The sequence below is a fragment of the Mycobacterium kyogaense genome (genome assembly GCF_036946525.1).
Lineage (GTDB): Bacteria > Actinomycetota > Actinomycetes > Mycobacteriales > Mycobacteriaceae > Mycobacterium > Mycobacterium kyogaense_A.
This window is the reverse complement of the sequence record NZ_JAQIIY010000006.1, coordinates 1-227,471: the sequence shown is the minus strand read 5'-3', so window position 1 is coordinate 227,471 and position 227,471 is coordinate 1. Positions and strand designations below refer to the sequence as shown.

General features: G+C 68.6%; 221 protein-coding genes, 7 pseudogenes and 3 riboswitches (1 of these 231 running past the window's edge). Of the genes and pseudogenes, 129 read left to right on the top strand and 99 right to left on the bottom strand.

What is annotated here, in order from left to right:
• A protein-coding gene (locus PGN37_RS03240; protein ID WP_335329579.1) for a hypothetical protein crosses the window boundary here: on the top strand, positions 1-651 show its 3' portion. 228 nt of this gene lie to the left of the window's left edge; only the last 651 of its 879 coding nucleotides appear in the window; its start codon lies beyond the left edge, outside the window; its stop codon occupies positions 649-651.
• Between the two features lie 64 nt (positions 652-715).
• Here the strand turns inward: PGN37_RS03240 and PGN37_RS03235 are convergent, their stop codons facing one another.
• Positions 716-1,579 carry an SDR family oxidoreductase gene (locus tag PGN37_RS03235; protein ID WP_335329578.1) on the bottom strand — a complete coding sequence of 288 codons (864 nt, stop codon included), beginning with the start codon at positions 1,577-1,579 and terminating at the stop codon, positions 716-718.
• Positions 1,580-1,702: 123 nt separating this feature from the next.
• Between PGN37_RS03235 and PGN37_RS03230 the strand changes: the two genes are divergently transcribed.
• Positions 1,703-3,352, top strand: a complete 1,650-nt coding sequence (locus PGN37_RS03230; RefSeq protein ID WP_335329577.1) for an HNH endonuclease signature motif containing protein — start codon at positions 1,703-1,705, stop codon at positions 3,350-3,352.
• Here the strand turns inward: PGN37_RS03230 and PGN37_RS03225 are convergent.
• Complete coding sequence (locus tag PGN37_RS03225; RefSeq protein WP_335329576.1) at positions 3,310-4,080, bottom strand: DUF899 family protein; 771 nt, start codon at positions 4,078-4,080, stop codon at positions 3,310-3,312. The genes PGN37_RS03230 and PGN37_RS03225 overlap by 43 nt on opposite strands.
• Positions 4,073-4,783 carry a DUF899 domain-containing protein gene (locus tag PGN37_RS03220; protein ID WP_335329772.1) on the bottom strand — a complete coding sequence of 237 codons (711 nt, stop codon included), beginning with the start codon at positions 4,781-4,783 and terminating at the stop codon, positions 4,073-4,075. Before PGN37_RS03220 ends, PGN37_RS03225 begins: the two co-directional genes overlap by 8 nt.
• Before the next feature lie 76 nt (positions 4,784-4,859).
• Between PGN37_RS03220 and PGN37_RS03215 the strand changes: the two genes are divergently transcribed.
• From PGN37_RS03215 to PGN37_RS03185, 7 genes are all read left to right on the top strand, one after another.
• Positions 4,860-5,183, top strand: coding sequence for an ArsR/SmtB family transcription factor (locus tag PGN37_RS03215; RefSeq protein ID WP_335329575.1), 324 nt, complete (start codon positions 4,860-4,862; stop codon positions 5,181-5,183).
• The gene (locus PGN37_RS03210; RefSeq protein WP_335329574.1) at positions 5,180-5,623 is read left to right on the top strand and encodes an SRPBCC family protein; all 444 of its coding nucleotides are present in this window, start codon (positions 5,180-5,182) and stop codon (positions 5,621-5,623) included. Before PGN37_RS03215 ends, PGN37_RS03210 begins: the two co-directional genes overlap by 4 nt.
• A gap of 73 nt (positions 5,624-5,696) precedes the next feature.
• The gene (locus PGN37_RS03205) at positions 5,697-6,191 is read left to right on the top strand and encodes a GNAT family N-acetyltransferase (protein ID WP_335329573.1); all 495 of its coding nucleotides are present in this window, start codon (positions 5,697-5,699) and stop codon (positions 6,189-6,191) included.
• The gene (locus PGN37_RS03200; RefSeq protein WP_335329572.1) at positions 6,188-7,210 is read left to right on the top strand and encodes an LLM class flavin-dependent oxidoreductase; all 1,023 of its coding nucleotides are present in this window, start codon (positions 6,188-6,190) and stop codon (positions 7,208-7,210) included. The genes PGN37_RS03205 and PGN37_RS03200 overlap by 4 nt, the downstream gene beginning before the upstream one ends.
• The gene (locus PGN37_RS03195) at positions 7,207-8,319 is read left to right on the top strand and encodes an LLM class flavin-dependent oxidoreductase (protein ID WP_335329571.1); all 1,113 of its coding nucleotides are present in this window, start codon (positions 7,207-7,209) and stop codon (positions 8,317-8,319) included. Before PGN37_RS03200 ends, PGN37_RS03195 begins: the two co-directional genes overlap by 4 nt.
• Complete coding sequence (locus PGN37_RS03190; protein ID WP_335329570.1) at positions 8,301-9,584, top strand: LLM class flavin-dependent oxidoreductase; 1,284 nt, start codon at positions 8,301-8,303, stop codon at positions 9,582-9,584. Before PGN37_RS03195 ends, PGN37_RS03190 begins: the two co-directional genes overlap by 19 nt.
• 10 nt (positions 9,585-9,594) lie before the next feature.
• On the top strand, positions 9,595-9,885 hold the full coding sequence (locus PGN37_RS03185) for a hypothetical protein (RefSeq protein WP_335329569.1): 291 nt from the start codon (positions 9,595-9,597) through the stop codon (positions 9,883-9,885).
• Here PGN37_RS03185 and PGN37_RS03180 read toward each other — a convergent pair.
• A pseudogene (locus PGN37_RS03180) lies at positions 9,882-10,632 on the bottom strand (MBL fold metallo-hydrolase). The gene PGN37_RS03185 and the pseudogene PGN37_RS03180 overlap by 4 nt on opposite strands.
• Before the next feature lie 23 nt (positions 10,633-10,655).
• Between PGN37_RS03180 and fgd the strand changes: the two are divergent.
• On the top strand, positions 10,656-11,666 hold the full coding sequence (gene fgd / locus PGN37_RS03175; protein WP_335329568.1) for a glucose-6-phosphate dehydrogenase (coenzyme-F420): 1,011 nt from the start codon (positions 10,656-10,658) through the stop codon (positions 11,664-11,666).
• Positions 11,663-12,628, top strand: a complete 966-nt coding sequence (locus PGN37_RS03170; RefSeq protein WP_335329567.1) for an endonuclease/exonuclease/phosphatase family protein — start codon at positions 11,663-11,665, stop codon at positions 12,626-12,628. Before fgd ends, PGN37_RS03170 begins: the two co-directional genes overlap by 4 nt.
• On the opposite strand, the gene PGN37_RS03165 is transcribed toward PGN37_RS03170, so the two are convergent.
• From PGN37_RS03165 to PGN37_RS03150, 4 genes are read right to left on the bottom strand one after another with little or no spacing between them, the layout of a single operon-like run.
• Positions 12,574-14,232: a hypothetical protein gene (locus PGN37_RS03165; protein WP_335329566.1), complete on the bottom strand. Its 1,659-nt coding sequence runs from the start codon at positions 14,230-14,232 to the stop codon at positions 12,574-12,576. The two genes, PGN37_RS03170 and PGN37_RS03165, sit on opposite strands and share 55 nt — an antisense overlap.
• Positions 14,229-16,175 carry a hypothetical protein gene (locus tag PGN37_RS03160; RefSeq protein ID WP_335329565.1) on the bottom strand — a complete coding sequence of 649 codons (1,947 nt, stop codon included), beginning with the start codon at positions 16,173-16,175 and terminating at the stop codon, positions 14,229-14,231. The genes PGN37_RS03165 and PGN37_RS03160 overlap by 4 nt, the downstream gene beginning before the upstream one ends.
• Positions 16,172-17,581, bottom strand: coding sequence for a glycosyltransferase family 2 protein (locus PGN37_RS03155; protein ID WP_335329564.1), 1,410 nt, complete (start codon positions 17,579-17,581; stop codon positions 16,172-16,174). Before PGN37_RS03155 ends, PGN37_RS03160 begins: the two co-directional genes overlap by 4 nt.
• Positions 17,574-19,001, bottom strand: a complete 1,428-nt coding sequence (locus PGN37_RS03150) for a hypothetical protein (RefSeq protein WP_335329563.1) — start codon at positions 18,999-19,001, stop codon at positions 17,574-17,576. Before PGN37_RS03150 ends, PGN37_RS03155 begins: the two co-directional genes overlap by 8 nt.
• A 216-nt stretch (positions 19,002-19,217) precedes the next feature.
• Between PGN37_RS03150 and pta the strand changes: the two genes are divergently transcribed.
• Positions 19,218-21,302 carry a phosphate acetyltransferase gene (pta, locus tag PGN37_RS03145; protein WP_335329562.1) on the top strand — a complete coding sequence of 695 codons (2,085 nt, stop codon included), beginning with the start codon at positions 19,218-19,220 and terminating at the stop codon, positions 21,300-21,302.
• The gene (locus PGN37_RS03140; RefSeq protein WP_335329561.1) at positions 21,299-22,459 is read left to right on the top strand and encodes an acetate kinase; all 1,161 of its coding nucleotides are present in this window, start codon (positions 21,299-21,301) and stop codon (positions 22,457-22,459) included. The genes pta and PGN37_RS03140 overlap by 4 nt, the downstream gene beginning before the upstream one ends.
• On the opposite strand, the gene PGN37_RS03135 is transcribed toward PGN37_RS03140, so the two are convergent.
• The 4 genes from PGN37_RS03135 to glnX form a co-directional block, all read right to left on the bottom strand.
• The gene (locus PGN37_RS03135; RefSeq protein WP_335329560.1) at positions 22,379-22,810 is read right to left on the bottom strand and encodes an STAS domain-containing protein; all 432 of its coding nucleotides are present in this window, start codon (positions 22,808-22,810) and stop codon (positions 22,379-22,381) included. The two genes, PGN37_RS03140 and PGN37_RS03135, sit on opposite strands and share 81 nt — an antisense overlap.
• A 187-nt stretch (positions 22,811-22,997) precedes the next feature.
• Entirely contained in the window at positions 22,998-25,295 is a 2,298-nt protein-coding gene (locus PGN37_RS03130) for a serine/threonine-protein kinase PknG (protein WP_335329559.1), read from the bottom strand.
• Positions 25,295-26,236, bottom strand: coding sequence for a glutamate ABC transporter substrate-binding protein (locus tag PGN37_RS03125; protein ID WP_335329771.1), 942 nt, complete (start codon positions 26,234-26,236; stop codon positions 25,295-25,297). Before PGN37_RS03125 ends, PGN37_RS03130 begins: the two co-directional genes overlap by 1 nt.
• A 19-nt stretch (positions 26,237-26,255) precedes the next feature.
• Entirely contained in the window at positions 26,256-27,575 is a 1,320-nt protein-coding gene (gene glnX, locus PGN37_RS03120; RefSeq protein WP_335329558.1) for a protein kinase G-activating protein GlnX, read from the bottom strand.
• Between the two features lie 158 nt (positions 27,576-27,733).
• Here glnX and PGN37_RS03115 point away from each other — a divergent pair, with 158 nt between their 5' ends.
• Positions 27,734-28,219, top strand: a complete 486-nt coding sequence (locus tag PGN37_RS03115; RefSeq protein WP_335329557.1) for an NUDIX hydrolase — start codon at positions 27,734-27,736, stop codon at positions 28,217-28,219.
• Here PGN37_RS03115 and thiE read toward each other — a convergent pair.
• Complete coding sequence (gene thiE, locus PGN37_RS03110) at positions 28,209-28,865, bottom strand: thiamine phosphate synthase (RefSeq protein ID WP_335329556.1); 657 nt, start codon at positions 28,863-28,865, stop codon at positions 28,209-28,211. The genes PGN37_RS03115 and thiE overlap by 11 nt on opposite strands.
• A gap of 45 nt (positions 28,866-28,910) precedes the next feature.
• A riboswitch (TPP riboswitch) is annotated at positions 28,911-29,020 on the top strand.
• On the opposite strand from thiE, the gene thiO reads away from it, so the two are divergent.
• The 8 genes from thiO to PGN37_RS03070 all read left to right on the top strand — a co-directional run bounded on the left by thiO (position 29,013) and on the right by PGN37_RS03070 (position 37,202).
• Positions 29,013-30,032, top strand: coding sequence for a glycine oxidase ThiO (gene thiO / locus PGN37_RS03105; protein ID WP_335329555.1), 1,020 nt, complete (start codon positions 29,013-29,015; stop codon positions 30,030-30,032). It overlaps the preceding riboswitch by 8 nt.
• Complete coding sequence (gene thiS, locus PGN37_RS03100) at positions 30,029-30,226, top strand: sulfur carrier protein ThiS (protein WP_335329554.1); 198 nt, start codon at positions 30,029-30,031, stop codon at positions 30,224-30,226. Before thiO ends, thiS begins: the two co-directional genes overlap by 4 nt.
• Before the next feature lie 25 nt (positions 30,227-30,251).
• Positions 30,252-30,995 carry a thiazole synthase gene (locus tag PGN37_RS03095; RefSeq protein WP_335329770.1) on the top strand — a complete coding sequence of 248 codons (744 nt, stop codon included), beginning with the start codon at positions 30,252-30,254 and terminating at the stop codon, positions 30,993-30,995.
• Positions 30,992-31,750 (top strand): SGNH/GDSL hydrolase family protein, encoded by a 759-nt coding sequence (locus PGN37_RS03090; protein WP_335329553.1) that lies wholly within the window; start codon positions 30,992-30,994, stop codon positions 31,748-31,750. The genes PGN37_RS03095 and PGN37_RS03090 overlap by 4 nt, the downstream gene beginning before the upstream one ends.
• 67 nt (positions 31,751-31,817) lie before the next feature.
• Positions 31,818-33,287: a flavin-containing monooxygenase gene (locus PGN37_RS03085; RefSeq protein WP_335329552.1), complete on the top strand. Its 1,470-nt coding sequence runs from the start codon at positions 31,818-31,820 to the stop codon at positions 33,285-33,287.
• A gap of 24 nt (positions 33,288-33,311) precedes the next feature.
• Positions 33,312-34,211 carry an alpha/beta fold hydrolase gene (locus PGN37_RS03080; RefSeq protein ID WP_335329551.1) on the top strand — a complete coding sequence of 300 codons (900 nt, stop codon included), beginning with the start codon at positions 33,312-33,314 and terminating at the stop codon, positions 34,209-34,211.
• 10 nt (positions 34,212-34,221) lie between these two features.
• Positions 34,222-35,733: a M28 family metallopeptidase gene (locus PGN37_RS03075; protein ID WP_442932838.1), complete on the top strand. Its 1,512-nt coding sequence runs from the start codon at positions 34,222-34,224 to the stop codon at positions 35,731-35,733.
• Positions 35,730-37,202: a M28 family peptidase gene (locus tag PGN37_RS03070; RefSeq protein WP_335329549.1), complete on the top strand. Its 1,473-nt coding sequence runs from the start codon at positions 35,730-35,732 to the stop codon at positions 37,200-37,202. The genes PGN37_RS03075 and PGN37_RS03070 overlap by 4 nt, the downstream gene beginning before the upstream one ends.
• Here PGN37_RS03070 and PGN37_RS03065 read toward each other — a convergent pair.
• Genes PGN37_RS03065 through PGN37_RS03050 form a run of 4 tightly spaced genes read right to left on the bottom strand, consistent with a single transcriptional unit; the run spans position 37,156 to position 41,421 of the window.
• On the bottom strand, positions 37,156-38,340 hold the full coding sequence (locus PGN37_RS03065) for an aromatic ring-hydroxylating oxygenase subunit alpha (protein ID WP_335329548.1): 1,185 nt from the start codon (positions 38,338-38,340) through the stop codon (positions 37,156-37,158). The genes PGN37_RS03070 and PGN37_RS03065 overlap by 47 nt on opposite strands.
• 39 nt (positions 38,341-38,379) lie before the next feature.
• Complete coding sequence (locus tag PGN37_RS03060; protein WP_335329547.1) at positions 38,380-39,276, bottom strand: ABC transporter permease; 897 nt, start codon at positions 39,274-39,276, stop codon at positions 38,380-38,382.
• A complete protein-coding gene (locus PGN37_RS03055; protein WP_335329546.1) occupies positions 39,273-40,178 on the bottom strand; it encodes an ABC transporter permease in 906 nt (301 codons plus the stop codon). The genes PGN37_RS03060 and PGN37_RS03055 overlap by 4 nt, the downstream gene beginning before the upstream one ends.
• Positions 40,179-40,188: 10 nt before the next feature.
• Positions 40,189-41,421, bottom strand: coding sequence for a polyamine ABC transporter substrate-binding protein (locus PGN37_RS03050; protein WP_335329545.1), 1,233 nt, complete (start codon positions 41,419-41,421; stop codon positions 40,189-40,191).
• Positions 41,422-41,522: 101 nt separating this feature from the next.
• On the opposite strand from PGN37_RS03050, the gene PGN37_RS03045 reads away from it, so the two are divergent.
• Together PGN37_RS03045 and PGN37_RS03040 are read left to right on the top strand one after the other, a co-directional pair.
• A complete protein-coding gene (locus tag PGN37_RS03045) occupies positions 41,523-42,896 on the top strand; it encodes an aspartate aminotransferase family protein (protein ID WP_335329544.1) in 1,374 nt (457 codons plus the stop codon).
• A 13-nt stretch (positions 42,897-42,909) separates the two neighbouring features.
• On the top strand, positions 42,910-44,052 hold the full coding sequence (locus PGN37_RS03040) for an ABC transporter ATP-binding protein (RefSeq protein ID WP_335329543.1): 1,143 nt from the start codon (positions 42,910-42,912) through the stop codon (positions 44,050-44,052).
• Here PGN37_RS03040 and PGN37_RS03035 read toward each other — a convergent pair.
• Complete coding sequence (locus tag PGN37_RS03035; RefSeq protein ID WP_335329542.1) at positions 44,039-44,665, bottom strand: TetR/AcrR family transcriptional regulator; 627 nt, start codon at positions 44,663-44,665, stop codon at positions 44,039-44,041. The two genes, PGN37_RS03040 and PGN37_RS03035, sit on opposite strands and share 14 nt — an antisense overlap.
• A 101-nt stretch (positions 44,666-44,766) precedes the next feature.
• Between PGN37_RS03035 and PGN37_RS03030 the strand changes: the two genes are divergently transcribed.
• Together PGN37_RS03030 and PGN37_RS03025 are read left to right on the top strand one after the other, a co-directional pair.
• Positions 44,767-46,392, top strand: coding sequence for a phytoene desaturase family protein (locus PGN37_RS03030; RefSeq protein ID WP_335329541.1), 1,626 nt, complete (start codon positions 44,767-44,769; stop codon positions 46,390-46,392).
• Complete coding sequence (locus PGN37_RS03025) at positions 46,389-48,386, top strand: acetate--CoA ligase family protein (protein WP_335329540.1); 1,998 nt, start codon at positions 46,389-46,391, stop codon at positions 48,384-48,386. The genes PGN37_RS03030 and PGN37_RS03025 overlap by 4 nt, the downstream gene beginning before the upstream one ends.
• Here the strand turns inward: PGN37_RS03025 and PGN37_RS03020 are convergent.
• On the bottom strand, positions 48,371-48,718 hold the full coding sequence (locus tag PGN37_RS03020) for a cupin domain-containing protein (RefSeq protein WP_335329539.1): 348 nt from the start codon (positions 48,716-48,718) through the stop codon (positions 48,371-48,373). The genes PGN37_RS03025 and PGN37_RS03020 overlap by 16 nt on opposite strands.
• Positions 48,715-49,926 (bottom strand): NAD(P)/FAD-dependent oxidoreductase, encoded by a 1,212-nt coding sequence (locus tag PGN37_RS03015; protein WP_335329538.1) that lies wholly within the window; start codon positions 49,924-49,926, stop codon positions 48,715-48,717. The genes PGN37_RS03020 and PGN37_RS03015 overlap by 4 nt, the downstream gene beginning before the upstream one ends.
• A gap of 54 nt (positions 49,927-49,980) precedes the next feature.
• On the opposite strand from PGN37_RS03015, the gene PGN37_RS03010 reads away from it, so the two are divergent.
• Positions 49,981-51,156 (top strand): acyl-CoA dehydrogenase family protein, encoded by a 1,176-nt coding sequence (locus PGN37_RS03010; RefSeq protein WP_335329537.1) that lies wholly within the window; start codon positions 49,981-49,983, stop codon positions 51,154-51,156.
• Here PGN37_RS03010 and PGN37_RS03005 read toward each other — a convergent pair.
• The 3 genes from PGN37_RS03005 to PGN37_RS02995 are packed head-to-tail and all read right to left on the bottom strand — an operon-like array spanning position 51,098 to position 53,996.
• Positions 51,098-52,387 (bottom strand): uracil-xanthine permease family protein, encoded by a 1,290-nt coding sequence (locus PGN37_RS03005; RefSeq protein WP_335329536.1) that lies wholly within the window; start codon positions 52,385-52,387, stop codon positions 51,098-51,100. The two genes, PGN37_RS03010 and PGN37_RS03005, sit on opposite strands and share 59 nt — an antisense overlap.
• A 10-nt stretch (positions 52,388-52,397) precedes the next feature.
• Positions 52,398-53,159, bottom strand: coding sequence for an SDR family NAD(P)-dependent oxidoreductase (locus PGN37_RS03000; RefSeq protein WP_335329535.1), 762 nt, complete (start codon positions 53,157-53,159; stop codon positions 52,398-52,400).
• 9 nt (positions 53,160-53,168) lie between these two features.
• Positions 53,169-53,996 (bottom strand): sugar phosphate isomerase/epimerase family protein, encoded by an 828-nt coding sequence (locus tag PGN37_RS02995; protein WP_335329534.1) that lies wholly within the window; start codon positions 53,994-53,996, stop codon positions 53,169-53,171.
• Between the two features lie 169 nt (positions 53,997-54,165).
• On the opposite strand from PGN37_RS02995, the gene PGN37_RS02990 reads away from it, so the two are divergent.
• From PGN37_RS02990 to PGN37_RS02940, 11 genes are all read left to right on the top strand, one after another.
• Positions 54,166-55,500, top strand: coding sequence for an MFS transporter (locus PGN37_RS02990; protein WP_335329533.1), 1,335 nt, complete (start codon positions 54,166-54,168; stop codon positions 55,498-55,500).
• Positions 55,500-56,336, top strand: a complete 837-nt coding sequence (locus PGN37_RS02985; RefSeq protein WP_335329532.1) for a transketolase — start codon at positions 55,500-55,502, stop codon at positions 56,334-56,336. The genes PGN37_RS02990 and PGN37_RS02985 overlap by 1 nt, the downstream gene beginning before the upstream one ends.
• Positions 56,333-57,316: a transketolase family protein gene (locus PGN37_RS02980; RefSeq protein ID WP_335329531.1), complete on the top strand. Its 984-nt coding sequence runs from the start codon at positions 56,333-56,335 to the stop codon at positions 57,314-57,316. The genes PGN37_RS02985 and PGN37_RS02980 overlap by 4 nt, the downstream gene beginning before the upstream one ends.
• A 44-nt stretch (positions 57,317-57,360) precedes the next feature.
• Positions 57,361-58,023: a GntR family transcriptional regulator gene (locus PGN37_RS02975; RefSeq protein WP_335329530.1), complete on the top strand. Its 663-nt coding sequence runs from the start codon at positions 57,361-57,363 to the stop codon at positions 58,021-58,023.
• Positions 58,024-58,246: 223 nt separating this feature from the next.
• Positions 58,247-58,342: a potassium-transporting ATPase gene (locus tag PGN37_RS02970; protein ID WP_335329529.1), complete on the top strand. Its 96-nt coding sequence runs from the start codon at positions 58,247-58,249 to the stop codon at positions 58,340-58,342.
• Positions 58,339-58,428 carry a potassium-transporting ATPase subunit F gene (locus PGN37_RS02965; protein WP_335329528.1) on the top strand — a complete coding sequence of 30 codons (90 nt, stop codon included), beginning with the start codon at positions 58,339-58,341 and terminating at the stop codon, positions 58,426-58,428. The genes PGN37_RS02970 and PGN37_RS02965 overlap by 4 nt, the downstream gene beginning before the upstream one ends.
• Positions 58,428-60,098: a potassium-transporting ATPase subunit KdpA gene (gene kdpA, locus PGN37_RS02960; protein WP_335329527.1), complete on the top strand. Its 1,671-nt coding sequence runs from the start codon at positions 58,428-58,430 to the stop codon at positions 60,096-60,098. Before PGN37_RS02965 ends, kdpA begins: the two co-directional genes overlap by 1 nt.
• Positions 60,098-62,254, top strand: a complete 2,157-nt coding sequence (gene kdpB / locus PGN37_RS02955; RefSeq protein ID WP_335329526.1) for a potassium-transporting ATPase subunit KdpB — start codon at positions 60,098-60,100, stop codon at positions 62,252-62,254. Before kdpA ends, kdpB begins: the two co-directional genes overlap by 1 nt.
• Before the next feature lie 2 nt (positions 62,255-62,256).
• Positions 62,257-63,132: a potassium-transporting ATPase subunit C gene (locus tag PGN37_RS02950; RefSeq protein WP_335329525.1), complete on the top strand. Its 876-nt coding sequence runs from the start codon at positions 62,257-62,259 to the stop codon at positions 63,130-63,132.
• Positions 63,133-63,139: 7 nt separating this feature from the next.
• Positions 63,140-65,689, top strand: coding sequence for a sensor histidine kinase (locus tag PGN37_RS02945; RefSeq protein WP_335329524.1), 2,550 nt, complete (start codon positions 63,140-63,142; stop codon positions 65,687-65,689).
• A complete protein-coding gene (locus tag PGN37_RS02940) occupies positions 65,686-66,366 on the top strand; it encodes a response regulator (RefSeq protein WP_335329523.1) in 681 nt (226 codons plus the stop codon). The genes PGN37_RS02945 and PGN37_RS02940 overlap by 4 nt, the downstream gene beginning before the upstream one ends.
• On the opposite strand, the gene PGN37_RS02935 is transcribed toward PGN37_RS02940, so the two are convergent.
• The 6 genes from PGN37_RS02935 to thiD form a co-directional block, all read right to left on the bottom strand.
• Positions 66,329-67,573, bottom strand: coding sequence for an APC family permease (locus tag PGN37_RS02935; protein WP_335329522.1), 1,245 nt, complete (start codon positions 67,571-67,573; stop codon positions 66,329-66,331). The genes PGN37_RS02940 and PGN37_RS02935 overlap by 38 nt on opposite strands.
• A 9-nt stretch (positions 67,574-67,582) precedes the next feature.
• Entirely contained in the window at positions 67,583-67,849 is a 267-nt protein-coding gene (locus tag PGN37_RS02930) for a hypothetical protein (protein ID WP_335329521.1), read from the bottom strand.
• Between the two features lie 7 nt (positions 67,850-67,856).
• Complete coding sequence (locus PGN37_RS02925; protein WP_335329520.1) at positions 67,857-69,347, bottom strand: flavin-containing monooxygenase; 1,491 nt, start codon at positions 69,345-69,347, stop codon at positions 67,857-67,859.
• A gap of 37 nt (positions 69,348-69,384) precedes the next feature.
• Positions 69,385-69,999 carry a septum formation family protein gene (locus PGN37_RS02920; protein ID WP_335329519.1) on the bottom strand — a complete coding sequence of 205 codons (615 nt, stop codon included), beginning with the start codon at positions 69,997-69,999 and terminating at the stop codon, positions 69,385-69,387.
• Between the two features lie 15 nt (positions 70,000-70,014).
• A complete protein-coding gene (locus PGN37_RS02915; protein WP_335329518.1) occupies positions 70,015-70,623 on the bottom strand; it encodes an alpha/beta hydrolase family protein in 609 nt (202 codons plus the stop codon).
• A gap of 4 nt (positions 70,624-70,627) precedes the next feature.
• Positions 70,628-71,467 carry a bifunctional hydroxymethylpyrimidine kinase/phosphomethylpyrimidine kinase gene (thiD, locus tag PGN37_RS02910; protein ID WP_335329517.1) on the bottom strand — a complete coding sequence of 280 codons (840 nt, stop codon included), beginning with the start codon at positions 71,465-71,467 and terminating at the stop codon, positions 70,628-70,630.
• Positions 71,458-71,569: riboswitch (TPP riboswitch) on the bottom strand. It overlaps the preceding gene by 10 nt.
• 140 nt (positions 71,570-71,709) lie before the next feature.
• Here thiD and PGN37_RS02905 point away from each other — a divergent pair.
• Entirely contained in the window at positions 71,710-73,452 is a 1,743-nt protein-coding gene (locus PGN37_RS02905; protein WP_442932837.1) for an MFS transporter, read from the top strand.
• Here the strand turns inward: PGN37_RS02905 and PGN37_RS02900 are convergent.
• Complete coding sequence (locus PGN37_RS02900) at positions 73,449-75,005, bottom strand: HNH endonuclease signature motif containing protein (RefSeq protein ID WP_335329516.1); 1,557 nt, start codon at positions 75,003-75,005, stop codon at positions 73,449-73,451. The genes PGN37_RS02905 and PGN37_RS02900 overlap by 4 nt on opposite strands.
• A gap of 56 nt (positions 75,006-75,061) precedes the next feature.
• Here PGN37_RS02900 and PGN37_RS02895 point away from each other — a divergent pair, with 56 nt between their 5' ends.
• Positions 75,062-76,360 (top strand): hypothetical protein, encoded by a 1,299-nt coding sequence (locus PGN37_RS02895; RefSeq protein WP_335329515.1) that lies wholly within the window; start codon positions 75,062-75,064, stop codon positions 76,358-76,360.
• On the opposite strand, the gene PGN37_RS02890 is transcribed toward PGN37_RS02895, so the two are convergent.
• Genes PGN37_RS02890 through PGN37_RS02865 form a run of 6 tightly spaced genes read right to left on the bottom strand, consistent with a single transcriptional unit; the run spans position 76,331 to position 80,415 of the window.
• Entirely contained in the window at positions 76,331-76,924 is a 594-nt protein-coding gene (locus tag PGN37_RS02890; RefSeq protein WP_335329514.1) for a hypothetical protein, read from the bottom strand. The two genes, PGN37_RS02895 and PGN37_RS02890, sit on opposite strands and share 30 nt — an antisense overlap.
• Positions 76,921-77,484, bottom strand: coding sequence for a hypothetical protein (locus PGN37_RS02885; protein ID WP_335329513.1), 564 nt, complete (start codon positions 77,482-77,484; stop codon positions 76,921-76,923). The genes PGN37_RS02890 and PGN37_RS02885 overlap by 4 nt, the downstream gene beginning before the upstream one ends.
• Positions 77,481-78,107, bottom strand: a complete 627-nt coding sequence (locus PGN37_RS02880; protein ID WP_335329512.1) for a hypothetical protein — start codon at positions 78,105-78,107, stop codon at positions 77,481-77,483. Before PGN37_RS02880 ends, PGN37_RS02885 begins: the two co-directional genes overlap by 4 nt.
• A complete protein-coding gene (locus PGN37_RS02875; RefSeq protein WP_335329511.1) occupies positions 78,104-78,919 on the bottom strand; it encodes an exodeoxyribonuclease III in 816 nt (271 codons plus the stop codon). The genes PGN37_RS02880 and PGN37_RS02875 overlap by 4 nt, the downstream gene beginning before the upstream one ends.
• A 5-nt stretch (positions 78,920-78,924) precedes the next feature.
• Complete coding sequence (locus tag PGN37_RS02870) at positions 78,925-79,818, bottom strand: N-acetylglutamate synthase, CG3035 family (protein ID WP_335329510.1); 894 nt, start codon at positions 79,816-79,818, stop codon at positions 78,925-78,927.
• A 3-nt stretch (positions 79,819-79,821) separates the two neighbouring features.
• The gene (locus PGN37_RS02865; RefSeq protein WP_335329509.1) at positions 79,822-80,415 is read right to left on the bottom strand and encodes a peptide deformylase; all 594 of its coding nucleotides are present in this window, start codon (positions 80,413-80,415) and stop codon (positions 79,822-79,824) included.
• Between the two features lie 137 nt (positions 80,416-80,552).
• On the opposite strand from PGN37_RS02865, the gene PGN37_RS02860 reads away from it, so the two are divergent.
• From PGN37_RS02860 to PGN37_RS02840, 5 genes are read left to right on the top strand one after another with little or no spacing between them, the layout of a single operon-like run.
• Complete coding sequence (locus PGN37_RS02860; RefSeq protein ID WP_335329508.1) at positions 80,553-80,870, top strand: DUF3263 domain-containing protein; 318 nt, start codon at positions 80,553-80,555, stop codon at positions 80,868-80,870.
• A gap of 31 nt (positions 80,871-80,901) precedes the next feature.
• Positions 80,902-81,360 carry a LytR C-terminal domain-containing protein gene (locus PGN37_RS02855; protein WP_335329507.1) on the top strand — a complete coding sequence of 153 codons (459 nt, stop codon included), beginning with the start codon at positions 80,902-80,904 and terminating at the stop codon, positions 81,358-81,360.
• 10 nt (positions 81,361-81,370) lie between these two features.
• On the top strand, positions 81,371-82,096 hold the full coding sequence (sodC, locus tag PGN37_RS02850; RefSeq protein WP_335329506.1) for a superoxide dismutase[Cu-Zn]: 726 nt from the start codon (positions 81,371-81,373) through the stop codon (positions 82,094-82,096).
• On the top strand, positions 82,077-83,216 hold the full coding sequence (locus tag PGN37_RS02845; RefSeq protein ID WP_335329505.1) for a glutamate--cysteine ligase: 1,140 nt from the start codon (positions 82,077-82,079) through the stop codon (positions 83,214-83,216). Before sodC ends, PGN37_RS02845 begins: the two co-directional genes overlap by 20 nt.
• Before the next feature lies 1 nt (position 83,217).
• Entirely contained in the window at positions 83,218-83,850 is a 633-nt protein-coding gene (locus PGN37_RS02840; RefSeq protein ID WP_335329504.1) for an LON peptidase substrate-binding domain-containing protein, read from the top strand.
• Here PGN37_RS02840 and PGN37_RS02835 read toward each other — a convergent pair whose 3' ends face one another.
• The 11 genes from PGN37_RS02835 to PGN37_RS02785 all read right to left on the bottom strand — a co-directional run bounded on the left by PGN37_RS02835 (position 83,851) and on the right by PGN37_RS02785 (position 93,927).
• Positions 83,851-84,585 (bottom strand): hypothetical protein, encoded by a 735-nt coding sequence (locus tag PGN37_RS02835; RefSeq protein WP_335329503.1) that lies wholly within the window; start codon positions 84,583-84,585, stop codon positions 83,851-83,853.
• On the bottom strand, positions 84,582-85,898 hold the full coding sequence (locus tag PGN37_RS02830; RefSeq protein WP_335329502.1) for a hypothetical protein: 1,317 nt from the start codon (positions 85,896-85,898) through the stop codon (positions 84,582-84,584). The genes PGN37_RS02835 and PGN37_RS02830 overlap by 4 nt, the downstream gene beginning before the upstream one ends.
• A 48-nt stretch (positions 85,899-85,946) precedes the next feature.
• A complete protein-coding gene (locus tag PGN37_RS02825; protein WP_335329768.1) occupies positions 85,947-86,231 on the bottom strand; it encodes a type VII secretion target in 285 nt (94 codons plus the stop codon).
• A 59-nt stretch (positions 86,232-86,290) separates the two neighbouring features.
• The gene (locus tag PGN37_RS02820) at positions 86,291-87,001 is read right to left on the bottom strand and encodes an SAM-dependent methyltransferase (RefSeq protein ID WP_335329501.1); all 711 of its coding nucleotides are present in this window, start codon (positions 86,999-87,001) and stop codon (positions 86,291-86,293) included.
• The gene (gene mnhG / locus PGN37_RS02815) at positions 86,982-87,350 is read right to left on the bottom strand and encodes a monovalent cation/H(+) antiporter subunit G (RefSeq protein WP_335329500.1); all 369 of its coding nucleotides are present in this window, start codon (positions 87,348-87,350) and stop codon (positions 86,982-86,984) included. The genes PGN37_RS02820 and mnhG overlap by 20 nt, the downstream gene beginning before the upstream one ends.
• A complete protein-coding gene (locus PGN37_RS02810) occupies positions 87,347-87,634 on the bottom strand; it encodes a monovalent cation/H+ antiporter complex subunit F (protein ID WP_335329499.1) in 288 nt (95 codons plus the stop codon). The genes mnhG and PGN37_RS02810 overlap by 4 nt, the downstream gene beginning before the upstream one ends.
• The gene (locus PGN37_RS02805; RefSeq protein WP_335329498.1) at positions 87,631-88,167 is read right to left on the bottom strand and encodes a Na+/H+ antiporter subunit E; all 537 of its coding nucleotides are present in this window, start codon (positions 88,165-88,167) and stop codon (positions 87,631-87,633) included. Before PGN37_RS02805 ends, PGN37_RS02810 begins: the two co-directional genes overlap by 4 nt.
• A 29-nt stretch (positions 88,168-88,196) precedes the next feature.
• A complete protein-coding gene (locus PGN37_RS02800) occupies positions 88,197-89,813 on the bottom strand; it encodes a Na+/H+ antiporter subunit D (RefSeq protein WP_335329767.1) in 1,617 nt (538 codons plus the stop codon).
• A gap of 5 nt (positions 89,814-89,818) precedes the next feature.
• Entirely contained in the window at positions 89,819-90,289 is a 471-nt protein-coding gene (locus tag PGN37_RS02795) for a Na(+)/H(+) antiporter subunit C (RefSeq protein ID WP_335329497.1), read from the bottom strand.
• On the bottom strand, positions 90,286-93,177 hold the full coding sequence (locus PGN37_RS02790; protein WP_335329496.1) for a Na+/H+ antiporter subunit A: 2,892 nt from the start codon (positions 93,175-93,177) through the stop codon (positions 90,286-90,288). The genes PGN37_RS02795 and PGN37_RS02790 overlap by 4 nt, the downstream gene beginning before the upstream one ends.
• Positions 93,178-93,243: 66 nt before the next feature.
• Positions 93,244-93,927 carry a potassium channel family protein gene (locus PGN37_RS02785; protein ID WP_335329495.1) on the bottom strand — a complete coding sequence of 228 codons (684 nt, stop codon included), beginning with the start codon at positions 93,925-93,927 and terminating at the stop codon, positions 93,244-93,246.
• 56 nt (positions 93,928-93,983) lie between these two features.
• Here PGN37_RS02785 and PGN37_RS02780 point away from each other — a divergent pair, with 56 nt between their 5' ends.
• On the top strand, positions 93,984-95,480 hold the full coding sequence (locus PGN37_RS02780) for a potassium/proton antiporter (protein ID WP_335329494.1): 1,497 nt from the start codon (positions 93,984-93,986) through the stop codon (positions 95,478-95,480).
• An 18-nt stretch (positions 95,481-95,498) separates the two neighbouring features.
• Here the strand turns inward: PGN37_RS02780 and PGN37_RS02775 are convergent, their stop codons facing one another.
• The 8 genes from PGN37_RS02775 to PGN37_RS02740 form a co-directional block, all read right to left on the bottom strand.
• Entirely contained in the window at positions 95,499-96,578 is a 1,080-nt protein-coding gene (locus PGN37_RS02775) for a hypothetical protein (protein WP_335329493.1), read from the bottom strand.
• A 272-nt stretch (positions 96,579-96,850) separates the two neighbouring features.
• Positions 96,851-99,040: an AAA family ATPase gene (locus PGN37_RS02770; RefSeq protein WP_335329492.1), complete on the bottom strand. Its 2,190-nt coding sequence runs from the start codon at positions 99,038-99,040 to the stop codon at positions 96,851-96,853.
• A gap of 1 nt (position 99,041) precedes the next feature.
• Positions 99,042-99,902 (bottom strand): CDP-diacylglycerol--serine O-phosphatidyltransferase, encoded by an 861-nt coding sequence (gene pssA, locus PGN37_RS02765; RefSeq protein ID WP_335329491.1) that lies wholly within the window; start codon positions 99,900-99,902, stop codon positions 99,042-99,044.
• Positions 99,899-100,615, bottom strand: coding sequence for a phosphatidylserine decarboxylase (locus PGN37_RS02760; RefSeq protein WP_335329490.1), 717 nt, complete (start codon positions 100,613-100,615; stop codon positions 99,899-99,901). Before PGN37_RS02760 ends, pssA begins: the two co-directional genes overlap by 4 nt.
• 28 nt (positions 100,616-100,643) lie before the next feature.
• Positions 100,644-101,846 carry a molybdopterin molybdotransferase MoeA gene (gene moeA / locus PGN37_RS02755; RefSeq protein ID WP_335329489.1) on the bottom strand — a complete coding sequence of 401 codons (1,203 nt, stop codon included), beginning with the start codon at positions 101,844-101,846 and terminating at the stop codon, positions 100,644-100,646.
• Positions 101,847-101,860: 14 nt separating this feature from the next.
• Positions 101,861-102,778: an SDR family NAD(P)-dependent oxidoreductase gene (locus tag PGN37_RS02750; protein ID WP_335329488.1), complete on the bottom strand. Its 918-nt coding sequence runs from the start codon at positions 102,776-102,778 to the stop codon at positions 101,861-101,863.
• A 4-nt stretch (positions 102,779-102,782) separates the two neighbouring features.
• Positions 102,783-104,468: an alpha-keto acid decarboxylase family protein gene (locus tag PGN37_RS02745; RefSeq protein ID WP_335329487.1), complete on the bottom strand. Its 1,686-nt coding sequence runs from the start codon at positions 104,466-104,468 to the stop codon at positions 102,783-102,785.
• Between the two features lie 14 nt (positions 104,469-104,482).
• A complete protein-coding gene (locus tag PGN37_RS02740) occupies positions 104,483-106,138 on the bottom strand; it encodes an FAD-binding dehydrogenase (RefSeq protein ID WP_335329486.1) in 1,656 nt (551 codons plus the stop codon).
• A gap of 76 nt (positions 106,139-106,214) precedes the next feature.
• Here PGN37_RS02740 and PGN37_RS02735 point away from each other — a divergent pair, with 76 nt between their 5' ends.
• Complete coding sequence (locus PGN37_RS02735) at positions 106,215-107,030, top strand: HAD-IIA family hydrolase (RefSeq protein ID WP_335329485.1); 816 nt, start codon at positions 106,215-106,217, stop codon at positions 107,028-107,030.
• A 35-nt stretch (positions 107,031-107,065) separates the two neighbouring features.
• The gene (locus PGN37_RS02730; RefSeq protein WP_335329484.1) at positions 107,066-107,539 is read left to right on the top strand and encodes an SRPBCC family protein; all 474 of its coding nucleotides are present in this window, start codon (positions 107,066-107,068) and stop codon (positions 107,537-107,539) included.
• Here the strand turns inward: PGN37_RS02730 and PGN37_RS02725 are convergent.
• The 3 genes from PGN37_RS02725 to PGN37_RS02715 all read right to left on the bottom strand — a co-directional run bounded on the left by PGN37_RS02725 (position 107,528) and on the right by PGN37_RS02715 (position 110,726).
• Positions 107,528-109,228 (bottom strand): DEAD/DEAH box helicase, encoded by a 1,701-nt coding sequence (locus PGN37_RS02725; protein WP_335329483.1) that lies wholly within the window; start codon positions 109,226-109,228, stop codon positions 107,528-107,530. The genes PGN37_RS02730 and PGN37_RS02725 overlap by 12 nt on opposite strands.
• Positions 109,229-109,319: 91 nt before the next feature.
• Positions 109,320-109,817 carry a cupin domain-containing protein gene (locus PGN37_RS02720; RefSeq protein ID WP_335329482.1) on the bottom strand — a complete coding sequence of 166 codons (498 nt, stop codon included), beginning with the start codon at positions 109,815-109,817 and terminating at the stop codon, positions 109,320-109,322.
• A 9-nt stretch (positions 109,818-109,826) separates the two neighbouring features.
• The gene (locus PGN37_RS02715; protein ID WP_335329481.1) at positions 109,827-110,726 is read right to left on the bottom strand and encodes an SDR family NAD(P)-dependent oxidoreductase; all 900 of its coding nucleotides are present in this window, start codon (positions 110,724-110,726) and stop codon (positions 109,827-109,829) included.
• 102 nt (positions 110,727-110,828) lie between these two features.
• Here PGN37_RS02715 and PGN37_RS02710 point away from each other — a divergent pair, with 102 nt between their 5' ends.
• Genes PGN37_RS02710 through PGN37_RS02700 form a run of 3 tightly spaced genes read left to right on the top strand, consistent with a single transcriptional unit; the run spans position 110,829 to position 113,308 of the window.
• The gene (locus tag PGN37_RS02710; protein WP_335329480.1) at positions 110,829-111,383 is read left to right on the top strand and encodes a TetR/AcrR family transcriptional regulator; all 555 of its coding nucleotides are present in this window, start codon (positions 110,829-110,831) and stop codon (positions 111,381-111,383) included.
• A gap of 42 nt (positions 111,384-111,425) precedes the next feature.
• Positions 111,426-112,304 (top strand): cytochrome c oxidase assembly protein, encoded by an 879-nt coding sequence (locus PGN37_RS02705; protein ID WP_335329479.1) that lies wholly within the window; start codon positions 111,426-111,428, stop codon positions 112,302-112,304.
• The gene (locus tag PGN37_RS02700; protein WP_335329478.1) at positions 112,301-113,308 is read left to right on the top strand and encodes a VWA domain-containing protein; all 1,008 of its coding nucleotides are present in this window, start codon (positions 112,301-112,303) and stop codon (positions 113,306-113,308) included. Before PGN37_RS02705 ends, PGN37_RS02700 begins: the two co-directional genes overlap by 4 nt.
• On the opposite strand, the gene PGN37_RS02695 is transcribed toward PGN37_RS02700, so the two are convergent.
• Entirely contained in the window at positions 113,309-114,301 is a 993-nt protein-coding gene (locus PGN37_RS02695; protein WP_335329477.1) for a VWA domain-containing protein, read from the bottom strand.
• A 243-nt stretch (positions 114,302-114,544) separates the two neighbouring features.
• Between PGN37_RS02695 and groL the strand changes: the two genes are divergently transcribed.
• Together groL and PGN37_RS02685 are read left to right on the top strand one after the other, a co-directional pair.
• A complete protein-coding gene (gene groL, locus PGN37_RS02690; protein WP_335329476.1) occupies positions 114,545-116,170 on the top strand; it encodes a chaperonin GroEL in 1,626 nt (541 codons plus the stop codon).
• A 147-nt stretch (positions 116,171-116,317) separates the two neighbouring features.
• On the top strand, positions 116,318-117,580 hold the full coding sequence (locus PGN37_RS02685; protein WP_335329475.1) for an IS30 family transposase: 1,263 nt from the start codon (positions 116,318-116,320) through the stop codon (positions 117,578-117,580).
• A gap of 46 nt (positions 117,581-117,626) precedes the next feature.
• Here PGN37_RS02685 and PGN37_RS02680 read toward each other — a convergent pair whose 3' ends face one another.
• Positions 117,627-118,940, bottom strand: coding sequence for an MFS transporter (locus tag PGN37_RS02680; protein WP_335329474.1), 1,314 nt, complete (start codon positions 118,938-118,940; stop codon positions 117,627-117,629).
• Positions 118,941-119,041: 101 nt separating this feature from the next.
• Between PGN37_RS02680 and PGN37_RS02675 the strand changes: the two genes are divergently transcribed.
• Positions 119,042-120,046 (top strand): zinc-binding alcohol dehydrogenase family protein, encoded by a 1,005-nt coding sequence (locus tag PGN37_RS02675; protein WP_442932835.1) that lies wholly within the window; start codon positions 119,042-119,044, stop codon positions 120,044-120,046.
• A gap of 11 nt (positions 120,047-120,057) precedes the next feature.
• Positions 120,058-120,870 (top strand): SDR family NAD(P)-dependent oxidoreductase, encoded by an 813-nt coding sequence (locus PGN37_RS02670; RefSeq protein WP_335329473.1) that lies wholly within the window; start codon positions 120,058-120,060, stop codon positions 120,868-120,870.
• Here the strand turns inward: PGN37_RS02670 and PGN37_RS02665 are convergent.
• Together PGN37_RS02665 and PGN37_RS02660 are read right to left on the bottom strand one after the other, a co-directional pair.
• Positions 120,867-121,415 (bottom strand): carboxymuconolactone decarboxylase family protein, encoded by a 549-nt coding sequence (locus PGN37_RS02665; protein ID WP_335329472.1) that lies wholly within the window; start codon positions 121,413-121,415, stop codon positions 120,867-120,869. The genes PGN37_RS02670 and PGN37_RS02665 overlap by 4 nt on opposite strands.
• Positions 121,412-123,136 carry an N-acyl-D-amino-acid deacylase family protein gene (locus tag PGN37_RS02660; protein ID WP_335329471.1) on the bottom strand — a complete coding sequence of 575 codons (1,725 nt, stop codon included), beginning with the start codon at positions 123,134-123,136 and terminating at the stop codon, positions 121,412-121,414. Before PGN37_RS02660 ends, PGN37_RS02665 begins: the two co-directional genes overlap by 4 nt.
• A gap of 22 nt (positions 123,137-123,158) precedes the next feature.
• Between PGN37_RS02660 and PGN37_RS02655 the strand changes: the two genes are divergently transcribed.
• On the top strand, positions 123,159-123,563 hold the full coding sequence (locus PGN37_RS02655; RefSeq protein ID WP_335329470.1) for a VOC family protein: 405 nt from the start codon (positions 123,159-123,161) through the stop codon (positions 123,561-123,563).
• Here the strand turns inward: PGN37_RS02655 and PGN37_RS02650 are convergent.
• From PGN37_RS02650 to PGN37_RS02630, 5 genes are read right to left on the bottom strand one after another with little or no spacing between them, the layout of a single operon-like run.
• Positions 123,544-124,158, bottom strand: a complete 615-nt coding sequence (locus PGN37_RS02650) for a class I SAM-dependent methyltransferase (protein ID WP_335329469.1) — start codon at positions 124,156-124,158, stop codon at positions 123,544-123,546. The two genes, PGN37_RS02655 and PGN37_RS02650, sit on opposite strands and share 20 nt — an antisense overlap.
• 2 nt (positions 124,159-124,160) lie before the next feature.
• Positions 124,161-125,000, bottom strand: a complete 840-nt coding sequence (locus PGN37_RS02645; RefSeq protein WP_335329468.1) for a glycosyltransferase family 2 protein — start codon at positions 124,998-125,000, stop codon at positions 124,161-124,163.
• Positions 124,997-125,971 (bottom strand): glycosyltransferase, encoded by a 975-nt coding sequence (locus PGN37_RS02640; RefSeq protein WP_335329467.1) that lies wholly within the window; start codon positions 125,969-125,971, stop codon positions 124,997-124,999. The genes PGN37_RS02645 and PGN37_RS02640 overlap by 4 nt, the downstream gene beginning before the upstream one ends.
• Positions 125,968-127,086 (bottom strand): glycosyltransferase, encoded by a 1,119-nt coding sequence (locus PGN37_RS02635; RefSeq protein ID WP_335329466.1) that lies wholly within the window; start codon positions 127,084-127,086, stop codon positions 125,968-125,970. The genes PGN37_RS02640 and PGN37_RS02635 overlap by 4 nt, the downstream gene beginning before the upstream one ends.
• Positions 127,083-128,132, bottom strand: a complete 1,050-nt coding sequence (locus PGN37_RS02630; protein ID WP_335329465.1) for a glycosyltransferase — start codon at positions 128,130-128,132, stop codon at positions 127,083-127,085. Before PGN37_RS02630 ends, PGN37_RS02635 begins: the two co-directional genes overlap by 4 nt.
• 93 nt (positions 128,133-128,225) lie before the next feature.
• On the opposite strand from PGN37_RS02630, the gene PGN37_RS02625 reads away from it, so the two are divergent.
• The 8 genes and pseudogenes from PGN37_RS02625 to PGN37_RS02590 all read left to right on the top strand — a co-directional run bounded on the left by PGN37_RS02625 (position 128,226) and on the right by PGN37_RS02590 (position 137,874).
• Positions 128,226-129,140 carry a WcbI family polysaccharide biosynthesis putative acetyltransferase gene (locus PGN37_RS02625; RefSeq protein ID WP_335329464.1) on the top strand — a complete coding sequence of 305 codons (915 nt, stop codon included), beginning with the start codon at positions 128,226-128,228 and terminating at the stop codon, positions 129,138-129,140.
• Positions 129,137-130,096 (top strand): glycosyltransferase, encoded by a 960-nt coding sequence (locus tag PGN37_RS02620; protein WP_335329463.1) that lies wholly within the window; start codon positions 129,137-129,139, stop codon positions 130,094-130,096. Before PGN37_RS02625 ends, PGN37_RS02620 begins: the two co-directional genes overlap by 4 nt.
• On the top strand, positions 130,093-131,427 hold the full coding sequence (locus PGN37_RS02615) for a glycosyltransferase (RefSeq protein WP_335329462.1): 1,335 nt from the start codon (positions 130,093-130,095) through the stop codon (positions 131,425-131,427). Before PGN37_RS02620 ends, PGN37_RS02615 begins: the two co-directional genes overlap by 4 nt.
• 37 nt (positions 131,428-131,464) lie before the next feature.
• Positions 131,465-131,975: pseudogene (locus PGN37_RS02610) on the top strand (mycothiol transferase).
• Positions 131,976-132,035: 60 nt separating this feature from the next.
• Positions 132,036-133,556 carry an aldehyde dehydrogenase family protein gene (locus PGN37_RS02605; protein ID WP_335329461.1) on the top strand — a complete coding sequence of 507 codons (1,521 nt, stop codon included), beginning with the start codon at positions 132,036-132,038 and terminating at the stop codon, positions 133,554-133,556.
• Positions 133,557-133,629: 73 nt separating this feature from the next.
• Positions 133,630-134,487, top strand: coding sequence for a polyphosphate kinase 2 (ppk2, locus tag PGN37_RS02600; protein WP_335329460.1), 858 nt, complete (start codon positions 133,630-133,632; stop codon positions 134,485-134,487).
• A 28-nt stretch (positions 134,488-134,515) separates the two neighbouring features.
• Complete coding sequence (locus PGN37_RS02595) at positions 134,516-135,370, top strand: hypothetical protein (RefSeq protein ID WP_335329459.1); 855 nt, start codon at positions 134,516-134,518, stop codon at positions 135,368-135,370.
• Positions 135,367-137,874 (top strand): DEAD/DEAH box helicase, encoded by a 2,508-nt coding sequence (locus PGN37_RS02590; protein WP_335329458.1) that lies wholly within the window; start codon positions 135,367-135,369, stop codon positions 137,872-137,874. Before PGN37_RS02595 ends, PGN37_RS02590 begins: the two co-directional genes overlap by 4 nt.
• Here PGN37_RS02590 and PGN37_RS02585 read toward each other — a convergent pair.
• From PGN37_RS02585 to PGN37_RS02550, 8 genes are all read right to left on the bottom strand, one after another.
• Positions 137,871-138,836, bottom strand: a complete 966-nt coding sequence (locus tag PGN37_RS02585; RefSeq protein WP_335329457.1) for an MvdC/MvdD family ATP grasp protein — start codon at positions 138,834-138,836, stop codon at positions 137,871-137,873. The genes PGN37_RS02590 and PGN37_RS02585 overlap by 4 nt on opposite strands.
• Positions 138,837-138,862: 26 nt before the next feature.
• The gene (locus PGN37_RS02580) at positions 138,863-139,297 is read right to left on the bottom strand and encodes a hypothetical protein (protein ID WP_335329456.1); all 435 of its coding nucleotides are present in this window, start codon (positions 139,295-139,297) and stop codon (positions 138,863-138,865) included.
• Positions 139,298-139,399: 102 nt separating this feature from the next.
• Positions 139,400-140,296: a crotonase/enoyl-CoA hydratase family protein gene (locus PGN37_RS02575; protein WP_335329455.1), complete on the bottom strand. Its 897-nt coding sequence runs from the start codon at positions 140,294-140,296 to the stop codon at positions 139,400-139,402.
• A gap of 10 nt (positions 140,297-140,306) precedes the next feature.
• Positions 140,307-140,549 carry an anti-sigma factor family protein gene (locus tag PGN37_RS02570; RefSeq protein ID WP_442932834.1) on the bottom strand — a complete coding sequence of 81 codons (243 nt, stop codon included), beginning with the start codon at positions 140,547-140,549 and terminating at the stop codon, positions 140,307-140,309.
• Positions 140,546-141,181, bottom strand: coding sequence for an RNA polymerase sigma factor (locus PGN37_RS02565; RefSeq protein WP_335329454.1), 636 nt, complete (start codon positions 141,179-141,181; stop codon positions 140,546-140,548). The genes PGN37_RS02570 and PGN37_RS02565 overlap by 4 nt, the downstream gene beginning before the upstream one ends.
• Before the next feature lie 115 nt (positions 141,182-141,296).
• Positions 141,297-141,596, bottom strand: coding sequence for a hypothetical protein (locus PGN37_RS02560; protein ID WP_335329453.1), 300 nt, complete (start codon positions 141,594-141,596; stop codon positions 141,297-141,299).
• Positions 141,593-142,273 (bottom strand): LpqN/LpqT family lipoprotein, encoded by a 681-nt coding sequence (locus PGN37_RS02555; RefSeq protein ID WP_335329452.1) that lies wholly within the window; start codon positions 142,271-142,273, stop codon positions 141,593-141,595. Before PGN37_RS02555 ends, PGN37_RS02560 begins: the two co-directional genes overlap by 4 nt.
• Before the next feature lies 1 nt (position 142,274).
• Positions 142,275-144,305 carry a prolyl oligopeptidase family serine peptidase gene (locus tag PGN37_RS02550; protein ID WP_335329451.1) on the bottom strand — a complete coding sequence of 677 codons (2,031 nt, stop codon included), beginning with the start codon at positions 144,303-144,305 and terminating at the stop codon, positions 142,275-142,277.
• Between the two features lie 93 nt (positions 144,306-144,398).
• On the opposite strand from PGN37_RS02550, the gene PGN37_RS02545 reads away from it, so the two are divergent.
• Positions 144,399-145,451, top strand: coding sequence for a GGDEF domain-containing protein (locus tag PGN37_RS02545; protein ID WP_335329450.1), 1,053 nt, complete (start codon positions 144,399-144,401; stop codon positions 145,449-145,451).
• Between the two features lie 12 nt (positions 145,452-145,463).
• Here PGN37_RS02545 and PGN37_RS02540 read toward each other — a convergent pair whose 3' ends face one another.
• Positions 145,464-147,308 carry an NAD(P)/FAD-dependent oxidoreductase gene (locus PGN37_RS02540; RefSeq protein WP_335329449.1) on the bottom strand — a complete coding sequence of 615 codons (1,845 nt, stop codon included), beginning with the start codon at positions 147,306-147,308 and terminating at the stop codon, positions 145,464-145,466.
• Positions 147,309-147,427: 119 nt separating this feature from the next.
• Between PGN37_RS02540 and PGN37_RS02535 the strand changes: the two genes are divergently transcribed.
• Genes PGN37_RS02535 through PGN37_RS02520 form a run of 4 tightly spaced genes read left to right on the top strand, consistent with a single transcriptional unit; the run spans position 147,428 to position 151,058 of the window.
• A complete protein-coding gene (locus PGN37_RS02535) occupies positions 147,428-148,480 on the top strand; it encodes a 2,3-butanediol dehydrogenase (protein ID WP_335329448.1) in 1,053 nt (350 codons plus the stop codon).
• 1 nt (position 148,481) lies between these two features.
• The gene (locus PGN37_RS02530) at positions 148,482-149,261 is read left to right on the top strand and encodes an acetoin reductase (RefSeq protein ID WP_335329447.1); all 780 of its coding nucleotides are present in this window, start codon (positions 148,482-148,484) and stop codon (positions 149,259-149,261) included.
• 23 nt (positions 149,262-149,284) lie between these two features.
• Positions 149,285-150,580, top strand: a complete 1,296-nt coding sequence (locus PGN37_RS02525; RefSeq protein ID WP_335329446.1) for a helix-turn-helix domain-containing protein — start codon at positions 149,285-149,287, stop codon at positions 150,578-150,580.
• Between the two features lies 1 nt (position 150,581).
• The gene (locus PGN37_RS02520) at positions 150,582-151,058 is read left to right on the top strand and encodes a DUF779 domain-containing protein (protein ID WP_335329445.1); all 477 of its coding nucleotides are present in this window, start codon (positions 150,582-150,584) and stop codon (positions 151,056-151,058) included.
• Here the strand turns inward: PGN37_RS02520 and PGN37_RS02515 are convergent.
• The 7 genes from PGN37_RS02515 to PGN37_RS02485 form a co-directional block, all read right to left on the bottom strand.
• Positions 151,055-151,438: a hypothetical protein gene (locus PGN37_RS02515; RefSeq protein WP_335329444.1), complete on the bottom strand. Its 384-nt coding sequence runs from the start codon at positions 151,436-151,438 to the stop codon at positions 151,055-151,057. The genes PGN37_RS02520 and PGN37_RS02515 overlap by 4 nt on opposite strands.
• Positions 151,439-151,475: 37 nt before the next feature.
• Positions 151,476-152,555, bottom strand: coding sequence for a hypothetical protein (locus tag PGN37_RS02510; RefSeq protein ID WP_335329443.1), 1,080 nt, complete (start codon positions 152,553-152,555; stop codon positions 151,476-151,478).
• Between the two features lie 435 nt (positions 152,556-152,990).
• Positions 152,991-154,028: a threonine aldolase family protein gene (locus PGN37_RS02505; protein WP_335329442.1), complete on the bottom strand. Its 1,038-nt coding sequence runs from the start codon at positions 154,026-154,028 to the stop codon at positions 152,991-152,993.
• Complete coding sequence (locus PGN37_RS02500; RefSeq protein ID WP_335329441.1) at positions 154,013-155,920, bottom strand: aldehyde ferredoxin oxidoreductase C-terminal domain-containing protein; 1,908 nt, start codon at positions 155,918-155,920, stop codon at positions 154,013-154,015. The genes PGN37_RS02505 and PGN37_RS02500 overlap by 16 nt, the downstream gene beginning before the upstream one ends.
• Positions 155,917-156,921, bottom strand: coding sequence for an aldo/keto reductase (locus tag PGN37_RS02495; protein ID WP_335329440.1), 1,005 nt, complete (start codon positions 156,919-156,921; stop codon positions 155,917-155,919). Before PGN37_RS02495 ends, PGN37_RS02500 begins: the two co-directional genes overlap by 4 nt.
• Entirely contained in the window at positions 156,918-157,553 is a 636-nt protein-coding gene (locus PGN37_RS02490) for a cyclase family protein (RefSeq protein ID WP_335329439.1), read from the bottom strand. Before PGN37_RS02490 ends, PGN37_RS02495 begins: the two co-directional genes overlap by 4 nt.
• The gene (locus tag PGN37_RS02485; RefSeq protein WP_335329438.1) at positions 157,550-159,076 is read right to left on the bottom strand and encodes an APC family permease; all 1,527 of its coding nucleotides are present in this window, start codon (positions 159,074-159,076) and stop codon (positions 157,550-157,552) included. The genes PGN37_RS02490 and PGN37_RS02485 overlap by 4 nt, the downstream gene beginning before the upstream one ends.
• Before the next feature lie 69 nt (positions 159,077-159,145).
• On the opposite strand from PGN37_RS02485, the gene PGN37_RS02480 reads away from it, so the two are divergent.
• The 6 genes and pseudogenes from PGN37_RS02480 to PGN37_RS02455 all read left to right on the top strand — a co-directional run bounded on the left by PGN37_RS02480 (position 159,146) and on the right by PGN37_RS02455 (position 163,496).
• Complete coding sequence (locus tag PGN37_RS02480; protein ID WP_335329437.1) at positions 159,146-160,096, top strand: LysR family transcriptional regulator; 951 nt, start codon at positions 159,146-159,148, stop codon at positions 160,094-160,096.
• A gap of 36 nt (positions 160,097-160,132) precedes the next feature.
• A complete protein-coding gene (locus PGN37_RS02475) occupies positions 160,133-160,411 on the top strand; it encodes a putative holin (RefSeq protein WP_335329436.1) in 279 nt (92 codons plus the stop codon).
• Positions 160,404-160,697 carry a hypothetical protein gene (locus PGN37_RS02470; protein ID WP_335329435.1) on the top strand — a complete coding sequence of 98 codons (294 nt, stop codon included), beginning with the start codon at positions 160,404-160,406 and terminating at the stop codon, positions 160,695-160,697. Before PGN37_RS02475 ends, PGN37_RS02470 begins: the two co-directional genes overlap by 8 nt.
• Positions 160,698-160,708: 11 nt before the next feature.
• Positions 160,709-162,103, top strand: a complete 1,395-nt coding sequence (lpdA, locus tag PGN37_RS02465) for a dihydrolipoyl dehydrogenase (RefSeq protein WP_335329434.1) — start codon at positions 160,709-160,711, stop codon at positions 162,101-162,103.
• Positions 162,104-162,383, top strand: a pseudogene (locus tag PGN37_RS02460) (hypothetical protein). It begins immediately after the preceding gene.
• Between the two features lie 18 nt (positions 162,384-162,401).
• Positions 162,402-163,496, top strand: coding sequence for a GGDEF domain-containing protein (locus PGN37_RS02455; protein WP_335329433.1), 1,095 nt, complete (start codon positions 162,402-162,404; stop codon positions 163,494-163,496).
• Here PGN37_RS02455 and PGN37_RS02450 read toward each other — a convergent pair.
• Together PGN37_RS02450 and PGN37_RS02445 are read right to left on the bottom strand one after the other, a co-directional pair.
• Positions 163,485-164,036 carry an FAD-dependent oxidoreductase gene (locus tag PGN37_RS02450; protein ID WP_335329432.1) on the bottom strand — a complete coding sequence of 184 codons (552 nt, stop codon included), beginning with the start codon at positions 164,034-164,036 and terminating at the stop codon, positions 163,485-163,487. The two genes, PGN37_RS02455 and PGN37_RS02450, sit on opposite strands and share 12 nt — an antisense overlap.
• A gap of 118 nt (positions 164,037-164,154) precedes the next feature.
• Positions 164,155-164,592, bottom strand: a pseudogene (locus tag PGN37_RS02445) (FAD-dependent oxidoreductase); the annotation flags it as partial.
• Between the two features lie 83 nt (positions 164,593-164,675).
• Between PGN37_RS02445 and PGN37_RS02440 the strand changes: the two are divergent.
• Positions 164,676-165,341, top strand: a complete 666-nt coding sequence (locus PGN37_RS02440) for a TetR/AcrR family transcriptional regulator (RefSeq protein WP_335329431.1) — start codon at positions 164,676-164,678, stop codon at positions 165,339-165,341.
• Here the strand turns inward: PGN37_RS02440 and PGN37_RS02435 are convergent.
• Positions 165,338-165,877, bottom strand: coding sequence for a carboxymuconolactone decarboxylase family protein (locus tag PGN37_RS02435; RefSeq protein ID WP_335329430.1), 540 nt, complete (start codon positions 165,875-165,877; stop codon positions 165,338-165,340). The two genes, PGN37_RS02440 and PGN37_RS02435, sit on opposite strands and share 4 nt — an antisense overlap.
• Positions 165,874-167,316 carry an acetate metabolism transcriptional regulator RamB gene (gene ramB, locus PGN37_RS02430; RefSeq protein WP_335329429.1) on the bottom strand — a complete coding sequence of 481 codons (1,443 nt, stop codon included), beginning with the start codon at positions 167,314-167,316 and terminating at the stop codon, positions 165,874-165,876. Before ramB ends, PGN37_RS02435 begins: the two co-directional genes overlap by 4 nt.
• Positions 167,317-167,397: 81 nt before the next feature.
• Here ramB and PGN37_RS02425 point away from each other — a divergent pair, with 81 nt between their 5' ends.
• The 4 genes from PGN37_RS02425 to PGN37_RS02410 all read left to right on the top strand — a co-directional run bounded on the left by PGN37_RS02425 (position 167,398) and on the right by PGN37_RS02410 (position 171,612).
• Positions 167,398-168,192, top strand: a complete 795-nt coding sequence (locus PGN37_RS02425) for an acyl-ACP thioesterase domain-containing protein (protein ID WP_442932831.1) — start codon at positions 167,398-167,400, stop codon at positions 168,190-168,192.
• A gap of 238 nt (positions 168,193-168,430) precedes the next feature.
• The gene (gene aceA, locus PGN37_RS02420; RefSeq protein WP_046365109.1) at positions 168,431-169,723 is read left to right on the top strand and encodes an isocitrate lyase; all 1,293 of its coding nucleotides are present in this window, start codon (positions 168,431-168,433) and stop codon (positions 169,721-169,723) included.
• A 36-nt stretch (positions 169,724-169,759) separates the two neighbouring features.
• Positions 169,760-170,650: a 3-hydroxybutyryl-CoA dehydrogenase gene (locus PGN37_RS02415; protein ID WP_442932830.1), complete on the top strand. Its 891-nt coding sequence runs from the start codon at positions 169,760-169,762 to the stop codon at positions 170,648-170,650.
• Between the two features lie 101 nt (positions 170,651-170,751).
• Positions 170,752-171,612, top strand: coding sequence for a hypothetical protein (locus PGN37_RS02410; RefSeq protein ID WP_335329427.1), 861 nt, complete (start codon positions 170,752-170,754; stop codon positions 171,610-171,612).
• Positions 171,613-171,690: 78 nt separating this feature from the next.
• Here PGN37_RS02410 and PGN37_RS02405 read toward each other — a convergent pair whose 3' ends face one another.
• Together PGN37_RS02405 and PGN37_RS02400 are read right to left on the bottom strand one after the other, a co-directional pair.
• Entirely contained in the window at positions 171,691-172,557 is an 867-nt protein-coding gene (locus tag PGN37_RS02405; protein WP_335329426.1) for a polyphosphate kinase 2 family protein, read from the bottom strand.
• Positions 172,558-172,561: 4 nt separating this feature from the next.
• Positions 172,562-173,266 (bottom strand): TetR/AcrR family transcriptional regulator, encoded by a 705-nt coding sequence (locus PGN37_RS02400; protein ID WP_335329425.1) that lies wholly within the window; start codon positions 173,264-173,266, stop codon positions 172,562-172,564.
• Positions 173,267-173,349: 83 nt separating this feature from the next.
• Here PGN37_RS02400 and PGN37_RS02395 point away from each other — a divergent pair, with 83 nt between their 5' ends.
• The 6 genes from PGN37_RS02395 (at position 173,350) to deoC (ending at position 177,338) form a co-directional block, all read left to right on the top strand.
• Positions 173,350-174,675 (top strand): DUF445 domain-containing protein, encoded by a 1,326-nt coding sequence (locus PGN37_RS02395; RefSeq protein ID WP_335329424.1) that lies wholly within the window; start codon positions 173,350-173,352, stop codon positions 174,673-174,675.
• 94 nt (positions 174,676-174,769) lie between these two features.
• A complete protein-coding gene (locus tag PGN37_RS02390; RefSeq protein ID WP_335329423.1) occupies positions 174,770-175,249 on the top strand; it encodes a helix-turn-helix domain-containing protein in 480 nt (159 codons plus the stop codon).
• Positions 175,250-175,260: 11 nt separating this feature from the next.
• The gene (locus PGN37_RS27255; RefSeq protein WP_442932829.1) at positions 175,261-175,893 is read left to right on the top strand and encodes a heparin-binding hemagglutinin; all 633 of its coding nucleotides are present in this window, start codon (positions 175,261-175,263) and stop codon (positions 175,891-175,893) included.
• Between the two features lie 70 nt (positions 175,894-175,963).
• The gene (locus tag PGN37_RS02380; RefSeq protein ID WP_335329422.1) at positions 175,964-176,245 is read left to right on the top strand and encodes a DUF2516 family protein; all 282 of its coding nucleotides are present in this window, start codon (positions 175,964-175,966) and stop codon (positions 176,243-176,245) included.
• Positions 176,245-176,667: a DUF2599 domain-containing protein gene (locus PGN37_RS02375; protein ID WP_335329421.1), complete on the top strand. Its 423-nt coding sequence runs from the start codon at positions 176,245-176,247 to the stop codon at positions 176,665-176,667. The genes PGN37_RS02380 and PGN37_RS02375 overlap by 1 nt, the downstream gene beginning before the upstream one ends.
• Positions 176,667-177,338, top strand: a complete 672-nt coding sequence (gene deoC, locus PGN37_RS02370; protein WP_335329420.1) for a deoxyribose-phosphate aldolase — start codon at positions 176,667-176,669, stop codon at positions 177,336-177,338. Before PGN37_RS02375 ends, deoC begins: the two co-directional genes overlap by 1 nt.
• 28 nt (positions 177,339-177,366) lie before the next feature.
• Here deoC and PGN37_RS02365 read toward each other — a convergent pair whose 3' ends face one another.
• From PGN37_RS02365 to PGN37_RS02345, 5 genes are all read right to left on the bottom strand, one after another.
• On the bottom strand, positions 177,367-178,203 hold the full coding sequence (locus PGN37_RS02365; protein ID WP_335329419.1) for an LmeA family phospholipid-binding protein: 837 nt from the start codon (positions 178,201-178,203) through the stop codon (positions 177,367-177,369).
• On the bottom strand, positions 178,200-179,015 hold the full coding sequence (locus tag PGN37_RS02360; RefSeq protein ID WP_335329418.1) for a carbon-nitrogen hydrolase family protein: 816 nt from the start codon (positions 179,013-179,015) through the stop codon (positions 178,200-178,202). The genes PGN37_RS02365 and PGN37_RS02360 overlap by 4 nt, the downstream gene beginning before the upstream one ends.
• A 13-nt stretch (positions 179,016-179,028) precedes the next feature.
• Complete coding sequence (locus tag PGN37_RS02355) at positions 179,029-180,192, bottom strand: agmatinase family protein (RefSeq protein ID WP_335329417.1); 1,164 nt, start codon at positions 180,190-180,192, stop codon at positions 179,029-179,031.
• A gap of 10 nt (positions 180,193-180,202) precedes the next feature.
• A riboswitch (guanidine-III (ykkC-III) riboswitch) is annotated at positions 180,203-180,266 on the bottom strand.
• A gap of 57 nt (positions 180,267-180,323) precedes the next feature.
• Positions 180,324-181,112: a class I SAM-dependent methyltransferase gene (locus tag PGN37_RS02350; protein ID WP_335329416.1), complete on the bottom strand. Its 789-nt coding sequence runs from the start codon at positions 181,110-181,112 to the stop codon at positions 180,324-180,326.
• Positions 181,113-181,120: 8 nt separating this feature from the next.
• Positions 181,121-181,627 carry a DUF2505 domain-containing protein gene (locus tag PGN37_RS02345; protein ID WP_335329415.1) on the bottom strand — a complete coding sequence of 169 codons (507 nt, stop codon included), beginning with the start codon at positions 181,625-181,627 and terminating at the stop codon, positions 181,121-181,123.
• Between the two features lie 26 nt (positions 181,628-181,653).
• Here PGN37_RS02345 and PGN37_RS02340 point away from each other — a divergent pair, with 26 nt between their 5' ends.
• Both PGN37_RS02340 and PGN37_RS02335 read left to right on the top strand, forming a co-directional pair.
• Positions 181,654-182,703 carry a UDP-N-acetylmuramate dehydrogenase gene (locus PGN37_RS02340; RefSeq protein ID WP_335329414.1) on the top strand — a complete coding sequence of 350 codons (1,050 nt, stop codon included), beginning with the start codon at positions 181,654-181,656 and terminating at the stop codon, positions 182,701-182,703.
• A gap of 15 nt (positions 182,704-182,718) precedes the next feature.
• Positions 182,719-184,011, top strand: a complete 1,293-nt coding sequence (locus tag PGN37_RS02335; protein ID WP_335329413.1) for a L,D-transpeptidase — start codon at positions 182,719-182,721, stop codon at positions 184,009-184,011.
• Between the two features lie 6 nt (positions 184,012-184,017).
• On the opposite strand, the gene PGN37_RS02330 is transcribed toward PGN37_RS02335, so the two are convergent.
• Entirely contained in the window at positions 184,018-184,776 is a 759-nt protein-coding gene (locus tag PGN37_RS02330; protein WP_335329412.1) for an SDR family oxidoreductase, read from the bottom strand.
• A 191-nt stretch (positions 184,777-184,967) separates the two neighbouring features.
• Between PGN37_RS02330 and PGN37_RS02325 the strand changes: the two genes are divergently transcribed.
• From PGN37_RS02325 to PGN37_RS02250, 16 genes are all read left to right on the top strand, one after another.
• The gene (locus tag PGN37_RS02325; RefSeq protein WP_335329411.1) at positions 184,968-186,272 is read left to right on the top strand and encodes an ROK family transcriptional regulator; all 1,305 of its coding nucleotides are present in this window, start codon (positions 184,968-184,970) and stop codon (positions 186,270-186,272) included.
• A 38-nt stretch (positions 186,273-186,310) separates the two neighbouring features.
• Entirely contained in the window at positions 186,311-187,615 is a 1,305-nt protein-coding gene (gene mshA, locus PGN37_RS02320) for a D-inositol-3-phosphate glycosyltransferase (RefSeq protein WP_335329410.1), read from the top strand.
• Positions 187,612-188,127: a YbjN domain-containing protein gene (locus tag PGN37_RS02315; protein ID WP_335329409.1), complete on the top strand. Its 516-nt coding sequence runs from the start codon at positions 187,612-187,614 to the stop codon at positions 188,125-188,127. Before mshA ends, PGN37_RS02315 begins: the two co-directional genes overlap by 4 nt.
• A 19-nt stretch (positions 188,128-188,146) precedes the next feature.
• Positions 188,147-188,899, top strand: a complete 753-nt coding sequence (locus PGN37_RS02310) for a phosphoglyceromutase (RefSeq protein ID WP_335329408.1) — start codon at positions 188,147-188,149, stop codon at positions 188,897-188,899.
• A gap of 138 nt (positions 188,900-189,037) precedes the next feature.
• The gene (locus PGN37_RS02305) at positions 189,038-190,237 is read left to right on the top strand and encodes a sensor histidine kinase (RefSeq protein WP_335329407.1); all 1,200 of its coding nucleotides are present in this window, start codon (positions 189,038-189,040) and stop codon (positions 190,235-190,237) included.
• A 31-nt stretch (positions 190,238-190,268) separates the two neighbouring features.
• Positions 190,269-190,955 carry a two-component sensory transduction protein RegX gene (regX, locus tag PGN37_RS02300; protein WP_335329406.1) on the top strand — a complete coding sequence of 229 codons (687 nt, stop codon included), beginning with the start codon at positions 190,269-190,271 and terminating at the stop codon, positions 190,953-190,955.
• Positions 190,956-191,659: 704 nt separating this feature from the next.
• Positions 191,660-192,367, top strand: coding sequence for a glycosyltransferase family 2 protein (locus PGN37_RS02295; RefSeq protein ID WP_442932828.1), 708 nt, complete (start codon positions 191,660-191,662; stop codon positions 192,365-192,367).
• Positions 192,368-192,390: 23 nt separating this feature from the next.
• On the top strand, positions 192,391-193,377 hold the full coding sequence (locus tag PGN37_RS02290) for a glycosyltransferase family 2 protein (RefSeq protein ID WP_335329404.1): 987 nt from the start codon (positions 192,391-192,393) through the stop codon (positions 193,375-193,377).
• The gene (locus tag PGN37_RS02285) at positions 193,355-194,329 is read left to right on the top strand and encodes a glycosyltransferase family 2 protein (RefSeq protein ID WP_335329403.1); all 975 of its coding nucleotides are present in this window, start codon (positions 193,355-193,357) and stop codon (positions 194,327-194,329) included. The genes PGN37_RS02290 and PGN37_RS02285 overlap by 23 nt, the downstream gene beginning before the upstream one ends.
• On the top strand, positions 194,326-195,633 hold the full coding sequence (locus PGN37_RS02280) for a glycosyltransferase family 2 protein (protein ID WP_335329402.1): 1,308 nt from the start codon (positions 194,326-194,328) through the stop codon (positions 195,631-195,633). Before PGN37_RS02285 ends, PGN37_RS02280 begins: the two co-directional genes overlap by 4 nt.
• Positions 195,630-197,741 (top strand): family 16 glycosylhydrolase, encoded by a 2,112-nt coding sequence (locus tag PGN37_RS02275; RefSeq protein WP_335329401.1) that lies wholly within the window; start codon positions 195,630-195,632, stop codon positions 197,739-197,741. The genes PGN37_RS02280 and PGN37_RS02275 overlap by 4 nt, the downstream gene beginning before the upstream one ends.
• Complete coding sequence (locus tag PGN37_RS02270) at positions 197,734-199,854, top strand: hypothetical protein (RefSeq protein ID WP_335329400.1); 2,121 nt, start codon at positions 197,734-197,736, stop codon at positions 199,852-199,854. The genes PGN37_RS02275 and PGN37_RS02270 overlap by 8 nt, the downstream gene beginning before the upstream one ends.
• Complete coding sequence (locus PGN37_RS02265) at positions 199,851-201,095, top strand: class I SAM-dependent methyltransferase (protein ID WP_335329763.1); 1,245 nt, start codon at positions 199,851-199,853, stop codon at positions 201,093-201,095. The genes PGN37_RS02270 and PGN37_RS02265 overlap by 4 nt, the downstream gene beginning before the upstream one ends.
• On the top strand, positions 201,092-201,895 hold the full coding sequence (locus PGN37_RS02260; protein ID WP_335329399.1) for a glucose-1-phosphate cytidylyltransferase: 804 nt from the start codon (positions 201,092-201,094) through the stop codon (positions 201,893-201,895). Before PGN37_RS02265 ends, PGN37_RS02260 begins: the two co-directional genes overlap by 4 nt.
• Positions 201,892-202,548 carry a PIG-L deacetylase family protein gene (locus PGN37_RS02255; protein WP_335329398.1) on the top strand — a complete coding sequence of 219 codons (657 nt, stop codon included), beginning with the start codon at positions 201,892-201,894 and terminating at the stop codon, positions 202,546-202,548. The genes PGN37_RS02260 and PGN37_RS02255 overlap by 4 nt, the downstream gene beginning before the upstream one ends.
• Positions 202,545-203,573, top strand: coding sequence for an NAD-dependent epimerase/dehydratase family protein (locus PGN37_RS02250; RefSeq protein WP_335329397.1), 1,029 nt, complete (start codon positions 202,545-202,547; stop codon positions 203,571-203,573). Before PGN37_RS02255 ends, PGN37_RS02250 begins: the two co-directional genes overlap by 4 nt.
• Here the strand turns inward: PGN37_RS02250 and PGN37_RS02245 are convergent.
• Entirely contained in the window at positions 203,557-204,111 is a 555-nt protein-coding gene (locus tag PGN37_RS02245; protein ID WP_335329396.1) for a dTDP-4-dehydrorhamnose 3,5-epimerase family protein, read from the bottom strand. The genes PGN37_RS02250 and PGN37_RS02245 overlap by 17 nt on opposite strands.
• Positions 204,112-204,125: 14 nt before the next feature.
• Here PGN37_RS02245 and PGN37_RS02240 point away from each other — a divergent pair.
• Together PGN37_RS02240 and PGN37_RS02235 are read left to right on the top strand one after the other, a co-directional pair.
• Positions 204,126-205,157, top strand: a pseudogene (locus PGN37_RS02240) (class I SAM-dependent methyltransferase); the annotation flags it as partial.
• A 57-nt stretch (positions 205,158-205,214) separates the two neighbouring features.
• Positions 205,215-206,597 carry a glutamate-1-semialdehyde 2,1-aminomutase gene (locus PGN37_RS02235; RefSeq protein WP_335329762.1) on the top strand — a complete coding sequence of 461 codons (1,383 nt, stop codon included), beginning with the start codon at positions 205,215-205,217 and terminating at the stop codon, positions 206,595-206,597.
• On the opposite strand, the gene PGN37_RS02230 is transcribed toward PGN37_RS02235, so the two are convergent.
• Positions 206,553-207,350: a hypothetical protein gene (locus PGN37_RS02230; protein ID WP_335329395.1), complete on the bottom strand. Its 798-nt coding sequence runs from the start codon at positions 207,348-207,350 to the stop codon at positions 206,553-206,555. The two genes, PGN37_RS02235 and PGN37_RS02230, sit on opposite strands and share 45 nt — an antisense overlap.
• A gap of 12 nt (positions 207,351-207,362) precedes the next feature.
• Here PGN37_RS02230 and PGN37_RS02225 point away from each other — a divergent pair, with 12 nt between their 5' ends.
• The 9 genes from PGN37_RS02225 to PGN37_RS02185 all read left to right on the top strand — a co-directional run bounded on the left by PGN37_RS02225 (position 207,363) and on the right by PGN37_RS02185 (position 215,030).
• Complete coding sequence (locus tag PGN37_RS02225; RefSeq protein WP_335329394.1) at positions 207,363-208,355, top strand: Ppx/GppA phosphatase family protein; 993 nt, start codon at positions 207,363-207,365, stop codon at positions 208,353-208,355.
• Between the two features lie 27 nt (positions 208,356-208,382).
• Positions 208,383-209,531 carry a hypothetical protein gene (locus PGN37_RS02220; RefSeq protein ID WP_335329393.1) on the top strand — a complete coding sequence of 383 codons (1,149 nt, stop codon included), beginning with the start codon at positions 208,383-208,385 and terminating at the stop codon, positions 209,529-209,531.
• A gap of 5 nt (positions 209,532-209,536) precedes the next feature.
• Positions 209,537-210,382, top strand: coding sequence for a sugar phosphate isomerase/epimerase family protein (locus PGN37_RS02215; RefSeq protein ID WP_335329392.1), 846 nt, complete (start codon positions 209,537-209,539; stop codon positions 210,380-210,382).
• Between the two features lie 26 nt (positions 210,383-210,408).
• Positions 210,409-211,227: a thioesterase family protein gene (locus PGN37_RS02210; RefSeq protein WP_335329391.1), complete on the top strand. Its 819-nt coding sequence runs from the start codon at positions 210,409-210,411 to the stop codon at positions 211,225-211,227.
• Positions 211,228-211,260: 33 nt separating this feature from the next.
• Complete coding sequence (gene proC, locus PGN37_RS02205) at positions 211,261-212,151, top strand: pyrroline-5-carboxylate reductase (RefSeq protein ID WP_335329390.1); 891 nt, start codon at positions 211,261-211,263, stop codon at positions 212,149-212,151.
• 139 nt (positions 212,152-212,290) lie between these two features.
• Complete coding sequence (locus PGN37_RS02200) at positions 212,291-212,554, top strand: helix-turn-helix domain-containing protein (RefSeq protein WP_143818113.1); 264 nt, start codon at positions 212,291-212,293, stop codon at positions 212,552-212,554.
• Between the two features lie 127 nt (positions 212,555-212,681).
• Positions 212,682-212,783: a 30S ribosomal protein bS22 gene (locus PGN37_RS02195; RefSeq protein WP_003402602.1), complete on the top strand. Its 102-nt coding sequence runs from the start codon at positions 212,682-212,684 to the stop codon at positions 212,781-212,783.
• Between the two features lie 30 nt (positions 212,784-212,813).
• Entirely contained in the window at positions 212,814-213,890 is a 1,077-nt protein-coding gene (locus tag PGN37_RS02190; protein ID WP_335329389.1) for an SDR family oxidoreductase, read from the top strand.
• A 66-nt stretch (positions 213,891-213,956) separates the two neighbouring features.
• A complete protein-coding gene (locus PGN37_RS02185) occupies positions 213,957-215,030 on the top strand; it encodes a lysophospholipid acyltransferase family protein (protein WP_335329388.1) in 1,074 nt (357 codons plus the stop codon).
• Positions 215,031-215,042: 12 nt separating this feature from the next.
• On the opposite strand, the gene PGN37_RS02180 is transcribed toward PGN37_RS02185, so the two are convergent.
• Positions 215,043-215,576, bottom strand: coding sequence for an FAS1-like dehydratase domain-containing protein (locus PGN37_RS02180; RefSeq protein ID WP_335329387.1), 534 nt, complete (start codon positions 215,574-215,576; stop codon positions 215,043-215,045).
• A 30-nt stretch (positions 215,577-215,606) separates the two neighbouring features.
• On the bottom strand, positions 215,607-216,518 hold the full coding sequence (locus PGN37_RS02175) for an HAD family hydrolase (protein ID WP_335329386.1): 912 nt from the start codon (positions 216,516-216,518) through the stop codon (positions 215,607-215,609).
• 39 nt (positions 216,519-216,557) lie between these two features.
• On the opposite strand from PGN37_RS02175, the gene PGN37_RS02170 reads away from it, so the two are divergent.
• The 14 genes and pseudogenes from PGN37_RS02170 (at position 216,558) to PGN37_RS02105 (ending at position 227,357) form a co-directional block, all read left to right on the top strand.
• Entirely contained in the window at positions 216,558-216,812 is a 255-nt protein-coding gene (locus PGN37_RS02170; protein ID WP_335329385.1) for a glutaredoxin family protein, read from the top strand.
• A 57-nt stretch (positions 216,813-216,869) separates the two neighbouring features.
• The gene (locus PGN37_RS02165) at positions 216,870-218,240 is read left to right on the top strand and encodes a glutamyl-tRNA reductase (protein ID WP_335329384.1); all 1,371 of its coding nucleotides are present in this window, start codon (positions 216,870-216,872) and stop codon (positions 218,238-218,240) included.
• 7 nt (positions 218,241-218,247) lie between these two features.
• Positions 218,248-219,183: a hydroxymethylbilane synthase gene (gene hemC, locus PGN37_RS02160; protein ID WP_335329383.1), complete on the top strand. Its 936-nt coding sequence runs from the start codon at positions 218,248-218,250 to the stop codon at positions 219,181-219,183.
• Positions 219,184-219,191: 8 nt separating this feature from the next.
• Entirely contained in the window at positions 219,192-220,859 is a 1,668-nt protein-coding gene (locus tag PGN37_RS02155; protein ID WP_335329761.1) for a bifunctional uroporphyrinogen-III C-methyltransferase/uroporphyrinogen-III synthase, read from the top strand.
• 14 nt (positions 220,860-220,873) lie between these two features.
• Positions 220,874-221,854, top strand: coding sequence for a porphobilinogen synthase (gene hemB / locus PGN37_RS02150; RefSeq protein ID WP_335329382.1), 981 nt, complete (start codon positions 220,874-220,876; stop codon positions 221,852-221,854).
• The gene (locus tag PGN37_RS02145) at positions 221,851-222,267 is read left to right on the top strand and encodes a hypothetical protein (protein WP_335329381.1); all 417 of its coding nucleotides are present in this window, start codon (positions 221,851-221,853) and stop codon (positions 222,265-222,267) included. The genes hemB and PGN37_RS02145 overlap by 4 nt, the downstream gene beginning before the upstream one ends.
• An 18-nt stretch (positions 222,268-222,285) precedes the next feature.
• Positions 222,286-222,738 carry a hypothetical protein gene (locus tag PGN37_RS02140; RefSeq protein ID WP_335329380.1) on the top strand — a complete coding sequence of 151 codons (453 nt, stop codon included), beginning with the start codon at positions 222,286-222,288 and terminating at the stop codon, positions 222,736-222,738.
• Entirely contained in the window at positions 222,735-223,229 is a 495-nt protein-coding gene (locus PGN37_RS02135; protein WP_335329379.1) for a DUF3093 domain-containing protein, read from the top strand. Before PGN37_RS02140 ends, PGN37_RS02135 begins: the two co-directional genes overlap by 4 nt.
• On the top strand, positions 223,226-223,504 hold the full coding sequence (locus tag PGN37_RS02130; RefSeq protein ID WP_335329378.1) for a hypothetical protein: 279 nt from the start codon (positions 223,226-223,228) through the stop codon (positions 223,502-223,504). The genes PGN37_RS02135 and PGN37_RS02130 overlap by 4 nt, the downstream gene beginning before the upstream one ends.
• A 130-nt stretch (positions 223,505-223,634) precedes the next feature.
• Positions 223,635-224,495 carry an oxygenase MpaB family protein gene (locus PGN37_RS02125; protein ID WP_335329377.1) on the top strand — a complete coding sequence of 287 codons (861 nt, stop codon included), beginning with the start codon at positions 223,635-223,637 and terminating at the stop codon, positions 224,493-224,495.
• Positions 224,482-225,072: a TetR/AcrR family transcriptional regulator gene (locus PGN37_RS02120; protein ID WP_335329376.1), complete on the top strand. Its 591-nt coding sequence runs from the start codon at positions 224,482-224,484 to the stop codon at positions 225,070-225,072. Before PGN37_RS02125 ends, PGN37_RS02120 begins: the two co-directional genes overlap by 14 nt.
• Positions 225,073-225,120: 48 nt before the next feature.
• On the top strand, positions 225,121-225,462 hold the full coding sequence (locus PGN37_RS02115) for a hypothetical protein (protein ID WP_335329375.1): 342 nt from the start codon (positions 225,121-225,123) through the stop codon (positions 225,460-225,462).
• Between the two features lie 41 nt (positions 225,463-225,503).
• Positions 225,504-225,990 (top strand): annotated as a pseudogene (locus PGN37_RS02110) (pyridoxamine 5'-phosphate oxidase family protein).
• Positions 225,987-227,357, top strand: a pseudogene (locus PGN37_RS02105) (cytochrome P450). Before PGN37_RS02110 ends, PGN37_RS02105 begins: the two co-directional pseudogenes overlap by 4 nt.
• Positions 227,358-227,471: the final 114 nt, after the last annotated feature.

Here is a 227,471-nt window from a genome sequence, read left to right as displayed (position 1 = left end):
GGCTTCGGCGGCGGCCAAGGCGGCGACGGCGGTGACGGCGGCTCCGGTGTGACCGGCGGGACCGGCGGCCAGGGCGGCACCGGAGGCACCGGATCTGCCGGCAACACAGGCGGTACCGGCGGCCTGGGTGGTCAGGGCGGCGAGGGAACGGACGTCGGCGGCGACGGCGGTGCCGGCGGCCTGGGTGGCTTCGGTGGTCAGGACCTCGACGACAACGCCGACGGCGGGGACGGCGGCCAGGGCGGTCAGGGCGGCGACGGCGGCGTGGGTCCGAGTGGTGGCGTCGGCGGTGCGGGAGGCGGCGGCGGCACCGGTGGCAACGGCGGCGAGGACGGCACCGGTGGTGACGGCGGCGACGGCGGGCCCGGTGGTCTCGGTGGCGACAGCAGCCTCGACGAAGGCGGTCAGGGCGGCGACGGTGGTGACGGCGGCCTGGGCGGTGACTCTCTCGAGGGCGGCACCGGCGGAACCGGCGGTACGGGTGGCAACGGCGGCACAGGCGGCTTCGGCGGCAGTGGTGACGAGGGCGATCCGGGTGACACCGGCGACACCGGAAGCGGCAACACCGGCAACGACGGCGGAGCCGGCGGTGCGGGCGGAACCGGCGGCGCAGGGGGTGCCGGGGCCAGTGACTCCGGTGCCGACGACTGACCGGGTCGGCTGAGACGTCAGACGTCGGCGCACATCCCAGGGGTGTGCGCCGACGCTCTGACTGTCAGCCCTTCTTCTCGGCGCCTTCGACGACGCCCAGAGCGGACTGCGCGCGCTGCTCGTAGCCGGCCCGCTTGGTGGTGTCGAATTCCAGGAAGACGTTGTCCAGACCGAGCTTTCGGTTCATCCAGCGGCGTCCTCGGGGTCCGAGCATCTGCGCGGCCTGTGCGGTGAACCTCAAGGCCGGTGGCACCGACACGTGCGTCTTCGGCTTGTTCAACGTCTTGACGATGGCTGCGGCAATGTCCTCGGGCTCAACGGGTTTGATGGACATCTCCTTGGTGCCGGAGATCAGCTCGGTGTTCGTGAACGGCGGCATCACCACGGACACGTGTACACCGTGCGGTGCGACTTCGTCGGCCAGGGCAGCGGAGAGGCCGACCACGCCGAACTTGGCGCCCACGTAGACCACCTGACCGGGCACGGGGATGACGCCGGACAGCGACGCGATGTTGATGATGTGGCCGCGGCGGCGCGCGATCATGTCGGGCAGGGCCAATTGGCAGCCGGCGATCACGCCGTAGAGGTTCACCTCGATCGACGAGCGGATCGACTGCTCGGACTGCTCGAGGAACGGCCCGATCGGCATGACACCGGCGTTGTTGATCAGCACGTCGATGTGGCCGCCGCCGTCGGTCCGGGCCTTGTCCAGGAAGGTCGCGAACGATTCGCGGTCGGTGACGTCGAGCGGGTAGCCCGACGCCGGGCCGAGATTGGAGAGCTTGGCGACCGACGACTCCTGAAGGGCGACGTCGCGATCGCCGATGACTACTCGTGCGCCGTGCTTGAGGAGCGCTTCGGCGGTGGCGTAGCCGATGCCCCGCGCGGCACCGGTGATGGCGATGGTTCGTCCGCGGATGTTGTCCATGCGGCCGAACTTTACACGTGTCAAGTTTGACGGGGAAGGGGGTTTGTCCACAGGCGCCGATTCATCCCCAGCCTGGACTTTTGGTGCGGCGGACCCCCCAGTTGCGCGGGTAGTGTCGTACATATGTTCGAATTGGCGCGGGTGGGTGAGGCGGATCTGGTCGATGTGGTGACCAGTTCGGTGGCCGCTGCTGCGCGCGCCGAGGCGATCTCGTTGGCGGCGATCGCTGAACTGTGGCGGCGTCGGCGCTGCCCGGAGCGGGAGCGGTGGGTGTGTGCGGACTGGGACGCCACGGCGGCGGAGATCGGTGCTGCGCTGTCGATCAGCTCGGGACGGGCGTCGGTGCTGATGGACCTGGCGGTGGCGCTGCGTGATCGCTTCCCTGGTCTGGGGGCGCTGCTGGCCGATGGGCGGGTGTCGCTGGATGTGGTGCGCACGGTGGTGTCCCGCACCGCGCTCGTGGTCGATCCCGCCACGTTGGCGCGGCTCGACGGGCACTTCGTCGACGCCGCCACACGCTGGGGCGTGTTGTCGCAGAAGAAGCTCGAGGCCGCCATCGATGTGTGGATCGAGACCTATGACCCCGATGCGGTGCGGCGGGTGCGCGATCGGTCGCGGGATCGCTCGTTCACCATCGGCGACCGTCACGACACCGCCGGCATCACCACCGTGTATGGGCAGTTGGCCGCCTCGGATGCGGCGCTGCTGGCAACGCGGTTGGCGATGCTGATCGCCTCGGTGTGTGAGTTCGACCCACGCACCCTGGATCAGAAACGCGCCGACTCGATCGGCGCGATGGCCGCCGGTGCCACAGCCTTATCCTGCCGCTGCGGCCGCCCCGACTGTGCGGCCGCAGCAGTCGATGACGGCCGCGCGTCCAGCATCACGATCACCGTGATCGCCGATCAGGCCGCCCTCGACGCCGAACCCGACCCACAACTACACGGCGAACCACCCCAACCCGCCTACAGGCCGCGGGCCGCGCGCAATAGCGCTCCGCCCGCTGACGCCGAGTGTGTCGAGAAGGCAACCACCGCTGGGCAATCAGACGCGGCAGATAGTGCGGAGACCACCCCACCGCTGGAGCCCACCCGGCCGGCAGCGACAGGCAGGCGCCGCGCGGCGCTGATCGTGGGCCCCGGCGGCGGGATCGTGCCCACACCCCTGCTGGCCGAGTTGATCGCCCACGGCGCGACCGTCCGCTTCGTCGGCGATACCGACTGCCTGGCGACCAACGGCTACCGACCCTCAGCAGCGCTCGACCGGTTCGTGCGCTCGCGGGATCTGACGTGCCGCTTCCCCGGCTGCGACCGTCCCGCCACCCACGCCGACATCGACCACACCGTGCCCTACCCGATCGGGGCCACCCATCCGGCGAACACCAAATGCTATTGCCGCCAACACCATTTACTGAAAACCTTCTGGGAGGGCTGGGTCGAACGCCAAACCCCAGACGGGCGGTTACACCTGACCAGCCCGACCGGCCACGACTACACCACCGCGCCGCTGTCGGCGCTGCTGTTCCCATCGTGGAACACCCGCACCGGACCACCACCAGCCACTACCCACACCACGCAGCGACCCACCCCGGGCCGCCACCTCATGATGCCCACCCGCTCCCGCAGCCGCACCCAGAACCGCGCCGCCTACATCCGCAGAGAACGCGAACTCAATCATCGCGAAAGAGCTCAAGAAACCAAAAACGGACCACCCCAATATAACTGGGAGCCCTACTTCACCCCACCCGCCGGTGGCGACCCACCACCGTTCTGATCGACCAGCACGTCATCGGAACGACCGGCCCGTAACCGTGACCACTGTGCGGCGGGCCGTCCGTCCACGCGGGTGTTCGACCCGTCGACCTCCCATCCCTGTGGCCAGCCTGCCGGGGAATCCTCCCAGGGCTCCTGTCGTCCGAACACGGTCAGATCCATCAGCGCCAGGCTGTAGTCCATTACCTCGACGCCGCGGCGGGTTGTCCAATACGTCTCGAACACCCGATCACCCTGTCGCACATAGCAAACGATGTGCATCATCCCGACCTGTCGGCCGGCCAGAAGGTGGTCCAGCGAGGGCGGCAGCGCTGAATACCAGGGCACCTGCCAACCCATGAACTCCCGATACCGAGCACTCTCCGCGTACGGGCCCTGGCAGAACACCGCGTAGGTGATGTCGCGCGAGTGGAGGTAGGACAGCTCAGCCACCTGCGTCGTCACCCACGTGCAGCCTTCGCACTGTTCGGCTGCCGGATGCCCCTCGTGCCACATGAAGTAGTACGCGATCAGCTGTCGCCGCCCCTCGAAGGCGTCGAGCAACGTCAGCGGACCCTCCGGTCCCGTGAGCGTGAGATCGGCCGCAACCTCTACCATCGGCAGTCGTCGCCGCGCGGCAGCTATCGAATCACCCTCCCGCACATGGGCTTTCTCCCGCATGCGGAGCCGATCGATCTCGGCGGAGAAACTCTCCCGGTCGGTCACCGGGGGCAAGGCGCCGTCACCCACCCGCACAGCAGCTCCGTCGGTCACCCGAGTCGTACAGATCGTGGTGCCGCCACCACTGATAGGGCGGCGACTGCGGATACCCCGGCGGCGAATCCTCCCAGGTCTCCTGCCGCCCCAGCGCCGTGATGTCCAGAAGGTTCCACGTGCCGACGAACGCCTCGTCTCCGCGGTTGTTGACGAAGTACGTCCGGAACACCTCGTCGGTGTCCGGGTGCCGGATGAATGCGTTCGTGCCATGCCATTCGTCGACGTCGAAGTCGACATCGAAGAAGCCGTCCTCGCTGTCGATCATGGTGAACCACGGCATGTTCCACCCCATGCGGTTTTTGATCCGCGCAATGTCGGCCTGCGGACCACGGGAGACGTAGACGAATGTGGTGTCGCGGGCATGCAGGTGCGACAGATTCGGAACGTGGTCGGCCATCAGCGAGCACCCCACGCAGCCATGGTCCGGCCATCTGCTGACGCCGGGGTCCATGAACGCCCGGTAGACGATCAACTGGCGCCGCCCGTCGAACAGGTCCCGCAGCGTGACCGGACCATCGGGACCCTCGAACCGATACTGCTTCGACACCCTGGTCCAGGGCATCCGTCGACGCATCGCCGCCAGCTCGTCGCGCGCCCGGGTGAACTCCTTCTCCTGAATCAGCATCTCCGCCAACGCGTTCTGCCACTCGCTCGCCGACACCGTGTGAGGCTCCATCGTCACGCCGCCCTCCTGACATTCAACAGATAAGTTGAATGTCAGCACACCACCAGTCGCGGCTATAGTCAACAAGATGGTTGAAGATCTTCTCGACCGCGCGTACGCCGCGCTCGCCGATCCGACACGACGGCGGCTCCTCGAAGCCCTCCGAGAAGGCGACGCCCGCATCACCGACCTGGCCGCACCGCTGCCGATGAGCTTCGCCGGCGTGTCCCGCCACGTCGCCGTCCTCGAGGCGGCCGGCCTCGTTCGTCGTGAGATCCGGGGCCGCGAACACTGGCTCTCGCTGCACCCGGCCGGCCTCTCCCCGGCACAGCAGTGGATCGACGCACAGACCGCGTTCTGGTCGGCGCGCGCCGACGCCCTCGCCCAGCGGCTCCGCACCAAGACCCGATGACCCAACCAGTGGTGCGTGTCCGCCGCGTGATGCCCGCACGTCCCGACGTCGTCTTCGGCGAGTGGCTCGACCCCGACGCGCTGATGGACTGGATGTGCCCCCGACCCTCGCGCTGCGTCGCCGTCACCGTCGAGCCGCATGTCGGCGGCCGCGTGCGTTTCGACGTCGACGACCCGGGACGTTCGGTCTTGATCTCCGGTCAGTTCCTCGTCGTCGACCGCCCGCGGCACTTGCGATTCACCTGGAGCCATTCGGGATGGGACGACCCGACGGTCGCCAGCATCGTCGACGTCACCTTCGAACCCCACGGTGACCGCGAGACCGTGATGACGATCGAGCACACCCTGCTGCCCGCCGAAGCTGTCGACGACCACGACCACGGCTGGGCCGTCACCGCCGACCAGCTCCAGGCTCGGCTCGCCCGACGGGCGAACTGCTGAAAGTTTCGCTCACAGTGAGTAAATGGGCGCTCGAGGAAATGCACGAGCCTGCCCTGCGTTAGACAGGAAGGTGATGCCCGTGTCGACCCTCGGTGAGTTGCGCTTCGTCGCTGTCCATCAGGACGATCCACTCGCCACGCCCTTGATCGAGGAGCTCGCCGTGGAGTACGCCGATCGCTACGGAGGTGTGCGGGAGAACGTGCACGCCTGGCTGCGGCGCTACCCCGCGGCCGAGTTCGAGCCTCCCGACGGCGAGCTCGTGATCGGTCTGCTCGACGGCGAGCCCGTCAGCGGCGGCGCCTTCCGCCGCTTCGACGCCTCCACGGCCGAGCTCAAGCGCATCTGGACCGACAGCCGATACCGGCGTCGTGGATACGGCCAGTCCACCGTGACCCGGCTGGAGGAAGAGATCGCCTCCCGCGGCTACCGACGCGTCTATCTCACCACCGGCGACCGTCAGCCCGAAGCCGAGGCGCTCTACGTCTCGCTGGGGTACACGCGGCTCGCCGAACCGTTACCGGCGGAGGGTGAGGTCTATCCGGTCGCCTTCGTCAAGGAGCTGCCGTGACCGAGGACCTCCATCTCGGTGTCGCGTTGAACGGCCACGGCTGGCATATCGCGCGACCGGTCACCGACGGCCGGTACTGGAGCGACGTGGTGGCGACGGCCGAGCGGGGACTGCTCGACTTCGTGACGTTCGACGACGCGCTCGCCAGCGGCCCCGACGCCGTACTGATCGCATCCCGCGTGGCCCCGACCACCCGGCACATCGGCCTTGTCCCGGTGGCCGGCACCACCCACACCGAACCGTTCCACGTCTCCACAGCCATCGCCACGTTGGATTTCGTCTCCTGCGGCCGGGCCGGCTGGCAGCCGCGGGTCAGTAGAAGTAGCAGCGAGGCAGCGCTTTTCGGCCGTCGTGGTCCCGGCGCGTTCGGTGATCTCCTCGCCGAGGCCGCCGACGCTGTCGAGGTGGTGCGTCGACTCTGGGACAGCTGGGAGGACGACGCGGTGATCCGTGACGTGGACACCGGGCGCTTCATCGACCGCGACAAGCTGCACTACATCGACTTCGTCGGACCACATTTCAGCGTCAAGGGGCCGTCGATCACCCCCCGCCCGCCGCAAGGCCAACCCGTCGTCGCCGCGCTGGCCCACGAGCCCGAGGTGTACGCCTTCGCCGCCCGGTCCGCGGACCTCGTCTTCGTGACACCGAAGGACACGAACGCTGTTGTTGGCATCCTGGAGGAGGTCGCGCGGGCGGGCGGCGGACATCTGAAGGTGTGGGCTGATCTCTACGTCACCTTCGACGGCCTGGTCGACGCAGCGTCGGATGCTGCAGTGTTCGACGGCGACCCGGTTGCGCTCGCGGACCGGATCGCCGAGTGGCACCGACTCGGGCTCCACGGCGTGCGGTTGCGACCCGCCCTGCACCACAGAGACCTGCCGGCCATCGTTGACGAGGTCGTCCCGATTCTGCAGCAGCGCAACGTCTTCCGTACCGGTTACCGCAGCGACGAGAAGCTTCGCGATCGCCTCGGCCTGGGCGCGGCCGTCAACCGCTACAGCAGTGTGAGCGTGTCATGACCGTCCCGCTGTCCGTGCTCGACCTGTCCCCGGTGCCCGAAGGCGCCAGCCCGGCAGCCGCGCTGGCCAACACCGTCGACCTGGCCCGTCATGCGGAAGCCCTCGGCTACCGGCGCTTCTGGGTCGCCGAACACCACTTCGCGGCCGTCGCGGGCTCTGCTCCCGCCGTGCTCATCGGCCAGATCGCCGCAGCGACAACGAATATCCGCGTCGGCGCGGCCGCGGTGCAGCTCGGACAGACCACCGCTGTCGCCGTCGTCGAGGCGTTCGGAACCCTCGATGCATTTCATCCGAATCGCATCGACCTCGGGGTGGGCCGCTCCGGGCAGCGTCGCCGCGACGCGCTGAACGGGTCCGCCCCACAACGTCAGACAGTCGGCGCGCGTGAGGTGGACGGTGTCGTGGTGCCGGCACCGTTCGACGTCGCCGCACTGATGCGTAATCCCCGGCTGCAGGCCAGGATGTCAGCGCTGCAGCAACCGGGCGCCGTCGCTCCTGACTTCGACGATCAGGTGGCCGACGTTCTCGCGATGCTCGACGGACGGTTCTGCGTGAACGGTGTCGAGGCACATCCGGTCCCCGGTGAGCATGCTGCGTTGACCCCGTGGATCTTCGGCAGCAGCGCGGGGGAGAGCGCCCGGGTGGCCGCCGCGCATGGGCTGCCCTTCGTGGCGAGCTACCACATCACTCCGTCGACCGCGCTGGACGCGGTCGAGGCCTACCGGGCCGCGTTCGTCGCCTCCGAGTACTGCGCCGCACCGTACGTGGTGGTGTCGGCCGACGTCGTCGTCGCCGACGATGACGCGACCGCATCGAAACTGGCTGCCAGTTATGGGCATTGGGTGTACTCGATCCGCACCGGCGAGGGCGCCATCCCCTATCCCGACCCGGAGAAGGTGGAGCCGCTCACCGACGCGCAGCGGGACCTCGTGCAGGACCGGCTCGACACCCAGTTCGTCGGCAGCCCCGACACCGTGGCAGACCGGCTGACCGCCCTGCACCGCGCGACCGGTGCCGACGAGCTCGTGGTCACCTCGATGGCGCACCGCCACGCCGACCGCCTGCGCTCCTACGAACTCCTCGCGCAACGATGGGGTATCTCGGCGTGACCGGCAAGCCGCGCAAGCAGATTCACCTCGGTGCCCACTTTCCCGGAGTGAACAACACCACGGTGTGGTCAGATCCCCGATCGGGCAGCCAGGTGGAGTTCGACTCGTTCGTCCACCTCGCCACCACCGCCGAACGAGGCCTGTTCGACTTCTTCTTCCTCGCCGAGGGGTTGCGGCTGCGTGAGCACCGCGGGCGCATTCACGACCTCGACGTGGTCGGCCGCCCCGATACGCTGAACGTGCTCGCCGCGCTCGCCGCCGTCACCGAGCGGCTGGGGCTGGCCGGCACCATCAACACCACCTTCAACGAACCCTTCGATGTGGCACGCAAATTCGCCACACTGGACCATCTCTCCGGGGGTCGTGCCGCCTGGAACCTGGTCACGTCCTCCGACGCGTTCACCGGCGCGAACTTCCGGCGCGGCGGGTTCCTCGACCATGCCGACCGGTACCGGCGGGCTGAGGAATTCCTCGCCGTCGCCCGCCAGTTCTGGGACGGCCATCCCGCCCCGGTGGAGCATCACGGGCCACAGTTCACCGTCCGCGGAGTCGCACCCGTGACCGTTGCCCCACAACGCCATCCGGTGATCTTCCAGGCCGGTGACTCCGACGAGGGACGGGCCTTCGGCGCCCGGCATGCCGACGCGCTGTTCACGCTGCACGGCGAGATCCACGCAGGCCGACGGTACTACGCCGACGTGAAGGCGAAAGCCGTTGCGGCGGGACGTGACCCCGACGCGGTCAAGGTGTTCCCTGCGACGACGTTCGTGCTGGGCGACACGGCGGCCGACGCGGCGGAGCGAGCCCACCACATCAGACGGCAACAGGTCAGCGGACCCACAGCGATCGTGATGCTCGAACAGGTGTGGCAGCGTGACCTCTCCGCATACGACCCCGACGGACCGTTGCCCGACGTGGACCCCCTCGACGACCCGACGGTGTCGCAGGGCAGGGTCCGCCATGGCGACCCCAAGGCCGTCGCCGAGAAATGGCGGGAGCGTGCCGAGGCCGAGAACCTGAGCATCCGGGAGCTGGTCATCGCGGTCACCTCCCGCCAACAATTCGTCGGTACGCCCGCGCAGGTGGCCGACGAGATGGACCTGCACGTGCAGACCGACGCGTGTGACGGCTTCATCCTGGTGCCACACCTGACACCGCACGGCCTCGACGACTTCGTCGACCGGGTCGTGCCCCTGCTCCAGGAGCGCGGCAGCTTCCGTACCGGCTACACCGGCGACACCCTCCGCGACCATCTCGCGCTATAGGCTTGCCCTCGTGTCGCAGGCGACCGTCGGCTGGTTGATGCTGGCCGCTGCTGCGCTGACGTTCGTCTTCGGCGGACTCTCCCGAGTCTTCGTCGGGCGCCGTCGGCACACCGCGGGTGTCCAGCGGATGGTGCACGTGTTCCGACGCACCGGCATCGCCCGGGTGCTGTTCGGCCGCTTCGACGACGACGTGCTCAACGACGACGAACTCGACACGATGATCCTGATGCCGTCGATCGTGCTCGCCTGCGGGCTGACGCTGACCGCGATCTTCCTGCTGGGCTACGACACTCTGGTCTAAGTGCCGGCCAGAGCCGTCCGGGCTGCCTCCGCCACCGGACCCCGCCACACCGGACCGTGCCCGGGCAGCAACACCTCGGACTGCACTCCCGCCAACACGTCAAGGCTGCGCCGGCACGCCTGTTCGTCGTGGTTGAACAGCGACGGCAGCAGCTGCGGGCCTGGGGCCCGACGCCACCGGGTGATCGGTGACCAGCGCGTCGCCGCTGACCAGCACGCCGTCCACCAGATAAGAGCAGTGCCCGCCGGTGTGTCCGGGTGTCGCGATCACCTGCGGGGCGCCGGGCAGGCCGGCCGCCACCTCCTCGGTGAGCGGTTGGGCCGTCGGGATGCCCTCGTGGGTCAAGCCGCCGTTGCGGACGAGCGCCACCGTCCACCGCAGGAACTTCGGCTGCCAGGCGCGGGTGAGAACGTCGCGCGGCGACGCCTGCTCGAGGTACTCCCGCCGGACGTGCCCCACCTCTGCGCCGTGGCAGTACACCGGAGTGCCGTGCTCCCGGGCGAACCAGATCGCCGAGCCCAAGTGATCGACATGGGCGTGCGTCAGCAGGATCGCCTGCACGTCGGACGGTCCGAAACCCAGGCCGGACAGGGATGCCAGGACGTCGTCGCGGTCACCGGGATAGCCCGCGTCGATCAGGATCACCCCACCACCCGAGGAGGCGTCACCGGCCACCAGCGTCCAGTTCACGAGATCGGTCGTTGCGATGTGCACGCGGTCGGTGACGGCCGCGACAGCCAGGGTCATGTCGCGAGTGTAGAAACATATGTATGGCTGAACTGAAACTGGGCTACAAGGCGTCTGCGGAGCAGTTCGCGCCCCGTGAACTCGTCGAACTCGCGGTGCTGGCCGAGGAACACGGCATGGACAGCGCCACCGTCAGCGACCACTTTCAGCCATGGCGCCACGAAGGCGGGCACGCCCCGTTCTCGCTGGCCTGGATGACCGCCGTCGGCGAGCGCACCCAGCGGATCGTGCTCGGCACGTCGGTGCTCACCCCGACGTTCCGCTACAACCCGGCCGTCATCGCCCAGGCCTTCGCCACGATGGGCTGCCTCTACCCCGACCGGATCTTCCTCGGCGTCGGCACCGGCGAGGCACTGAACGAGATCGCCACCGGCTACGAGGGGGAGTGGCCCGAGTTCAAGGAGCGCTACGCCCGGCTGCGGGAGTCGGTGCGACTGATGCGCGAACTGTGGCTCGGCGACCGGGTCGACTTCGACGGCGAGTACTACAAGACCAAGGGCGCCTCGATCTACGACGTGCCCGAGGGCGGTATCCCGATCTACATCGCCGCCGGCGGACCGCAGGTGGCCAAGTACGCGGGCCGCGCTGGTGACGGCTTCATCTGCACCTCGGGCAAGGGCGAGGAGCTCTACAAGGACAAGCTGATCCCCGCGATGCGCGAGGGTGCCGAGGCCGCGGGCAAGAATCCCGACGACGTCGACCGCATGATCGAGATCAAGATCTCCTACGACACCGATCCCGAACTGGCGCTGGAGAACACCCGCTTCTGGGCGCCGCTGTCGCTGACCGCGGAGCAGAAGCACTCGATCGACGATCCGATGGAGATGGAGAAGGCTGCCGACGAGCTGCCGATCGAGCAGGTCGCCAAGCGCTGGATCGTCGCCTCCGATCCCGACGAGGCCGTGGAGAAGGTGAAGGACTACGTCGGGTGGGGCCTCAACCATCTGGTGTTCCACGCCCCCGGACACGACCAGAAGCGCTTCCTGGAGCTGTTCCAGCGGGATCTCGAACCGCGGTTGCGCCGCCTGGGATGATCCGCGTCCTCGCGACGGTGCTCGGCCTGCTCGGCCTCGTCGTCGCCGCGGCCGGTATGGCCGCCCGCTATCTTCCGCTGTCCAACCAGCCGCTGCTGATCGTCGCTGCGGCGGCGCCCTACCTGCTGCTCGCGGCCCCTGTCGCCGCGGTGCTGCTCCTGCTCGGTCGGCGCTGGCTGTTGGTCATCCTGGCCGTCGCGCTGACCGCGGCGGCCGTGGTGGTGTACCTGCCCCGCTACCAGGCGCCGACGACGCCCGAGCGCCACGACGTCGACGTCCGCGTGCTCACCACGAATCTGGCCATGGGGCAGGTGGATCCGCGGGCGTTCGTCACGCTCGCGAGCGAACGGGCCGACATCGTCGCGGTGCAGGAGATGACGCAGCAGGCGGCCGCCGGGCTGTCGAGCGCGGGCATGGACGTCGCCTTCCCCTACCGGGTGATCGCGCCCGCCCAGTTGGCCTCCGGCATCGGGGTATGGAGCCGCTACCCGATCGTGAATTCCGGTCGCATCGACGGATACTCACTCCCGATGATCGGTACCCGCGTGCGCATCCCCGGCGTGGTCGTCGACGCGACCGTGCTGTCGGTGCATCTGGCCGCGCCGTGGCCGCAGGACATCAGCCATTGGCGCGGCGACATCGCGCGGCTGCCCGACACGCTGGCCGAGATCGGCCGCACGGCCGGGGCCGGCGCGGTGATCGTCGGCGGTGACTTCAACGCGACCGCCGACATGGCGCCGTTCCGGGCCTTGCTCACCGGCGGGTACGCCAACGCTGTCGGCGGGGGCGGGTTGCTGCGCACGTACCCGCAGAATCGTGTAATGCCGGCACTTCTCGGCATCGACCACATCCTCACCAAGAACGCCGACGCGACGTCGGTGTCGACGGTGGACGTGGCGGGCACCGATCACCTGGGCTTGGTGGCCACCGTGAGCGTGCCGGTGGACATGACGTCGAGCTGACTCGGCGACATGACCGGCCGGCCGGTGGTCCGGTACACCCGGAACATCTCGTCGGAGGTGGGTCCGTCGGTGGTGTAGCCGAGCGCTGCGATTCCGGCGCCGTCACCCCAGAGTGACGGGTAGCGACGATTCAGCGCGTCCGGCACGTTGCGTTGTGGATTGGTGGCGACGATGTAGCGAATCCCGAAGTCCCACGGGCGATTCAGCGCTGCGGTGAAGTCGTAGTCACTGGTGATCACGAACTGCTTCGGATGCTCCGACGACAGCCAGACGCCCCAGGTGAGGAACGTGTCCATCAACACCGAACCCTCCGGCAGATCCAAGCTGTCGAACCACTGCGCCAGGCGTCGCTCGCTGAGCAGGCGGCGGCGGGCCGGATCTTCGCCCGGGGGATGGGCTTCGGGGTCGATCAGCGAAGGGAAGCCGGCCTCGAGCTGGCCGTAGGCGATGTCCTGGTCGACGATCAACGGCGTGGTGACCGGGATGGCCACCGCCACCGAGGCCGCTACCAGCGCGGCGGCCACCGCCCGCACCGCTGTCTGCTTCTGCCAGCAGGCCAGGCCGACGCAGATCACCAGCGGGATCGCCAGCAGATAGAACCGGAACCAGCCGAAGGTCAGCGAATTATGCTGTGCCACTGCGGCAAAGGTGAGAGTTGCACCGAACACGACGACGGGCACCAGCGGTACGGCGCGCCTGCGGGCCACCGCGGCCACCACGGCCACCGCGACGGCGATCCCAATCAGGGGCTGCATGCCCAACAGGCGGGATGCGACCACCGACCACTGCGCGCCCGCGTCGGCCGTACCGCGGGCGAGCCGGCCCGCGACCTGGCTCGCGTTCCCGTACTGGGAGGACATCGTCGCGAAGAACTCGTCGTTGATGATCCAGCCCGTGATCGCCCACGCGAAAAAGGCTGTCACGACGGGGAATGCGACGATCACCACGTCGGCCGCGGTGGCCGACCACCGGATCTCGCGGGCGGATCGCCGCCACGTGATCACCGCGACCAGCGTCACCGCCGCCGCGGCGGCCGGGATCACCTCGTAGCGCGCGAGATAGCCGACACCCAACGCCATTCCGGCCCAACCCAGATCGCCCACCCAGTGGCTCGTGCACCAGCGCATCAGGTAGCGCACGCACCACAGCAGGCAGAACATCTGCGCGGCCTCGCTCAACCCCGAGGCGCCGTAGATCACGATCATCGGATGCAGCGCGAATCCGGCGACGGCGACGCGCCGCAGGAGCGTGGACACCCCGACGTCGAACGCGATCCGCCGGACCATCAGGGCCGCGCCGGACATGAACAGCGCGCTCTGAACCACCCCGGCAAGGCCTGCATGTTTCAGCACCGACAGGCCGGGCCACTGGCTCATCCACACCAGCGGCAGCTCCACCAGGCTGGGCAGGGGATTCCACACGAAGCCGATCGCCGACAGGTGCGGGTGCCGGGACTGCAGCGCGAAGCCGGCGTTCGCCACCCGGTTCGGGGCGTCCGGTTCGAAGATGTTGTACCGCAACACCAGAACCGATCCGACGACCACGTAGAGGAGGCAGAGCGTGCCGAACAGCGCGACGCCGGGCCACCGGCGCGACGGGTTCACGCGCGGCGGCGGCGGATCAGCACAGTCGCGGCGGCGGCCACGGCAGCGGCACCGACAGCGGCGATGCTCGCCCAGGCCCACCACTGCCATCCGACTCCCGGCGCGGGCTGATGGGGCATCGAATCCCCTTCGTTGACCGAGAGCGTCACCGTGTCACCGGCGATCCCGGTGGCCACGACGTCACCGGTGAGCGATCCCCACCGGTTCGGCAGATCCCGCACGTGATCGAGGGTCGCGTCGACCAGGGTCCAGTCACCGGTGCCGGTGACCGCGACCACTGCGCGACCGCGGTCGGTGAACGCCTGGACCATGCCCAGCGGAGCGTGCAGATCCACCGACGTACTGGCGGCGGAGGTGTCGGCGCTGCCGACGTCCACGGTGTCGGTGGCACCGGGCAGCAGCGGCGGATGCATCCCGGCGTCGGCGAGCTCGCGCCCGCCGCTGACCACGAGTGCGCTCGATCCCGAGGACGCGGCGTCGGAGAGTTGAGTGATCCTAGGCCGCAGCGTGATCTGTGTCTGCTGGGCGATCAGGTTCAGCGCGGCAGCGGCGTAGCGCAGGTGCTGCGGGCTGTCGATCGCGACGTCGAAGTTCGGGGTGAAGGCCATTGGCAGAGCGGGGAAGCCGCCGCGGTTGCCTGCGCCCGGCTTCACCGTCACCGTGGACTGCGGATCGATCGAGAACGTGACGCGATCGTTGAGCGGCGGGCAGTCCTGGCGGGGGATGTAGCGCAACTCCATGGCGAGGCCGACGTTGCTGGTGATCGCCTCGGCGGGGATGTCGCCGGTGATGTCGAGGGTTCCGGAGCCGTCGAGGCTGTGGGTGGCGAGCACGGTGTCACCCGAGCGCACCAGCACCGATCCCTCCCCGCCGACGACGGGGGTGTAGTGGGCCTTCAGGTGCACCGCGGCGCCGTTGATCTCGCCGACGCCAAACGCGGCGACGTCGAAACCGGTGTAGAGCGTGGTGGTTCCGGCCACCGAGGTCTGCGCCGCGATGCCGAGCTGGCCGAACGTCTTCACAGTCGAGGACACGTCGGAGGCTTCCCGGCTCGAGACGAGCATCGCCGAGTTGCTTTGCGCCAGGCCGATCCGACGGTCGGTGAACAGGCCGACCTGGGTGGTGAGCTGCTCGCCGGTGCCGGTGATCGCGAGGACGGCCGCCGGTGTGCCCGGGTTCTCGACCGTGATGCCCGGGCGTCCGCCGTCGCGGATGTCGATCACCCGGGTGGTGCCGGACAGTGACTGCAGCGAAACGACACCGGGCTCTTCTCCGGTGGTCACGTCGATGCGGACCGGCATGGGGCGGTAGAGCCGGGTGAGCTTGGCGACCAGATCGAGCGCGGCCTGCTGGGCGGCGGGTGAGGGCTCGCGGTCGACGCGGATCACCACGTGGTCGAGGAAGCCCGGGAGAAAGCCCGCGACGCTGGTGGGATCCGGCGCGGGTCCGGAGAACGTGGTGGCCAGGCGGCTCAGCGTGACCGCGGGCGGTTGCGTGCACATCGTCGCCGCGGGGCCGGAGTCGCGGACGACGAAATTCAGCCTGGCCCGCCCGTCGACCACCTGGGCGGCCGAGGTGTCGACGGTGAACGGAACGCTGATCGCGCCTGCCGGCAGCGGGATGACGCCGAGCACGACACCGCGGCCGTCGAGCACGTCGACGCGCCCGTCGGTCACGTTGACGATGGAGCCCACTTCACCGGTGAGGACGGTCGGGATCACCCCGGTGGGTACCGGAACCGACGTGTCCGCAGGCAGATTCGCGCCGACGATGTCCATCCGGTCGGAGAGCCCGAGTTGTGCCCAGCCGATCGCCGGGGTCACCGACGGTCCGGCCACCGCTTCCACGTACGGGTCGGCAGCAGCGGGTGTCACGGCGGGCAGGACCGCGAGAGCGGCCGTCACCGCCAGCGCCGTGGCGAGGCGGGGGAGCGCAAGCTTCATCGATCGGAACCTTCCAAGGGGGTGGAGTGGGGCTGGCTGAGTCCGTGCACCGTCTTCTCCCAGAAGGACGGCCGAAATATCAATTGGTAGATCGCTTTCAGCGCTGCGATGGACTGCAGCACCCAGTAGAGCGGGGTCAGCAGGGCTGCCCAGGCGAGATGCGGTTTGCCGAGCGCCCGCGTCACGATGACGCCGGAGTAGACCGACAGCGGGGAACCGATGAGGAACAGCGTCAGGCACACGTAGTAGGTGAGCGGCGGGAACAACACCTCGATGAACGGCGGCCGGCCCAGCACCCAGACCAGCAGCGCGAACCAGAACAGTATGTTGACTGCACTGGTGATCGGAACGCCTCCGGTCATGTTGATCAGGCGCAGAGTGGCTTTGGTGCCGATCGTGCGGTGCAGTCCGATGGGGTCACGCAGGGCCACGAGCATCGTCTGCAGGTATCCCTTGTACCAGCGGGACCGCTGGCGAATCCAGTTGACGACGTCGGAGTTGGCCTCTTCCAACGTGATCGAGTCCAGGATCAGCGTCCGGTAGCCGTGCCTGGCGAGCCGCACACCGAGATCGGCGTCCTCGGTGACGTTGAACTCGTCCCAGCCGCCGATCTCCCGCCAGACCGAGGCGCGCATGTGGTTCGACGTCCCACCGAGGGGCACCACGCACCGGGCCTGCTCGACCGCGGGCAGCACCACGCCGAACCACTGGTCGTATTCGAGGGAGAAGAACCGGGTGAGCAGGTTCTGCCGTTCGTTGAAGTAGCCCAGCCGTGCCTGCAGGCACCCGATGTCGGCCGGCAGTTGCCGGAAAGCCGCTGCCGCGCGGCGTAATTGCAGTGGATCGGGAACGTCTTCAGCGTCGTAGATCGTGAGCAGCTCGCCCCGCAGGTCCGGCAGCGACATGCCGTAGTTGCAGGCCTTGGGTTTGGTCTTGGGCAGGCTGTGCGGGACGATGACCACCCGCACCGAGGTCAGATCCGCGCCCAGAAGTGCTGTCTGCGTGGCGATGTCGTCTTCTTCGACCAGCAGCAGGATCTCGAGCCGATCGGCCGGGTAGTCGAGCTTGCCGACCCCGTTGATCAGGTTGGTCACGATCGAGGGTTCGTCGTAGACCGGCAGCAGGACGGTGTAGACGGGCAGCTCGTCGTCGGGGATCGCCAGCGCTTCGTCGGCATCGATGCGGATCAGTGCGGAGGCGTGCAGTCCGCGAAGGAGGAGCAGGTTCCGGTCCAGGCTGGAGACCAGGTACAGCAGCGCCACGAGTGCGGTCACGGCCGGCAGCACGATATGCGGCCAGCAGATGATCGCGGCCACGGCAGGTACCACGGCCAGGCCGGCGCGGGTCAGCGTGCGCGGGCCCAGCAGCGTGCGCGCCGACAGATGCGCGGCCAGGCGTTCAGACATGTGCGGCAGCGTTCACCTGATCGACGACGGCGCGGGCGCGCCCGAGGACCAGCTCGTCGATCTGCCCGGTGTCGTCGGGCTGCTGGCGCGCCAGCCACATCAGCGGACGCACCGACGCGGCGGGAAGGGACAGGGGTGCGGGAGCCGGGGGAGGGATCGTGCCGGTCAGTGACTGGCTCACGATCACGGTGATCCGCTGGTACACGGCTCCGCTGGCCCAGGTCCAGGTCACCGCGTACCAGGGCGCCTCGGCGCCGGTGGTGACGGCGTCGGCGTTGCTGTGCAGCAGTCGCGCGCCGGCGGGCAGGGGGTCAGCCGCGGGGCGGTAGTCCAAGGGGCGGGCCGACGGATACCAGACCGCGTCGGCGACGTCGCTCAGCGCGCCGGCGTCGGGCGTGGTCATCACGTCGACGGCTGCGGCGGGCAGCCCGTCGACCGGGAGCATCGAGAACCGCTGCAGCGTGCTGCCCGGGCCGAGGTAGCGCGTGATGAACGGGTAGTCGCGGGGCGCCCCCCAGGCCGTCCGCCCGATCCAGGCGGGATCCGCTGACGCGGCGGCGGCGCGCGCCGGTGTGGCCGGCACGCTCAGCAGTGGCAGCGCCGCGGCCAGGAGCGCCAGGATCGCCATGGCCGGCGCGGACCGCGTGGGCAGGGGAAACGCCTGCGGTGCAGAAGTCCCCCGTGACCACACGACCAGCATCGTCGAGACGGGGAGCACGCCGGCGACCAGGATCGCCGCGACCGGTTCGCCCTGCGGCGCCACGCAGGCGACCAGTAGTCCGACGGACAGGCAGGTCAGGGTCGCGGCGGTTCGTAGGCGCCGCGGTGTCCCCGGTGTCCCGAGTGCGACCCCGATCGCACCGATCCCGGCGGAGACGGCCACCGCCGCGCGGTCGCCGCCGCCCAGTTCCGCGGTCACCAGCAGGAAGGGCAGGGGGGTCGTGACGGCCAGCGCGAACGCCCAGAGGGCCCACATCCGTACCACGTGGCGGACTCCGAACAGCACGGTCAGCACACACGCAAACCAGATCACGCCACTGAGTGCGGGCAGGCGCCACAACCCGGCGAGCGTGGGTAGCCGATCGGAGAGGACCCCGATCCCCGTGACGCCGGCGACGCCGAGGAGGACTGCGACGATCCAGTCCGACTCGGCGTCGCCGACGCCACAGGGCGGGGTGCGGTGACCGGCGGCGACGACGGTCAGCAGAACGGGGACAGCGAGCAGGTACGTGCAGCGCGATCCGCCCGGCAGATCGTGGAGTAACCCGAGGTAGAGGGGCGCCCAGCCGCCTGCGGCGAGCGCGGTGGCGGCGAGCATGCGGACCACGAACGGGTTCAGTCTGGCGGTCTCGGTAGCCGCCTCTGCCGTGCCGGGCAGCGCCCTGAGCGCTGTCGTGCTCCGCAGGTCCAGAACGGACATGAGACCCCCAGGTGATGCTGCGCTGTCGAAAAAACTCCGGACCGTGCAATTTCAGCGATGACATTCAAAAAGCTAATTAACGTCTCTGTCAGCACGTTGTACGCAGTGAATCACGTTCAGCAAACTTCGACAACTTACCGTCGAGTAAATTCGCGCCCGGCGGTTCCGTAATGTCCGCCGCTGGCCATCCACGGTGGGATCGGGCAGGCTTTCGATGTGCCTGACGCTTCTCGGACAGCAAGAGCGATCTACGTCGCCTCACCTGAAGGGGACACCGGAAAATCGACCATCGCGCTGGGCATCCTGCACCGGCTCGCGGCGACCGTCGCCCGCGTCGGGGTCTTCCGGCCGATCACCCGCATCAGCGAGGGGCGCGACTACATCCTCGAGCTGCTGTTGACCCACACCACGGCCGGTCTTCCCTACGAGGAATGCGTCGGGGTGAGCTATCAGCAGCTGCACGACGATCCCGACGGCGCGCTCTCCGACATCGTCGACCGGTTCCACCACGTCGCCGACCGCTGCGACGCCGTGCTGATCGTCGGCAGCGACTACACCGATGTCGCCACTCCCAGCGAACTCTCGACCAACGCACGCATCGCGGCCAACCTCGGCGCCCCTGTCGTACTCGCGGTCAAGGGGCTCGGCAGAACCCCCGAACAGGTCGCCCAGGTCGTCGGGCTGTGCATCGACGAGATCGCTGCGCAGCACGCGCACACCGCGGCCGTGGTGGTCAACCGGTGCGACCCTGCGCAGCTCGGCCAGGTCTCCGAGGCGCTCGCCGAGGTGGCGCCGCCGAGTTACGTGCTGCCCGAGGAGCCCCTGCTGGTGGCGCCCTCGGTGGCAGAACTGCTGACGGCCGTCGAGGGTTCGATGGTCCAGGGTGACCATGCGCTGCTGGTTCGCGAGGCCGAAGACGTTCTGGTCGCGGGCATGACCGCCGAGCACGTGCTGGAACGGCTGACCGAGGGGGTCGCGGTGATCACCCCGGGTGACCGCTCCGACGTGGTGCTCGCCGTACTCAGTGCCCATGCCGCAGAGGGCTTTCCGTCGCTGTCCTGCGTCATCCTCAACGGCGGCCTGCCGCTCCACCCTGCCATCGACGCACTGGTGAGCGGGCTGGGGCTGCGGGTGCCGATCCTGCAGACACGGTTCGGTACGTTCGAGACCGCCAGCCGCGTCGCGGCGACCCGCGGCCGCGTGACCACCGAATCGCCCCGCAAGGTCGACACGGCGCTGGCCCTGATGGACACCTACGTCGACACCGCAGACCTGTTGGCCCGCTTGACCATTCCGATTCCGTCGGTGGTCACTCCGCAGATGTTCACCCACCAGCTGCTCGACCAGGCCCGCCGTGACCGGCGGCGCATCGTGCTGCCGGAGGGGGACGACGACCGCATCCTTCAGGCCGCGGGACGACTGCTCAAGCGCAATGTCGCCGACCTGACCATCCTCGGTGACGAGCAGCAGGTGCGGGCGCGGGCGGCCGAGCTGGGCGTGGATTTGTCCGCCGCCGACATCCTCGATCCCCAGCGCAGCGAGCTGTGTGACCGGTTCGCCGAGCAGTACGCCGAGATGCGCAAGCACAAGGGCGTGACAGTCGAGCGGGCCCGCGAAACCATGCACGACGTCTCGTATTTCGGCACGATGCTGGTGCACAACGAGATGGTCGACGGCATGGTCTCCGGGGCCCGGCACACGACCGCGCACACGGTGCGTCCGGCGTTCGAGATCATCAAGACGATGCCCGATGTGTCGACGGTGTCGAGCATCTTCTTCATGTGTCTGGCCGACGAGGTGCTCGCCTACGGAGACTGCGCGATCGTGCCCGACCCCACCGACGAGCAACTCGCCGACATCGCGTTGTCGTCGGCGCGCACCGCCGCGCAGTTCGGTATCGAACCGCGGGTGGCGATGCTGTCCTATTCCACCGGCACCTCCGGCAGCGGTGCCGATGTCGAGAAGGTCAGGAAGGCAACCGAATTGGTCCGCACGCGCGATCCCGAGCTGCTGGTGGAGGGGCCGATCCAGTACGACGCGGCGGTCGAACCGTCCGTCGCGGCCACCAAGATGCCTGACTCCGCGGTCGCCGGTCGGGCGACCGTGCTGATCTTCCCCGACCTCAACACCGGCAACAACACCTACAAGGCCGTGCAGCGCAGCGCCGGCGCGATCGCGATCGGCCCGGTGCTGCAGGGGTTGAACAAACCCGTCAACGATCTGTCGCGCGGCGCGCTGGTCGAGGACATCGTCAACACGGTCGCGATCACCGCCATCCAGGCGCAGGGGATCACCCGATGACCGATACCGTTCTGGTCCTCAACTCCGGCTCGTCATCGGTGAAGTACTCTGTCGTGCAACCGGATTCCGGGCTGACGGTGGCCGACGGGATCGTCGAGCGCATCGGCGACGACGCGAAGGTGCCCGATCACCGTGCCGCGCTCGACGTGGCCTTCGAGGCGCTCGCGGAGGACGGTCATCACCTCGACGAGCTCGGTCTGGTGGCAGTCGGGCACCGCGTGGTGCACGGCGGCCCCGAACTGTACCGGCCCACCGTCATCGACGACAGCACGATCGAACGCCTGCAACGCCTGTCAGCACTTGCGCCGCTGCACAATCCGCCCGCACTGCTCGGCATCGAGGTCGCCCGCGCGGCCCTGCCCGACCTGCCCCACATCGCAGTGTTCGACACCGCGTTCTTCCACGACCTGCCCCCCGAGGCGGCCACCTACGCGATCGACAGCGAGGTCGCCCAGCAGTGGCACATCCGCCGCTACGGTTTCCACGGCACCTCGCACCAGTACGTCAGCGAGCAGGCCGCCTCCTACCTCGACGTCCCGCTGTCCTCGCTACGGCAGATCGTGCTGCACCTGGGCAACGGCGCCTCGGCGTCGGCGATCGTCGGCGGCCGGCCGGTCGAGACGTCGATGGGGCTGACCCCGATGGAGGGGTTGGTGATGGGCACCCGCTCGGGCGACATCGACGCGGGCATCGTGATGTACCTGTGGCGGGAAGCCGGGATGTCGGTCGAGGACATCGAGACCATGCTGAACCGGCGCTCCGGCGTTCGTGGGCTCGGCGGCGAGATCGACTTCCGTGAATTGCACCGGCGCATCGACGGCGGCGACGCCGCCGCACGGCTGGCCTACGACGTCTACATCCACCGCTTGCGCAAGTACATCGGCGCCTACCTGGCGGTGCTGGGTTCCGCCGACGTCATCACCTTCACCGCAGGGGTGGGGGAGAACGACGCACTGGTGCGCCGCGACGCACTCTCAGGGCTCACCGCGTTCGGCATCGAGGTGGACGAGCACCTGAACGCGAGTCCGTCCCGCGCGGCGCGACGGATTTCGGCGACAGGGGCGGCGACGACGGTGCTAGTGATCCCGACCGACGAGGAGCTTGCGATTGCTCGGGCGTGTGCGGATGTACTTGGCGGAGCCGGCGGCGACGGGTAGCTCCCGGTCCGGATCGCAGATGCGCAGCAGCCGCAGCACGTGCGACCCCGCCAGCAGCGACCACCGCACGCCCGCCCGGCTGCACAGCACGTCGATGTGGGTCAGCGCGGCGAACCCTGATGCGGCGAAGAACTCCACGGTCTGCAGATCGAGAATCAGCTTGCGCGACTGGCCGAGCCGCTTCTCGATGTAGTGGGCCAGCGCGGTGGCGTTGGCGGCGTCGATCTCGCCGTGGATGGTGACGAGCACGGTGTGCGGCGGCAGATGGCAGGCCGAGAAGGTCGCGCGGTGCTGTTCCTCGCGCAGATCGAAGGCCGTCGGGTCAGGACGGAACACGCGCTGGGTGCTCATCGCCGTGTGCTCATGGAGGTCTCCCTGGGCGAGGATGCCGGGATGGGGGGAAAGCTGCCCTAGGTCTCAAAGCGTGGCGCCGACGTTACTACGAATTTCGTAGGTTGACCATAATTTTTCGTCGATCGGTCGAGGTGGTCCAGCCGCCAGATTAAAGGTATAGACGCTATGGCAACGGATTTCGTCGTCAGAAGGTCGACATGGGCCGCACGCTGTTGGCAAGGTCGACCAGCGCATAGCGGTGCGCCTGTGTCGGTGCTACCCGGGCGAGACTGCGCAGTGACGCCTCGACCCCGAGCTGCAGGCCGTGCTCGGTGAACGGGAACCCGAGGATGTGGTTGGTGCTCGCGGTGTGGTCGGCCAGCCAGTCCATCGCGGTGCCCAGCACCAGGGCGCGAATCTGCAGCACCCGGGGCTCGGTGTCGGGCAGCGCCTCGACCCGGCGGGCCGCATCGCGGATCTGCTGCTCGGTGATCTCCCCTGCGGACCGACCGGACAGCAGCGTCACCGCACTCGTGAGCCGGGCGGTCGTGAAATGCCGTGACGTGGCGGGCACTTCGTCGAGGGTGCGCACCGCGGCCTCGCGTTGACCGGCCGCGGATTGAGCCCGCGCGAGACCGAAGCCGGCGGAGATCACGCCGTTGTCAGTGCCCCACACGGTCTTGTAGAACTTCTGCTCGTCGGCGCTCCCGGCGAGCTCCGCGGTCGCCGCGAGTGCCAGCTTCGGGGCCAGCTCACCGGGCAGTGTGTCCAGCACCTCGCTGAAATACTCTGTCGCCGAATCATGATCGGCGGTCAGCAGCGCTGCGACGGCGCGGAACCAGACCAGCCGCCACCGCCAGCCCACCCGTTCGGCGAGCTCGTCGAGCTTGCGGGTGGCCTTGGCGACGTCGCCGAGGTCGAGCAGCGCGCGAACCTCCATCAGGGGCAGCTCGATCGACTCCGACAGGTCGATCCCCTCGGAATCCAGCGCACCGTGCCTCGCTGCCCGCAACGAATCCAGTGTCTGCACAGGCTGACTCAGTACCGTCGCGCTCAGGATCGTCGCGCCGACATCGGTCGGATCGACCAACGGCACCTGCAGAGCCCGCACGATCTCCTGGGCGGTCAGCTTCTCCGAATGCACCTGGCCGTCGAGATAGACGTCGGTGTGGGCGACCAGCAGATCCACGCCGAACGTCGACCGGGACCGGCTGAACGTGGTGGACAGGCCGGGCCGCGGCAGCCCCGTGTCCTGTGCCACCACTTCGCGCAGCACGCCCATCAGCTGGCTCGACATCTCCTCGGCACTGGCGAACCGGCGCCTCGGGTCGGGATCGATGGCACGGCGAAGTAACCGGCCGAACGAGTCGTACTCGGTGAGCACCGGGTCGTCCTCGGGCAACCCGTCGGCGTATCTGCCCTTGCGGGTGCGCATCCGCAGCGTCAGCGCCGCCAGCGTGCGGCCCACCGTGTAGATGTCGGTGGCCACGGTCGGCCCGGTGCGCACGATCTCGGGAGCCTGGTAACCCGGTGTGCCGTAGAGGTATCCGAACGAATTGATGCGTGACACCGCACCGAGGTCGATCAATTTCAGCTGGTCCTCGGTGACCATGATGTTCTCGGGCTTGAGGTCGTTGTAGACCAGACCGATGGAGTGCAGATAGCCCAGCGCGGGCAGGATCTCGAGCATGAAGCCGATCGCCTCGGCCACCGGCAACCGGGTCTTCTCACTGGGCTTGAGATGGGTGGCCTGCTTGAGGGAGGTGCCGCCGACGTACTCCATCACGATGTAGCCGACCGGGTTGCCGTGCTTGTCCTCGTGCTCGACGAAGTTGTAGATCTTCACGATGCCGGGATGGGTGACCTGGGCCAGGAATTGGCGTTCGGCCATCGCGATGGCCTGGGCCTCGGCGTCGCCGGAATGCACCAGACCCTTGAGCACCACCGGCCGGTCGTTGACGTTCTTGTCGAACGCCAGGTACACCCAGCCCAGGCCGCCGTGCGCGATGCAGCCCTTGATCTCGTACTGGTCGGCGACGATGTCGCCGGCCGCCAACTGGGGCAGGAACGAGTACGCGCTGCCGCAGTGCGGGCACCAGCCCTCCGAGAGCGCCTTGCCGTCCGTCGACGAGCGGCCCACCGGGCGGCCGCAGTTCCAGCAGAACCGCTTCGACTCGGCGACCACAGGGTCGGTCATCAACGCGGTCAACGGATCTCGCGCCGGCACCCGCGGGATCTCGACCAGACCGCCGCCCAGGCGCCGCGTGGGCGAGAGCGCGCGCGTCATCGTCGTCGCCTGATCCTGCGGCTCGGTGTCGCCGGTGTGGAACCCGGAATGGAACGACGTGTCGTCATCATCGTCGTCGTCGTCGAAGTTGGGCCGGAACACCGCCTGTGTGGCCATCGGCCGCACCGTCGAGATGGAGTCCTCGCTCAGCTCGGCCAGATCGGCGAACGAGGCGGGCTGGGTGCCGGGATCGTCCCCGGTGTCGGGTTCGGTCATCAGTCCGAATACCTCGCCACCGGCGGGGAGGGCGCGGGGCCCAGCACCGTCAACCACTTGCGGTACAACGTGTTCCACGTGCCGTCGCGGCGGATGCGCTCCAGGGTCCCGTTGACGAACCGGACCAGGCCGGGGTTGTCGAGATTCACCCCGATGCCGTAGGGCTCCTGGTTCATCGACGGTCCGACGATGTGCAGGTACGGATCCTGGGACACCAGCCCGGCCAGGATCGAGTTGTCGGTGCTGACCGCATCGACCTGGCGCTGCTGCAGTGCCACCAGGCAGTCGGCCCATGTCACCACGCCGACGATGATCGGCGGCGGCGCGATCTCCTGGATGCGCTGCAACGATGTCGTGCCCTTGGCCACGCACACCCGCTTACCGGACAGGTCGGCCGCCCGGCGGATCGTCGAGTCGCGGGGAGCCAGGATCCGCTGGTCGGCGGTCAGGTACGCGGTCGAGAAGTTGACGAGCTTCTTGCGTTCGCACGTGATCGTCATGGTCTTGACCACCACGTCGACCTCGTTGTTGCGCAGCGCCGCGATCCGGTCGGCCGAGGACAGGATGCGGTACTCCACCTGCGAGGGGGTGCCGAAGATGTCGCGGGCGATCTCCCCGGCGATGTCGACGTCGAAGCCGGTGATCTCACCGGTGATGGGGTCGCGGAAGCTGAACAGGTTGCTGCCGATGTCCAGGCCGACGATCAGCCGGCCGCGTGCCTTGATGTTGGCCACCGCGGCCTCGGCCTCGGCCTCGGTGTCGAAGGGCCGCAGGCTCGCGGTGCGATCGCACTGGTCATCCGGCAGCGACGGCGGCTGGGCGGGACCGGGCGGCAGCTCGGCCATCCCGGACGGGGACGGCGGCGCGAGCGTGACCGTCGGCGTCGGCACCACCGGCGCGCTCTGCCCGCACCCTGCGAGGAGCAGCGCGGCCGTCAGCATCGCAAGTCTCTTCACGCGATCACCTGTACTCGCTCAGTCGCGGCCAGATGCCCAGCGCCACCGCGATCGCCGCCATCACCGACAGCACCGCGGCGCCGACCGTGGCGCCGGAGAGCACCCGGCGCGCGTTGACGATCTCGTTGCGCAGCTGGGCCCGGCTCTGCTCGATGCCGTTGGTCAGGGCCTCGTCGAGTTTGTCGAACGCCGGTGTCGCATCGTCCTCGCCGACGCCGAGGGCGACCTGCGTGGCGGCCTGGTAGTTGCCGACCGCGATGTAGGCGGTGATCCGGTCGTCGGCGGCGCGCCACCGGTTCAGCAGCGCGTCGGCGTCGGCCAGGTTGGTCTTGTCGATCGAGTTGTCGGTGCCCAGATAGCGGGCCAATTGCTCCTGCATCTGATCGATGCGCTGGTAGTAGGACTGCTTGCGCACGTTCTCGTCGCCGCGCCGGATCAACGACAGGGTTTCGTCGGCGCGCGCCTGCTGGGCGGTGATCGCGAGCGTGGTGACGGTCTTGAGGGACTCGGCCGCGGTCTCCTTGGCGCTGCGGCTGTCCGAGGTCGAGATGATCAGCGCGGTCCCCACCCAGATCAGCATGATCAGAACTGCCATGCCGCCCGCGACGAAGCCGATGTTCACGCGGCGCCGGGTGCGTTTGGCCAGCCACCGGTTGGCGAACGCGCCGAACAGCAGCGTGCCGACGACGATCAGGATGACCGGGCCGGGAATGCGGGTCGACGCGGTGGTCTCGGCGTCGACGCGCGCGGAGGTCTGTTCGTAGAGCCGCTGGGCGTCGGGCAGGATCTGCTGCTGCATCAGCGAGGACGCCTCGGACAGGTACGAGGAGCCGACCGGGTTGCCGGCCCGGTTGTTGGTGCGGGCGGTCTCGACCAGACCCGTGTAGACGGCGAGGCGGGCGTTGATGCGGCCGAGCAACTGCACCAGCGGTTCGTCGGTGAGCCCGCTGGACGCCCGCGCGACCGCGACCGCGGCGTCGGTGATGGCCTGTTCGTAGCGTTGTCGCACGGCTCGCGGCTCGGCCCCGGCGATGAACGCGGTGGCGGCGGCGGCGTCGGCGACCGAGAGCGTGGTGTAGAGCTGGCCGGCGGCGAAGGCCAGCGGCTCGGTCCGGTTCAGCACTGTGGTCAGCGCTTGCTGACGGTCGTTGATCGTGGTCGACGTGGCGAAGGCACTGGCGATGACGAGCGTGGCCAGGATCAGCCCGATGGTCAGGATGCGACCCGGCGTCGTCCACAGGAACCACCACCGCGGGTGGGCCGTGACCGTCGGTGACCGCGACGCAAGAGGCTCGGTCGACGGGTGCGCCAACTCGACTGTCACGTGTGCGCGGACCTCATCCCGGTCTCGATCTCAACGGCGGTCATGCAACTCTATCGGTGCAAAATCTCTGAGGGAATTCTAAGAGATTCGTGGCCGACGCGTGCGGATTCGCGGTCGCGACTCGCGCTCGATCCGATGTCGTTCCCTAAGCTGGACGGGTGCGTGGTGACGGTGACGGGTGGGTGGTATCGGCCGGCGGGACCGCCTACTGGGGTAGGCACGGCGCCGCCGGTCTGCTCCTGCGGGCCCCGTTGTCGGACGGGTCGCTCGCGGTGCTGCTGCAGCATCGGGCGCCGTGGAGTCACCAGGGTGGGACGTGGGGGCTGCCGGGAGGCGCCCGCGACAGCCACGAGACCGCCGAGCAGGCCGCGATGCGCGAGGCCCATGAAGAAGCCGGGCTGCCCGCCGAGCAGGTGGTGGTCCGCACGACAGTGGTGACGGCCGAGGTGTCCGGCTGGTCCTACACGACTGTGATCGCCGACGCCGAGGCGGTGCTCGAGACCGTGCCGAACCGGGAGAGCGCCGAGCTGCGCTGGGTGGCCGAGGACGAGGTGGCCGACCTGCCGCTGCACCCGGGGTTCGCGGCCAGCTGGGACCGGCTGCGTGAGGTCGCGGCCACCATCCCGCCGCTCGTCAACCCGTAGCGCGCCCCGCCGCTTTGAGTGCCGCCTTGAGCTGTGCCGCTGCGGCCCGCGGATCGTCGGCGGCGGTGATGGCCCGGACGACGACGATGCGGCGCGCCCCGGCCTCGAGGACCTCCGGCAGCCGGTCGGCGTCGATGCCGCCGATCGCGAACCACGGCTTGGCGGGATTCAGCGCGGCAGTCGCCCGGACAAGATCCAGGCCGGGCGCGGGCCGACCGGGTTTGGTCGGTGTCGGCCAGCACGGCCCGACACAGAAATAGTCGACGGGCTCGTCGATCGCCGCGGTCACCTGGTCGATGTCGTGGGTGGAGCGCCCGAGCGTGCCGGAGAAGATGCGGCGGGCCACCGGCAGCGGCAGGTCATCCTGCCCGAGGTGCAGCACGTCGGCGCGCGCCGCGTACGCGATGTCGGCGCGGTCGTTGACCGCGACCAGCGCGTGATGGCGGCGCGCGGCGTCGGCGAGCACCTCCAGCGCGGCCAGCTCGTCGCGGGCCTCCAGTGGACCGAACTGCCGTTCTCCCGGCGAGCCCTTGTCGCGCAGTTGGATGATGTCGACCCCGCCGGCCAGTGCGGCGTCGGCGAATTCCGCGAGATCGCCGCGTTCCCGGCGGGCGTCGGTGCACAGGTACAGGTGGGCGTCACGCACACTGCGAACCGTAGCGTCCCCGCGACGTAGGCTGGGAGGCGACAACACCGTCCACACGGGAGTCCCGGGTACGGGGACTGAGAGTGAGCCAGCCGGCTCTGACCGTCGCACCTGATCCGGGTCATGCCGGCGAAGGGAGTAGCAGCAGTGAACCCCCATCCGCAGCGGCTCGCCGTCATCGGCGGCGGCGTCATCGGCCTGGCGATCGCCCGCCGGGCCGCCCAGGACGGCTGGCGGGTGCGGGTGCACCGGTCCGGTACTCCCGGCGCTTCCTGGGTGGCCGGCGGCATGCTCGCCCCGCACAGCGAGGGGTGGCCCGGTGAGGAACGTCTGCTGCAGATCGGGCTGGCCTCACTCGCGCTCTGGCGCGACGGCTTCCTCGACGGACTGCCGCCCGAGGTGGTCACCGCCCGGGAGTCCCTCGTCGTCGCGGTGGACCGCGGCGACGCCGCCGACCTGCGAACCGTGGGGGACTGGCTGTCGGCCCAGGGGCATCCCGTCACGCCGACCACCGCTGCCCGCGACATCGAACCCCTTCTGGCGCAGACGATTCGGCACGGCTTCATCGCCGAGACCGAACTCGCAGTGGACAACCGTGCGGTCGTCGACGGGTTGGCCGCGCACTGCGAGCGGTTGGGTGTCGAGTGGGCGCCGCCGGTCACCGCGCTGACCGAGGTGAGTGACGCCGACACGGTCGTGATCGCCAACGGCATCGACGCGCCGTCGCTGTGGCCGGGCCTGCCGATCCGGCCGGTCAAGGGCGAGGTGCTACGGCTGCGCTGGCGCCGCGGGTGCCTGCCGATCCCGACGCGGGTGGTGCGGGCCCGCGTGCACGGACGGCAGGTCTACCTGGTGCCGCGCGCCGACGGCGTGGTGGTGGGCGCGACCCAGTACGAGCACGGCCGCGACACCGCGCCGACGGTGACGGGCGTGCGGGAGCTGCTCGACGACGCGTGCGAGGTGATGCCGGCGCTGGGGGAGTACGAGCTGGCCGAAAGTGCCGCGGGCCTGCGCCCGATGACCGAGGACAACGTGCCGCTGGTGGGCAGGCTCGACGAGCGGACTCTGGTGGCCGCCGGTCACGGCCGGTCGGGTTTCCTGCTCGCGCCGTGGACGGCCGAGACCATCGCCGCCGAACTACGGGTACTGGAAGGAGCGACGCCGTGAAGCTGACGGTCAACGACAAGGCCGTGGAGGTCGACGGCCAGGTCACGGTCGCCGCGCTGCTGGACCGGCTCGGCTACCCGGAGAAGGGCATCGCCGTGGCGGTCGACTGGGCGGTGATCCCCCGGTCGCAGTGGGATGTCGAGCTGACCGACGGAGCGAAGATCGACGTGGTGACGGCGGTGCAGGGTGGCTGACGTGGTCGAGCGTACGACGGGGACGCTGAGCATCGCGGGCCGCGAGTTCGGGTCGCGGTTGATCCTGGGCACCGGCGGGGCGGCGAATCTCGCCGTGCTCGAGGAAGCCCTGGTGGCGTCGGAGACCGAACTGACCACCGTGGCGATGCGACGGGTGGACGCCGACGGCGGTACGGGGGTGCTCGACCTGCTGACCCGGTTGGGCATCACACCGTTGCCCAACACCGCGGGGTGCCGCGGTGCCGCGGAGGCGGTGATGACCGCGCAGCTGGCCCGCGAGGCGCTGCAGACCGACTGGGTCAAGCTCGAGGTGATCGCCGACGAGCGGACGCTGCTGCCCGATGCCATCGAATTGGTGAGGGCCGCCGAGCAATTGGTCGACGACGGCTTCGTGGTGCTGCCCTACACCAACGACGATCCGGTGCTGGCGCGCCGGCTGGAGGACACCGGGTGCGCAGCGGTCATGCCGCTGGGGTCGCCGATCGGTACGGGGCTCGGCATCTCCAACCCGCACCACATCGAGATGATCGTCGACCGAGCGTCGGTGCCGGTGATCCTCGATGCGGGCATCGGGACGGCCAGCGATGCTGCGCTGGCGATGGAATTGGGTTGTGACGCCGTGCTGTTGGCGACGGCGGTCACCCGGGCCGCTGACCCGGCGGCGATGGCCGCGGCGATGTCGGCGGCGGTGCGGGCCGGCTACCTGGCACGCCGCGCCGGCCGCATCCCGAAGCGCTTCTGGGCCCAGGCCTCCAGCCCGGCCCTATGAGTAGGTATGTGGCGCTGGGTAGTTCGATGGCTGCCGGGCCCGGTATCCAGCCACGGGTGCCGGGAACTCCGCGCGCTGCCGGCCGATCGGCCCGCAACTACGCACACCTGGTCGCCGAAGACCGCGGGTTCGACCTCGTCGACGTCACCTACTCCGGGGCGACCACGGACCACATCCTGACCGATTCCCAGCGTGGCGCCCCTCCCCAGATCGAGGCGCTCGACGGCACCGAAGCGCTCGTCACGATCACGATCGGCGGCAACGACGTGGGCTACGTGCCGATGCTGTTCGCCGCCGGCCTGCCCGCGGCGACCCGCGCGATCCCGCTGCTGGGTGGCCGACTCCGGGATCTGCTGGACCCGGCCGAGCGGTACCTGGCGCTCGACGCGGTCAGTGCCGCCCTGGTGGAGGTGGGGCAGGCGGTCCGCCGGCGCGCACCCCGGGCGACGGTGCTGTTCGTGGACTACCTGACCCTGCTGCCGCCCGCCGGCGTCCCCGCCCCACCGCTGAGCGATCACGATGTCGCACTGGGCCGCCACCTCGCCGGTGAGCTCGAACGGTTGACCGCCGAGGCAGCCGAGGCCACCGGCTGCGGGCTGGTTGCGGCCGGTGCGGCCAGCCGCGAGCATCACGCGTGGTCATCCGATCCGTGGACCACCCGATTCGGCTGGCCCGTTCCGCGGCGGGCGGCACCGCTGCACCCGAACGCCGCGGGCATGCGTGCCGTGGCAGACCTGGTGATCACCGCGCTCTGATCGACAGGTTGTCGAATCTCTCAACACACTGTTGACCAGGTCGACATGATGTTGATAGCTTTACAACATGACCGAATTTGTCGACGTCGTCATCGTCGGAGCCGGGATCTCCGGCATCAGCGCCGCATGGCATCTGCAGGAACACTGCCCGGGCAAGAACTACCTCATCCTCGAGCGGCGTCAGCAGCTCGGCGGCACCTGGGACCTGTTCAAGTACCCCGGAATCCGGTCGGATTCCGACATGTACACCCTCGGCTTCCACTTCAAGCCGTGGGCGACCGACCAGATGATCGCCGACGGCCCCTCGATCTGGAAGTACCTCGACGAAGCCGCCACCGAGAACGGCATCGCCGAGCACATCCGCTACGGCCAGCGGGTCGTGGCCGCCAACTGGTCCGACGAACACAGCCGGTGGGAGCTGACGATCGAGCGCGACGGCGAGACCGTCGAGCTACATACCGGATTTCTGTGGGCCTGCAGCGGCTACTACAACTACGACCAGGGCTTCTCCCCGGACTTCGCCGGCGCCGAGAACTTCGGTGGCACCGTCGTGCACCCGCAGCACTGGCCGCAGGACCTCGACTACCAGGGCAAGAACATCGTCGTGGTCGGCAGCGGGGCCACCGCGATCACCCTGATCCCCGCGCTCGTCGACAGCGGCGCAGGCCACGTGACGATGCTGCAGCGCACCCCGACCTACATCGGTTCCCTGCCCGACAAGGACCCCTTCGCCAAGCGCGCCTACCGGTTGATGCCGGAGAAGGCCGCCTACACCGCGGTGCGCTGGAAGGCGATCCTGCAGGCGACAGCGCAGTACCAGCTCGCGCGCACCCTGCCCAACGTCTTCCGGAAAGCGTTGCGCACCATGGCCGAACGGCGCCTGCCCGACGGTTTCGACTACGACAAGCACTTCGCCCCCGACTACAAGCCGTGGGATCAGCGCGTGTGCCTGGCCCCCAACGGTGATCTGTTCAAGACGATCCGCAAGGGCAAGGCTGACGTCGTCACCGACGTCATCGACCACTTCACCGAAGACGGCATCGCGCTGAAGTCGGGTCAGCAGCTCGAGGCCGACATCATCATCACCGCAACGGGTTTGAACGTGCAGTTCTTCGGTGGCGCCGAGGTGCTTCGCAACGGCGAACCGCAGGACCTGTCGAAATCGGTGGCCTACAAGGGCCTGATGCTCTCGGGTCTGCCGAACGTGGCGTTCACCTTCGGCTACACCAACGCGTCGTGGACGCTCAAGGCCGACCTCACCTCGGAGTACGTCAGCCGGTTGCTGCACTACATGGACAGCCGCGGGTACGACACCGTGGTGCCGCGCGATCCCGCCCCGGACGTCGAGGAGCTCCCGTTCGTCGATCTGACGTCGGGCTACATCAAGCGGGCCCTCGATCGCCTGCCGAAGTCGGGATCGAAGGCGCCGTGGCGCCTCAAGCAGAACTACCTCGTGGACCTGCGCGTCATCCGCAACGGCAAGATCGACGACGGCACGCTCGAATTCAGCAAGCAGCGGGCGCTGGCCAGCGCCTGAGTATCTCGGCGTAAGTTCCCAGATGTGACCGACGCGCAGCCGCTGACCTTCGATCTCGATCATCTGAAGGTCAGCGCGCTGGCGTGGGGTCCCACCGACGGGCGGCTCGCGTTGTGTTTGCACGGTTTTCCCGACAGTGCGTGGGGCTGGCAGAAGTTCGCGCGGCTGCTCGCCGCGCGGGGCATGCGGGTGGTCGCGCCGTTCTCCCGCGGGTACGCGCCCACCGGCCCCGCCCCCGACGGTGACTACCACATCGGGGCGCTGATGCACGACGCACTGGCGGTCCATCGCGCGCTCGGAGCGCCCGACGACGCGGTGGTGATCGGCCACGACTGGGGCGCGTTCACCGCGGCCGCGCTCGCGGCACACCCCGAGTCGCCGTTCGCCGCGCACATCACGATGGCAGTCGCGCCGATTGGAGCGGTGAACCGGGCCCGCGGCGATGCCGCCCGACAGCTACGGCAATTGCCCCGCCAGCTACGCAACAGCTGGTACATCCTGTTCTTCCAGCTGCCCCGCATGCCCGAGCGTCTGCTGCCGCGCGTCATCCGCCGGCTCTGGCGGGACTGGGGCCCGGCCGGTTTCGACACCGGCGCCGAGCTCGACGCGGCGTTGGCCGCGCTCCCGAGCGCGGCACACCATCGCGCGGCACTCGGCTACTACCGCGCGCTCGTCCGCCCGGGCAGACCGCAACAGCGCTACGCCGACCTGCACCGGTGGCGCTTCGAGCTGCCGCGCGTTCCGATCCTGCACCTGCAGGGCGTGCAGGATGGCGCGATGCTGGTCGACTACGCCGAAGCGGTGCGCGACGTGCTGCCTGCCGGGAGCACGGTCACCGCGCTCCCGTCGGCCGGGCACTTCCTCCAGATCGAGGAGCCGCAGCTGGCCGCCGACGCGGTACTGGAGTATCTGGGCGCGCGCTAACGTGGTGCGGGTGACCCACACCCGACTGCGGCTGGCGATCCTGCTCGCCGTCGCACTCCTGGTCGGCGGCGGATGCAGCCGCGACAGCCGACCCGCCCCCGCTCCCTCGCCGTCGCCGTCGGTCGACGCCGGCGCGGCCGCGCAGTTCGCCGATGCCCTCGCGAAGAAAGTCACCGTCGACGCGACGATGGCGCATCTCACGGCGCTGCAGGACATCGCCAACGCCAACGGCGGGAACCGGGCACTGGGCACGGCTGGCTACGGCGCGAGCGTCGACTATGTGGCAAAGGCGCTGCGCGACAAGGGCTTCGACGTCGAGACGCCGGAGTTCGAGGTGCGGCTGCCGTGGGCGGACGCGCCGAAGCTCACGGTTGCCGGAGGAGACGTCACCGCAAGACCTCTCGAGTACACGGCCGGCGCGCCCGGGGCAGGGGTGACCGGACCGATCGTCGCGGCCCGCGTCGAGGACACCCCTGGCTGCACCGCCGAGGATTACGACGGGTTGCCCACCCAGGGTGCCGTGGTGGTCGTCGACCGCGGCTCCTGTCCGTTCGGCGAGAAGCAGACCGCCGCTGCGGCCCGCGGAGCCGTCGCGCTGATCGTGGTCAACAACGCCGACGGGGACATGACGGGTGGGACGCTCGGTGAGGACACCGATGTGAAGATTCCGGCCATCAGCGTCGCCAAGGCCGAGGGCCCACGGCTGCGCGAGGCAGCCGGCGATCCGGCCACCATCAGAATGAACGCCGGGGTGCGGACCGAGAAGACCCGCAACGTGATCGCGCAGACCAAGACCGGTTCCGCCGCCAACGTCGTGATGGTCGGCGCGCACCTGGACAGCGTGCCCGAGGGTCCTGGAATCAACGACAACGGTTCGGGAACTGCAGCCGTCCTGGAAACTGCTCTGCAGCTGGGTAGTTCACCACAGGTCGCCAACGCGGTCCGGTTCGCGTTCTGGGGTGCCGAGGAACTCGGGCTCCTGGGCTCCTACAACTACGTCAATTCGCTGAATGTCGACCAGCTGAAGGACATCTCGCTCTACCTCAACTTCGACATGCTGGGCTCGCCCAATCCGGGCTATTTCACCTACGACGGCAATCAGTCCACCGCACCGGGTAACGGGCCGGTCCCGCGGGTGCCGGAGGGATCGGCGGGGATCGAGCGCGCCCTCATGGGCTACCTGGACCGTGCCGGAAAGCAGCCCCAGGACACGTCGTTTGACGGTCGGTCCGACTACGACGCGTTCACCCGCGCCGGAGTGCCGTCCGGCGGGCTGTTCTCCGGCGCTGAAGAGAAGATGACCGCCGACCAGGCGAAGCTCTGGGGTGGGCAGGCAGATCAGCCGTTCGACCCGAACTACCACAAGGCGTCCGACACCCTCGACCACATCGACCGCACGGCGATGGGAATCAACGGCAGCGGAGTCGGCTGGGCCGTCGGGTACTACGCACAGGATCAGAGCGGCCGCAACGGAATCCCGGTGCGCGACGACCGTACGCGCCACATCCTGCGCGAGTCATGACGGGCTCGGCCAAGCCGGCCATGGCGGCGCTGGCCGCGGTGACCGTCCTCCTGGTGGCGTGCTCGTCGCAGGCTGCAGCGCCGCCTACCGACCTGGCCGACGACCTGGCTCAGCGGGTCACCGCCGACGGCGTGTACCGCCACCTGGTCGAGTTGCAGAAGATCGCCGACGGGAACGACGGAAACCGTGCCGACGGCACGCCGGGCTACCAGGCGAGCATCGACTACGTCGCGAAGACGTTGCGTGACAAGGGCTTCGACGTGCAAACTCCGGAGTTCCAGCGGCTCTCCGGCTCCAGTGGAGGCAAACCGGCGCTGACCGTCGGCCGGCGCACGTTCCGCGTCGACCAGGCGTCACTTCTGCTCACCACCGCGCCGGGTGGGCTCGAAGCGGAGACCTTGCGGCCCCGCACGTCCGCCGGCTGCGCCGCGTCCGACTACACCGGGGGCGCCATCAAGGGCGCGATCGCGGTGGTCGACGACAGCGGATGCTCGGTCGTCGCGAAACACGATGCGGCCGCCGCCGCGGGTGCGGTCGGTGTCCTCGTCGTCAGCCAGGCCACGCCGAGTCGACCGGTCGGGGCACCTGCCGGTCTGTTCACTCCCGGCTACTACCAACGCATGTCGATTCCCGTCGGTGTCATCGACCCGACAGCAGATGCGGTACTGCGGCGCACCGATGCCCCCGTCACCCTGGTGCTCGACAACAAGCCCGTGATGACGACGTCGCGCAGCGTCATCGCCCAGACCTCGTCGGGCAATGCCGACAACGTCGTGGTGGTCGGCGCGCACCTCGACAGTGCGGGCGGCGGGCCGGGCATCGACGACAACGGATCCGGCGTCGGTGCGGTCCTGGAGACCGCGCTGCAGATGGGTCCGACTCCGAACGCGGACAACGCCGTTCGCTTCACCTTCTGGGGTGGCGGCGAGGTGTCCGCCGACGGATCGGCGGCCTACCTGCGTGCGCTGAATCCCGACGAGCTGGCCGACATCGCGCTCTATCTGGATCTCGACGTCATCGGGTCGCCGAACGCAGGGTACTTCACGCTCGACGGTGATCAGTCCGCACAGACCGGCGCCGGCGTTCGTCGCCTGCCGGACGGATCGGCGGGCATCGAGCGCACCGTGGCCGCGCGACTCTACGAGCAGGGTGTGCGGCCAGCCGACATGCCGCTGACGAGCGGCACCGACTACGCCCCGTTCGTCACTGCCGGAGTGCCGGTCGGGGGTGTGACCACGGGGACGTCGCTGGCCAAATCCGAGGTGCAGGCGCGCATCTGGGGCGGACGCGCCGGCGCCGCGTTCGATCCCAACTATCACCGCCGCGGCGACACCATCGACAACGTCGACCGACAGGCGCTGGGCGTGATGGCATCATCCGCTGCGGCTGCGGTCGGCAGCTACGCGCAGTCGATCGAGGGTGTCAACGGGGTGCCGGCGCGGGATCAGCGGAATCGGCGTACGCCCTAGCCACCCGCGTGACGAACTGGTAGACGCCGTCCTCGTCGGGTGCGAGCGGGCCGGGGCGAGCGTGCGGTGAACTCAGTCCGCGTTGAACCGACTCACACGCCGCCCAGTCCTGCCTGTTGGTCAGATCCCAGAAGTCGACGGCGTAGGAGGGATCGAAGTCGGGCTGTGCTGCAACGTCTTTCGGGAAAGCCCAGGTGCACTCCACATGTGTGCGGTCGGCCGCCAGCGGCGTCATCAGATGGGTCATCACGTAGTCGGGATGCAGACTGATCAGCAGGTTCGGATAGGCGACGACGTACATGACGGTCCGCTGCTCCTGCTCCGAGAGACCAGCGATAGTGACCCCGCCGCTCTTGCCGTCGAGCGACATCGTCTCCGCGCCGTCCACGATCGACATCCAGCCCCCCATCCACGAGCCGTCCCGCTCGAGGTTCTCGCCGCTGGTGGGGGGACTGATGCGGGACAGTTCGGGGTGGATGCTCTGGCAGTGGTAGCACTCCTGGTAGTTCTCCGCGATGACCTTCCAGTTGGTCGCGAGCTCATAGGAGTGCCGAGCGACGACGGTGAGTTCTTCGGGACGGTAGGGGGCGATGACGTCCTCCCACCCCGTGACGTGCTCGGCGAAATCACCGCCGGCTCCGCTGCGGTCGACGAACAGCCAGCCGTGCCAGTCGACCAGGCGCAGTTCGGCGAGACCGAAATCGCTCGCATCGAAGCCGTCGGCATCGGTGAAACCCGGTGCCTTGCGCAGGCTTCCGTCCAACCGGTAGGACCAGGCGTGATAGGGGCAGACGATGCTGCGGGCCTTTCTGGTTGCTCCGCCAGACGGATCGCAGACCAGCAGCTCGTGGCCGCGGTGCCTGCACGTGTTGGCGAACGCGCGGATCTCACCGTCCTCGCCACGCACCAGGAGCACCCCGGAGGCGCCGCTGCCCAGCGCCTTCTGCGCCCCGACCGCCGTCAGGTCGTCGGCGCGGCCGACGCACGTCCATCCCGAAAAGATCTGGCGCTGTTCCCAATCGAACACCGCAGGTTCGACGTAAGCCTCCCGCGGCAGCATCCGGGACTGGCCGAACGGTGCGAGCGCGGCCGCCACACCGTCGGCGGGAACGGGTGCCGGATCCAGCTGTTTGAACATACAGTCAGTCTAGTCGGAGGAGCGGTGTCGGTCCATACTTCATAGCTCTCCGGCGAAGGCGCCGATACCGCGATCGGCGGTCGTGCCGTCGTTTCTCGTCATCCGGCGGAACACCAGGTAGCCGATGGTGACGGCCGCGAGAGCGGTGAACAGCAGCAGGGTGGCCAGCGCGTTCAACGCCGGCGTCGGCGCGCCCCGCGCGGTGTTGTAGATCTTCACCGACACGGGCTCGGACGAGGCGCCACCGGACAGATAGCGCACCATCACGAAATCGTCGATGACATCGGCGAACACGAGCACGGTGCTGGCGAAGATCGCCGGCATCAGCATCGGCATGATCACGCGGCGCAGCGCGCCCAGCGGCGAAGCCCCCAGATCCATGGCGGCTTCCTCGTAGTGCGGTCCGATCGTCGCCAGCCGTGCCCGGACCAGAACCGCGGGGTAGGAGATCTGGAATGTCACCAACCCGATCACCTGGGCGGTCGTGCCGAGTGAGATGGGCAACGCCACGGTGGTGATGACGAACAGCAGCGACACGGCCAGCAGGACCTCGGGCAGCACGAAGGCCAGCAGCATCAGGAAATTCGCGCCTGCGGGCAGTCGGCCGCGCCACCGGTCGATCCCGAGCGCGAACAGCACCCCGAGCGGCACCGTGATGAGGGTGGTCAGCACGCCCAGCTTCAGCGTCTGCAGCAGCGCGTCGTGCAACGTGGCGTCGTGCCACACCGACAGGGTCTGATCGCCCCAGTACCAGCGGAACGAGAAGCCCTGCCACACGGTGCGAGACCGGCCGGCATTGAACGAGAACGCCACCGCGATGAGGACCGGAAGCAGCGACCACAGCAGGTATCCGACCGTGACGGAGATCAGGACGCGCGGCGGTCGCCAGGGGTCGTGCCACCAAGTGACCGGAGAGCGCCGAGAGGTGATGGTCATGACGCCACGTCGTCTCGTCTGCCGGTGACCCGGATGTAGTAGAGCATCGGGATCAGCGCCACGAGGAACACCAGCAGCACGAACGCGCCGGCCTGTCCGGTCTGGCCCGGTGTGAGCACGCTGTCGTTGATGAGATTGCCGACCATCGCGGTCTTCGGAGATGCCGAGAGCATGTCGCTGGTGAAGTAGTCGCCCAGCATCGGCAGGCACGTCAGCAGGACGGCCGCGACGATCGTCGGCCGGCTCAGCGGCAGGGTGACCCGCCAGAACGAGGACACGCGATCGGCGCCCAGATCGCGGGATGCTTCGAGGACGGGCTGGGGCAGCCGGTCCAGACCGGCGAAGAGCGGCAGGATCATGTAGGGCACGTAGCCGTACACCAGGCCGAGGACCACGACGGCGGGCTGCCCGGTGAGCCAGTCGATGTCTGGGTTGAACACCCCGCCGAGGCCGATGATCCGGTTGACCAGGCCGTCGTCCTGTAACAGGTTGACCCAGGCGAACATTCGCATCATGTAGCTGATCCAGAACGGGGCGATCAGCAGCGTCAGGAGCAGACCCTTGCGCCTGCCCGACAACCGCGCGACGTAGTAGGCCACCGGGAAGGCGATGAGCAGACACAGGGCGCTGGCGGTCAGCACGTAGACCCCGGTGCGCAGCAGCGCGGGTCCGAACACGCCGTCCGCGCCGGCGATGTGGGACAGCACGTAGGTGAACTGCGTCGGGTCCCACTGGACCGGATTCCAGATCGGCACCGCGGTACGGAAGATGGGGTCGAGCCTGCCGAACACGATGCACAGCACCACGTACATCGGGGCGACGAAGAACAGGAGGAGCCAGACCACCCCGGGCGCGGCCAGTGCGGGCCAGATCCCGCGGGACCGCATGGGCCTGGTGAACATGCCGATGAGCCTACGACCCGCCGGCTTTGAAGGTGCGCCAGATGTTCTGCCAGGCAGCGTCGTTGGCGGGGTCCAGCTCGAGAATCCGGTAGCCGGCGTCGAACCACTCGGGTTTGACGATCGCGGTGGCGAGGTTCTGGGGGATGAAGCCGTCGGCCACGAGCTGGTCGGGCTTGATCGAATTCTGCGGCGGCTGATAGCCGATGGCCTGGAAGTTCTGCATGGCGACGGCGGGATCGAGCATGTGGTCGAGGAAGAGGTGTGCCAGCACCGGGTTCTTCCCGCCCTTGAGGGTGACGAGCATGTCGTTGTCGACCATGCCCTTGCCGTCGGCGGGGAACCAGTACCGCAGGATCTCGGGGCCGGTGCCCTCGGGGAGATAGGACTGCGCGTTGATGATGTCGCCGGACCACATCTGCGCCAGGCCCAGTTGCCCCGCGGGCAGATCGTTGTAACCGGTGATCGTGACTTTCGGCGAGGTGGCCGACACCATCTGGCCGAGTTGATCGCCGACCATCTTCAGATCGGTCTGCGACGAGGTGTTGACGTCGGTGATTCCGTTGCGCAGCAACACCATCGCCATGGTGGTGTGCCAGTCGTCGAGCACCGCGGTCTTGCCCTTGTACGTCGCGTCCCAGAACACGTCGTAGGGGTTGCCGAGGGCGCCGATGTCCGCAGGCACCTGATCGGTGCGCCAGCCGATGCCCGTGGTGTAGATCGTGTACGGCACGCTGTAGCGCCACTGCTGGTCGTACCAGGGGTTGGTGAAGCTCGGCCAGACGTTGCTGATGTTCGGGATGTAGGAATGGTTCAGCGGCCGCAGGAGACCGCCGTTGACCAGCCTGCTGATCTCGGTGTAGTTCGCGTTGTAGATGTCGAAGTCCACGCCGCTGCGGAGCTTGGTCAGTGCTTCGCCGCCGTCGTTGAACGTCGAGATCTCTACCTTCACACCGTATTTCTTCTCGAACGACGCGACGGCGTCAGGGCTGACGTAATCGGCGTACGTGTAGAGCTTGAGCGTCCCCTTCTCCGGCGTCATACCGTCGGCGATGGGTGCGTTGTCGGCCGGGATGTCCCACAGCACAGGGTTGTTCGGCGACGCCAGTTTCAGCGTGGGGGTGGCGCCTGATCCACCGGACCCGCCACCGCCGCACGCGGCGAGGACCGCACCGAGCGCGGGCGCTCCTGCGGCCAGAAGCGCTGCGCGCGTCAGGAACTGACGCCGGGTCGTGGGCTCTGGCATCGGGCCTCCCGATTGATTTCGCGTCTTGTCGCTGGTAGGACTCTCGCATAGACTGAATGCTCAGTCAACCGATAGACCGGAGGTTCGCGGTGGCTGCAACGGTGACGTCTCGTCCCCATCCCGTCGGTGCCCTCGACTCCCTCATCGCCGATCAGGAAGAGATCTTCCTGCGGCGCCAACCGCGCAGTGCCGAACTCATCGAGATCGCGGGTGCACACCTGGCCGGCGGCGCGACGTCCAACTGGCAGATCGCCGAGCCGCAGGCGGTGTGGATGAGCCACGGACTGGGGTCCAAGGTCTACGACGTCGACGGTAACGAGTACGTCGACATGCACGGCGGATACGGCGCAGCGATCGCCGGGCACGCCCATCCGGCGATCGTGGCCGCGGTCAGCGACCGCGTGCGGCGCGGTACCCACTTCGCGCAGCCGACCGAGGACGCGATCTGGATCGCCGCCGAGCTGGCCCGCCGTTTCGGCCTGCCGCTGTGGCGCTACGCCAACTCCGGCACCGAGGCCACGATGGACGCCGTGCACCTCGCGCGCTCGGTGACCGGACGTGACCTGATCATCAAGGTGGAGGGCTGCTATCACGGCCATCACGATTCGGTGCAGGTCTCGGTGCTTCCAGAAGCCGACGAGGTCGGTCCGCGGGATGCGCCGACCCCGGTTCCAGGGAACACCGGAATACCCAGTGCCATCAGGGATCTGGTGGTCGTCGTGCCGTTCAACGACGCCGACGCGGTGGCCAGGGCGCTGGCCGCGCATCCCGGCAGGATCGCCGCGATGATCGTCGAACCGGTGATGATGAACGCCGGCATCATCCCGCCCGACGAGGGTTACCTCGCGGCGGTGCGACAGCTGATGCACGCCGCGGGTGCTCTACTCATCTACGACGAGGTGAAGACAGGTTTCACCACCGGGCCGGGCGGGATCACCGCCCGCAGCGGTGTCGTCCCGGACCTCGTCTGCCTGGCCAAGGCGCTCGGCGGCGGGATCTCTGTCGCCGCGATCGGCGGTAGCGAGGCGGTGATGTCGGCGATCGCCGACGGCCGCTACGAGCAGGTCGGTACGTTCAACGGCAACCCGCTGGCGATGGCTGCCACCCGCGCGACACTCGCCGAGGTGCTCACGACACGCAGCTACGCCCACCTGGAGTCGCTGTCGGTGCGACTGCGTGGCGCGCTCGAGGCCGTGATCGCCGAGCGCGAATTCGACTGGCACGTCGTGGCTGTCGGCGCCAAGGGGTGCGTGACGTTCCGTGGCGAGCGGGTCAGAGAGTTCCGCGACTTCCTCCACATCGACGCCCGGCTGGGCCACCTGCACTGGCTGATGCAGCACAACGGTGGCGTGTTCCTCCCGCCATGGGGGAAAGTGGAGCAATGGCTGTTGTCGGTTCAGCACACGGTCGACGATGTCGACAGGTTCGCTCGCAACTTCGCTGCGTTCGCGACTGCGGTCGCGGGATCTCGCTGACGGTGCGGGTCTGATGGCCGGCGGCGCGATCCGGCTCGAGGCGCTCACCAAGTCGTTCGTCGGCGTGCCGGCCGTAAACGGTATCGATCTCGACATCCCTGCCGGGCAGTTCTTTTCCCTGCTGGGGCCCTCGGGTTGCGGGAAGACGACGACGCTGCGCATGATCGCGGGTTTCGAGCGGCCGGATTCGGGGCGTATCGAGCTCGACGGACGCGACGTCGCGGGGGACCCGCCCCACCGCCGTCCGGTCAACACGGTGTTCCAGACCTATGCGCTGTTCCCGTTCATGTCCGTGTGGGACAACGTCGCGTTCGGCCTGAAGTACCAGAAGGTCTCCCGCGATGAGACACGGCGGCGCGTCGACGAGGCGTTGAGCCTGGTCCAGATGGACACCTACGCGCGGCGCAAGCCTGCCCAATTGTCCGGCGGGCAGCAGCAGCGCGTGGCACTGGCCCGGGCGCTGGTGCTGCGGCCACGGGTGCTGCTCCTCGACGAACCCCTCGGAGCGTTGGACGCCAAACTGCGCAAGCAGCTGCAGCTGGAACTGCGTGCCCTGCAGCGCGAGATCGGCATCACGTTCGTCTACGTCACCCACGACCAAGAAGAAGCGCTCACCATGAGCGACCAGATCGCGGTGCTGGCCGAGGGCAGGATCGAACAGGTCGGCCCACCGCAGGAGATCTACTCCGCGCCGGCGACGACGTTCGTCGCGGGATTCCTCGGCGCCGCCAACATCTTCGACGCCGACATCGTCGACGTCACGGGTAGCGCGGTCACCTGTCGTGCTCTCGGAACGCAGCTGACGGCCGTACTGAATGCGGAGGTGACCGGTAGTCCCGAGATCGGTGAGGCCGCCGTCGTGATCCGGCCGGAGCGAATCACTCTGCAGGACAATCGGAATACCGACTCCGGGTCGAATGCGATCGCCGGGACCGTCACCCACGTGGTCTACCTGGGAAACTGCACCCACGTCCATGTCGACGTCGGTGCGCAACACGCTCTCGTCGTCGAGGTGCCCAACCGCAGCGGCCCGGACTCCGTGGCGTACCGCCCGGGATCACAGGTCGTCTGTGTGTGCACCCATGACGCCGTGCGAGTTCTGCAGCGCAGCACGGCAACTGTCGTCGATCCGGTGACCGCGCTCAGTTCCGTGTAGCAGCCGACTTCGGCAGGTTGAGCTCGCGCTCGGCGAAGCGCATCGCGATGTCGTAGGCCACGTCGGAGTCGACCTCGGGATCCTCCAGCGCCACTTGGATCGACAGCCCGTCGAGCAACGCGGCGAACTCGAGGGCGAACATGCGTGGGTCCACGTTGGCCTGATCGGCGCCCGATCGCACCGCGTCGACGATCATCGACCGCCACCGCGCGTCCAGTTCGACCCGACCCGCCTTGATCTCGTTGTGCCGGAACGCTTGCGCCCACAGGTCGAACCACAGGCCCCACGCGCCCGGGATCTCGTCGTCGCCGCGCGGAATGCACGTCCACCGGATCAGCAGGGAGAGGCGGTCCTGCAGCGACGGCACTTCGGCGAGCATCTTCTCGGCCGCCTCGTAGAACGACTCCTCGGAGTAGCGCAGGGCGTCGACGAGCAACCGGTCCCGGGTGCCGAAGTAGTAGATCACCAGTGCCGAGCTGACCCCGGCGCGCTTGGCCACGTCGGCGATGCGGGTGTCGCCGAAACCCCGTTCACAGATCAGCTCCGCTGCGGCACGCAGCATTTCGATCCGGCGTCCCTCGTTCTGCTCGGTTGCCGGTGCGGGCTCTGCCATCGTGGCGCTCCTCCCATCGTGGGGCTGCGCTGCCCCTTGTTTGTAGCCTAACATCTGGTTAGATTGAACAGTCAGTCAGGACCGTTCGGGAGAGGCCTTCGATGTCCAAAAATTACGACGCCCTGGTGATCGGCGGCGGCCACAACGGTCTGGTGTCAGCCGCGTACCTCGCTCGATCCGGTGCTCGCACGCTGGTTCTCGAGTCTCGCGGTTCACTCGGCGGCGCGGCCACCACGGAAGCGCCCTGGGAGGATGCCCCGCATCTGCGGGTGACCCGGCTGTCCTATGTCATGAGCCTGATGCCCCCGACGATCGTGCGGGAACTCGAGCTGGAGCGGCACGGCTACAAGGTCCACCCGATGGGCCCCTACTACCAAGCGTTTCCCGAGGGCGGATCGCTGACGATCTACGAGGACGACCCGGCGCGCACCTACGAGCAGTTGGCGAAGTGGTCGAAGAAGGACGCCGACACCTGGCCGAAGTGGAATGCCTGGCTCGAGGGCATTGCCGACGTGATGGGGCCACTGCTCACCCAGGTCCCGCCCACGATCGGTTCGCACAAGCCCGCGGACCTGATCGAGCTCGCCAAGCTGGCGTGGAGCCAGCGCGGCATCTCGGTACGCACCACCGCGGATGTGACCCGGCTGCTGACGATGAGCATTGCCGACCTGCTCGACGACTGGTTCGAGTCCCCTCAGATCAAGGGCGCTCTCGCGGTCAACGGCGTGATCGGAACGTGGGCGGGCCCTTACGAGCCGGGGACGGCGTATGTGATGGCGCACCATTCGATCGGTGACGTCGGGGACGGGCAGCTCGGCAGTTGGGGGTACCCGGAGGGCGGCATGGGTGGGGTGTCGGAAGCGATCGCGTCGTCGGCGCGCAGCTTCGGCGCCGAGATCCGCACCCGTGCGCGGGTGGCCCGACTGCTGGTGCGCGGCGGTGAGGTGCGCGGCGCCGTGCTCGAGAGCGGCGAAGAGATCACCGCGCCGCTGGTGATCACCACGCTGCATCCGAAAACCGCCTTCCTCGAGCACATTCCGCGTACTGAGCTGCCGGAGGATTTCGTCACCGATATCGAGCGATTCAAGACGCGAAGCGGCGTGGTGAAGATCAACCTGGCCCTCGGTGAGCTGCCCAACTTCACGGCGAACCCGAGCGACGGCCTGGCCGAACATCACACGGGTTCGGTGGAGATGGCGCCGACGATGGAGTACATCGAGGCGGCGTTCCAGGATGCCCGCGCCGGCCGGCCGGCCCTGATGCCGTTCAGCGACGGGGTGATTCCCACGACGCTGGACTCCACGCTGAATCCCGATGGCACACACATCATGTCGCTGTTCACGCAGTGGGTGCCCGCTGCCTGGGCGGACGCGCCGCACACCGAGGAGCTCGATGCCTACGCCGACCGGTTGATCGATCTGTACGACCAGGTGGCCCCGGGCTTCAAGGCTTCGATCCTGCATCGCGACATCGTCGGACCGCACGAGATGGAGCTGGAGTACGGCCTGCTGGGCGGCAACATCTTCCACGGCGAGCTCTCGCTGGAGCAGCTGTTCCACATGCGGCCCGCGCCCGGTTACGCCGACTACCGCACACCGATCTCAGGGCTGTACAACGGCAGCTCCGGCACGCACGCCGGTGGCGGGGTGTGTGGGATCCCCGGGTGGCAGGCAGCGCGAGCGGCGTTGGCGGACGGGAAGAAGAAGCGCTTCCGGCGTGCGCGATGAGCGAGCGCGCCGCGGCTGTCGCCACCATGCTGGGCGCGCGGTCGATCGCGGTGGTGGGTGCGAGCCCGCGCCCGGACACCTTCGGCGCGCGCATGGTGATCGAGGCGTCGCGGGGTCGAGCGCGTGTGCACCTGGTGAACCCGCGATACGACCGGATCGGTGATCGACCCTGCGCGCCATCCCTGGCTGACCTCGACGAGCCCGTCGACCTCGTGCTGCTCGGTGTGCCCGACGCCGCACTTCTGTCGCAGTTGCGTGCCGCCGCGGACGCCGGCGCGCGGTCGGCCGTCCTGTTCGGTGCCGCGCACGGCCTGCGTGACGACGTGCGTGAGGTGGCGGCGACGGCAGGAATGGCGTTGTGCGGGGCGGGTTGTATGGGTTTCGTGAACGTCGCCGAGGGCGTGCGGGCGCTGGGTTATCTGGAGCCCGACCCGCTGCCGGCCGGGTGCGTCAGCCTCGTCACTCATTCGGGGTCGGCGTTCTCGACGCTGTTGCGTGCAAACCGCGGATTCGGGCTTCGGCTTGCGGTGTCGTCGGGGCAGGAGCTGGTCACCGACACCGCCGACTACATCGACTACGCGCTGAATGACGGGGGTACCGAGGTCATCGCATTGCTGATGGAGACGCCGCGGGCGGTGCCACGGTTGCGTGCCGCGCTGCTGCGTGCGGCCGCAGCCGGAGTGCCCGTGATCATCCTGACGATCGGCGGGTCGGCAGGGGGACGGGCGATGGTGGCCGCGCATTCGGGCGCGCTCGCCGGCGACAGCGCCGGCTGGCGGGCCTTCTGTGCGTCGACCGGCGCCGTGCACGTCACCGACATGGCCGAATTCGTCGACACCATCGAGATGTTCGCGACCGGGCGACGGGGTCGCGGCGGTGCGGTTGCGACCGTGCATGACTCGGGCGCCGAGCGTGCGCTCACCGTCGATCTCGCCGACGAGCTCGGGGTGGGCTTCGCCCCGCTGGCTCCTGCGACCGTGGCCGCGATCGCCGAGCTCCTCGACGACGGCCTGCACCCGACGAATCCCCTCGACGTCTGGGGTACCGGCGCCGACACCCGGAACCTCTTCGGTGCGTGCCTGCGGGCGATGACCGACGATCCCGGTGTCGCGGTGACCGCCCTGGCGGTGGATCTGGTCACCGAGTTCGACGGAGACACCGACTACGCCGATGCCGTGGTCGATGTGGCCAAGCAGACCGACGCACCGCTGGCAGTACTCGCCTCAGTACCGTCGGCGATCGACCGGACGACGGCGCAACGGTTGCGGGACAACGGTGTCGCAGTGCTGGAGGGGCTGCGCAGTGGCCTGGCGGCGATGGGACACCTTGCGGCCTGGCCCGCACCCATCGACACCTCCTCGGCTGCGGGCCCGGGCCCGACGACGGTCACGGGATTCGACATGCTGGCCCACTACGGGATATCGGTGGTGCCGACACAGGTGGCGCACGACCTGGCCACCGCGTGTACGGCGGCAGCAGAGATCGGCTATCCGGTGGCCGTGAAAACGACCGCGGCACAGCACAAGAGCGACGTCGGCGGAGTGCTCCTCGACATCGGCGACGCAGACGAACTGGGCGATGCCTATCGGGCTCTCGCGCCGCTGGGCCCTGCGGTGACGATCTCGGCGATGGCGCCCGGTGGCATCGAGGTGTCGGTGGGGTACGTGTGCGATCCCGCCTTTGGTCCGCTGGTCGTGGTCGCGGCGGGCGGCACCCTGGTCGAGCTGCTCGGCGACAGGGCAGTCGCATGCCCCCCGTTATCCCGAGCGCGCGCGCGAGACATGCTGTCCACGTTGCGTATTCGATCGCTACTCGATGGCTGGCGCGGAGGTCCCGCGGCCCATGTCGACGCGTTGGTCGACGTGATCGTCGCCTTCGGTCAGATGGCGCTCGACCTCGCGGACAGCTACGCCGCGGTGGAGGCGAACCCGGTGATCGTCTCACCGGCCGGAGCCGTCGCCGTGGACGTGCTCACCATTCAGAAAAGCACGTAGACCTTGCGGAGGGTCTCGTGAATGACCCAGGTCCCGGCCCATCCGACAGGGAACACGGCGATGTCTCCGGCGCTGAGGTCCTGCGGCTGGCCGCCGTCGGGCGTCACTGTCATCCGGCCCGACAGCACGTAGATCACCTCGTTCTCGTCCTGGCGCCAGAACGAGGGGCCTGGGCTGCACTGCCAGATGCCCGCCGACTGCGTGCCGTCGGCCCAGACTTCGAGCCCGTGCACCGCCATGGGTTCGCCGGTCGCCTCGTCCAGGGGGCCCCAGTCCTCGAGGTCGGCGGAGTCGGCTCCGGGCAGCAGTGAGGTGAGAATGGCGTTCGTCATCGGGTCAAGGCCTCCGTGGTCTCCGGGAAGGGTAACGAAATTGGTTCGGGTGCAACACGACTACGGCCATCGGCGTCGAAGCGGTCCAGCCCGAGGTCGGTCAGGTCGAGCCAGTCGCAGCGCCCGGATCTGACGATATCGGCCGCCACCTGGGCTACCGCGGGACCCCACATCATGCCGTGGCCGGCTGCACTGGCCACGACCGTTCCCTCGATCGGGCCGTCGTCGGTGAGCAACGGCCCGAGGATCGGGAGATGATCGGGGGTGTAGTCGATGGTGGCCGCCCAGGTGCGGCGCAGACCGAGGCCGGCCACCGCGGGTAGCAGCGTCTCGATGCGCGCGAGCGCGGTGTGGTAGTAGGCGTTGTCGAAATTCGTTGCCTCACCGGGTGCTTCGTCGGGATTGCTCATTCCCCACAGCAGCCCCCCCGCTTCGCCGGGGCGCCAGTAGATGCCGGAGGTGACGTCGAACACCATCGGCAGTTCACTGACGTCGAGGTCGCGCAACCGCTCGGTGACAACCGCCTGGTGCCGTGTGCCGCCCGCGGGAACACGCCCTCCGGCGCGGGCCCCGACCTCGGCCAGTTGCGGGCCACCGGTCAACACCACCCGCTCGGCGTCGATCGGACCGTCCGAGGTGTCCACGCCGACCACTCGGCCGCCGGCCGTGCGAAGTCCCGTGAACGCGCAGTGTTCCCGCACGTCGACCCCGGAGGTCGCGAGCGCGGCGGTGTAGGCCAGCACGTTGCGGGGCGCGTCGATGTAACCGTCGCCCGGGGCGTAGGACGCACCGCGAGTGACACCTGGTGCGAGTCCTGTGCTGCGGGAGTCGATGTCGTCGCTGGAGAGCCACTCGACGTCGAGTCCGAGGGAGCGCTGCAGCGCGATCCGATCGTGGGCAGCCGCGACGTCGGCGTCGCTGAAGCACGGCATCAGGTAGCCCTGCCGGACGAAACCGCAGTCCAGCGGGAATCGCTCACCGCTCTCGGAGTAGAACTGCTGGCTCCGCAGCCCGAGTCGGATCGCGGTCTCGGTGCCGCCCTGCGCGCGCACCATCCCCGCGGCGCGGCTGCTCGCGCCGTCGCCGAGGGTCCGTGACTCGACCAACATCACGTTGGCCCCGCGGTTTTCGGCCAGCAGCACCGCGGTCCACGCTCCCACGGTTCCGCCACCCACCACCACGACATCGGCGCTACGGACGCTGGTCATACCGAGGAACGCTGGCATAGACTGAACGCTCAGTCAAGAGGAGAGGCGGGCCGGATGTACGGGTTGACCGACGAGGATCTGCGTATCCGCGATACGGCCCGCGAGTTCGTGGAATCGCTGATACCGCGTGAAGTGGAGGCTGAACTGGCCGGCGGCGTGCTACCGAAGGAGGTGACCGCGGAGCACCACGCCCGCGCCATGTCCCTCGGCCTGTTCGCGACCAACATGCCCGCCTCGATCGGCGGGGGAGGGTGTACCGCTCTGCAGCAGATCCTGGTTCAGGAACAGTGCGGTCGCGTGACCAACGGCCTGGGCTGGGTGATGGCCACGCCTCCGCAGTGGTGGCCCGAGGTGGCGACCGACCACCAGCTCGAGCGGTGGCTGCTGCCGACGGTCCGCGGCGAGAAGCACGAGGCCTACGCGATCACGGAAGAATTCGCCGGTTCCGACACGTCTGCGCTGCAGACCACGGCGCGCCGGGACGGCGACGAGTACGTCATCGACGGCGTCAAATGGCATGTCACGTCGTACAACCTGGCCGACTACGTCTTCGTGGAAGCTGTGCTGTCGGACGGCCCACATGCCGGCGACCACGTCCTGCTCGTCGTCGACATCCCGTGGCCGGGTATGGAAGTCGTTCGCTCACCGCACTATTCGCACAACATCGCCGACGAGCATCCGATCGTCGCGTTTCGCGACGTGCGGGTGCCGGTGGAGAACCTCGTGGGCACCGAGGGCGGCCCGATGACGTTCACGCAGGACTGGTTCCGATTCGAGCGCATGATGGTGGCCGCTCGATGCGTGGGTGCTGCGCAGCGGTTGCTCGACGAGGTCACCGCCTTCGCCCGGGAGCGGACGGTCGGGGGCAGGCCGCTCGGTGAGCATCAGCTCGTCGCGGGAATGCTCGCCGATTGCGCGACCGAGCTGTTCGCGGCGCGCACGATGCTCTACGAGGTGGCTCGCGCGATCGACGCCGGCCACGACCGCAAGACGCTGCACGGGCAGGCGTCGATGACGAAGTTGTTCTGCTCGGAGATGGCCGGGCGGGTGGCCGACCGTGCGGTGCAGATCTTCGGGGGGCGTGGTTACATGCGTGAGAACGTGGCCGAGCGACTGTTCCGTGAGCTACGGGTCGAGCGAATCTGGGAGGGCGCCAGCGAAATTCAGCGGATCATCGTGGCGCGTCAACTGATGAACCGGGGTCCGGCCGCGTTGCTCGATCCCCTCTGAGGCCGAGTAGCCGCATGCCGTGGTAGACGATCAGCGCGGCGATCGAGCCCAGCGCGATCCCGGTGAACTGCAGACCGCCCACGGTCCAGGTGAAGTCGGCGATACCGATGATCAGCGGGATGGCCGCGGTCATCTGATTGACCGGCAGCGAGAAGTCCACGTGGTTGGTCAGCCAGATCCGGACGCCGAGAATGCCGACCAGGCCGTAGAGCACCACGGTCGCGCCGCCGAGCACGCCGGCGGGAACGGCGGAGATCGCGGCTCCGACCTTGGGGCACAACGAGAGCAGGATCGCGACGCCCGCGGCGACCCAGTACGGCGCGGTCGAGTAGACGCGGGTCGCGGCCATCACGCCGATGTTCTCGGCGTAGGTCGTGGTGGCCGAGCCGCCGCCGAAGCCGGCGAGCGTGGTGGCCACGCCATCGGCGGCCAGTGCCCGGCCCATCAGCGGGTCCATGTCGCGTTGCGTCATCTGTCCCACCGACTTGACGTGCCCGATGTTCTCGGCGATCAACGCGACCACGGCGGGCAGGAACAGCGGGAGCACCGACAGCGAGAACGTCGGAGTCTGGAACTGCGGCAACCCGATCCAGGGTGCGGCCGCGATGCCCGAGGTGTCGATCTGGCCGAGGATCAGCGCCAGCACGTATCCCACCGCGACCGCGAGGAAGATCGCCAACCGGCCGATCATGCCGCGGAAGAACGCGAGCACCGCGACCAGCAGCACCAGCGTCACGACCCCGAGCACCGGGCCCTTCTCGAAGTTCTGCTTGGCCACCGGCGCCAGGTTCAGCCCGATCAGCGCGACGATCGCCCCCGTGACGACGGGGGGCAGCGTCAGGTCGATCCACCGGGTGCCCGCGACGTGCACGACGGCGCCGACGATCATCAGCAGCACACCGACGGCGATGATGCCGCCGAGCGCGCTGCCTGCGCCGTCGGACGCCACCGCCGCGGTGATCGGCGCGATCACCGAGAAACTCGACCCCAGGTAGCTGGGCAGGCGATTGCCGGTGATCAGCAGGAACAGCACCGTGCCGACACCGGAGAACAGCAGCGTGGTGGCCGGCGGAAAGCCGGTCAGGACCGGCACCAGGAACGTCGCCCCGAACATCGCGACGACGTGCTGCGCGCCCAGCCCGACGGTGCGGGGCCAGCTCAGCCGCTCGTCTGGCGCGACGACCAAGGTCGGGTCAGCTCGGGAATCGACACGCTTCCAGGCCAGAGGCATTCACGAGACTCTAGTGAATGTGGCTGCCTCCGTTGATGTCAACGGTCGTGCCAGTGAGGTAGCTCGCATCGTCGCCGGACAGGAACGTGATCACCGCGGCGATCTCCTCGGTGGTGGCGGTGCGGCCGACGGGGATGTCGGCGGCCAGCTTGGCCTCCTGCTCGTCGGTCGAGCCGACCCGGATGTTGGTGTCGACTGCACCGGGGGTTACTGCGTTGACGGTGACGCCGGTGGCGGCGATCTCCCGGGCGAGCGCTTTGGTGAAACCGAGGATCGCGGCCTTGGCCGACGAGTAGGGCACCTTGCCGAACACGCCGCCGCCGCGCTGCGCGGACACAGAGGACATGTTCACGATGCGGCCCCACCCCTGCTCGATCATGCCGGGCAGAAAGGCCTTGGTGACCAGGTAGGTGCCCGTCGCATTGACCGCCATCACCGTGTTCCAGAGCTCGAGGGTGGTGTCGAGGAACGGTACGGGTGAGGTGACGCCGGCGATGTTGGCCAGCGCGCCGACCGGCGGGAGGTTGCCCGACGCCACCTCGGCGGCGACGGACTGCTGGGCGGCGTCCACCGATTCCTCGGAGGTGACGTCGATCGCGCAGCCGAACGCGGGCACCGTGTACTGGTTGCCGATCTCGGCGGCCACCTTGGCCGACTTCTCGCCGTCGAGGTCGAGGATGACGACGGCCCAGCCTTCGCGCGCGTAGCGCTGGGCGACGGTCATGCCGATGCCACGGTCGGAGGTGGCGCCGGTGATCACTGCGGTTTTCATGGGTGTCTCCTAGATCAGTTCGGAAATCAAATGCGCGGCAGTTGCCGTCGCTGCGGGTCGGTCGTCATGGGTGATGTCGCGGGTTTCCAGCTCCAGCGAGAAGTGGCCGTGGTACCCGGCGTCTGCCAAAGCCTTGAGGCCGCCGGCGAAATCGACGGCCCCGTTGCCGACGGAGAGATTGATGTTGCCGGGCACGGCGTCGCGGATGTGGACGTGCGCGATGCGGGGACCAAAGCGGGCGACGAAGTCCAGCGGGTCGCCGCCGGAGGCAACGATGTGGCTGAAGTCCATGACGATGCCGACTCCAGCGCCGAAGCGGCTGGTAAGGGCTTGGGCGCGGGTGATGTCGCAGCAGAGTCGGTGGAAGTGCAGCGACTCGGTCCACAGTTCGACCCGGGACGCTGCGGCGACGTGCGCGGCGGTGATGAGTTCGTCGGCCACCCGGTCGAGGTCGTCGTCGAGGGACACCAGGGGAGTGTGGGAGAGCGCGCCGCACGGCAGTACGAGCGCGCGGGCCCCGGTGGCGGCGGCGAGCGCGACGAGCATGTCCAGATGCCGCCGGCGTGCGGCGGCCTCATCTGCGGACAGCTCAGCGTTCAGATCGCCGATGTCGCCGTTGATCGAGCGGACGTGAAGGCCCGAGGCGGTGGCGGTCGCCGCTACCTGCCGCACCGCCGTCTCGTCGAGGACGTAGGGCACGTGGTCGCAGACACCGGGCAGGGCGCCGAGGTCGATCTCGGAAAAGCCCAGGCCGGCAATAGTCGCGACGGCTTCGTCGAGTGGTTGGTGCCGAAAGCTGATGGTCGAGCAGCCAAGGCGGGAGTGCACTTCGGTCATGTCACCTCCTGTGATAGCGGCCACAATAGTTGAGTTGACTGTCAACAGTCAACTACCGACAAGAAGATTGTGTCGACTGTTGACAATGGATGTGCGCGGGCTCACACTGAGTGACGCAGCGCACTGTTGACCGTCGACAGTGACGCGGATCTTTGAAAGGATGGCCATCATGAGCGATGACGCTCTGACGATGCGGGGTCCGGTGCACGGCACGAAGGACGCCAAACGGGTCGCGATCGGTTCCGGGGTCGGTGCCGTCATCGAGACCTACGACTTCATCGGGTTCGGCACCGCGGCGGCGCTCTACTTCGGCACCGCGTTCTTCCCGAACTCCAGCCCCGTCGCCGGCACACTGGCCGCATTCGCGACTCTCGGCGTCGGCTTCGCGGCACGCCCGCTCGGCGGCATCATCGGTGGCCACCTCGGCGACAAGGTCGGACGCAAGCCGGTGCTCGTCGCCTCGCTGATCGTCATGGGGCTGGCCACCTTCGCGATCGGCCTGCTGCCTACCTACGCCATGGCCGGTGTGGCTGCGCCGATCCTGCTGGTGACCGTCCGCATCATCCAGGGTCTGGCCTTCGGTGCCGAGTGGGGCGGCGCGATCCTGATGAGCTACGAGCACGCACCGTGGAAGCAGAAGGGCCGGTACACCGGCATCGTGCAGGCCGGCTTCCCGGTCGGGCTGCTGCTCGCGAACCTCGTGTTCCTGGTCAGCGTGCACCTCGGCGGCGACTGGGCCTGGCGGGTGCCGTTCCTGGCAAGCATCGTGCTCGTGGTCGTCGGTCTGATCATCCGCGCCAAGGTGCCCGAGTCCCCGGTGTTCGAGAACGTCAAGGACAAAGGCGACATCGTCAAGGCGCCGATCGTCGAGGTGGTCAAGCGCGACTGGCGGAACATCCTGCGCGGCATCGGTCTTCGCATCGCCGAGACCGCCGGCTACGCCGTCTCGATCACCTACATGATCAGCTACCTCAAGAGCGCCCAGCTGGCCACCAAGACCGAGACCCTGGTCGCGCTGTGCGTCGCCTCGTTCCTCGGCATCTTCGCCACGATGGCGTGGGCGCGGTTGACCGACAAGATCGGCAGGCGGCCCGTCTACATCGGCGTGTGCGCCTTCGCCATCCCCTTCGGCGTGCTGATGTTCCTCCTGGTCAACACCGGCCTACTGGTGCTGATCGTCGCGACCTTCGTCATCGCTTACGGCGTGTGCCAGAACGCCCTCGCCGGCGCCCAAGGTGCCTGGTTCCCCGAACTCTTCACCGCGAACACCCGCGCCTCGGGAGCCTCACTGGCCTACCAGATCTCGGCGATGGTCTCCGGATTCACCCCGTTCATCACCACGCTTCTCTACGAGGGCTTCGGCTGGGTCGGACCGGCCGTGCTGTTCTCGGTCTACGCCGCGATCGGGCTCTGGGCCGCCCTGATGACCCGCGAGACATGGGGTCCGGCCGAGCGCAAGGCTGCCGACGTCGCCGCTGGCCAGCAGCCCGCGATGGCCGCCTGATGCGCGCGCAACGGGTACGTGAGGCGGCCTACCGGATGCGTCACCACGTCCTGAACATGGGGGAGGCGCAGGGGCAGGGCTACGTCGGCCAGGCCCTTGGGGCTGCCGACATGTTCGCCGCCGTCTACGCCGACCAGCTCACCTACCGCGCCGACGATCCGCACTGGGAGGGCCGCGACCGGTTCCTGCTCTCGACCGGTCACTACGCGATCGGCCTGTACGCCGCACTCGCCGAAGCCGGCATCATCGACGTCGACGAACTCGACAGCTACGGATCCGACGACTCGCGGCTGCCGATGTCCGGAATGGCAAGCTACACACCGGGAATGGAGATCTCAGGGGGATCGCTCGGCCACGGCCTCACTGTGGCGGTTGGGATGGCGCTGGGGCTCCGCCACCAGGGGTCGACGGCACGGGTGATCAACTTCCTGTCCGACGGTGAGCTCGACGAAGGGTCGACCTGGGAGGCTGCGATCGGCGCCTCGCATCACGCGCTCGGAAACCTGATCGCGATGGTGGACATCAACGCGCTGCAGGCCGACGGCCCCACCATCGGGGTCCTGCGCACCGAACCCGTCATCGACAAATGGGCGGCGTGCGGCTGGAACGTGCAGCGGGTCGACGGCAACGACGTCGACGCGCTGCTGGACGCCTTCGACCGCATCTCAGATGCTGACACCGACCGGCCGTCGGTCATCCTGTGCGACACCAAGATCGGCCGAGGGGTGCCGATGCTGGAGCAGCGGGAGAAGGCGCACTTCATGCGTATCGACGCCGACGAGTGGCAGATCTGCCGCGATCAACTGACCGAAGGCTACCGAGGAGTGCCGGCATGACCTCTGCAACCAAACTCAAGACCTCGGCGATGATCGCATCGTTCGCCGACCCCGGGCAGAAGACCACGCCCGCGCCGTTCGGGCATGCCCTCGTCGAGGCCGCCCAACGCGACGAGCGCATCGTCGGGCTGACCGCCGATCTCGGCAAGTACACCGACATGCACATCTTCGCCCAGGCGTTCCCCGACCGCTTCTTCCAGATGGGTATGGCCGAGCAGCTGCTGTTCGGCGCCGCTGCGGGCATGGCGGAGACGGGGCTGGTGCCGTTCGCGTCGACCTACGCGGTGTTCGCCGCGCGGCGTGCCTACGACTTCATCTGCCTCGACATCGCCGAGCCCAACCTCAACGTCAACGTGGTCGGCGGATTGCCAGGTCTGACAACGGGTTACGGTCCGTCGCACCAGGCCACCGAGGACATCGCGATCTTCAGAGGCATGCCGAACCTGACGATCGTGGACCCGTGCGATTCGGTCGACATCGCCCAGGCCGTCCCGCAGCTCGCCGAGCACCCGGGCCCGACGTACCTGCGGCTGCTGCGCGGGAACGTGCCCACCGTGCTGGACGAGTACGACTACCGTTTCGAGCTCGGGAAGGCGAAGGTGCTGCGCGACGGAGCCGACGTCGTGTTGATCTCGTCGGGGTTGATGACCATGCGCGCGCTCCAGGCGGCCGAGGAGCTGGCCGGCCACAACGTCGACGTCGCCGTGGTGCACAGCCCGACGATCAAACCGTTCGACGCGGATACCGTTGCCGCGCAGATTGATTCGGACCGGTTGGTGTTGACATGTGAGAACCACACCGTGGTCGGCGGCCTCTTCGAGACCGTCGCCGCGATGGCGGCCCGGCGCGGCCTGGGTGCCAGGATCACGCCGATCGGACTGCCGGACGAGTTCCTCGACGCGGGGGCGCTGCCCACTCTGCACGATCGCTACGGCCTGTCGACGGCGCGGATCGTCGCGACGGTCCTCGAGCGACTGTAGGATTCAGTGTCGACAGCCAAATGTTGACAATCAGGGAGTCCGTCATGTCGGTCGACGCCACGTCGCTGCTGCGGTTGGAGAAGACTTCCCTGCGTCAGCAGGCGCTCACCGCGCTGCGGCGCGCCATCACCACGGGGCAGCTCACTCCCGGCACCCACCTGGTGGAGACCGAGCTGTCGGAGGCGCTGCAGATCAGCCGCGGCACGCTGCGCGAGGCGATGCGCCAACTCCAGCAGGAGGGCCTCATCTCGGCGGGCGCACGGGGCCGGCTGTCGGTGCGCCACCTCGACGCCAAGGAGATCGCCGACATCTTCGATGTCCGCGCCGCACTCGAATCGCTGGCCGCCACATTGCTGGCCGGCCGTGACGACCGCGCCGACGCCGGGGCGGCGCTGCGTAAGGCCGTCGACGACATGGACCGGTGGTCGGCGTCGAATCTGGAGGATCGCATCGAGGCCGATCTGCGCTTCCACCGCACCATGTGCCAGCTCACCGGCAACGAGACACTGGTGCACTCCTGGTCGTCGCTGGAGGGCAGCATCCGGATGTCGATCATGTTCGCCGGGGTCGACCGTGCCCTGAAGAACATGGACGTCCATCGCCATCTGGCGATCGTCGAGGCCATCGAAGCGGGCGATGCCGGCGCGGCCGCCGCGACCGTGCGCGAGCACATGGCCGGTGCGGCCCAGACGTTGGTGGGTTCGTAGGGCCGACCACCCGGCCGGCGTGCGAACGGCACCCGTAAAGGCCCCGAATACGGGTCTTCGACCCCGTCGGAAGGTCGACAAGGGCCGCCTCGAAAGAATGCCGTAAAGGACCGCCGGGGCGGCGTCAAAAAGTCGTAAAGACGCTGGCCCTTGGAGCCAGGCAGGCACAAGGTGTGGAAGGCCTGTGAAATCCGCAGGCCTGCACTCGTGTGGGAGTAACCCCGTGTCTGGTCCCGTGTCCGTAGTCATCTTCGTCGCTCTGACGGTGGCGGTCTTCGCCGTCCTCGGCCTGGTGCAGAAGCTGGTCGAGAAGTTATGAGCTACGAGAACATCGTCGGCCTGGTGCTGTCGATCCTGGTCGCGCTTTTCTTGTTCGCCGCCCTACTCTTTCCCGAGAGGTTCTAGTGAGCAGTACCACCGCGGGGATCCTCTTCCTTGTCTCGCTCGTCGTCGCGTTGGTGGCCGTCCATGTGCCGCTGGGCGATTACATGTACCGCGTCTACTCGTCCGAGAAGCACCTCGGCGGGGAGCGCGTGATCTACCGGCTGATCGGTGCCGATCCGAAGGCTGAGCAGACCTGGGGCGCCTACGCCCGCAGCGTGCTCGCCTTCTCGGCGGTCAGCGTCCTGTTCCTGTTCACTTTGCAACTGGTGCAGGGAAAACTGCCGCTGCACCTGAACGACCCGGCCACCTCCATGACGCCCGCGCTGGCCTGGAACACCGCGGTCAGCTTCGTCACCAACACCAACTGGCAGGCCTACTCCGGAGAGTCGACACAGGGTCACCTGGTGCAGATGGCGGGACTGGCGGTGCAGAACTTCGTCTCCGCAGCCGTCGGCATGGCCGTGGCCATGGCATTCGTGCGCGGGCTCGCTCGACGCAACACCAGCGAACTCGGCAACTTCTGGGTCGACCTGGTGCGTGGCAGCATCCGAATCCTGTTGCCGCTGTCCATCATCGGTGCGATCATCCTGATCGCCGGCGGCGTGATCCAGAACTTCGCGCTCCACGATCAGGTCGTGAACACCCTCACCGGCGCCCAGCAGACCATCCCCGGCGGGCCGGTCGCGAGCCAGGAGGTCATCAAGGAACTCGGCACCAATGGCGGTGGCTTCTACAACGTCAACTCCGCCCATCCGTTCGAGAATCCGACGACGTGGACCAACTGGATCCAGATCTTCCTCATCCTCGTGATCGCGTTCTCGCTGCCCCGCACGTTCGGCCGCATGGTCGGCAGCCGCAAGCAGGGGTATGCGATCGTCGCCGTGATGGGCGTCATCGCCACGATCAGTGTCAGCCTGACGATGCTGTTCCAGCTGCAGGCCCACGGCACCGTGCCGACCGCGGTCGGCTCGGCGATGGAAGGCGTGGAACAGCGTTTCGGAGTGGCGGATTCGGCGGTCTTCGCCGCGTCCACCACACTCACGTCGACCGGTGCCGTGAACTCCTTCCACGACTCCTACACCAGCCTCGGCGGCATGATGACGATGTTCAACATGCAATTGGGCGAGGTCGCCCCCGGTGGTGTCGGCTCCGGCCTGTACGGCATGTTGATCCTCGCGGTCATCACCGTGTTCGTCGCGGGACTGATGGTCGGCCGCACTCCCGAGTACCTCGGGAAGAAGATCACTCCGCGTGAGATCAAGCTGGCGGCGACCTATTTCCTGATCACGCCGTTGATCGTGCTGACCGGAACCGCCGTCGCGATGGCACTGCCCGGACAGCGGGCCGGGATGCTGAACAGCGGTCCCCACGGACTGTCGGAAGTCCTGTACGCCTTCACGTCTGCGGGCAACAACAACGGCTCGGCTTTCGCGGGGATCACCGTCAACACCGAGTGGTACAATACCGCGCTCGGTCTGGCGATGGCCTTCGGCCGCTTCCTACCGATCATCTTCGCGCTCGCTCTCGCCGGTTCGCTTGCCCGGCAGGGCAAGACACCGGAGTCGATCGGGACGTTGCCCACCCACCGGCCACAGTTCGTCGGCATGGTCGCCGGCGTGACACTGATCCTGGTCGCTCTGACCTTTCTGCCCATGCTCGCGCTCGGGCCCCTCGCTGAAGGAATCCACTGATGTCTGTCACCACCATCGAGGCCGCGCAGACGAAGCGCTCCTCGTCGTCGCCCCAGGGAAAGATCCAGGGAGGGCTCCTGGACCCGGCGATGATCCGGAAGTCCCTGCCCAGTGCGTTGGCCAAACTCGACCCTCGCACCCTGTGGCGCAACCCGGTCATGTTCATCGTCGAGTTGGGCGCGGTCTGGAGCACGTTCCTGGTCATCGTCGATCCGACGTGGTTCGGCGTGCTCATTGTCGTGTGGCTCTGGCTCACAGTCGTTTTCGCGAACCTGGCCGAAGCCGTCGCGGAGGGCCGCGGGAAGGCGCAGGCGGAATCGCTGCGCAAGACGAAGACCTCGACGATGGCCCGCAGGCTGGTGGACTGGCAGCCGGGACAGCGCGGGCGTGAGGAGGAGATCGCCGCTCCGCTGCTGCAGCAGGGCGACGCCGTGGTCGTCGAGGCCGGCCAGGTGATCCCCGGTGATGGCGACGTCGTGGAAGGCATTGCCTCGGTGGACGAATCGGCCATCACCGGCGAATCCGCGCCGGTGATCCGCGAGTCCGGCGGCGACAGGTCGGCCGTCACCGGCGGCACCACGGTGCTGTCGGACCGCATCGTCGTCCGCATCATGCAGAAGCCGGGCGAGAGTTTCATCGACCGGATGATCGCGCTCGTCGAGGGCGCCAACCGACAGAAGACTCCCAACGAGATCGCGCTGAACATCTTGCTGGCCTCGTTGACGATCATCTTCGTGTTCGCCGTCGCGACGCTGCAGCCGCTGGCGATCTATTCGAAGGCGAACAACCCGGGCGTTCCGGACAGCGTGGCGCTGGGCGGAAGTGGCGTGACCGGCATCGTGATGGTCTCGCTTCTCGTGTGCCTCATCCCGACCACGATCGGTGCGCTGCTGTCGGCCATCGGTATCGCCGGAATGGATCGCCTCGTGCAGCGCAACGTGTTGGCCATGTCTGGCCGCGCCGTCGAGGCCGCCGGCGACGTCAACACCCTGCTGCTGGACAAGACCGGCACCATCACACTGGGCAACCGGCAGGCGGGGGCGTTCGTACCGGTCGACGGCGTCAGCGACGATCAGCTCGCCGACGCGGCGCAACTGTCCAGCCTGGCCGACGAGACCCCCGAGGGCCGCTCGATCGTCGTGTTCGCCAAACAGCAGTACGGTCTGCGCGCGCGTACTCCGGGAGAACTCGCACACGCGACCTGGATCGAATTCTCTGCCACCACAAGGATGTCGGGCGTCGACCTGACAGACGAGGCCGGTGACCACCAGCTCCGCAAGGGCGCTGCCAGTTCGGTCGCCGACTGGGTGCGCACCCAGGGCGGCGAGGTACCCACCCAGCTCGGTGACATCGTCGACGGCATCTCCGCCGCCGGCGGCACACCGCTGGTCGTCGGTGAGGTGCGCGGCAGTGCCGCACGGGTTCTCGGGGTCATCCACCTCAAAGACGTTGTCAAAGAGGGCATGCGCGAGCGCTTCGACGAGATGCGCCGCATGGGTATCCGCACCGTGATGATCACGGGTGACAATCCGTTGACCGCCAAGGCGATCGCCGACGAAGCAGGGGTCGACGACTTCCTGGCTGAAGCCACGCCGGAAGACAAGATGGCGTTGATCAAGAAGGAGCAGGCCGGCGGGAAGCTGGTCGCGATGACGGGCGACGGCACCAACGACGCGCCCGCCCTGGCGCAGGCCGACGTCGGTGTCGCGATGAACAGCGGCACGTCGGCGGCCAAAGAAGCCGGCAACATGGTCGATCTCGACTCCGACCCGACCAAGCTGATCGAGATCGTGGAGATCGGCAAGCAGCTGCTCATCACGCGCGGCGCGTTGACGACGTTCAGCATCGCCAACGACATCGCGAAGTACTTCGCGATCATCCCGGCGCTGTTCGTGGGCCTGTTCCCCGGGCTCGATCTGCTGAACATCATGCGGTTGCACAGCCCGCAGTCGGCGATCCTCTCGGCGGTCGTCTTCAACGCCCTGGTGATCGTGGCCCTCATCCCGCTCGCTCTGCGCGGTGTCCGGTACACGCCGAGCAGTGCGTCGAAGCTGTTGAGCCGCAACCTCTCCCTCTACGGAATCGGTGGGATCGTGGCGCCGTTCATCGGCATCAAGATGATCGATCTCGTCGTCCAACTCTTCCCAGGAATGTGACCATGACCATCTCGAATCTCGTTCGGCAGCACTGGGCTGCGCTGCGCGCCCTGCTCGTCTTCACCGTGATCCTCGGCATCGCCTATCCGCTGCTGATCTGGCTGCTGGCGCAGATCCCCGGACTCTCGGACAAGGCGGACGGCTCGATCATCGAGGCCAACGGAAAGCCCGTCGGCAGCAGCCTCATCGGGCAATCGTTCACCGACTCCGACGGAAACGCGCTGCCGCAGTACTTCCAGAGCCGTGCTTCGGCGGCCGGGGACGGCTACGACCCCATGGCCACCAGCGCCAGCAACCTGGGCCCGGAGAGCATCGTGGACACCCCCGACAAACCCAGCCTCCTCACCACGGTGTGCACACGCAGCAAGGCGATCGGCGACCTCGAGGGCGTCGACGGATCGCGGTCGTTCTGCACCAGCGGCGGCGTGGGTGCGGTGCTGTCGGTGTTCGGCCCGCGCGATCTGAGCGGCAAAGTCGTCGACCCGACCCGGGTGGTCAGCGTCAACGAACCGTTTGACAGCGTCGCGGCGCCGTTCCTGACCACCTACGAGGGCGTCCGCGTGGAATGCGCCAAGTCGGGCGAGGACTATAGCGGCGGCCAGATCGTGCCGATCCGCGGAAGCGCGCCGGCCGACCCGGCGGTGCCCGCCGACGCCGTCACCGCCAGCGGCAGCGGGCTCGATCCGCACATCTCACCGGCCTACGCCGACCTGCAGGTCGGGCGCGTCGCCCGGGCGCGCGGAGTGTCCCCGCAGCAGATCGAGGCCGTCGTCGCCGACCACACCTCCTCGCGGACACTCGGGTTCTTGGGTGAGCCCCGGGTCAACGTGCTGGAATTGAACCTCGCCCTCGACGAGCAGTACCCCGCCAGGAGCTGATGCCAGCGTGCCGGACACCGCCACCCCAGCCGGCCACAAGCCGAGACGCGGAGAGCTGCGTATCTATCTGGGCGCAGCTCCCGGCGTCGGCAAGACCTACGCGATGCTCGGGGAGGCCCACCGGCGTATCGAGCGGGGCACCGATCTGGTCGCCGGTGTGGTCGAGACCCACGGCCGCAAGAAGACCGCCGAGCTGTTCGAGGGCATCGAGGTCATCCCGCCGCGCTGCATCTCCTACCGCGGCAGTGACTTCCCCGAGCTCGACGTACCGGCGATCCTCGAGCGCAAGCCGCAGGTGGTGCTCGTCGACGAGTTGGCCCACACCAACACACCGGGAAGCAAGAACGCCAAACGCTGGCAGGACGTCGAAGAGCTCCGCGACGCCGGCATCACCGTGGTCACCACCGTGAACGTCCAGCACTTGGAGAGCCTCAACGACGTCGTCACCCAGATCACCGGCATCGAGCAGCAGGAGAAAGTGCCCGACGAAGTCGTCCGGGCCGCCGATCAGATCGAACTGGTCGACATCACACCGGAAGCGCTGCGGCGCAGGCTCTCTCACGGCAACGTCTACGCACCGGAACGCATCGACGCTGCATTGAGCAACTACTTCCGGCGCGGCAACCTCACCGCGCTGCGGGAGTTGGCGCTGCTGTGGCTGGCCGATCAGGTCGATGCGGCGCTGGCAAAGTACCGCGAGGAAAACGACATCACGGCGACCTGGGAGGCGCGCGAGCGTGTCGTCGTCGCCGTCACCGGCGGCCCCGAGTCGGAGACCCTCGTCCGCCGTGCCTCCCGCATCGCGTCGAAGTCCAGCGCAGAGCTCATGGTCGTGCACGTGGTGCGCGGTGACGGACTCTCCGGAGTGTCCGCCTCGCACATGGGCAAGGTCCGTGAACTGGTGACCAGCCTCGGCGCGACGCTGCACACCGTGGTCGGGGACGACGTTCCTGCGGCCCTCCTCGACTTCGCCCGCGAGATGAACGCCACCCAGTTGGTGCTGGGCACCTCGCGGCGTTCGCGCTGGGCGCGCATCTTCGACGAGGGCATCGGCGCGACCGTGGTCCAGGACTCGGAGAAGATCGACGTCCACATGGTGACCCACCCGCAGGCCGCGCAGGGATTCCGGTGGGCATCGCTGTCGCCACGGAGCCGCCATGTGACGTCGTGGCTGGCCGCTGTGATCGTGCCGTCGGCGATCTGCGCGTTGATCGTCGGGTTCCTCGACACGTTCCTGGACGTCAACGGTGAAAGCGCACTGTTCTTCATCGGCGTGCTCGTCGTGGCGCTGCTGGGCGGCGTCGCAGCGGCTGCGCTATCGGCGGCCTTGTCGGGCCTCCTGCTGAACTACTTCCTCGTCGAACCGCGCTACACCTTCACGATCGCCCAGCCCGACAGCGCCGTCACCGTCGTCGTTCTCCTCATGGTCGCTGTCGCCGTCGCCGCACTGGTGGACAGTTCGGTCAACCGCAGCCGCGAGGCTCGGCGCGCCTCCCAGGAGGCAGAACTGCTCGCCCTGTTCGCCGGGTCGGTGCTGCGGGGTGCCGATCTCGACACCCTCCTCGAGAAGGTGCGGGAAACCTATTCGCAGCGTGCCGTCAGCCTCCTGCGACGGGGCGACGACGACGTCGAGGCGATCGTCGGCTGCGTGGGCACCGATCCGTGCGTCGACGTCGACACGGCGGACACCGCGATCGAAGTGGGCGACGACGAGTTCTGGCTGCTGCTCGCGGGCAAGAAACTGCAAGCCCGCGACCGCAGGGTGCTGACCGCGGTCGCCAAGCAGGCCGCCGGCCTGGTACGTCAGCGAGAGCTCACCGAAGAGGCCGGTGAAGCCGAGAGCATCGCGCGCGCGGACGAGCTGCGACGCTCCCTGCTCTCGGCCGTCAGTCACGATCTGCGCACCCCACTGGCCGGCGCCAAGGCAGCCGTGTCGAGTCTGCGTAGCACCGACATCGCGTTCTCGCCCACGGACACAGCGGAACTGCTCGCCACCATCGAGGAGTCGATCGATCAACTCACTGCGCTCGTCGGGAACCTGCTCGATTCGTCGAGGCTCGCGGCAGGCGTGGTCCGGCCGCAGCTGAGCCACGTGTATCTGGAGGAAACAGTGCAGCGCGCATTGGTCGGCATCAGCCGAGGGGTCACCGGTTACGGCCGTGCCGAACAGGTCGACCGCGTGAAAGTCGATGTGGGACACCAGGTCGTCATGGCCGACGGCGGCCTGCTCGAACGCGTGCTGGCCAACCTTATCGACAACGCGCTGCGCTACGCACCCGAGCGGCCAGTCCGTGTGACCGCGGGCCGGGTGGGCGACCGTGTGCTGATCGCCGTCGCCGACGAGGGGCCGGGAATAGCCCGCGGAAGCGAGGAGCAGATCTTCGAGGCGTTCCAGCGGCTTGGCGATCAGGACAACAGCAGCGGTGTCGGTCTCGGACTGTCCGTCGCCCGCGGCTTCGTCGAAGCGATGGGTGGTTCGATCTCCGTCGGTGACACCCCCGGTGGGGGTCTCACCGTCGAGATCGACCTCGCGGCTCCGCAGGAGGGGCAGCGATGACGCGCGTTCTCGTCATCGACGACGAACCCCAGATCCTGCGCGCGTTGCGGATCAACCTGTCTGTCCGCGGCTATGACGTGAAGGTCGCCGCGACCGGTTCCGAGGCGCTACGCCTGGCCGCCGACTTCCGGCCGGACGTCGTGGTGCTCGATCTCGGGCTTCCGGACATGAGCGGCATCGACGTGCTCGCCGGTCTGCGTGGCTGGCTGACCGCACCCGTGCTGGTCCTGTCGGCGCGCACCGACGCCACGGACAAGGTGGCCGCACTCGATGCCGGCGCCGACGACTACGTCACCAAGCCGTTCGGCATGGACGAGTTCCTCGCCCGGCTGCGGGCCGCTGTCCGCCGATCGTCGGTGGCAGGCCCCAGCAGCGAGCCCGTGATCGAAACATCGTCGTTCACAGTCGATCTGGGGAAGAAGGAAGTCACCAAGAACGGTGCGCTGGTCCACCTCACGCCGACCGAGTGGGGGATTCTCGAGATCCTGGTCCGCAACAGCGGGAAGCTGGTCACCCGTGAGCAATTGCTGACCGAGGTGTGGGGTCCGGCGTACGCGAAGTCGTCGCACTACCTGCGGGTGTACCTGGCTCAGCTGCGTCGCAAACTCGAAGACGATCCGTCCAGCCCGATGCACCTGCTCACCGAAGCTGGGATGGGCCACCGGTTTCGGCCCTGACCCGCTGCACCGCATACGTTGCCATGCCGACAGCCACCACCATGGCCCCTGCGGTAACGGAGCTCAGCGGCAATGTGAAAGCCAGAGTGAGGCAACCGATCAGGCCGATTGCGGGCACCACGCGGCGGCCCAACGTGAACGCCGACGCATTCGCGATCGCGTAGTAGAGCAGGACCCCGAAGCTCGAGAAACCGATCGCGCCGCGCACGTCGACCAGTGCGGTGACGACCGCGACGACGGCGCCGACCGCCAGTTCGGCGCGATGCGGTGTGCTGTGGCGCGGATGCACCGCGGCCAGCGCGTGCGGCAGGTGGTGGTCGCGGGCCATTGCCAGCGTGGTGCGCGACACCCCGAGCATCAGCGCCAGCAAGGCACCCAGCGCACCGATCGCCGCGCCGGCGCTGACGACTGGGGTCAGGCTGCCGAAGCCGGCGGCCTGAATCGCTTCTGACAGAGGCGCATCGGCGACGGCCAGTCGCGTGCTGCCGAGCTCGGCGAGCACCGCGACCGCCACGACGGCGTAGACGACGAGCGTGATGCCGAGCGCGATCATCACCGCTCGCGGGATGGTGCGGTCCGGGTCGCGGACCTCCTCGCCCAGCGTCGCGATCCGGGCGTATCCGGCGAACGCGAAGAACAGCAGCCCGGCCGCCTGCAGGACGCCGTACGGCGACGGATCGTCTCCGGCCAAGCGACCGGTTCGCGGATCGCCACCGCCGACGATCAGCACGACCACGAGCACCAAGACCGCGAGTACGACGGCCACGATGATGCGGGTCAGCAGCGCGGACTTCTGCACGCCCGCATAGCCGATCGCCGTCAGCGCCACTACGGAGGCCACGGCGACCGCCGTCGCATGCGCGGGCCAGGCGTAGTGCCCGACCGTCAGCGCCATCGCCGCGCATGACGCCGTCTTGCCGACCACGAAGCTCCAGCCGGCGGTGTGTCCCCAGAACGGGCCCAGGCGTTCTCGACCGTAGACGTAGGTGCCGCCCGACTGCGGGTAGCGCGCGGCCAGCCACGCCGACGACAGCGCGTTGCAGCAGGCCACGACCGCGGCAACAGCCAGGCCGATCAGCAACCCGGTGCCGGCGACGGCCGCGGCGGGCGCGAGCGCGACGAAAATCCCGGCGCCGATCATGGCGCCCAGGCCGAGCACGACGGTGTCGACCGTGCCCAGACGGCGCTGCAGGCCAGGCGTGCTCACGCCAGGGACTTACTTCTGGCGAATGACATTCCCGCCGAGGTACAGCAGGTATGCCAGCACCCCGACGATCGCGAATTTGCGGGTCTTGGCCGACGCGATGCCCAGCCCGAGGACCGTCTCGATGCCGCCGTCGACGTACACGTGGGTGCGGGTGTTGTCGGGGAACGCCGCCTTCGTCATGCCCTCGTAGATCTGGGGAGCGACGAAGTGCGAGAGGCCGGTGGCGGCCAACGCGAGTCCGGCGGTCTTGGCGGCGGGCGAATTCTGTTGCGGCACAGCAGTCCTAACTGATCTGGTAGTCGCTCAAAGGGAATTCCGACGCTTCCCGGATCGCGGTGCTCGTCGACATCGGCCGCAGCAGGCTCGGTTCGCCGTGCGGATTGAAGTAGTAGGAGCGCGAGCTCGCACAGTTGCCCAGCTTCCACAGCGAGTCGCCGAGCAGTTCGGTCATCCGGTCGAGGTACTCGGCGTTGGCGGCCTCGGTCACCTCGAACGTCGTGGCGCCGCGGCGCTTGACTTCACCGAACAGCCGGTTCATCAGCTGCATCTGGTATTCCATCGTGTTGAAGAAGTTCAACCCGAGGAACGCATACGGGCTCGCCAGCGACAGGTAATTCGGGAAGTAGGGCATCGACACGCCCTGATACGCCTGGAACCTGTTCTCCCGCCACCACTTTCCGAGATTGCGGCCGTCACGGCCGATCAGCTCGATGGCGGGGAAGTTGGCCTCCCACAGGTCGAACCCGGTGGCCAGCACCAGGGTGTCGATGACGGTCTTCGTGCCGTCGGCGTTGACGATCCCGTCGGCCGTCACGTGGTCGATGCCGTCGCTCTGCAGATGCACGTGCGGTTTGGTGAACGTGCGGAAGTAGCTGTTGGAGAACGTCGGCCGCTTGCAACCGATGTCGTAGTCGGGGGTGAGCCGGCGGCGCAGTTCCTTGTCGCGGACCTGGATGAACTGGTTGATCTTGCACAGGTCCATGGCGGAGATGTTCAGCCGGCGGTTCAGCGGCACCCGGTAGTGCACCACGCCGACGTTGATCATCATCTCGTAGATCGTGTCGGTGATCGCCCGGACGATGCGCTGCGCCAACGGGATTCGAGCGAAAAGCCGCTTGGTGCGCTCGGAGATCCGGAAGTCGAGCTTGGGGGCCACCCAGATGGGGGTGCGCTGGTAGACGGTCAGATCGGCGGCCGACTTGGCGAGTTCGGGAATCAGCTGCACCGCGGTGGCGCCGGTGCCGATGACGCCGATCCGCTGACCGGCCGGATCGAACGAGTCGTCCCAGTCGGTGGTGTGCAGCACCCGCCCCTCGAACGTCTCGATGCCGGGGATCTCGGGCAGGCGCGGTTGGGACAGGAACCCCGTCGCGGTGAACAGGTAGCGCGCCGACATCGTCTCGCCGTTGCCCAGCGACACCTGCCAGCACGCGGCTTCTTCGTCCCACCGGGCTCCCGAGACCACGACGTTGAACCGCATGTGGCGGCGCACGTCGTACTTGTCGGCGACGTCGTCGGCGTACTGCTTGATCTCCGAGCCGGTGGAGAACAGCCGCGACCAGTTCGGGTTCGGCTCGAAGAAATAGGAGTACGTGGTGGTCGGCACGTCGACCGCCAGCCCGGGGTAGTGGTTGACGTACCAGGTTCCGCCCAGGTCGTCTTCTCTGTCGAGGATTACGAAGTTCTCGTAGCCCATCCGCTTGAGCTGGATGGCGGCCCCGATTCCGGCGAACCCGGCCCCTACGATGACCGCGTCGTATTGCACCGAAGTCATGCGCTAGACGGTACTAGAGGTCCCGCTAATCGCCCGATCAGCCCTTGAGGGAGCCGGCGCGCGGCGGGTTCAGCGTCGCGATACAGGTCACCGCGCGGTCGCCGCTGGCCCACGTCTCGGCGGTCGGGTACAGCACGTACAGCTGCACCGTGTTGTCGGTCATCGAGGCGGGGGAGTAGCTGGCCAGCTGCGGGCCGCACCTCTCGCTGTAGGCCTCCACGGCCGGCTGGCCGGGGAAGTCGCCGTCGGGCATGTTCAGGACTGCGAACACCTCGCCGGCATGCGTCTGCGCGCAGTCGGTGGTCTGCACCCGCATGACCTTGTCGCCGGTGGGGATCTCCGACAGGCAGTCCCCGACCTTCACGTCGGTGGCGGTGACGTTGCCGGAATTGACCACACCCCACACGACGACACCGCCGACGATGACGAGCAGCAGCACCGCGGCGAGGCCGCCCAGCAGCCACCACTTCGTCCGGCTCTTCTTCGGCGGCGGCGGGTACTGGCCCGGATATCCCTGGTAGGGCATCGGCGGCGGGGGTGGGTACTGGGGGTGCTGAGGGTATTGCTGCGGGTACTGCCCGTAGGCATCCGGGCCCTGCGGCGGCGGTCCGTAAGGGGGTGGCGGCGGTGGCGGCCCGGGCGGAGTGCTCACGGGAGTGACGATAGCTCAGCCGAGCAGCTCGAGTGCCGCTTCAACAGCGAGAACGGGCACGTCCAGCGTCTTGGACTTCAGGTCGTGGCGGGCGCCGGTGACCTCCACGATCCGGGTCGGGGCGCCGATCAGTGCGGCCGCCGGACGCAGCTCGGCGAGCGTGCCGAAGGTATCGGCGCTGCCGTGGGTGAACACCGTCGGCGCGGTGATGCGGGGGAGGTGTTCGGTGCGTGCCTTCTCCGGCTTGCCGGGCGGGTGCAGCGGATAGGAGAACAGGGTCAGCACGTCGAGCGTCAGTCCGTGATCGGCGACGGCCATCGAGGTGAGCCGGCCGCCGTAGGAGTGCCCTCCTGCTACCACCGGACCGTCGGCCAGTGCCCGCACCGCGGCGACGGCCTCGACGATCCCGGCGAGATCGGCGGCCGCTCCCGACGGCGGACCCTTCGGGCGGCGCCGCCGGTAGGGCAGGTTGTAGCGGACCGCAAGCCAGCCGCGCCGGGCCCACTCCTCGCAGACCGCGACGAGCATCGGGGAATCCCGGTTGCCGCCCGCGCCGTGTGTGAGTGCGACCGTGCCCACGGGAGTGCCGTCCGGCCGGTGGAGCACGCCGTCTATCTCATCCATCGATTCACTTCTCGTAGAGCCGGAACAGCGGCGAGACGGGGCCGTGGCCGTGGCCGAGCGGATACGCGGCGCGCAGGCATTCGGTGATCCACGCCTTCGCGAACGCCACCGCCTCGGGCATCGGATAGCCGTGCGCGAGCGCGGCGGCCGTCGCCGCGGCCAGGGTGTCGCCGGCGCCGTGGTCGTGGGGGGTGTCGATGCGGGTGGAGTCGTAGGTGTGGAAGTCGGTGCCGTCGAAGAGCAGGTCCGGGCTCTGTGACGATGCGCGCATGTGTCCGCCCTTGACCAGCGCCCACCGCGGGCCCAGCTCGTGCAGCGCCCGGGCCGCGGCACGCTGGCTGTCGGGGTCGACGACGTCGATGCCGGTGATCAGGCGGACCTCGTCGAGGTTGGGTGTGACGAGGCTGGCCAGCGGGAACAGCCGCTCCTTCATCGAGCCCAGCGCGCTGGGGTGCAGCAGTGGGTCCCCGTGCATCGACGCGCAGACCGGGTCGACGACCAATGGCACCGTGCCGTCGAGACCGAGCCCCACCCAGGTGTCGGCCACGGTGTCGATGATCTCCGCGGACGCGAGCATGCCGGTCTTGGCCGCCTGGACGCCGATGTCGGTGACCACCGCGTCGATCTGCCCGGCGATGATGTCGAGCGGGATCTCGTGGAAGCCCTGGACTCCGACGGAGTTCTGCACCGTCACCGCCGTGATCGCGACCAGACTGTGCAGGCCGAGCAGCGCCAGCGTGCGCATGTCGGCCTGGATGCCGGCGCCGCCCCCGGAATCGGAACCGGCGATCGTCAGCACCCGCAGCGGGGTCTGACCCGGCGGCGTCAGCGGCAACACGTCCATCAGCATCTCCCTACGCCGGCATTACCCGGTCAGGTTCGTACGGTCGACGGCGCATCAGCCGTCCTCTCAGCGCGCTCGGCGCGCGCTCCCGCGTGGGCGTTTCCAACGTAGCCGACGCCTGGTCGCGGCCGGGTGGGGAATACGGTTTGGCCGAGATGATTTATATAGCTAACATATGTGTTTTCCGGCGCAGGGTCGCGCCGGCCCCCGATACGAAACGTGACAGCGAAAAGACGGCAACCATGGCGACGACTGAGACGACGGGAAACACGATCCCCACCGGTGGCATGAGCGAGACCACCATCAGGCGCACCCGGATGGACCACGACCATCCCTTCTACAAGTGGATCGTGCTGTCCAACACCACGTTGGGCGTCCTGCTGGCCACGATCAACGCCTCGATCGTGCTGATCTCGCTGCCGGCGATCTTCCGCGGCATCGGGCTGAATCCGCTTGCCGCCGGGAACGTCAGCTACCTGCTGTGGATGTTGATGGGGTACCTCGTCGTCACCGCCGTGCTGGTGGTCCCGTTCGGGCGGCTCGGCGACATGTTCGGCCGGGTGCGGATCTACAACATGGGCTTCGCGGTGTTCACCGTCGCGGCGATCGCGCTGTCGTTCGACCCGTTCCAACTCGACGGCGGCGCGATCTGGTTGATCGCGTGGCGCGTGGTGCAGGGCGTCGGCGGCGCGATGCTGATGTCGTCTTCCTCGGCGATCCTCACCGATGCGTTCCCGGCCAATCAGCGCGGCATGGCGCTCGGGGTGAACATGGTCGCGGCCGTCGCCGGCTCGTTCCTCGGCCTGCTGATCGGCGGCTTCCTGTCCGAATGGCATTGGAAGGCGATCTTCTGGGTCGGTGTGCCGATCGGCATCCTCGGCACGATCTGGAGCGTGCGCTCGCTCAAGGAGCTCGGCGACCGCAGCCCCGGCAAGCTCGACTGGGCCGGCACCCTGACGTTCGGCATCGGCCTGACGGTGCTGCTGATCGGCATCACCTACGGCATCCAGCCCTACGGGAATTCGACAACCGGCTGGACCAATCCGGCCGTGCTCGGCGCCATCGGGTTCGGGGTCGCGCTGCTCGTCGTCTTCTGCATCGTGGAGCTGCGGGTCAAGCAGCCGATGGTCAACATCCGGCTGTTCCGTTCCGCGTCGTTCGGCATGGGCAACCTCGCGGGGCTGATGTCCTCGGTCGGCCGGGGCGGGCTGCAGTTCATGCTGATCATCTGGTTGCAGGGCATTTGGTTGCCGCTGCACGGCTACAGCTTCGAATCCACCCCGCTGTGGGCGGGCATCTACATGCTGCCGATGACGGTCGGGTTCCTGGTCGCGGGTCCTCTCGCGGGTTCGCTGTCCGACCGGTTCGGTGCGCGACCGTTCACCGTCGGCGGCATGCTGCTGATGGCGGTGACGTTCGTGGCGCTGGTGATGATCCCGGTGAACTTCGACTACTGGCTGTTCGCGGTGCTGGTGTTCCTCAACGGGCTCGGTGGTGGCATATTCACGGCGCCCAACACCGCGGCGATCATGTCGAGCGTCCCGTCGGCCGAGCGCGGCGCCGCCTCCGGCGTGCGCGCGACGTTCTTCAACGCCGGCTCGTCGCTGTCGATCGGCGTGTTCTTCTCGCTGATGATTGTCGGACTGGCCAACACCCTGCCGTCGGCGCTCAGCAATGGCCTACAGGCGCAGGGGGTTTCGGCGTCGGTGGCTCACGACGTGGCGAACCTGCCGCCGGTGGGCAGCCTCTTCGCCGCGTTCCTCGGGTACAACCCGATCGCAGAGCTCCTCGAGCCGTCGCACGCGCTGCAGCAGCCCGGCGTCAACGCCGATGTGCTGACGGGCAAGACGTTCTTCCCCGAACTCATCACCGAGCCGTTCCATTCCGGCCTCACGGTGGTGTTCCTCGCCGCCGCGGCGATGATGCTCATCGGCGCCGTCGCCTCGATGTTCAACCCCGGCCGCTACGCCGAGGACCGCACCTAGAACGGTGGCGGCTCGTCGGGGTCGCGCACCTTCAGCGGTGGCGGTTGCCAGTTCGGTTCCAGCTCTTCGGGTTCGATCGGGTCGTTGACGAAGCGGGCGAACGGGCTGGTACTGGGTTTGGTGGTCGTGGATTCGCCGTGGAAGAACTCGCGGAAGCGACGGAAATCGTTGCGCCAGCAGCGGACTCGGATCTCCTCGCGTGCCGACCGATTGCGGTGGCGGTTGAACCTGCTGGCATGACGGGTCGCGCACATCCGTTCCCGCGCTTTCTCGAAGGCCTGCGGGTCGGGTGTGCGGTGGCGCCCGGCGAGGTCCGGGAACAGCGCGGCCCCACCGGGAGTCGTGGTGTACGTGTGGCCGGTCGGCGAGGTCCACACGATGATGCCGCCGGCCAGCTGTCGATCGCGCCAGCCCTCGTCGAAGGTCTTGCGGCGGTGATGTTCTCGGCAGTAACAGCCCAGGTTCTCGGCTACCGTCAAGCCGCCGGCTGCGGGGTCGGCGTGGTCGAACGGCTCGGTGTGGTCGATGTCGCAGCGCACGGCGGGCACGCTGCAGCCCGGGAAGCGGCAGGTCAGGTCGCGGTTGCGGATGTAGCGGGCGAGCGCGGCGGTGGGCCGGTAGCGATGCGCCTGCGCGGGACTGACGTGCGGAAGGTCGATGAGGCGGCGCGTGGCATCGCGGGCGAGTTCGCGCACCAGTTCGGCGTCGATCACCCCGTGCCCGACGAGATAGCCGGGCTGGTCACTGCGCCCGGTGACGGTGTCGGCGGCCGCGACGATGTTCAGCACGACGGGCGCGACCGGGGCCGGTGGTTGGTCACGTACCGGGCACTCGGGTGTGCCGCAGGCGCAGGCCAACTCGAATCGGCCGTGCCCCAGGGCGTTCAGTGCATCAGCGCGACGCTGCATCAATGAGCGCGGATCGCGCGGGCACACCCCGGCGGCCATCGTCGACAGACGCCGATCCAGCACCGCGCCGTCGGTACGGCTCAGATTCGCCCGCACGCGAGCCATCCCGTCGAGATCGGGCCGGACGTCGACACGGCGCTGGTCATAGGCCGCGGTGCGGCGTGCCTTGGCCGCCGCGGCGTCCATCGAGGTGACCACGGCGTCGATCGTGGTGATCAGTTTCTCTCGTGACCAGCACCGCCAGCTGCCGATCTGCTCGGCCAGCGCGGCGTCCACCGCGTTGATCACGCCGTCGCGTACCAATTCGGTGCGCGTGCAGATCAGCTCGGTGGCCCGCCAGTCGATGTGCCCGGCAGCCAATGCTGCTGCGACTGCGGGCAGTCGCACGGCCAGGGTCTCGGCATGCCCGACCAGCACCCGGGCTCCTGCGGCGGTCATGTTCAGGGCCGCCGACACCTCGGCGGCGGTGCGGTTGAACCCACTCATCACCGCTGACATGTCTTCTTCGACGGCCAGCTCCTGCTCGGTCCGCCGGCCCAGCAGCTCGGCGATCGCCGCCAGCTTGCGCGCCATCAGCATCGACTCCTGCCGATGGGCGTCGTCGACCGCGGCGACCAGGTCGCCGTCAGACCAATCATCGAACATGTGTTCGAGTATAGATGGTCCTGCCGACACCACGGCGCGCCGATTAGAGTGCGCCCATGCTCACCATCGCGCGGCAGACCGCCGGGTTGTGGTGGCGGACCTGGCCTCGGCTCGTCGCGCTGTACCTGGCCGGCTGGTTCGTCCGCTACTGGGTGCTGCAGTTCGCGATCTCTGTCGGGATCGACCACGGCGAGCTGTGGGGTTCGCTCATCATGGCCGTCGTCCCGATCGTGCGGCTGCTGACCTACCTCGGGATGTTTCTCGTCATCCGGTCAGAAGCGGCCGGCCTGCAGCACGCCGACGACGGCGACACCGCGGCGCCACGGGGAGTCGTCGACGTCACGCTGACCGCGGTCCTGCCCTTCCTCGTCATCTACACGCTGTGGAAGTTGGTGGTACAGGACTTCTACGTCTACTTCACGACCGTCAACATCACGACCGTCTACGAGGGCACCCAGGACCGCGTGGCCGCGGTGGTCAACCACACCGCCGGCGCGCCGCTGATCACCGTCATCGTCGTCGCCTTCCTGCTGCGTCAGCTCATCACCCGCTTCCGCGATCGGCTGCCGTCGGCGATGATGCTGCTCGCCGTCTACTTTCAGGTGCTGTGGTTGTTCCTGACCATCCAGGCCTCGTTCGCGGCTCTGTTCGGCACCGCCGACTGGATCGCGCAGCGGCGGATCGTCGTGTGGTACAGCGGAATTCGTGAAGAGGTGCTGTCCCACCTGGGCGTTGTCGGCCGCATCTACGAATCCCTGACCTCATCGCTGGGCCCGCTGGCCCAGGTCGTCGCGCTCTCGCTGGCGTGGCTGGCCATCGCCGCCGCGGTCTACGGCACCCCGTTGACACCGACCTGGCAGGGTGGCCGACGGGCCTTCCTCGGCCACCGCGGCGACGTCGCAGCGGCCCGCGCGATCGACCGCGGCAGGAAGACCCTGCAGCCACGCTGGCAGCGGGTGCCCGCCACGCTGCAGGAGCGGGTCGTCGAGTTCGTGCGCGGCCAGCTCGGCATGTTCGGCCCCATCGTCGACGCCGGCCGGTTGATCCTGCACGGCGGCGCGCTACCGATCGCGTTCTTCGTGCTGGCCTACACAGGCCTGGTCGTGCTGGCTCCGGGCAACGCCTACTTCGATCCCACGGTCACCGACGGCTACCTGTTCCGGGCCGTCGCCGTCGCGCTCGGCCCGCACGAGTGGGCGTGGTGGCAGGCCTTCGACGACACGATCCGGCTGGTCATCGACGCAGCCATCGATCCGATCCGGATCTGCCTGGTGGCTGCGGCGTACTGGTTCTGCGTCGACCAGGTCCGCGCCCAGCACGCGACGTCAGGTCTGGAACCGAATCACCAGCGGTGACTCGTCGTAGCTGGTGAACGCCGGCGCGTTGGCCTCGTCGGTGTCGGTGTCGGTGTCGGTGTCGGTCCCGGGCGCGGGTGCCTCGCCCGGCTGCAGCAGCAGCTCCACGGCGCCGACCGTGACTCCGCTGGGCACGTACATGGCCACCAGCAGCGGGCCGTCCTGACTGCAGACCGTCGTCAGATGCTGCCGGTAGGCGAACTGGAACACCGACATGTCGGTCGCCGTCGTCGTCCAGCGCCGCGGTCCCTCGACCATCGACGCCGTGCAGAACTGGAACCCGTCCGGCAGCCCCGCCGGCCGTCCGTCGCGCTCGCGGTCGAGCACGTAGCTCGCAAGGTGGCCGCCGGCCGGTGGCTCACCGGGGGAGGGCAGGGTCACCGGAGTCAGACGCCACCGCAGCCCGAACATGTCCGCCCACTGCCCGGCGGCCACCGTCTGCACCGGCCGGGTGTACCCGAGTTGGCGTGCCCACTGCGAGTAGGTCACAGTGCCCGCGATCGCCGCGACCACCACCACGATCACCGCGAACGCCCACCAGTTCGACCGCAGCCAGCGCCTCACGACGCCGCCTTGTCGAGATCCAGCTGCGCCAGTGCATCACCGGGCACCGGCAGCGGTACCGCGATCGCCGAATCCAGCGGTGCAGGCATCGGATTGCCGTAACGATCAGCAGTCTTGTTGTACACCAACAACTCTGCCGACGTCGGAACGGCAGGCACCTCGAACGCGACGACGTTGCGCTGCGTCAACCCCGGAGGTGCGTTCCGGGAGAACCCGCTCAGCGGCGACGTGAACCGCCTGCCGTCGGCGGTCAGCTCGAACACCGGCGATTCGGCCGACAGCAGCGGCTCGTAACTGAGCGCCACGACGAGCCACGCCCCGTCCGTCGACATCCGCACCGGGACACCGTCGTTGGTGAACGTCACCACGCGAGCAAGCTGCACGTCGTGCACCGTCACCGCCAGGTTGCGGCCTTCGACGTGCTCGCCGACCGCGCCCGCCACCTCGATCGGCGCCCAGGACTGCATCTTGGTGGGCAGCTGCAGCCACAGCCAGGTGGCCGCCGCGAGCATCGCCGCCGCGGCCAACACGCGAACGACGGGGATCAGCCGGCGGGTCACCGGTACACCTGCGGCGCCAATGCGAGATCGCCGTACTCCGAGGCGTCACCGCTGAAGTCCTCGGCGATCCGGAACGTCGAAATGAACGACGACATCGCCGGCATCCGGACGCTGATCTGTGGCTCGTCGGCCAATTCGTCGGCGGGCACCGCCCACACGAAGCGGTAATCGGTGGTAAATCCGGGTTCCACGGTCGGCATCGGTTGTCCGTCGCGCAACCGCACCGCGGTCTTGAAGTACGCCGGGATGCCGGCGATGCCGATGACGCCGGTGATAGCTGACGGCCGGGGACCCGAGCAGTCGGCATCGGTGCCGATGACCGGGAGCGAGTTCGGCAGGGACACAGAACGATCCGTGACGCTTTCGACCGTCGCATCGACGGTGAGGAACCGGCATTGCGCGGTCAGTGCGCGCAGTCCGGCGACACCCTCGGGCAGGGCCGCGGCCCGCACGGTGATGCGCAGGGGGCCGTCGTCGTAGGCCTGCCCCATCGCCACGGTCGTCACCCGGTTCGCAGTGTCCAGGCCGCCGAACACCGCCGTGGCGCCGATCACGACCAACGCGGCCACCCACTTCAGCCGGCCCAGTGACAGCCGGCGCCAGGGTGACTCGGTGGGGGTCACGACGACGCCAGCGTCACCACGACAGGGGCGTGGTCGCTGGGCGATCCGACCCTGTCCTTGCCGGTCTTGCGTTCGTCGCGAGCGATCTCGGCGTGCTCCACGCGGGACGCCAGCGCCGGCGAGCCGAGGATGAAGTCGATGCGCATGCCGCGGTTCTTCGGGAAGCGCAGCTGCGTGTAGTCCCAGTAGGTGAACACGCCGGGTCCTGGCGTGAACGGCCGCGTGACATCGGCGAATCCGGCGTCGACGACGGCGTCGAACGCGGCGCGCTCCGGCGCGGTGACGTGCGTGCTGCCCTGATAAGCCTCCACGCTCCACACGTCGTCGTCGGTCGGTGCGATGTTCCAGTCACCGACCAGCGCGATCTGCGCCGACGGATCGTCTGCCAGCCATGACGATGCTGAATTGCGCAGAGCTGCAAGCCATTCCAGCTTGTAATGGTAATGCGGGTCATCGACCATCCGGCCGTTGGGCACGTAGAGGCTCCACACCCGCACCCCGCCGCACGTCGCACCCAGCGCCCTCGCCTCGGCGGCAGCGCCTGGCTGGTCACCCCACGTCGGCTGTCCGTCGAAGCCCACCGCGACGTCGTCGATGCCGACGCGCGACGCAATGGCCACCCCGTTCCACTGGCTGAACCCGCAGTGCACCACGTCGTAACCCAACGCCGCGAACGGCATCGTCGGGAACTGCTCGTCGGAACACTTGGTCTCCTGCATCGCGAGCACATCGACGTCCGCGCGCTCCAGCCAATCGGTGACCCGATCGACCCGGGCGCGAATCGAATTGACGTTCCACGTCGCCAACCGCATGCCGTTCACAGTAAGTCCTCGGCGCGCACGTAGCGGGAGCGATGGTGCAGAGTGAAGCCCATCTGTTCGTACAGCGCCCGGGCGCCGTCGTTGTCGGCGACCACCTGTACGTAGGCGCGCGTCGCACCACGCACGGCGGCCCATCCGAGCAGCCCCTCACACAACCGGCGGGCCAGACCCTGGCGGCGGGCAGAGGTGACGACGTGCACCGCCGACACTCCCGCCCAACGGGTGCCGTCCGGCGCCTCGGTGATCGCGACCCGGCCGACCGCGGCGCCGGCCAGCTCACCGAACCCGACCTCTCCGTCCACCACTGCGGTCAGTACCGCCGGTGGGACGTCGCGCTCGTACAGAGCCAGCCAGGCGGCGTCGGGAGCCGCGGACACCGTGACCTCGTCGAGTGGGTCTGACTCGACATCGGCTGTCAGGACCAGGTTCTCGGCGTCGGTGGGCACGCCATCGGGGATGCGGAACAAGCGGTCCGGTGCGGAGATCAGCGCGGGGAGCCCGCGTGCGGCATACCGATCGGCCATCGCGGCGATCTCGGCATGGGACGTGAAGTGCAGCGGCACAGCCGAATTGGCTCGCCGGGTGGCGCCGTCACCGAACCGCAGGAACCAGCCGTCGACCCACTGCTGCTCGGTGCCGGGCCAGGCGAGCGCTGCCGCGTGCTCGAGATTGCGGATCGCCCCGGCGCGCACCGGCTGCTCGGGCACCACCCGGAACGCGACGACGTCGGCACGGGAAATCGTGACCAGCTCACCGTGGCGGGTACGCACGGACACCGCCGGCTCGACCTGCTCGACGTGGCCGATCACGTCGGTGAACGGTCGCGCCTCGTCGGCCGGGAGGCGGTAGCGCAGGCTCACCCGGGCGCCGAGCGGCGGCAGCTGCGGCACGGCTCAGTGACCGAACGGATCGGGATCCTTGCCGGGCAGCCACGTCAGACCGGGGACGCCCCAGCCGTGCGACTTGACCGCGCGCTTCGCGCTGCGGGCGTTGCGGCCGACCAGCCGGTCCAGATACAGGAAGCCGTCCAGATGCCCCGTCTCGTGCTGCAGCATGCGGGCGAACAGATCCTCACCCTCCAACGTGATCGGTGTGCCGTCGGCGTCGAGGCCCGTCACCCGCGCCCATGACGCGCGCCCGGTCGGGAATGACTCGCCGGGCACCGACAGGCAGCCCTCGTCGTCGTCCTCGGGATCGGGCATGGTCTCGGGCACCTCGGACGTCTCCAGCACCGGGTTGACGACGACGCCGCGGCGCCGCAGCGTCTTGCCGCGAGCGTCGGCGCAGTCGTAGACGAACACCCGCTTGGCGACGCCGATCTGGTTGGCGGCCAACCCCACTCCGTTCGCGGCGTCCATGGTGTCGTAGAGATCGGTGATGAGATCGGCGAGATCGGCGGGCAGAGACCCGTCGTCACCGACGGGGATCGGCTCGGTGGCGTTGTGGAGAACGGGGTCTCCCACGATGCAGATCGGTCGAACAGCCATGCCCGAAAGCTTAGGGTGGCGCGCGCGGGCCCCGACTCGCGGTCATTGATGCCGATGTCCGTGACCGAGCCGTGATTGAATACCACCCGAAACCACACTGGTGTCATTTCGACCGTTGGAAAGGTCCACGAGGCGATATGGACGGCGCGATCGCGCGGAGTGAGAAAGCCGGGGACTCCGCAAACGGCGCTGATCCCGCCGACGGTCTGACCCGTCGTGAACACGACATCCTGGCGTTCGAGCGGCAGTGGTGGAAGTACGCCGGGTCCAAAGAGGACGCCATCAAGGAACTCTTCTCGATGTCGGCGACCCGCTACTACCAGGTGCTCAACGCGCTCGTCGATCGGCCGGAGGCGCTGGCCGCGGATCCGATGCTGGTCAAGCGACTGCGCAGGTTGCGTGCGAGCCGGCAGAAGGCGCGCGCGGCGCGTCGCCTCGGCTTCGACGTGACCTGACGCCGTCGGCGAGCCGATACAGTAGGCGCCGATGAACCAGCGAGAATCCTCGGGACTGCCTATCCGGGCCATGGTCATGGTCCTGCTGTTCCTCGGCGTGGTGTTCCTGCTCGTCGGCTTCCAGTCGATGGGCGGCAGCGACGACGACTCCGACAGCAGCTCGATCGCGACGTCGATCACCAGCACCCCGACCACACCGTCGAGCACCGCCCCGCCGGCGAAAGCCGACGTGCGGGTGTTCAACATCTCGACCACCGAGGGCGTGGCGCAGAGCACCGCTGACCGGCTGCGCGAAGCGGGCTGGAACGTGACCGAGACCGGCAACCTGACCCTCCCGGACACGACCGTCACCACGGTGTTCTTCAGCGATGCCCCCGGCGAACAGCAGGCCGCCGAAGAGGTGGGCCGATTGCTGGAAGCGCCGGTGGCGCCGCGGCTGCCCGAGCTGACAGAGCAGCCGCCGGGCGTGATCGTCGCGGTCACCGGTTAGGCTCTTGCACATGCGCAGGACCGTCGCCGCCGCCACCTTGTTCGCAGCGCCCGCACTCGCGTTGGCCGCCTGTTCGCCTCCGGGCGACGTGCCCACCGATGCGCCGGGCACCACGCCCCCGGTATGGACCGGTGCCCCGTCACCGTCGTCGTCAGCCGGCGAGGGAGGTTCCGGCAACGAGGGAGGTTCCGCTGAAGGGCAGTCCCCGGCCGCCGGCGGCGAGACGCTGAAGGCCGATCTCAAGACCGCCGACGGCACCACCGTCGCCACCGCCGACATCGCGTTCTCCGGTGGATACGCCACCATCACCGTGCAGACCTCGGCGACCAGCCAGCTCACCCCCGGCTTCCACGGCCTGCACATCCACTCCGTGGGCAAGTGCGAGGCCAATTCCGTCGCCCCGACCGGCGGCGCCCCCGCGAACTTCAACTCCGCGGGCGGCCACCTGCAGGTGCCCGGCCACAGCGGCCATCCCGCCAGCGGCGACCTCGCCTCGCTGCAGGTACGCGAGGACGGCTCGGCCAAGCTCATCACCACCACCGACGCCTTCACCGCGGATCAGCTTCTCGACGGCGCCGGGACGTCGATCATCATCCACGAGAAGGCCGACAACTTCGCCAACATCCCGCCGGAGCGCTACAGCCAGGTCAACGGCGCGCCGCCGCCGGATCAGACCACCCTGGCGACCGGCGACGCCGGAGCTCGGGTGGCGTGCGGTGTCATCACTCGGGGCTGATCGTCGGGCCGACCGCATCGACTTCGCCGGGTCGCCCCGGCCCACGCTCGGCGTCGAGTGGGAGTTCGCGCTCGTCGACGCACAGACACGTGACCTGAGCAACGAGGCAGCCTCGGTGATCGCCGAAGTCGGCGAGAACCCGCGCGTGCACAAGGAATTGCTGCGCAACACCATCGAGGTCGTCACCGGGGTCTGTGACAGCGCACCCGAGGCGATGGACGATCTGCGCGCGACGCTGCGGCCCGTGCGGGACATCGTGCAAGACCGCGGGATGGACCTGTTCTGCGCGGGCACCCACCCGTTCGCGAAATGGTCGGCGCAGAAGCTGACCGACGCGCCGCGCTACGCCGAGCTGATCAAGCGCACCCAGTGGTGGGGCCGGCAGATGCTGATCTGGGGCGTGCACGTGCACGTCGGTGTTTCCTCGGCGCACAAGGTGATGCCGATCATCACCTCGCTGCTCGACTACTACCCCCACCTGCTCGCGCTGTCCGCATCCTCGCCCTACTGGGACGGTGAGGACACCGGCTATGCGAGCAACCGCGCGATGATGTTCCAGCAACTGCCGACCGCGGGCCTGCCGTTCCACTTCCAGGAGTGGCGTGAGTTCGAAGGCTTCGTCGCCGACCAGAAGAAGACCGGCATCATCGACCACATGAACGAGATCCGTTGGGACATACGGCCTTCCCCGCACCTCGGGACGGTGGAGGTGCGGATTTTCGACGGGGTCTCGAACCTGAAGGAACTCGCGGCGCTGGTCGCGCTGACACACTGCCTCATCGTCGACCTCGACCGCCGCCTGGACGCGGGGGAGACGCTTCCGGTGATGCCGCCGTGGCATGTGCAGGAGAACAAGTGGCGTGCGGCGCGATACGGGTTGGACGCCATCATCATTCTCGACTCCGACAGCAACGAGCGGCTGGTCACCGAGGATCTCGACGAGCAGCTGGAGCGGCTGACGCCGGTGGCCCGATCCCTGGGCTGTGTCGACGAACTCGCCTCCGTCGCCGACATCTATCGCGACGGCGCCTCCTACCAGCGGCAGCGCCGGATCGCCGAGGAAACCGACGGGGATCTGCGTGCCGTCGTCGACGGGCTGATCGCCGAGTTGGTGCTCTGACGTGCCGACGATCCCGATGTTCCCGCTCGAGGTGGCCATGCTGCCCGGAGAGACGTTGCCGCTGAAGATCTTCGAGCCGCGCTACTCGGCTCTGGTGCAGGCGTGCCTGGCCGCGCCGGATCCCGCGTTCGGCGTGGTGCTGATCGCGGCGGGCCGCGAGGTCGGTGGTGGTGACAGCCGCAGCGACGTCGGCACCGTCGCGCACATCACCGAACACCAGGATCTCGGCGCCGGCCAGTACGTGATGAAATGCGCCATGAGGGAACGGTTCCGGGTCCTCGAATGGCTACCGGACGCGCCGTATCCGCGGGCGGTGATCGAGCAGTGGCCCGACCAGCCGGGAGCGCCGGTGACCGCCGATTCGATCCGGGAGATCGAGGACCGGATGGTGGCGCTGTTCGAGCGGATCGCGGCCGCGCGGGACGCCGAGGTGAACGCACGCGACATCGTGGTCGGCGCCGACGAATCCGGTGATGCGGCACTGTGGTTGTACGCGTTGACAGCTCGGCTGCCGATGGGCCAGGCCGACCGCTACTCGATACTCGCCGCTCCGACGGTCGCCGACCGCGTGGCCGCGCTGTCCGAGGCCGTCGACACCGTCACCGCGATGGTGGAATTCCAGCTCTCGGATTGATCACCCGCGACCGAAGTCGTGGCCCCGCAGACGCTGCAGTGCCTGACCGTCGGTGAGTTCATCGCGCGACCCGGGATTCAACCAGTAGTGGCGCACCATCCAGTAGAGGGTGGGACCACTTGAGGCGTAGCGATCTGCGTTGGCAATGACGAGCGGCTTTCTGTCGCCGAGACTGAAGACGATCGGATTCCGCGATTTGGTGTCCGCATGATCGGTGATGGCTTGTATCTCGTCCCATCGCGCGACGCGCGTGCGGAGGATGTCGCCAAAAGTAATGCCTTCCGGGCCGATCCGCAGGTATCCAGTTTCTCGGCTCCGCGCGAAAGCCAACAGTCCGAGTACCGAGAGGACCAGTAGAGAAATGAGTAGATAGCGGCTGACTGTCGACACGGATCCGAACCACACGGTGAACAACGAGCCGACGACGCCGCCGACGAGGGCAGTGCCCCACGTCCGCGCGATGGCAGGGTGAAGACGGACCGTGGTACCCGAATCACTCCACCCGGCATACGGTGTCGCCGACGCCTTGAAGGTCAGCACGAGGGCAGCCATGCCTCCGGTGCAGAACACCGCGAGTCCTGCCGACCCGAGCGCGCCGGTCAACGACGCGCGCTGCGCAGCTAGGAGCGTCTGAACCCAGAATTGGATGGACCCGCCGATGAGCACGGCGACGCCTAACCAAGCAAGGGGCGACAGGCCGCGAGACCAGTTGGGCGGCGGTGTCACTCGAGTCATGAGCCACAGAGCACTTCGCCGACCCTCTTACCCACAGACGTCATCCACGAGCCTGCAGCCACCGATGACACGACAGCAAGGCCCACTGTGCTGCCCGGAATCGGAATGGGCGCGCCCACGGCTGCGCCGCCCGCTGCTCCGGCTGCGTTGCCTGCGAGGCCGAACGTGCTGGCGAAGACCGACACACACTTATCAGCGGGGGTCGGGGCGCGCAAGAAGTCATACATCGCAGTCATTGTGCCAAGTGCCATACCACCGTATTTCGCTCCGGCCCCGACCTTCTCGACCGAATCCATCGACAGCATGGGAACCTTGCCGCCGCCATCGACGTGGGCTTCCACTCCAGTCAGCACTTGGCCGATGCTTTCCGGTACGGACGTGAGCAGGGGGCTGTCGGGCGGAATCACGGCGCTCCTGCCGTCGGGAAGGTTGATCGACGCTGACACAACGCCTTCCGGTGTCTCGCTCACGACATACTGGGTGCCATCAGCCCAGTTCATGATCGTTCTCTTGTATCCCCCCGACGTGCGAGTCGAGCTGCTCCGCGATATCACGTTTCCGTTCGCGTCGATGTGCTCCTCTTCGACCATGTCCGGAACGCCGCGGGCGTAGTTCTCTTCGTACTCGGTGATGACATGCCGGCTGCCGTCCTGCATGATCAGTGTCTTTTCGAAGTGGCCCTGATCGTTGTAGCGGGATCGCGTTTCCCGAACTGTCGTACCCATCTCCTCCCCACGAACCGTCGCCTGCTGCAGAAAACCCAACGCGTTGCTCGGATTCGGCACTTCGTCGGCGGGCCGTTGAGCAGCGGGCACCATCATTTCCGGCAGACCGCCGTTGGGCGCGGTGAAGCCGAACGGCTTCGCGGCTGCCATCACAGCGTCGGCCGTCGCGGTATCGGCATCGCCGACGGCGAGCAGTAGTTGGTTGACTGCGGCCTGTTCGGTGGCGACGAGCTTCATCAATTCGGAGATTTCGTCGGCGGATTGCGAGCCAGGGTCGATGAGTACGACCCAGCCCTCCGTGACGTTCAGCGGTCCTCGATCAATTTCGTCAGCCTTGTCCAACAATGCTTTCCGCGCAGCACCGATCCTGTCGGCGCCTGCCTCGAAAGCTTTGGCGATCACAGCGGTGTACTCGCTGAATTCGACTGAGCTGTGATGGGCGCGGTCGAACATCGCGGACGCGGCGTTATGGGCCGGACCCTCCCATGCCTTCGTTTCCGGCATGATCGCCAGATTCGTTTTCACACGGTCCACTGCCCCCTCGACGGATTCGCCTGAGAAGCGAACGGCGGGACCGGTGAACCCCAAAGAGTCAGGGTTCCAGCTCTCGAGGCGCGAGCGCGACGGCAACACCGATCAGAAGATTCCGTTGAAGCTTCCGGCCAGACCGGCATCTGTGACCTCATAGGCGTTCCCCGCGCCACGTACCGCCACTCCCATCTTGTCGACGTTCGCGGCGATGCCGTCGGCTTGGGTGGCGACGTGTCCGCCGACCAGCCGTGCGGCCCACTCAGTCGTGGAACCTGCCAGCCCCGCGGCCGCCTCGGTTACTTTCCCACCCACGTCCGCGCCGCGGATTGACGCCGAAGCCGCTTCCACCTGGCTCGCAAATGCGCGCAGGATCTCGGGATCCACCATCAAGGTCACACTGTCAGAGGTTACTGCAGCCTCGGTACGGCTCCTGACACCAATTTCCTGCCCTACAGCAGGACGGCGTGCAGGAACGAATACGCGGGCGCGTTGTCGTGGTCCCGGTGATAGCGCCGCATCGCATCGCCGGCATCTGTCGAGCGCACGTCCCACCGGTGACAGCACAACGTCTGCGCCACATGAGGTTCCGCGACCTCCACGCCGAGGTGGCTGCCCCGTGCGCTGTAGAGCGTGATCTGATCGATCAGCGTCACCACGGCGTCGTCGGCCATGTCCGGCACGAGACTCTCTGCCATCCAGGCTGTCGGCTCGTTAGGGTCGAAACCGGCCTCTCGCAACGCTTTCGGCCAGTCGCCGGTCGTGGCGGCAGGCACCGGAACGTACTTGGCGCCCAGCTGCGCATCGGAGGCGTCCATGATCCGTGTCTTGTGCGCCAGCACCGCGGGCTCGTCGACGTCGAAGATCACGGCGTCGCTGAGCCACGGCAGGCGCCACGCGCGGGTGTCCAGCCCGGCGTCCAGCACCACCACCTGCGACAGCCCCGCAGCCCCCGCGGCCAGAACGTAGTCGTCGAACCATTTGGTGCGCGCCGCGGAGTATCCCGGCCCCGACGCGGGCAGGTCGACCTGTCCGGCGTCGACCAGCAGCAGATGTGCGTACGGATCGGTGAACAACGGATGGTCGGCCTCGGTCTCCGAGGCGCGGACCGCAGCGACACTCAGGTCAGTGCGACCCGGCTGGTCACCGCTGGGGCGCATCATGGCCGCCGGATTCCCTCTCGTCGGCGAAATCATGCATCTCGTCGGTGGTCATCAGATCGTCGCGGACGTTCTGCTCGCGGTAGGCGAGCTGGCCCACCCGGTTGGCGATCACCGGTGCGGTGATCGCGGTGAACAGCCCCGTCAGGATCAGCATGCCGACGTCGACGTGACCACGCAGCCGCAGCGCCGCGCCCAGCAGCACGAGCAGGAGTCCGAGCACCTGGGGCTTGGTGGCCGCGTGCATGCGCGACAGCGTGTCGGGGAAGCGGACCACACCGATCGCCGCGGTCAGAGCGAGCGCCGATCCGCTGAGAATCAGGATCGCAGCGGCGATATCGAACCCCGTCATCGCGCCGGTCCCTTCTCGGCCGGGTCGGCGACGTCGGGGACGCGGAACCGGGCGACGCTGACCGACCCGACGAAGGTGATCAACGCCAGCGCGGTCAGGCTGTAGGTGACCGTGGTGTCCAGACTGAACGCCGCCCACGTACCGATCGCGCACAGCGCGACCGCCACCAGGGTGTCCAACGCCACCAGCCGGTCAAGGGTGGTGGGACCCAACAGCATCCGGAACATGGTGGCCAACGCCGCGGCCGAGAGCATGGCGCCTGCGATGATCCACACGACGGTCACAGCGCGTCCTCCTTCTGTCCGGCGGGGCGCCAGTCGCTGTCCCGCTCGAACGAGGCGACCAACAGCTTCTGCAGGTTCGCTACCTGCCGGTAGAATCGCGCGACGGTGCGGTCGGAACCGACGTCGAGCACGTGCACATAGATCATCCGGCGCGGCTGGTCGATCTCGAGCACGATGGTGCCCGGCGTGAGGTTGATGATGTTGACCGCCAGCACCAACACCAGGTCGGACTTGATCGCCAGGTGCACCCGCAGCACCGCGGTCAGCGGTGGCGGGCCGGGCTTCAGCGCCAATGCGGCGACCTGCACCGACGAGCTGAGCAGGTAGTAGACGACCGTCACCATCAGGCGCAGTAGCGGGATCGGATGCAGCCGACCCTCTACGGGAACCGGCGGCAACGGCAGCAGCAGCGTGATCACCAGGGCGACCAGCAGCCCGGACAGGATGTTGGCCGCAGAGACGGTGCCCCACAGCAGAACCCACACGAGGATCAGCCAGCACACCATCCAAATCCGCAGCGCGATCGTCCTCATGGATGCTTTGTTCTTCGCGCGAGCGCTCATCATCGATCACTCCCGAGTACCGCGGTGATGTACACGCCGCGGTCGAGCACCTCGGCGGCCGCCCTGTCGCTGTAGGCGAAGATCGGCCCGGCGGCGACGGTCAGCGCGAGTCCGACCGCGATCAGCGCTCCGGTGGGCACGAGCATGCCGATCGGCATCTTGCCGACATCGTCACGGTCGACGAACTCGATGTCGACCGCGTCTTCGGGGCTGTCCATCAGCACCGTCGGCGCGCCACCCGACAGGTGGCCCTCGGGGGCGTCCTTGCGGGATCGCCAGAACGCCTTGGTCCACACCCGGGCGATGACGTAGAGGGTGAGCAGGCTGGTGACCACGCTGCCCGCGACCAGCAGCCACGCCAGCACCGACCCCGACTCCGAGCCTGCCTCCAGCAGCGCCACCTTGCCGATGAAGCCCGAGAACGGCGGAATGCCACCGAGATTGAGTGCCGGCACCACGAACACGAACGCCAGCACCGGGCTCGCCGCAGCCAGCCCGCCGAGGCGCTCCAGTGTCGAGGCCCCAGCCTGCCGTTCGATCAGGCCGACGACCAGGAACAGCGTGGTCTGCACCAGGATGTGGTGGGCGACGTAATAGATCGCGCCCGACATGCCCAGCTGATTGGACAGCGCGATGCCGAAGACCATGTAGCCGATGTGGCTGACCAGGGTGAAGGACAGCAGACGCTTGATGTCGCTCTGTGCGATCGCACCCAGGATGCCCATCAACATCGTGGCCAGGCCGGCGACCAGCAGCACGTTGTCCAGCGAACCGCCGGGGAAGAGCAGCGAGTGGGCCCGGATGATCGCGTAGACACCGACTTTGGTGAGCAGGCCGGCGAACACCGCGGTGACGGGTGCGGGCGCGGTGGGGTAGGAGTCGGGCAGCCAGGTCGACAGCGGGAAGACCGCCGCCTTGATACCGAACGCGACCAGCAGCACCGCGAACAGCGCGGTGCGGGTGCCTTCGGACACCCCGTCGAGCCGCACCGACAGCTCCGCCATGTTCAGCGTTCCGGTGGTCGCGTACACCAGCGCGATGCCGAACAGGAACACCAGCGACGACACCATCGACACCATCACGTAGGAGATGCCCGCGCGCACACGTTCCCGGCTGGCGCCGATGGTCAGCAGCACGAAGCTCGCGCTGAGCAGCACCTCGAAGCCGACGAAGAGGTTAAACAGATCGCCGGCCAGGAACGCCATGAACACGCCCGCCGACAGCACCAGGTAGGTGGGCAGGAAGATCGACACGGGCTGACGGCCGTCACCGTCCCGGACACCCTGCCCGATGGCGTAGAACACGACGGCGAGCAGCACGATCGACGACACGACGAGCATCAGCGCCGAGAGCCGGTCGACGACGAGCGTGATGCCCAGCGGACCGATGCCGGGTTCGGAGACACCCCAGCCGCCGACCTGCAGCGCGATGGTTCCGTCCCGGTCCGCGAGATACACCAGCACAGCGGAGACGACGAGCACCGCCGACAGCGCGATGACGGCCAGCATGCGCTGAAGCCGGGGCCGCCGGCCCGCCACCAGGGTGCATGCCGCGGCGAGCATGGGAATCAACACGGGCAGCGGGGTGAACACAGCGGCGAGGTGCGCCGGGATCATCTGGGTCATCGCGACCCCTCGTAACCCGGAATCGCGTCGAGCTCGTCAGGCAGATCGGTGTCGCGGGTGCGGTCGGGCTCGAGCCGGCCCTCGAGCTCCTCGCCCACCTCGGTGCCCGACTGCTGCGACACCCGAATGTCCTCGGGATCGTTGCTGACCTCTTCACGGGTGTTCAGACGATAGGAGCGGTAGGTCAGCGCCAGCACGAACGCCGCCACCCCCATCGTGATCACGATCGCGGTGAGGATCAGGCCCTGCGCCAACGGATCTGCGGTCGCGGTGTTGTCCGCACTGGTCCGCCCCCGCACCGGCGGATTGCCCGCCGAGCCACCCACCGACAGCAGCAGCAGGTTGATCGCATTGCCGATCAGCAACAGCCCCAACAACATCCGGGTCAGATGCCGCTCCAGCAGCAGGTACACGCCCGCGGTGGTCAGCCCACCGATGATGACCAGCGAGATCACATACGTCGTCATGACTGTCGCGCCCTGCCCATCTCGCCAATCTCGTCGTCGATGCGCGCGCCCAGGCTGCGTAACACGTCGAGCACCAGGCCGACCACGATCAGGTACACCCCCATGTCGAAGAACAGTGCGGTGACGAACTTGACCGTGCCCAGCACCGGAACGTCGACCTGGATCAGCGCCGACGACAGCACCGGCGCACCCAGCAGCAGCGACGCGGTCGCGGTGCCGGCGGCCAGCGCCAGGCCCGCGCCCAGGATCTTGCCGGCGTCGAGCGGCAGCGCCTCACCGAGTTCGTAGCGACCACCGGCCAGGTACCTCAGCACCAGCGCCAGACCGGCCATCAGACCACCCGCGAATCCGCCGCCTGGAGTGTTGTGGCCGGCGAAGAAGAAGTACGCCGACAGCACCATCATCACGGGGAAGATCAGTCGTGTCGCGACCTCCAGGACCAGCGACCGGTTGCGCGGGTCGCGCAACTCGCTGCCGCGCAGCCAGGTCACCTCGCCGGCAGCCGGGCTGTTGTGGGAGTACACCGCGAGCTTGCCGATGTCGGGCTGCCCGGCGTCGGCCACCCGCGGTGCGGCCCCGAAGCGGCGGTTGCGGAACACCATCGACGCCACGCCGGTGGCCGCCACCAGCAGCACCGAGATCTCCCCGAGGGTGTCCCAGGCTCGGATGTCGACGAGCAGCACGTTGACCGTGTTGGCGCCGTGGCCGCGCAGATACGCAGCCTCCGGCAGCAACTCGGCGATCGGGCGACCGGACCGTGCCGCCATCGCGAACGCCGCCAGCACGGTCACCGTCACACCGACGGCGACCGCCAGCACCGCCCGGGGAACGCGGAAGCGACGCATGTCCGCGCCGCCGGTCTCGGCGGGCAGCACTCGCAGGACGAGCACGAACACCACCAACGTCAGCGTCTCGACCAGGAACTGCGTCAACGCCAGATCCGGGGCGCCGTGGAAGGCGAAGATGACGCCGCAGCCGTAGCCGGTGACCCCGACCAGCAGGACAGCGGCCAGCCGGTTGCGCATCACGCACGCGGCGAACGCGGCCGCCAGCATGATCAGGCCCACCACCGCCTGCGGCGCCGATTCCCACAGCGCAAAGTTGGGGCGATCGCGCGCGCCGAGCGCCAGCACCGCCAACGGGAGCAGCACCAGGGTGGTCAGGATGACCGACTGCGTCGCGGGAATCGAGCCGCGCTGGGTGACCGCGGTCAGCCGCACCGACATCACGTCGGCGCCGCGCAGCACCGCGTCGTAGATGCGGTCGGCGTTGGCCAGCGGCAGGAAGTTCAACCGGGCGCGCCGCAGCCGGTTGCGGCCCGCATACATCGCGGCGCCCGTCGCCAGCACAAGCACCGACAGCAGCAACGGGAGGTTCACTCCGTGCCACAGCGCGAGGTGGTAGTCGGCGTCGTACCCGGCCGGATCGGGCACCTGGTCGGCGTAGCCGCTCAGCACGTGATCGAGCCCGGTGGGCCACACGCCGAACGCCAACCCGGCCGCGGCCAGGATCGCCGGCGGCAACAGGAAGGGCACTTCGGGGCGGTGCATCTCCGTCACCCGCGTGCTCGGCTGCGGCAGACCCTTACGGCCGAACGCACCGAACACGAAGCGCAGGCTGTAGGCGGTCGTCAGCACCGAGCCGCACACGATCCCGGCCAGCACGAACGGCGCCGCGGCACCCAGCGTCGGGCTGTGCAGCACGGTCTCGAAGTCGGCTTCCTTGGCGACGAAACCGAGGAACGGCGGCAGCGCCGCCATGCTGGCCGCCGCGGCGCACCCGATGACCAGGAGCGGCTTGCTGCGATCGCCGAGCCAGGCCAGCCTGCGGATGTCGCGGGTGCCCGTCGCGTGGTCGATGATCCCGACGACCATGAACAGCGTCGCCTTGAACAGTGCGTGCGCACACAGCATCGCCAGGCCGGCGAGCATCATCTCGCTGCCGCCCGCGCCGACCATCAGCGTGATGAAGCCGAGCTGGCTCACCGTCCCGAAGGCCAGGATCAGCTTCAGGTCGTACTCGCGCAGCGCTCGCCAGCCGGCCAGCAGCATGGTCAGCAGCCCCAGCCCCACCACCGTCGGGCGCCACTCCGGAGAGTCGGAGAACCCCGGCGTGAGCCGCGCGATCAGGTACACGCCGGCCTTGACCATCGCGGCCGCGTGCAGGTAGGCGCTGACCGGGGTGGGTGCGGCCATCGCGCCGGGCAGCCAGAAGTGCAGCGGCACGATCGCCGACTTCGACAGGGCACCGATGAGGACCAGCACGATCGCTACCGAGGCGGCCACCCCGGTCGGCGGGTTCGCCACCAGCTCGGAGATCAGGAACGTGCCGGCGCGGTTGCCCAGGATGACGATCCCGACCAGCATCGCCAACCCGCCGAACGTCGTCACCAACAGCGCCTGCGTGGCCGCGCGTCGGCTCATCGCGCGCTCGGCGTAGTGACCGACCAGCAGGAACGACAGAACGGTCGTGGTTTCCCAGAACACGTAGAGAAGCAGCATGTTGTCGCTGGTCACCAGCCCGAACATGGCCCCGGAGAACGCGACCAGTTCGGCGGCGAAGCTGGGCAGGCGCTTCTCGGTGTGCCCGTCGTGGTGGTGGAAGTAGTCGGCGCAGTAGAAGAGCACCAGCGCGCCGATGCCCAGGACCAGCACGCTCATGATCGCCGCGAGCGCGTCGAAGCGCAGCACGATGTCCATCGACAGGCCGGGCACCCAGGGAATCGTCAACTGCTGCCCGGGGCCGCTACCCGGCCAGTGCCCGGCGACCCAGATCAGGGAGCCGAGGGGGACCAGCGCCAGCGGATAGAACGCGCGCCGACCCCACCGGTGGACGAGAACGGGCGCCAACAGGGTGGCCACTGCGTGCGCAGTGAGGATGGCGAGCATGGCTCCGTTTCGTCGGGGTCGGCGAGGCCCCAGTCTACGGGCCCGATGTCACCGGCTTGTGTCCGCTCAATGGCCGGTGACCATCACCTCGATGCGATCCTCGCCGTCCGGGCCACACACGAAGAGGATCTCGTCCCCGTCGCGCAACACGTCGGCGGCCTCCGGAACGATCAGCCGGTTCCCGCGCAGCACCGTCACCAGAGCGCTGTCGCGCGGCATCGCCAGATCGCCGACCCGTCGACCCACCAGCGGGCTGCCGGCGGGCAGCGTGAACGACGCGACATTGGCGCTGCCCTCGCCGCGCAGCTCCCGCGGGCCGCGACCGAGCGCCATCAGCCGCACGATGTGCCCGACGTCGATGGCGCCCTCGACGGCCGCGACCATCGCCACCGGAGTCGACACCGCCACGTCGATGCCCCAGCCCTCGGTGAACAACCACTCGTTGCGGGCGTCGTTGATGCGGGCCACCACCCGGGGAATGCCGAACTCGCTCTTGGCGAGCAGGGCCATCGCGAGGTTGGCCTTGTCGTCACCGGTCGCGGCGATCGCAACGTCGCAGATGTGCATCTCGGCCTCCTCCAGGGAGGACACCTCGCAGGCATCGGCGAGGAACCACTCCGCGCGAGGCACCGTCGCCGGCTCGTAGCGGTGGAACTCCTTCTCGATCAACAGCACCTTGTGGCCGTAGTCCACCAGTTCCTGGGCCACCGAGCGGCCCACGGCACCCGCTCCGGCGATCGCGATCCGCATGGACACGACTGTGCTGATTTACTGATCGCGACACAAGTGCCTGCAGCGAGGAAACAGTGACACTGCACGAGCTGTACGTGGCGCTGTTCATCGGGGGCCTGGTGCTGCTGGCGAGCATCGCCGCCACCAGGCTGGCCACCGGAGCCGGGCTGCCGAGTCTGCTGCTGTTCCTCGGCGTGGGCGTACTCGTCGGCGAGGACGGCCTGGGCCTGGCCTTCGACAACGCGCAGCTGGCCCAGGATCTCGGGACCGCGGCTCTGGGCGTGATCCTGGTCGAGGGCGGTCTGACGACGCGGTTCTCCGACATCCGCAAGGTGCTGGCGCCGGCCAGCGTGCTCGCCACCGTCGGCGTGCTCGTCAGCACCTTGATCACGGCGTTGGCCGCGCATTTGCTGCTCGGGATGTCGTGGCAGTTGGCATTGCTGCTGGGGGCGATCGTGTCGAGTACCGACGCCGCAGCCGTCTTCTCGGTGCTGCGGGTGGTGCCGCTGCCGCGGCGCCTCGGCGGGCTGCTGGAAGCCGAGTCCGGATTCAACGACGCGCCCGCGGTGATCCTCGTGCTGCTGTTCAGCGTGACGCCGCTGGTGCTCGAGCCGGCGACGGTGGCGGGAACCCTGGTCTACGAGCTGGCCGTCGGCGCGCTGATCGGACTGGGGTGCGGGTTCTTCGGCGCGATGGCGCTGCGTCGCACGGCGCTGCCCGCCGCAGGCCTGTACCCGTTGGCGACGTTTGGGCTGGGCATGCTGGCGTTCGCCGCGGCCGGCTCCGCGCACGCCAGCGGGTTCCTGGCGGCCTACCTGGCCAGCGTGGTGCTCGCCAACTCCGGTCTGCCGCACCGCTCGGCCACCCGCTCCTTCGCCGAGGGGTTCGGATGGCTGGCCCAGATCGGGTTGTTCGTGATCCTCGGTCTGCTCGTGTCGCCCGACCAGCTGCTCGACGAGCTGGTGCCGGCGATCGTCATCGGCCTGGTGCTGCTGGTGCTGGCGAGACCGGCGTCGGTTGTCGTGTCGCTGTTCGGGTTTCGCGTGGCGTGGCGGGAGCAGGCGTTCCTGTCCTACGCGGGGTTGCGCGGCGCCGTGCCCATCGTGCTGGCGACCTATCCAATCGTGGCGGGCGTGCCGGGCAGCGGCCGGCTGCTCAACATCGTGTTCATCCTCGTCGTGGTGTTCACGCTGGTGCAGGGGCCCAGCCTGCGCCGGGTCGCCGAGTGGCTGGACCTGATCCCGCGCGACACCACGCGGGAGATCCAGGTCGACGCGGCGCCGCTGGACGTGCTCGGTGCGGAGCTGATGACGATGACCGTCGTGCCCGGGTCGCGATTGCATAACGTCACGGTTCTCGAGTTGCGGCTGCCCGATCCGAGCGTGATCACGCTGATCATCCGAGACAGCCGCGCCTTCGTGCCCGAGCCGTTGACCCGACTCCAGATCGGCGACGAGGTGATGATCGTGACGACGACGGCGACGCGTGACGAGGCCGAGCGGCGGCTGCGTGCGGTCAGCCGCCGCGGCAAGCTGGCCTACTGGTTCGACGAGTACGGCGAGCCGGGCTGAGCCCGGTTCGCCGATCGATCATTCTGTGTCGCTCGCCTTTTCGGCGGTGTCAGACTTCTCGGTCTTGTCGGTCTTCTCGGCTTTGTGGGCGCGGGCAGCCTCCCGTTCGGCCTTCTTCTGCGCCCTCTGCTCGGCCCTTTCGGCACGTGCTTCCGCGCGCTCAGCGGCCTTGGCCGTCCACGTCGACACCAGCGACGGCCGGGTCGGCGTCTCCGCGCGGTCGGCCCCTGTGCTGTCCTCCGTGGCGTCGTCCGGGCCCCGGTCGGGCACCGTCAGCGGGCCCTCGAACGGCGGGTCCGCGTCTTCCCATCGGAGCGGACGTTCCCCCTGCGGAGCGCGTTCGATGGCGATCGGAGTCGCCTCGCGACCGTTGGCGGCCTCGTCGATGGCGACGAAGAGGACCGATCGGCCGACGTCGGAGCCGAATTCGGCGATGTTGCGAAACAGGCCTTCGCCGCGCAGCACGTCGGTGCTGTTGAAGACCGCACTGGCGAGCACGCTTTCGGCGAAGTTCACGCCGATGTAGAGCTGCCTCCCGATGGGTCCGAGGAGGTTCAGTGCCGGGGTCACGATCGTGCGGAACGCCACCGTGCCGTCGATGAACGCGTTGTCGATGCCGTCCAGGAACGGGGTGGGCCGGTCTGCCGCGGCGGCCTGCAGGGCGGTGGTGCCGCCGGGGACGATCAGCGGGTCGTAGCGGTTCGGCGCCAGCGCGTCGGTCCACCCGGCGGGACGATCCGTCGGCGGGCGCGTGATCGCGATCGGGTATGTGTCCGGCGACGCTAGGCTGATCTCGTCGATCGCGACGAAGACCGCGGACAGCAGGATGTCCCCGGCGATCTGCCCGACGTTGCGCAGCACTCCTTCTCCGCGTGCGATGTCGGTGCCGTTGAACACGGTGCTCGCCACGATGCTCTCGATGAAGTTGTAGCCGATGTAGAGCTGCTTACCCAGGTAGCCGAGCTGGTTGGCAAACTCGGTGAAGTCGGTGCGGGACGCGGTGCGGGAGGCGAGGAACGCGGCGTCGATGTCGTCGGCCACCGAGGCGAGATCCTGGGCGGCCACCGCAGTGGATTCGCTGCCGGCGCGGGTGCTCACCAGGGGCGGAAGCGCGGGCCACGGCGTGAGGCCTGTTGACGAGGCAGTCAAATTCACCTCGGCGCTGGAATGGGCTGGACCGCTTCGCTGCGGTGCCGGCGCTGGGTTAGCCAGTAATGTCGCTCCTGCGACCGCTGTTGCCGCGACGACGGCGTTGCCCCGTTCGATGAACCCCATGGTGTCTCCGTTCCCCGGCTCCGATGCCTATCTGTTCAGCAAACACCAGGAAGGGTGGGGGTGCCAATAGGGGAACCCCCTCGCGTTGGGGTTTCTCAGCGTGCGTCGGCGAACGCCCGCAGCGACGCCACCTGCGCGGGGTCCAGCGACGGGCGCACCGCCTCGCGGGCCGCAGCGACATCCGCGGCGGTCACGTCGGCGGCGTCGACGGACCGGCGCATCGCGGTGAGCGCCGCCTCGCGCAGCAATGCCACGCAGTCAGCCGCGCTGTAGCCGTCGAGTTCGGCGGCCAGCGCATCGAGGTCGACCGCGTTCGCCCCGTCGCGGGCCAGGGGCACCGACTTGCCCGCCGTGCGCAGGATCTGCGCACGCGCCTCGGCGTCGGGAGGTTCGACGAACACCAGCTTCTCCAGCCGGCCGGGCCGCAGCAGCGCCGGGTCGATCAGGTCCGGACGGTTCGTCGCACCCAACACCACGACGTCGCGCAGCGGCTCGATCCCGTCGAGTTCGGTGAGTAGCGCGGCCACCACGCGGTCGGTGACCCCGGAGTCGAAACTCTGACCGCGCCGCGGCGCCATCGCGTCGATCTCGTCGAGGAAGACCAGCGACGGCGCGGAATCACGCGCCCGGCGGAACAATTCGCGCACCGCCTTCTCCGATGAGCCCACCCACTTGTCCATCAGCTCAGCGCCTTTGACCGCGTGCACGCTCAGCCGTCCTGAGCTGGCCAGCGCGCGCACGACGTAGGTCTTGCCGCAGCCGGGTGGTCCGTAGAGCAGCACGCCGCGCGGCGGCTCCACACCCAGGCGGGCGAACGTGTCGGGATGCTGCAGCGGCCACAGCACCGCTTCGGTGAGTGCCTGCTTGGTGGCCACCATGTCGCCCACGTCGTCGAGCGTGACCGAGCCGACCGAGATCTCCTCGGCGGCCGAGCGGGACAGCGGCCGGATGACGCTCAGCGCCCCCGTCAGGTCTTCCTGCCGCAGCTCGGGCGCCGCGTCGGTCCCGCTCGCTCGCGCTGCCGCGCGCAGTGCGGCCTCGCGGATCAGCGCGGCCAGGTCAGCGACCACGAAACCCGGTGTGCGCTCGGCGATTTCCTTCAGATCGAGATCCGCTCCGGGAACATCGCGCAACAGCACCTCGAGCAACTGCCGGCGCACGCCCGCGTCGGGCAGGCTCAACCCCAGCTCGCGGTCACACAGGTCCGGCGCGCGTAGCCGCGGATCGACCGCGTCGGGAGTTGCGGTGGTCGCGACGAACGCGACCCCCGATGTCGCTACCGCCGAACGCAATTCGGCCAGGATGAGCGTGGCCACCGGATCCGCGGGAACCGGCAGCAGCGTGTCGATGTCGGTGATCAGCAGCACCCCGCCGCCGTCACGCACCGAGCGGACCGCCGAGGCGACATCGGCCAGCCGATCCTCGGGCCGTAGAGAGCCCACCTCAGGGCCGTCGAGCTCTACGAGTCGCCTGCCGCTGCACACGGTCCTGACCAATCGGGCCTTGCCGACCCCCGCAGGTCCGGAGACCAGGACACCGAGATTGGCGGTGGCGCCGAGTGTGTGGAGCAGCTCGGGCTGATCGAGCGCGAGCTTGAGCCACTCGGCCAGCCGGCCGGCCTGGGCGTGCGCGCCCTTGAGGTCGTCGACGTTCAACGCCGGTGCCGCTCCCTCGGTGACGACGTGGGTCTGCGAGGTCGCGGCGGTCACCGACCCGTTCTGCGTGGCACCGCTCGACGTTCCCCAGCAGACGAGCGAATTCGGTTGCACGCTCACCGGTCCCGCGGGGTCGACCTCGGTGACCGTCAGCAGCTCCGAGGTCCACACGATGCCGACCGATGCCGCCAACGCGGCCGTCGCCGCCGACGTCGACGTGCCCGGCCCCAGGTCGCGCGGCAGCAGCGACACGGTGTCGCCGACCGTCATCACCTTGCCCAGCAGGGCCTGCCGCAAGGTGGCCGGGGTGATCGACCGGCTCGCCAGGTTGGACCCGGTCAGCGTCACCGACCGCGCCCCGTACACGGTGGCCGCGGCGACCAGCACCGGTGTGTCCTCGCGCAGCCCGGCGTTGCTCAGCGTGACGTCGTCGAGCAGTGCGGTGCCGGCCGGCACGCCGTCGGGCGCCGTCCCCACCACCGCGGCCGTGGTGCGCGACCCCGTCAGCGAGACCGCGTCCCACTCGCGGATGCCCAGTGCGGCAATCGCTTCCGGATGCAACCGGACCACGCCGCGGCGGGAGTCCAGCGCCGAGGTGTTCAACCGCGCGGTCAGCGTCAGCTGTGCCATCTCAGCTCCGGGGCGGTCGACGCAGGCCCAGGCGCATCATCGAGCGGCGATGCGGCTGCGCCCGCCGGATCGCGCGGCGCGCGGCGCGCTGCTGCCGCGGCTTGTCGTCCCACACCTCGGGGTGAGCGGCCAGGAAGCGCCGAGTCCGGATCGCGAACGGGATGTGCAGGAGGTAGCCGATGACGATCAGCAGAATCACGACGTAGCCGTAGAGGATCGACGCGGCGACGCCGATGGCCAGCAGTGCCAACAAGGGTGCAACCGCATTCGGCGGTACGGAGAACGTGTGGATCTTGCGCATCGGCAACGTGCTGACCACCAGCAGCGACACCACGATCATCCAGATCACCACGGCCGGTTCGGAAGTCCACCACCCGTCGCCGAACTGCATCTTCGCTGCCAGCGGAGCGATCGCGACGATCGCGCCCGCCGGGGCGGGCATGCCGACGAAGAACTTCTTCTCGTAGTCCGGCTGATCGAGATCCAGCATTGCGTTGAACCGTGCCAACCGCAGCACGATGCACACCGCGTACAGCAGCACCACGATCCAGCCGACGCGCGAATGCGACAACAGCGTGCCGTAGACGATGAACGCAGGTGCCACACCGAAATTCACCGCGTCGGCCAGGGAGTCGATCTCCTCACCCATCCGAGAGGTGGCATTCAGGGCGCGGGCTGTGCGGCCGTCGAGCGCGTCCAGGATCGCGGCGATGGCCAGGAACGCCATCGCTTCGGTGGGCCGGTCGTCCAGCGCGAACTTCACCGCGCTCAGCCCGAGACAGATGGCTGCGACCGTCATCGCGCTGGGCAGGATCCTGGCGCTGACCACCGGAGCCTTCAGCCGCGGCTTGCGTGGCTTCATGGCAGTTCGGCCGGCGCGGGCAGTTCGGCCAGCACGGTTTCCCCGGCGAGGGTGCGCTGGCCCACCGAGACCAGCACCCGTGAGCCGGCGGGCAGGTAGGTGTCCAGGCGCGAGCCGTACCGGATCAGGCCGTAGGTGTCGCCGATGCCGATCTTCTCGCCCGGCGACACGGTGCACACGATGCGGCGAGCCAGTAGACCCGCGATCTGCACGGCGATCACCTGCTGGCCCTCCGGCGTGCGGATCACGACGCTGTTGCGCTCGTTGTCGGCGCTGGCGGCGGCCAGTTCCGCCGACACGAACAGGCCGGGGCGGTGCGCAACCGTGACCACCTCACCGCCGACGGGAGCCCGCTGCACGTGGGCGTCCAGCAGCGACAAGAAGATGCTGACCCGCGGCAGCGGTTCGGCGGGCAACCCGAGTTCGCTCGGCGGCACCTCCTCCTCGATCAGGCAGATCAGCCCGTCGGCGGGGGCGACGACGACAGCGGGCCGCGTCGGTGGGGTGCGCGGCGGATGCCGGAAGAAGGCGGCGTTGGCGGCGGCGGAGGCGAGGCCGGCGCGGCGGACGAAGCGGTTCCGGCGTCCGGCCACCGCCACGGCCAGGCTGGCGCCGACGAACGGCAGGCCTGCGGGGTGCATCGGGGGAACGGACGTGCGGATCAGCGCCGCCAGCCGCGCGGGGCCTGTCTTGAGGTCGGGGCGTCTGGCCATCGTGGGCCCAATAGTACGGTGGCTCTCCCTAACGCAGGTCCCACACCTGCACGCGACTTCCCGACGCCACCTCCGAGGTGTCCTCGTCGAGCTCCAGCAGGCAATTCGCCGAGGCCAGCCAGCGCAGGTGGTGCGACGCGGGCGGTCCGTAACTGGTGACGGTGTCGGTGACGTGGTCCAGCACGCCGCGCCGGAACTGCCGCTTGCCGCGCGGCGAGGTGAGGTCCTCGGTGAGCATCGCGGTGCGCCGCGGCCGCTCGGGCTGGGGCAACCCCATCGCGGTACGTAGCGCGGGCCGGACGAACACCTCGAACGACACCAGCGCGCTGACCGGGTTGCCCGGCAGCGTGACGGCCGGGGTGCCGTCGATCGCTCCCGCGCCCTGCGGCATCCCGGGCTGCATCGCGACCTTGACGAACTCGACCCCGCCCGACGGGCCGCTCAGCGCATCTTTGACCACCTCGTACGCGCCGGCGCTGACCCCGCCCGTCGTCAAAATCAGATCCGCGTCACCGGCATGGGCGGCGAGCGTCGCCCGGAACGCATCGACGTCGTCGCCGGTGGTGGGGGAGGCGATCACCTCGGCCCCGGCGTCACGGACCGCGGCGGCCAACATCACGCCGTTGGATTCGTAGATCTGTCCGGGGGCCAACTCGGTGCCCGCAGCCACCAGCTCGGTGCCCGTCGACACGACCAGCACCCGCTGGCGCGGCGTCACCGTCACCGTCTGCAGGCCGAGTGCGGCGGCCAGTCCGAGCGCGGCCGGTGTCAGCACCTGACCGGCCTGCAGCACCGTCGTCCCCGCGGTCACGTCTTCACCCGCGCGCCGGACGTGTTGACCGTCGCGCGCGGAGGCGCGGATCGTCACGGTGTCCACGGCGCCGTCGGTGGCCTCGACCGGCACCACCGCGGTGGCGCCGTGGGGCAGCGGCGCGCCGGTCATGATGCGGTGCACTGTGCCCGGCTGCAGCGTCGGGATGTCGGTGCGGCCGGCGGGGATGTCCTCGGCGACGGGCAGGCGCACCGGCGCGGAGTCCGAGGCCGTCGCGATGTCGGTGGCCAGCACGGCGTATCCGTCCATCGCGGAGTTGTCGAACCCGGGCAACGACAGCGGGGCGACCACGTCCTCGGCCATCGCCAGCCCCAGCGCGTCGGCCAGCGGGAGCGCCATCGGTGGCCGCGCGATGATCAGCGAGCCGACCAGCCTGCGGTGCTCATCGACACTGCGCATCGAGACGCTGCGCATCAGACCGGGTAGCTCACGCCGGTCAGCTCCTCGGACACTGCCCACAGCCGCTGCTGGATCGCGACGTCGTGGGACTTGCGGGTGGACTGCACGAGCACCGGGTGCCCGACGAGCTCGCGGAAACCGGAGGGGCCGTAGTACTGGCCGCCGCGCACATCCGGATCGGTAGCTGCCCGCAGCGTGGCCAGCGCGCCGATCTCCGGGCTGTTGGTGACCAGGCCGGCCAGCGCCGAGAAGCCGGGCAGACCCGAGCCCGGGATGTGGCGCATCAGCTCGGTGTTCGAGATGCCAGGGTGGGCGGCCACGGCGATGGTCTTCGCGCCGGCGGCGGCGAGCCGGCGCTGCAGCTCGTAGGTGAACATCAGATTGGCCAGCTTGGACTGGCCGTAGGCGGCGACGCGGTTGTAGCCGCGCTCCCACTGCAGGTCGTCGAAGTGGATGTCGGCCTGGATGTTGTGGGCGATGCTCGCGACCACGACGACCCGGGACCCCTCGACGGACAGCAGATGGTCGAGCAGCAGCCCGGTGAAGGCGAAGTGCCCCAGGTGGTTGGTGCCGAACTGCAGCTCGAAGCCGTCGGCCGTCACCTGCTTGGGCGGATACATCACCCCGGCGTTGTCGAGGAGCAGATCGATCGTCGGGTGCGCCGCGCGCAGTGCCTCCGCGGCTGCCCGAACGTTCGCCAGCGACGTCAGGTCCAGCTCCTGGACCTCGACCTGCGCGCCGGAATGGGCCGCCCGAATCCGGTCTGCCGCCTGTTCACCCTTGGTCTTGTCGCGGACCGCGAGCACGACCCGGGCGCCGCGGCCGGCGAGCACGAGGGCGGCCTCGTAGCCGATGCCCGAGTTCGCGCCGGTGACGACGGCCACGCGGCCGGACTGGTCAGGGACGTCGGATGCGGTCCATTTCGCACTCATGGCATCACCCTAGGGGGTTGGCAGGCGCCTTCACTCCGTAGTCGAAGACCCGCGTCATCTCGCCGACCCCCTCGGTCGCCGGGGTCATGTCCAGCGGGTCGAGGTGGACCCGGATGAGCGTGAACCGCCGGGACCCATCGGATGCTTGATGAGATGCGGCGTCGAACGCGGCGGCCAGCTCCGCCCCGGTCCGGCACGAGCGCAGGAGCAGCGAGTGCTCGTCGGCGCCGAAGGCGCGCGGCAGGTCGGTGTAACGCCACGCGGCGACGTCGTTGTACGGGCTCTTCGCCCCCATGATCGCGCGCTCGATGGTGTAGCCGCGGTTGTCGAGCAGCACGATGACGGGAGTCAGTCCCAGGCGCAGGATCGTCGAGAGTTCCTGGGCGGTCACCTGGAACGAGCCGTCGCCGACACACAGCACGTGCCGCCGCTGCGGTTCGGCCAGTGCCGCGCCCAGCAGCGCGGGCAGCGCGAAACCTATCGAGCCCCAGCTGGTCTGGTTCACGTACCGCAGCCCGTGCGGCAGCTGCAGCCCGGAGGTGTTCTGGCCGGCGGTGCCGGTCTCGGCGACGAGGACGTCGTCCGGCCCGAGAAAGCCTGCGAGAGCGTCGAAGACGGCACGTTGGGTCAGCGGCGCGTCGGGCTCCGGGACCTCGGGCGGCTCGGGGGCAGGTGGCGGCTCGGGTGCGGTGGCCGTCGCTGTTGGGGTGGCGGCCAGGACGTCGGCCGTGTCGGTGCCGTAGTACACCTCGGTGCCGCTCTGGACGGCGTCGGCGCTCAGCCGGACATGCGGTCGATCGGCGTAGTCGAGGGTGAATCCCGCTGTCGTGACGTCGGTTTCGGTCAGTTCGCAACTGATCAGCAGATCGGCCGCGGCGAACGCCTGCTGGGCCCGCCCGGAACCGGGCAGCAGCCCGAGGTAGAGCGGCGCGTCCGGGTCGGCGGTGTGCGCCGCGGGGACGGTACAGGTGTAGGGCACGCCGTGTGCGGCGCAGAATGCCTCGATCGCGGGCATCAGCCCACGGCGGATCGCGGGCAGGTCGACCACCAGCAGCGGCCGGCGCGCCTCGGCAAGTGCCCCACTCAGGACGGCCGCGGCCTCCCGGGACGCCGACGCGACACCCGACGTGGTCGCAACGTCCAGAATGGTTGTCGGAACGGTGATCTCGACGTGGCTGAGATCTGACGGCAGCTCCAGACGCACGGGCCGACGGGTGCGGTGCGCGGTCAGCAACGCGTGGTCGATGACCTCGACCGCGGTCTGCGGCGTGATCGTCTCGCTGTACGCGGTGAACTCGGCGAACGCGCGGTGCACGTTGCGGTATCCGCCGTCGAGCAGGCTGTGGTGCAGTCGCAGACCGTCCCGCGTCGCGTGCAGTGGTGGTGAACCCGACAGGTGGATCAGCGGGATGTGTTCGCAGTAGGCACCTGCGACGCCGTTGAGGGCGCTCAAGCAGCCGACCCCGTAAGTGGTGAGCAGAACGCCGGGTCGGCCGCCGCGGGCGTGTCCGTCCGCGGCGTAGGCGGCGTTGAGTTCGTTGCAGGTGCCGACCCAGGTGAGGTCGGGATCGGCCTCGATCTGTTCGAGGAACGCCATGTTGTAGTCCCCGGGCACGCCGAAGACGTGGGACGTGCCGATCTCGCGCAGTCGCCGCAGCAGGAACTCGCCGATCCGTTGGTGCGTACTCATAACTTCCCCTCGCCTCATCCCCGCCCGATACTGCGGCCCGCCACCCGCCCGGTGAACAGGCAGCCGCCCACGAAAGTGCCCTCCAGAGAACGCTGCCCGTGCACACCGCCGCCGCCGAACCCGGCGGCCTCACCCGCGGCGAACAAGCCGGCGATGGGAGTGCCGTCGCCGCGCAGGACGCGTGCGTCGGTGTCGGTGAGCAACCCGCCCAACGTCTTTCGCGTGGTGATGCGCAACCTGACCGCGATCAGCGGCCGGTGCCGCGGATCGTCGATGGGTGCCGGAACAGCGATACGGAACCGGTCGGGCAGGTACCGACGCGCGTTGCGGATCGCGGCGAACTGCGGATCCTTGCTGTAGGCGTTGACCGCCTGCGCGTCACGGGCGCGAATCTCGCGGGCCACCACATCCGGATCCACCGACGACACACCGGGCACGGCGTTCATCCCGGCGACCAGCTCAGGGATCGACGGCGCCGTGACGAAGTCCTCACCCTCGTCGAGGAATCGCTGCCACAGCGGCGAGATTCGCGGTCGTACAGTCCCTTTGGCGGCCAGCCACGGATGCTTGCCGGTGACCGCGGGATTGAGCTCCTGGCCCGACATCCCGAATTCCTTGCGGAAGATCTCACGGTTCATGATCAGCCACGAGTAACTGAAACCCGATGCGACGACGTGACGGACCGCGCCTACGGTGTCGAAATTCGGGTACAGCGGCGGCGGGAAGCGCACCCCGGCACCGTCGAGCCACAGCGCCGACGGGCCTGCAGTCACGTGGATTCCGTGATTCGCCCACACGGGATCGATGTTGCGTACCCCGTCGGGGTAGAACCACAGCCTGTCCTCGTTGGCCACCGCCGCCCCCACCTGACGGGCGGTGTCGAGCATGCGTCCATCAACGTAGGCGGGATTGCCGCACAGCATATCCGTCGGCTCCGAACCGAAACTGCGCGTGAACAATTCGCGGGCACGCTCAGGGCTGCCGCCGACGCCGCCGGTGGCCAGCAGCACCGCCGGCGCGTGCAGGACGAAGTCGCCGATCACCTCGGAGGCAGACGCGGCCCCGCGCGGGCCCGTCGAGGCCGCCAGCCGGGCGCCCCGCACACCGGACACCGCGCCGCCGTCGAGCACGATCTCCTCGACGCGGTGCCGGTGAAGCCGCCGGATACGACCGGCGGCGACGGCCGAGCGCACGCGCGCCGCGAAGATCTCCACGAGCCCGGGGCCAGTGCCCCACGTGATGTGGAAGCGCGGCACGCTGTTGCCCGAGCCGAGTGCGCCGTGTCCGCCCCGCTCCGGCCACACCGGCAGGGGGTAGGCGCGCCAACCGAACCCGCGCAGCCAGCGACGCTTCTCGCCGGCAGCGAACTCGACATAGCGGGAAGCCCAGCGGCGGGCCCACTCGTCGGCCGGGCCGTCGGTGAACTCCGCCGAGCTCCACCAGTCGCGCAACGCCAGATCGGGGGAGTCCTTGATACCCAGGCGTCGCTGCTCGGGGGTGTCGACCATGAACAGCCCGCCGTAGGACCAGTAGGCCTGGCCGCCGTCGTCGGCCGGCCCCTGTTGATCGCACAGGATGACCGTCCGTCCGGCCTCGGCGATCTCGGCTGCGGCGACCAACCCGGCCAGACCGTGACCGACGACGATCGCGTCGGCCGACTGGGTTGTCATTGCGTCGAACCCTAGTGTGAATCGGCCGGCAGGGCCTACGGGTTGCGCACATCCGGCGGCCGTTTACTGTCGCACCATGGCGATCGGTGGAGTGCTGTTCGACATCGACGGCGTGCTGGTCACCTCCTGGCAGCCGATCCCCGGTGCGGCCGAGACGCTGCGCACGCTCACCGAACACCAGGTGGCCTGCGCCTATCTGACCAACACCACCACCAAGACCCGGGCCCAGATCGCCGGGTTGCTCACCGACGCCGGCATGTCCGTACGCGCCGACGAGGTGATCACCGCCGCCGCGCTGACCGCCGACTACGTGCGTGACCGCTATCCCGACGCCCGCTGCTTCCTGGTCAACAGCGGGCAGATCGGCGAGGACATGCCGGGCATCGACCTGGTCTACTCGACCGATTTCACGGGCCCGCAGGCTCCGGAGGCCCCTGATGTGGTGTTGCTCGGCGGGGCCGGGCGGGAGTACACGCACGAGACGCTGTCGTGGGTGTACGACTGGATGGCCCAGGGCGTGCCGGTGGTCGCGATGCACCGCAGCACCGCGTGGACCACCACCGACGGTTTGCGCGTCGACACCGGCATGTACCTGATCGGTATGGAGGAGACCTCGGGGCGCAAGGCGACCGCGGTGGGCAAGCCCGCACCCGAGGGGTTCCTGTCGGCGGCGGGCCGGCTCGGCGTGGACGCCGACGAGATGTACATGATCGGCGACGACCTCAACAACGACGTGCTCGCTGCCCAGGTCGTGGGTATGACGGGTGTGCTGGTGCGCACCGGCAAGTTCCGACAGGACACATTGGACCGTTGGGCCGCAGACGAATTCGCGATGCAGCCGAACCACGTCATCGATTCGGTGGCTGATCTTCCGGCACTGCTCGGGCTCTAGCGATGAGTTCCGCGCGGTAGCGGAGTCTCAACGTCATGACCGACACACTGATCCTCACCGTCGATGTACATGCCGAGCCTGCCGCGGTGTTCGCCGTGCTGGCCGACCCCGCCAACCATCCGGCGATCGACGGGACCGGGTGGCTGCGGGAATCCCTGGATCCTGGTCCGGTGACCGAGGAGGGGCAGATCTTCCGCATCCGGATGTACCACGACAACCATCCCGACGGGTACTACGACATGGCCAACAAGGTCATCGCGATCGACCCCGACCGGACGATCGCGTGGGAACCCGGGCAGGCCGGCCACGACGGGACCCTCGAATTCGGCGGCTGGACATGGCGTTACGACCTCGAGCGCACCGGGCCCGCACAGACGCGGGTGCGCCTGACCTACGACTGGTCGGCAGTTCCTGCGCAGCTGCGCGAGCACATCACGTTCCCGCCGTTCCCGACCAGCTATCTGGAGAGCTCGCTGGGAAACCTGGCGAGCCTGGCGTCAGGCCGTTAGCTCACGCTGCAGCACGCGGATCGCCTCGATGCGTTCCTTGAGCTGATCGCGCGTGGCCGCCGCGACGGGCGGGCCCCCGCAGCGGCGGCGCAACTCGTTGTGAATCCAGCCGTGCGGCCGGCCGGTGCGGTGGTGGGCCAGCGAGACCAGCGTGTTGAGTTCGCGTCGCAACTCGCGCAGCTGCCCGTGTGTCGTCGGGGGAACGACGGCACCTGATTCGGTGCGCTTCTGCAGCTGTTCGTCCTGCCGTCGGCGCAGCAGGTCACGCATCGCGTTCGCGTCGAGCAGGCCGGGAATGCCGAGGTAGTCGGCTTCCTCGTCGCTGCCTGCGGGGGTGGCGGTCCCGAACGAGGCGCCGTCGAAGATCACCTGGTCCAATTCGGCGTCGGCGCCGAGGTATTCGATCTTGCCCTCGTTGTCGTCGGGCTCGTCGCGCTTCTGCTCGGCGAGCTCGGCGTCCAGCGGATCGTCTTCCGTCTCGCGATGCGGCTTGCCCAGCACGTGGTTGCGCTGGGCCTCCATCTCACTCGCCAGCATCAGGAGGTTCGGCACCGACGGCAGGAAGATGCTCGCGGTCTCACCGGGTCGGCGGGAGCGCACGAAGCGCCCGATCGCCTGGGCGAAGAACAGCGGCGTCGACGCGCTTGTGGCGTAGACGCCGACCGCCAGGCGTGGCACGTCGACACCCTCGGACACCATGCGCACCGCGACCAGCCACCGCGACGTGTCCGCGGCGTACTGGGAGATGCGGTCGGAGGCGCCTTTGTCATCGGAGAGCACCACGGTCGGCGCCTCGCCGGTGATCTTCAGCAGCAGGTCGGCGTACGCGCGGGCGGCGGTCTGGTCGGAGGCGATGATCATGCCGCCGGCGTCGGGGACATGCTGGCGCAGGCCGCGCAGCCGGGTGTCGGCGGCGGCGATCACCGCGGGCATCCACTGACCGGCCGGGTTCAGTGCGGTCTTCCACGCCCGCGCGGTCTGCTCGGCGGTCAGCGGCTCACCGAGCCGGGCCGCATGTTCCTCGCCGGCGCTGTCGCGCCACCGGGCCTCGCCGGAGTACGCCATGAACATCACCGGCCGGACCACGCCGTCGGTCAGCGCGTCGGAGTAGCCGTAGGTGTGGTCGGCCTTCGACCTCTGAAAACCGTCCGGTCCGGTCTCGTAGGTGACGAACGGGATCGCGCTGTCGTCGCTGCGGAACGGCGTCCCGGTCAGCGAGAGGCGCCGGGTCGCGTCGTCGAAGGCCTCCCGAATCGCGTCGCCCCAGCTCTTGGCGTCACCGCCGTGGTGGATCTCGTCGAACACGACGAGCGTCTTGCGGTTCTCGGTGCGCACCCGGTGCCGGGACGGGTGGCTGGCCACCTGCGCGTAGGTGACGACGACGCCGTGGTACTCCGACGACGTCTGGGAGTTCGAGTTGGAGAACTTCGGGTCGAGCGCGATGCCCTGGCGCGCCGCGGCCTGTGCCCACTGGACCTTCAGGTGCTCGGTGGGCACCACGATCGTCACCGCCTCGACGGTGCCCTGGGCGAGCAGTTCGGCGACGATGCGCAGCGCGAACGTCGTCTTTCCCGAACCGGGGGTGGCGACGGCGAGGAAATCGCGAGGTTGCGCCGACAGGTATTTGACCAGCGCCCGTCGCTGCCAACCGCGAAGCGTGGGGGTGCTGGGCGCTGCATCAGCCCGCACCCACGACTCCTTTCGACCGAATCGCAGTCTAGGGCAGGCGCTTCCACGATCGCATCCGACGCGGCGTGTTCGCCTCCGGCGTGTCCGGCCGCTACTCGACGAAGTGGTTGTCGTTCTCGGCGAACCACTCGCGCCGTTCGTCGTCGGTCAGCTCGCCGAGCTGGGCCAACCCCTCGAAGTAGTGCTCCCGCGGGGCGCCGGGGGCGAACAGCATCAGCATCGTCGCGGGCTCGTCCGCCCGGTTTCCGAACCCGTGGATGCCGCCCGGCGGGACGTAGAGGAAGTCGCCTGCGCCGCCGTCGGTCCATTCGCTGCCGTTGTACAGCGACACGGTGCCCGAGAGGATGTAGAACGCCTCGCTCATGCCCCGGTGGTAGTGCGGGCCGGGACCGCCGGCACGCGGCGCGATCTGCACGCGGTACAGGCCATAGTCGCCGCCGGTGTCGCCCTGGCTGGCCAGGTAGTGGTACTGGACCAGCCCGAACGAGTCGTAGTCCGGCGGCGCGTCACCCCGCTTGAGCCACGCGCTGACCTCGGGCTCGTCGGCGGTGTAGCGGGGTGGCGGATACGGGGGCACGACCAGCGACATGCGCCCACGCTAAACGGGGAACGTGACTCCGGTGAGCTCTTCGGACACCGTCCACAGCCGCTGCTGCTGGGCCACGTCGTAGGACACCGTGTTGGAGGCGACGACGACGGGGTTGCCGCGCTGCTGGCCGATGCCGTCGGGCCCGTAGTACTGACCGCCGAGCGCGCCCGGATCGGTGGCGGCACGTAGGGACGGCAGAGCTCCGCCCGTCGCGTCCTGGGCGAACAGCAACGGCGCAGCCGCCAGGAAAGCGCGCTCGACCGGACGTGGGAAGCTGCGAGCCAGCTCGGTGGTGGCGGTACCGGGGTGGGCAGCGACGGCGATCGTCTTTCCACGAGGCGCCAAGCGGCGTTCCAGCTCGTAGGTGAACATCAGGTTGGCCAACTTGGACTGGGTGTAGGCACCCATGCGGCTGTAGCTGCGCTCCCACTGCAGGTCGTCCCAGTGGATCGCACCGCCCATCTTGTGGCCGTTGCTGCTGACCGTCACCACCCGGGAGCCGGGGACGTCGACGATGTTGGGCAGCAGCAGCCCGGTGAGCGCGAAGTGGCCCAGGTGGTTGGTGCCGAACTGGAGCTCGAAGCCGTCTTTCGTGGTGCCCTTGGGTGTGGTCATCACGCCTGCGTTGTTGATCAGCAGGTCGATGCGGTCGAACCGGCTCTTCAGCGCGTCGGAGGCGGCACGGATGGACGCCAGCGACGTCAGGTCCAGCTTCTGGACCTCGACCGTGCCGTCGATGCGCGCGGCGGCCTGATTGCCTTTGTCCGTGTTGCGGACCGCGATGACGACCGTGGCGCCCTTGTCGGCCAACGCCTTGGCGGTCTCGAAGCCGAGTCCGGTGTTGGCGCCGGTGATGACGGCGACGCGGCCGGTCTGATCGGGGATGTCGGCGGTGGTCCAGGTGGTCATGGCTCGGGGCTCCTAGAATGGACGGAAACGGGGCGGTCGCCCCGGTTGATAGCCACTATACGGAACGGTCGCCCCGCTTTATCGACACGGGAGGTGCTCACGATGGTCCGGCCCCTGCGTGCCGACGCCGCACGCAACCGCGCGCGCGTTCTCGAGGTCGCCTACGAGACCTTCGCCGCGGAGGGGCTCGCGGTGCCGATCGACGAGATCGCCCGCCGCGCCGGGGTCGGTGCCGGCACGGTCTACCGGCACTTCCCCACCAAGGAGGACCTGTTCCGCGCCGTCGTCGACGACCGGATCCGCGGCATCATCACCTGGGGTCGTGCGCTGCTCGACGAGGCCGCGCCCGGCGATGCGCTGTTCACCTTCCTGCGCACCCTTGTCCTCAAGTGGGGTGCGACCGACCGCGGCATGAGCGAAGCGCTCGCCGGAGCCGGAGTCGCGGTCGAAGCTGCGATCCCCGACATCGAGGACGATTTCCTGGCCATGCTCGGGGAGTTGCTGCGTGCCGGCCAGGACGCGGGCACCGTGCGCGGCGAGATCGGCGTGGCCGAGGTCAAGGCGCTGCTGGTGGGCCTGCAGGCCATGCAGGGCTACAACCGCGACGCCGCGACGCGCGTCATCGACGTGGTGCTGGACGGTCTACGCGCCAGCTGACCCACAGGTCGCCTCCAGGTCTGCAGCGCATAGTGGCCGACTATGAGTGCGGCGATCGTCCCACTGACCTGGGCGACGGCGCTGACCACGTGGCGGTGGAACACCAGCGCGGCAGTGCTCGCGCTCGTCGCCGCCGTCGGTTACGCGCGGTGCTACCGGACTGCCCGCCCGTCGCTGACGCGTGCGAACGCGGCCTGCTGCGCCGTCGGCATCGGCCTGTTCGCCGTCGCGACCATGGGCATGGTCAGTGTCTACGCGCCCGTCTTGTTCTGGGTGCGGGCCCTGCAGGTGCTGCTCCTGCTGATGGTGATCCCGTTCTTCGTCGCGATGAGTCGTCCACTCACCGCATTGGGGGTGTCTCCCGCAGGCCGTGGCGCACGCCTGCTGCTGCATCCGGCGACGACGTCGGTGGCGATGCTCGCGCTGCCCTGGCTGTTCTATCTGACCCTCTGGTACGGGGCCGCGCTGATCCACCCGTGGGTGATGGCGCTGACCGGGGCGCTGATGTTGACCGTCGGCTTCGGCTACTTCTACGCCCGGCTGCAGACCGATCCGGTGCCGCGCCGGTACACGCAGCTGATCTCGCTGGTCATCAGCATCGTCGAGTCGCTCGGCGACGGTGTCCTGGGCATCGTGCTGTGGCTCGGCCCGCTGATCGCCGCCGACTACTACCGCGGCCTCGGCAGGCAGTGGGGCCCGACGATGCGCGTCGACCAATCCATCGGCGCCGGTGTCCTCTGGCTGGTCGGAGATGTGCTGGGAGTGTTCTTCATCCTGGTGCTGATGCGGTTCTTCTCCGCCGACGAGAAGCGGCACGCGACGGTCGTCGACGCCGAACTGGACGCCGCATTCGATGAGGCACCCGCGTCCGGGTTGTGGTGGGAGAACGATCCGCAACTGCGCTCTCGGATGGGCCGATGACCATTCCGCTGCTGGGCACCTTCTCGCTGCGCGGCTTCACCCACGCCTGGTTCTTCCTGGTGCTCGCCGCGGTGCTCGCCCTCCTGGCGGCCTACGTCGTCGCGCAGCGCCGCAAGCGGCGCCGGGCTTTGCGCTTCGCCAATTTCGAGCTGCTCTCCTCGCTCAGCGTGCCCCGGCGCCGACGGTGGCGGCACGTGCCCGCGGCGCTGCTGCTCGCCTCGCTGGCGTTGCTCACCACCGCGATGGCCGGACCCACCGACAACGTCCGGGTGCCGCGCAACCGCGCCGTGGTGATGCTCGTCATCGACGTCTCGGAGTCGATGTCGGCGACCGACGTGGCGCCGAACCGGCTGGCCGCCGCCAAAGAGGCCGGCAAGCGTTTCGCCGACGAGCTGACTCCCGGCATCAACCTGGGCCTGGTCGAATTCGCGGGGTCGGCGACGCTGCTGATGGCGCCCACACCCGACCACGACGCGGTCAAGGCGTCCATCGACACGCTGCAGGTCGCCGAGCGCACAGCGACAGGGGAGGGGCTGTTCACCGCGCTGCAGGCGGTCGCGGCAACTGCCGACGTGCTGGGCGGTGGCGACGGTCCGCCGCCGGCGCGCATCGTGCTCGAGTCCGACGGCAAGGAGACGGTGCCCGCCGATCCGGAGGAGCCGCGCGGCGCGTTCACCGCGGCGCGCGCGGCCAAGGAACAGCACGTCGCGATCTCGACGATCTCGTTCGGCACGCCCGACGGCACCGTCACGCTCAACGACACCCAGGTCCCGGTGCCCGTGGACGACTCGACCCTGCAGACGATCAGCCAGATCTCGGGTGGCGAGACGTTCCACGCCAGCACCCTCGACCAGCTCAACAGCGTCTACGACACGCTGCAGAGCATCATCGGCTACGACACCGTGCCCGGTGACGCCAGCGCGCCGTGGGCGCGGCTGTCCCTGCTGATCCTGGTCGCAGCGCTGGCGGCCGCCGTCGTCGTCGATCGACGCCTGCCGCGCTAGCTAGACAGGTAGTCGTCGGTCGATCACCAGCGCGAACAGCGCGCCGGCCACGGCAAGCAGGCCGGCGAGGCGCAGCCAGCCGGTGCTCGCCGGCCCGCGCTCGGTCTGATAGCCGAGTTGATCGTCGATTCCGTCGAACGCCTGGTTGAGCTCGTCGACGTTCGCGGCCGACGACGTCTGCCCGCCCGAGAGCTGGGCGACGGTCGTCATCGTCTGGGCGCCGACCGGGACGGGAACCGACTGGTTGCCCATCTCGACGTGGCCCTGCGAGGTGCCGAACGCGATGGTCGTGACGGGGACGCCGGCATCACGGGCGGCGCGTGCGGCGGTGTAGGCGCCTTGCGGGGCGTCCGGGTTGGCGGGGTGGTTCTCCTCGCCGTCGGAGAGCAGCACGATGCGCGCGGGCGGGTTCTGATCGCGCGGGCCCTGCAGCACGGCGTTGACGGTCTTGATGGACTGCAGGGCGGCGAAGATCGCCTGCCCGGTCGCGGTGCTGTCGGCCAGCTGCAACTTGTCCAGCGCCGCGACGGTCAGGTCATGGTCAGGATTGGGTGCGACGAGGACTTCGGCGCTGCCGGCGAACGAAATGAGGCCGAGGTTCACACCGGGGGTCACGTGATGCGCGTACTCGGCTGCGGCCTGTTCGGCGGCCTGCAGCCGCGTCGGCGAGACGTCGGTGGCGCCCATCGACCGCGACACGTCGATGACGAGCATGACGACGGCGCGGTTGCGCGGTACGCGGATGGCCTGGCTGGGCTGCGCGACCGCCAGGGTCAGCGGCACCAGAGAGAGGAGCAGCAGCGCGGCGGGCAGATGGCGCAGCCGGGGCGCTCGGGGTGGCGGCGCCGGGGTGAACCGGAGCAGCCGTCGGCGCCGGCGGCGCGCGGCGACGACATAGACGGCCAGCAGCAGAACGGGAGCGGCGAGGAGCACCAGCCACCCCGGGCTCGCGAAGCCGGACAGCGACAGCGGGCCTAGGCCGGGGACAGTCACCGACCCAGGGTGGCCCGGGCGGCTGGCAGGCGGCTGTGGAGGCAGTTTCACCGTGGGCGTGAAACCTTGCACTCACCCAGGTCGAGTGCTAAGAATGCAGTTGGCACTCGCGACCGGCGAGTGCTAGGTCGGGACGGTGAGGCCGGGGCCGCACATTCGCGAGCACATCCCCAGCCGTCCGTCGCGGGCACTGCGCCCGACCAGCAAGACGTGCATCCCCAATCCCGGAGGAAACACTTCGCAATGGCCAAGACAATTGCGTATGACGAAGAGGCCCGTCGCGGCCTCGAGCGGGGCCTCAACAGCCTCGCCGACGCGGTAAAGGTGACGCTGGGCCCCAAGGGCCGCAACGTCGTCCTCGAGAAGAAGTGGGGTGCCCCCACGATCACCAACGATGGTGTGTCCATCGCCAAGGAGATCGAGCTCGAGGATCCGTACGAGAAGATCGGCGCAGAGCTGGTCAAGGAAGTTGCCAAGAAGACCGACGACGTCGCAGGTGACGGCACCACCACCGCCACCGTGCTCGCCCAGGCGCTGGTCCGCGAGGGCCTTCGCAACGTGGCCGCCGGCGCCAACCCGCTCGGCCTCAAGCGCGGCATCGAGAAGGCCGTCGAGGCCGTCACCGAAGGTCTGCTGAAGTCGGCCAAGGAGGTCGAGACCAAGGAGCAGATCGCTGCCACCGCCGCGATCTCCGCCGGTGACGTCCAGATCGGCGAGCTCATCGCCGAGGCCATGGACAAGGTCGGCAACGAGGGTGTCATCACCGTCGAGGAGAGCAACACCTTCGGCCTGCAGCTCGAGCTCACCGAAGGCATGCGCTTCGACAAGGGCTACATCTCGGGCTACTTCGTGACCGACGCCGAGCGTCAGGAAGCCGTCCTCGAGGATCCCTACATCCTGCTGGTCAGCTCCAAGGTGTCGACCGTCAAGGATCTGCTGCCCCTGCTGGAGAAGGTCATCCAGTCCGGTAAGCCGCTGCTGATCATCGCCGAGGACGTCGAGGGCGAAGCCCTGTCGACCCTGGTGGTCAACAAGATCCGCGGCACCTTCAAGTCCGTCGCCGTCAAGGCCCCGGGCTTCGGTGACCGTCGCAAGGCGATGCTGCAGGACATGGCGATCCTCACCGGTGGCCAGGTCATCAGCGAAGAGGTCGGCCTCTCCCTCGAGACCGCCGACGTCGCGCTGCTCGGCAAGGCCCGCAAGATCGTCGTCACCAAGGACGAGACCACGATCGTCGAGGGTGCAGGCGATGCCGACGCGATCCAGGGCCGTGTCGCCCAGATCCGCGCCGAGATCGAGAACAGCGACTCCGACTACGACCGCGAGAAGCTGCAGGAGCGCCTGGCCAAGCTGGCCGGCGGCGTTGCAGTCATCAAGGCCGGAGCTGCCACCGAGGTGGAGCTCAAGGAGCGCAAGCACCGCATCGAGGACGCCGTCCGCAACGCCAAGGCTGCTGTCGAAGAGGGCATCGTCGCCGGTGGCGGCGTGGCTCTGCTGCAGTCGGCCCCGACGCTGGACGGCCTCGGCCTCTCCGGTGACGAGGCCACCGGCGCCAACATCGTGCGTGTCGCGCTGTCGGCTCCGCTCAAGCAGATCGCCTTCAACGGTGGTCTCGAGCCCGGTGTCGTCGCCGAGAAGGTGTCCAACCTGCCCGCGGGTCACGGCCTCAACGCCGCGACCGGTGAGTACGAGGACCTGCTCAAGGCCGGCGTTGCCGACCCGGTGAAGGTGACCCGCTCGGCGCTGCAGAACGCAGCCTCGATCGCGGCGCTCTTCCTCACCACCGAGGCCGTCGTCGCCGACAAGCCGGAGAAGGCCGCCGCACCTGCGGGCGACCCGACCGGTGGCATGGGCGGTATGGACTTCTAAGTCCCAGCACTACGAGGAGGCCCGGTCCCGTTCGCGGGGCCGGGCTTTTTCGTGTGTCGTGCGCGCCGAGTGTGCATTCTCATCCGCCGGTCGCGGGGCGGTTTCAAGCGGTCGATGCAACACCCCCTGTGATCGAGGAGTGTTGCGATGGGTCGAGTGCCGTTGCGGTCGCGGATGCCGGCGTTCTGGGAGTATGTCCGGGCTGGTCTGTTCCCGGCTGAAGCCGGGGTGGCTGTCGGTGTGTCAGAGGGCTGTGGACAGCGGTGGTTCCGTGAGGCTGGTGGCGTGAAACCAGCTAAGCCCAAGCCGAAATCGAGTGGTCCGCGTCCGCGGCTGACACTGGACGATCGCATCGAAATTCAGGTAGGCGTGTGCACGGGTGAGTCGTTGCGATCCATCGGTCGACGATTGGGCCGGCCAGCCTCGACGATCAAACGCGAAATCGATAACAACAGCGAGCTGCGGAACCGCCACACGGGCCGCAAATCGGGTTACCGACGCAAACACGCCTTCGGTGCCCGCCAAAGCGGTAAACCCTCGTCGGTGCGCTACCTGGCCACGGCTGCTCATGACCGCTCGGCCGAACGCACCCGCCGGCCCAAGCAGCGCCGACTGGCCTGCGATGACACCCTGCGCCAAGAGGTGCAGACTCGACTGGAGCGCCACCACAGCCCTCAACAGATCGCGCGGCGGTTGCGCAGCGATTTCCCCGACGATCCGGAGATGTGGGTGTCACACGAGGCCATCTACCAGGCCATCTACGTACAAGGGCGTGGATCGCTACGCCAAGAGCTGCACCGCTGCCTGCGCACGAAGCGCGCGATCCGCCATCCTCAGCGCCCCGCAGGAGCGCGTCGTGGTCGTATCCCCGGCATGGTCAACATCAGCCAGCGTCCCGCCGAGGTCTCCGACCGGGCGGTGCCCGGGCACTGGGAGGGCGATCTGATTTTGGGGTCGACGGCCTCAGCCTCGGCGATCGGCACCCTCGTCGAGCGCAGCACCCGGTTCGTCATGCTGTTGCACCTGCCCGACGATCACACCGCACTGAGCGTGCAGAACGCGATCGTCGAGAAAATGAGCGAGCTGCCCGAACACTTGCGCCGCTCCCTGACCTGGGACCAGGGCAGCGAAATGGCCAACCACGCAGCGATCGCAGCGGCCGCCGATCTCGACATCTACTTCTGCGATCCACACTCGCCATGGCAACGCGGCACCAACGAGAACACCAACGGGCTTCTGCGCCAGTACTTCTCCAAAAGCACCGACTTATCGCTGTGGGGACCTGGCTACCTCGACAACGTCGCCGCCGAACTCAACGGCCGACCCCGCAAAACCCTCAACTGGAAAACCCCAGCCGAAGCCCTCAACGAACTACTGTCACAACCGCCAACTGTTGCATCGACCCCTTGAACTCAAGCGGCGAGTCGCGGATGAATTTGCACACTCGCGGCGACGGTTACAGCTGCTGCAGCGGCGTGGGTTTCAGCGCCAGCGTCGCAGCCACGCTGATCGCCGCGGTCAGCACCAGGTAGCCGCACGCCAGCCACGGCGAGCCACCCACCGCGCCGATCAGCGCGGTGAGGATCAACGGCGTCAGGCCCGAGGCGAACACCCCGGACAATTGATAGACGGTCGAGAGCCCTGTGTAGCGGATGCGGGCCGGGAACAGCGACGCGTACAGCGAGCCCTGCGCGCCGTAGAACAAGGCGTGCACGACGCCGAACACCACGAGCATGCCGAGCGCATACAGCGCGATGTCGCGCGTGCCGAACAACGCGAACACCGGGAACACCGCGATGCCGTAGGCGGCGATGCCGATCGTGTAGATCCGCTTCGGCCCGAAGCGGTCGGTCAGCAGACCCGACACCGGTAGCAGCACCGCCATCAGCAGCGCGGCGGCGGTGACGGCGATCAGCACCGGCACCTTCTCGAGTTTCAGCGTGCCGGTCGCGTACGCGATCGCGAACACACCCCAGGTGTTGAACGCCGCGCCTTCACCCCACCGCGACAGCATGCCCAGCACGGTCGAGCGCAGCACGGGTGGGCGGAACACCTCGCGCACCGGGACCGCGGCGCGGTCGTCGCTGTCGCGGACCTTCTCGAAGGCGGGCGTCTCACTGGCCTTCAGTCGCACCGCGACGCCGAAGACCACCAGCACGATGCTGAACAGGAACGCGATGCGCCAGCCGTACGCCAGGAAGGCATCGTCGGGTAACGCGATCTGTAGGAGGGCGAAAACGCCTGTGCCCAGCGCCAATCCGAGGGCAAGACCGACCTGGGGGATGCTCCCGAATAGTCCGCGCCTGCGTGCCGGGCCGTGCTCGACGGCCAGCAGCACCGCGCCCGCCCACTCACCGCCCAGCGCGAAGCCCTGCACGACGCGCAGCAGGAGCAGAAGAATCGGGGCGAGGACGCCGATCTGTGCGGCGGTCGGCAGCACACCCATCAGCGCGGTCGCCCCGCCCATCAGCAGCATGGTCAGCGCCAGCGTCTTCTTGCGGCCGATGCGGTCGCCGATGTGGCCGAACACGAACCCGCCGATCGGCCGCACGACGAACCCGACGGCGAACGTCGCGAAGGACAGCAGGGTCCCGACGAAGGTGCTCTGGTCGGGGAAGAAGGCCCGGTTGAACACCAAACTGGCGGCCGTCGCGTAGAGGAAGAAGTCGTACCACTCGATGGTCGTACCGACCAGGGAGGCCCACAGCGCCGTGCGCGCCGCGGGGGTCACGGGCTCGGTCGCCGAATCAGGTGGGTCGATGACAGTCACGAGGATCCATCAGCGCACGTCGCGGCCACACCGGCGAGGGTTACGCGCGCGCTGATCCCAACCTCGGATGAAAACCGGGCGCGACTCGGTTCTTGACGGGCATGGACACCATGACTGCGATCGGCGCATTCGCCGCCGATTCGATCGACGACAGCCTGCGTGACGTCACCGTCGCGGTGCCCGAGTTGAGGCCGCGCGACGTGCTGGTCAGGGTGCTCGCGGTGTCGGTGAATCCGGTCGACGTGAAGCAGCGGTCCGCTCTCGCCGCCTCTGCAGAGCCGAAAATCCTGGGGTACGACGCGGCCGGTGTCGTCGAGGCGGTCGGTCCGCAGGTGTCGACGCTGTCGGTGGGCGACGAGGTCTGGTACGCCGGCGACATCACCCGCGCCGGCAGCAATGCCGAACTGCAGGCCGTCGACGAGCGCATCGTGGCGCGCAAGCCGTCGTCGCTGTCCTTCGCCGACGCGGCGGCGCTGCCGCTGACGACGATCACCGCGTGGGAGTCGCTGTTCGACCGGTTCGGGCTCACCGCCGACTCGACGGGCGATCTGCTGGTGCTCGGTGCCGCCGGTGGCGTGGGCTCGATCATGATCCAGCTCGCGAAAGCGCTCACGCGGGTTCGGGTGATCGCGACCGCCAGCCGCGACGAGTCACGTGCGTGGGCGCAGCAGACGGGCGCCGACGTGGTCGTGAACCACCACCGCCTGCAGGACGAGACGCTCGCCGCTGTGCCCGAGGGCGTCGACTACCTGTTCTCCCCGCATTCGGCGGGCAACATCGACTCCTACGAGGCGATCGTCAAGCCGTTCGGTCATATCACCGCGATCGACGAGCCGGCGGGCCTCGACCTCGTCGGCTTGAAGGCGAAAAGCATTGCGTGGCATTGGGAGCTGATGTTCACCAGAGCCATGTTCGAGACGCCCGACATGATCGAGCAGCAGCGGCTGCTGGCCCGTGCGGCGGAGCTGGTGGATCAGGGCGTGCTGAGGACGACGGTCACCAAGACCATCACCGATTTTTCGGCAGCCGGGCTGGCCGAGGCGCACCGCGACGTGGAATCGGGCCGGATGACGGGCAAGGTCGTGCTCACTCGTGGACCGGCGTAGGTTCGCAGAGCATGGCCCTGCCTCGCCCGTCTGATACCACCACCGCCGTCGTCACCGGAGCTTCCTCGGGCATCGGCGCCGACCTGGCCCGCGAACTGGCCGCCCGCGGCCACGGCCTGACCCTGGTCGCCCGCCGCGAGGATCGATTGCGCGAACTCGCCGACGAACTGTCCGGCCCGGTTCGGGTGGAGGTGATCGGGTGCGACGTCGCTGACCCGGCCGCGCGTGCCGACCTGCTGGACGAGGTCGCCCGCCGCGGTCTGACGATGGACATCCTGGTCAACAACGCCGGGATCGGCACCATCGGTCCGGTGCTCGAATCCACGCCGGACGCCGAGATGCGTCAGGTGCGGGTCAACGTGGAGGCGGTGATCGACCTGACCACTCGTGCGGTGCAGCAGATGGTGCCGCGGGGCCGCGGCGCGATCCTCAACGTCGGTTCCACGGCGGGCTTCCAGCCGTTTCCCGGACAGTCGGGCTACGCGGCGACGAAGGCGTTCGTGCGGTCCTACACCGACGGCGTGCGCGGTGAGCTCGCCGGCACCGGCGTCACTATCGGTGCCCTGCACCCGGGGCCGGTGCGCACCGAGTTCCTCGAAACCGCCGGCATGGACGAGCGGACGTTCGCGGCGGCGTTCCCCAAGTTCTTGTGGATCGAGTCGCGCACGGTCGCCAAGAAGGGGATCGAGGCGCTGGAGAGCGGGCGCAGTGTGATTCCCGGCTGGCAGAACGAGATTCCCGCGCGGGTCTTCGAGGTCCTGCCGCGCCGCCTGCTGTTACCGCTGCTGCGCAACCAGCACCCGGCGCTGAAGCGGTCGACCTAGCCGGGCCAGCTTCGCATCCAGCCTTCGACGGGCAGGTCCAGCCCATTGCACAGCGTGCAGATGGTGCGGTACCAGCCGACCGCGATCAGCAGTTCCATCCGTTGTTCGTCATCGAGGCTGTCGCCCAACGCCGTCCAGGTGTCCGTGGTCCACGAACCGGTCGCCTCGATCTCGTCGACCGCGGTGATCAGCGTGCGTTCATCGGCCGACCATGCGACGTCCGCGCCGGTGACCAACGCGTCGCATTCGGCCTCGGACACTTTTGCGATCGGCCCCCAGAACGCGGCCTGCCCGCCCCATTCGTAGGCACAGCCCAGCAGCGCGCAGATCCGCAGGATCGCAATGGTGCGCAGCCGCGCTGGGAGTTTCGCATCGACGTACAGCGTCTCCCCGAGCGCACGCAGTTTCGCGGCCAGGGCCGGATGACGCTGCAGGCATCGCACCAGCAGCAGTGGCTCGTAGGTGCGGTCGGGGTGACCCCAGCGCTGGATGCCTTCGGCGTCCTGCTCGCTCCACGGAGGGGCAAGGGGCGCAACGCGACTCACGCGTCCGGCGCCTTCCGCCGCCCCCGGATCAGCGTGCCCGGCCGGGCGTCGGTCGGTACACCGTTCTCAGCGATCACCTGACCCGAGACGACGGTGGCGACGTAGCCGTCGGCGCTCTGGTCGAGGCGGCGTCCGCCGGCAGGGAGGTCGGCGACGACGACGGGCCGATGCAGCCGCAGCCCGGCCGCGTCGATCACGTTCAGGTCGGCCTTGTAGCCGACGGCGATGCGGCCGCGATCGGCCAGGCCCGCCACGGCCGCCGGCACCGACGTGAGTTCGCGCACCGCGTCGGCAACTGCCAGGCGGCCGCTCGGCCTGTCCCGCACCCAGTGGGTCAGCATGTAGGTGGGAAAGCTTGCGTCGCAGATCATTCCGTAGTGTGCGCCACCGTCGCCGAGACCGAGGACGACGTCGTCACGGCGGATCAGCTCTGCGACGGTGTCCAGTGAGCCGTCGCGGAAGTTGGCCAGGGTCACCAGCAGCATGGCGCGGCCGTCGTCGTCGAGGAGACGGTCGTACGCTTCTTCGGCTGGGCTGACGCCGCGACTCTGCGCCCGAGAGCCGATCGAATCAGATTGTGCAGGTTCGTAATTGGGTGGATCACCCAGCGGGAACATGTAGTTCCACGCCTGTGCGGCGAACATCAGCGGATGTCCGTCGGCGGCCGGTTGATCGTTCAGGATACGTTCGCGGACTTCGGGTTTGCGCATCTCGGCGACCCGCTCGGCCAGCGGCAGGCCCGCGATGGCCTGATAGGACGGGTACATCACGAACGGGTTGCCCGACAACTCGAGGCCGAGCACCAGCCCGATCGGGCGCGGGAAGATCTGGGCGCTGATCCGGCCGCCGTCGCTGTTGGCCTTCTCGACCATCCGCAGGGCGTCGAGGAAGAACGGGTCACCGGCGTTGCCGATGGCGAGCGTGAACGTGACGGGCAGCCCGACGTCGGCCGCGACGTCGAAGACCGTGCGCAGCGCCGGCTCGTAGTCGCCGGCCATCAGATCGGGGACGAACTGGATGAGGCCACCGCCGGCGTCCTCGACGCCGCGCGCGATGGCCTCGATCTCGGCGTAGCCGGCGTCGTAACTCGGGATCGGCTGGCCGCTCTCGGATTTGTGCAGCGTCAGCCGTGACGACGCGAATCCGAGCGCCCCGGCCTGCACCGCCTCGGCCGCCAGCTTGCGCATCATCGCCAGATCCTCGGGTGTGGCCGGTTCGCGGTCGACACCGCGGCGGCCCATGACGTACACGCGCAGCGGCGAGTGCGGCAGGAATGCGGCCACGTCGATGTCGTGCGGGCGCGCCTCGACGGCGTCGAGGAACTCGGGGAAGGTCTCCCAGTGCCAGGGCAGACCGTCAACCATGACGACGCCGGGAATGTCCTCGACGCCGGCCATCACGTCGACGAGGACGTCGTGATCGGCGGGCCGGCACGGTGCGAAGCCGACGCCGCAGTTGCCCATCACCGCGGTGGTGACGCCGTGCGCCGACGACGGCGTCAGCCGGTCCGACCAGATGGCCTGGCCGTCGTAGTGGGTGTGCAGGTCGACGAAGCCCGGCGTGACGAGCAGGCCGGTGGCGTCGATCTCCCGCGTCGCGGACCCCTCCACGCGGCCGACCTTTGTGATCACGCCGTCGCTGATCGCGACGTCGGCGACGAACGGTTCGCCGCCCAGACCGTCGACCACGGTCCCGCCACGAACGATCAGGTCATATGTCATAGCTCGAATGTACGGTGACGGCATGATCGACCACTTCGGAATCAACTGCGTGCACTGGGAAGAGTCGAAGTCGTTCTACGACAAGGTCCTCGGGGTGCTCGGGTACACCAGGCAGATGGACATGGAGGTGGCCATCGGCTACGGCGCCGACGGCCATCCCGCGTTCTGGATCGGTGACGCGTCTGTCGGCGACGTGTCGGGCCCGAACCGCGAGATGCATCTCGCGTTCATGGCCAAGGACGCCGAGGCGGTGCAGGCGTTCTACCGGACCGCGCTCGCGCTCGGGGCCGAGTCGCTGCACGAGCCGCGGATGTGGCCGGAGTACCACGACAACTACTACGGGGCGTTCGTCCGCGACCCCGAAGGCAACAACGTCGAGGCCGTGTTCCACGGCAACGGTCCGGCGGTCACCGGTCCGCCGGCTTGAGCCAGCGCCACTGACCTTTGGACCACGGGGCTGCGCCGTCGAGGGTGTCGGCGACGGCCTGCACCACGCCCGGCCACTGCCACTCGTCGTAGTCGTCGCCCGACAGCCAGCCGCCAGGGCGAACCTTCGGCAGCCAGGCGGTGATGTCGGCGCACACGCTGTCGTAGTCGTGCCGGGCATCGAGGTGGACCCAGGCCAGTGATCCGTCGGCGAACAACTGCGCCGCGGCCACCGAATCGCTGATGAGCAGCTGCACCTGATCGGCGGCGCCGCACGCGATGAGGTTACGGTGCAGCAGCCCGGCCAGGGTGCCGCCGCCGTGGCTGACCGCAGGCCCGTGTGCGTCGGTGCCGCCGCGTCCTTCGGGGCCGCTGCCTCGCGCTGTGTCGACGCCGACGATCACCAGGTCGCGATCGCGGGCGAGTTCGGCGAGAGAGCAGAGGCTGCGGCCCAGGTAGCAGCCAACCTCGACGATGCGGTCGCCAGGACCGAACGTCGCGACGGCTTCCTCCTGCCCGGAGCGCCACTGGAACCACCCGGGAATGTCCTCCCAGGACCGCACCGGCGCGTCGAAACCCGCCATCGGATCAGGCATGTTCACCGGGCATATGGGGCCACCAACCTCTCCACGATCTCGATCTCGTCGCCTCGGCGGGTGATCAGGCCGTCGCGTTCGAAGGAGTCCAGCCACCCCACCATCGGCCATCGCCCCCAACGCCGGCGGAAGACCCGGGCGTTGGCCACGATCGCCGCGACGTGTTCGACGGGCGGGTCGGAGACCGGGTGGTGCTGGTGGTACGCGTGCGCACCACCGATCCAGAACAACGGAATACTCTGCGCGGCAGCACACGACGCGACGTCGGTGTCTTCGCCCCCATAGCCCACGTAGTCCTCGCAGAATCCGCCGAGCCGGGCCCAGGTGGCCGCAGCACAGGCGAACGACAGCGACCAGAACAGGTCGTGGTTCGGTTCGGACTGCAGCACGCCCGGCGGCGGGGCCGGCCGCGCGGGATGCGGATCGGTGAGCTCATCGAGACGATCGATGGGATACCCGCCGGGCGCGGGCGGCAGATACGTGACAGGCCCGCAGAGCAGGGCCGGCCGGTCGACCTGCCGATGTGCCGCGAGGTACCCGCCGATCAGATCGCGACCGGGGATGCAGTCGACGTCGAGGAAGATCAGCAGTTCGGCGCCGCGGTCGAGCGCTGCCCGGGCACCGATGTTGCGGGCGCGCGCCAGAGGGAGCGCTGCGGGGTCGGCGGCGCAGGAGACGACGTGGGTGTGCGGGCCGGTCAGCGTCGCTATCGCCGGGTCGGCCATCGCGACCACGATGCGGTCGTCTGGCGCGAGCCGGCTGCGCGCCAACCCCGCCTCCTGGGCTGCGATGTGTGCGTGACGCCCGTGGACGACCGTGATCACCGCCGTCCGTGGGGTCACGCGGCGATCACCTGCGCGGCGCGGGCAGCTGCACCGCGCACCTGAAGCCGCGACCACGCGGACCGGTCGAGCGCGAACGTCGCGCTGAGCAGTGCCGGCCAGCGGTCGCCGGCGGGCCACGCGGACGCCTCCACGGTCAGTCCCGCGCGCACCAGGGCTGCCGCGGTGGCGTGCTGTTCGGCGAAGGGACGATGCTGGGGGATCACGATCACCGCGGCGTCGGTGAGCGCCACGTCGGCGACCGCATTCTGTCCGGCGTGGGTGATGACGACGTCGGCCGCCTCGAGCACCGGCCACGGATCGTCCACCCACCCGGAGGCGCCGAGTGCGATCCACCGGTACTGCGGGAGTGCGGCCCGGAGCTGGTCGATGGCATCGGCGGGCAGATCGTCGCCGCCGGCGCCGCCGAGCAGCACCGCTGTGCCACCGCCCGAGCCGGTGCGGTGTCCTCGGTGCTCGAACTGGCTGATCGACCCGACGAAGTGGGTGCGCTCCGCATGCTCACCGAGCCAGGCCGGTCGGTAGACGTCGGCGGACCACGGCGCCACGATCTGGTCGGCGATGTCGTAGGCGAGCCGGTGCGCCGGGTCGGTGCGCTCACCCGGCATCGCCATCACGGTCACGGGAATGCCCGCGAGCCGGCCGAGCATCGCGATCTCGACCGAGACGTCGACGACGAGGCGGCGCAGGCCGGCATCCGCGGCAACCTGGAGCAGATCGGCGGAGCGGCGGGCAAGCCCCGCCACATGTGTTGGTGCCCAATGTAATCGGCCGTTGCTCTCCGGGTCGACGGGCAATTCTCCGTCTGCGGGGACGTCGAGGGGGAGCTGCACCCACCGGTCCTGGGGCCGCATCTGCGCGGGGCGGGGCAGCGAGGAGAAGAACGTCACGGGTTCGTCCAGATGGGCGCAGATCGACCGTGCCCGGGCCGCGTGCCCGCGGCCGTGGTGGTGCACGTAGTAACCGATCACGCCGAAACGCCCTCTATCGCAGAGATTTCCGGTGTGTACAGCAGCTGCCGGTACTGATCGAGGTACTGCGACACCATCACCTCGTGCGAGCAGCACCGCTCCGCGCGGGCGCGCGCGTCGCTCCTGCGCAGCGTCATCGCCTCCAGCAGGGCCTGGCTCAACCCGTCGATGTCGCCGGCCGCGGCGAGCCGCCCGCACGATCCGTCGACGATCTCGGGGATGCCGCCGCGCGCGAACGCCGCGACCGGCGTTCCGGCGGCCAGTGCTTCGGCGACGACGCGGCCGTAGGGTTCGTCCCAGTGCGGGGTCACCAGCGCCACGGCCGCACCGCCGACCAGCTCATTCAAGTCGTCACGGCGCAGGTGGCCGTCGTAGACGGCGCCGACGGAGCCGTCGCCCAGAAGCGGGCGTACCGCGGTGTCGAAGTACGTGGAGTCACCGATCGGCCCGGCGATGCGCAGCGGAATGCCCGCTGCGCGCGCCGCGGCGATGGCCGAGGTGACACCCTTTTCGGGCACCAGCCGACCCGTCCACACGGCGTAGCTACCGCCGGGCCCCATCGGCCGGTGCGCCATGTCCACGCCGTTGAGAATCACCGGGATCGGCCCGCTGATCGGATTCCATTGCCGCGCAGTGAATTCACTGACCGCCACGAAGCTACTCGCCACCCCGCCCGGGAGTGCGACCGCTTGCTCCTGCCATTTCAGCGGGGGAGTGTGCAACGTAGTCAGCATTGGTGCGCCGACGGTGTGGGCCATGGCGAGTGGCAGGTAGTGCGGGCTGTGGTTGTGGATCACGTCGAACGAACCCAGTTCAGCGCGGCCCAGGCTCACCATCACCGACAGGTAGGCGTGCGTCTCCTGCACCACCCATTCCGGTGTCGTGGGGTCGAGGCGCCGGGTCTCCTCACTCATGTGCAGGGTGCGTAGCGGTACCACGTTCCACGGCAGCCCCATGTCGGAGCCCGGTGCGGCGAACACCGTGACGGAGTGGCCCGCAGCGGTGAGGCCGTGGGCGAGTTCGAACACGAACGCTTCCAGTCCGCCGGCGAACGGTTGCCGTACCGGGTAGCGCGACGAGGCGAGCAGGGCGATGCGTAATGGCCGGGTGCTCATGCGGTTCTCGCGGTCTCGCGGAGACGCCGGTACAGGCTTGCGGTGTCCCGTCGCACCCCGTCGCGTTCCGCGGCTCGCATGCGCCGGCGGGAAAGATCGTCGGCGCGCCCGGGGACCTGCGCGGCCGCGTCTGTGACGGCGGCGAGCAGGCTCGCCTGGTCGAATCGTCCGATGCCGAAACCGAAGGTGGCGCAGGGCTGTTGCTCGTGGAAGTGTCCGCAGTCGGGGACCACCGGGACGACGCCGCAGTCGTGGCACGCCTCGACCCAGCCGGAGTGCGTGCCGAACCGGTAGGGCAGCACCAGGACGTCGATGTCGTGCAGGTAGTCGACGAGTTCGGCGTCGGTGAACGGCGGATGTACCCGGACGTCGACACCGCGTTCCCGGTATCCGTCCAGTCGACCGGCCAGGTGCGCGCCCCTGGACGAGGTCAATGCGTTCTCGTCGAGATCCAGGCGCAATGAAAAATGCTGCGCTGCAACGAGTGTGTTCATCACCGGCCACGGATCGATGTTGGCCCGCAGGAACTTGGCGTGCACGGCGACGACGGGTGGGGTGCGTTGCATGCGTGGTGACCCGACCTGCTCGATCGGCACCACGTGCGGGTGCGGCAGGACCATCGGGGTGATGCCCCATCGCCTGCGAATGTGGCGCGCAGCACCGTGGGTCAGCGTGAGCACGGCATCGGCACGGTGCAGCAGGGTGGCGAGCTTGGCGAGATGACCGGTCTGGTCGCCGAGGTGCGGATTCGCCAGGTCGTGCACGGTCACCACGAGGGGAACGTCATGCGCCGCGAGCACGTCGGCGACGGCGTCGAGATCGTCGCGCTCGACGGTCTCGAAGCCGAAATGCACATGCAGGACATCGATCTCGGTGACGCGCGCGAGAACGTACCGGGGATCGAGCCATTGCGGCGGCCACCACTGTCCCGGCTGGCTGGCGCCCGGCGGAACCGGATCGGGCAGCAATGTCAGGAGCGTGGTGTCGACGATGGCGGAGATGTACGGGTGTGCAGCCGGAACGGAGGCAACACGAATCAGAGTCACACAATCCCTTCGACAGGGCGATTTGTCTCGCCGCTGTCTCGACGAATTGCTGTGACAGGTATACCACGCGAGAGCGACACGTAACCTCGCGGAGTGGACTTCTTCAGCTCGCCCGCGAAGCGCTCTCCGCGCGACGAGCCGCTCTGGTTGGTGGTCGGGAACTGCCAGGCCGAGGCGCTGCGCCGGGTGCTCGACAGCGTGCCGGCACGGCCATATCAGACGGTGCGCATTCCGCCGGTTCACGAACTGACACAACGGGATCTGCCGCACCTCAACGAACTCCTCGGACGGGCGGCAGTGCTGCTCAGTCAGCCGATCCGGCCCGACTACCGCGACCTTCCGGTGGGGACGCGCCAGCTTGCCGAGCGACTCGATCCCGGTGCGCGGGTGGTGCGCTGGCCGGTGATCCGCTACGCCGGGCTGTATCCCTTCCAGGTGATCGTGCGCCGTCCCGCCGACCGCTCGCTGACACCGCCGGTGGTGCCGTATCACGACCTGCGGACCATCGCGGCGGCGCGCGCGGGGCGCTCGCCGGACGATCCGTGGGACGTCGACGTCAGCGCTGAACAGATCCGTGCGGTGGCCGCTCTCAGTCGCGACGAGTTGGCGATGCGCGAAGCCAGGGACTGTGACGTCGGCATCTCAGATCTGTTGGCGGGCTTCGGTGTCGACGCAGCACACACGATCAACCACCCCGGCAATCCGGTGCTGATCGCGCTGGCCCAACGCATCCTCGACCACCTGGACGTGGCCGCGACCGCGATACCCGTCGACACCGTCCTGTTGAGTTCGGTGACCGCGCCGCTGCAGCCACGGGTGCTCGACGCGCTGGGAGTCACCGGGACGCCGCGACCGGACTGGTGTCAGCACAGCACCACCATCTCCGCCCAGGACGTCCACACCGCACAACTGCGGTGGTACGACGACAACCGCGACTTCTGCGATCTGGCGGTCCAGCGTCATGGAAACGTCATGGATTCACTCGGTCTGCTCACGAGGTCCGCGTGACGGTGACGCAGCTTCTCGTGGGTCCACGGCATCACGGCGTGGTCCGCTTCGGGCTCGCGCTCCCCGTCCCGCAGGTGTGGTCGCCCGATGTCGCGGGCATACCGCCAACGCCCCCCGATGGCGGCGTGCACCTGCAGTTCACCGACCGGCTCTTCGGGGACAGCCCCGAGGCCGCGGCGGGTGCCGTCGCGACCATCGCTCACCGCACCCGCGTCACCGTCACCCTGCACGACCTGCCCCAACCCTCCGACGGTCGCAACGCCGCCAGGCGAGCGGCGGCCTACGCCGACGTCATCGCACGGTCGGCCGGAGTGGCGGTGTGTAGTCAACACGAGCGAGACCTGTTGCGGGACATCGGCGTCGACGTCTCGACCGTCTCGGTCATCCCGTTGCCGATCGACGCGCCGGCACCCGTCCGTTGCCGCCCCGCAGGAGCGTGCACCATCGGTGTCTTCGGTTTTCTCTACCCCGGCAAGGGGCACGAGGAGGTGATGGCGGCCTGTGCTGATCTACCCTCCGATGTCGAGGTCCACGCCGTCGGCGAGCCCTCGGCCGGGCACGACGACCTGGTGGCCGACCTGACGGACCGCGCCGCCGAGCAGGGACGACGGTTTCACGTGACGGGACATGTGGGCGACGACGAGCTGGTCGACGTGCTGCAGCGGATCACGGTGCCGGTCGTGGCGCACACCCACGTCTCGGCCTCCGGTTCTCTCGGCTCATGGCTGTCGGCGGCGCGTCGCCCGCTGGTCGCGACGAACCGGTACACCCGCGAGGTCGCCGACCGGAACCCTGGCATGCTCACGCTGTATCCACCCCACGGACTGCGATCGGCGATCCACAACGCATTCGACGATCCGCAGTCCACCTGGTTGGTGCACGGTGTGACGCCGCGACCGACACCGACCGACACCGCGCATGCCTACCACGCGTTCCTCGACAGATGGCACCGATGACGCCGCAGGTGTTCCCGCTGTCCGGCGGCAGATTCTGCGTGGTCGGCAATCGGTGGGATGCATTGGCCGGCAAGCCTGGACGGGAGACGACGATCAGCGTCGTCGTGCCGTTCTACGACCAGCAGGACGATCTCGACCGGTTGCTCGCGGCGCTGGAACTCCAGGACTACCCCGCGCACCTGTTCGACGTCGTCGTCGCCGACGACGGCTCTGCTGTGCCGCCCGACATCTCGTCGACGGCGACGCGCTGCACCGTGGTCCGACAGCCTGACCGCGGATTCCGCGCCGCGGCGGCGCGCAACCTCGGTGCGGCCGCCACCGACGGCGAGATCCTGTGCTTCCTCGATGCGGACACCCTGCCGGAACCTGGCTATCTGCAGCATGTTTCGCGACTGCCGTCGCTGCTACCGGATGCGTTGGTCGTCGGCCGTCGCCGACATGCCGACCTCGACGGGTGGGCGGCGGCCGACGTGGCGCGATGGTGGGCGGGGGAGCGCAGCCCGGTGGTGCTCGAGGAGCCGCGCTGGCTTGCCGATGCATACGCGCGCACCGGGGACCTCGCGACCGCCGACCACACCGCCTATCGATACGTGATCAGCTCTGTGATGTGTTGCAGCAGGGAGTTGTTCGACTACTGCGGGGGCTTCGACGAGTCGTTCTCCGAGTACGGCGGTGAGGACTGGGAGTTCGCCCACCGGGCCGGGGTCTGCGGTGCGGTGTTCCACCACGCGCGTCGAGCGGTGGCCTGGCACAACGGGCCGGACTGGGCGGGTCGTGAGGTGGCGGGCAGGGCGGCCGCCAAGAACGCCGAGGCGCTCGCGCTGGCCCGGTTGATCACCGATCCGGCAGCGCGCACCCATGGCCTCCGCTACGAGATCCCCGACGTGGCGGTCGAACTCGATGCCGAGGGTCACGGGTTGGGTTCGCTGGTGGCCGCACTCAGCGGCTTCCTCGCCCACGACGTGGGCATCTGGGTCACCGGCGCGGACGCGGAATCGCTCTGCAGCCGAGCCCATCTGGAGGACAGGCGAATCCGCATCGGGCCGGTGCCCGACGACATCCGCCGCCGGACCCGGTTCGTGGTGACCGTGACGGGCCGGCCCGTCCTGTCCGCGCAGGGCGTCGCCGCCCTGGTCGGCGCCTGCGGTCAACCGGACGTCGCCGAGGTGCACGTCACCGAAGGCGCCGCGGCCGTGGTGTGCCGGGCGTCGTGGGCGCTGCACCGGCAGGCCCGGTGGCAGAGCCAGGCCGCGTTCGGTGCCACGCACCGCTTCTCGGGCGCCGCCTTCGGGATGACCATCAGCGACGCCGAATCCGACCTGTCCTGGTGAGCACCTCCTGTCCGAGGGCGGGCGTAGCTTGGGCGACATGGCCGACATCGACGCTGCCCGCGAGCTCCTGCGTGACTCGTTCACCCGTCTGATCGAGCACGCCGACGATCTGACCGACGGTTTGACCGACGAGGTGGCCTACTACCGGCCGACTCCGGAGGCCAACACGATCACGTGGCTGCTGTGGCACAGCGCCCGGATCCAGGACGCTCAGCTCTGCGACATCGCGGGCATCGAGCAGGTGTGGTTCCGCGAAGGCTGGGTGGACCGCTTCGCGCTCGACCTACCGCGCGACGCCCACGGCTACGGCCACACTCCGGAGGACGTGGCCAAGGTGCGCGCGTCGGCGGACCTGCTTTCCGGCTACTACCACGCTGTCCACCGAGAGCCTGGCCTTCGTCGCGTCGGTGTCGGAAGAGGACCTGGCCCGGGTGATCGACAAGCGCTGGACCCCGCCGGTGACGGCGAGCGCGCGCCTGGTCAGCATCATCGACGACGCCGCTCAGCACCTCGGGCAGGCCGCCTACATCCGGGGCATCGCCACCTGAACTTGACACCTGTCAACCCCGCGTGCGACGTGCGTCACACCGCTCGTTAGAGTGGGGGTCATGACTGCGACTTCCGACGTCACGCCCTTCACCGGCACCGGCACTATCACCAACCCCGCCACCGGCGCACTGGCTGGTCAGGTGCGCTGGACAGATGCCGCTGACGTGCCCCGCATCGCTGCCGCCCTGCGCGAGGCGCAGCGTGAATGGGAGGCCCGCGGCGCTGCCGGCCGGGCCAAGGTGCTGGCCCGCTACGCGGTGTGGCTGGGCCGCCACCGCGCCGAGATCGAAGAGCTGCTGATCGCCGAGACCGGGAAATCCGCGACCGACGCGGCGCAAGAGGTGCCGCTGATCCTGATGATCCTGTCGTACTACGTGCGCACGATGGAGAAGGCGCTCGCGCCGGACCCCCGCCCGGCGGCGCTGCCGTTCCTGTCGATCAAGAAGATCGAGGTGCACTATCGGCCCCGCCCGGTCGTCGGGATCATCGCGCCGTGGAACTATCCCGTCGCCAACGCACTGATGGACGCCATCAGTGCGCTCGCCGCCGGCTGCGCGGTGCTTCTCAAGCCCTCCGAGCGCACCCCGCTGACGGCTGAACTGCTGCTGCGCGGGTGGCTCGACTCCGGCGCGCCGGACGTGCTGGCCCTGGCACAGGGGGCGCGCGAGGTGTCCGAGGCCGTCATCGACGTGAGCGACTACATCCAGTTCACCGGCTCCAGCGCCACCGGCGCCAAGGTGGCCGAGCGGGCCGCCCGCCGCCTGATCCCCGTCAGCCTGGAGCTCGGCGGCAAGGACCCGATGATCGTGCTCGAGGATGCCGACATCGAGCTGGCCGCTCATGCCGCGGTGTGGGGTGCGATGTTCAACGCCGGGCAGACCTGTGTGTCCGTGGAGCGGGTGTACGTGCTCGAGCCGGTCTACGACCAGTTCGTCGACGCCGTGGTCCGCGACGTGCAGAACCTGCAGATGGGTGCCGGCGAGGGGAATCACTTCGGCGCGATGATCGACGACAGCCAGGTCGCCGTCACCGAACGCCACGTCGCCGACGCACTCGCCAAGGGTGCGCGGGCGCTGACGGGCGGGAAGCGCCGGCCCGGTCCCGGCAGCTTCTACGAGCCCACCGTGCTGGTCGACGTCGACCACTCGATGGCGGCCATGACGGAGGAGACGTTCGGTCCGACGCTGCCGATCATGAAGGTCGCCTCGGTGGCCGAGGCGGTCCGGCTGGCCAACGACAGCCCCTACGGACTGTCCGCCGCGGTGTTCTCCCGCGATGTCGAGCGCGCCAAAGAGATTGCGCTGCAACTGGATTGCGGTGGCGTCAACATCAACGACGTGATCTCGAACCTGATGTGCACCACCGCGCCGATGGGTGGCTGGAAGACTTCGGGCATCGGTGCCCGCTTCGGTGGGCCAGAGGGGTTGCGCAAGTACTGCCGCATCGAGACCGTCGTCAGCCCGCGCACCGCCGTCGGCGCCGGAGGCAACTACTACAACAACTCTGCGCGTGCGCTCAAGCGGATGAACACGATGATGACCAAGCTGGCGCTGATCCGGCCCAAGCGCATCGCCAAGTAACGCAGCCACATAGTCCACCGGGCGTTCACCCCGCCGTCACCGTCCGGACGGCGGGGCTGGTTAGCGTCGCCCGGTGACTCTGGACAGCTCTGGCTACCACGTGATCGACGACGACGATGACGACCCCGTGCTCGTGCTGGCGCCCAGCGGCGAACCCGTCGACACCTGGCGGGAGAACTACCCCTACGACGACCGCATGTCGCGCGCGGAGTACGAAGAGCAGAAGCGGCTGCTGCAGATCGAGCTGCTGAAGCTGCAGAAGTGGAGCCAGGCCCACGGCCACCGGCACGTGATCGTCTTCGAGGGCCGCGACGCCGCGGGCAAGGGCGGCACGATCAAGCGCTTCATGGAGCATCTCAACCCGCGCGGCGCCCGGGTCGTCGCGCTGGAGAAGCCCACCGAGAAGGAACAGACGCAGTGGTACTTCCAGCGCTACGTCACCCACCTGCCCGCCGCCGGGGAAATCGTGCTGTTCGACCGGTCCTGGTACAACCGCGCCGGCGTCGAACGCGTCATGGGCTACTGCTCGCCCAAGCAGCACGCCGAGTTCATCCGGCAGGCCCCGCTGTTCGAACAGATGCTGGTCAACGACGGCGTCAGCCTGACCAAGCTGTGGTTTTCGGTGACGCAGTCCGAACAGCGCACCCGCTTCACCATCCGGCAGGTCGACCCGGTGAGGCAGTGGAAACTCTCGCCCACCGACCTGGCGTCGCTGGACAAGTGGGACGACTACACCGCGGCCAAAGAGGACATGTTCGCCTGGACGGACACCGAGATCGCGCCGTGGATGGTGGTCAAGAGCAACGACAAGAAGCGCGCCCGCATCGACGCGATGCGCTACGTGCTGAGTAAATTCGACTACGACAACAAGGACCACGAGGTGGTCGGCCGGCCCGACCCGCTGATCGTGGGACGCGCGCTGGGCGACTGACACACGCGTCCCGACAGGAGGACGCCCGGTGCGGTTTCTCGCCACGCTGATGCTGTGGCTGCTGACCACGCTCGCACTGGCGGTCGCGGTCCCGGCCGGATGGGCGCAGCGCGACATCGTCGACGAGGACGGGTACGCGGCCCTGGCCGCCCGCGCGGCCGGTGATTCCCGGCTGCAGGACGCGATGGCCGGCGAGCTGACCACCCAGATCATCGCGCTCGGCGGCGAGAACGGCTACCAGCTCAACCCGCAGCTGGTCCGCACGGTCGCCGACTCCTACACCCGCAACTCCGGGTTCCCCGGGCAGTTCGCCCAGGCCAACCGGATCGCGCACCGGTGGATGTTCACTGGCGCGGTGCCCGAAGGCAATTCGACGGACCGGTGGCTGATCGACATCGCGCCGATGCTGTCGGACCCGTCGTTCCACGCCACGCTGGGCTCCCTCGATCTCGCAGTGCCCCCGACGCTGACGGTCCCCATCACCGTCGAATCGCCGGATCTGCGCCCCGGCAAGCTGCGGCCGCTGGCCACCTGGGGGCCGTGGGCGAGCATCGGCGCCGCGGTGCTGACCGGCCTGCTGGCTCTGCTGACCCTGGCGGCCGCCCGCTCGCGCGGCCGCGCGCTGTGCGCCCTCGGGGTGTCGGCGCTGCTGGTCGGCGCCGCCGGTTGGGCAGGGATCGAGATGGGCCGGCGATTCGTCGACGCGGCGGTCAACCGCACCACCGGCGACATCCGCACGGTGGCCGAGGTGATGGTGCGCACCGCCGAGGACAGCGCACATCACTGGCTCAACATCACCCTGATCGCCGGTATCGGGCTCGTCGTCGTCGGTGTCCTGGGCGCGACCGCGGGTGCCGCGCTGCGCCGGCCCGACCCGCGATGAGCGGCCCGCTGGTCCCGCCGACCGGCGCCGATCCCGACGAGCTGTTCACCGCGTTCGCGGCGTGGGCCGAGGCTGCCGGCACCCCGCTCTACCCCGCGCAGGAGGAGGCGCTGATCGAGTTCGTCAGCGGCGCCAACGTCGTGCTGGCGACACCGACCGGATCGGGCAAGTCCCTCGTCGCGACCGGAGCGCAATACGCCGCGCTGGCGGCCGGGCGGCGCAGCTACTACACCGCACCGATCAAGGCGTTGGTGAGCGAGAAGTTCTTCGCGCTGTGCGGCGTCTTCGGGGCGGAGAACGTCGGCATGCTGACCGGCGACGCCGCGGTCAACGCGGCTGCGCCGATCATCGTGTGTACGGCCGAGGTGCTGGCGAACACGGCGCTGCGCGAAGGCGCCGGCTCCGATATCGGCGTGGTCGTGATGGACGAGTTCCACTTCTACGGCGACCCCGACCGCGGCTGGGCCTGGCAGGTACCGCTGCTGGAACTGCCTGCCGCACAGTTCCTTCTGATGTCGGCGACACTCGGCGACGTCACGTTCCTGCGGGAGGATCTCACCCGTCGCACCGGTCGGCCCACGGCCCTGGTCGCCCATGCCGAACGTCCTGTGCCGCTGTTCTACTCGTATGCGACGACACCGATGCACGAGACCATCGGCGACCTGCTCGACACCCGCCAGGCGCCGATCTACATCGTGCACTTCACCCAGGCGTCGGCGCTGGAGCGCGCGCAGGCGCTGATGAGCGTCAACGTCAGCACCAAGGCCGAAAAAGCGGCAATTGCTGAGCATCTCGGCGCGTTCCGATTCTCGACGGCGTTCGGTGCCACGCTGTCGCGACTGGTGCGCCACGGCATCGGAGTCCACCACGCCGGCATGCTGCCCAAGTACCGTCGGCTGGTCGAACAGCTCGCCCAAGCCGGCCTGCTCAAGATCATCTGCGGCACCGACACGCTCGGCGTCGGTATCAACGTGCCCATTCGCACCGTGGTGTTCACCGCGTTGTCGAAGTACGACGGCACACGCACGCGGTTGCTCACCGCGCGCGAGTTCCATCAGATCGCCGGGCGCGCGGGCCGGGCTGGTTATGACACCGCGGGCACTGTGGTGGTGCAGGCCCCCGACCACGAGGTGGAGAACCTTCGGCAGTTCGCCAAGGTCGCCGACGATCCGAAGAAGCGTCGAAAATTGGTGCGGCGCAAGGTGCCCGAAGGCATGGTGCCGTGGAGCGAGAAGACGATGACACGGCTGGTGGAGGCCGCGCCCGAGCCGCTCACCAGCAACATGCGGGTGTTCACCGCGATGATCCTCGACGTCGTCGACCGCCCCGGCAACCCGTTCGAGGCGATGCGCCGGCTGCTCACCGACAATCACGAGCCGCGCAAGCGGCAGCTGCGGCTGATCCGCGAGGCGGTGGGGATCGCACGGTCACTGCTGCAGGCCGGTGTGGTCGAGCGGATGCCGGTGCCTGATGACGACGGCCGCCGCTACCGGCTGACCGTCGACCTGCCGCGCGATTTCGCCCTGAACCAGCCGCTGTCCACGTTCGCGTTGGCTGCCATCGACGTGCTCGACGCCGGCGCGGAAAGCTATGCGCGCGACGTGGTGTCGGTGATCGAGGCGACGCTCGAGGATCCCCGGCAGATCCTGGCTGCGCAGCTGAAGAAGGCCAGGGGTGAGGCAGTGGCGGCGATGAAGGCCGAAGGTATCGAGTACGAGGAACGCATCGAACTGCTCGACGACGTCACCTACCCGAAACCGCTCGACGAGCTGCTGACCGGAGTCTTCGAGATCTACCTGCAGACCAACCCGTGGGCAGCTGACGGGGCGCTCTCACCGAAGTCGGTGGTGCGCGAGATGTGGGAAGGCGCATACACGTTCCGCGAGTACGTCAGCGTCTACGGGTTGACGCGGTCGGAGGGGGCCGTGCTGCGGTATCTGTCCGACGCGGTCAAGGCGCTGCGCTCCGGCGTGCCCGTCGCGGCGCGCACCGAGGAACTGACCGACATCTCCGAATGGCTGGCCGAGCTGGTGCGGCAGGTGGATTCGAGCCTGCTCGACGAGTGGGAGCAGCTCACCAGCCCCGACCAACCGCTCGACGCGCCGGTCTCGGTGCCTGTGCGGCCGCGGCCGGTGACGGGCAACGAGCGGGCGTTCACCGCGATGGTGCGCAACGCGCTGTTCCGGCGCGTCGAACTGTTCGCCCGGGAGCGCTGGGATGAGTTGGGCGCGTTGGACAGTGGCTCGGGATGGACGGCGCAGCACTGGCGTGAGGTCGGAGACGACTACTACGACGAGCACGCCGACGTCGGGATCGGCCCGAACGCGCGGGGCCCGGCGCTGCTGCTCATCGAGCGAGGCACCGACGTGTGGCGGGTGCGCCAGATCCTCGACGACCCGGCCGGCGACCACGACTGGGGCATCGACGCCGAGATCGACCTCGGGATGAGTGACGAAGAGGGCGTCGCGGTACTGCGCGTGGTGGACGTGGGGCGGATGGATTAGCCGACCAGCGCGGCTTTTTCGCGTCCCCTCGCGCGCGCCGGGTCGGCCAGCAGGCCCGCGAGACTGCGGGTGATGGGCAGGCCCGTCTTGATCTCCAGGTAAGCGAACTGGCCCTGTGGATTGACCTCCAGGAAGTACGCCCGTCCGTCGGAGGCCGACACCCTGAGGTCGATCACGCCGAACGCGAGCCCCAGGCGACCCATCAGCTGGTGCAGCGACTCCGTGACGTCGTCGTCGAGGTCATAGGGGGTGAAGGCGACCGAGTTGTCCATCCTCGAGTCCACCCACCCGGCGCCGCTCTGGGAATCGATGCGCACCGCCCACGCCACGCCGGCGATCCACACGATGCGCAGGTCATAGGCGCCGTCGATGAATTCCTGGAAAGTCGTGGGAGAGCTGGCGATCGCCGGCAGGCGCATGAGGTCACCGGATGTCACCAACCGGGTCTCACTGAACGCTCCGCCGGTTCCGGTGCGCTTGTAGATCGCCCGGCCCGGCAGTCCTGCGAGGAAGTCTGCCGCCACTGACGCGTCGTTGGTGACGACGGTGTCGGGCACCGCGAGACCGACTCCCCGGGCTGTGGCGAGTTGCACCAGCTTGCGGTCGGCGCGGTGTTGCGCGCCGGGGTCGTTGACGAAGACCGCGTCGAGCGACCAGAGCAGCCCCTCGGCGAAGTGATCGCATTCGGCCTGCCGGAAGGCGTCGGTATCCGGATCGATGCTGCGTTCCAGCGCGCTGCGCGCCGGCCGACGCCACCACACGGCACGCACGGAATCGAGATCGACCGCGCCCCAATCGTGTGCGTGACTGCTGCGCGTCGACGTGAAGCTGGCTGTGGTTGAGGGGAATTCAGCCATGTCGATTCGCAGCGGTCGAACTCCGAAATGCGCACGTAGGTGCGAGGTCACTGCGGCAGCGTGAAGGTCCATCTCGTGGGCGATGATGAGTACCGGTGTGGTCATGAGCGTGGTGGCGTCGGCGGTGGGCGTTACTTGCAGTCGTCGCCTTGGCAGACTGCGCCGAACCCACTGGGATCGTCCCAGCAGCTCACGGACGTGTGGCCCGCTTCCGCCGTCACCACCCGGTCGTAGGCAAAGCCATGGCTACGACCCCACTCCTCGCTCTGGCGGGAGAGGTCCTCGGAGCCGACGACGTTGCGGTAGTGGTCGGGAAGTGTCATCGGCCGCTCGAGTGACTCGATCGTCAAGGTCTGCAGCCAGCCGATCGACGCACCGGGGCGAACGACCACCTCGACGGGCGTGCCGGCATCCCCCGCCGCCGACGGGGCCAATGTGGGGTTGGGCCAGTCCGATTGCCGCTCGATGTCGGTCCGCTGGATCACCCAGGTGCCTCCGGGCACGTTGATCCGGACCTCGCCGTCGGCATCGCTGGCAAGCAGGCCTTTGAGCGGTGTGTTCGTCATGGCAGTACTCCTCGTGTGAGTGAACGTCCCGGTCGCGCCGGGCCCGCCCACGAGAATCGACTGCGGACGGCACGTGCACCCGCGTAGTGCACTACCTGACTTTCAGGGCTCGATGACGTGGGAGGGGTCGGGTCTGCGGTCCGGGGGCGCCTGGCTGTAGTCACCCCACGGCCCGTCACGCTGCTCGACGGCTGCACGCACACCGTCGCGCTCGGCGGTGTCGACGAAGCGCAGCGCATCTGGGGTGTTGCGCATCAGCCCGTCGAGGATGCCGCCGAGCGTCTGCGTCGACGCCAACCCCATGTTCTCGTAGGCCTGGTTGACGATCAGCTTCTGCGCCTGCAGTTGCGACAGCGGAATCGCGGCGAGCCGGGCCGCGATCTCGGCGACGCGCGCCTCGAGTTGCTCGAACGGCACCGACTCGTTGATCAATTCGACTGCGGCGGCTTCCTTTCCGGTCAGCGGTTCGCCGGTGAGCGCATGCCACTTCACCTTCGCAAGACTCAGGCGGTAGAGCCACATACCGGTCAGGTAGGCGCCCCACATCCGGGCATACGGTGTGCCGATCACCGCGTCGTCACTGGCGATCACCAGATCGGCGCACAGCGCGTAGTCGCTCGCCCCGCCGACACACCAGCCGTGCACCTGCGCGATCACCGGTTTGGACGCCCGCCAGATCGCCATGAACTTGCTCGTCGGCCCGGTCTCGCGGGAGCTGACCATCGCGAAGTCCTTGCCGGGGTCCCACCGCCCGTCGGTGTTCATCGCCTCGCCCCAGTGGTCGAACCCGCCGCCGAAGTCGTAGCCGCCCGAGAATGCGCGTCCGGCCCCGCGCAGCACGATCACCTTGACGGCCGGGTCTCGTTCGGCCAGCCCGATGGCGGCCTCGATCTCGTCGGGCATCGGCGGCACGATGGTGTTGAGCCGGTCGGGGCGGTTCAGCGTGATGGTCGCGACGGGCGGTTCGGTGCGGTAGAGCACCGTCTGGAACTGGCTCATCTGAGCAGTTCTAGCGCCAGTCGCGGAAGGCGTCCAGCAAGCGGTCGCGCAGCGGCGGGTCGACGTCGTCGTCGCAGAGGACGCTCAGGGTGCGGACGGTGGTGCGGAACTGCTGCAGGTAGGTCAGACAGCCGTCGCAGCCCGCAAGGTGCTGTTCGAATCGCGTCTGGGTGACGGCGTCGAGCGCGCCCTCGAAGTAGGCGGTGATCAAGTCGACCAGCTCGTAGCAGTCCATCGGTCCGTGCCCGCTCACGTCACGTCCCTCACGTAATCCTCGAGAACCTGCCGGATCGCTGTCCGTCCGCGGTGCAGCAGCACCCGCTGGTTGGCGAGCGTGATGTCGAGCAGCCGGCTCACCTCGGCGGAATCGACGTCGAGGACGTCGCGCAGGGTGACCACGAGGCGTTGGCGTTCGGGCAGTGTGTCGAGCGCCTCGCGGGTCAGGGTGAGCAACTCCGAACTCAGCACGGAACCCTCGGGCGATTCGGGGAACGGCACCGGTTCCTCGCCGTCGCGCCAATGACCCGCCCAGCGCTCGTCGCCGTCCTGGAACCGCGCCGGGTGCACGGTGCCGCCGGTGTAGGCCGCGATCTGGGCGTCGGACTCCCGCCGGTCCCGCATTCCGCGCTTCTTGGCGATGTTGATGAGCACCGTGAACAGCCACGTGCGTAGCGAGGACCGGCCTTCGAAGCCGTCGATGCCCTTGAGCAGCGCGATCCACGCCTCCTGCACGACGTCCTCGGCGACCTCTCGGGACGACACGTAGCCCTGCGCGATCCGCAGCATCGCCGGAGTGTGCTTGTCGACCAGCGCCGCGAACGTCATCTCGTCGCGGGCCCGCAGCGCCGCGACGATGGCGGCCTCGTCCGCGGAAGTGGCGGTCATGTCCGCGAGATCGTAACCCAGCACGTCACACCGCGGCGTCCCGAAGCGAGGCGGCCGGCCTCTCTCGAGATGACGGGAACACCATCACGTGTAGTGCCCGTCCGGATCGCAGGCGTTACAGGTCACGCATCTCCGGGTCCGCCGACCGGACCCGGCCGCCGATCACGATGTTCGGTGTGCGGAAGTAGGCCCAGCCCAGCGTCAGGACGGTCCCGGCGGCGGCCAGCGCCAGCGCGCTCTGCAGGTCGGGAAGTCCCGCGAGGAACAGCACCACGATGCCGGCGCCGGTACCCGCCCAGTAGATGCGGCGTTTGACCGCCCGGCGATCCAGGCGCGCGGTATCCCAACCGGGTGCGGCGATGCCGGCCAGCACCAGCGCCGCACCGACGATCAGCAGGACCTCCGAGGTCGTCATGGCAGCAGCAACTGGAAGCCGTCCACGATCTCTCCCGAGTCGCGCACATAGGTGGGGTTGGTCGGATCGGTGGTCTGCACCGTCAGTGTCGCCAGGTAGGTGGCCGACGGCCCCTGCGCGACGACGGCGTGCATGATGATCGGCCGCTCCGGCGCCGGGCCCATCGCCGGCGCGGTGTATGTCGTTGTCTCCGAGGGTAATCCGCAGGTCGTGTTGCTCTCGGTCTGCAGGTCGAAAGCGCCCATCATCGTGGTCAGGTTGGACCGGTTCTGCTCGAACACGGTGTCGGGATCGGCACTGCCGCGCACCGACTCGAGGGTGACCACCGCGTTGGGGGCGAACTGGTTGGCGATCAGATCCTGCGCGACGATCGCGAACCGGATGATCTGGTTGTCCATCATCGTGTTGCGCTCCCACCCCTGCGGTTGGGGGACGCGCAGCTGCGGTTCGCGGGGATTCTTCTGCGGGATGTCGACCAGGGGTGCGGTGACACTGGCGCACTGAGAATCATCGCCGCCGCCCCCACCCGGGGTGGTGCTGGGCGAGCTTCCGGCGGCGGGGGCGCGTCCGGCCGCCGTCACCGCGGTGCCGGTGACCTCCCGGCCACATCCGGTGAGCAGCCCCGGGATTGTCAAGGCCGCCAGTAGCGCCGCACCGGCCGATCGGGCGATCGTCACGTCAGTTCCCTCCCAGGGTCGACAGCAGGAATTCGTAGATCAGCGCGGCGCGGAACGCGATCTGCGGATTGTCCGCCGCGCCCGCGTGTCCACCCTCGGTGTTCTCGTAGTACCGCACCGGGTGCCCGGCCTCCTCCAGCGCAGCGGTCATCTTCCGTGCGTGACCGGGATGCACGCGGTCATCGCGCGTCGAGGTGGTGATCAGCACCGGCGGATACTGGCGCTGCGCCGAAATGTTCTGATAGGGAGAGTATTTCGAGATGAACTCCCAGTCGTCCGGGTCGTCCGGGTCGCCGTACTCGGCCACCCAGGAGGCGCCGGCGAGCAACAGGTGGAAGCGCTTCATGTCGAGCAGCGGCACGCTGCACACCAGCGCGCCGAACAGCTCCGGGTACTGCGTCAGCATGATGCCCATCAACAGCCCGCCGTTGCTGCCTCCCTGGGCGCCCAGCTGGTCCACCGTGGTGATGCCGCGCGTGACGAGATCCCGTGCCACGGCGGCGAAGTCCTCGGCGACCAGGTGGCGGCCCTCGCGCATCGCCTGGGTGTGCCACGTCGGCCCGTACTCGCCTCCGCCGCGAATGTTGGCCAGCACGTACGTGCCGCCCCGGGAGAGCCACAGCCGGCCGAGCACGCCGTCGTAGTACGGGGTGCGGGCCACCTCGAAACCGCCGTACCCGCCGAGCAGCGTCGGTCCGGCGCTCGGTGCGTGACGGTGCCCCACCACGAAGTACGGCACCGCGGTCCCGTCGTCGGACGTCGCAAAGTACTGCGTCACCTCGAGGTCGGCCGCGTCGAAGAACGACGGCGCCCGCTTGATCTCGGTGAGGGCACCGCCAGCGGATCCGTACAGCAGCCGCGACGGGGTGATGAAATCTGAACAGTCGCAGAAGATCTCGTCACCCTGGTGGTCGACGCCGACCAGTGACACAGTGGTGTTCTCGGGCAGTCCGGCCATCGGCTCGCTGGTCCACGAGCCGGGGGTCACCACCGCGACGTGACTGGCGACGTCGGCGAGTGTGACGAGTACCAGCCGGTCCCGCGTCCAGCCGTAGTGGTGCAGACTGGTGTGCCGGTCCGGGGTGAACACGATCGTCAATTCCGAGCTGCCAGAGAGGAATTGATCGTAGTCGGCGGCCAGCAGCGAACCGGCGGGATAGTGCTGGGTACCGGCTCCGTAGCTGTAGTGCCAGTCGCTGCGCAGCTCGATCAACAGCCAGCTGCGGTGGATCGAGATGCTGGCGTCGGTCGGGGTGTCGATGCGGATCAACTCGGTACCTCGAAGCTCGTAGACCTCTTCGTTGAAGAAGTCGAGCGCGCGGCTGATCAACGTGCGTTCGAAGCCCGGAGTGCGATCCGCCGACGCCGCGACGAGGACGTCGGCCGGGTCGCCCTCGAAGATCGTCTCGGCCTCCTCGAGCGGCGTGCCGCGCGACCACCGCTTCACCAGCCGCGGATAGCCCGATTCGGTGAGCGACCCCTCCCCGAAGTCGGTGCCGACCAGCAGGGTGTCCTCGTCGACCCAGCTGCTCTGCGACTTGGCTTCGGCCAACTCGAACCCACCGTCGACGAAAGATCGGGTCGCCATGTCGAATTCCCGCACCACCGCCGCGTCCGACCCGCCCCGGGAGAGGCTGACCAGGGCGCGCCCATGATCGGGTTCGATGACGTCGGCACCCGCCCACACCCAGTTCTGCCCGTCGGTCCGCGCGAGCTCGTCGACGTCGATGACCACGTCCCACTCCGGCGTCTCCGACCGGTAGCTCTCGAGCGTGGTGCGGCGCCACAGACCCTTCGGATTCGTGGCGTCGCGCCAGAAGTTGTAGAGGAACTCGCCGCGGCGGCGCACATAGGGGATCCGGGTGTCGGTGTCGAGGACACCGAGGGCGTCGGCGCGCATCTGCTCGAAGCGCTCGCCACCCAGCTCGGCGATCGTCGGATCGTTGTGCTCGCGCACCCAGGCGAGCGCGTCGTCGCCGGTGATCTCCTCGAGCCAGAGGAACGGATCGTCCGTCTGCGGGGGATTGGTCACGCCCCCATTCTGCGCACCTGCGCACGCGGCGTTCGAATCGGTCGCGGCAACCGGCGTGCTCGGTACTATCGCCCCAGGTGAGAATCGGGGGCGGTGGTGGACCACATTCGGCAGTGGTGGCAGCAGCCCGACCGCTATGAGTGGCTGACGGGCTACCTCGCGTCACGGCGTCTGCTGCGCATCTCCTCGTCGGTGATGGCGACGATCATGGCGGTGCTCGCCGTCGCCGTGGCGTTGACGACGGTCAGTCCCGCCGGCCCGCACGGGGTCGCGCGAGGCGCGGTGCTGGTGGCCGCCGCGGGGTTCGCCGGTGTCGCCGTCGCGTACGCCCGGCGGTGGCCCACCCGACGTCAGTCCGCGGTGTTCGCGGTAGGTGGCAGCGCCGCCCTTGCCGTCGTCGCCCTGGCCCAGCAAGACCCGCACGCCGGGCTGCTGACCTGTTGGGCGTTCGTCGGGCTGGCGGCCTATGTCGCCTCGGCGCACAGCCCCCGCCAGCTCGCCGTCACCGTCGGCATCGCGCTGGGCACCGCCCTCATCTGTGCGGTTCGGATGGCGGTGGCCGGCGACGCGGCCCTGGGGGTGGCCACGCTGTTGATGTCCACCGGCGGGCTGCTGACCGTGCCGATCGGCGGTCAGATCCTGGTGCGGCTGCTGTGGAACGACGCCGTGTCGACCGATCCGCTGACCGGGCTGACCAACCGGCGAGGGTTCCGGCGCGCGGCGCACGCACTGATCAGCGACGCAGGATGCATCAGCGTGGTGATGATCGACCTCGACGGGTTCAAGCGCCTCAACGACACGCTGGGCCACGCGATCGGCGACCGCGTTCTGGTCGACGTGGCCGACAGGCTGCGGACGGCATGCGGGCCGGATGTCATCGCTGCGCGCGTGGGCGGCGAGGAGTTCGTGGTGGCCCAGGCCTGCCTGCCCTCCGAGATGGACCTGCTGGCGCGGCGGCTGTGCTCGGCCATCGCGTCGAACCCGTGGCATGTGACGGCCAGCCTGGGCGTCGCCGGTGGTGCGGTAGCCGACCCGGCCGCCGACACCCGTACGGTGATCGAGCGGGTCATCGCCGCGGCCGACATGGCCATGTACGAGGCGAAGCGGGCCGGCGGCAACCAGATCCGCCGCTCGGCAGCCGCCTGACCCGCCCCTGACTCAGCTCAGGTGGTGCACCTCCTGCAGTCCGTACACCGGGGTGGGCAAGCCCTCGTGGCGTGCCTTGAGTTGCAGCGCCAGATACAGCGAGTAGTGCCGGGACTGGTGCAGATTGCCGCCGTGGAACCACAGGTTGGGCTGCTGCGTGGGCTTCCACATGTTGCGCTGCTCGCCCTCCCACGGCCCGGGATCCTTGGGGGTGTCGCTGCCCAGGCCCCACACCTTGCCGACCCTGTCGGCGACGTCCTGGCCGATCAGATCAGCGGCCCAGCCGTTCATCGAGCCGTATCCCGTCGCGTAGACCACCACGTCGGCGGGCAGCTCGGTGCCGTCGGCCAGCACCACCGAGTCCTCGGTCAGATGGTCGACCTGACCGTGGGCGAGCTTGATCCGGCCGTCGGCCACCATGTCGCAGGCGCCGACGTCGATGTAGTAGCCCGAGCCGCGCCGCAGGTACTTCATGAACAGTCCGGAACCGTCAGCGCCCCAATCCAATTCGAAACCGGCGGCGGCCAGGCGGTCGTAGAACTCCTTGTCCCGCTCCCGCATCTGGTCGTACAGCGGGATCTGGAATTCGTGCATGATCCGGTACGGCAGTGAGGCGAACGTCAGGTCGGCCTTCTCGGTCGTCATCCCCGCGGCCAGCGCCCGCTCGGAGTACAGGTCACCCAGACCGATGTCCATCAGGGTGTCGGACTTGACGATGTGAGTGGAGGACCGCTGCACCATCGTGACGTCGACGCCGTTCTCGTAGAGCGCCTTGCAGATGTCGTGGGCGGAGTTGTTGGAGCCGATCACGACAGCCTTCTTGCCGGCGTAGGCGTCCGGGCCGGGGTGCTGCGACGAGTGGTGCTGGTCGCCGCGGAAGACGTCCTGACCGGGCACGGTGGGCACGTAGGGCTTGCCCGACATGCCGGTCGCGAGAACCAGCTGCGTCGGGTGCAGCGTGAGGCGTTCGCCGTCGCGGTCCACCTCGACGGTCCAGCGGCCCTCGGCCTCGTCGAAGGTGGCGGACAGGCACGTCGTCTTCGACCAGTACGGCACCTCCATCACGCGGGTGTAGAACTCCAGCCAGTCGCCGATCTTGTCCTTGGGGGCGAACACCGGCCAGTTCTGCGGGAACGGCAGGTAGGGCAGGTGGTCGTACCAGACCGGATCGTGCAGGCACAGCGACTTGTAGCGCTTGCGCCACTGGTCGCCGGGCCGTTCGTGGCGGTCGACGACGATCGCGGGCACGCCGAGCTGACGCAGCCGGGCGCCGAGCGCGATGCCGCCCTGCCCGCCGCCGATGACGAGCGTGTACGGCTGGATGGTGCGGCCCAGCTCGGCGTCTTCGGCGGCCTTGCGCTCCGCCCACGACCGCGGGTCCGGGTCGTCGCCGTGCACGGCGCCCATGACCCGGCTGACGCCCTTGCGCTCCTCGTGGCCCTTGAGCTCCTGCAGCGCGGTGAGCAGCGTCCAGGCCTGGTCCTTTTCTGCGCCGTCGGTGCCGTCGTCCCCTTTGATCCTCAGGTGCCCGGTGCCGCGGCCGGCGGCGGTCTCGAACTGGATGAACGCGGAGACGACGTCGCCGTCCTGGGTGGGTTCTTCCCTGGTGGAAAAGCCCGACGGGTCGGTCTCGGCGAGCCGGGCGGTCAGCATGTCGGTGATCTGGTCGCGGCCCTCGAGCGTCTTGAGGTTCCAAGTGAAGGACACCAGGTCACGCCAGAAGCTGTCGACGGCGAACATGTTGGCGACGCGTTCGATGTCGCGGACGGCCAGCGCCGCCTCGAAGTCGGCCAGCCAGGCGTCGATGCGCTGCTGGGGGCTCAGGGTGGTGGTCTGCGGGTCGAGAGTGGAAGTCATGTGAGCCAGACCACACCCAGGCACGCGGGGCGCACAAGAGTTGCGAAGCGTTGCAACCCCCGCCTGCAACCCCCTGCAACTCTTTCGCGGTGTGGTCGCGGTCACATAGACATGCGGACATGAAAGCAGCTGTGTACTACGGCCCGAACAAGCTCGAGATCGACGACGTCGCCGAACCGGAGGTTCGCCCCGGCACGGTCAAACTCCAGGTCGGCTTCAACGGCATCTGCGGCACCGATCTGCACGAGTACTACGCCGGCCCCATCTTCGTGCCGACCTCACCGCACCCGCTGACCGGCGCGCAGCTGCCGCTGACCATGGGCCACGAATTCTCCGGCACCATCACTGCCGTCGGCGACGGCGTCACCGGGTGGAGTGAGGGCGACCGCGTCGCCGTCGAGCCCATCTACAAGTGCGACACGTGCGGGCCCTGCCGCGCCGGCAACTACAACGTCTGCCAGCAGATCGGCTTCCACGGGCTGATGTCCGACGGCGGCATGGCCGAGTCGACGGTGGTGCCGACCTCGATGCTGCACCGGCTACCCGACAGCGTCTCGCTGGAGCTGGGCGCGCTCGTGGAGCCGATGTCGGTGGCCTATCACGCCGCCACCCTCGGTGACGTCAAAGACGGCGACACGGCGATGGTGTTCGGCGCCGGACCGATCGGCATCGGGCTCTGGTTCGCGTTGCGCGGCAAGGGACTCGAGGACGTGTTCGTCGTCGAACCGTCACCCACCCGGCGCGCGGCCATCGAGGCGCTCGGTGCACAGACACTCGATCCGACCGCGACCGACGTGCTCGCCTTCATCGCCGAGCACACCTCCGGCGCCGGGGCCGACGCGGTGTTCGACGCGGCCGGCGTGGCACCCGCGGTGAGCACCGCGCTGGCATGCATCGGCTCTCGCCGGCCGATGATCAGCGTGGCGATCTATGAAAAGCCGCTCGAGACACCGCTTCTCAATCTCGTCATGAACGAGTCCCGTATCCAGGGCTCGCTTTGCTACACCGGCGCCGATTTCGAAGCCGTGATCGCACTGATGGCCGACGGCCGCTACGACACCACCGGCTGGGTGACCCGCATCCCGCTCGACGACGTCGTCGACGAGGGATTCGAGGCGCTCCACGCCGGCACCAAGATGAAGGTTCTCGTCGACCCGAACGGAGCGAACTGACATGAGTCTCAACGGAAAAGTCGCCTTGGTGACCGGAGCCGGCCGCGGCATCGGCCGGGGTATAGCGCTGCGATTGGCGCGCGACGGTGCCGACATCGCACTGGTCGACCTGACACAGGACGGCATCGCAGCAGTCGCCGACGAGATCGCCGAGATCGGCTGTAAGTCAACCACGTTCGTCGCGGACGTCAGCGATCGCGACCAGGTGTTCGCGGCTGTCGACCACACGGCGAGCGCACTCGGCGGCCTGGACATCATGGTCAACAACGCGGGCATCGCGCTCGTCGGGCCCCTCAAAGACGTCACGCCCGACGAGCTCAAGAAGCTCTGGGCCATCAACGTCGACGGCGTGCTGTGGGGGATTCAAGCCGCGGTCGCGCACTTCACCGGCAACAACAAGCCGGGCAAGATTATTAATGCCTCGTCGATCGCCGGCCACGACGGCTTCGCGATGCTCGGGCCCTACAGCGCCACCAAGTTCGCCGTCCGGGCGCTCACCCAGGCCGCAGCCAAGGAGCACGCCGCCGACGGCATCACCGTCAATGCGTACTGCCCCGGCGTGGTCGGCACCGACATGTGGGTCGAGATCGACAAGCGCTTCGCCGAACTGACCGGCGCCGCCGAGGGGGAGACCTACGACAAGTTCGTCGGCGGCATCGCGCTGGGACGCGCCGAAACGCCCGACGACGTCGCCGGTTTCGTCTCCTACCTCGCCGGCCCCGACGCCGACTACATGACCGGCCAGGCCGGGCTGATCGACGGCGGCCTGGTCTACCGCTGAGATGGAGAGCACAATCGCAGGTGATGCCGTCCGTGCCTGAACCCGCCGTCGCCGTCGGGGAGGATCCGCGCAGCTACGCGCGGCTGATGTCGGCTGTCTACGACGCGACGATGGCCGGGCACCGCGCACCTGCCCGTCCCCGCGAGGTCATCGGTGACTCGTGGCAGCGCCTCCTGGCCCGGGGCGTCGAACCCAGCGACACCCCGGTCGTCGAAACCGGCGGCCTGGAGTCGCTGCGCCGCGCGTCGGGACTGATGGAGGTGCTCGACGAGATCTCCCACGGCCTCGAGTCGCTGGTCGCCGACGGCGAGAACATCCTCGTCGTCGCCGACGCGACCGGGCGGGTGCTGTGGCGCTCCGGCTCCCCGGCGGTGCTGAGCAACGCCGACCGGCTCGGCTTCGTCGAAGGTGCGCACTGGGGTGAAGGTGCCGTCGGCACTAACGCGATCGGCACCGCGCTCGCGGCGCAGCGCGCCGTGCAGGTCTTCTCCGCCGAACACTTCCTGCGCAGCCACCACTCCTGGACGTGTGCCGGCGCGCCGATCCGCGACCCCCGCACCGGCCAGGTACTCGGCGTCGTCGACGTCTCCGGGCCGGCGGCCACCGTTCACCCGACCACGATCGCGCTCGTCGACGCCGTCGCCCGGCTCGCCGAATCGCACCTGCGCTCCGAGCACGACCGCACGCTGAACCGTCTGCGCTCGGTGGCCGCGCCGATCCTGGCCCGCATGGGCACCCCGGCGTTGGCCGTCGACACCGAGGGTTGGGTGGCTGCGGTCGACGCGATGCCGCTGCACAACCGCATCCTGCTGCCCGACCAGATGGGGCCGGGTCGGGTGTGGTTGGCGACGCTGGGACTGTGCGCGGTCGAGCCGCTGCCCGGCGGGTGGCTGGTGCGCCTCGCCGACCGAGGCCAAGGTGACGATGACGACGCGGCGACCGCCCAGGTGTCGCAGGTGACGTTGGACTTCGCCGATCCGGACAAGCCGGCGCTGCGGCTGGTGGGGGAGTTCGGCAGCTGGTGTCACGACCTGTCGCTGCGGCACGCGGAGATCCTCTGCGCGCTGGCGCGCTCGCCGCAGGGGCGCACCGCGCCGGAACTCGCCGAGGACCTCTACGGCGATCGCACCCGCGTGGTCACGGTGCGGGCCGAGATGTCGCGGCTGCGCAAGCAGTTCTCGGGTCTGCTCGCCGCGCAGCCTTACCGGTTCGCATCGTCGGTCGGGTTGACGGTCCGCTATCCCGCCGACCGGCGGACGCTGCTGCCGCCGTCGACCGCGCCGGCCATCCGGGCCGCGCGCCTGGGGAAAGATGGTTAGCGTGCCCGCACCGAATCGAGCCCTCATCACCGCCGCCGCAGCCGACCTGCTGCGCACCCTGCAGGGACGCCACGGCGCGCTGATGTTCCACCAGTCCGGCGGCTGCTGCGACGGCTCGTCGCCGATGTGTTACCCCGACGGCGACTTCATCGTAGGGGACCGCGACGTGCTGCTGGCGGTCTTCGACGTCGGCGACGGAGTCCCGGTGTGGATCTCCGGGCCGCAGTTCGACGCGTGGAAACACACCCAGCTGGTGATCGACGTGGTATCCGGCCGTGGTGGCGGGTTCAGCCTCGAAGCGCCCGAGGGTAAGCGGTTCCTCTCCCGCGGACGCGCGTTCACCGACGACGAGATGTCCGCACTGGCCGACGAGCCGGTGGTCACCGGGGCGTCCTACGAACGCGGCGAACGGCCCTCGGCGAACGGCACGCGCATCGTCGCCGAGGCCGTCGACGCCTGCCCGGTGCCGCAGCGCTAGGCGGTCCGTGCTGATTCGAGTAGCAGCGTGACGCGCTCGCCCGTGACGATCTTGCGCTGCAGAGAGCGGAGGGCCCTCACCGCGCCGTCATCGGTCAAATTCATTCCGAAGTCGCTCGCGGCACCGAGCACGTCGCTCGCCCAACAGATTTCCGTGAGCACCAGCGCGCGTGTCCAGTCCAGACCCGACAAGGGTTCGCCTGCAGCGATGGAGGCTCGCAGGCGGTCGGTCAGTTCGAAGAACTGGTCGAGATTCGCGGCCCCGACGATAGGAGCCACGACTCGGGAACCCATGGCAGGTCCGCCGAACTCCAACAGTCCAGCAAGCAGTAGCGTGCGTTCGTCATCCGCGAGGTTGATAGCTACGACGTCTTGTTTCATCACAAAGTCCTCAAACGTGGGTGGGTTGCGAAGGCGATCACCTGCCGGCTCCAGGTAAACCGACATCGGGCGGGCCATCTACATCGAGCACGGGCACATCGCCCGGTCCGGGGCGTGGAGCATCCACCATGGGTGGCACCCCGACCATCGGGGGAAACCCCACGCGGGGCGCCCTCGGCGGTTCAACGGTTGATCGGTAGGGGCCATCGGCAAGGTCCGACGTCGACAACGACGGCACCCTTACGGGGACCTTGTCCGCAAGGTACGCCTGACCTCTCGTCGGCTTGAAAACCGTTCCTGCGTCGCCCGCCGCCGCATCGCGAATAAGGAGGGTGTTGCTCTTCGGGTCGTAGATGGCGGGCGCGCCGTCCACAGTGCGCCCGATGATCATTCCGCTTTCGGGTTTGATACTTGATCGCATCATGCGCTCCACCTCCCTGGCCAGATCGTCTCGAGTTGTGCCTGGCGGCCACTCATTGGCCAAATGCTTGGTACTTGCGTGACCGTAGGCGATCTTTTGAGCCGCGCGAGTGATCGGGTCGTCGCTCCAGCCGCCCGGTGGGGGGTCCGGCGACGTCCAGGAGGGCTTCTCTGGCGGTGGCGCAGAATGGAAGTCGACCAGTTGAACAGGGGTGTCAGGTTCGCGGGGCGATTCCAAGGAAAGGCTCGCAAGACCTTCTGCAGCACGACGCAGTTGTTCTGCCGCCCGCTGGTCAGCTGCAGCTAAGGCAGCGGCGAGTAGCTTGATCTTTTTCGTCAGTGTTATCTGCTGTTGCTCGCGGTCGAGGTGCTCTGCCAGCGAATCGCTTGTTAGTCGATCGGTGAGCGTCAGATCCTCTTCAACGATGAAAGCATCGGCGTGTGCCTCGCCTATTGCGGCGAGGGTGGCACTTTTCGCGTTGGCAATCTCTATGGCTGCAGAACGGGCGATGGCGGCTATCGTGCTAAGAGTGTGGGCAAGTTGACGAATCCTGTGATGATCAGCGATTGCCATCGCACGCGCTGCATCGGCAGCGTCGCCGCTCCAGTGAATGTTGTTAACTCGCCCTGTGATTTGACGAAACGAATCGTTCCACAGATCGGCGACGTTTTCCCATTTCGTTGCTGCAAGCTCCAAGCTCTCCGCATTCCACGCGCGTACTTGCGACAACGTTGGAGACACTGTGCGACTCAGATGTGGATTCCCCTGATGGCGATACCGGATCGATCATCCTGGTGCACGTACGCAGAACCACTGCGCGACAGGTTGTCTGCGGTCGATCGCATGCGCGCCGCCAGGTGAGTCGAAACCAACTGTATTGAACATTCAACGGTAGTGACTGCTGCTGCGGTCGGCTGCCACTTGTTTGGTCCGGCCGGCGAAGGGGCTGGAAACGTCAGCCCTTGTGCGAGGCTCTCAGCCTCTGTGGCAGCAAGAATTAGTTCATCTGTGTCGACCGAAACCGCTCCCATTCGGCCAATTCTAGAGGCGAACCTAGTCGGCTAATTGCGCCAAATGCGCCGAGGCCGTCGACGCCTGCCCGGTGCCGCAGCGCTAGGCGGTCTGGGTCGACTACGCCGACGCGGACGCGACGATCTCGCGCAACTCTTTCGCGAAGCCGTAGACCACGTCGTCGGTGGTCTCGTGCGAGCACATCCACCGAACCTCTCCGGTTGCCGGATTCCAGGTCTGGAAGTCAGCGATGGCCCGCACCTCGTCCTCGACGCCCGGCGGCAGGATGGCGAACACCGCGTTGGCCTGCGTGGGCTGGGTGAGTGTCAGGCCCGGGATGTCCTCCACCAGCGAACGCAGCAGCGTCGCCTGCTCGTTCGCGTGCCGCGCACCGTGGCGCCACAGCTCACCGTCCAACAATGCGATGAATTGCGCCGAGATGTACCGCGCTTTGGACGCCAGCTGCATCGTGTACTTGCGGATGTACTCGATGCCCGTCACCCGATCAGGCTCCAGCACCACGACCAGCTCGCCGAACATCAACCCGCTCTTGGTGCCGCCCAGCGAGATCACGTCGACACCGACATCGGTCGCCAGCGCGCGCAGCGGCACGTCCAGCGCCGCTGCGGCATTGGTCAGGCGCGCACCGTCGAGATGCACACCCATGCCATAGCTGTGCGCCACCTCGGCGACGGCAGCGATCTCTTCGGGGGTGTACAGCGTGCCGAGCTCGGTGCTCTGCGTCAGCGATACCACCGACGGTTGCGCGTGGTGGACGATCCCGAAGTTGTTCGCCAGTGCCCTGACGTGATCCACGGTCAGCTTGCCGTCGATGCTGTTGGCCTGCAGCATCTTCAGGCCCGCCACCCGTTCCGGTGCCCCGCCCTCGTCGGTGTTGATGTGTGCCGTGTGTGCGCAGATCACCCCGCCCCAGGTCGGCTGCATCGACTGCAGCGCAACCACATTGGCGCCTGTACCGTTGAAGACCGGGTAGGCGACAGTCCGATCGCCGAACTCGTCACGGACGATGTCTTGAAGCCGAGACGTGTACCGGTCGCGGCCGTAGCTCATCTCGTCGCCGGTGTTGGCGGCCACCACCGCTTCGAGCACGGCCGGCAGCGCCGGCGCCCAGTTGTCGGACGCTAGGTGGTAGCGCATGGCGTCATCGAGGACAGTGTCGGGGGAAGCGATGTCGGACTCACTTTCGATCGGGTCGGACGGGGATCGGCCCACTGCAGGCCCAGGGAGGTCAGGGTGATCGAGGTCGGGACGCCCTCGGCATCCCAGCCGGCCAGCGCGTAATACTGCGCCAGCGCGTCGGAGAAGTCGTCGCGGTCGAGAACCGCACCGGCGTGCCGTCCGCTGTCGACGGCCTCGGTGAAGAACCGCGCGGGCAACGTGTCCTGCTCGGGACCTATGCCTTCGCGAAAGTTGTACAGCCGCATCAGGTTCCAGCGGCGCCTGCCCCACAGCATGATCTCGTGATCGCTGGTCAGCCATCCGGTGACCGCCCGCACGATCTCGGCGACCCGCGCCTGGGTGAGCAGCCGCATCGGTGGCCCCGCGAACAGGCACACCCCGAGCGCGTCAAGACCGCTCCACAGATCCAGCAGAACGGCCGTGCGCGCCACTCGTGCCGCGTCGAGGTTCGTCATGTCGGCCCACTCGTCGACGCCCAGTGTTCGCATCTGTGCCAGTCCGTGCGGCGGACCGATATCGGGGTCGAAGTCGAGGTCATGCTCGACGATCTCGTAGCGCGGCCCCACGGGGCTCACCGCGTAGGCGAGCGCCTGGCCGGCTGACACCCGTGGGTCGTACCGGCAGAACTCGAGTCCTTTGACGTGCATTGCACTCTCGGGTCGGCCCCTCGCCTCGGCGAGTAGACGCACCCCTTCGCCGAGAGTCCAGTCGTCTCCGTGACGCCCGGTGACGTCGTCGATCATGGCCGCAGGCGGCCGCTTCGAGCTGTCGATCTCGGCGAGGTAGGCCCACACCGCGGCGAACGACACGGGGTCCAGGCCAACGGCGTGGCATCGTGCGACGAGATCGAGCGCATCGCCCACATCGGTGACGCCGCAGCCGAGGACGAATGCCGCCAGATTCTCCTCGTCGAGGCCGCCGAGCCGGGGGTCGATCCCGTTGTCGTAGGTCGTGATGCAGTCGTTCGGACACCCCGGACACGCTCCGGCGCCGTCTCGTCGACGATCGGCGAGCAGCTGCGTGGACTCCACCGGCACGGACGGCATCGCGGCGGTCTGGAAGTTTCCGACGCCGGCGTAGCCGGTCAGGTCCGGGTCGAGGAACCAGCCGCCGAAACCAGTCGGCGATGCCTGCGCGGCGGTCAGCGGGTTTGCGCCGATGTGGTCGCGGTAAAGCGCGGTGAGACGTTGCAGCGTCGCGTCGTCGTGTACCGCGGGTACGGCGTTCGGAACAACGACGATGGCCTTGAGATTCTTGGCTCCCATCACCGCGCCGAGCCCCATCCGCGCTGCTGCATGGGTGAACTCGGTGATGATCCCTGCGTACCGCACAAGGTTCTCGCCCGCGGGGCCGATGACCGCGACAGCGGCGCCATCACCGTGACGTGCTTTGAGAACGTCCGTGGCGCAATGAGTCTCGAGGCCCCAGAGATCAGCGCCGTCCTCGAGGCGCAGCTGTCCGCCATCGATCACCGCATAGCACGGCGCGGCGGCGCGGCCGGTCACGATCACGCCGTCGCAGCCCGATGCCTTGAGCGCAGGGCCGAACGGACCTCGCCCACGGGCTTCGCCGACACCACCGGTCAGCGGTGATTTACCGACGACGGCGAAGGTGGGCAGGCTGACAGCACGGTGGCCGGCGATCACGCCCGACATCAGCATGAGCATGGCCGCCGGTGCGAAGGGATCCAGGCCCGCGGAAGTGTCGGTCAGCAGCCGCCGTACGCCGAGGAGGCCGGCACCCGGGTAGCGCCGCCACTCCTGTGCAGTCGGTTCCTCGACGTGGCTGCGGCCGGCGCCGAGGTCGAGGTGAAGCACGCGGCCGGAGTGGCCGGTGGGCGGAGTGGTCACGGCGAGAGGAGTCCGATACCGCATTCTGCGGCCAGGTCCGTCCAAAGTTCCTCGGGCAACGGGCTGTCGAAAAGATCGACGTTCTCGCTGATCTCCGCCGCGGTGCGGGCACCGGTGAGCACGGCGGCCACCGCGGAGTGGCGGAACGGGAACTGCAGGGCAGCAGCACGCAGGGGGACGCCGTGGCGTGCGCAGACCCGGGCGATTGTGCTCGCCCGTACGACAACGTCGTGCGGGCTGGGCACGTAGTCGTAGGTGGCGGTCACCGCACCGGGGTTCGCGAGCACTCCGCTGTTGTAGACCCCGGCCGCGATCACCGCGACGCCGCGCTCGGCGGCCAGCGGAAGCAGCTCCTGGCCCGCAGCCTGGTCGAGCAACGTCCACCGTCCGGCGATCAGGACGCAGTCCAGGTCGACGGCCCGCAGGATCTCGACCGCCGGTTCCGCGTAGTCGATTCCGAGCCCGACCGCCCCGATCACCCCTTCGTCGCGCAGCCGCAGCAGCGCCCGGTAGGCACCGTCGACCGCCTGCTGCACATGCTGTTCGGGGTCGTGGACGTGGACGATGTCCACGCGATCGAGGCCGAGCCGGGTCAGGCTCTCCTCCAGCGACCGCAGCGCACCGTCGTAGGAGAAATCGAAGACCGGCACGGCCGACCCGGTGTCCTTGTAGAACGGTTGACCCGCGTGCTCCTGGGTGGTGTCGAACTCCCACGCGGCGCCGGGCGACGGTTCACGTAGCAGCCGGCCGACCTTGGTCGCGACGACGAACTCGGCCCTTGGCCGGGCGCGCAGCGTGCTGCCGAGACGCTGCTCCGCGCGGCCGTAGCCGTACAGGGGGGCGGTGTCGAACAGCCGCAGCCCGAGATCCCACGCCGCCTCGATCGTCGCGGCTGCGTCCGCGTCGCGGACCGGTCGGAACAGTCCACCCAGCGGTGCAGTCCCGAGCCCAAGGCGGGTGAGGGTGACGTCGCGAACGCCGACTGTGTCGGTGGCTTTCACGGTGTCGGTCCGGGTCCAGGCGAGTAAGCGATGGCAACCACCCGGGCGGGACTGCCATCACCTCCGACTATGCGCAGCGGGCTGACGATCAGCTCGAACACGTCGGGCAGAGCCGCGGTGTTGGCGAGATTCTCGACGATGATCACGCCGTGGCCCAGCAGGATCTGGTGCACGGCGTCGACTCCGGGCGCGTCCACCGATGGACTGTCGATGCCGACGAGGCGCACCCCGTTGCGCACCAATTGGTGGGCGGCGCCGACGTCGAGGTGGGTGTAGTCGGTGATGTAGGAGGGTTGGTCGCTGTGCTCGCTGCATCCGGTGTGGACGACGATGCGGGCGGCCTGTGTGCCGGCCACCTGCTCGGCGCTCACGACGGGCCCTTGCACGTCTATCCTCTGCGCGGTTCCGACGAGAGTGTCGAGCGGGATCTCGTCGACGCCGATCTCCCCGGCCACGAAGTGCGACGGTGCGTCGACGTGCGTGCCGCAGTGTGAGTCGATCGTGATGGTGCTGCCGGCCCAGCCGTGGGAGGCGATGTCGGCGTAGGGCGTGATCCGCGGCGGGAAGTGATCGGGTTCGTTGGTCGGCATCGCCGAGGAGATCGGCATGCTCAGATCGATGTACCCGCTCATCGGCCTGCGGCCTCCGGGGCGATGAACGCGTCGGCATCCGGGCGCATGACGTCGGGGCGTGTGCGACGGACGAACATCACCCAGCACACGCCGAGCAGCAGCCAGATCAGGACCGCGATCTGGACGCTGCGGCCGAACGTCCAGCCCGCGTTCCACAGCGACGCGAGATAGGACTTGTAGATCACGAAGCACACGACGGCGATGCCGACGACCGGGACCACGCCGTGCATGAAGACGTGGAACTTCGTTGCGCGGTTGCGGGCGTGATAGGCGATGTTCGCGATGTTGACGGCGAGATAGGTCAGCAGTGCCAGCGATGAGGACATGGTGGCCGACCAGTTGTACTGGCTCGCAGTACCCAAGAGGGCGCCGAGCAGCAGCGTCACGAGCACGGTCACCACGAGCCCGAGCGTCATCGCGTTGCCTGGTACCCGGGCACCCGGCTTGAGGCGCGCGAGGAACGCCGGGGCGGTGCCGGCGCGCCCCATGGCGTAGAGCGCGCGGCTGCTCGCGACGTTTTGCGCGAGGTAGATCGCCGTGATCGAAGTGAAGGCGATGATCGAGATGAGCAGTTGCCCGGCGCCGCCCCAGAACTGGTGCGCCATCGCCGACACCGGCGTGCCGCCGTCGGCGGCCACCGCGGCGACCTGTTCGACCGGGAAGGCGGCGACGAATCCGATGGCCGTGATGACCCAGAAGGCGCCGACAGCCAACACGGCCACCACGGTCGCGATCGGGATGTACTTGCGCGGTGTGTGCGTCTCCTCGGCCAGCGTCGAGACCGCGTCGAAGCCGACGTTGGCCTGGATGCCGAAGACCAGGGCGGCGAAGATCGAGGCGGTGCCCCCGAGCGCGGCCGACGGGGTGAAGGTCTGTCCGACGTCGGCGGCGGTGAACGAACCGTTGCGGGACTGGACGATGAAGATGGTCGCCATCAGGGCGAAGACGACGACGGACTCGAGAACCATGAAGATGACGGTTCCTTTGAGGCTGAGGTCGATGCCTCGGAAGTTGATCGCGGCTACCACCACGGTCATCAGCATTACTCCGATTGCCCAGGTGAGATAGCCGGTGGGGATGCCGACCTGGTTGAGGATGTCGTTGAAGAACAGCGCGCCGATACCGGGCAGCACGATCTGGGCGAGCAAATAGAAGCCATTGAGAATCCAGCCTGCGAACACCCCGGCGCCCGGCCCCATGGCCTGGCGCACCCAGGTGTAGGCGCTGCCGGCGCTCGGCAGCGAACGTGAGAGGGCGGCGTAGGACAGCGCCGTGGGCAGGGTGACGACGATGGCAATGAGGAAAATCAGCGGAACAACGCTGCCGGCGGTGGCTTCGGTCGGGGTGAAGTTGAAGTAGAGACCGCTGGCGGGCGACATGATGATCGCGCCGAGCAGGGCCGCCCCGACCCAGGTCATGGAGTTTCGCCGCAGTCCGCCTGCCGCGACGTCATCGGCCTGTTCAACAGTGCGCGGTTCGGTGTTCATCGGGGTCTGCCCTTCCTCGTTCGCATGCCCGGTCATCCGGTGCTCGATTGCGACAGACGTTAGGGACACGGCGGCAAGGGCGCTCACCAACTAGCATGATGATTCGTGAAGCAATTCTTCACCAAACTTGAACTCTCTGACCCCCGGCTGCTGGCCAGCTTTGCCAAGGTGGCGCGGCTGGGCTCCATCACCCGGGCGGCCGAGGAGCTCGGGTACGTGCCGTCGGCGGTGTCCCAACACATCACGACGCTCGAGCACCGGCTCGGCGGTGTGCTGCTGTTCACCCGCAAACCCGGCAGCCGCATCGTCCTCACAGCCGCCGGCCGCGCGCTGGCGGCCGCGGCCGATGACATGCTCTCGGCCGCAGCCACATTCGGCGACGTCGCGCGCGGTATCTCTCGTGGCGATGGGGTCGTCCTGCGGATCGGCGCCTACGGCACCGCACTGAGCTTTCTGCTGCCCGCCGCGTTGGCTTCTCTGCGCGAGACCGATCCCACCGCTCGGGTCGACACGGTCGAGACAGAACCGGCCGAGGGCGTCATGCTGATCGATACCGGTGAGCTCGACATCCTGATAGCTCACCGCTATCTCGCCGAACAGCAACCTCCGTCGGGCGACAACCTCAATGCCCGGCTCGTCGGCCGCGAACCGCTGCTGGCGGTGACCGCCGCTGTGAGCCCGCGAGCCCTGACGGAGTGCCTCGATGCCGACTGGGTCGCGGGGTCCCCGCGAGACGTCGACCGCCAGCAGCTCATCCGGTGGGCCGCGGAAGTCGGCTTCGCCCCCCGCGTCAGCCACGTGACGCGTGACTACCTCGCCGCCGTCGAGCTGATCGTCAGCGACATGGCGGTCGGGATGCTGCCTGCATCGGTGATCAACGCGCCGCACAACCGGCACCGGCTGGCGCTTGTCGACAACGACACGGCGACGCCGTATCCGTTCCGCGACGTGCTGACCGTGACACGGTCGGGGTTCCGGACTGCCCACGGCGATGCCGTGCTGGCCCGGATCGCCGCTGCGGGGCGGGAAGCGTTCGGCGGAGCCCCGCGCGCCTGACCCCCACCGCGACCCGCCGGCGTTACCGTCGCAGACGTGATCCCGCTGCCTCGCGCGTCGGTGCTCGCCGCAGTCATGATGCTGGGCGTCGCCCTCGGCGTGACGGGCGCGCTGCTGATCGCGGGCGAGGTCACCACCACGCTGAAGCCCGCCACCGTCATCGCACTCGCGGTCGGCATCCCCAGCCTCCTCGGCACGCTGACGATCCTGGTGTCCGGCCGTCGCTGGACCACTGCCGTCGGGGCGCTTGTCGTCGCGATCGGACCTGGCTGCCTCGGCGCGCTGACCGCGGTGCAGGTGGCCGCCGGTGTCTGAGCCGCTCGTCGCCGACCATGTGAACCGCTGGAAGTTCGCGCTGGTCACGGTCGCGGTGTGGGCAGTCGCAGGTGCGGCCGGAGCGGGCCTCTACCACTGGTGGGCCCAGTCGCCGGACAAGGCCGTCCCGGTGTTCGCGGTGTTGGTCTACCTGGTCGCCAGCATCGTCGTGAGCCTCCTCGCGGCACTGGTGCAGGACCGCCCGGCGGTCACCGCGCTGGCCATCGCGTTCATGTCGGCGCCGTTGGCCGCAGCCATGGGTGCTGTGCTGCTGCGCGGCCACTAGGGTGGTAAGGCGTGACCCACTATGACGTCGTCGTTCTCGGAGCCGGCCCCGGCGGGTACGTGGCCGCCATTCGCGCCGCCCAGCTCGGGCTGAACACTGCCATCGTCGAACCCAAGTACTGGGGCGGCGTCTGCCTCAACGTCGGGTGCATCCCGTCCAAGGCGCTGCTGCGCAACGCGGAGCTGGCCCACATGTTCACCAAGGAAGCCAAGACGTTCGGCATCAGCGGTGACGTGAGCTTCGACTACGGCGCGGCGTTCGACCGCAGCCGCAAGGTCGCCGACGGCCGCGTCGCCGGTGTGCACTTCCTGATGAAGAAGAACAAGATCACCGAGATCCACGGGTACGGAAAGTTCACCGACGACCACACGATCGTCGTCGACCTGAACGAGGGCGACACCGAGACCGTCACGTTCGACAACGCGATCATCGCGACCGGCGCGCACACCAAGCTCGTCCCGGGAACCAAGCTCTCCAAGAACGTCATCACCTACGAAGAGCAGATCATGGAGCGCGATCTGCCCGGCTCGATCGTCATCGCCGGCGCCGGCGCGATCGGCATGGAATTCGCGTACGTGATGAAGAACTACGGCGTCGACGTCACGATCGTCGAGTTCCTGCCGCGTGCCCTTCCCAACGAGGACGCCGAGGTCTCCAAGGAGATCGAGAAGCAGTACAAGAAGCTCGGCGTCAAGATCCTCACCGGCACCAAGGTCGAGTCGATCGACGACGACGGTTCAGCGGTGACCGTCAAGATCAGCAAAGACGGCAAAGAGGACGAGATCAAGACCGACAAGGTCATGCAGGCCATCGGCTTCGTCCCGAACGTCGACGGCTACGACCTGAAGAAGGCCGGCGTCGAGCTGACCGACCGCGGCGGCATCGGCATCGACGACTACATGCGGACCAACAAGCCGCACATCTACGCGATCGGCGACGTCACCGGCAAGCTCCAGCTCGCCCACGTGGCGGAGGCGATGGGCGTCGTCGCCGCCGAGACCATCGCCGGTGCCGAGACGCTGGCCCTGGGTGACTACCGGATGATGCCGCGCGCGACGTTCTGTCAGCCGCAGGTCGCCAGCTTCGGGCTGACCGAGCAGCAGGCCAAGGACGAAGGCCATGACATCGTCGTCGCGAAGTTCCCGTTCACAGCCAACGGCAAGGCCCACGGCCTGGCCGATCCGACTGGTTTCGTGAAGCTGATCGCCGACAAGAAGTACGGCGAGCTGCTCGGCGGCCACCTGATCGGCCCCGATGTCTCCGAGCTGCTGCCCGAGCTCACCCTGGCGCAGAAATGGGATCTCACGGCCAACGAGCTGGCCCGCAACGTGCACACCCACCCGACCCTGTCCGAGGCGCTGCAAGAGTGCTTCCACGGCCTGGTCGGCCACATGATCAACTTCTAATTGAGGGCGATCTGGGTCGCCGGGATCGGCGGGTTGGTGGTCGGCCACATCCTGTGGCTGGCCGGAATCTCCGCGGCCATCGCATCGACCGACATCCCGGTGTGGGTGCTCGTCGTCTCCGCGGTGTCGTTCCTCGTCGCAGTCGTTGCGGGGGTACCTGGGCTGGCGCCGCTGGCAGAAGAAGTCGCCGAAAGACGAGGCGTGGGCGGTGTTCTGCTGGGCGCTGCCGGTCTCACCGGTGCTGTTGTCTTTGGCTGTCTTGGGAGTGACGTACTTGTAGCGGTGCCATGATGTGCCGATGGGGGACGGTGTCGGCAGGGCTTTGCTGCGCCAGTGGTGGCATCAACGCGATGACTACGACTGGCGCATCGAATTCCTGCGCAGCCGCGGCATGCTGCCGATCCTGCGCTACCTGATCGCCGGCATCGGCGCATTGATGGGCGTGCTCGGCGCCATCAACGCGATCGCGCCGCCGATGGCCGACAGCGCGCTGGTGCGGGTGGGTTGGGCCGCGGTCTCCCTCGGATCCCTGGTGTGGGCGGTGCGGTGGGCGCTGTGGCCGTGGCCGCCCCTGCGTGAATCGACTGCCCTGCTGATCTACGTCGATGTGCTGATCACGTTGTCGGCGATGCTGTTCGGGGATCCGAATCTGGCGATGTCGGGCATGCCCCTGCTGTTGTGCGCCGGCGCGTACGTGGTGTTCTTCCACGGCCCGCGACTGCACCTGGCCCACATCGGCTGGTGTGTGCTGGCCGTCGGTGGGGTCGCGGTGTGGCTGGCGGCGGAAACCCCGGTCGGCGGGCTGCAGGTGGCGGTGTCGCGAGCTTTCATCGCGTTGGTGGTGACCGCGTGCATCCTGCCCGCGCTGCAGTTCGGTTTCTGGTTGCTGCAGGGCAGTTCCAAGCAGTCGCTGACCGATCCGCTGACGGAGCTCACCAACCGGCGCGGATTGTTGGTGTCGATGAAGCGCCTGAACGAGCGCGCTCCGGCCAGCGCCGACCTGTGTGCGTTGCTGATCGACGTCGACGGATTCAAGGCGGTCAACGACACCCTCGGTCACGCCGTGGGCGACGAGGTGCTGATCCGCACCGCCCGCAGAATCCGCCAGAGCGTGCGCAGCGACGCCGTGGTGGTCCGGTGGGGCGGGGAGGAGTTCCTGGTGGTGGACCGGATACCGACAGCTCAGGCCGGCAGCGTGGCCGAGCGGGTTCGTGCGGCGGTGGCGGCACCCGCCAAGCCGACCGTGACGGCGAGCATCGGAGTCGCCGCCAGCGCATCGGGTGCCGACTTGAGCGACGTGATCTGCGCCGCGGACGCCGCGATGTACGAGGCCAAGGCGGGCGGCGGAGACCGGGTCGCGATCGCTGCGACGGTCTCAGCGCTACGCCGCTGAGGTGAAGAACTCCACCAGCCCCCGGGGCGCCTCGGCGTCGAAGAAGATGTCCAGGGTCGCCCATGACTCCCGCGCGGATTCTTCACTGCGCGCGAACATCTCGGCTTCGTAGGTCTCGACGGTCGCGGCGACGTCGCTCGGGTGTTCGGCCAGTGCCATGCCGAGTACGGCGGCGTCGTACATGGCGGAGTTCGCGCCCTCTCCGCCCGGAACGGTCAGATGCGCCGCGTCACCGAGCAGCGTCACCCCGGGCGATGGCGGCCAGTGGTGGTCGTCGGGGAGCGCATAGATGGGGCGGGTGATGGGCGCGGTGTCGGTGTCGGTGATCAGCGCACGCAAAGGCGTTGCCCAGCCGTCGAATTCGGCGGCGACTCGGGCGCTCAGCCGCTCTGTGTCGAACCAGTCGACCGGTCGCTGCAGCGCGACGTAGACGTGCAGCACGCCGCCGGCCTCCCGGTGGGCGATCATGCCCCGCCCGGGTGCCACCGCGTACATCGCGCCCGACCCCACCAGCGCCGCCGCGGCGGGGGTGGCGGGCATCGACGTCGTGCAGGTAGGTCTCGACGAACATGGTGCCCGAATACCTCGGCGTTGCGTCGGACAGCAGCGGCCGAACTTTCGACCACGCGCCGTCGGCACCCACGAGAAGTGTTGTGCTGATCTGCTTTCCGTTGGTGAACACCACATCGTGGCGGCCGTCCCCGCGCGCCTGGACACGGGCCACCTTGTGTCCCCACCGCACGGTTTGCTCGGGCAGTGAGTCGAGCAGGATGCGTCGCAGGTCTCCGCGCAGCACCTCGGGTCGACCGCCTGCGCCGTCGTCGTCCTGCTCGAACAGCACCGATCCGTCGCGATCCACCACCCTCGTCGCCTGCGCGCCCTCATGGATGATCGAGCGGAACTCCTGCGACAGGCCGGCCACCTCGAGAGCGAACTGGCCGGTGCCCGGGTGCAGGTCGAGCTGGCCGCCCTGTGTGCGGCTCTGGGGCGACGGATCGGCTTCGTACACCTTGGCGGTGATGCCGTGCACGTGCAGCACGCGGGCGAGCGTGAGGCCGCCGACGCCCGCGCCGATGATCGTGATGGAGGTGTCCATGGTGTCCCCACTCCGTCCTGGAACAGTGTTCCAAAGGTGTGAGGAAAGCTTGGAACGTTGTTCCAGAAATGTCAAGATGGTTCATGCCTCCGCGCACGTCCCGTCGACACGACGCTCTGTCAACCGACCGCATCGTGGCCGCCGCCGTCGAGATCCTCGACGTCGACGGGGAATCCGCGCTCACCTTCCGAGCACTCGCCGCTCGACTCGCGACCGGCGCCGGCGCCATCTACTGGCACGTCGCCGACAAAGACGCCCTCCTCAGCGCCGTGACCGAGCACGTCGTCTTCCGTGCCTTGCCCGACGACGAGCCCGCCGACGCACCGGACGTCGCGATCCGCGCCGTCGCGCTCGCCATCTTCGACGCCGTCGACGCTCATCCCTGGGCGGGCGCGCACCTGGTGCGCCACCCCTGGCAGCCCGCGATGGTCGAGATCTTCGAACGGGTGGGCCGGCGCCTCACCGCCCTCGGCGTGGTCGATGACGCGCTGTTCTGTGCGGGCTCGACACTGGTGAACTTCATCCTCGGCGTCGCGGGGCAGAACGCCGCCAACGCTCGTCTACGCCCGCCCGGCGCCGACCGTGCCGCACTACTCGACGATGTCGCGGCGCGGTGGCGTCAGTACGACGCCCAGCGGTATCCGATCGTGCATCGGATGGCCGCGCAGCTGCGTGACCACGACGACCGCGAGCAGTTCCTCGCCGGCATCGACATCCTGCTCGCAGGCCTCACGCCGCCGGACCGCTAGTCCGGGAAGTCCAGCGGCACCTGCAGTGTGGTGATCGTGGCTGCGAGTCCGTCGTATTGCGCTGTGAGCAAACAGAATTCGATGAGCTGAGCGGGTGAGTAGTGGCGGGCCAGCGCCTGCCACGTCTGCGGGGATACACCGCGCGTGACGACGAACTCGTCGGTGGCGGTGAGCAGGGTGCGCTCCCGCTCGGTCAACCCGTCGGAGTCGGGTCCGGCGAAGATCGCGGCCTGCGTCGCCGCGTCCACGCCGCGGGAGCGCGCCAGCCGGCGATGCTGCTGGAGCTCGTACTCGCAGTCGCGCAGATGCCCCACGCGCAGGATCACGAACTCGGCGTCGCGCCGCGAGAGCTTCCCGGCGCCCAGCAGATACCCCGAGAGTGGCAGCCACACCAGGAACAGCGTGCGGTGCCGGCCCAGTACGTTCATCAGGCTGAACCGGGGCCGGCGGATGCCGCGGGCGCCGACCTTGGCGATCGCCCAGTTGACGGGGCCGAGCTCCTTGAAGCCGCCGGGTGCGATGCGTTCAGTGCTCATGACTGCCTCACCAGGTACGGGGACACCGTCGAGCGGTGTTCGTCGATGTCGAGTGCGCGGCCGAGCGCGGGGAAAGCCCGCTGAGGGCAGTTGTCCCTCTCGCAGACGCGGCATCCGGCGCCGATGGGCGTCGCTGAAACCTTGGGGTCACCACTGAGGTCGAGCCCTTCCGAGTAGACCAGCCGATGCGCGTGCCGTAGTTCGCAGCCCAGGCCGATCGCGAACGTTTTACCCGGCTGACCATAGCGCGAGGCACGCCGCTCCACCGTGCGCGCCACCCACATGTAAGCCCTGCCGTCAGGCATCTCCGCGATCTGCACACTGATCTTGCCGGGGTAGGCGAACGTCTCGTAGACGTTCCACAGCGGGCAGGTTCCGCCGCTGGACGAGAAGTGAAAACCTGTGGCGGACTGGCGTTTCGACATGTTGCCCGCGCGATCGACCCGGACGAACGAGAACGGCACGCCGCGCATCGACGGCCGCTGCAGCGTGGACAGCCGGTGGCAGATCGTCTCGTAACTCGTCGAGTAGTAGGCAGACAGTCTCTCGACGTCGTAGCGGAAGCTCTCGGCGACGTCGTGGAACTGGGCGTAGGGCAGCACCGTCGCGGCGGCGAAGTAGTTGGCCAGGCCGAGGCGGGCGAGCCTGCGGGATTCATCGCTGGTGAAATGGCCCTCGTCGGTCAGCTTGTCGATCAGATCCCCGTATTCGAGATAGGCGAGTTCGGCGGCCATCCGGAACACGCGCTGTCCCATCGAGAGGTGGGCGCCGATCTCCAGCGTCTTGGTCGCGGGATCGAAGCGGTGCAGTACCCCTTCGCCGAGGTCCTGGCGACGGATGATGCGCACCCCGTGGACGAAGCGCAGCCGGTCGGACAGGTCACCGGCCAGCTCGCCGCGCTGCACCCGCATCCCCGCCGTCAGCTCCTCGGCGGCGGTGTCGAGCTCGTGGAGGTAGTTCTGCCGCTGGTAGAAGTAGTCGCGCACCTCCTCGTGCGGCATCGAGATCGATCCGGTGCCACTTTCCCCGGGGTTCACGGTGGCGACGTTGAACCGGCCCTCGGTGGCCGCGGCCAGCTGGGTCGTCGTCAACTGGTAACGACGGTGCAGGTTCACCATCGCGCGCGCGAGATCAGGATGCGCGCCCACCATCTCGGCCACTTCGGTGGCGCCCACGTCGACGTCGAGATCACGGTCCATCAGGACTTCGCGCAGCTCGGCGATCAGGCGGGTGTCGTCCTGGGAGGCGAAGAACGTGGCGTCGACGCCGAACACCTCGGTGATGCGCAGCAGCACCGCCACCGTCAGCGGCCGCACGTCGTGCTCGATCTGGTTCAGATAGCTGGGGGAGATGTCGAGCATCTGAGCCAGCGCCGCCTGACTGAATCCGCGCTCGCTGCGCAGCTGGCGCACCCGTGCTCCGACGTATGTCTTGGCCACGTCGAACCAGCGTAGCCGCCCCTTGCTAATCCCGTATTCGCAGAATTCGCATGCCCCACCTGTGTGGCATCATCAGGTGTCGTGAGCTTGGCCAAGACGATGATGCCGGTGCCCGACGGGCATCCGGATGTGTTCGACATCGAGTGGCCGCTGCGCGTTGCCGACGTCGATCGTGAAGGCCGGCTGAAGTTCGATGCGGCGACCCGGCACATCCAGGACATCGGCACCGATCAGCTACGCGAGATGGGTTACGAGGAGACCCATCCGCTATGGATCGTGCGCCGCACCATGATCGACATGATCGAGCCGGTCGTGTTCAAGGACATCCTGCGGCTGCGCCGCTGGTGCTCGGGCACCTCGAACCGCTGGTGTGAGATGCGGGTGCGCATCGAAGGACGTAAGGGCGGTCTCGTCGAATCCGAGGCGTTCTGGATCAACATCAACCGGGAGACCCAGGGGCCCGCGCGGATCGCCGACGACTTCATCGAGGGGCTGCGACGCACCACCAGCGAGGGCCGGCTGCGATGGAAGGCCTACCTGAAGGCAGGGTCGCGCGAGGACGCCGAGCTCGTCCGCGACTATCCGGTCCGGGTCAGCGACATCGACATCTTCGACCACATGAACAACTCCGTGTACTGGTCGGTCGTGGAGGACTATCTGCACTCCCACCCCGAGCTGATGCGGGTGCCGTTGCGGGTGACCATCGAACACGATCTGCCGGTCGCGCTCGGCGACAAGCTGGAGATCCTGCAGCACACGTATCCGGCCGGATCGACCGAGATGTTCGGCGCGGAGCTCACCGATCGCAGTGTTACAACGCTCACATATGCGGTCGGCGATGACGTCAAAGCGGTCGCCGCGATCTTCCCACTCTGAATCGCTTCACCAAACAGTACGAGCGTACTGACCTGCGACAATCGTTTACCCGCCGGTAACTTCTGAACCGGTTCAGGCGTTAGACATCTTCGCAACCTTCGCAATATCCGCTCCCGCGTTGGCGAAAGTTTACAACCGAAAGTGGTGGACCTGCGGTTATGCCGTGATGCATCCTCGTCTTAGCAGTCCGGTGAAGACGCTGGAACGTTAACAACCGTTTGAAGGAGTGGGTCACCTCATGACCAAGTCGACCGTGGGCACGCCGAAGTCCCCCGAACAGATCCAGCACGACTGGGACCACAACCCCCGCTGGAAGGGCATCACCCGCACCTACACGCCCAAGGACGTCGTCGCCCTGCAGGGCACCGTCGTCGAAGAGGCGACGCTCGCCCGCCGTGGCGCCGAGGTGCTGTGGGAGCAGCTGCACGAGATGGACTTCGTGAACTCGCTAGGCGCCCTGACCGGCAACATGGCCGTGCAGCAGGTGCGCGCCGGCCTGAAGGCCATCTACCTGTCCGGGTGGCAGGTCGCCGGTGACGCGAACCTCTCCGGTCACACCTACCCCGACCAGAGCCTGTACCCGGCCAACTCGGTGCCGCAGGTCATCCGCCGCATCAACAACGCGCTGCTGCGCGCCGACGAGATCGCCAAGGTCGAGGGTGACACCTCGGTCGAGAACTGGCTGGCCCCGATCGTCGCCGACGGCGAAGCCGGCTTCGGTGGCGCGCTGAACGTCTACGAGCTGCAGAAGGCGATGATTGCCGCCGGTGTCGCCGGATCGCACTGGGAGGACCAGCTGGCCTCGGAGAAGAAGTGCGGCCACCTCGGTGGCAAGGTGCTGATCCCCACCCAGCAGCACATCCGCACGCTGACCTCGGCCCGCCTCGCGGCCGACGTCGCCGACGTCCCGACCGTCGTCATCGCCCGTACCGATGCCGAGGCCGCGACGCTCATCACCTCCGACGTCGACGAGCGCGACCAGCCCTTCATCACCGGTGACCGCACCGCCGAGGGCTTCTACCGCGTCAAGAACGGTCTCGAGCCCTGCATCGCCCGCGCCAAGGCCTACGCGCCGTACTCCGACCTCATCTGGATGGAGACCGGCACCCCGGACCTGGAGCTGGCCAAGAAGTTCGCCGAGGGCGTCAAGAGCGAGTTCCCGGACCAGATGCTGGCCTACAACTGCTCGCCGTCGTTCAACTGGAAGCAGCACCTCGACGACGACACGATCGCCAAGTTCCAGCGCGAGCTGGGCGCGATGGGCTTCAAGTTCCAGTTCATCACCCTCGCCGGCTTCCACGCCCTCAACTACTCGATGTTCGATCTGGCCTACGGCTACGCCCGCAACCAGATGAGCGCCTACGTCGAGCTGCAGGAGCGCGAGTTCGCCGCCGAAGAGCGCGGCTACACCGCCACGAAGCACCAGCGCGAGGTCGGCGCCGGCTACTTCGACCGGATCGCCACCACCGTGGACCCGACCTCGTCGACCACCGCACTCGCGGGCTCGACCGAAGAGGGCCAGTTCCACTAAGAGTCACTGTTGATAGCGTCAGGCCCCGTCCGTGTCATGCGGCCGGGGCCTGATCGCTGTGAAGGAGATCGTGTGAGCATCGAACGAGTCGGCGTCGTCGGCGCCGGGCAGATGGGCGGCGGTATCGCCGAGGTGTGCGCCAAGGGCGGGGCGCATGTCGTCGTCTACGAACCGTCCGCGGAGCTGGTGGAAGCCGGCCGGGCCCGTATCACCGCGTCGCTGGAACGGGCCAAGGCCAAGGGCAAGCTGGCGGCCGATGATTTCGAGATCACGCAGGCGCGGCTCGTCTACACCAGCGACCTCGCCGACCTGGCCGACCGCCAGCTGGTGATCGAGGCGATCGTCGAGAACGAGGCCGTCAAGGCCAAGGTCTTCGCTCAGCTCGACGAGATCGTCACCGACCCCGAAGCCGTCCTCGCGTCGAACACCTCCAGCATCCCGATCATGAAAATCGCTGCGGCGACCAAGAATCCGAGCCGTGTGTTGGGTCTGCACTTCTTCAACCCGGTGCCGGTGCTGCCGCTGGTCGAGGTGATCAACACGCTGGTGACGTCCAATGAGGCGATCGCGCGGGTCGAAACGTTCGCCGGGGAGACGCTGGGCAAGAAGGTGGTTCGCTGCGGCGACCGCTCGGGCTTCATCGTCAACGCCCTGCTGGTGCCGTATCTGCTGTCGGCGATTCGGATGGCCGAAGCCGGAGTGGCGAGCGTCGAGGACATCGACACCGCCGTCGTCGCGGGGCTCTCGCACCCGATGGGTCCGCTGCGGCTCTCGGACCTGATCGGCCTGGACACCATGAAGCTGATCGCGGACTCGATGTACGACGAGTACAAGGACGCGCATTACGCGCCGCCGCCGCTGCTGCAGCGGATGGTCGAGGCCGGGCAGCTGGGCAAGAAGACGGGCCAGGGCTTCTACACGTACTGAGCAGTTCGCCGAGTGCACGCTTTCTGACGAGTTCTCCCACACTTGTCATCACAATGGGTGCACTCGGGAACCGAACAGGGTTCCCGCGCGCCTAACACGGTGTGGGGGACATCATCGTGGGCTCGGAAGCACTCGCTGCCGGCACGGTCACGCGTCAGGATCTGCGGCGCAGATACTCCAAGCTGCACCACAACGTCTACGCACCAACACGGATGGCGCTGACGCCGCAGGACCGCGCCTACGCAGCCTGGCTATGGTCTGGCCGCCGCGGGACGCTTGCGGGTCTGTCGGCCGCGGCGATGCACGGCTCCCGTTGGATACCAAGCGATCAGCCGGCCGAGCTCACCCGCGTGCGATGCGGAAGCCCACCGGGCATCGCGATCCACCAGGAGAGCCTCCTCGACGACGAAGTCTGTCTGGTGCAGAGCATCGACTGCACGACCGTGGCGCGCACGATCTTCGACATCGGCCGTCGAATCCCCGGCGATGAGGGGGTGATTCGCATCGACGCGCTTCTCAACGCGACCCGAGCTCCGGTCGACGACGTGGCCGTCGTCGCGTCCCGTCACGCTGGCGCACGCGGAATCCGCCGCCTGCGGCATGCCCTCGCACTCGTCGACGGTGGCGCCGAGTCCCCGCAGGAGACGCGGGTCCGTCTCATCCTCATACAGGCTGGTGCACCTGTACCTCAGACTCAGATACCGATCCGCAATGCCGCAGGTCGTGTGGTTCGGCGCATCGACATGGGCTGGCCGGACTATCGGGTGGGCGTCGAATACGACGGTGAGCAGCATTGGACCGATGCGACAGCGCACGCCGAGGACATCAACCGGCTCGACTTCCTGGCCGAGCAGGGCTGGATCATCGTGCGCGTCAGCGCGCGGCATCTGCGCTTCGCGCCTGACGACATCTGGTTGCGCGCCCGGGCGGCCCTCATCCGACGCGGCTGGCCGGGGTGCTGACGCCGAATGCACGGTTTGTGACGAGAAGTGCGAGAAGCCTCGTCAGAGACCGTGCACTCGGCGCCAGAAGCCGAACCCTCAGGCCTGCGCCAGCCGCTTCTTCTCCGCCGCCACGTCGAAGTCCGGCGGCGGCCAGGACATGTTGAGCCGCTTGAGCGCCTCGATCATCAGCTCGGTGATCGCCAGCCGGCTGTACCACTTCTTGTTGCAGGGCACCACATGCCAGGGCGCGTAGTCGGTCGACGTCCGCTCCAGCATCGCCTGGTAGGCCTCCTGGTAGGCCGGCCATTTCAACCGCTCGTCGATGTCGGCGGGGTTGTACTTCCAGTATTTGTCCGGCCGCTCGAGGCGTTCGGCCAGCCGCTTCTTCTGCTCGTCGAGCGAGACGAACATCGCGACCTTCACCACCGTGGTCCCGTTGTCCACCAGCTCGCGCTCGAACGCGTTGATCTCGTCGTAGCGGGGCTCCCACACATCCGGCGGTACCAGGTTGTGCACGCGCACGATCAGCACGTCCTCGTAGTGGGAGCGGTCGAAGACCCCGATGTGGCCGGCCGTCGGCAGCGCGTTGCGGATGCGCCACAGGTAGTGGTGTGACAGCTCCTCGGCGGTCGGCTTGCCGAAGCTGCGGTACTGCACGCCCTGCGGATTGCAGCCGCCCACAACATGTTTGACGATCCCGCCCTTGCCTGCGGTGTCCATGCCCTGCAGTACCAGCAGCACCGATCTCGTGTCACCCGAGCGGCTGTTGGCGTAGAGCATCTCCTGCAGCTCGGCGAACCGGACGTTGCGCTCTTCCTGAAGCGTCGGCGCATCGGCTTTGCGGCCGCGGAATCCCGGCGTGGCTTCGGCGTCGATGTCGGCGACCCGGTCCCCGGCGGAGAACCTCAACAGGGAATGCGGTTCGTGCGACCACAGCGACGGGAGATCCAAGGGCTCGCTCACCGATCTAGTCAAGCAGTCGGGGCGGGAGTTCGGGGGACGGATGATCGTCGGAGCGGAATCTCTGCAGCGATCCGCCGACCTCGACGATGCCGCACAGGGCGCTCCAGGACAGCATCGTCAGGTAGTCGATCAGCTCGTCGGAGCTCATCCGCGGATTCGACATCCACGAGTGCGTGGCCAGCTGCACCCCACCCACGATGTGATACGCCCACGGGTCGACGCCGCCGGTGTCCATGCCTACCGACACCATCCGCCGGCGCAGCATCACCGCGAGCATGCGCGCGATGATCGCTTCGGAGTTCGCGACGGCCTTGCTCTTGCTCGCCGAGTTGTTGGCCATCACGAACCGGTAGGGCTCGGGCTCGTTCGCGACGGTTTCGACGTAGACGCGAATGACTTCCCGCGTCAGGGCGTATCCGTCCAGATTCGACGACAGCGCGGCGGCCATGTTGGGGATCAGCGTGGTCTGCGCGAAGCGCATCATCACCGCGGTGGTCAGGTCGTTCTTGTCGACGAAGTAGCGGTACAGCACCGTCTTGGACACGCCGATGTCCGCGGCGATCTCGTCCATGCTGACGTTGCTGCCGAGGCGGCGAATGGCATCCAGCGTGCCATCCACCAGTTCGTTGCGGCGCTCGACCTTGTGCCGATGCCAGCGCCGTTTACGCCCATCGGTCTTGATCGCCACCGGCGGGGAGTGTTGTGCCACGTTCGCGGTGATCCGTTCCTTCGTCCTCGTCGATAATACGGTGGTCGGCGGTTCGGAGTTGCCCGCGCAGGGAAGATGGAGGCGTGGCTCATCGAGTGAACGTCCCTGACGCCGGGCAGCGCCCCCGTGCGAGCTTTGCCGAGAAACTCGCCGGCGCCGATTCGGAGGCCGACGCGGAACGTCGGCGTGCGCTGCGGCGGATGAAGGCCGTCGCGTTGAGTTTCCTGATCGGCGCCTCGGTGGTCTTCCTGCTGTGCACCTGGGCGCAGACCCAGGGCGCGCCTGGGTGGGTGGGTTACGTTCGGGCGGCCGCCGAAGCCGGCATGGTCGGCGCGTTGGCGGACTGGTTCGCCGTCACCGCGCTGTTCAAGCACCCACTCGGCCTGCCAATCCCGCACACGGCGATCATCAAGCGCAAGAAAGACCAGCTCGGCGAGGGTCTGTCCACCTTCGTCCGGGAGAACTTCCTGTCGCCGGAGAACGTCGAGACCAAGCTGCGCGACGCCGATGTCGCCAGCCGCACCGGCAAGTGGCTGGCCGAGCCGGTGAACGCCGAGCGGGTCGCCGCGGAGGTGTCGACGGTGGCCCGGGTGCTGGTGGAGATGCTGCGCGACGAGGACGTGCAGCAGCTGCTGGACCGGATGATCGTCAAGCGCATCGCCGAACCGCAGTGGGGGCCGCCGGTCGGTCGGGTGCTGTCCTCGCTGCTGGAGGAGGGGCGGCAGGAAGCGCTGCTGCAGCTGCTCGCCGATCGCGCGTTCCAGTGGTCGCTGGGGGCCGGCGAGGTCATCGAGCGGGTCATCGAACGCGATTCGCCGACGTGGTCGCCGCGCTGGGTGGATCACGTGGTGGGGGATCGCATCCATCGGGAGTTGATGGACTTCACCGACAAAGTGCGGCGCAATCCCGATCACGAGCTGCGCCGGTCGGCGACGAAGTTCCTCTTCGAGTTCGCCGATGACCTGCAGAAGGACGAGGCGACGATCCAGAAGGCCGAGAACGTCAAGGAGCAGATCATGGCCCGCGACGAGGTGGCCAGGGCGGCCGAGACCGCGTGGACGGCGGCCAAGCGGATCATCCTGGAATCCGTCGACGACCCGTCCTCGGCGTTGCGGGCCCGCATCGCCGACACCGTCGTCCGGATCGGGGAATCCCTGCGCGACGACTCCGCGCTGCGGGACAAGGTCGACAACTGGGTGGTGCGCGGGGCGCAGCATCTTGTGAGTCAGTACGGCGCCGAGATCACGACGATCATCACCGACACGATCGAGCGCTGGGACGCCGACGAGGCCAGCCGCCGCATCGAGTTGCACGTCGGCCGTGACCTGCAATTCATCCGGATCAACGGCACCGTGGTGGGCTCGCTCGCGGGCCTGGCCATCTACACGATCGCGCAGCTACTGTTCTGACCTGCGCTAACTGAGTGCTTGCAAAAGTTAGCACTCCGTCGTACCGTGGAATGGTCGGTCATTCGGATACCCACGGCAGCGAAGGAGGCGAGCCATGGCACAGGACGAGAACCTCGCCGCGGTCGTCACCAACGCCGCTTCGGACATCGGCAGCTTCATCCGATCCCAGCGAGAGGCCGCGCACGTGTCTGTGCGGCAGCTCGCCGAGAAGGCCGGTGTCAGCAATCCCTACCTCAGCCAGATCGAGCGGGGATTGCGCAAACCCTCGGCGGACGTGCTGAACCAGATCGCCAAAGCGCTGAGGGTGTCGGCGGAGGTGCTCTACATCCGGGCAGGGATCCTTGAGCCCAGTGAGACGAACCAGGTGCGCGACGCAATCATCACCGACACGGCGATCAATGAGCGGCAGAAGCAGGTGCTGCTCGACATCTACTCCTCGTTCTGTCAGCAGAACGAGGCGGCACTGCTCGAGGCTGCCGCCCAGGCGGATCAGCCCCCATCCGAAGACGATCAGAGCCTTCTGCAGATCACCGAATCACCTCACGAATCACCCCAGACCTCTGTCCCCCAGTGAAAGGAAGCACCATGGCTGAGAAGAACCAGCTCGACATCGACGACCTGAAGGCCCCGCTGCTCGCCGCCGTCGGCGCTGCGGACCTCGCACTCGAGCGCGTCAACGAGATCGTCGCGACGCTGCGCGAGCGCGCCGGCGACGCCCGCTCCGACGCCGAGACCCGCGTCGAAGAGAGCCGCGCCCGCATCAACAAGCTGCAGGAAGATCTGCCGTCGCAGATCGACGACATCCGCGAGAAGCTGAACTCCGACGAGCTGCGCAAGTTCGCCGAGAGCTACGCCGAGAACGCGCAGTCGGCCTACAACAAGCTGATCGAGCGCGGCGAGGCCGCCCTGGAGCGTCTGCGCAGCCAGCCGGCCCTGGAGACCGCCGCCACCCGTGTCGAGGAGTACACCGACCAGGCCGTGGAGCTGACCCAGGAAGCGCTGGGCAACGTCGCCTCGCAGACCCGCGCGGTCGGTGAGCGTGCCGCCAAACTGGTGGGCGTCGAGCTGCCCAAGCGTGCGGAGTCGGCCGCCGAGCCGGTGAAGACCGCCGCCAAGAAGGCTCCGGCCAAGGCTCCCGCCAAGAAGGCGCCGGCCAAGGCCACCGCGAAGAAGGCCCCGGCCAAGAAGGCTCCGGCCAAGAAGGTCACCCAGAAGTAAGCCCAGAAGTACGCCCGACTCCCTACCCGGGAAGTCGAAAAGGGGACGTAAGCCGCCTAGGCTGTGGAGCGTGGAGCTCCAAGGCCTTGTGGTTTACGTCCTCTTCGCGTTGAAGATCGCGGTACTGGTGACGACGGCGTACGCGTTCGTCCACTCGGCGATGCAGCGAACGGACGCCTACCCCGCGGCCGACAAGCTGACCAAGCCCGTCTGGCTGGTGATCCTCGGCGTGGCAGGCCTGCTCGCCCTGGTGCTCGGAATCACCGGTGTCGCGATCGCCGCGGTGGCCGCCGGCGTGTACCTGGTCGACGTCCGTCCCAAAATCCTCGAGGTGCAAGGAAAGTCGCGCTAGTGCGGCGCAGCCTGATCGCCGCGGGATGCCTCGCCGCGGCAGCACTCGGCCTCGCGCCGACTGCCCCGCACGCCTCAGCGACGCCGGTCCTGCAGCCGCCGCCCTACATCGATCACGTGACGTGGGCCAAGTGGGGAGACCTCTCGAGCCTGCGGGTGTATCCCACACCGTCCGGGCGCGACACCTCGGGCCGGCCCGGCACCGCCGCGCAGGCCGACGAAGCCTGGGGTGAGGTGCTCGCCCTGTCGCCCGACGCCGCGATCGCCGGGATGAAAGAGCAGTTCATCTGCCATTGGCGGTTCGCCGAGATCGCCGAGCCGGGCAAGGTGAGCTGGAACCTCGAACCGTGGCGCCCGGAGGTCAGCCCGGATCAGATGATGGCCGCCCGGTGCAATCCCGGCGGCACTGAAGAACCGTTCTGATGGGCTACACACGCGCCGACGTCGCGGCCGTCGTCGACCACACGCTGCTCAAACCCGAAGCGACGGAAGCCGACATCGTCGCGCTGCTCGCCGAGGCCGCCGAACTCGGGGTGTACGCGGTGTGCGTCTCGCCGCCGTTCGTGCCGACGGCGGTGGCGCTGGCCGCCGGCCGGACCGTGGCGGCCGTGGTGGGTTTCCCGTCGGGCAAACATCTTTCGGTGATCAAAGCGCATGAGGCCGCTGTCGCGCTCGAGAGCGGTGCGGCGGAGATCGACATGGTCATCGACGTCGGCGCAGCGATAGGCGGCGAACTCGACGTGGTGCGCGCCGACGTCGCCGCGGTCCGCGACGCCGCGCCGGGCGCGGTGCTGAAGGTGATCGTCGAATCCTCGGCCCTGGTGGAGTTCGGCGGCTGGCCGCTGCTGACCGACGTGTGCCGGGTCGCCGAGGACGCAGGCGCGGATTTCGTCAAGACCTCCACCGGTTTTCACCCCTCCGGCGGCGCCTCGGTGCGTGCCGTCGAGGTGATGGCCGCTGCGGTCGGCGGCCGGCTCGGTGTCAAAGCCAGCGGCGGCATCCGGTCGGCCACCGATGCGGCGGCCATGCTGAACGCGGGTGCGACGCGCCTCGGACTGTCGGGGACGCGGGCCGTGCTGGATGGCTTGGGTTAGAAACGGCTTGGGTTAGAAACGGCTTGGGTCAGAAGTTCCCGAAGCAGGGATCGTCGGTCTGCTTGGGCATCGATGCGTTCTGCGTCGACAGTCGGCTCTGCACACCGCTGTCGGTGACCGAGACCGAGTCCGCCTTGATGTCCATCGGATAGTCCTTGGTCAGCGTCGCTGTGAACGCATCCAGTGCCGGCTGTACCGACTCGCGCGGCAACGTGAAGCCCAGTCCGGTCACCTTCTGCACGGACAGCGAAATCGCGCCGTCGACGACCTGAGGCTTGGCCGTGATGCTGCCCAGCGGGCCTTCGAGTTCGATCGTGCCCTCGCTGGCGTTGGTGCTGACCCCGGACACGAAGCTGCCGATCAGCGGGATCGCGCCCTGGATCGTCTGCTTGATCCCGTCGGCCGACCAGTCGATGGTGGCCACCAGCGAACCGACCGTCCCGCTCGAGTTCGCGCTGTCCTGCAGGCGCACGTCGTTGATGTCGAGGTTGAGCTTCATGCCCTTGGCCTCGCGGACCTGGTTGCCCGCCGTCTCGATGTGGATGTTCGTGTAGTGCCCGGTCATGTGCTGCATCAGGAACGGCGGCAGCACCCCGAACGACGCGGTGGCCTTGTCCTGGACCACGCATTCGACGGTGGAGGCGACCACGGTGTCCGCCCGGTTGCGCGCGTACAGCTCGCCGCCGAGCAGGCCGGCCAGTACGAGGGCGACGACGATCACCGCGACCAGCACGATGGACAGCGGATCGCTGAAGAACTTCTTGAGCTTCGCCGGCAACGCGGATCCTTTCTGGGCCGAACCTTTCTGCGGGGGTACGGGCGGTGGGCCGGGCTGCGGTTGCGGACGGGCCCAGGGATCGGTCATCCCAGGGATTCTGCCCTACCCAGGTGAGGTGAACCTGAGCGGTTGTCCATGACCGCGACGGCGGCGCGGGCGGCCCGGGCCGCCTCGACGTCCACGTCGTGGAGCAGCAACGCGGGGTCGGAACCGGCTGCGACCAGGACCTCACCCAGCGCCGATGCCACCACACTGCCGCCGACGCCGGTGGGTCCGTGCGCTGCGATCTCGTCGCCCGGGTAGGCCTGGCCGACGGCGGCGACCACCGTGGAGGTGTCGATCGCCCTGGCGCGCGCCAGCAACGTCCACTGGTCGAGCTTGCCCGGCCCGGTGCCCCACGAGGCGTGCACGGTGATGACGTCGGCGCCCCGGGCAGCGAGCTCGACGTACAGCTCGGGGAAGCGGATGTCGTAACACAGCGTCAGCCCGACCGTCAGCCCGGCGACGACGATCGTCACGGGCTCCGTGCCCGGGGCGACCGTCCTCGACTCGGTGAAACCGAACGCGTCGTACAGGTGGATCTTGTCGTAGCGGACGTCGACGTCCGGGCCGGTGGCGATCAACGTGTTGGTCACACGTCCGTCCCCCGAGGGCACGAACATGCCGGCGGCGACGACGATGCCGGCCCGTTGCGCGATGCGGCGGACCCCGTCGGCCCACGGCCCGTCGAACGGTTCGGCAATCGGCGCCAACGGCACCCCGAAACGGCACATCGTGGCCTCGGGGAACAGCACCAGGTCGGCCCCGGAGTCAGCGGCCAGGTGCGTCTGCTCCTCCACCAGGGTGAGGTTGGTGCCCGGATCGGCGGTACTGCGGATCTGGGCCAGCGCGATACGCATGCCGCCAGCCTAGTTACGGACCCCAGGCCGGACGGTTCGCCTTGGCGGCCTTCTTGCCGAGTTTCCCGGAGTTGATCTGCGCGGCCAGGCTGTCGAGGATCACCCGCGAGCTCAGCAGCGCGGTCTGCTCGGCCCAGTCATACGGCGGCGAGCATTCGACGACCTCGATGCCGGCCAGGCCGGGTTCGGAGATCATCTTGACCAGGTTGAGCGCCTCGCGGGGGAGCAGGCCACCGGGCTCCGGCCAGCCGGTGCCCGGTACGAACCCGGCGTCGATGACGTCGATGTCGAACGACAGGTAGACCGCCTTGGCGTCCTTCCACGCGATCTCGAGGGCCATCTCCGCGATCTTCTCGATGCCCACCCGCTCCACGTCGCCGACGGTCATCACGGTCGACTTGCGTTGACGGCCCACCTGCACACCCTCGCGGGGGCTCTGCCAGCCGCCGATCCCGATCTGCACCAGGTTGGTCGCGGGGGCGTTCTTGATGTTGGTGGCGTGGAACCACGGCGTGGTGTGCATCCGCTCGTCGAGGTCGGTTTCTTGGGTGTCGACGTGGCGGTCGAAGTGGATGATCCCGATGTTGCCGTCCATGTAGGGCGCCAGACCGCGGATGGTGGGGAAGCCGATGGAGTGATCGCCGCCGAGCACGATCGGCATCACGCCCTTGCTCGCGACGTGGGCCATCGCCTGGCTGATCTGGTCGAACGACTTCTCCAGGTTGCCCGGGATTGTGAACACGTCCCCGATGTCGACGATGTTGAGCTGCTCACGCAGGTCCACACCGGTCTCGTAGTTGTAGGTGCCGAACAGGTTGGTGGAGCGGCGGATGCCCTGCGGACCGAACCGGGTGCCCGGACGATAGGTCGCGCCGGCGTCCAGGGGCACGCCGAATACGGCGACCTCGGCGTCCTCGACCTCGTTGACGTCCTCGATGAACGGGCATTTCAGGAAAGTGCCGCGCTCGCCGGCGAAGTGGGGCTTCTCGCCGCGGACGAAGGTGGAGATGGTCCGGTCGTTGATCGTGGGCGCGGCCTCGAGGCCGTAGCTCAGCCCGCGGTCGATCTCCTCCCGCAGACGCCGGTCACCGAGGCGGGCCTCGGCCTGTTGGGCCCACGCGCCTTCGGCGTTGGTCAGGCTCGGATCGGGGCCCGGGAAACTAGATGTCTCGGACATGAGTTCTCCTCACGCGCCGTCTTGTCGCTGACCGGGTACGACGCACCTCGTCCGGGGAGTGGGGTCACCGACTCCTGCACGTCATTGTCAGCACGCTCGCGAGGGCCTGTCCACCGGAGACGGGCACTTCGTCAGACGGGCGCGACCGCCGACCACGGCACGGTCAGCACTCCGTCGCGCAGCGGCCGTCGCGGGGTCGACACTGGAAACCCTTGGGCGGCAAGCATGTCCATCATCGCCCGCCACCGCATGCGGGGGCCGAACACGCCGTGGGCGGCACTGCTGGCCCATGCGCGGTCGGCGGCGGTGAGCAGTGTGTGGATGGGCTGGCCGGGCACGTTGTGGTGGATCAGCACCTTGGGCAGGCGCTCGGCGAGGTCGGAGGGCTTCTCGATCGCGAACGGGTCGCAGGCCAGCGTCAGGCTCACCGCCGCGGCCGCGTCGAGCAGCACCCAGCAGCAACGGCGCCCCAGCTCGTCGCACGTGCCGTCGATGATCAGCCCACCCGGAGCCAGCCCGTCGCGCATCGCCGCCCACGCGCCGGGGACCGCGTCGAGCGGGTATTGCCGCAGCACGTTGAACGCGCGCACCAGAACCGGACGGTGTCCTGCGAGTTCGAAGCCGCCGAGGGCGAAGTCGACCCCGGGCCCGGCTGCGGCGCGGGCGACGTCCACCCGGTGGGGATCGATCTCCAGGCCGAGCACGCGCACGTCGGCGCGCACCTGGCGCAGCCGCACCGCGAGCTCCAGCGTCGTCACCGGCAGCGCGCCGTAACCCAGGTCGACGACGAGCGGGTCGGCGGCGCTCTGCAGGGCGGTGCGCACGCGGGCCGAGTGCACCAGCCATCGGTCGCTGCGCCGCAACCGGTTGTGCCCGGTCGTGCCCCGCGTCACCGCGCCGAGCGGACGGGAGCCGGTCACGGTCGGGCTCAGCTGTTCTCGGCGATCCACACCGTGGTGAACCGTTGTTCGGCGATCAGCAGCTCGACCAGTTGCTGGCCGATGAAGTTCTCGATCTTGCCGCCCACCAGGGGCACCCGGACCTCGACCGTCGCCCGGAACGCCAGGCGGGAACCGGGCCCGGCGGGCTCCAGCACGGCGTTTCCCGTCAACCCGGCCGGGGCTCGGGGGATGGACCCGGACACCGCCGCCGAGGTCCGGCCCTCGACGACGGGGGCCCAGCGTTCCTCGCGGACGAAGCTGAGATCCCCGCGGTGGAACTGGGTGACGACGGCGGGGAGCCGGTCGGCGCGCAGCGTCTGCGTGGTCTTGATCCGCAAGCCGCCGTCGTCGCCGACCGTCATCTCGTCGAGGGTGGCGTGGTCGGCGCCGGAGTCGCCGAGCCGGACCAGCCAGTACTCCTCGTCGCCGAACGCGCGGTGCACCTGTTCGACGGTTCCCCCGTACTCGGCGGTCATGTCGAATGAACGCGGCATGGCAAACCACGCTACCGTTAACGCCCGTGGTCACTTCGTCTATCGCGGGCGTGGCGGTCGCCGAGAATATGCCGCTCGCGCCGCTGACCACGCTGCGTGTCGGGCCGCTCGCGACCCGCCTGATCACCTGCGCCACCACCGAGGGCCTGATCGAGGTGCTGCGCGAGGTCGGGCCGGATGCGCTGATCCTGGCCGGCGGCTCCAACGTGGTCCTCGCCGACGATCTGCGCCCGCCGACGGTGGTGCGGATCGCCACCCGCGGCGTCACCGTCGACGGGCCGCTGCTGCGCGCCGAGGCCGGCGCGGTGTGGGACGAGGTGGTCGCGACGTCGCTGGAGCACGGGCTGGGCGGGCTGGAGTGCCTGTCCGGCATCCCGGGTTCCACGGGTGCGACGCCCGTACAGAACGTCGGTGCGTACGGAGCCGAGGTCGCCGACACCATCAGCAGGGTGCGCCTGCTCGAATGGGAGACGGGCCAGGACCGCTGGGTGACCCCGGACCATCTCCGATTCGGTTATCGCACAAGCATTCTCAAGGGCGCGCCGGTGGCGGTGGTACTCGAAGTGGAGTTCCGGCTCGACCCGGAGGGCCGCAGCGCGCCGCTGCGCTACGGCGAGCTGGCGACCGCGCTGGGTGTGGCGGCGGGGGAGCGTGCCGACCCCGCGCGGGTGCGCGAGACGGTGCTGCGACTGCGGGCCGGCAAAGGCATGGTGCTCGACGCCGCCGACCACGACACCTGGAGCGTCGGCTCGTTCTTCACCAACCCGGTCGTCACCGAGGAGCAGTACCAACGGATCGCCGACCAGGTGGGCGGAACCGTCCCGCGCTACCCAGCTCCCGGTGGGGTGAAGATGGCTGCGGGGTGGCTCGTCGAGCGCGCCGGCTTCGGCAAGGGCTACCCCGGCCCGGACGCCCCCGCGCGCCTGTCGACCAAGCACGCGCTGGCACTGACCAACCGTGGCGGCGCGACGAGCGCGGACGTGATCGCGCTGGCCAGGACGATTCGCGACGGCGTCGCGTCACGGTTCGGGATCGAACTCACACCCGAACCGATTCTGCTCGGGTGCGTTCTCTAGGTACGCTGGCAACACGTGAGCCCTGCCAAACCGATCAACAGGCGGCGAGCGCTTGCCGCTTTGGCGGTCGGCGTCGCCGCGCCGGGCATCCTCGCCGCCTGCCGAAACGACAACGGGACCGCCGCCTCAGGGCAGGCCACCGAGGACGCGCCCCCCGCGCCGGTCCTGAGCTACGAGCCCAAGAACGCGGCGGAGGACGTCGCTCCCACCGCGCGCGTCGCGGTGACGGTCGAGAACGGTTGGTTCCAGAAGATCAGCCTCGCCAACGCCGACGGCAAGGTGGTCGCGGGTGCGCTCAATCGCGACCGCACCGAATTCACCGCGTCCGAACCCCTGGGCTACGGCGTCGAATACCGCTGGGCGGGCACGGTGGTCGGGCAGGACGGCGCATCGGCTCCGGTGAAGGCATCGTTCACCACGGTGAACCCGACCACGCAGGTCAACGGTCAGTTCCAGCTCTCGGACGGGCAGACGGTGGGTGTCGCCGCGCCGATCATCCTGCAGTTCGACGCGGCGATCGCCGACGAGGACCGCGCCACTGTGGAGAAAGCCGTCAAGGTCACCACCACCCCGCAGGTCGAGGGAAGCTGGGCGTGGCTGCCCGACGAGGTGGGCGGCTCCCGCATGCACTGGCGGACCAAGGAGTACTACCCGTCGGGGACCGCGGTTCACGTCGACGCCAAGCTCTACGGCGTGCCGTTCGGGCAGGACGCCTTCGGCGCCACCGACTCGACGCTGGACTTCACGATCGGCCGTCGCCAGGTGGTCAAGGCCGAGGCGTCGAGCCATCGCATCCAGGTGCTCGACGAATCGGGCGCGGTGATCATGGACTTCCCGTGCAGCTACGGCGAGGGCGACCTGGACCGCAACGTGACCCGCAGCGGCATCCACGTGGTCACGGAAAAGTACGAGGACTTCTACATGACCAACCCCGCGGCGGGCTACGCCAACGTGCACGAACGCTTCGCGGTGCGGATCTCCAACAACGGCGAGTTCATCCACTGCAACCCCAACAGCGTCGGCGCGCAGGGCAACACGAACGTCACCAACGGGTGCATCAACCTGAACCTGGAGAACTCGCAGGAGTACTTCAACTCGGCGCTGTACGGCGATCCGGTCGAGGTGAGCGGCACCCGCATCGACCTGTCCTACGCCGACGGCGACATCTGGGACTGGGCGGTGTCCTGGGACGAGTGGACGTCGATGTCGGCGCTGTCGAAAGAGAAGCGGACCGAGCAGATCCCCAGCACCGCACCGGCGACGCCGTCCGATGCGCCGCAGCCGGTCAGCGGCCGCCCCGGCGGCTGAGGCCCATCAGGACCGGCGGTTGAAGCGTGAGCCCGCCGCGCCGCTGACCTGATCTCGCGGTCGCACCACGATCAGATCCAGGTCGACGTGCGACGGGCGGCTGGCCACGAACCCGATCACCTCGGCGATGTCCTCGGCCACCAGCGGCGTGACGCCCTCGTAGACCTTGGCGGCCCGCTCGTCGTCACCCTCGAAGCGGTTGAGCGAGAACTCCGTCTTCACCATGCCGGGCGCGACCTCGGTGAGCCGCACCGGCTGCCCGAGCAGCTCGCTGCGCAGCGTGCGGTGCAGCACGCCCTGGGCGTGCTTGGCCGACGTGTAGCCGGCGCCGTTGTCGTAGATCTCCACCGCGGCGATCGACGTCACCGTGATGATGAGCCCGTCGCCGGAGGCGATGAGCTTGGGCAGCAGTGCACGGGTGACGTGCAGGGTGCCCATCACATTGGCCTCCCACATCCACCGCCAGTGCTCGATGTCGGCGTCGGTCACCGACTCCAGCCCTCGCGCTCCGCCCGCGTTGTTCACCAGCACGTCGACCCGGTCGAGCCGGCCGGCCATCGCCGCCACCGCCTCGGCGTCAGTGACGTCCGCCACAATCGCGGTGCCGTCCAGCTCGGCGGCCAGCGCCGTGATCGGACCCTCGCGGCGAGCCACGCACACCACGTGAAAGCCCTGTGCGGCAAGGGTTCTGGCGGTTGCTTCCCCGATTCCTGCACTGGCGCCGGTGACCACGGCGACGGGGCGGGCATCTGATGGCGTCGTCATGATCCCAACCCTAGGCCCCGTGTTACATTGACGACGTGTTCGGTACCAGTCAGGCAGTCGACGCTGCCCCGCGGCGTGCGTGTTGTTGTTGCGCACCCCGCCGCGCCTGACTGCAGCCCGACGCTCGACAGCGTCTCCCGCGTCGCAGGTGTGGCCCCGCCCCCCTGACAGACCGATCCGGAGACGATTCCATGACCAGCTCGATCCCCGCCCGCTCGCACCGCACTCAGGCGACGAAGAGCAGCCGGCCCGCCCGCATCGCCGATGCGACGCGCTATCCCCAGGCCCTGGTGCACCAGATCGTGCCTCCCGCGCTGCGGATGCCCGAGGCTGCCGCCGCGACGGTGTTCGCCGCGGCGCGCCACCGCGGACCGATCGCGCGCGACGCCATCGCCGGTGTCACCGATCTGTCGATCGCCACGGTGAATCGGCAGGTCACCGCACTTCTCGACGTCGGTCTGCTGCGCGAACGCGCTGATCTGTCCGTCTCGGGCGCCATCGGCAGGCCCCGGGTGCCCGTCGAGGTCAATCACGAACCCTTCCTGGCGCTGGGCGTGCACATCGGTGCGCGGACCACCAGCATCGTCGCGACCGATCTGCTCGGCCGCACCCTCGACGTGGTCGAGACCCCCACCCCGCGCGGCACCCAGGCCGCGGCGCTCACGTCGATCGCGGCCAGTGCGCAGCGCTACCTGAGCCGGTGGCACCGCAGGCGCCCGCTGTGGGTGGGCGTCGCCGCCGGCGGCGTGGTGGACAGCACCACCGGCTACCTCGACCATCCGCGGCTCGGGTGGTCGGATGCGCCGGTGGGTCCGGTGCTCGCCGAGGCGCTCGGCCTGCCGGTGTCGCTGGCCGCCCACGTCGACGCGATGGCCGGTGCCGAGTTGCTGTTGGGGCACCGCCGGGCACCCGGTCGCGCGACGACCAGCCTGTACGTCTACGCACGCGAGACTGTCGGCTACGCCTTGGCGATCGGTGGGCAGGTGCATTCGCCGGCCAGCGGTCCCGGCACCATCGCCGCGCTCCCGGCGCATTCTGAATTGCTCGGCGGCAGTGGTGAATTGGAGTCGACGGTCAGCGACGAAGCCGTGTTGGTGGCCGCGCGAAAGGCGCGCATCGTGCCGGCCGAGGGCCCAGGGTCGACGGTGACCGCGGTGCTGCGCGCCGCCCGCGCGGGCGACGAGGCGGCGGTCGCGCTGGTCACCGAACGCGCCCGCGTTCTCGGCGAGGCCGTCGCGCTGCTGCGGGACATGCTCAATCCCGACGACCTCGTGGTCGGGGGACAGGCGTTCACCGAATACGCCGACGCGATGGGCGTCGTCGAAGAGGCGTTCGCGAGGCGTTCGGTGCTCCCGCACCGCGACATCCGCGTGACGGCCTTCGGCAACCGCGTGCAGGAGGCCGGAGCGGGCATCGTCTCGCTCGGCGGTATCTTCGCCGATCCCGTCGGTGCCATGCGCCGTGCGCAGGCCCGCCGCCCCGAGGTGAGTGCCTGAGCCACAGGGGTGGACATGCCGCGGTGTAGACATGATGTGTGCGCCTGACGACCGACCCCCTGCCTGAGCCGCGCCGGGTGGCGGTGTTGTCCGTGCACACCTCCCCGCTGGCGCAGCCCGGCACCGGTGATGCCGGTGGCATGAACGTCTACGTCCTGCAGACCGCCCTCGAGATGGCGCAGCGCGGCGTCGACGTCGAGATCTTCACCAGGGCGACGTCGTCGACGGATGCGCCGGTGGTGCCGGTCGCCCCCGGTGTGCTGGTTCGCAATGTGGCCGCCGGCCCGTTCGAGGGGCTGGAGAAGAACGACCTGCCCACGCAGCTGTGTGCGTTCACCGCGGGTGTGCTGCGCGCCGAGGCCACCCACGAGCCCGGCTACTACGACATCGTGCACTCGCACTACTGGCTCTCCGGGCAGGTCGGCTGGCTGGCCGCCGACCGGTGGGCGGTGCCCCTCGTGCACACCGCGCACACGCTGGCCGCGGTCAAGAATGCCGCGCTCGCCGACGGCGACACCCCCGAACCGCCGCTGCGCTCGATCGGCGAGCAGCAGGTCGTCGACGCCGCCGACCGGCTCATCGTCAACACCGAACACGAGGCATCGCAACTGGTTTCGCTGCACCACGCCGATCCGGACCACATCGACGTGGTGTACCCGGGCGTCGATCTGACCACGTTCACCCCCGGCGACACCGCCGCCGCCCGCGCCGCGCTCGGCCTGCGCCACGATGTGGCGATCGTGGCGTTCGTCGGCCGCATCCAACCGTTGAAGGCTCCCGACGTGCTGCTGCGCGCCGCGGCTCTGCTGCCCGGTGTGCACGTGGTGATCGCTGGTGGACCGTCCGGGTCGGGCCTGGCGCAGCCCGACGGTCTGGTTCGGCTGGCCGCCGAACTGGGCATCGCCGAGCGCGTGACGTTCCTGCCGCCACAAACCCAAGCCGGTCTGGTCGCGGTGTACCGCGCCGCTGACGTCGTCGCCGTGCCCAGCTACTCGGAATCGTTCGGACTGGTCGCCGTGGAGGCGCAGGCGTGCGGAACGCCCGTCGTCGCCGCGTCGGTTGGCGGCCTTCCGGTCGCGGTCCGCGACGGGGTCAGCGGCGCACTGGTCGACGGGCACGATCCGGCCGACTGGGCCGCCACGCTCTCCCGCGTCCTGGCCGCCGATTCCGAAGCGATGGCGCGCGCTGCCGTCGAGCACGCCGCGGGGTTCTCCTGGGGGCACACGGTCGACGCGCTGCTGGGCAGCTACGGGCGCGCGATCGCCGAGCACCGAGGGCGCCACGTTCCACCCGTCCGCAGGGGCGGGCGTCGGTTCTCGATGAGAAGGGGAGTACGGGCATGACGCCGGAGACCGTGCACGACGTCATCGAGCGCACACTGGTCGAGCACGACCTGCCCTACACCGCCCACAAGGGCGCGGCGGGCGGCCTGCCCGGTCTCGTGGTCGCGCTTCCCGGGGAGCGCAGGCTCACCACCAACACGATCCTGACCGTCGGCGAACACTCGGTGCGCATCGAGGCGTTCGTCTGTCGCAAGCCCGACGAGAACTTCGAGGGCGTGTTCAAGTTCCTGCTCAAGCGCAACCGCCGGCTCTACGGTGTCGCCTACACCCTCGACAACGTCGGCGACATCTACCTCGTCGGCCGGATGTCCCTGTCGTCGGTCACCCCCGACGAGATCGACCGGGTACTCGGCCAGGTCCTCGAGGCCGTCGACAACGACTTCAACACGCTGCTGGAGTTGGGTTTCCGCACGTCCATCCAGAAGGAGTGGGAGTGGCGGGTGTCGCGGGGGGAGTCGCTGAAGAATCTCGAGGCGTTCTCCCATCTCATCGAGGACCACGACAAGAACTGACCCGTGAGAAGATCGGCGCATGGCAGACACCGCGACGCTGATCCTCGTTCGCCACGGCGAGAGCGAATGGAATGCGCTGAACCTGTTCACCGGATGGGTCGACGTCGATCTGACCGAGAAGGGACGTGCCGAGGCGGCCCGGGCGGGTGAGATGATCGCCGGCCTGGACCGGCTGCCCGATGTCCTCTACACCTCGCTGCTGCGCCGGGCCATCACGACCGCGAACATCGCACTCGACAAGGCCGACCGGCACTGGATTCCGGTGCACCGCGACTGGCGGCTCAACGAGCGGCACTACGGCGCGCTGCAGGGACTGGACAAGGCCGAGACCAAGGCGAAGTACGGCGACGAGCAATTCATGGCGTGGCGGCGCAGCTACGACACCCCGCCGCCGCCGATCGAGCCGGGCAGCACCTACAGCCAGGACGCGGATCCCCGGTATGCCGACGTGCCCGGCGGGGCTCCGCTGACCGAGTGCCTCAAAGACGTCGTCGAACGTTTCGTGCCCTATTTCACCGACGTCATCGTCCCCGACCTGCGCAGCGGTAAGACCGTGATGATCGCCGCGCACGGCAACTCGCTACGTGCGCTGGTCAAGCACCTCGACGGGATGTCCGACGACGACGTGGTGGGGCTGAACATCCCGACCGGGATCCCGCTGCGCTACGACCTGGACGACGACCTGAAACCGACCGTAGCCGGGGGCACCTATCTGGACCCGGAGGCCGCCGCGGCCGGTGCTGCGGCGGTGGCCGCCCAGGGCGCCAAGTAGGTCGTCCGCCCGCGCCCGGCGAACAGAAGGTGAACGGCGGTGGGCGCCGGGCCGAACTTCGGTCTCTGAGTGTGTGACTTGTTCGATTTTCGCCGCACGCTGCTGGGATGACGTTCACCGAGTGCGTACGCTTTTCGCGTGAGTGTCTCCTCGGCGCTGCTGCTCGCGGCGGTCGTGGCACTGCTCGCCCTGGCGGTCGGTGTGGTGTTCGGCGTTGGGGCAGCCCCCCGTCTGCGCGAACGGCGGGAGCGTCGCGCGGTCGAACAGACCGGGATCACCGTGTCGCAGATGCTGCGCCATGCGGTCGCCCAGTCCCCGGTCGGGATCGCGGTCGTCGACACCTACCGCGACGTGGTCTACACCAACGAACGGGCCACCGAACTCGGGTTGGTGCGCGACCGGTTGCTCGACGACAGGGCCTGGCAGGCCGCCCAGCGCACCCTGGCCAGCGGCGAGGACGTGGAGTTCGACCTGTCGCCGCGCAAACGGGAACGACCAGGACGATCAGGGCTCTCGGTCCGCGGTCACGTGCGGCTGCTGACCGAGGACGATCGTAGGTTCGCGGTGCTCTACGTCGACGATCAGTCCGAACACGCGCGCATGGAGGCGACGCGTAGAGATTTCGTGGCGAACGTCAGTCACGAACTCAAGACGCCGGTCGGGGCGATGGGTGTGCTCGCCGAAGCAGTGCTCGCCTCATCCGACGACCCCGAGACGGTGCGGCATTTCGCCGAGAAGATGGTCACCGAATCGCACCGCCTGGCCAGCATGGTCGGCGAGCTGATCGAGCTGTCCCGTCTGCAGGGCGGCGAGCGGCTGCCGGATCTGGATTCCGTCGACGTCGACACCGTGGTCGCCGAGGCGCTGTCGCGGCACAAGGTCGCCGCCGACAACGCCGACATCGCGATCACGACCGATGCTCCCACCGGCTTCCACGTCATGGGTGACGAGACGCTGCTGGTGACCGCGATCGCGAACCTGGTGTCCAACGCCATCGCGTACTCGCCGAACGGCTCCTCGGTGTCCATCAGCCGCCGCCGGCGGGGGGACGCCATCGAGATCGCGGTCACCGACCGCGGTATCGGGATCGCGCCTGCCGACCAGGAGCGGGTGTTCGAACGTTTCTTCCGTGTCGACAAGGCCCGATCGCGGGCCACCGGAGGCACCGGCCTCGGCCTGGCGATCGTCAAGCACGTCGCCGCCAATCACAACGGCTCGATCCGGCTGTGGAGCCAGCCGGGCACGGGTTCCACGTTCACCCTGTCGATTCCCGCCTACCTGGGCGCGAGTGACCCCGATGACCACGACGGTGACGACGACCGAGAGGACGACGTATGAGAGGACGACGTATGAGGGGACTAGGACTGCGATGACCAGTGTGCTGATCGTGGAGGACGAGGAGTCCTTGGCCGATCCCCTGGCCTTCCTCCTGCGCAAGGAGGGCTTCGAGGCCACCGTGGTGGCCGACGGACCGTCCGCGCTCGCCGAGTTCGATCGGTCCGGCGCCGACATCGTGCTGCTGGACCTCATGCTGCCCGGGATGAGCGGCACCGATGTGTGTAAGCAGCTGCGGTCCCGGTCGAGCGTGCCAGTCATCATGGTGACCGCACGGGACAGCGAGATCGACAAGGTCGTCGGCCTGGAGTTGGGTGCCGACGACTACGTGACGAAGCCGTATTCGGCACGTGAATTGATCGCCCGCATCCGTGCGGTGCTGCGCCGTGGCGCCGATACCGACGACGCAGGCATCGACGATGGCGTGCTGGAGGCGGGTCCGGTCCGCATGGATGTCGAGCGCCACGTGGTCAGCGTCGGCGGCACCCCCATCACTCTGCCGCTCAAGGAGTTCGACCTGCTCGAATACCTCATGCGTAACAGCGGGCGTGTGCTGACGCGCGGGCAGTTGATCGACCGGGTGTGGGGCGCCGACTACGTCGGTGACACCAAGACGCTCGACGTGCACGTCAAACGGCTGCGCAGCAAGATCGAGGCCGATCCAGCCAATCCGGTGCACCTGGTCACGGTCCGCGGGCTGGGGTACAAGCTCGAGGGCTGACCCGAGCCGCGCTCAGGAACGTCTCAAGCCCCCGACGGCCGTCGGGGGCTTAGTCGTGCGCGCTCGGTGAAACCGAACGCCGCATGCTGTGAAATTTTGCCTGGCGTTAACAAGCGACGCCGTCTGCCAGATTCACGATCCAAACTTCTGTGTAATGCATCACAATACGTTTGTATGGCATTGGGTGGTTTATGTTTGCTAAACCTGCAAAACTGTGAGCAAAGTCGCAGAGGCTTCGCAGCTAGCCAGTACGCAATGGCGGCATGTACAGCGTATGTGCGCAGTTTAAACGCGCATTGTGACGACGAAGGTGAATCGCAAGGGATGCTCGCTCGACCGTTAGCTGGGGCGGCAAATTCTTTGCCTAGACGCCGGAGGCAACCGATGCTAACGTTCTCGCCAGACGTCTCCTGATCCAGAAACTGTCAGTGCAGCGAATGTCAGATTCTTTGCGCTGATCGCAAGCTTCCGACATGTGGGCGACTACAGAGGAACACCGGAGAGCGTCGCCAACGTCGAACAGAACGGGAGTCAGGGTGACTGAAGTGGTAGCCCAGAACGGACACGACGCGACTGCGCCGCGCACGGCCAGTCTGCTCAGTGCTAACCACGGTGCCAACCACGGTGCCAACCACGGCGCCAACCACGGTGCCGGCCTCAGTGCCGCAGCCGTCGGAGGCCGACGTGCCACGAGCCGATCGACGATGACGGTAAGTCTCGTCATCCCGGTCCGCAACGAAGCGCGCAACGTCGCGTGGGTGCTCGAGCAGATCACCGATGACGTGGACGAGATCGTGCTGGTGGACGGCAACTCGACCGATGCCACCGTGATCACCGCGCAGCGATGCCGGCCCGACATCCGCGTGGTGTCGCAGAAGGGCGTCGGCAAGGGTGACGCGCTGCGCACCGGCTTCCACGCGGCCACCGGCGACGTGATCGTGATGATCGACGCCGACGGCAGCATGGCCCCCCAGGAGATCAAGCACTTCCTCCACTTCCTGTCCAGCGGCTACGACTTCGTCAAGGGCTCGCGCTTCATCGCCGGCGGTGGGTCGTCCGACATCACCCCGCTGCGCAGGCTCGGCAACAAGTTCTTGCTCAGGGTCTTCAACTCGGCGTTCAAGGCCGACCTGACAGATCTCTGCTACGGCTATTGCGCCTTCCATCGCCGCTACCTCGAGGTGATGTCGCTGCAGGCCACGGGATTCGAGATCGAAGCGGAGATGACGGTGCGGGCCATGCAGGCCGGCCTGCGCATCGCGGAGGTGCCGAGCATGGAGATGCCGCGCCGGCACGGCACGTCGAACCTGCGCGCCTTCCGGGACGGGATACGAGTGCTGCGCACGGTGCTGCGCGATCACGATTCCGGTGTTTCCGGACGGGTGGTACAGGCCCTGGCGGCCGAGAAGTAAGAGTCGACCGGGGGGAAGACGACATGGCTGGCATCACAACATCGACGGCGACCACGCCACGGTCGGCGAGTACCCCACTGACGGCTCCGGTTCGCGACACGCGGGATCGGGCCCCGCGTCCGCGAGTCTCGATCTGCATTCCGGCCTACCAGGCGGCGCGCCACCTGACGGCAACGCTCGAGAGCGCACTCGCCCAGGACTGCGGGAGCTTCGAGATCGTGGTCATCGACAACAACAGCACCGACGGCACCGCGCAGATCCTCGACGGGATCGCCGATCCGCGGATCCGCGTGCTGCGCAACGACGTGACCGTCCCGATGATGGACAACTTCAACATCGCGGTCCAAGAAAGCCGAGGGAGGTACGTGAAGGTGGTGTGTGCCGACGACATCGTCGCGCCCGACTGCCTGCGCCTGCAGTCGGAGATCCTCGACGCGATGCCATCGGTGACGCTGGTGTCGGCGCGCACGGACTTCGTCGACGACTGCGGCGCGATGATGCGGCCCGCCCGCGGGCTGCCCGGGATCGTCGGGCTACAGCCTGCCGGCCGCGTGGTGCGGCGGATCGTGCGCAGCGGCACCAACCCCGTCGGCCCGCCCGTCGCGGCGATGTTCCGCCGGGAGGATTTCGACCGCAGCGGCGGATTCCGGCACGTCACCTCCTTTCTCAGTGAACTGGACCTATGGGTCCGGCTTCTCGACCGCGGCGACTTCTACGGGATCCCGGCGACGCTGGCGGCGTTCCGTATCGCCAGCGGTTCCACGACGGCGATGACCTCGGCGCGCTCGCAGCTTCGGCAGCAGCTGGGGTTCAGCGACGGCCTGGCGGCCGACGCACGCTGGCAGGTCAGCACCGGTGACGTGCTGTACGGCCGACTTCGGTCCTACGACATGCAGCTTCGCCGCACTGGTTTGTATGCCCTGAGCAACCTGCGCAACCGGCGCCGGTTTGCTGCCCAGCGACGAGCAGGAAAGGACCTCGGCGGCGATGCTGTTGCAAGACGTGGGTGACCGCCAGGTGCGCCGGCCGGCGATGAGCCTGTCCGTCGTCGTGTGCGCCTACACTCTCGCGCGCTGGGATGATCTCTGCCGCGCAGTGGAATCTGTTCTGGCCGAACACGATACGGTGACGGAGCTCGTGGTCGTGATCGATCACAACGAGGAGCTCTTCGAGCGGGCTGTCGAGCGTTTCCGTGCCGATTCCCGGATTGCGGTGTGCCGCAACACCGGGGAGCGCGGACTCTCGGATGCGCGCAACACGGGTGTGGCGGCCAGCCGCGGTGACATCGTGGCCTTCCTCGACGACGATGCCGCAGCGCAACCGGGCTGGAGCAGCGCATTGGTGGCCCACTACGACGATCCCGAAGTCGTCGGTGTCGGCGGCCACGCTGAACCGGTCTGGCCGTCCGAGAGGCCGCGATGGATGCCCGCCGAGTTCGACTGGGTGGTGGGCTGCAGCTACGTCGGACAGCCACAGCAAGTCGCAGCGGTCCGTAACCCGTTGGGCTGCAACATGTCTCTGCGCCGCTCTGTCTTCGCCGAAATCGGCGGCTTCCGCTCGGAGGTTGGTCGAGTCGGCTCGGTTCCGGTCGGTGGCGAGGAGACCGAGCTGTTCCTGCGGTTGCGCGCGCAGCGCCCGACGGGGCGGGTGCTGCTCGATCCGTCGGCGGCGGTGTCGCACCACGTCAGCGCGGACCGCGCCACACCGAGGTACTTCATGCGTCGCTGCTATCACGAAGGGATGTCCAAAGCAGTGGTCACGAGATTGGCCGCCGCACCCAAATCGCTGGACAGCGAGCAGAGTTACGCCACCCGGGTGCTGCCGCGCGCGGTGGTTCGCGAGGCGTTGTCGCCGCAGCGCGGGGGACGGGCCAGAGCCGGCATGATCGTCGCCGGTCTCGTCGTCACCACCGCCGGCTATGTGCGGGGCGTGTTGGCCCGACGGGGTGGTGCGTGGTCATGACCGATCTGACCCTGCCCGAGGCGACCATCGCCCCGGTGCTCCCGGCCGCCGAAGCCCCGACCTGGGCCGGCGCGACCTGGATCGGCGAAGTCTGGACCGACGCGCTCGATCGCGACAATTCCGCGCCTCGATACCGGCTGCGTGGCGCGAGCGGCTACTCCCGCGCCTGTCTGTTGGTGCGCTCCGAAGGCGGTCCGCTGGGATTCGTGACACTCGACGTCACCCATGACGGGGTCGACGGAACCGTGGACGCCGATCAATTGCGCGCGGCGGCCGCTGACCTGCCGCGCCCTCCGGCGCCGCCGGTGCTGTCGGAACTGCCGGCCATCACGGTCGTGATCTGCACCCGCGATCGGGTGTCCATGCTGCAGACAGCGCTGGACTCGGTGCGCGCGGTGGACTACCCCGACCTCGAGGTCATCGTGGTGGACAACGCCGCGGCGACTGACGCGACCCGCCGCTACGTCGACGCGCTCGGCGACCCCCGCGTCCGGGTCATCGACGAGCCGCGCCCCGGGCTGTCGCGGGCCCGCAACACCGGCCTCCTGGCTGCGGCGGGCGAGGTGGTGGCCTTCACCGACGACGACGTCGTGGTCGACCGGCACTGGCTCACCGCGGTGGCGCGGGGCTTCACCCGCGGTGACTCGGTGTGGTGCGTGTCCGGTGTGGTGCCCGCCGCCGAACTGCGGACTCCGGCGCAGGCCTACTTCGACTCCCGGGTCGGCTGGTCTTCCTGCATGTACGCACGTGTCTTCGACTGGGCCGCACCCCCGCAGGACATCCCGCTGTTCCCGTTCGCCGTCGGGCATTACGGCACCGGCGCGAATTTCGCCGTCGACCGCGCTGCGGTGATACGGGTCGGTGGTTTCGACGAGGCGCTGGGAGCCGGCTCACCGACCGGCGGCGGCGAGGACCTCGACATGTTCTTCCGACTGCTGCGCGCGGGCGGAAAGCTCGTGTACGACCCGGCGTCGATCGTGTGGCACCGGCATCGCGCCAGCAGCGAGGGGCTGGCCGCGCAGAGCCGCACCTACGGGATCGGGCTCGGCGCCTGGATCGCCAAGATCGCTCTGGATCCCTCGATCGCCCCCCGCGCGTTCGCCACCGCGGCGGTCAAGGCACCCCAGTTCGCGACCTATCTGGCAGATTCGGCGGCCACCTCCAAGCCGGCCGACGACCTGGCTGATCTGCTCCCCGACGGGCTCACCACGCCGGCGTGGCGCTCGGTGCTGGCAGGCTTTCGGGCCTACCGCGCCGCGCGCCGGGAAGGGCGCTCGGTGGCGCCCCTGGCGGTGCCACGATGAGTCCAGCACTGTCGGTGCTCCGCCACGACGACGCCGGAGCCGACCCCACGGCCGCGAAGAACCTACGGCTCAACACCGTCGCCCTGATCCTGTCGACCGCGTCGACAGGCGTTCTGGGCCTTGCCTTCTGGGCGGTGGCCGCGCGGCTGTTCCCGCCGGCGCAGGTGGGTTTGGCGTCGGCGCTGATCACCTCGGCGGTGCTGTTGTCGACGATGTCGACGCTGGGTCTCGACGTTCTGTACGAACGGTTCCTGCCCGTCGCCGGGTGGCGCGCATCCACTCTGCTTCGCCGCGGATTCGTCCTTGTCGCCGCCATGGGCGTGCTGACCGGCGCCGCCCTGGTGGCGTTCGGCCCGCGCGACCCCCTGTTCCAGACCCCCTCGGCGATGGTCGGTTTCCCGCTGATGGTGATGGTGTTGGCGGTCTTCGCCCTGCTCGACAAGGCGTCCGCCGGCCTCGGGGTGGCTCGCTGGGCCGCGGTCAAGAATCTCGTGCACGCGGTGGCGAAGCTCGCCGCCGTTGCGGCGCTGGCGATCTGGGATCAGGCCGCGACCATCGTGCTCAGCTGGACGCTGACCGCCGGCGTCGCGGCGTTGGTCACCTACGTGATCGTGGACCGGCGCAGCCGCAGGCATCCGCGGTGGCACAAGGCCCCGGATCTTCCGCCGCGCCGGCAGATGTGGTCGTACTTCGGGTCGTCGTTCGGCATCGCCTCGCTGTGGTCGATCGGGCCGCTGGTGGTTCCGCTGATCGTCGTGACCCAGGTCGGCGAGGCCGCCAACGCGTACTTCGCGGTCGCCTGGGCGATGATCAGCGCGCTGTACCTGATGCTGCACCTCGTCGTCAGCCCGTACGTCGCCGAGGTGGCGGCGCACCCCGAGCAGATCGTCGCCCTGTCCTGGCGCATGGTGCGCACGCTGGCCGCCGTGGCTGTCGTCGCGTCGGCGGGCCTGGTGCTGGCCGGCCCGGTGATGCTGAGCATCGCCGGACCGGAGTATCGCGCCGAGGCCCACGGTCTGCTGTGGCTGGCCGCCGCCTTCCTGCCGCTGTCCGGTGTCGCCGCCGTCTACGAAGGCTTCTCCCGGGTGCGCCGCACCCTCGGGCTGTACCTGAGCGTGCAGGCGCTGATGACCGTGGTGATCATCGCGGGCTCTTGGTACGCCACCCGGTCGATGGGCATCGTCGGTGTCGGATGGGCGTACCTGGCCGCCGAGACACTGTCAGCGATCATCCTGATCGGACCCTGCATCGCGTGGCTGCGCCGGGTCGGTAAAGACGGTGACGACCAGCCCACCCCCCGCCGGACGGGGCGGGCCTGGTTCCGGGCCGCAACGGTGCTGCTGGTCACGGTCGTGCCGGTGACGTTGCTGTGCACGATCGACCGGCCCACCGCGTCGGCGTCGGTGGTGATGTTCGACGACTTCAACGGCCCTGCGGGCAGCCGTCCGGACCCGTCGCGCTGGGGATACGACCTCGGTGGCGGCGGCTGGGGCAACGGCGAGGCGCAGACCTACACCGACTCGCCGGAGAACGCGTCCCTCGACGGTGACGGCCATCTGGTGATCACCGCCCGCAGGGACGGCGACGGGTTCACCTCGGCAAGGTTGACCACCCAGGGCAAGCTCTCGTTCGTGCACGGGCGCGCCGAAGCGCGCCTGCGGCTTCCCCGGGGCGCGGGCCTGCACCCGGCATTCTGGCTGCTCGGCGACGACGTCGACCACGTCGGCTGGCCCCGCAGCGGCGAACTCGACGTGGTGGAGACCATCTCGGGCGCCGACTTCATCCACAACGGGGCGATCGGACCCGACTCCGACGGCAGCGAGTACAAGCTCGCGGGCACCCTGCCCATCCAGCCGCCCTTCGTCGACGACTTCCACACCTACTGGGTGCAGCGCGATCCCGGGGTGATCACGATGGGCGTCGACGACCGCACCACCACGGTGTTCCGGGAATCAGATCTGCCGCCCGACGAGAAATGGGTCTTCGACAAGCCGTTCTATCTCCTGCTCAACGTCGCTGTGGGCGGGTCCTGGCCCGGCCCTGCCGACGCCTCCACGCCGTCTCCTGCCGCGATGACGGTCGACTGGGTGCGGGTGACCGGTGACTGATCTCCTCGAACGTCCCACCGGACGCCCTGCCGAGGCCCGCCCCAAGTCGGGCGGCCGACACCGCCGCGTGCAGCCTCCGCGGCGCCGCGTCGAGCTCGAGCTGCTGCGGCCCGAGTGGCTGACGCTGGCGTCTGCGGCGGCGGGTCTGCTGGCCCTGGCGCCCATCGGTACCCCCGCGCGCGCCGTCCTGCTGACCGCCTTCCTCCTCACCGGGCCCGGGATGGCCGTGGTGTTGTGGCTGCGCGTGCCCGTCGCGGCCGCCGTCGCGATCGTCCCGACGACCGGGATGGCGGTGGCCGCCGCAGGCACCGTGACGGTGACCTGGCTGCACGAATGGCTGCCGATTCCGTTGCTCGCGGCGCTGGTTGCCGTCGTCGCTACGTCGGCGGTGCTGTGCGCCGCGCGCCGCCCGCACACACCGCTGCCGGTGCCCGCCGCGGTGCTCCCGCAGCGGTGGCGTCTGAGCGCGCCCTACCTCGTCATCGTCGCGGTGCTGTGCGCGTGGGCGGTGGCGCTGCCGGGCATGGCGAACGCCGAACCGTCGCCGTTCGGACTGCTGGCCACCGGTACCGGACCGGTGCTCGTGGTGCTGGCCGCGGTCCTGGTCGCCGCCTTCGTCGCGGCGCTGCGCCGCGATGCTCTGCTGACCGCCGCCGCCGCGATCGTCGCGACGATCATGGTGCTGCGGCTCACCGCCACGCTGGTCACGGACCTGCCCATGTATGCGTGGACCTACAAGCACCTCGGCATCGTCGACTTCCTCCTCACCCACCGGGTTCTGCCGCCCACGGGGGTCGACGTCTACCGCGAGTGGCCGGCGTTCTTCACCACCTTCGCCTGGTTCAGCGAGATCACCACGCTGGATCCGACGTCCGTCGCGCACTGGTTCGCACCGGTCATCCACGCCGTGCTGGCCCTGGTGGTCGGCTCGCTGGCCGCGATGCTGGGGCTGAACCGCCGCGCGGTGCTCGTCGCGGTGATGATCGCCGAGCTGGCCAACTGGGTGGCGCAGGACTACTTCGCGCCCCAGGCCTACGGTTTCGTGCTCGGACTCGGCATCGTCGTGGCGCTGCTGGCGTCGCGGGTCGACCGCCGCGCCGGGTGGCTGGCGTTCGCGTTGTTCGTGGCGCTGGTGCCGACGCACCAGTTGACCCCCTACTGGATCTTCGGCGTCGTGGCGTTGTTCGCGATGACCGGCCACCTGCGCCCCCGCTGGTCTCTGATCGCCTACGCTGCGGTGCTTTTCGGCTATCTGTATCCGCGGCGCTACATCGTGTTCGAACACGGCGGGTTGTCGAGCCTCAATCCGTTGGCCAATGGTTCGGGTAACGCCGAGTACGCGGGCTCGCTGGCCAAGGTGGCCACCTCACTGGTGTGTCGGGGCCTGTCAGCGACCATCATGCTGCTGGCCGTGGTCGCCGCGATCGTGTGGTGGCGGCGCAAGCAGCCCTTCGTGATCCCCGTGATCCTCGCGTTCAGCCCCTTCGTGCTGCTGATGTTCAGCAGCTACGGCGGCGAGGCCATCTTCCGCGTCTACCTCTACGCGGTGCCCGGTGCGGCCATCTTGATCGCGCCACTGGCCGTCGCGGCGCTGACCCGGCCGATCGTGCACTACGTCGCCACCGCGGCGCTCGCGGTGATCGCCGCAGCGGGTCTGCAGGGGTACTACGGCAACTGGTATCTGAACATGGCCCGGCCGTCCGAGCTGGCTCTGCTGAACAGCCTGGTCGACGGCGCACACGCACCGGCGACCCTGTGGAGCCTGCACTCGGCGGGCATGCCGACGCGGGCGACGGCCCGATGGGTCGACTTCGCGGCCAAGAACGACTCGTTCGACACCCCGGTCGTCGAGAAGTGGCCCGGCTTCCTGGACGGTTTCCCCGACGCCCGGCAGTTCGACGACGTCACCGCGCAGGCCGCCGCGAGCCAGGGGGAGACCTACTTCATCTTCACCGACGACGCGAAGGCGGCATTCGAGTACTTCGGCTACGCCACGGGTGACGCCGTCGACCGGTTCGAGGCGAAGTTCGCCGGCAGCGCGCAGTGGTGCGTGCGCCTGCAGGACGAGACCACCACCGTGTTCCGCTACCAGGCGAAGGGATGTTCGCAATGATGTGCCGGTTGTGCGGCTCGACCAGGATGCACAGCGTGCTGGATCTCGGCGCCACCCCGCCGTGCGAGAAGTTCCTCACCGCAGACGAATTGGATGCCCCCGAGGCGACGTTCCCGCTGCACCTGCGGCTGTGCCAGGACTGCCTGCTGCTGCAGATCCCCGCGCTGATCACGCCTGAGGAGACCTTCACCGAGTACGCCTACTTCTCGTCGTACTCCGACAGCTGGGTCGATCACGCGCGGCGCTTCGTCAGCGAAGCGACGGAAAAGGTTGACCTGCACCAGGATTCGTTCGTCGTCGAGGTGGCCAGCAATGACGGCTACCTACTCACCCACGTCGTCGACGCCGGCATCAGGTGCCTGGGCATCGAACCGTCGGTCAACGTGGGCGAGGCGGCGCGTCAACGCGGCGTGCCGACGGTCTCGGCGTTTCTCGACGAGCAGACCGCGGCCGCGACGCGCGCCGAGCACGGACCCGCCGATCTCGTCGTCGCCAACAACGTCTACGCCCACATCCCCGATCTGAACGGCTTCACGCGGTCGCTGCGCGCTCTGGTCGCCGACGACGGCTGGTGCAGCATCGAGGTGCACCACGCGCTGAATCTGGTGGCGCTGGGGCAGTTCGACACCATCTACCACGAGCACTTCCAGTACTACACCGTGCTGTCGGCGATGCGCGCACTCGCCGCCGGCGGCCTGTCGGTCGTCGACGTCGAGATGCTGCCGACCCACGGCGGGTCGATCCGGGTGTGGGCCCGACCCACCGAACTCGGTGCGGCGCCGACGGCCCGGGTGGCCGACGCGCTGGCCGAAGAAGAGCGCGCCGGCCTGCACGACATCGGCGGCTACCTGACGCTGCGACCGCGCACCGAGACCATCCGGCACGAACTGCTCCGGTATCTGCTCGACTGCCGAGCCCGCGGTGAACGCGTCGTGGGTTACGGCGCGCCCGGCAAGGGCAACACCTTGCTCAACTACTGCGGCATCCGGCCCGACCTGCTCGAGTACTCCGTCGACCGAAACCCGTACAAGCACGGGCGGTTCACCCCGGGAACGCGTATCCCGATCCACGATCCGGCACAGCTGGCCAAGGACCAGCCCGACGTGATCGTCGTGCTGCCGTGGAACCTCGAGCGCGAGATCACCGAACAGCTGCGCTACGCCGGGGCGTGGGGCGCCCGTCTGGTGTACCCGCTACCCACTTTGCACGTCGTCGATCTGGCGGAAGGAAAACAACTATGAAGGTCGTCCTGTTCTGCGGTGGTTACGGCATGCGGATGCGCAACGGTAGCGACGACGAGATCCCCAAGCCGATGCAGATGATCGGCCCGCGACCGTTGATCTGGCATGTGATGCGGTACTACGCTCACTTCGGCCACACCGAGTTCGTGCTCTGCCTGGGCTACGGTGCCGAACACATCAAGAACTACTTCCTGTCCTACCGCGAATCGGTGTCCAACGACTTCGTCATCCGCGGCGGCAAGGTGGAGCTGCTGCAGACAGACATCAGCGACTGGACCATCACGTTCGTCGACACCGGCGCCGAATCGCCCATCGGAGAACGACTTCGGCGTGTCCGCCCCTACCTGGAGGGCGAGGAGTACTTCCTGGCCAACTACGCCGACGTGCTCACCGATGCGCCGATGAACGACATCATCGACGAGGTCAAGGAATCCGGAGCCACGGCCTCCATGCTGATCGTCCCCCCGCAGTCCTCGTTCCACTGCGTCGACATCGTCGAATCCGGACCCCACGCAGGCGCCGTCACGGGCATCACCCCGGTGTCGCGGCTGCCGATCTGGGAGAACGGCGGTTACTTCGTGCTCTCCGGTGACGTGCTCGAGATGCTCACCGAGAACTGCGATCTGGTCGAGGACGTGTGCGGGCGGCTGGCCACCCGCGGAAAGCTCTACGGCTACAAGCATCTCGGCTTCTGGAAGCCGGCCGACACGTTCAAGGAACGCGCCGAGCTCGACGCTGCGTATCGAAGCGGGGACCGGCCGTGGGCGTTGTGGGAGCACGAAAAGGCGGCGGTGTCATGATCGGCCTGCAGACCGGTGCGCTGACCGAGATCGCGGTGCTCGGTGCGCACTGCGACGACATCGCCATCGGCATGGGTGCGACACTCCTGACGCTGAGCCGCGACCATCCGGGACTTCGGGTGCACGCGCTGGTGCTGTGCGGCGCAGGCACTGAACGTGAAGCCGAGGAGCGCGGTGCACTCGCGGCGTTCTGTCCGGACGCCGACGTGCAGTTGACCCTGCTGGGCATCCCCGACGGCGCCACCCCGGCGCACTGGAACGACGTCAAGGGCGGACTGCGTGCGTTCCGCCGCAGCTGCGAGCCCGACGTCGTGTTCAGCACCCAGCGCGCCGACGCCCACCAGGATCACCGGCTGCTGGCCGAGTTGACGCCCACCGAGTTCCGGGACCACCTGATCCTGGGGTACGAGATCCTCAAATGGGAGTCGGACACCCCGTCGCCCAGCGTGTTCCATCCGATCAGCACGGATATCGCGCACGAGAAGGCGCGTCTGCTGCACAAGCACTACCCGTCGCAGACCGATCGGGACTGGTTCGACGACGAGGCGTTCCTGGGCTTGTCCCGCCTGCGCGGAATCCAGTGCCGCAGTGCGCACGCCGAGGCATTCCTGATGGAGAAGACGATCGTGAGATTCGGGAGGGCGGCATCATGAAGGTCTTGGTGACAGGGCATCAGGGTTATCTCGGGACGGTGATGGTGCCGGTGCTGCAGGCGGCCGGACACGATGTCGTCGGACTGGACAACGGCTACTTCGCCGACTGCGTGCTGGGGCCCGCTCCTGCGGACCCGCCGGCACTGAGCGTCGACCTGCGTGACGTCACCGTCGAGCAGTTGCGCGGCATCGACGCCGTGGTGCATCTGGCCGCGCTGTCCAATGACCCGCTGGGGGCGCTCAATCCGGACATCACCCACGACATCAACCACCACGCCTCGGTGCGACTGGCCCGCCTGGCCAAAGAGGCAGGCGTGCAGCGCTTCTGCTACGCATCGACCTGCTCGGTGTACGGCGCCGCGGGGGACGGACTGGTCGACGAGGACGCGCCGCTGCGCCCGCTGACCCCGTACGCGGTGAGCAAGGTCCGCGTCGAAGACGATCTGGCCGCACTCGCCGACTCCGGGTTCACGCCGGTCTTCCTGCGCAACGCCACGGCGTTCGGGTTCTCGCCGCGACTGCGTGCCGACATCGTGCTCAACAACCTGGTCGGATCGGCGGTCTTGACCGGCGTGGTGCGCGTCCTCTCCGACGGGACACCGTGGCGCCCGCTGGTACACGCCCGCGACATCGCGGAGGCGTTCGCGGTCTGCCTGACCGCCCCGGCCGAGCTGGTGTCGTGCCGGGCCTACAACGTCGGAAGTGATGCCAACAACGTCACCGTCGAGCAGATCGCGCGTCGCGTCGCCGACGCGGTTCCCGGCGCGCGCGTCGACATCACCGGCGAGACCGGTGCCGATCCGCGCTCCTACCGGGTCGACTTCGCCCGTGCGCGTGCCGAACTCGGCTACGAAGCGGCTATCACGGTCGCCGACGGCGCGGTCGAGCTGGCTGATGCCTACGTGCGGCACGGCCTGACCGCGGCCGACTTCGAACACACCTTCACCCGGCTGGCCCGGCTCGCGCATCTGCAGGGCAGCGGCCAGCTCGACGAGAAGATGCGTCGTGTCAGCGAATTCGTGTGAGCAGCTCCGCCCAGCTGCCCGCAGAGGCGTCCCGCGCGGACATCGTCGGCGGGTGCAGCGGCCACTCGATCGCCAACGTCGGGTCCTGCCACGACATCGCGAGGTCGTCGGCGGGGTCGTGGGCGCGGTCGATGCGGTAGCACACGTCGGCCCACTCGGTGAGCGCCTGGAAGCCGTGCAGCATCCCCGGCGGCACGTACAGATGCGCGAACGTGACGTCGTCGAGCAGGAACGCCTCGTGCTGCCCGAACGTCGGCGACTCCGGCCGGGCGTCGACGAGCACGTCGTGCACCGCACCGCGTGCGCACCGCACGAGTTTGGCCTCCCCGGGGGCACGGCGACCGTGCATGCCCCGCAGGACCCCCCGCGCCGAGCGGGACTGCGAGTCCTGGATGAAACCGGCCGCCGCCCCCGCGACACCGCGCCACTGATCGAAGATCTCGGCATCGAACGTGCGGGTGAACCACCCGCGCTCATCCAGGTGCGGCTGCGGGACGAAGGTGACGACGCCGTCGAGACGACTCGGTTCGATACGCACGAAGACATCGTGACATGAGCGCCGCCCAGATCCAGGGCACGTGCCGTGGTTGCCGAGCGCCCCGGCTGCATCGAGTGCTCGACCTCGGGTCGGTCCCCGCTGCTGATCACTTCCCGCCCGCCGAGACACCGCCGACAGCGGGGGAGGCGGCGCACCCGCTCGCCATGGTCGTCTGCCACGAATGCGGTCTGGCTCAGCTGGCCGACGACGACACCGAGACCGCCGAGCCGCGCGGTGTGGAACCGCAGGCCCTCAAAGACCAAGCAGCCGAGGCCATCTCCCGGGTTGCGGCAGCCGACCTGCTTCCCGGCGGGACGGTGCGCGAATTCGGCAGCCCGCACGGGGGTAGCTGGCTGCCCCTGCTGACCGAGCGGGGTTACCTGGGCTCAGAGGGGCCCGCCGATGTGGTCCTTGACTGTTTCGGCATCATGCACGACGCCGATCAGGCGGCGGCGTTCGCCCGGCGAGCGGCCACCACCGCGCCCGGCGGGGTGTTGCTCCTGCAATTCCACACACTGGCCGCCATCGTCGCCGGTGGGCAGTGGAATGCGTTGCGCCACGGTCATTTCGCGTACTACTCCACGCCGGCCCTCGTGGCGCAGCTCGCCCGGGTCGGCATGCGAGCCGTCGACGCGTGGACCTTCGACCTGTACGGCGGCACGGTGCTGGTCGCCGCGGTGCACGGCAGCGGTGAGCCCGGTCCCGCGGTGGCCGAGCTGCTCGAGGCAGAGGCCACCATGACGGACCCCGCGACCGTCGCGACCCTGCAGGATGCCGCCGAGACCCAGACCGTCGCGCTGCGGTCCTGGCTCGAAGAGGAACGTCGGGCGGGCCGCCGGGTGTACGCCTACGGTGCGGCCTCGCGGGCGGTCGCGCTGTTCAGCCGGGCCGGCGTGGACGCCTCGCTGATCGCTGCGGTTGCCGACGCATCGACCGCCAAGCAGGGCCGAAGGATGCCCGGCACCGACATCCCGATCATCTCTCCGAAGGACCTCGTCGCGGCGCAGCCCGACACGGTGCTCCTCACCCTGCCCGATCTGCTGGGCGAGGTGTCGACGCGCTTCCCGGAGTTGGACGGCCGCTGGGTGGTCGATGACTTCACCATGGAGACAAGGGTTTTCGCCGGATCTCGGCTGCTGCAGGACCGTCTGCACGATCTCGTTCCCGGTGGTGCCCACACCTATGCCCGCGGTGCGGACCAATACCCGGAATCGATGCCGCCGGTGCTGACACACGGCGCAGGGTGCCGCGTGTGGGACGTCGACGGCAACGACTACGTCGAGTACGGCATGGGTCTGCGCGCGGTGACACTCGGGCACGGCTACCCACCCGTCGTCGAGGCGGTGACCCGCGCGATCGCCGGCGGCGTCAACTTCAGCCGGCCCACCGTCGCGGAAGTCTCTGCGGCCGAGGACTTCCTGGCTGTGGTGCCGGGAGCCGACATGGTCAAGTTCGCCAAGAACGGCTCCGACGCGACGACCGCGGCGGTCCGGCTGGCCCGGGCGGTCACCGGTCGCGTCACCGTGGCCATCTGCGATCAGCCGTTCTTCTCCACCGACGACTGGTTCATCGGCACCACGCCGATGGCCGGCGGCATCCCGTCAGAGCACGCCGGGGCCACGAAGCGCTTCCCCTACAACGATCTCGGTGCGCTGGCCGCCCTGCTCTCCGAACACGACGTCGCCTGCGTCGTGATGGAGGCCGCGACCGCCACGGCCGACCCCGAGCCGGGTTATCTGCAGGGCGTGCGTGAACTGTGCGACCGGCACGGCACGCTGCTGGTCTTCGACGAGATGATCACCGGCTTCCGCTGGGCGGCCGGTGGCGCGCAGTCCGTGTACGGCGTGACCCCGGATCTGTCGTGCTGGGGCAAGGCGATGGCCAACGGTTTCCCGCTGTCGGCACTGGCGGGCCGCCGCGAGTACATGGAATTCGGCGGGCTGCGTACCGACGCCGACCGGGTCTTCCTGCTCTCGACCACGCACGGCCCGGAAACGGCGTCGCTGGCCGCGTTCCGGGCCGTCGTCGCGGCGTACCGCAGCGAGGATCCGGTGGCCCGGATGGAAGAGGCCGGCCGCCGGTTGGCCGCGGGGGCGAACGCGGTCATCGCCGACGCGGGGCTGTCCGATCATCTGACGGTGACGGGCCGCCCGTCATGCCTGGTGTTCGTCACCCGCGATGCCGAGGGCGCGCCGTCGCAGGCCTATCGCACGCTCTTCATGCAGGAACTGCTGCGCCGCGGTGTGCTCGGTCAGTCGTTCGTGACGTCGGCGGCACACGACGACGAGGCCATCGACCACACGATCGCGGCTGTGCGGGGCGCACTGCCCGTATACCGCTATGCGATCGACGCGGGCGACGTGGCGGGCCTTCTCCAGGGCCGACCGGTGGCTCCGGCGCTGCGGCGCACCGCCGCACCGCGCCGGCTCAACCCGTCGGCGTCACTCGGCGGCCCGCGTGGCGGGGTGTACCGCAATCAGTCCTAATGCGCTGCGCCGCTTGCACATTGCCGCCAGCTCAGCGTAGGCCTTCTCGCCGAGAAGCTCGGTCAACTCGGGGGCGTAGGACTGCCACACCGGCTTCTCTCCGACGTGGGCGTTGGGGTCGCCGGTGCAGTACCAGGTCAGGTCGAGCCCGCCCTCGCCCCAGCCGCGCCGGTCGTATTCGGTGATCGTCGACTTCAGGATCTGCGAGCCGTCGGGCCGGTCGACCCACTCCTGCGTGCGCCGGATCGGCAGCTGCCAGCACACCTCCGGTTTGAGGGTCAGCGGTTCCACCCCCAGCTGCAGCGCCTTGGTGTGCAGCGAGCACCCGATGCCGCCAGGCCAGCCCGGACGATTCAGGAAGATGCACGCGCCCTTGTACTTTCGCGTCCGCCAGGTGGGCTCGTCGTCATACTCGTCGAGTTCCAGGTAGCCCTTCTTGCCCAACCCTTTGTCCCGGAACTGCCAGTCCTCGTCGGTGAGCAGCTTCACGGCGTCGTCGAGCTTGGCACGGTCGTCGTCGTCGGAGAGAAACGCGCCGTGCGAACAACATCCGTCGTCGGGGCGGTCGGCGACGGTGCCCTTGCAGGCCGGTGTGCCGAACACGCAGGTCCAGCGTGACAGCAGCCACGTCATGTCCGCGGAGATCAGATGTTTGGGGTCTTCGGGGTCGTAGAACTCCACCCACTCGCGGGCGAAATCGAGTCCCACCTCACCCGGGTACGGACCAGTCACGGTTTTCCACGGTAGACCCATTAGGTTGGACGGGTGCGATTAGGCGTGCTCGACGTGGGCAGCAATACCGTTCACCTGTTGGTGGTGGACGCGCGCCGCGGTGGGCACCCCACACCGATGAGTTCGACCAAGGCCTCCCTGCGGCTGGCCGAGGCCATCGACACCTCCGGGAAGCTGACGCGCAGGGGTGCCGACAAGCTCATCGGCACGATCGACGAGTTCGCCAAGATCGCCACCAGTTCGGGATGTTCGGAACTGATGGCGTTCGCGACGTCGGCGGTGCGTGACGCGAAGAACTCCGAAGACGTGTTGTCGCGGGTCAAGTCGGACACCGGCGTGGATCTGCGTGTGCTCAGCGGCGTCGACGAGTCACGGCTGACGTTCCTGGCGGTGCGTCGTTGGTACGGCTGGAGCGCCGGCCGCATCATCAACATCGACATCGGCGGCGGCTCACTCGAACTGTCCAGCGGCGTCGACGAGGAACCCGATGTGGCGATGTCGCTGCCCCTGGGCGCCGGCCGGCTGACTCGCGAGTGGCTGCCCGAAGATCCGCCCGGCCGCCGGCGCGTGGCGATGCTGCGGGATTGGCTGGCCAACGAACTCTCCGAAGCGGGGTCCGCGATCGCCGAAGCCGGCAGTCCCGATCTGGCGGTCGCGACGTCGAAGACGTTCCGTTCGCTGGCCCGGCTCACCGGTGCGGCACCGTCGGGGGCCGGTCCGCGCGTCAAGCGCACGCTGACGGCTGCGGGTCTTCGTCAGCTCATAGCTTTCATCTCTAGGATGACCGCGTCCGACCGTGCCGAGCTGGAAGGAGTCAGCGCCGACCGTGCGCCGCAGATCGTAGCGGGCGCCCTGGTGGCCGAGGCGAGCATGAAAGCCCTAGGTATCGAAAGCGTAGACATTTGCCCGTGGGCGTTGCGGGAGGGCTTGATCCTGCGGAAACTCGACAGCGAAGCCGACGGTACGGCGCTCGTGGGCGGGCATTCGCCCTCGGGGCGGGTGTCGGTGCGCAATGCTGGACGGTAAGCAGGCAACCGCGAGGGCGAGCAGGCGATGACTGGACCAGACGACTACACCAACACCCGGCCGATCTCGGTCGCCGAGCTGCTGGCCAAGAACGGCACCATCGGCGCACCCCCGGTCGGTGGTCGCCGTCGCCGTCGTCGCGGTAACGCCGACGCTGTCACCGTCGCCGAGCTCACCGGCGAGATCCCGATCGTCCGGCCCGACGAACCCGCCGCCGCCCCCGAGCCGGAGCCCGAACCCGAACCGGAGCCCGTCGCGGAGACGGTCGAGGACGATCCGGACGTCGATGAGGCCGACGACATCGATGACGTCCCTGACGTCGACGAAGCCGACGACGACGCGGATGACGCCGATGACGTGGCCGATGCGGCTGAGGTGACCGAGGCCGACGACGAGCTGGTCGAGGTCGAGGACTCCGATCCCGACAGCGCCGACGAGGTCGAGGTCGACGAGGCCGAAGCCGACGACGACGCCGTGGTCGAGGACACTCCTGACGAGCCGCAGGTTGCCCCGGCGCGCCGCTCTCCGTTCGGCCGGTTCGGCCGCAAGAGCGCCCCGGCCGTCGACGCGGAGCTGATGAGCCCTGATCCGGTCGACGCCGATGCCCCCGCCGACGTCGACGAGGCGGTGTCCGAGCAGCCCGAGGCCGAGACCGCCACCGACACCGAGACCGACGACACAGCAGACGACCCCGAACACACAGACGACGCAGCAGAGGACGACACAGCAGAGGACGACGCAGCAGAGGACGACGCAGCAGACGACGAACTGCCGTCGTACCTGCGCTCCACCCAGGATCCGTTGTTCGGTGGGGAGACGGTTGCCGACGACGTGGCCCGCCGGGGCGGGCAGCGGGCGTCGCTCGACCTCGACGAGGACGACGAGGACGAGGATGAGGACGAGCCGCGTCAGATGTCGCCGGTGGTCCACGGCCTGTGGGTGGTGGGTCAGAGCGTCGTGGCCGTCGCGTTCGGCGCCGGCTTGTTCGTCGCGTTCGACCAACTGTGGAAGTGGAACAACATCGTCGCGCTGGTGTTGTCGGTGCTGGTGATCCTGGGCCTGGTCGTCGGTGTCCGGGTGGTGCGCAAGACCGAGGACATCGGTAGCACGCTCATCGCGGTGGCGGTCGGCGCGCTGGTCACGCTCGGGCCGCTGGCGTTGCTGCAATCGGGCTGACCGGGGTGCGCCCTGCCATCAAGGTCGGTCTCTCCACGGCCTCGGTCTATCCGCTGAAGACCGAGGCTGCGTTCGAGATGGCCGCCACGCTCGGATACGACGGTGTCGAGCTGATGGTGTGGGCGGAGTCGGTCAGCCAGGACATCGACGCCGTCGAGGAGTTGTCGAGGCGCTACGACGTCCCGGTGCTCTCGGTGCACGCGCCGTGCCTTCTCATCTCGCAGCGGGTGTGGGGTGCGAATCCGATCGCCAAGCTGGACCGCAGCGTGCGGGCCGCCGAGCAGCTGGGGGCCCAGACCGTCGTGGTCCATCCGCCGTTCCGCTGGCAGCGGCGTTACGCCGAGGGGTTCGCCGCGCAGGTGGCCGAACTCGAGGCGAGCAGCGACGTCATGGTGGCCGTGGAAAACATGTTCCCGTTCCGTGCCGACCGCTTCTTCGGCGCCGGGCAGACGTCGATCGAACGGATGCGCAAGCGCGGGGGCGCCCCCGGGCCGGGCATCTCGGCGTTCGCGCCGTCCTACGATCCGCTCGACGGTGGCCACGCGCACTACACACTGGACCTCTCGCACACCGCGACCGCGGGCTCCGACGCCGTCGACATGGCACGACGCATGGGGGAGGGGCTGGTGCACCTGCACCTGTGCGACGGCAGTGGCGCCTCGACCGACGAGCACCTGGTCCCCGGCCGCGGAACACAACCCACGGTGGACATCTGCGAGACGCTGGCCGCCGGCGACTTCGCGGGCCACGTGATCCTGGAAGTGACGACCTCGGGCGCGCGGTCGGTGGCCGAGCGCGACGAGTTGCTGACCGAATCGTTGCAATTCGCCCGCACGCACCTGCTGCGCTGACCCGGCGCTGAACTATTGAGGAACCCATGACGAGCTCCACTCTGTTCACCGATGCGATGGCGCTGACACCCGACGGTGCCGGTAGCTATCACGGGCTGCTGAACGAGCACTGGACCATCGGCCCGAAGGTGCACGGCGGCGCGATGCTCGCATTGTGCGCCCACGCTGCGCGCACCGAACTCGGCGAGCCCGGCGTGGAACCCATTGCGGTGTCGGGCAGTTTCCTATGGGCGCCCGACCCCGGCCCGATGCAGGTCGTGACCACGGTGCGTAAGCGCGGTCGGCGCGTGAGCCTGATCGACGTGGAGCTGAACCAGGGTTCGCGCACCGCGCTGCGGGCCGCCATCACGCTGGCGCGCCCCGAAGGCCATGTGCCGCCGCTGCTGTCGGACAACCCGGTGCTGCGGTTGATGACGCCGGACCCGCCCCCGGGGCTGGAACCGATCGGTCCCGGCCATCCAATGGCCGACGTCGTCCACCTCGCCCGCGGCTGCGACATCCGCCCGTCGCTGAGGTCTTTCACCCCGCGCGGCGACGGGGGCCCACCGATGATCGAGTACTGGGTGCGTCCCAGGGGCACGGCGCCCGACGTGCTGTTCGCGCTGCTGTGCGGTGACGTGTCGGCGCCGGTCACGTTCGGGGTCAACAGGTTCGGCTGGGCGCCCACGGTGCAGCTGACGGCCTACGTGCGGGCCGTGCCGGCCGATGGCTGGCTGAGAGTGATGTGCACGACGACCCAGATCGGGCAGGAGTGGTTCGACGAGGACCACATCGTCGTGGATTCCCAAGGGCGCATCATCGTGCAGACCCGCCAATTCGCGATGGTGCCCGCCGCGCCCGACTGAATCCGAACGGCCCGCCGTGTCATGCTGTGCGGCATGGCCAGAATCGCGATCATCGGCGGCGGGAGTATCGGAGAGGCGCTGCTGGCAGGACTGCTGCGGGCCGGGCGTCAGACCAAGGATCTGGTGGTCGCGGAGAAGAGCCCGACGCGTGGCGCGTATCTGGCGGAGAAGTACTCGGTCCGGATCGCCTCGGTGGCCGAGGCGGTCGACACCGCGACGTACGTGATCGTCGCGGTCAAGCCCTCCGACGTCGGCAGCGTCGTCGGTGACATCGCCGATACGGCGGCGCGCGCCGAAAGTGACGCCGACGAGCAGATCTTCGTGACGGTGGCGGCCGGGGTGAGTGCGGCCTACTTCGAGAACAAGCTGCCCGCCGGTTCGCCCGTGGTGCGGGTGATGCCGAACGCGCCGATGCTGGTCGGTGGCGGGGTCAGTGCGGTCGCGCCGGGACGGTTCGCCACCGCCGAGCACGTCCGTGGGGTGTCCTCACTGTTCGACGCCGTCGGCGGAGTGCTGACCGTGTCCGAGAACCAGATCGACACCGTGACCGCGGTCTCCGGGTCCGGTCCGGCGTACTTCTTCCTGATGGTCGAGGCGCTCGTGGACGCCGCGGTGGACGGGGGGCTGACCAGATCCGTGGCCACCGATCTGGTGGTGCAGACGATGGCGGGCTCGGCGGCGATGCTGCTGGAGCGGCTGGATGCCGAAGGCAACGACGCCGGCGCAGCATCGGGCCCGTCGGGAGCGATGGCGTCACCGACCGACACCTCGGCCGCCCAGCTGCGGGCCATGGTCACCTCGCCCGGGGGCACCACAGCCGCTGGGCTGCGGGAACTCGAGCGGGGAGGGCTGCGCGCGGCGGTCGCCAACGCGGTCGAGGCCGCGAAAACCCGCTCTGAGCAGCTAGGAATTACACCCGAGTAGTTCGGCAATTTCGGACTGATTAGCCCACACCCGTCGCAGTAACCCCACCCGCCACGCTATTCTCCCAGTGGTAAGTGTGGGTCGGTGCCAGCGGTGGGGAAGCCGCTGGAACTGCCCGCGCCTGATGGATTGGGTTGCGATGACGTCTATGAACGGGCCGTCGGCGCGGGATTCAGCCAGCGGAAAGGCCGCGCGTGACGCCGGCCAGTCCGATGGTCAACCGCCTCGTGCGCAATTTCTCACCGTGGCCGAGGTGGCCAGCCTGATGCGGGTCAGCAAGATGACCGTGTATCGGCTGGTGCACAACGGTGAGCTGCCGGCGGTGCGGGTCGGTCGGTCGTTCCGCGTCCACGCCAAAGCCGTTCACGACATGTTGGAGAGCTCGTACTTCGACGCGGGCTAGTTTGCTCTTCGCGCAAGCGCTCATCGCCGGCTAGTCCCGGGCCGCAGACGGGTGGATTTCGGCGCGGGGACCGTCGCAGGTAGTGTGACCGGTCGAGATCGTCGAAAAAACCGAGGTAGCGGAGTTCATGGGTTCTGTCATCAAGAAGCGGCGTAAGCGCATGTCGAAGAAGAAGCACCGCAAGCTGCTTCGTCGCACCCGGGTGCAGCGCAGAAAACTCGGCAAGTAGTCCTGCGGCGTCTGCCGCTAGGCTGCGGAGATGGATGCTGGGGGTAACTCGGGCGGCTCCGATGCCCGAGACGGTCTGAACTACCCCAAGGTCGTTCTGGTCACCGGTGCCTGCCGATTCCTCGGCGGGTATCTGACCGCTCGGCTGGCGCAGAATCCGCTGATCAACCACGTGATCGCGGTCGACGCGATCGCCCCGAGCAAGGATCTCCTCCGTCGGATGGGTCGCGCGGAGTTCGTCCGCGCCGACATCCGGAATCCGTTCATCGCCAAGGTGATTCGCAACGGCGACGTCGACACCGTGGTGCACGCCGCGGCGGCGTCCTACGCGCCGAGGTCCGGTGGCCGCGCCACGCTCAAGGAACTGAACGTGATGGGCGCGATCCAGTTGTTCGCGGCCTGCCAGAAGGCGCCGTCGGTGCGCCGGGTGATCCTGAAGTCGACGTCGGAGATCTACGGGTCGAGTGCCCGTGATCCCGTGCTGTTCGCCGAGAGCAGCAGCCGGCGCAGGCCACCCGGGGAAGGGTTCGCCCGCGACAGCATCGACATCGAGGGCTATGCGCGCGGGCTGGGCCGCAGACGGCCCGACATCGCCGTCACGATCCTGCGGCTGGCCAACATGATCGGGCCGGCGATGGACACCGCGTTGTCGCGCTACCTGGCCGGTCCGGTGGTGCCGACGATCATCGGCCACGACGCCCGCATGCAGCTGCTGCACGAACAGGACGCGCTGGGGGCGTTGGAGCGGGCGACCATCGCGGGCAAGGCGGGCACCTTCAATGTGGGTGCGTCCGGGGTGATCATGATGAGCCAGGCGGTTCGCCGCTCCGGGCGGCTCGCGCTCCCGATGCCCCGTGCCGCGCTGTCGCTGTGGCGGGCCGGCCGCACGACCGAGCTCGACCGGGAGCGCCTGGACTACCTCAGCTACGGCCGGGTCATGGACACCAGCCGGTTGCGCACCGAGCTCGGCTTCACCCCGAAGTGGACCACGACCGAGGCCTTCGACGACTACGTGCGCGGCCGGGGACTCAAGCCCATCGTGGATCCGAACTGGGTTTCTGCTGTGGAGCACCGCGCAGTGTCGGCAGCGGCGCGCTTCGGACGCTAGACTCAGTGCTCAGCGAGGGGGCGGGGACACCCTAGCTCGAGGGCCAGGAAGGTGAGAAGCGAGACGGTGGCGGGCGAGTCAAAAGCGAAAGTCATTCCCCTGCACTCGAATTCGAGTCGTAGCGCAGCGGCCCGTCGAGCGGCGGCGCAACGGGGAGATCGATCTCGGCGGCATCCGTCTCTGTACGGCGACGCCGATGGGCGCGCCACCGCCGAAGAGTTGTCCGCCGTCGTCCGCGACATCGACGCCCATCGCGGCGACGGAGCCGGGTTCGGCGCGGCGCAGGACAACGCCCCGAGTGAACTCGCCACACGGATCGCTGCGGTAGCCGACTTCATCCGCAAGAGGATGGTCGGCGACTACACCGTCGACGAATTCGGCTTCGATCCCCACCTGAACAATGCGGTCTTCCTGCCCGTGCTGCGGGTGCTGTTCAACTCGTGGTTCCGGGTCGAGGTCAGCGGTGTCGAGAACCTGCCGGAGTCCGGCGCCGGTCTCGTGGTCGCCAACCATGCCGGCGTGCTGCCCTTCGACGGGCTCATGACATCGGTCGCGGTCCGCGACAACCATCCCGCGCAGCGCGATCTGCGTCTGCTGGCCGCGGACATGGTGTTCGACATGCCGTTCGTCGGGCAGGCCGCACGCAAGGCCGGCCACACGATGGCGTGCACCGACGACGCCCACCGACTGCTGGCCGCCGGCGAGCTCACCGCGGTGTTCCCCGAGGGTTACAAGGGCCTGGGTAAGCCCTTCAAGGACCGCTACAAGCTGCAGCGCTTCGGTCGCGGTGGCTTCGTCTCCGCGGCGTTGCGCACCAAGGCGCCGATCGTGCCCTGCTCGATCGTCGGCTCCGAAGAGATCTATCCGATGGTCGCCGACGTGAAATTGCTGGCACGGCTCCTCGGCCTGCCGTACTTCCCGGTGACCCCGCTGTTCCCCCTGGCAGGCCCGCTCGGCGTGGTGCCGCTGCCGTCCAAGTGGTACATCCAGTTCGGCGAGCCCATCGACACAGCCGGCTACGACGACTCGGCCGCCGACGACCCGATGATCACCTTCGAGATCACCGACCAGGTCCGCGAGACCATCCAGCAGACGCTCTACCAGCTGCTGGCCAACCGCAGGAACACCTTCTTCGGCTGATCTCCTGCGGTCCTACTGGGCGGTCTGCTTTGCCACCATCGCGCGCAGCGCTTCGTCACGTCGTGCGGCGATGCGGTCGCTGATCTCGTCGGCCTCGGTATCCGACTCCGCCTCACCCATCACCGTGACGACGCTGGTCAGAACCGGCTCGCCGCGCTCGTCGGTCACTTCGCCGCGAACCTCGGTGAGCACCGCGCCGTGTGACTCGGTCACCGAGTCCAGGTAGGAGTCGAAGAACAGTTTGTCCCCGGCCAGGATCGGCCGGTGGAAGGTGATCTTCTGGTCGCGGTGCAGGACGCGCTCCATGTTGATCGGAACGTCGAACTGGTTGAAGATCTCCAGCTGCACCCGCCGGCCGGCGACCGCGAGGAAGGTCAGCGACGCGATCAGGGCGTCATGGCCGCACTCCTTGGCGGCCTCCTCGCTGTGGTGCGCGGGATGGTCGTCTTTGACGGCGCGGGCGAACTCCCGGATCTTCTCGCGGTCGACCTCGAAATAATCGGGATACCGGTAGTGGGTCCCGATGATGTTCTCGGCGATGGTCATGAGGCGCGAGCCTATCAGCGGTGCGGGAGGCTATTTGGGGTCGCGACGGGACACCACGGCCGCCAACGCGCCGCCGGCGGCACCCAGCGCGAGCGCCGACGGCACGCCGATGCGCGCCGCTTTGCGGGCGGTGCGGAAGTCGCGGATCTCCCACCCGCGCTCACGCGCCAGGTCGCGCAGGTCGGCGTCGGGGTTGATCGCGACGGCGGTACCGACCAGCGACAGCATCGGCACGTCGTTGAAGCTGTCGGAGTAGGCGGTGCAGCGGCGCAGGTTCAGGCCCTCGCGGATGGCCAGCGACCGCACGGCATGCGCCTTGCCGGTGCCGTGCAGGATGTCACCCACCAGCCGCCCGGTGAACACGCCGTCGACCGACTCGGCGACCGTGCCCAGCGCACCGGTGAGCCCGAGCCTGCGGGCGATCGTGTCGGCCAGCTCGTAGGGCGTTGCCGTGACGAGCCACACCTGCTGACCGGCGTCGAGGTGCATCTGCGCCAACGCCCGGGTGCCCGGCCAGATCTTGTCGGCGATGATCTCGTCGTAGATCTCCTCGCCGAGAGCCACCAGCTCCGCGGTCGGACGGCCCTCGATGAACGCCAGGGCCTTGCGACGCCCCGCCGCCACGTCGTCGCTGTTCTCGCGGCCGGTGAGCTGGAACTTCGCTTGCGCCATCGCGAAGCGGGCCAAGTCCTTGTAGGTGAAGTACTCGCGAGCCGCCAGCCCGCGCGCGAAGTGCACCAGCGACGAGCCGTGCACCAGCGTGTTGTCCACGTCGAAGAACGCGGCGGCAGTCAGATCCGGGGGAGGCGGCGGCGGGCCGGGCACCTCGCCGCCGGTCTCGATAGCGGGATCGACGATGCCCTCGGCCGCGACCGCGGCGCTGCTCTCCCCGGCGATCTGCTGCGCCCGGGAGTCGATGCCGATCTCAGTACCGTCGGACACGGATACAACAGTAGGTCACCGGGTCGCGATACTGGCGGGGTGGATCGTGCCGTGCACCTACTCACCCGCCAGGGTTGCCCGATGTGTCAGAAGGTGGCCGGCCGGTTGGCCGAGCTGCGCGACGAGCTCGGGTTCACGCTGCGCGTCACCGACGTCGACGAGGCCGCGGCGGCCGGGGACAAGGCTCTGCGCGCCGAGTACGGTGACCGCCTGCCCGTCGTCCTGCTCGACGGTGTCGAGCACGGCTACTGGGAACTCGACGAACCGAGGTTGCGCGCGGATCTCGCCGGCTGAGGCGAATTTGGCTGCCCAGCTGGTCAGCGATTACCGTGGTGGGGTGGTGAGGAAGCCGTGAGCGTACTGCTTTTCGGGGTTTCGCACCGGAGCGCGCCCGTGTCGGTGCTCGAGCAACTCAGCACCGACGAGGCCGATCAGGCCAAGATCATCGAGCAGATCCTGCAATCTTCGCTGGTCACCGAGGCCATGGTGTTGTCGACCTGCAACCGCGTCGAGGTGTACGCGGTGGTCGAGGCCTTCCACGGCGGTCTTTCGGTCATCGGCCAGGTGCTGGGCGAGCACTCCGGGATGTCGTTGCAGGATCTGACCCGGTACGCCTACGTCCGCTACGCCGAAGCCGCCGTCGAGCACCTCTTCTCCGTCGCCAGCGGACTCGATTCCGCCGTGGTCGGCGAGGCGCAGGTTCTCGGCCAGGTGCGCCGCGCGTACGCGACCGCCGAGGCGAATCACACCGTGGGCCGCACGCTGCACGAGCTGTCGCAGCGCGCGCTGTCGGTCGGCAAGCGCGTGCACTCGGAGACGGGCATCGACGCGGCCGGCGCATCGGTGGTCTCCGTCGCCCTGGACATGGCCGAAGCTCGTATCGGGTCGCTCGCCGGGCGGTCTGCCGTCGTGGTGGGCGCCGGCTCGATGGGGGCCCTCGCGGCCAAGCAGCTGATGCGTGCCGGCATCGAGCGCATCCATGTGGTGAATCGCTCACTGCCGCGTGCCAAGCGCCTCGCCGAGAACGTCCGCAGCGACGGGCTCGCCGCGGAGGCGTTTCCGTTCGACCATCTGCCGCCGCTTCTCACCGACGCCGACGTGGTGGTCAGCTGTACCGGCGCCGTGCGGCCCGTCGTGACGCTCGCCGACGTGCACCGCGGCCTGGCGCAGCGACTGGGCGGCACGAAGCAGCTGGTCATGTGCGATCTGGGCATGCCCCGCGACATCGACCCCGCGGTCGCCGGACTGCCCGGCGTCGATGTCATCGACATGGAGCGCATCCTGCGGGAGCCGACCGCGCGCACGGCGACCTCCGATGCCGAGGCGGCCCGCACCATCGTCGCCGCGGAGGTGGCCGACTACCTGACCGGTCAGCGGATGGCCGAGGTCACGCCGACCGTCACCGCGCTGCGTCAACGGGCCGCCGACGTCGTCGAGGCGGAACTGCTGAGGCTGGACAATCGGTTGCCGGGGCTGGATTCGGCGTACCGCGACGAGGTCGCCAAGACGGTGCGGCGGGTCGTCGACAAGCTCCTGCACGCCCCCACGGTGCGCGTGAAGCAGCTGGCGGGCGCACCAGGCGGAGACAGCTACGCCGAGGCGTTGCGTGAGCTGTTCGAACTCGACCAGCACGCCGTCGACGCCGTGGCCGGCAGTGAGCTCGGCGCTGTCGCAGTTGACGAAATGACCGTTCGCGCAACCGATCTCGATAGCGCAGAGTGATCACAGAGTGATCCGCATCGGCACGCGGGGCAGCCTGCTGGCCACCACCCAGGCAGGCTTCGTCCGTGATGCTCTCATCGCCCGCGGGCACGCCGCTGAGCTGGTGATCATCTCCACCGAAGGGGACCGTTCTTCCGCGCCGATCGCCGAGATCGGCATCGGTGTGTTCACCGCCGCACTGCGCGAGGCGATTGCCGACAACACCGTCGACATGGCCGTGCACTCCTACAAAGATCTGCCGACCGCAGCCGACCCCCGCTTCGTGATCGCCGCGATCCCGGTGCGCGAGGACGCCCGCGACGCGCTGGTGGCCCGCGACGGGCTGGTGCTCGGCGAGTTGCCGGCCGGCTCGGTGGTCGGCACATCGTCCCCGCGACGGACGGCGCAGCTTAGAGCACTGGGTCTCGGTTTGGAAATCCGCCCCCTACGAGGCAACCTAGATACCAGGTTGAACAGGGTAAGCAGCGGTGATCTCGACGCCGTCGTCGTGGCCCGGGCGGGATTGGCCCGCATCGGTCGCCTCGACGCTGTCACCGAGACGTTGGAACCGGTACAGATGTTGCCGGCGCCGGCTCAAGGTGCGTTGGCGCTCGAGTGCCGTGCCGGTGATTCCGGCCTGGTCTCGGTGTTGGCAGAGCTCGACGACGCCGACACCCGGGTCTCGGTTACCGCAGAGCGGACCCTGCTCGCCGAACTGGAGGCGGGGTGCTCCGCACCGGTAGGCGCGATCGCCGAGGTGGTCGAGTCGATCGATGAGGACGGTCGCGTCTTCGAAGAGGTGTCGCTGCGCGGCTGCGTGGCGACGCTGGACGGATCCGACGTGATCCGAGCGTCCGGCATCGGGACACCCGAGCGGGCACGAGAGCTGGGGCTCTCGGTGGCCGCGGAGCTGTTCGAGCTGGGCGCGCGGGAACTGTTGGACGATCGCGGGAGAGGGACATGACTCGCCAGATGACCTTGCGAGGACGCAAGGGCAAGCCCGGCCGCATCACGTTCGTCGGCTCGGGACCCGGGGACCCGGGTCTGCTGACGACGCGCGCCCGCACGGTATTGGCCAACGCGGCCTTGGTCTTCGTCGACCCCGACGTACCGGAAGCGGTGCTCGCGCTGGTCGGCTCCGAACTGCCCCCGCCGTCGGGGCCGTTGCCGGCCGAGGCGCCCGACGCCGGTGACCCGGCCGCCGCGCCCGCTGAGACGGCCGAGCCCTCGATCCCCGGTGGCCCCGACATCCGGCCCGCTCTGGGCGATCCGGCCGAGGTCGCCAAGACGCTGGCCACCGAGGCGCGCACCGGTGTCGACGTGGTCCGCCTCGTCGCCGGTGATCCGCTGTCGATCGACGCCGTCATCACCGAGGTCAGTGCGCTGGCACGCACCCAGCTTGCGTTCGAGATCGTCCCGGGCCTGCCGGACACCTCAGCTGTGCCGACCTACGCCGGTCTGCCGCTCGGCTCGTCGCACACCGTCGCCGATGTCCGCGACCCGCAGGTGGATTGGGCCGCGCTGGCCGCCGCACCGGGGCCGCTGATCCTGCACGCGACCGCGTCGCACCTGCCCGAGGCCGCGCGCACGCTGATCGAGTACGGGCTGGCTGACAGCACGCCCGCCGTCGTGACCGCCAACGGGACCACCTGTGCGCAGCGGTCCGTCGAGACCACGCTGGCCGGCCTGCTGGACAAAACCGTGCTGGACAAGCCCGCCGGCGTCGAGCCGTCCGGTCCGCTGACCGGCACGCTGGTCGTCACGATCGGCCGGACCGTGGCCAACCGCTCGAAGCTGAACTGGTGGGAGAGCCGCGCCCTGTACGGCTGGACCGTGCTGGTGCCGCGCACCAAGGACCAGGCAGGCGAGATGAGCGAGCGGCTCGTCGGCCACGGCGCGCTGCCGATCGAGGTTCCGACCATCGCGGTCGAACCACCCCGCAGCCCGGCCCAGATGGAAAGGGCCGTCAAGGGTCTCGTCGACGGCCGATTCCAGTGGGTGGTGTTCACCTCTACCAACGCGGTGCGCGCGGTGTGGGAGAAGTTCAACGAGTTCGGGCTGGACGCGCGTGCGTTCTCGGGCGTGAAAATCGCCTGCGTCGGGCAGGCCACCGCCGACCGGGTTCGCGCCTTCGGGATCAACCCCGAGCTGGTGCCGACCGGGGAGCAGAGCTCGCTGGGTCTGCTCGACGAATTCCCGCCGTACGACGACATTTTCGATCCGGTGAACCGGGTGCTGCTGCCCCGCGCCGACATCGCCACCGAGACCCTGGCCGAAGGGCTGCGGGAGCGGGGCTGGGAGATCGAGGACGTCACCGCCTACCGGACGGTGCGCGCGGCCCCGCCCCCGGCACAGACCCGCGAGATGATCAAGACCGGCGGCTTCGATGCGGTGTGCTTCACGTCGAGTTCCACGGTGCGCAACCTCGTCGGCATCGCTGGTAAGCCGCACGCCCGCACCATCGTGGCGTGCATCGGACCGAAAACCGCTGAGACGGCAGCAGAATTCGGGCTGCGCGTCGATGTGCAACCGGAGGTGGCCGCGGTCGGGCCGCTCGTCGAGGCGCTGGCCGAGCACGCTGCCCGGCTGCGCGCCGAGGGCGCGCTTCCGCCCCCGCGGAAGAAGAGCCGCCGCCGCTAACCGCAAGGACGGTCATGCCTTACCCGAGTCATCGTCCGCGGCGGCTGCGGTCCACTCCGGCCATGCGCCGGTTGGTGTCCGAGACGTCAGTGCAGGCACGCCAGCTCGTGCTGCCGATGTTCGTCGCCGACGGTATCGACGAACCGCGTCCGATCGCGTCCATGCCGGGAGTCGTTCAGCACACCCGTGATTCGCTGCGTCGCGCGGCGGCCGACGCGGTCGACGCGGGTGTGGGCGGGCTGATGCTGTTCGGGGTTCCGCGCGACGAGGACAAGGATGCGCGCGGCTCGGCAGGCACCGACCATGACGGCATCCTCAACGTCGCGCTGCGCGATCTGTCCGCCGATGTCGGCGATGCGACGGTGCTGATGGCCGACACCTGCCTCGACGAGTTCACCGACCACGGGCACTGCGGCGTCGTCGACGACCGCGGCCGAGTGGACAACGACGCCACCAACCGTCGCTACGTCGAACTCGCTGTGGCGCAGGCGGATTCGGGCGCACACATGGTGGGTCCCAGCGGCATGATGGACGGGCAGGTCGCGGCCATCCGCGAGGGACTCGACGCCGCGGGGCACATCGACACCGCGATCCTGGCCTACGCCGCGAAGTTCGCCTCGGGGTTCTACGGTCCGTTCCGAGATGCGGTGTCCTCGAGTCTGACAGGGGATCGCCGCACCTATCAGCAGGAGCCCGGCAACGCGCGCGAAGCGCTGCACGAGGTGGACCTGGACATCGACGAGGGCGCCGACGTCATCATGGTAAAACCTGCGATGTCCTACCTCGACATCGTCGCGGCCGCAGCGGACCGTTCACCGGTTCCCGTTGCCGCATACCAGGTGTCGGGGGAGTACTCGATGATCTGCGCGGCCGCCGACAACGGCTGGATCGACCGGGACACGGTCGTGCTGGAGTCGTTGACCGGCATCGTCCGAGCCGGCGCCGACATCGTGCTGACCTACTGGGCCGCCGACGTGGCCCGCCGCCTCTCGTGACGGAGCCGACGGAGCCCGGTCCGGTCCGCCCGCCCGACGTGGACACCGGCTTCTGGCTGTGGGTGGCCGCGCTGCCGCTGATGACCGCCGGCTTCGTCGTGGACCTGGTGTCCGGCCCGCAGCGGGTGAGCGGCCTGATGCTCGCGATCAGCCTCGTGTTCCTCGCGGTGCTCGTCTCGGTGGTGGCCACGTTCCTCGTGCTGCTGCGGCAGGGCTACCGCTGGGTGCGTACCTGCCTGACCGGCGGGGCGATCGCGGCCGTGGTGTTCTCGGTCAGCGAGCTGTTCAGCATCGACCGTTCCGAGGCGGCCGCCCTGATGTATGCGGGCGCGGTGATCGTCGGCTCCGTCCTGGTGTGCGGGGGCGTGTTCCTGCTCCACCGCAAGGACGCCCACGAGTTCTTCACCCGCTGATTGGCTACCCTGACCTCGATGCCGACCTCCGCTTCCCGCCCTCGCCTCGTCGACGCCTCGTTCTGGTGCTTCATGGGCGGCGCGGTGATCATGATCGTCGGCGGACTGATGTCGGCAACCGCGACGTTCGATGCCGCCCGGCTGGCGATCCCCGCCGACGTGAGCGACGAGCGCGTCCGCAACTACCTGATCGTCTATCGTCTGATCGGTGTCGGGGCGGTGCTGGCCGCCGGGGCGCTGGCCTTCCTGGCGAGCAAGGCGCGGGCTGGCGACAGCCGGTTCCGGATGGCCACGCTGGCTCTGGCGTTCTCGCTCGTCGGCGTCGTGCTGCTCCTCGCTGTCGGCCTCGGGGTGGGGCAGCCGCTCATCCTGGTCGCCGCGCTGCCGATCCTCGTCGGTGTCGCGCTGATGACGCGGCCGTCCGTTCGGGCCTGGTATGAGCGGGCGCCGGAGGGGAAGGAGCTGCCATGACCGAGTCCACTGCGCCGCCGGCGAGCGAGGTGCTGTTCTACGAGCAGGGCGCCAGTTGGCTGTGGGTGCTCGCAGGCCCGGGGGCCGGTATCGCCATGGCGCTGATCCAGCTGTCGGCAGGCGTCGTCCAGTGGATCGTTCCGGTGCTGTTCTTCGTACTCGTGACCCTGTTTCTCGGCGTCCAGGTGAAGGCGGCGCGCATCCACACCTCGGTGGAGCTGACCGTGGACACGCTGCGCCAGGGCACCGAGGTCACCCGGACCGCCGACATCGTGCGGGTGTATCCCGAGGCCGAGGGTTCGGAGACCCCGAAGTGGCAGTCTGCGCGCGCTCTGGGCGAGCTGACGGGCGTGCCGCGGGGCCGCACGGGCATCGGGCTGCGGCTGACCAACGACCGGACCGCCCAGGCATGGGCCCGTAAGCATCAGCTGCTGCGGGCGGCGTTGACGAACCTCGTCGAGGAGCGCATCCCGCCGGAGAGGGCGTCGTGACGCGCAGGTCCGTCGTCGAGGTGTCGCTGGCGGTGCTGGCCGTCGTCGGGTGCGTGGTCTCTTGGCTGGCAGCGAGCCGGACGGTGGTCGTCGCACCGGTTCTCGACGGGCAGCCCTCGACCACGTCGCAGGTGTACTACGCGCCGCTGCTGACGCTGTCGCTGCTCCTGGCGACGGTGGCCGGGGTGCTGATCGTGCTCGTCATCGCGCGCCGACGTGCGCCGGCACCCCCACTGCCCGCCTCCCCACCGGCCTCCCCACCGGCCGCGGAATAGCGTTCCTGGCTGCCACCGGGCGCGAATCGCAGCCCTGGCTTCTCACCCGGCGCACCTGGACCACCCGCTGCACTGTGCCCCTGGCCACACCCTCTTGGTACAAAGTGCAAAATTTGTAACACTGTCTCTCATGACGGAGTTGGCGCGCACGCCGGAACCCCTCGACGACGCACTGCCCCTGGGCCCGGGCTCGCTGGTGTGGAAGTACTTCGGCGACAACAGGATGTACCTGATCGGACCGCGGCCCGCGGTGCTGCAGAACATGCTCGCCGAGCTCGGGCAGGGTGTGTACGACCATTCGACGTTCTTCGCCGACACCGCCGAACGGCTGCGTCGCACCATCCCGCCGATCTTCAACACCGTCTACGGCTCCGACACCGAGAACGCCGGCACCCAGGTCCGCGACTTCCATCACCACGTCAAAGGCGAGTTGCCCGGCACCGATCGCCGCTACCACGCCCTCGATCCCGACACCTATTTCTGGGCGCACGCGACGTTCGTCGAGCAGATCTACTACTTCGCCGACACGTTCGTGAAGCGCCTGAGCCCCGCCGAACGCGAGCAGATCTGGCAGGAATCCAAGACCTGGTACCGGCGCTACGGGGTCAGCGATCGGCCGATGCCCGCGACCTACGCCGAGTTCGAGCGCTACTGGGACACCATGATGGAACGCGTTCTCGTCGCGCACCCGTCTGCGAAGTACGGCGTCGGCTACGTCACCAAGGGCTTGCCGAAGCCCAAGGCCGTGCACCCCCTGGTGTGGCGTCTCGTCGCACCGGTCTTCAACCCGCTCGCCGCGTTCCTCACCACCGGCGGGCTCCCGCCGCGCGCCCGCGATCTGCTGGACCTGCCGTGGTCGCAGCGTCAGGAACGGCGCTACCAGCGGTTCGCGGCGTTCTGGCGCTCACGGCCGGTCAACTGGACGTGGGACCATCTCCCGATGCGTGTGCGCTACACCGGATATGCCCTCAAGGGCTATGCCCGGGGCTGACGCCACGGCGCACATCCTCGACGCCGCTGTGGTCGAGTTCGAGCGCCACGGCTACCGACGTGTGGCCCTCGACGACGTCGCCCGTCGCGCCGGGGTCAGCCGCACCACGATCTACCGGCGCTTCGCCAACAAGGACGAGCTCGTCGGCGCCGTCATCGAGCGCGAGAACATCCGGCTGTTCGCCCACATCGCCGCTGAATTGAAAAGGGTTGCACCGCAAGAGGATTACTACATCGAGGCGTTCACGCTGTCGATCATGGAGTTCCGCAACCACCGGGTGCTGCACCGCATGGTCGACGACGATCCGGGGCTGGCCCTGGAGCTGGCGGGGCGCTACCACCGGGCCGCTATCGCGCGGATGGTCGACGCCCTGCAGCAGATCTTCCCGCCCGGCTTCGCCGACCGCATCGGGCCCGAGGCCGTCGAGGACTTCGCCGACTGCATCCTGCGCTATGCCGAGATGGTGCTGCTGCTGCCGAGCGCGCAACCTCTCGAGACGGCCGACGACGTCCGCGCGTTCGCCCGCCGGCACTTCCTGCCCAGCCTGCCCGTCGCGCTGCGTGGCGCACTCATCTGAGCGGGACCCGCTGTTTCGTTGCTCACACTTTCGGGCAGTCCCTTGGCCATGAGCGCCGACGACACCTCCACCGAACAGCGGTCCCCGGACGACACCCCCAATGTCGAACTCGAGCACGTGACCGAGGCCCCGGATTCCGACGAGCAGAACCTCACCGAGAAGCCGGAAGTCACCGACGAGCACCGCGAGAAGGCCAAAGAGATGGCCGAGGCATACAAGGAAGAGAACTTGCAGACCACCACGCTGCCCGGAAGCAGCGGCACGGTGTCGGGCACGTCGGTGACGGACTGGGTCGACGACGAGGACAAGGGCAAGATCGAGACCAGCGCCGACATCGGCAATGTCGAGTACCGCAGCACCGACGAGTTCAAGGAGAAGCTCGAAGGCTGACTGCCGGGGTGGGTGGACGCGTTCTTGCCTAGGCTGAGGGCGTGACCCCTCTGGCGCGGATCGCACCCGCTTTCGTGGGAGATGGCCCACTCGATCGTGTGGGCGTCGGTCGCCACCGTCGATGCGGACAGCAAACCGCGCACGCGCATCCTCCACCCGATCTGGCAGTGGGACGGCACCGATCTCTTCGGCTGGATCGCGACGGTGCCTAGCCCGGTCAAGCGCGCCCACCTCGCCGTCCACCCTGACGTGTCGGTCAGCTACTGGACCACCACACACGACACCTGCAGCGCCGAGTGTCTGGTCGAGTGGTACACCGACGACGAGACCCGTCGAGACGTGTGGCAGCGGTTCGCCACCGCGCCGCCGCCCGTTGGCTACGACCCTGCGATCATCCCGTTCTGGGCCGACGGACCCACCAGCGACCAGTTCGCGGTGCTGCGGCTGGCGCCCTACCGGCTGCGGGTGATGCCAGGAACGACGATGACCGCCGGGACCGGCGAGGTGCTGAACTGGCGGGCGGAATGACGGTGCGCGACGAGCGTGCGGTCGACGTCCGGTCGCTGCCGCCGGTTGCCGCGCAACCCCCTCCCGTTGCGGGAGCTCGTGAAGCTGGTCCGGCGGCTCGACACGGGACAGGAGGTCATCCGCGACGCCGGTGGTCCGGTGACCCGTATCCAACTCGGACCCTCCGGCGTCGTGCCGGCCATCGTCGCGGTGACGTCGCCGGCCGGGATGCGGGATGTGCTGGGCCGCAACGACGCCGCCACCGACCGGTGCATCATCCACGACGAGGTGCGCCAGATGGCCGGGGACAGTTTGTTCGTCCTGCCGAACGAGCAGTGGCGTCCCCGCAAACGCGCGCTGCAGCCGGTGTTCACCAAGCTCAACGTCCGCACGTTCGGCGGCCACATGTCCGGTGCGGCGCAGGCGTTCGTGGACCGCTGGCCAGGTGGCGGAGAAGTCGACCTGGACACGGAGTGCCGTCGCGTCGCGATGCAGTCGCTGGCCGCTCCGTGCTCGGTGTCGACCTGAACGAGCGCGGCGACACGATTGCCCGGTGCATGCACGTGGCGTCGTCCTACACGGCCGACCGCGCACTGCGCCCGGTGCGGGCACCGCGGTGGATGCCCACCCTGGCCCGCCGGCGGGCGCGCCGCGCAGTGGACGCGATGCGGCTGATCACCGACGAGATGGTGCAGGCGTGCCGGGACGACCCGGATCGCGATGCACCGCTGGTGCAGGCGCTGATCAGGGCAAGCGATCCGCAGACCGGTCGCCCCCTGACCGACGAGGAAATCTCCAACGATCTGCTGATCTTCATGCTGGCCGGCCACGACACGACAGCGACGGCGCTGACGTATGCGCTGTGGGTTCTCGGGCATCACCCGGAGATCCAGGACAGGGTCGCGGCCGAGGCATCCGCGATCGGGGACGGGGAGCTGACCCCGGCCGACGTGTCGCGCCTCGGCTACACCGTGCAGGTGCTTCACGAGGCGGTCCGGCTGTGTCCGCCGGCGGCCGGGGTGGCCCGGGTGGCCACCCGCGACCTCGAGGTGACGGGCTACCGCGTGCCGGCGGGCAGCCTGGTGGCGCTGGGCCTGTACGCGCTGCACCACGACCCCGAGCTGTGGCCCGATCCGATGACGTTCGACCCGGACCGGTTCAGCCCCGAGAACGTCGCCGCACGCGACCGCTGGCAGTTCCTGCCCTTCCTCGGTGGTTCGCGGCCCTGCATCGGGGAGCACTTCGCCCGTCTGGAGACGACGCTGGCGCTGGCCACAGTGGTCCGTGCGATGACCGTGGAGTCGCTGGACGACGACTTCGCATGCGAGGTGCCGTTCACCACGGTGGCCAAGGGACCGATCAGAGCCCGGCTGCGTACCCGGACGTGAGCAGCACGGCCTGCTCGAACGGCAGCACCGCGAACAGCGGCCGCATCCATCCGGTCACCGCCGGCGCCGCCTCGGCCTTGCTCATGACGCGGGGATTCGTGACCGCACAGGTCC

What these genes read in the sequence shown, in the direction of transcription:
- PGN37_RS02365 (WP_335329419.1), bottom strand. Translation starts at nt 178,203, where the DNA reads ATGACCGATCCCTGGGCCCGTCCGCAACCGCAGCCCGGCCCACCGCCC.
- PGN37_RS02565 (WP_335329454.1), bottom strand. Translation starts at nt 141,181, where the DNA reads ATGACCGCCACTTCCGCGGACGAGGCCGCCATCGTCGCGGCGCTGCGG.
- PGN37_RS02820 (WP_335329501.1), bottom strand. Translation starts at nt 87,001, where the DNA reads ATGATGCGCCCCAGCGGTGACCAGCCGGGTCGCACTGACCTGAGTGTC.
- PGN37_RS02865 (WP_335329509.1), bottom strand. Translation starts at nt 80,415, where the DNA reads ATGGCTGTTCGACCGATCTGCATCGTGGGAGACCCCGTTCTCCACAAC.
- PGN37_RS02285 (WP_335329403.1), top strand. Translation starts at nt 193,355, where the DNA reads ATGCTGTTGCAAGACGTGGGTGACCGCCAGGTGCGCCGGCCGGCGATG.
- PGN37_RS03190 (WP_335329570.1), top strand. Translation starts at nt 8,301, where the DNA reads ATGGGGTATCTCGGCGTGACCGGCAAGCCGCGCAAGCAGATTCACCTC.
- PGN37_RS02900 (WP_335329516.1), bottom strand. Translation starts at nt 75,005, where the DNA reads ATGTTCGATGATTGGTCTGACGGCGACCTGGTCGCCGCGGTCGACGAC.
- PGN37_RS02980 (WP_335329531.1), top strand. Translation starts at nt 56,333, where the DNA reads ATGACCTCTGCAACCAAACTCAAGACCTCGGCGATGATCGCATCGTTC.
- PGN37_RS02255 (WP_335329398.1), top strand. Translation starts at nt 201,892, where the DNA reads ATGATCGGCCTGCAGACCGGTGCGCTGACCGAGATCGCGGTGCTCGGT.
- PGN37_RS02990 (WP_335329533.1), top strand. Translation starts at nt 54,166, where the DNA reads ATGAGCGATGACGCTCTGACGATGCGGGGTCCGGTGCACGGCACGAAG.
- PGN37_RS02635 (WP_335329466.1), bottom strand. Translation starts at nt 127,086, where the DNA reads ATGAGCACCCGGCCATTACGCATCGCCCTGCTCGCCTCGTCGCGCTAC.
- PGN37_RS03085 (WP_335329552.1), top strand. Translation starts at nt 31,818, where the DNA reads ATGACCGAATTTGTCGACGTCGTCATCGTCGGAGCCGGGATCTCCGGC.
- PGN37_RS03015 (WP_335329538.1), bottom strand. Translation starts at nt 49,926, where the DNA reads ATGACCAGCGTCCGTAGCGCCGATGTCGTGGTGGTGGGTGGCGGAACC.
- PGN37_RS02345 (WP_335329415.1), bottom strand. Translation starts at nt 181,627, where the DNA reads ATGCCGCGTTCATTCGACATGACCGCCGAGTACGGGGGAACCGTCGAA.
- regX (WP_335329406.1), top strand. Translation starts at nt 190,269, where the DNA reads ATGACCAGTGTGCTGATCGTGGAGGACGAGGAGTCCTTGGCCGATCCC.
- PGN37_RS03025 (WP_335329540.1), top strand. Translation starts at nt 46,389, where the DNA reads ATGAGCGAGCGCGCCGCGGCTGTCGCCACCATGCTGGGCGCGCGGTCG.
- PGN37_RS02455 (WP_335329433.1), top strand. Translation starts at nt 162,402, where the DNA reads ATGGGGGACGGTGTCGGCAGGGCTTTGCTGCGCCAGTGGTGGCATCAA.
- PGN37_RS02975 (WP_335329530.1), top strand. Translation starts at nt 57,361, where the DNA reads ATGTCGGTCGACGCCACGTCGCTGCTGCGGTTGGAGAAGACTTCCCTG.
- PGN37_RS02490 (WP_335329439.1), bottom strand. Translation starts at nt 157,553, where the DNA reads ATGAGCGGGTACATCGATCTGAGCATGCCGATCTCCTCGGCGATGCCG.
- PGN37_RS02790 (WP_335329496.1), bottom strand. Translation starts at nt 93,177, where the DNA reads ATGCTCGCCATCCTCACTGCGCACGCAGTGGCCACCCTGTTGGCGCCC.
- mnhG (WP_335329500.1), bottom strand. Translation starts at nt 87,350, where the DNA reads ATGACGGGGTTCGATATCGCCGCTGCGATCCTGATTCTCAGCGGATCG.
- PGN37_RS02540 (WP_335329449.1), bottom strand. Translation starts at nt 147,308, where the DNA reads ATGACTTCCACTCTCGACCCGCAGACCACCACCCTGAGCCCCCAGCAG.
- PGN37_RS02745 (WP_335329487.1), bottom strand. Translation starts at nt 104,468, where the DNA reads ATGAGTACGCACCAACGGATCGGCGAGTTCCTGCTGCGGCGACTGCGC.
- aceA (WP_046365109.1), top strand. Translation starts at nt 168,431, where the DNA reads ATGACCAAGTCGACCGTGGGCACGCCGAAGTCCCCCGAACAGATCCAG.
- PGN37_RS03040 (WP_335329543.1), top strand. Translation starts at nt 42,910, where the DNA reads ATGGCCGGCGGCGCGATCCGGCTCGAGGCGCTCACCAAGTCGTTCGTC.
- PGN37_RS02855 (WP_335329507.1), top strand. Translation starts at nt 80,902, where the DNA reads ATGAACCAGCGAGAATCCTCGGGACTGCCTATCCGGGCCATGGTCATG.
- PGN37_RS03215 (WP_335329575.1), top strand. Translation starts at nt 4,860, where the DNA reads ATGGTTGAAGATCTTCTCGACCGCGCGTACGCCGCGCTCGCCGATCCG.
- PGN37_RS03050 (WP_335329545.1), bottom strand. Translation starts at nt 41,421, where the DNA reads ATGCCAGAGCCCACGACCCGGCGTCAGTTCCTGACGCGCGCAGCGCTT.
- PGN37_RS03090 (WP_335329553.1), top strand. Translation starts at nt 30,992, where the DNA reads ATGAGTAGGTATGTGGCGCTGGGTAGTTCGATGGCTGCCGGGCCCGGT.
- PGN37_RS02675 (WP_442932835.1), top strand. Translation starts at nt 119,042, where the DNA reads ATGGACACCATGACTGCGATCGGCGCATTCGCCGCCGATTCGATCGAC.
- PGN37_RS03035 (WP_335329542.1), bottom strand. Translation starts at nt 44,665, where the DNA reads ATGGCAGAGCCCGCACCGGCAACCGAGCAGAACGAGGGACGCCGGATC.
- PGN37_RS02290 (WP_335329404.1), top strand. Translation starts at nt 192,391, where the DNA reads ATGGCTGGCATCACAACATCGACGGCGACCACGCCACGGTCGGCGAGT.
- PGN37_RS03135 (WP_335329560.1), bottom strand. Translation starts at nt 22,810, where the DNA reads ATGAGCACCCAGCGCGTGTTCCGTCCTGACCCGACGGCCTTCGATCTG.
- PGN37_RS02180 (WP_335329387.1), bottom strand. Translation starts at nt 215,576, where the DNA reads ATGACCATCGCCGAGAACATCATCGGGACCCACTACCGGTATCCCGAT.
- PGN37_RS02770 (WP_335329492.1), bottom strand. Translation starts at nt 99,040, where the DNA reads ATGGCACAGCTGACGCTGACCGCGCGGTTGAACACCTCGGCGCTGGAC.
- moeA (WP_335329489.1), bottom strand. Translation starts at nt 101,846, where the DNA reads ATGCGCAGTGTCGATGAGCACCGCAGGCTGGTCGGCTCGCTGATCATC.
- PGN37_RS02260 (WP_335329399.1), top strand. Translation starts at nt 201,092, where the DNA reads ATGAAGGTCGTCCTGTTCTGCGGTGGTTACGGCATGCGGATGCGCAAC.
- PGN37_RS02135 (WP_335329379.1), top strand. Translation starts at nt 222,735, where the DNA reads ATGACCGAGTCCACTGCGCCGCCGGCGAGCGAGGTGCTGTTCTACGAG.
- PGN37_RS02415 (WP_442932830.1), top strand. Translation starts at nt 169,760, where the DNA reads ATGCGGCCGGGGCCTGATCGCTGTGAAGGAGATCGTGTGAGCATCGAA.
- pssA (WP_335329491.1), bottom strand. Translation starts at nt 99,902, where the DNA reads ATGAAGCCACGCAAGCCGCGGCTGAAGGCTCCGGTGGTCAGCGCCAGG.
- PGN37_RS02125 (WP_335329377.1), top strand. Translation starts at nt 223,635, where the DNA reads ATGACGGAGTTGGCGCGCACGCCGGAACCCCTCGACGACGCACTGCCC.
- PGN37_RS02325 (WP_335329411.1), top strand. Translation starts at nt 184,968, where the DNA reads ATGACCAGCTCGATCCCCGCCCGCTCGCACCGCACTCAGGCGACGAAG.
- sodC (WP_335329506.1), top strand. Translation starts at nt 81,371, where the DNA reads ATGCGCAGGACCGTCGCCGCCGCCACCTTGTTCGCAGCGCCCGCACTC.
- PGN37_RS02580 (WP_335329456.1), bottom strand. Translation starts at nt 139,297, where the DNA reads ATGACGAACACACCGCTCAAAGGCCTGCTTGCCAGCGATGCCGACGGC.
- PGN37_RS02235 (WP_335329762.1), top strand. Translation starts at nt 205,215, where the DNA reads ATGGAGACAAGGGTTTTCGCCGGATCTCGGCTGCTGCAGGACCGTCTG.
- PGN37_RS02485 (WP_335329438.1), bottom strand. Translation starts at nt 159,076, where the DNA reads ATGACCGGGCATGCGAACGAGGAAGGGCAGACCCCGATGAACACCGAA.
- PGN37_RS03010 (WP_335329537.1), top strand. Translation starts at nt 49,981, where the DNA reads ATGTACGGGTTGACCGACGAGGATCTGCGTATCCGCGATACGGCCCGC.
- groL (WP_335329476.1), top strand. Translation starts at nt 114,545, where the DNA reads ATGGCCAAGACAATTGCGTATGACGAAGAGGCCCGTCGCGGCCTCGAG.
- PGN37_RS02120 (WP_335329376.1), top strand. Translation starts at nt 224,482, where the DNA reads ATGCCCGGGGCTGACGCCACGGCGCACATCCTCGACGCCGCTGTGGTC.
- PGN37_RS03155 (WP_335329564.1), bottom strand. Translation starts at nt 17,581, where the DNA reads ATGTCTGAACGCCTGGCCGCGCATCTGTCGGCGCGCACGCTGCTGGGC.
- PGN37_RS03005 (WP_335329536.1), bottom strand. Translation starts at nt 52,387, where the DNA reads ATGCCTCTGGCCTGGAAGCGTGTCGATTCCCGAGCTGACCCGACCTTG.
- PGN37_RS03150 (WP_335329563.1), bottom strand. Translation starts at nt 19,001, where the DNA reads ATGTCCGTTCTGGACCTGCGGAGCACGACAGCGCTCAGGGCGCTGCCC.
- deoC (WP_335329420.1), top strand. Translation starts at nt 176,667, where the DNA reads ATGGGCTACACACGCGCCGACGTCGCGGCCGTCGTCGACCACACGCTG.
- PGN37_RS03210 (WP_335329574.1), top strand. Translation starts at nt 5,180, where the DNA reads ATGACCCAACCAGTGGTGCGTGTCCGCCGCGTGATGCCCGCACGTCCC.
- PGN37_RS02515 (WP_335329444.1), bottom strand. Translation starts at nt 151,438, where the DNA reads ATGAAACAAGACGTCGTAGCTATCAACCTCGCGGATGACGAACGCACG.
- PGN37_RS03070 (WP_335329549.1), top strand. Translation starts at nt 35,730, where the DNA reads ATGACGGGCTCGGCCAAGCCGGCCATGGCGGCGCTGGCCGCGGTGACC.
- PGN37_RS02860 (WP_335329508.1), top strand. Translation starts at nt 80,553, where the DNA reads ATGGACGGCGCGATCGCGCGGAGTGAGAAAGCCGGGGACTCCGCAAAC.
- PGN37_RS02965 (WP_335329528.1), top strand. Translation starts at nt 58,339, where the DNA reads ATGAGCTACGAGAACATCGTCGGCCTGGTGCTGTCGATCCTGGTCGCG.
- PGN37_RS02505 (WP_335329442.1), bottom strand. Translation starts at nt 154,028, where the DNA reads ATGCGCTACCACCTAGCGTCCGACAACTGGGCGCCGGCGCTGCCGGCC.
- PGN37_RS02685 (WP_335329475.1), top strand. Translation starts at nt 116,318, where the DNA reads ATGGGTCGAGTGCCGTTGCGGTCGCGGATGCCGGCGTTCTGGGAGTAT.
- PGN37_RS02670 (WP_335329473.1), top strand. Translation starts at nt 120,058, where the DNA reads ATGGCCCTGCCTCGCCCGTCTGATACCACCACCGCCGTCGTCACCGGA.
- PGN37_RS03125 (WP_335329771.1), bottom strand. Translation starts at nt 26,236, where the DNA reads ATGCTGACGGCCGCGCTGCTCCTCGCAGGGTGCGGGCAGAGCGCGCCG.
- PGN37_RS02250 (WP_335329397.1), top strand. Translation starts at nt 202,545, where the DNA reads ATGAAGGTCTTGGTGACAGGGCATCAGGGTTATCTCGGGACGGTGATG.
- PGN37_RS02265 (WP_335329763.1), top strand. Translation starts at nt 199,851, where the DNA reads ATGATGTGCCGGTTGTGCGGCTCGACCAGGATGCACAGCGTGCTGGAT.
- PGN37_RS02875 (WP_335329511.1), bottom strand. Translation starts at nt 78,919, where the DNA reads ATGCGGTTGGCGACGTGGAACGTCAATTCGATTCGCGCCCGGGTCGAT.
- PGN37_RS03170 (WP_335329567.1), top strand. Translation starts at nt 11,663, where the DNA reads ATGATCCGCGTCCTCGCGACGGTGCTCGGCCTGCTCGGCCTCGTCGTC.
- PGN37_RS02355 (WP_335329417.1), bottom strand. Translation starts at nt 180,192, where the DNA reads ATGTCCGAGACATCTAGTTTCCCGGGCCCCGATCCGAGCCTGACCAAC.
- PGN37_RS03140 (WP_335329561.1), top strand. Translation starts at nt 21,299, where the DNA reads ATGACCGATACCGTTCTGGTCCTCAACTCCGGCTCGTCATCGGTGAAG.
- PGN37_RS02295 (WP_442932828.1), top strand. Translation starts at nt 191,660, where the DNA reads ATGACGGTAAGTCTCGTCATCCCGGTCCGCAACGAAGCGCGCAACGTC.
- PGN37_RS03130 (WP_335329559.1), bottom strand. Translation starts at nt 25,295, where the DNA reads ATGACCGAACCCGACACCGGGGACGATCCCGGCACCCAGCCCGCCTCG.
- hemB (WP_335329382.1), top strand. Translation starts at nt 220,874, where the DNA reads ATGCCTTACCCGAGTCATCGTCCGCGGCGGCTGCGGTCCACTCCGGCC.
- PGN37_RS02575 (WP_335329455.1), bottom strand. Translation starts at nt 140,296, where the DNA reads ATGAGCCAGTTCCAGACGGTGCTCTACCGCACCGAACCGCCCGTCGCG.
- PGN37_RS02590 (WP_335329458.1), top strand. Translation starts at nt 135,367, where the DNA reads ATGAGCGGCCCGCTGGTCCCGCCGACCGGCGCCGATCCCGACGAGCTG.
- PGN37_RS03160 (WP_335329565.1), bottom strand. Translation starts at nt 16,175, where the DNA reads ATGAAGCTTGCGCTCCCCCGCCTCGCCACGGCGCTGGCGGTGACGGCC.
- PGN37_RS02750 (WP_335329488.1), bottom strand. Translation starts at nt 102,778, where the DNA reads ATGAGTGCGAAATGGACCGCATCCGACGTCCCTGACCAGTCCGGCCGC.
- PGN37_RS03205 (WP_335329573.1), top strand. Translation starts at nt 5,697, where the DNA reads ATGCCCGTGTCGACCCTCGGTGAGTTGCGCTTCGTCGCTGTCCATCAG.
- PGN37_RS02450 (WP_335329432.1), bottom strand. Translation starts at nt 164,036, where the DNA reads ATGCCCGCCACCCCCGCCGCGGCGGCGCTGGTGGGGTCGGGCGCGATG.
- fgd (WP_335329568.1), top strand. Translation starts at nt 10,656, where the DNA reads ATGGCTGAACTGAAACTGGGCTACAAGGCGTCTGCGGAGCAGTTCGCG.
- PGN37_RS02310 (WP_335329408.1), top strand. Translation starts at nt 188,147, where the DNA reads ATGGCAGACACCGCGACGCTGATCCTCGTTCGCCACGGCGAGAGCGAA.
- PGN37_RS02995 (WP_335329534.1), bottom strand. Translation starts at nt 53,996, where the DNA reads ATGACCGAAGTGCACTCCCGCCTTGGCTGCTCGACCATCAGCTTTCGG.
- PGN37_RS02905 (WP_442932837.1), top strand. Translation starts at nt 71,710, where the DNA reads ATGGCGACGACTGAGACGACGGGAAACACGATCCCCACCGGTGGCATG.
- PGN37_RS02895 (WP_335329515.1), top strand. Translation starts at nt 75,062, where the DNA reads ATGCTCACCATCGCGCGGCAGACCGCCGGGTTGTGGTGGCGGACCTGG.
- PGN37_RS03030 (WP_335329541.1), top strand. Translation starts at nt 44,767, where the DNA reads ATGTCCAAAAATTACGACGCCCTGGTGATCGGCGGCGGCCACAACGGT.
- PGN37_RS02440 (WP_335329431.1), top strand. Translation starts at nt 164,676, where the DNA reads ATGCCTCCGCGCACGTCCCGTCGACACGACGCTCTGTCAACCGACCGC.
- PGN37_RS02805 (WP_335329498.1), bottom strand. Translation starts at nt 88,167, where the DNA reads ATGAGGACGATCGCGCTGCGGATTTGGATGGTGTGCTGGCTGATCCTC.
- PGN37_RS02720 (WP_335329482.1), bottom strand. Translation starts at nt 109,817, where the DNA reads ATGTCGCTGGTCGTGCCCCCGTATCCGCCACCCCGCTACACCGCCGAC.
- PGN37_RS02530 (WP_335329447.1), top strand. Translation starts at nt 148,482, where the DNA reads ATGAGTCTCAACGGAAAAGTCGCCTTGGTGACCGGAGCCGGCCGCGGC.
- PGN37_RS03230 (WP_335329577.1), top strand. Translation starts at nt 1,703, where the DNA reads ATGTTCGAATTGGCGCGGGTGGGTGAGGCGGATCTGGTCGATGTGGTG.
- PGN37_RS03195 (WP_335329571.1), top strand. Translation starts at nt 7,207, where the DNA reads ATGACCGTCCCGCTGTCCGTGCTCGACCTGTCCCCGGTGCCCGAAGGC.
- PGN37_RS02275 (WP_335329401.1), top strand. Translation starts at nt 195,630, where the DNA reads ATGAGTCCAGCACTGTCGGTGCTCCGCCACGACGACGCCGGAGCCGAC.
- PGN37_RS03220 (WP_335329772.1), bottom strand. Translation starts at nt 4,783, where the DNA reads ATGGAGCCTCACACGGTGTCGGCGAGCGAGTGGCAGAACGCGTTGGCG.
- PGN37_RS02155 (WP_335329761.1), top strand. Translation starts at nt 219,192, where the DNA reads ATGACCTTGCGAGGACGCAAGGGCAAGCCCGGCCGCATCACGTTCGTC.
- proC (WP_335329390.1), top strand. Translation starts at nt 211,261, where the DNA reads ATGGCCAGAATCGCGATCATCGGCGGCGGGAGTATCGGAGAGGCGCTG.
- PGN37_RS02190 (WP_335329389.1), top strand. Translation starts at nt 212,814, where the DNA reads ATGGATGCTGGGGGTAACTCGGGCGGCTCCGATGCCCGAGACGGTCTG.
- PGN37_RS02940 (WP_335329523.1), top strand. Translation starts at nt 65,686, where the DNA reads ATGACGCGCGTTCTCGTCATCGACGACGAACCCCAGATCCTGCGCGCG.
- PGN37_RS02795 (WP_335329497.1), bottom strand. Translation starts at nt 90,289, where the DNA reads ATGACGACGTATGTGATCTCGCTGGTCATCATCGGTGGGCTGACCACC.
- PGN37_RS02700 (WP_335329478.1), top strand. Translation starts at nt 112,301, where the DNA reads ATGACCATTCCGCTGCTGGGCACCTTCTCGCTGCGCGGCTTCACCCAC.
- PGN37_RS03000 (WP_335329535.1), bottom strand. Translation starts at nt 53,159, where the DNA reads ATGAAAACCGCAGTGATCACCGGCGCCACCTCCGACCGTGGCATCGGC.
- PGN37_RS03055 (WP_335329546.1), bottom strand. Translation starts at nt 40,178, where the DNA reads ATGTTCACCAGGCCCATGCGGTCCCGCGGGATCTGGCCCGCACTGGCC.
- PGN37_RS02950 (WP_335329525.1), top strand. Translation starts at nt 62,257, where the DNA reads ATGACCATCTCGAATCTCGTTCGGCAGCACTGGGCTGCGCTGCGCGCC.
- PGN37_RS02615 (WP_335329462.1), top strand. Translation starts at nt 130,093, where the DNA reads ATGACGCCGCAGGTGTTCCCGCTGTCCGGCGGCAGATTCTGCGTGGTC.
- PGN37_RS02560 (WP_335329453.1), bottom strand. Translation starts at nt 141,596, where the DNA reads ATGACGACCTCGGAGGTCCTGCTGATCGTCGGTGCGGCGCTGGTGCTG.
- kdpB (WP_335329526.1), top strand. Translation starts at nt 60,098, where the DNA reads ATGTCTGTCACCACCATCGAGGCCGCGCAGACGAAGCGCTCCTCGTCG.
- thiD (WP_335329517.1), bottom strand. Translation starts at nt 71,467, where the DNA reads ATGGACGTGTTGCCGCTGACGCCGCCGGGTCAGACCCCGCTGCGGGTG.
- PGN37_RS02760 (WP_335329490.1), bottom strand. Translation starts at nt 100,615, where the DNA reads ATGGCCAGACGCCCCGACCTCAAGACAGGCCCCGCGCGGCTGGCGGCG.
- PGN37_RS02535 (WP_335329448.1), top strand. Translation starts at nt 147,428, where the DNA reads ATGAAAGCAGCTGTGTACTACGGCCCGAACAAGCTCGAGATCGACGAC.
- PGN37_RS02655 (WP_335329470.1), top strand. Translation starts at nt 123,159, where the DNA reads ATGATCGACCACTTCGGAATCAACTGCGTGCACTGGGAAGAGTCGAAG.
- PGN37_RS03065 (WP_335329548.1), bottom strand. Translation starts at nt 38,340, where the DNA reads ATGTTCAAACAGCTGGATCCGGCACCCGTTCCCGCCGACGGTGTGGCG.
- PGN37_RS02730 (WP_335329484.1), top strand. Translation starts at nt 107,066, where the DNA reads ATGACCGACACACTGATCCTCACCGTCGATGTACATGCCGAGCCTGCC.
- PGN37_RS02195 (WP_003402602.1), top strand. Translation starts at nt 212,682, where the DNA reads ATGGGTTCTGTCATCAAGAAGCGGCGTAAGCGCATGTCGAAGAAGAAG.
- PGN37_RS03020 (WP_335329539.1), bottom strand. Translation starts at nt 48,718, where the DNA reads ATGACGAACGCCATTCTCACCTCACTGCTGCCCGGAGCCGACTCCGCC.
- PGN37_RS02115 (WP_335329375.1), top strand. Translation starts at nt 225,121, where the DNA reads ATGAGCGCCGACGACACCTCCACCGAACAGCGGTCCCCGGACGACACC.
- PGN37_RS02705 (WP_335329479.1), top strand. Translation starts at nt 111,426, where the DNA reads ATGAGTGCGGCGATCGTCCCACTGACCTGGGCGACGGCGCTGACCACG.
- PGN37_RS02710 (WP_335329480.1), top strand. Translation starts at nt 110,829, where the DNA reads ATGGTCCGGCCCCTGCGTGCCGACGCCGCACGCAACCGCGCGCGCGTT.
- PGN37_RS02650 (WP_335329469.1), bottom strand. Translation starts at nt 124,158, where the DNA reads ATGCCTGATCCGATGGCGGGTTTCGACGCGCCGGTGCGGTCCTGGGAG.
- PGN37_RS02585 (WP_335329457.1), bottom strand. Translation starts at nt 138,836, where the DNA reads ATGACCACACCGGTACTCATCATCGCCCACGAGATGGACCTTCACGCT.
- PGN37_RS27255 (WP_442932829.1), top strand. Translation starts at nt 175,261, where the DNA reads ATGGCTGAGAAGAACCAGCTCGACATCGACGACCTGAAGGCCCCGCTG.
- PGN37_RS02915 (WP_335329518.1), bottom strand. Translation starts at nt 70,623, where the DNA reads ATGGATGAGATAGACGGCGTGCTCCACCGGCCGGACGGCACTCCCGTG.
- PGN37_RS02435 (WP_335329430.1), bottom strand. Translation starts at nt 165,877, where the DNA reads ATGAGCACTGAACGCATCGCACCCGGCGGCTTCAAGGAGCTCGGCCCC.
- PGN37_RS02390 (WP_335329423.1), top strand. Translation starts at nt 174,770, where the DNA reads ATGGCACAGGACGAGAACCTCGCCGCGGTCGTCACCAACGCCGCTTCG.
- PGN37_RS03235 (WP_335329578.1), bottom strand. Translation starts at nt 1,579, where the DNA reads ATGGACAACATCCGCGGACGAACCATCGCCATCACCGGTGCCGCGCGG.
- PGN37_RS02140 (WP_335329380.1), top strand. Translation starts at nt 222,286, where the DNA reads ATGCCGACCTCCGCTTCCCGCCCTCGCCTCGTCGACGCCTCGTTCTGG.
- PGN37_RS02220 (WP_335329393.1), top strand. Translation starts at nt 208,383, where the DNA reads ATGACTGGACCAGACGACTACACCAACACCCGGCCGATCTCGGTCGCC.
- PGN37_RS02835 (WP_335329503.1), bottom strand. Translation starts at nt 84,585, where the DNA reads ATGACTCGAGTGACACCGCCGCCCAACTGGTCTCGCGGCCTGTCGCCC.
- PGN37_RS02735 (WP_335329485.1), top strand. Translation starts at nt 106,215, where the DNA reads ATGGCGATCGGTGGAGTGCTGTTCGACATCGACGGCGTGCTGGTCACC.
- PGN37_RS02925 (WP_335329520.1), bottom strand. Translation starts at nt 69,347, where the DNA reads ATGACTTCGGTGCAATACGACGCGGTCATCGTAGGGGCCGGGTTCGCC.
- PGN37_RS02785 (WP_335329495.1), bottom strand. Translation starts at nt 93,927, where the DNA reads ATGCGGATCGCGATCGCCGGAGCGGGTGCCGTGGGCCGCTCGGTGGCC.
- PGN37_RS02360 (WP_335329418.1), bottom strand. Translation starts at nt 179,015, where the DNA reads ATGCGTATCGCGCTGGCCCAGATCCGCAGTACCGCCGATCCGGGCACC.
- PGN37_RS02605 (WP_335329461.1), top strand. Translation starts at nt 132,036, where the DNA reads ATGACTGCGACTTCCGACGTCACGCCCTTCACCGGCACCGGCACTATC.
- PGN37_RS02800 (WP_335329767.1), bottom strand. Translation starts at nt 89,813, where the DNA reads ATGATCCCGGCGCACCTCGCCGCTGTGTTCACCCCGCTGCCCGTGTTG.
- PGN37_RS02985 (WP_335329532.1), top strand. Translation starts at nt 55,500, where the DNA reads ATGCGCGCGCAACGGGTACGTGAGGCGGCCTACCGGATGCGTCACCAC.
- PGN37_RS02280 (WP_335329402.1), top strand. Translation starts at nt 194,326, where the DNA reads ATGACCGATCTGACCCTGCCCGAGGCGACCATCGCCCCGGTGCTCCCG.
- PGN37_RS02715 (WP_335329481.1), bottom strand. Translation starts at nt 110,726, where the DNA reads ATGACCACCTGGACCACCGCCGACATCCCCGATCAGACCGGCCGCGTC.
- PGN37_RS02330 (WP_335329412.1), bottom strand. Translation starts at nt 184,776, where the DNA reads ATGACGACGCCATCAGATGCCCGCCCCGTCGCCGTGGTCACCGGCGCC.
- PGN37_RS02315 (WP_335329409.1), top strand. Translation starts at nt 187,612, where the DNA reads ATGACGCCGGAGACCGTGCACGACGTCATCGAGCGCACACTGGTCGAG.
- PGN37_RS02210 (WP_335329391.1), top strand. Translation starts at nt 210,409, where the DNA reads ATGACGAGCTCCACTCTGTTCACCGATGCGATGGCGCTGACACCCGAC.
- PGN37_RS02200 (WP_143818113.1), top strand. Translation starts at nt 212,291, where the DNA reads ATGACGTCTATGAACGGGCCGTCGGCGCGGGATTCAGCCAGCGGAAAG.
- PGN37_RS02230 (WP_335329395.1), bottom strand. Translation starts at nt 207,350, where the DNA reads ATGGGTCTACCGTGGAAAACCGTGACTGGTCCGTACCCGGGTGAGGTG.
- PGN37_RS02525 (WP_335329446.1), top strand. Translation starts at nt 149,285, where the DNA reads ATGCCGTCCGTGCCTGAACCCGCCGTCGCCGTCGGGGAGGATCCGCGC.
- PGN37_RS03060 (WP_335329547.1), bottom strand. Translation starts at nt 39,276, where the DNA reads ATGACCATCACCTCTCGGCGCTCTCCGGTCACTTGGTGGCACGACCCC.
- PGN37_RS02740 (WP_335329486.1), bottom strand. Translation starts at nt 106,138, where the DNA reads ATGACAACCCAGTCGGCCGACGCGATCGTCGTCGGTCACGGTCTGGCC.
- PGN37_RS02660 (WP_335329471.1), bottom strand. Translation starts at nt 123,136, where the DNA reads ATGACATATGACCTGATCGTTCGTGGCGGGACCGTGGTCGACGGTCTG.